At 69.9% G+C, this 230,686-nt stretch carries 190 protein-coding genes and 4 tRNA genes (2 of these 194 cut by a window edge); 121 read left to right on the top strand and 73 right to left on the bottom strand.

Features of this window, described 5'->3' with window-relative positions:
* From BJ972_RS09400 to BJ972_RS09390, 3 genes are all read left to right on the top strand, one after another.
* Positions 1-44 (top strand) — tRNA-Tyr (locus BJ972_RS09400); it begins 41 nt to the left of the window's first position.
* A 57-nt stretch (positions 45-101) separates the two neighbouring features.
* Complete coding sequence (locus BJ972_RS09395) at positions 102-908, top strand: inositol monophosphatase family protein (protein ID WP_129173552.1); 807 nt, start codon at positions 102-104, stop codon at positions 906-908.
* Between the two features lie 135 nt (positions 909-1,043).
* A complete protein-coding gene (locus tag BJ972_RS09390) occupies positions 1,044-2,333 on the top strand; it encodes a M23 family metallopeptidase (protein ID WP_129173554.1) in 1,290 nt (429 codons plus the stop codon).
* A 70-nt stretch (positions 2,334-2,403) separates the two neighbouring features.
* Here BJ972_RS09390 and BJ972_RS09385 read toward each other — a convergent pair whose 3' ends face one another.
* Positions 2,404-4,074: a glycoside hydrolase family 13 protein gene (locus BJ972_RS09385; RefSeq protein ID WP_129173556.1), complete on the bottom strand. Its 1,671-nt coding sequence runs from the start codon at positions 4,072-4,074 to the stop codon at positions 2,404-2,406.
* A 272-nt stretch (positions 4,075-4,346) separates the two neighbouring features.
* Between BJ972_RS09385 and BJ972_RS09380 the strand changes: the two genes are divergently transcribed.
* From BJ972_RS09380 to BJ972_RS09365, 4 genes are all read left to right on the top strand, one after another.
* The gene (locus BJ972_RS09380) at positions 4,347-5,558 is read left to right on the top strand and encodes a sugar ABC transporter substrate-binding protein (protein ID WP_129173558.1); all 1,212 of its coding nucleotides are present in this window, start codon (positions 4,347-4,349) and stop codon (positions 5,556-5,558) included.
* Positions 5,559-5,643: 85 nt separating this feature from the next.
* Positions 5,644-7,251: an ABC transporter permease subunit gene (locus BJ972_RS09375; protein WP_129173560.1), complete on the top strand. Its 1,608-nt coding sequence runs from the start codon at positions 5,644-5,646 to the stop codon at positions 7,249-7,251.
* The gene (locus tag BJ972_RS09370; protein WP_129173562.1) at positions 7,251-8,216 is read left to right on the top strand and encodes a sugar ABC transporter permease; all 966 of its coding nucleotides are present in this window, start codon (positions 7,251-7,253) and stop codon (positions 8,214-8,216) included. The genes BJ972_RS09375 and BJ972_RS09370 overlap by 1 nt, the downstream gene beginning before the upstream one ends.
* Positions 8,217-8,233: 17 nt before the next feature.
* Positions 8,234-10,159 carry a glycoside hydrolase family 13 protein gene (locus BJ972_RS09365; RefSeq protein ID WP_129173564.1) on the top strand — a complete coding sequence of 642 codons (1,926 nt, stop codon included), beginning with the start codon at positions 8,234-8,236 and terminating at the stop codon, positions 10,157-10,159.
* 297 nt (positions 10,160-10,456) lie between these two features.
* Here BJ972_RS09365 and BJ972_RS09360 read toward each other — a convergent pair whose 3' ends face one another.
* Positions 10,457-12,460: an HNH endonuclease signature motif containing protein gene (locus BJ972_RS09360; protein WP_179419940.1), complete on the bottom strand. Its 2,004-nt coding sequence runs from the start codon at positions 12,458-12,460 to the stop codon at positions 10,457-10,459.
* A 239-nt stretch (positions 12,461-12,699) separates the two neighbouring features.
* Here BJ972_RS09360 and BJ972_RS09355 point away from each other — a divergent pair.
* The 4 genes from BJ972_RS09355 to BJ972_RS09340 all read left to right on the top strand — a co-directional run bounded on the left by BJ972_RS09355 (position 12,700) and on the right by BJ972_RS09340 (position 14,474).
* A tRNA-Thr gene (locus BJ972_RS09355) sits at positions 12,700-12,771 on the top strand.
* Positions 12,772-12,804: 33 nt separating this feature from the next.
* Positions 12,805-12,878, top strand: a tRNA-Met gene (locus tag BJ972_RS09350).
* A gap of 109 nt (positions 12,879-12,987) precedes the next feature.
* The gene (locus BJ972_RS09345; protein WP_129173568.1) at positions 12,988-14,211 is read left to right on the top strand and encodes an amidohydrolase; all 1,224 of its coding nucleotides are present in this window, start codon (positions 12,988-12,990) and stop codon (positions 14,209-14,211) included.
* Positions 14,212-14,243: 32 nt separating this feature from the next.
* Entirely contained in the window at positions 14,244-14,474 is a 231-nt protein-coding gene (locus tag BJ972_RS09340) for a hypothetical protein (RefSeq protein ID WP_129173570.1), read from the top strand.
* Positions 14,475-14,484: 10 nt separating this feature from the next.
* Here the strand turns inward: BJ972_RS09340 and BJ972_RS09335 are convergent, their stop codons facing one another.
* From BJ972_RS09335 to BJ972_RS09320, 4 genes are read right to left on the bottom strand one after another with little or no spacing between them, the layout of a single operon-like run.
* Entirely contained in the window at positions 14,485-14,706 is a 222-nt protein-coding gene (locus BJ972_RS09335) for a hypothetical protein (protein ID WP_129173573.1), read from the bottom strand.
* Positions 14,707-14,764: 58 nt separating this feature from the next.
* Entirely contained in the window at positions 14,765-15,181 is a 417-nt protein-coding gene (locus BJ972_RS09330) for a hypothetical protein (protein WP_129173575.1), read from the bottom strand.
* 41 nt (positions 15,182-15,222) lie between these two features.
* Positions 15,223-17,343, bottom strand: a complete 2,121-nt coding sequence (locus BJ972_RS09325) for an FtsX-like permease family protein (protein ID WP_129173577.1) — start codon at positions 17,341-17,343, stop codon at positions 15,223-15,225.
* Positions 17,340-18,122 carry an ABC transporter ATP-binding protein gene (locus BJ972_RS09320; RefSeq protein WP_129173579.1) on the bottom strand — a complete coding sequence of 261 codons (783 nt, stop codon included), beginning with the start codon at positions 18,120-18,122 and terminating at the stop codon, positions 17,340-17,342. The genes BJ972_RS09325 and BJ972_RS09320 overlap by 4 nt, the downstream gene beginning before the upstream one ends.
* A gap of 134 nt (positions 18,123-18,256) precedes the next feature.
* On the opposite strand from BJ972_RS09320, the gene BJ972_RS09315 reads away from it, so the two are divergent.
* Both BJ972_RS09315 and BJ972_RS09310 read left to right on the top strand, forming a co-directional pair.
* Positions 18,257-19,444, top strand: coding sequence for a sensor histidine kinase (locus tag BJ972_RS09315; protein WP_164989890.1), 1,188 nt, complete (start codon positions 18,257-18,259; stop codon positions 19,442-19,444).
* Positions 19,441-20,076 (top strand): response regulator, encoded by a 636-nt coding sequence (locus BJ972_RS09310; RefSeq protein WP_129173583.1) that lies wholly within the window; start codon positions 19,441-19,443, stop codon positions 20,074-20,076. The genes BJ972_RS09315 and BJ972_RS09310 overlap by 4 nt, the downstream gene beginning before the upstream one ends.
* 31 nt (positions 20,077-20,107) lie before the next feature.
* Here the strand turns inward: BJ972_RS09310 and BJ972_RS09305 are convergent, their stop codons facing one another.
* Positions 20,108-20,515 (bottom strand): RidA family protein, encoded by a 408-nt coding sequence (locus tag BJ972_RS09305; protein ID WP_129173585.1) that lies wholly within the window; start codon positions 20,513-20,515, stop codon positions 20,108-20,110.
* Positions 20,516-20,747: 232 nt separating this feature from the next.
* On the opposite strand from BJ972_RS09305, the gene BJ972_RS09300 reads away from it, so the two are divergent.
* The gene (locus BJ972_RS09300; RefSeq protein WP_306457469.1) at positions 20,748-21,083 is read left to right on the top strand and encodes an SRPBCC family protein; all 336 of its coding nucleotides are present in this window, start codon (positions 20,748-20,750) and stop codon (positions 21,081-21,083) included.
* Between the two features lie 5 nt (positions 21,084-21,088).
* Here BJ972_RS09300 and BJ972_RS09295 read toward each other — a convergent pair whose 3' ends face one another.
* From BJ972_RS09295 to BJ972_RS09285, 3 genes are read right to left on the bottom strand one after another with little or no spacing between them, the layout of a single operon-like run.
* Positions 21,089-22,315, bottom strand: coding sequence for a pyridoxal phosphate-dependent aminotransferase (locus tag BJ972_RS09295; protein WP_129173589.1), 1,227 nt, complete (start codon positions 22,313-22,315; stop codon positions 21,089-21,091).
* A gap of 50 nt (positions 22,316-22,365) precedes the next feature.
* On the bottom strand, positions 22,366-23,457 hold the full coding sequence (locus BJ972_RS09290; RefSeq protein WP_129173591.1) for a hypothetical protein: 1,092 nt from the start codon (positions 23,455-23,457) through the stop codon (positions 22,366-22,368).
* Positions 23,458-23,512: 55 nt separating this feature from the next.
* Complete coding sequence (locus BJ972_RS09285) at positions 23,513-24,628, bottom strand: hypothetical protein (protein WP_129173593.1); 1,116 nt, start codon at positions 24,626-24,628, stop codon at positions 23,513-23,515.
* A 63-nt stretch (positions 24,629-24,691) separates the two neighbouring features.
* On the opposite strand from BJ972_RS09285, the gene BJ972_RS09280 reads away from it, so the two are divergent.
* From BJ972_RS09280 to BJ972_RS09245, 8 genes are all read left to right on the top strand, one after another.
* On the top strand, positions 24,692-25,090 hold the full coding sequence (locus BJ972_RS09280; protein WP_129173595.1) for a cupin domain-containing protein: 399 nt from the start codon (positions 24,692-24,694) through the stop codon (positions 25,088-25,090).
* Positions 25,087-26,553: a glycoside hydrolase family 43 protein gene (locus tag BJ972_RS09275; protein ID WP_129173597.1), complete on the top strand. Its 1,467-nt coding sequence runs from the start codon at positions 25,087-25,089 to the stop codon at positions 26,551-26,553. The genes BJ972_RS09280 and BJ972_RS09275 overlap by 4 nt, the downstream gene beginning before the upstream one ends.
* Entirely contained in the window at positions 26,550-28,367 is a 1,818-nt protein-coding gene (locus BJ972_RS09270; RefSeq protein ID WP_129173599.1) for a DEAD/DEAH box helicase, read from the top strand. Before BJ972_RS09275 ends, BJ972_RS09270 begins: the two co-directional genes overlap by 4 nt.
* Positions 28,368-28,497: 130 nt before the next feature.
* Positions 28,498-29,427 carry a hypothetical protein gene (locus BJ972_RS09265; protein ID WP_164989891.1) on the top strand — a complete coding sequence of 310 codons (930 nt, stop codon included), beginning with the start codon at positions 28,498-28,500 and terminating at the stop codon, positions 29,425-29,427.
* A 109-nt stretch (positions 29,428-29,536) separates the two neighbouring features.
* Positions 29,537-30,202, top strand: a complete 666-nt coding sequence (locus tag BJ972_RS09260; protein WP_308790468.1) for a DedA family protein — start codon at positions 29,537-29,539, stop codon at positions 30,200-30,202.
* Between the two features lie 408 nt (positions 30,203-30,610).
* Complete coding sequence (locus BJ972_RS09255) at positions 30,611-31,681, top strand: amino acid ABC transporter permease (protein WP_129173603.1); 1,071 nt, start codon at positions 30,611-30,613, stop codon at positions 31,679-31,681.
* On the top strand, positions 31,678-32,505 hold the full coding sequence (locus BJ972_RS09250; protein ID WP_129173605.1) for an amino acid ABC transporter ATP-binding protein: 828 nt from the start codon (positions 31,678-31,680) through the stop codon (positions 32,503-32,505). Before BJ972_RS09255 ends, BJ972_RS09250 begins: the two co-directional genes overlap by 4 nt.
* A gap of 98 nt (positions 32,506-32,603) precedes the next feature.
* Positions 32,604-33,626 carry an ABC transporter substrate-binding protein gene (locus BJ972_RS09245; RefSeq protein ID WP_129173607.1) on the top strand — a complete coding sequence of 341 codons (1,023 nt, stop codon included), beginning with the start codon at positions 32,604-32,606 and terminating at the stop codon, positions 33,624-33,626.
* 467 nt (positions 33,627-34,093) lie between these two features.
* Here the strand turns inward: BJ972_RS09245 and BJ972_RS09240 are convergent, their stop codons facing one another.
* The 11 genes from BJ972_RS09240 to BJ972_RS09190 all read right to left on the bottom strand — a co-directional run bounded on the left by BJ972_RS09240 (position 34,094) and on the right by BJ972_RS09190 (position 45,788).
* The gene (locus tag BJ972_RS09240; RefSeq protein ID WP_129173609.1) at positions 34,094-34,603 is read right to left on the bottom strand and encodes a GNAT family N-acetyltransferase; all 510 of its coding nucleotides are present in this window, start codon (positions 34,601-34,603) and stop codon (positions 34,094-34,096) included.
* The gene (locus BJ972_RS09235; RefSeq protein ID WP_129173611.1) at positions 34,600-35,706 is read right to left on the bottom strand and encodes an FAD-dependent oxidoreductase; all 1,107 of its coding nucleotides are present in this window, start codon (positions 35,704-35,706) and stop codon (positions 34,600-34,602) included. The genes BJ972_RS09240 and BJ972_RS09235 overlap by 4 nt, the downstream gene beginning before the upstream one ends.
* Complete coding sequence (locus tag BJ972_RS09230; protein ID WP_164989892.1) at positions 35,703-36,740, bottom strand: GNAT family N-acetyltransferase; 1,038 nt, start codon at positions 36,738-36,740, stop codon at positions 35,703-35,705. The genes BJ972_RS09235 and BJ972_RS09230 overlap by 4 nt, the downstream gene beginning before the upstream one ends.
* 22 nt (positions 36,741-36,762) lie before the next feature.
* The gene (locus BJ972_RS09225; protein WP_129173613.1) at positions 36,763-37,578 is read right to left on the bottom strand and encodes a nitroreductase family protein; all 816 of its coding nucleotides are present in this window, start codon (positions 37,576-37,578) and stop codon (positions 36,763-36,765) included.
* A gap of 12 nt (positions 37,579-37,590) precedes the next feature.
* The gene (locus tag BJ972_RS09220; protein WP_129173615.1) at positions 37,591-38,730 is read right to left on the bottom strand and encodes an LLM class flavin-dependent oxidoreductase; all 1,140 of its coding nucleotides are present in this window, start codon (positions 38,728-38,730) and stop codon (positions 37,591-37,593) included.
* Position 38,731: 1 nt separating this feature from the next.
* On the bottom strand, positions 38,732-39,562 hold the full coding sequence (locus BJ972_RS09215) for a DUF1684 domain-containing protein (RefSeq protein WP_129173617.1): 831 nt from the start codon (positions 39,560-39,562) through the stop codon (positions 38,732-38,734).
* Positions 39,563-39,650: 88 nt separating this feature from the next.
* Positions 39,651-40,649 carry an ATP-grasp domain-containing protein gene (locus tag BJ972_RS09210; protein ID WP_129173619.1) on the bottom strand — a complete coding sequence of 333 codons (999 nt, stop codon included), beginning with the start codon at positions 40,647-40,649 and terminating at the stop codon, positions 39,651-39,653.
* Complete coding sequence (locus BJ972_RS09205) at positions 40,646-42,085, bottom strand: M20 family metallopeptidase (protein ID WP_129173621.1); 1,440 nt, start codon at positions 42,083-42,085, stop codon at positions 40,646-40,648. Before BJ972_RS09205 ends, BJ972_RS09210 begins: the two co-directional genes overlap by 4 nt.
* A complete protein-coding gene (locus tag BJ972_RS09200; RefSeq protein WP_129173623.1) occupies positions 42,069-43,238 on the bottom strand; it encodes an LLM class flavin-dependent oxidoreductase in 1,170 nt (389 codons plus the stop codon). Before BJ972_RS09200 ends, BJ972_RS09205 begins: the two co-directional genes overlap by 17 nt.
* A complete protein-coding gene (locus BJ972_RS09195) occupies positions 43,228-44,604 on the bottom strand; it encodes an NtaA/DmoA family FMN-dependent monooxygenase (protein WP_129173625.1) in 1,377 nt (458 codons plus the stop codon). The genes BJ972_RS09200 and BJ972_RS09195 overlap by 11 nt, the downstream gene beginning before the upstream one ends.
* Positions 44,601-45,788 (bottom strand): LLM class flavin-dependent oxidoreductase, encoded by a 1,188-nt coding sequence (locus BJ972_RS09190; RefSeq protein WP_129173626.1) that lies wholly within the window; start codon positions 45,786-45,788, stop codon positions 44,601-44,603. Before BJ972_RS09190 ends, BJ972_RS09195 begins: the two co-directional genes overlap by 4 nt.
* 257 nt (positions 45,789-46,045) lie before the next feature.
* Between BJ972_RS09190 and BJ972_RS09185 the strand changes: the two genes are divergently transcribed.
* The 10 genes from BJ972_RS09185 to BJ972_RS09140 all read left to right on the top strand — a co-directional run bounded on the left by BJ972_RS09185 (position 46,046) and on the right by BJ972_RS09140 (position 57,580).
* Positions 46,046-47,113, top strand: a complete 1,068-nt coding sequence (locus BJ972_RS09185) for an LLM class flavin-dependent oxidoreductase (RefSeq protein ID WP_129173628.1) — start codon at positions 46,046-46,048, stop codon at positions 47,111-47,113.
* Positions 47,110-48,156, top strand: a complete 1,047-nt coding sequence (locus tag BJ972_RS09180) for an ABC transporter permease (protein ID WP_129173630.1) — start codon at positions 47,110-47,112, stop codon at positions 48,154-48,156. Before BJ972_RS09185 ends, BJ972_RS09180 begins: the two co-directional genes overlap by 4 nt.
* The gene (locus BJ972_RS09175; RefSeq protein WP_129173632.1) at positions 48,153-49,103 is read left to right on the top strand and encodes an ABC transporter permease; all 951 of its coding nucleotides are present in this window, start codon (positions 48,153-48,155) and stop codon (positions 49,101-49,103) included. Before BJ972_RS09180 ends, BJ972_RS09175 begins: the two co-directional genes overlap by 4 nt.
* Positions 49,100-50,737 (top strand): dipeptide ABC transporter ATP-binding protein, encoded by a 1,638-nt coding sequence (locus BJ972_RS09170; protein WP_129173634.1) that lies wholly within the window; start codon positions 49,100-49,102, stop codon positions 50,735-50,737. Before BJ972_RS09175 ends, BJ972_RS09170 begins: the two co-directional genes overlap by 4 nt.
* Before the next feature lie 75 nt (positions 50,738-50,812).
* The gene (locus tag BJ972_RS09165) at positions 50,813-52,435 is read left to right on the top strand and encodes an ABC transporter substrate-binding protein (protein WP_129173637.1); all 1,623 of its coding nucleotides are present in this window, start codon (positions 50,813-50,815) and stop codon (positions 52,433-52,435) included.
* 2 nt (positions 52,436-52,437) lie between these two features.
* Positions 52,438-52,779 carry a carboxymuconolactone decarboxylase family protein gene (locus BJ972_RS09160; RefSeq protein ID WP_129173639.1) on the top strand — a complete coding sequence of 114 codons (342 nt, stop codon included), beginning with the start codon at positions 52,438-52,440 and terminating at the stop codon, positions 52,777-52,779.
* Entirely contained in the window at positions 52,776-54,104 is a 1,329-nt protein-coding gene (locus tag BJ972_RS09155; RefSeq protein ID WP_129173641.1) for a M20/M25/M40 family metallo-hydrolase, read from the top strand. Before BJ972_RS09160 ends, BJ972_RS09155 begins: the two co-directional genes overlap by 4 nt.
* Positions 54,105-54,322: 218 nt before the next feature.
* Positions 54,323-55,642 (top strand): aminotransferase class V-fold PLP-dependent enzyme, encoded by a 1,320-nt coding sequence (locus BJ972_RS09150; RefSeq protein ID WP_129173642.1) that lies wholly within the window; start codon positions 54,323-54,325, stop codon positions 55,640-55,642.
* Positions 55,643-55,842: 200 nt separating this feature from the next.
* Positions 55,843-56,538, top strand: coding sequence for a GntR family transcriptional regulator (locus BJ972_RS09145; RefSeq protein ID WP_129173643.1), 696 nt, complete (start codon positions 55,843-55,845; stop codon positions 56,536-56,538).
* A 97-nt stretch (positions 56,539-56,635) separates the two neighbouring features.
* Positions 56,636-57,580 carry a sugar phosphate isomerase/epimerase family protein gene (locus tag BJ972_RS09140; protein ID WP_129173645.1) on the top strand — a complete coding sequence of 315 codons (945 nt, stop codon included), beginning with the start codon at positions 56,636-56,638 and terminating at the stop codon, positions 57,578-57,580.
* Positions 57,581-57,595: 15 nt separating this feature from the next.
* Here BJ972_RS09140 and BJ972_RS09135 read toward each other — a convergent pair whose 3' ends face one another.
* Positions 57,596-58,339 (bottom strand): FadR/GntR family transcriptional regulator, encoded by a 744-nt coding sequence (locus BJ972_RS09135; RefSeq protein ID WP_129173646.1) that lies wholly within the window; start codon positions 58,337-58,339, stop codon positions 57,596-57,598.
* Positions 58,340-58,603: 264 nt separating this feature from the next.
* On the opposite strand from BJ972_RS09135, the gene BJ972_RS09130 reads away from it, so the two are divergent.
* From BJ972_RS09130 to BJ972_RS09105, 6 genes are all read left to right on the top strand, one after another.
* Positions 58,604-59,890: an ABC transporter substrate-binding protein gene (locus BJ972_RS09130; RefSeq protein WP_129173647.1), complete on the top strand. Its 1,287-nt coding sequence runs from the start codon at positions 58,604-58,606 to the stop codon at positions 59,888-59,890.
* Positions 59,891-59,965: 75 nt separating this feature from the next.
* Positions 59,966-60,940: a carbohydrate ABC transporter permease gene (locus BJ972_RS09125; RefSeq protein WP_129173648.1), complete on the top strand. Its 975-nt coding sequence runs from the start codon at positions 59,966-59,968 to the stop codon at positions 60,938-60,940.
* Positions 60,937-61,767, top strand: a complete 831-nt coding sequence (locus tag BJ972_RS09120) for a carbohydrate ABC transporter permease (RefSeq protein WP_129173650.1) — start codon at positions 60,937-60,939, stop codon at positions 61,765-61,767. The genes BJ972_RS09125 and BJ972_RS09120 overlap by 4 nt, the downstream gene beginning before the upstream one ends.
* Positions 61,768-61,791: 24 nt before the next feature.
* Positions 61,792-63,732 (top strand): glycoside hydrolase family 127 protein, encoded by a 1,941-nt coding sequence (locus BJ972_RS09115; RefSeq protein WP_129173652.1) that lies wholly within the window; start codon positions 61,792-61,794, stop codon positions 63,730-63,732.
* Positions 63,711-64,733, top strand: a complete 1,023-nt coding sequence (locus BJ972_RS09110) for an LLM class flavin-dependent oxidoreductase (protein ID WP_129173654.1) — start codon at positions 63,711-63,713, stop codon at positions 64,731-64,733. Before BJ972_RS09115 ends, BJ972_RS09110 begins: the two co-directional genes overlap by 22 nt.
* Positions 64,730-65,710: a 3-hydroxyacyl-CoA dehydrogenase family protein gene (locus tag BJ972_RS09105; RefSeq protein ID WP_129173656.1), complete on the top strand. Its 981-nt coding sequence runs from the start codon at positions 64,730-64,732 to the stop codon at positions 65,708-65,710. Before BJ972_RS09110 ends, BJ972_RS09105 begins: the two co-directional genes overlap by 4 nt.
* 92 nt (positions 65,711-65,802) lie before the next feature.
* Here BJ972_RS09105 and BJ972_RS09100 read toward each other — a convergent pair whose 3' ends face one another.
* Positions 65,803-66,405, bottom strand: a complete 603-nt coding sequence (locus tag BJ972_RS09100; RefSeq protein ID WP_308790467.1) for an FBP domain-containing protein — start codon at positions 66,403-66,405, stop codon at positions 65,803-65,805.
* Between the two features lie 257 nt (positions 66,406-66,662).
* Here BJ972_RS09100 and BJ972_RS09095 point away from each other — a divergent pair, with 257 nt between their 5' ends.
* The gene (locus BJ972_RS09095; RefSeq protein ID WP_164989893.1) at positions 66,663-73,148 is read left to right on the top strand and encodes an immunoglobulin-like domain-containing protein; all 6,486 of its coding nucleotides are present in this window, start codon (positions 66,663-66,665) and stop codon (positions 73,146-73,148) included.
* A 784-nt stretch (positions 73,149-73,932) separates the two neighbouring features.
* Here BJ972_RS09095 and pstS read toward each other — a convergent pair.
* Together pstS and BJ972_RS09085 are read right to left on the bottom strand one after the other, a co-directional pair.
* Positions 73,933-75,006 (bottom strand): phosphate ABC transporter substrate-binding protein PstS, encoded by a 1,074-nt coding sequence (gene pstS, locus BJ972_RS09090; RefSeq protein WP_129173662.1) that lies wholly within the window; start codon positions 75,004-75,006, stop codon positions 73,933-73,935.
* A gap of 134 nt (positions 75,007-75,140) precedes the next feature.
* Entirely contained in the window at positions 75,141-75,905 is a 765-nt protein-coding gene (locus tag BJ972_RS09085; RefSeq protein WP_129173664.1) for an SGNH/GDSL hydrolase family protein, read from the bottom strand.
* Between the two features lie 22 nt (positions 75,906-75,927).
* Between BJ972_RS09085 and BJ972_RS09080 the strand changes: the two genes are divergently transcribed.
* Positions 75,928-76,812, top strand: coding sequence for a PfkB family carbohydrate kinase (locus tag BJ972_RS09080; RefSeq protein WP_129173666.1), 885 nt, complete (start codon positions 75,928-75,930; stop codon positions 76,810-76,812).
* A 35-nt stretch (positions 76,813-76,847) separates the two neighbouring features.
* On the opposite strand, the gene BJ972_RS09075 is transcribed toward BJ972_RS09080, so the two are convergent.
* A complete protein-coding gene (locus BJ972_RS09075) occupies positions 76,848-78,374 on the bottom strand; it encodes a PucR family transcriptional regulator (protein ID WP_241830757.1) in 1,527 nt (508 codons plus the stop codon).
* 117 nt (positions 78,375-78,491) lie between these two features.
* Here BJ972_RS09075 and gabT point away from each other — a divergent pair, with 117 nt between their 5' ends.
* The 6 genes from gabT to BJ972_RS09045 all read left to right on the top strand — a co-directional run bounded on the left by gabT (position 78,492) and on the right by BJ972_RS09045 (position 86,412).
* Complete coding sequence (gene gabT, locus BJ972_RS09070; RefSeq protein WP_129173670.1) at positions 78,492-79,850, top strand: 4-aminobutyrate--2-oxoglutarate transaminase; 1,359 nt, start codon at positions 78,492-78,494, stop codon at positions 79,848-79,850.
* Between the two features lie 41 nt (positions 79,851-79,891).
* Positions 79,892-81,361: an NAD-dependent succinate-semialdehyde dehydrogenase gene (locus tag BJ972_RS09065; RefSeq protein WP_129173672.1), complete on the top strand. Its 1,470-nt coding sequence runs from the start codon at positions 79,892-79,894 to the stop codon at positions 81,359-81,361.
* Between the two features lie 65 nt (positions 81,362-81,426).
* Positions 81,427-82,776: a flavin monoamine oxidase family protein gene (locus tag BJ972_RS09060; RefSeq protein WP_129173674.1), complete on the top strand. Its 1,350-nt coding sequence runs from the start codon at positions 81,427-81,429 to the stop codon at positions 82,774-82,776.
* Positions 82,777-82,827: 51 nt separating this feature from the next.
* On the top strand, positions 82,828-83,709 hold the full coding sequence (locus tag BJ972_RS09055; protein ID WP_129173676.1) for a universal stress protein: 882 nt from the start codon (positions 82,828-82,830) through the stop codon (positions 83,707-83,709).
* Positions 83,706-85,268 carry an APC family permease gene (locus BJ972_RS09050; RefSeq protein WP_129173677.1) on the top strand — a complete coding sequence of 521 codons (1,563 nt, stop codon included), beginning with the start codon at positions 83,706-83,708 and terminating at the stop codon, positions 85,266-85,268. The genes BJ972_RS09055 and BJ972_RS09050 overlap by 4 nt, the downstream gene beginning before the upstream one ends.
* A 370-nt stretch (positions 85,269-85,638) precedes the next feature.
* The gene (locus BJ972_RS09045; protein WP_129173678.1) at positions 85,639-86,412 is read left to right on the top strand and encodes an endonuclease domain-containing protein; all 774 of its coding nucleotides are present in this window, start codon (positions 85,639-85,641) and stop codon (positions 86,410-86,412) included.
* A gap of 87 nt (positions 86,413-86,499) precedes the next feature.
* Here the strand turns inward: BJ972_RS09045 and BJ972_RS09040 are convergent, their stop codons facing one another.
* A complete protein-coding gene (locus tag BJ972_RS09040) occupies positions 86,500-87,462 on the bottom strand; it encodes a hypothetical protein (RefSeq protein WP_129173679.1) in 963 nt (320 codons plus the stop codon).
* 59 nt (positions 87,463-87,521) lie between these two features.
* Between BJ972_RS09040 and BJ972_RS09035 the strand changes: the two genes are divergently transcribed.
* From BJ972_RS09035 to BJ972_RS09025, 3 genes are read left to right on the top strand one after another with little or no spacing between them, the layout of a single operon-like run.
* Positions 87,522-87,968 (top strand): FAS1-like dehydratase domain-containing protein, encoded by a 447-nt coding sequence (locus BJ972_RS09035; RefSeq protein ID WP_129173681.1) that lies wholly within the window; start codon positions 87,522-87,524, stop codon positions 87,966-87,968.
* Positions 87,965-88,387, top strand: coding sequence for a MaoC family dehydratase (locus BJ972_RS09030; protein ID WP_129173683.1), 423 nt, complete (start codon positions 87,965-87,967; stop codon positions 88,385-88,387). The genes BJ972_RS09035 and BJ972_RS09030 overlap by 4 nt, the downstream gene beginning before the upstream one ends.
* A gap of 10 nt (positions 88,388-88,397) precedes the next feature.
* On the top strand, positions 88,398-89,579 hold the full coding sequence (locus BJ972_RS09025) for a UDP-N-acetylmuramate dehydrogenase (RefSeq protein WP_129173685.1): 1,182 nt from the start codon (positions 88,398-88,400) through the stop codon (positions 89,577-89,579).
* Between the two features lie 137 nt (positions 89,580-89,716).
* On the opposite strand, the gene BJ972_RS09020 is transcribed toward BJ972_RS09025, so the two are convergent.
* Positions 89,717-90,124, bottom strand: a complete 408-nt coding sequence (locus tag BJ972_RS09020) for a hypothetical protein (RefSeq protein ID WP_129173687.1) — start codon at positions 90,122-90,124, stop codon at positions 89,717-89,719.
* Positions 90,121-91,860, bottom strand: a complete 1,740-nt coding sequence (locus BJ972_RS09015) for a PspC domain-containing protein (protein WP_129173689.1) — start codon at positions 91,858-91,860, stop codon at positions 90,121-90,123. Before BJ972_RS09015 ends, BJ972_RS09020 begins: the two co-directional genes overlap by 4 nt.
* Before the next feature lie 114 nt (positions 91,861-91,974).
* Here BJ972_RS09015 and BJ972_RS09010 point away from each other — a divergent pair, with 114 nt between their 5' ends.
* Complete coding sequence (locus BJ972_RS09010; RefSeq protein WP_129173691.1) at positions 91,975-93,159, top strand: ATP-binding protein; 1,185 nt, start codon at positions 91,975-91,977, stop codon at positions 93,157-93,159.
* Positions 93,152-93,826, top strand: a complete 675-nt coding sequence (locus BJ972_RS09005; RefSeq protein WP_241830758.1) for a LuxR C-terminal-related transcriptional regulator — start codon at positions 93,152-93,154, stop codon at positions 93,824-93,826. The genes BJ972_RS09010 and BJ972_RS09005 overlap by 8 nt, the downstream gene beginning before the upstream one ends.
* Before the next feature lie 121 nt (positions 93,827-93,947).
* Here BJ972_RS09005 and BJ972_RS09000 read toward each other — a convergent pair whose 3' ends face one another.
* The 5 genes from BJ972_RS09000 to BJ972_RS08980 form a co-directional block, all read right to left on the bottom strand.
* The gene (locus BJ972_RS09000; RefSeq protein WP_129173695.1) at positions 93,948-94,577 is read right to left on the bottom strand and encodes a response regulator; all 630 of its coding nucleotides are present in this window, start codon (positions 94,575-94,577) and stop codon (positions 93,948-93,950) included.
* A complete protein-coding gene (locus BJ972_RS17675) occupies positions 94,574-95,770 on the bottom strand; it encodes a sensor histidine kinase (protein WP_129173697.1) in 1,197 nt (398 codons plus the stop codon). The genes BJ972_RS09000 and BJ972_RS17675 overlap by 4 nt, the downstream gene beginning before the upstream one ends.
* A complete protein-coding gene (locus BJ972_RS08990; RefSeq protein WP_129173699.1) occupies positions 95,767-96,624 on the bottom strand; it encodes an ABC transporter permease in 858 nt (285 codons plus the stop codon). Before BJ972_RS08990 ends, BJ972_RS17675 begins: the two co-directional genes overlap by 4 nt.
* Positions 96,621-97,505, bottom strand: a complete 885-nt coding sequence (locus BJ972_RS08985) for an ABC transporter ATP-binding protein (RefSeq protein WP_129173701.1) — start codon at positions 97,503-97,505, stop codon at positions 96,621-96,623. The genes BJ972_RS08990 and BJ972_RS08985 overlap by 4 nt, the downstream gene beginning before the upstream one ends.
* 189 nt (positions 97,506-97,694) lie before the next feature.
* A complete protein-coding gene (locus BJ972_RS08980) occupies positions 97,695-98,351 on the bottom strand; it encodes a LysE/ArgO family amino acid transporter (RefSeq protein ID WP_129173703.1) in 657 nt (218 codons plus the stop codon).
* A 71-nt stretch (positions 98,352-98,422) separates the two neighbouring features.
* Between BJ972_RS08980 and BJ972_RS08975 the strand changes: the two genes are divergently transcribed.
* Together BJ972_RS08975 and idi are read left to right on the top strand one after the other, a co-directional pair.
* The gene (locus tag BJ972_RS08975) at positions 98,423-99,295 is read left to right on the top strand and encodes a LysR family transcriptional regulator ArgP (RefSeq protein ID WP_129173705.1); all 873 of its coding nucleotides are present in this window, start codon (positions 98,423-98,425) and stop codon (positions 99,293-99,295) included.
* A 134-nt stretch (positions 99,296-99,429) separates the two neighbouring features.
* Entirely contained in the window at positions 99,430-99,999 is a 570-nt protein-coding gene (gene idi, locus BJ972_RS08970; protein WP_206736492.1) for an isopentenyl-diphosphate Delta-isomerase, read from the top strand.
* A gap of 164 nt (positions 100,000-100,163) precedes the next feature.
* On the opposite strand, the gene BJ972_RS08965 is transcribed toward idi, so the two are convergent.
* From BJ972_RS08965 to BJ972_RS08955, 3 genes are read right to left on the bottom strand one after another with little or no spacing between them, the layout of a single operon-like run.
* Entirely contained in the window at positions 100,164-101,129 is a 966-nt protein-coding gene (locus BJ972_RS08965; protein WP_129173709.1) for a hypothetical protein, read from the bottom strand.
* Positions 101,129-102,868 carry a diflavin oxidoreductase gene (locus BJ972_RS08960; RefSeq protein ID WP_129173711.1) on the bottom strand — a complete coding sequence of 580 codons (1,740 nt, stop codon included), beginning with the start codon at positions 102,866-102,868 and terminating at the stop codon, positions 101,129-101,131. The genes BJ972_RS08965 and BJ972_RS08960 overlap by 1 nt, the downstream gene beginning before the upstream one ends.
* On the bottom strand, positions 102,865-108,348 hold the full coding sequence (locus BJ972_RS08955) for a glutamate synthase-related protein (protein WP_129173713.1): 5,484 nt from the start codon (positions 108,346-108,348) through the stop codon (positions 102,865-102,867). Before BJ972_RS08955 ends, BJ972_RS08960 begins: the two co-directional genes overlap by 4 nt.
* Positions 108,349-108,624: 276 nt before the next feature.
* Between BJ972_RS08955 and mvk the strand changes: the two genes are divergently transcribed.
* The 5 genes from mvk to BJ972_RS08930 are packed head-to-tail and all read left to right on the top strand — an operon-like array spanning position 108,625 to position 113,915.
* A complete protein-coding gene (mvk, locus tag BJ972_RS08950) occupies positions 108,625-109,629 on the top strand; it encodes a mevalonate kinase (RefSeq protein WP_164989894.1) in 1,005 nt (334 codons plus the stop codon).
* Positions 109,626-110,603 (top strand): diphosphomevalonate decarboxylase, encoded by a 978-nt coding sequence (gene mvaD / locus BJ972_RS08945; protein ID WP_129173717.1) that lies wholly within the window; start codon positions 109,626-109,628, stop codon positions 110,601-110,603. The genes mvk and mvaD overlap by 4 nt, the downstream gene beginning before the upstream one ends.
* On the top strand, positions 110,600-111,688 hold the full coding sequence (locus BJ972_RS08940) for a phosphomevalonate kinase (protein WP_129173719.1): 1,089 nt from the start codon (positions 110,600-110,602) through the stop codon (positions 111,686-111,688). Before mvaD ends, BJ972_RS08940 begins: the two co-directional genes overlap by 4 nt.
* Positions 111,685-112,722, top strand: a complete 1,038-nt coding sequence (locus tag BJ972_RS08935; protein ID WP_129173721.1) for a hydroxymethylglutaryl-coenzyme A reductase family protein — start codon at positions 111,685-111,687, stop codon at positions 112,720-112,722. The genes BJ972_RS08940 and BJ972_RS08935 overlap by 4 nt, the downstream gene beginning before the upstream one ends.
* Positions 112,719-113,915, top strand: coding sequence for a hydroxymethylglutaryl-CoA synthase (locus BJ972_RS08930; RefSeq protein ID WP_129173723.1), 1,197 nt, complete (start codon positions 112,719-112,721; stop codon positions 113,913-113,915). Before BJ972_RS08935 ends, BJ972_RS08930 begins: the two co-directional genes overlap by 4 nt.
* 139 nt (positions 113,916-114,054) lie before the next feature.
* On the opposite strand, the gene BJ972_RS08925 is transcribed toward BJ972_RS08930, so the two are convergent.
* Entirely contained in the window at positions 114,055-115,254 is a 1,200-nt protein-coding gene (locus tag BJ972_RS08925) for a pyridoxal phosphate-dependent aminotransferase (RefSeq protein WP_129173725.1), read from the bottom strand.
* 69 nt (positions 115,255-115,323) lie between these two features.
* Positions 115,324-116,517 carry a MarP family serine protease gene (locus tag BJ972_RS08920; RefSeq protein WP_129173727.1) on the bottom strand — a complete coding sequence of 398 codons (1,194 nt, stop codon included), beginning with the start codon at positions 116,515-116,517 and terminating at the stop codon, positions 115,324-115,326.
* A 390-nt stretch (positions 116,518-116,907) separates the two neighbouring features.
* Here BJ972_RS08920 and BJ972_RS08915 point away from each other — a divergent pair.
* The 5 genes from BJ972_RS08915 to rplA all read left to right on the top strand — a co-directional run bounded on the left by BJ972_RS08915 (position 116,908) and on the right by rplA (position 119,721).
* Positions 116,908-116,980 (top strand) — tRNA-Trp (locus BJ972_RS08915).
* 37 nt (positions 116,981-117,017) lie between these two features.
* Positions 117,018-117,293 carry a preprotein translocase subunit SecE gene (gene secE, locus BJ972_RS17250; RefSeq protein ID WP_129173729.1) on the top strand — a complete coding sequence of 92 codons (276 nt, stop codon included), beginning with the start codon at positions 117,018-117,020 and terminating at the stop codon, positions 117,291-117,293.
* 60 nt (positions 117,294-117,353) lie between these two features.
* A complete protein-coding gene (nusG, locus tag BJ972_RS08905; protein WP_129173732.1) occupies positions 117,354-118,379 on the top strand; it encodes a transcription termination/antitermination protein NusG in 1,026 nt (341 codons plus the stop codon).
* 90 nt (positions 118,380-118,469) lie between these two features.
* The gene (gene rplK / locus BJ972_RS08900) at positions 118,470-118,898 is read left to right on the top strand and encodes a 50S ribosomal protein L11 (protein WP_129173734.1); all 429 of its coding nucleotides are present in this window, start codon (positions 118,470-118,472) and stop codon (positions 118,896-118,898) included.
* A gap of 133 nt (positions 118,899-119,031) precedes the next feature.
* Positions 119,032-119,721 carry a 50S ribosomal protein L1 gene (rplA, locus tag BJ972_RS08895; RefSeq protein WP_129173736.1) on the top strand — a complete coding sequence of 230 codons (690 nt, stop codon included), beginning with the start codon at positions 119,032-119,034 and terminating at the stop codon, positions 119,719-119,721.
* Between the two features lie 84 nt (positions 119,722-119,805).
* Here rplA and BJ972_RS08890 read toward each other — a convergent pair whose 3' ends face one another.
* From BJ972_RS08890 to BJ972_RS08880, 3 genes are read right to left on the bottom strand one after another with little or no spacing between them, the layout of a single operon-like run.
* A complete protein-coding gene (locus BJ972_RS08890) occupies positions 119,806-120,183 on the bottom strand; it encodes a VOC family protein (RefSeq protein WP_129173738.1) in 378 nt (125 codons plus the stop codon).
* 31 nt (positions 120,184-120,214) lie between these two features.
* Complete coding sequence (locus BJ972_RS08885; protein WP_129173740.1) at positions 120,215-121,597, bottom strand: aspartate aminotransferase family protein; 1,383 nt, start codon at positions 121,595-121,597, stop codon at positions 120,215-120,217.
* Positions 121,598-121,608: 11 nt separating this feature from the next.
* Positions 121,609-122,973, bottom strand: a complete 1,365-nt coding sequence (locus tag BJ972_RS08880) for an NAD-dependent succinate-semialdehyde dehydrogenase (RefSeq protein WP_129173742.1) — start codon at positions 122,971-122,973, stop codon at positions 121,609-121,611.
* 194 nt (positions 122,974-123,167) lie between these two features.
* Between BJ972_RS08880 and BJ972_RS08875 the strand changes: the two genes are divergently transcribed.
* Positions 123,168-123,911 carry a Pr6Pr family membrane protein gene (locus tag BJ972_RS08875; RefSeq protein WP_164989895.1) on the top strand — a complete coding sequence of 248 codons (744 nt, stop codon included), beginning with the start codon at positions 123,168-123,170 and terminating at the stop codon, positions 123,909-123,911.
* On the opposite strand, the gene BJ972_RS17570 is transcribed toward BJ972_RS08875, so the two are convergent.
* The 3 genes from BJ972_RS17570 to BJ972_RS08860 are packed head-to-tail and all read right to left on the bottom strand — an operon-like array spanning position 123,887 to position 126,793.
* Positions 123,887-125,344 carry a flavin monoamine oxidase family protein gene (locus BJ972_RS17570; protein ID WP_129173746.1) on the bottom strand — a complete coding sequence of 486 codons (1,458 nt, stop codon included), beginning with the start codon at positions 125,342-125,344 and terminating at the stop codon, positions 123,887-123,889. The genes BJ972_RS08875 and BJ972_RS17570 overlap by 25 nt on opposite strands.
* A gap of 19 nt (positions 125,345-125,363) precedes the next feature.
* Entirely contained in the window at positions 125,364-125,909 is a 546-nt protein-coding gene (locus BJ972_RS08865) for an MOSC domain-containing protein (RefSeq protein ID WP_129173748.1), read from the bottom strand.
* A complete protein-coding gene (locus BJ972_RS08860; RefSeq protein ID WP_129173750.1) occupies positions 125,906-126,793 on the bottom strand; it encodes a DMT family transporter in 888 nt (295 codons plus the stop codon). The genes BJ972_RS08865 and BJ972_RS08860 overlap by 4 nt, the downstream gene beginning before the upstream one ends.
* A gap of 39 nt (positions 126,794-126,832) precedes the next feature.
* Here BJ972_RS08860 and BJ972_RS08855 point away from each other — a divergent pair, with 39 nt between their 5' ends.
* Both BJ972_RS08855 and BJ972_RS08850 read left to right on the top strand, forming a co-directional pair.
* On the top strand, positions 126,833-127,333 hold the full coding sequence (locus BJ972_RS08855) for a MarR family winged helix-turn-helix transcriptional regulator (RefSeq protein WP_129173752.1): 501 nt from the start codon (positions 126,833-126,835) through the stop codon (positions 127,331-127,333).
* Between the two features lie 22 nt (positions 127,334-127,355).
* Positions 127,356-127,886 (top strand): GNAT family N-acetyltransferase, encoded by a 531-nt coding sequence (locus BJ972_RS08850; protein ID WP_129173754.1) that lies wholly within the window; start codon positions 127,356-127,358, stop codon positions 127,884-127,886.
* A gap of 30 nt (positions 127,887-127,916) precedes the next feature.
* Here BJ972_RS08850 and BJ972_RS08845 read toward each other — a convergent pair whose 3' ends face one another.
* Complete coding sequence (locus tag BJ972_RS08845; protein WP_129173756.1) at positions 127,917-129,293, bottom strand: ATP-binding protein; 1,377 nt, start codon at positions 129,291-129,293, stop codon at positions 127,917-127,919.
* Between the two features lie 13 nt (positions 129,294-129,306).
* Entirely contained in the window at positions 129,307-130,668 is a 1,362-nt protein-coding gene (locus BJ972_RS08840; protein WP_129173758.1) for a cryptochrome/photolyase family protein, read from the bottom strand.
* A gap of 50 nt (positions 130,669-130,718) precedes the next feature.
* On the opposite strand from BJ972_RS08840, the gene BJ972_RS17235 reads away from it, so the two are divergent.
* The 9 genes from BJ972_RS17235 (at position 130,719) to BJ972_RS08795 (ending at position 147,209) form a co-directional block, all read left to right on the top strand.
* On the top strand, positions 130,719-131,807 hold the full coding sequence (locus tag BJ972_RS17235; protein WP_129173760.1) for an FHA domain-containing protein: 1,089 nt from the start codon (positions 130,719-130,721) through the stop codon (positions 131,805-131,807).
* A gap of 72 nt (positions 131,808-131,879) precedes the next feature.
* A complete protein-coding gene (locus tag BJ972_RS08830; RefSeq protein WP_129173762.1) occupies positions 131,880-133,001 on the top strand; it encodes a serine/threonine-protein kinase in 1,122 nt (373 codons plus the stop codon).
* Entirely contained in the window at positions 133,001-139,069 is a 6,069-nt protein-coding gene (locus BJ972_RS08825; RefSeq protein ID WP_164989896.1) for an Ig-like domain-containing protein, read from the top strand. The genes BJ972_RS08830 and BJ972_RS08825 overlap by 1 nt, the downstream gene beginning before the upstream one ends.
* 57 nt (positions 139,070-139,126) lie before the next feature.
* The gene (locus BJ972_RS08820) at positions 139,127-140,092 is read left to right on the top strand and encodes an AAA family ATPase (protein ID WP_129173764.1); all 966 of its coding nucleotides are present in this window, start codon (positions 139,127-139,129) and stop codon (positions 140,090-140,092) included.
* Positions 140,089-141,459: a DUF58 domain-containing protein gene (locus BJ972_RS17670; protein ID WP_129173766.1), complete on the top strand. Its 1,371-nt coding sequence runs from the start codon at positions 140,089-140,091 to the stop codon at positions 141,457-141,459. Before BJ972_RS08820 ends, BJ972_RS17670 begins: the two co-directional genes overlap by 4 nt.
* Positions 141,456-143,966, top strand: a complete 2,511-nt coding sequence (locus tag BJ972_RS08810; protein ID WP_129173768.1) for a transglutaminase domain-containing protein — start codon at positions 141,456-141,458, stop codon at positions 143,964-143,966. The genes BJ972_RS17670 and BJ972_RS08810 overlap by 4 nt, the downstream gene beginning before the upstream one ends.
* A complete protein-coding gene (locus BJ972_RS17565) occupies positions 143,963-145,486 on the top strand; it encodes a DUF5684 domain-containing protein (RefSeq protein ID WP_179419938.1) in 1,524 nt (507 codons plus the stop codon). The genes BJ972_RS08810 and BJ972_RS17565 overlap by 4 nt, the downstream gene beginning before the upstream one ends.
* 2 nt (positions 145,487-145,488) lie before the next feature.
* Positions 145,489-146,325, top strand: a complete 837-nt coding sequence (locus BJ972_RS08800) for a PP2C family protein-serine/threonine phosphatase (RefSeq protein WP_129173772.1) — start codon at positions 145,489-145,491, stop codon at positions 146,323-146,325.
* 2 nt (positions 146,326-146,327) lie between these two features.
* A complete protein-coding gene (locus BJ972_RS08795; RefSeq protein WP_129173774.1) occupies positions 146,328-147,209 on the top strand; it encodes a hypothetical protein in 882 nt (293 codons plus the stop codon).
* A gap of 370 nt (positions 147,210-147,579) precedes the next feature.
* Here BJ972_RS08795 and BJ972_RS08790 read toward each other — a convergent pair whose 3' ends face one another.
* From BJ972_RS08790 to eccD, 3 genes are read right to left on the bottom strand one after another with little or no spacing between them, the layout of a single operon-like run.
* Positions 147,580-148,893, bottom strand: a complete 1,314-nt coding sequence (locus BJ972_RS08790) for a S8 family serine peptidase (protein WP_129173775.1) — start codon at positions 148,891-148,893, stop codon at positions 147,580-147,582.
* Complete coding sequence (gene eccB, locus BJ972_RS08785; protein WP_129173777.1) at positions 148,890-150,215, bottom strand: type VII secretion protein EccB; 1,326 nt, start codon at positions 150,213-150,215, stop codon at positions 148,890-148,892. The genes BJ972_RS08790 and eccB overlap by 4 nt, the downstream gene beginning before the upstream one ends.
* 3 nt (positions 150,216-150,218) lie before the next feature.
* Positions 150,219-151,556: a type VII secretion integral membrane protein EccD gene (gene eccD, locus BJ972_RS08780; RefSeq protein ID WP_129173779.1), complete on the bottom strand. Its 1,338-nt coding sequence runs from the start codon at positions 151,554-151,556 to the stop codon at positions 150,219-150,221.
* Positions 151,557-151,809: 253 nt separating this feature from the next.
* Here eccD and BJ972_RS08775 point away from each other — a divergent pair, with 253 nt between their 5' ends.
* The 8 genes from BJ972_RS08775 (at position 151,810) to eccCa (ending at position 162,493) form a co-directional block, all read left to right on the top strand.
* Positions 151,810-152,127 (top strand): WXG100 family type VII secretion target, encoded by a 318-nt coding sequence (locus tag BJ972_RS08775; protein ID WP_129173781.1) that lies wholly within the window; start codon positions 151,810-151,812, stop codon positions 152,125-152,127.
* Positions 152,128-152,167: 40 nt separating this feature from the next.
* On the top strand, positions 152,168-152,449 hold the full coding sequence (locus BJ972_RS08770) for a WXG100 family type VII secretion target (RefSeq protein WP_129173783.1): 282 nt from the start codon (positions 152,168-152,170) through the stop codon (positions 152,447-152,449).
* A gap of 99 nt (positions 152,450-152,548) precedes the next feature.
* Positions 152,549-152,926: a hypothetical protein gene (locus tag BJ972_RS08765; protein WP_164989898.1), complete on the top strand. Its 378-nt coding sequence runs from the start codon at positions 152,549-152,551 to the stop codon at positions 152,924-152,926.
* A complete protein-coding gene (locus tag BJ972_RS08760) occupies positions 152,923-154,242 on the top strand; it encodes a S8 family peptidase (protein WP_164989899.1) in 1,320 nt (439 codons plus the stop codon). Before BJ972_RS08765 ends, BJ972_RS08760 begins: the two co-directional genes overlap by 4 nt.
* A gap of 2 nt (positions 154,243-154,244) precedes the next feature.
* Positions 154,245-155,660 carry a WXG100 family type VII secretion target gene (locus BJ972_RS08755; protein ID WP_129173787.1) on the top strand — a complete coding sequence of 472 codons (1,416 nt, stop codon included), beginning with the start codon at positions 154,245-154,247 and terminating at the stop codon, positions 155,658-155,660.
* 133 nt (positions 155,661-155,793) lie between these two features.
* The gene (locus BJ972_RS08750) at positions 155,794-157,161 is read left to right on the top strand and encodes a hypothetical protein (protein WP_129173789.1); all 1,368 of its coding nucleotides are present in this window, start codon (positions 155,794-155,796) and stop codon (positions 157,159-157,161) included.
* Positions 157,162-157,217: 56 nt separating this feature from the next.
* On the top strand, positions 157,218-158,540 hold the full coding sequence (locus BJ972_RS08745) for an RDD family protein (RefSeq protein ID WP_164989900.1): 1,323 nt from the start codon (positions 157,218-157,220) through the stop codon (positions 158,538-158,540).
* Positions 158,537-162,493, top strand: a complete 3,957-nt coding sequence (eccCa, locus tag BJ972_RS08740; protein WP_129173793.1) for a type VII secretion protein EccCa — start codon at positions 158,537-158,539, stop codon at positions 162,491-162,493. The genes BJ972_RS08745 and eccCa overlap by 4 nt, the downstream gene beginning before the upstream one ends.
* A 116-nt stretch (positions 162,494-162,609) precedes the next feature.
* On the opposite strand, the gene BJ972_RS08735 is transcribed toward eccCa, so the two are convergent.
* Positions 162,610-162,906: a hypothetical protein gene (locus BJ972_RS08735; protein WP_129173795.1), complete on the bottom strand. Its 297-nt coding sequence runs from the start codon at positions 162,904-162,906 to the stop codon at positions 162,610-162,612.
* 73 nt (positions 162,907-162,979) lie between these two features.
* Here BJ972_RS08735 and BJ972_RS08730 point away from each other — a divergent pair, with 73 nt between their 5' ends.
* Positions 162,980-163,615, top strand: coding sequence for a Pr6Pr family membrane protein (locus BJ972_RS08730; protein ID WP_129173797.1), 636 nt, complete (start codon positions 162,980-162,982; stop codon positions 163,613-163,615).
* Positions 163,616-163,711: 96 nt separating this feature from the next.
* On the opposite strand, the gene BJ972_RS08725 is transcribed toward BJ972_RS08730, so the two are convergent.
* Complete coding sequence (locus tag BJ972_RS08725; protein WP_129173799.1) at positions 163,712-164,461, bottom strand: alpha/beta fold hydrolase; 750 nt, start codon at positions 164,459-164,461, stop codon at positions 163,712-163,714.
* The gene (locus BJ972_RS08720) at positions 164,458-165,111 is read right to left on the bottom strand and encodes a YqaJ viral recombinase family protein (protein ID WP_129173801.1); all 654 of its coding nucleotides are present in this window, start codon (positions 165,109-165,111) and stop codon (positions 164,458-164,460) included. The genes BJ972_RS08725 and BJ972_RS08720 overlap by 4 nt, the downstream gene beginning before the upstream one ends.
* A gap of 438 nt (positions 165,112-165,549) precedes the next feature.
* Here BJ972_RS08720 and BJ972_RS17560 point away from each other — a divergent pair, with 438 nt between their 5' ends.
* Positions 165,550-169,320: a rhamnogalacturonan lyase family protein gene (locus BJ972_RS17560; RefSeq protein WP_129173803.1), complete on the top strand. Its 3,771-nt coding sequence runs from the start codon at positions 165,550-165,552 to the stop codon at positions 169,318-169,320.
* 105 nt (positions 169,321-169,425) lie between these two features.
* Here BJ972_RS17560 and BJ972_RS08710 read toward each other — a convergent pair whose 3' ends face one another.
* Positions 169,426-170,607: an ROK family protein gene (locus BJ972_RS08710; RefSeq protein WP_129173805.1), complete on the bottom strand. Its 1,182-nt coding sequence runs from the start codon at positions 170,605-170,607 to the stop codon at positions 169,426-169,428.
* Between the two features lie 204 nt (positions 170,608-170,811).
* Between BJ972_RS08710 and BJ972_RS08705 the strand changes: the two genes are divergently transcribed.
* From BJ972_RS08705 to BJ972_RS08690, 4 genes are read left to right on the top strand one after another with little or no spacing between them, the layout of a single operon-like run.
* Complete coding sequence (locus tag BJ972_RS08705; protein WP_129173807.1) at positions 170,812-171,630, top strand: sugar phosphate isomerase/epimerase family protein; 819 nt, start codon at positions 170,812-170,814, stop codon at positions 171,628-171,630.
* Complete coding sequence (locus BJ972_RS08700; RefSeq protein ID WP_129173810.1) at positions 171,630-172,769, top strand: Gfo/Idh/MocA family protein; 1,140 nt, start codon at positions 171,630-171,632, stop codon at positions 172,767-172,769. Before BJ972_RS08705 ends, BJ972_RS08700 begins: the two co-directional genes overlap by 1 nt.
* Complete coding sequence (locus tag BJ972_RS08695; RefSeq protein WP_129173812.1) at positions 172,766-173,860, top strand: Gfo/Idh/MocA family protein; 1,095 nt, start codon at positions 172,766-172,768, stop codon at positions 173,858-173,860. Before BJ972_RS08700 ends, BJ972_RS08695 begins: the two co-directional genes overlap by 4 nt.
* Positions 173,857-174,876, top strand: coding sequence for a sugar phosphate isomerase/epimerase family protein (locus BJ972_RS08690; protein ID WP_129173814.1), 1,020 nt, complete (start codon positions 173,857-173,859; stop codon positions 174,874-174,876). The genes BJ972_RS08695 and BJ972_RS08690 overlap by 4 nt, the downstream gene beginning before the upstream one ends.
* Before the next feature lie 144 nt (positions 174,877-175,020).
* Here the strand turns inward: BJ972_RS08690 and BJ972_RS08685 are convergent, their stop codons facing one another.
* Positions 175,021-175,692 carry an ABC transporter ATP-binding protein gene (locus tag BJ972_RS08685; protein WP_129173816.1) on the bottom strand — a complete coding sequence of 224 codons (672 nt, stop codon included), beginning with the start codon at positions 175,690-175,692 and terminating at the stop codon, positions 175,021-175,023.
* Between the two features lie 29 nt (positions 175,693-175,721).
* Complete coding sequence (locus BJ972_RS08680) at positions 175,722-177,215, bottom strand: ABC transporter permease (protein ID WP_129173818.1); 1,494 nt, start codon at positions 177,213-177,215, stop codon at positions 175,722-175,724.
* A 162-nt stretch (positions 177,216-177,377) separates the two neighbouring features.
* Between BJ972_RS08680 and BJ972_RS08675 the strand changes: the two genes are divergently transcribed.
* Genes BJ972_RS08675 through BJ972_RS08660 form a run of 4 tightly spaced genes read left to right on the top strand, consistent with a single transcriptional unit; the run spans position 177,378 to position 181,016 of the window.
* On the top strand, positions 177,378-178,103 hold the full coding sequence (locus tag BJ972_RS08675; RefSeq protein WP_129173820.1) for a response regulator transcription factor: 726 nt from the start codon (positions 177,378-177,380) through the stop codon (positions 178,101-178,103).
* Positions 178,100-179,641: a sensor histidine kinase gene (locus tag BJ972_RS08670; RefSeq protein ID WP_241830759.1), complete on the top strand. Its 1,542-nt coding sequence runs from the start codon at positions 178,100-178,102 to the stop codon at positions 179,639-179,641. The genes BJ972_RS08675 and BJ972_RS08670 overlap by 4 nt, the downstream gene beginning before the upstream one ends.
* Before the next feature lie 24 nt (positions 179,642-179,665).
* A complete protein-coding gene (locus tag BJ972_RS08665; protein WP_129173822.1) occupies positions 179,666-180,106 on the top strand; it encodes an SIP domain-containing protein in 441 nt (146 codons plus the stop codon).
* A 31-nt stretch (positions 180,107-180,137) separates the two neighbouring features.
* Complete coding sequence (locus tag BJ972_RS08660) at positions 180,138-181,016, top strand: phosphatase PAP2 family protein (protein ID WP_129173824.1); 879 nt, start codon at positions 180,138-180,140, stop codon at positions 181,014-181,016.
* A gap of 9 nt (positions 181,017-181,025) precedes the next feature.
* Here BJ972_RS08660 and BJ972_RS08655 read toward each other — a convergent pair whose 3' ends face one another.
* The 4 genes from BJ972_RS08655 to BJ972_RS08640 all read right to left on the bottom strand — a co-directional run bounded on the left by BJ972_RS08655 (position 181,026) and on the right by BJ972_RS08640 (position 185,466).
* Complete coding sequence (locus BJ972_RS08655; RefSeq protein ID WP_129173826.1) at positions 181,026-182,186, bottom strand: AAA family ATPase; 1,161 nt, start codon at positions 182,184-182,186, stop codon at positions 181,026-181,028.
* Between the two features lie 74 nt (positions 182,187-182,260).
* Positions 182,261-182,737 (bottom strand): MarR family winged helix-turn-helix transcriptional regulator, encoded by a 477-nt coding sequence (locus BJ972_RS08650; protein ID WP_164989901.1) that lies wholly within the window; start codon positions 182,735-182,737, stop codon positions 182,261-182,263.
* 10 nt (positions 182,738-182,747) lie between these two features.
* Positions 182,748-184,448 (bottom strand): DHA2 family efflux MFS transporter permease subunit, encoded by a 1,701-nt coding sequence (locus tag BJ972_RS08645; RefSeq protein WP_241830760.1) that lies wholly within the window; start codon positions 184,446-184,448, stop codon positions 182,748-182,750.
* Positions 184,449-184,626: 178 nt separating this feature from the next.
* Complete coding sequence (locus BJ972_RS08640; RefSeq protein ID WP_129173830.1) at positions 184,627-185,466, bottom strand: carbohydrate kinase family protein; 840 nt, start codon at positions 185,464-185,466, stop codon at positions 184,627-184,629.
* A 269-nt stretch (positions 185,467-185,735) separates the two neighbouring features.
* Here BJ972_RS08640 and rplJ point away from each other — a divergent pair, with 269 nt between their 5' ends.
* The 3 genes from rplJ (at position 185,736) to BJ972_RS08625 (ending at position 187,871) form a co-directional block, all read left to right on the top strand.
* Entirely contained in the window at positions 185,736-186,251 is a 516-nt protein-coding gene (gene rplJ, locus BJ972_RS08635; protein WP_129173832.1) for a 50S ribosomal protein L10, read from the top strand.
* A gap of 49 nt (positions 186,252-186,300) precedes the next feature.
* Entirely contained in the window at positions 186,301-186,687 is a 387-nt protein-coding gene (gene rplL / locus BJ972_RS08630; protein WP_129173834.1) for a 50S ribosomal protein L7/L12, read from the top strand.
* A 143-nt stretch (positions 186,688-186,830) separates the two neighbouring features.
* A complete protein-coding gene (locus BJ972_RS08625) occupies positions 186,831-187,871 on the top strand; it encodes a phosphotransferase enzyme family protein (protein WP_129173836.1) in 1,041 nt (346 codons plus the stop codon).
* Here BJ972_RS08625 and BJ972_RS08620 read toward each other — a convergent pair.
* Positions 187,819-188,253: a DUF805 domain-containing protein gene (locus BJ972_RS08620; protein WP_129173838.1), complete on the bottom strand. Its 435-nt coding sequence runs from the start codon at positions 188,251-188,253 to the stop codon at positions 187,819-187,821. The two genes, BJ972_RS08625 and BJ972_RS08620, sit on opposite strands and share 53 nt — an antisense overlap.
* 153 nt (positions 188,254-188,406) lie before the next feature.
* Here BJ972_RS08620 and BJ972_RS08615 point away from each other — a divergent pair, with 153 nt between their 5' ends.
* A complete protein-coding gene (locus tag BJ972_RS08615; RefSeq protein ID WP_179419937.1) occupies positions 188,407-188,892 on the top strand; it encodes a MarR family winged helix-turn-helix transcriptional regulator in 486 nt (161 codons plus the stop codon).
* On the top strand, positions 188,889-190,121 hold the full coding sequence (locus tag BJ972_RS08610) for an MFS transporter (protein WP_129173840.1): 1,233 nt from the start codon (positions 188,889-188,891) through the stop codon (positions 190,119-190,121). The genes BJ972_RS08615 and BJ972_RS08610 overlap by 4 nt, the downstream gene beginning before the upstream one ends.
* 115 nt (positions 190,122-190,236) lie before the next feature.
* On the opposite strand, the gene BJ972_RS08605 is transcribed toward BJ972_RS08610, so the two are convergent.
* Positions 190,237-191,244, bottom strand: coding sequence for a LacI family DNA-binding transcriptional regulator (locus BJ972_RS08605; RefSeq protein ID WP_129173842.1), 1,008 nt, complete (start codon positions 191,242-191,244; stop codon positions 190,237-190,239).
* Between the two features lie 288 nt (positions 191,245-191,532).
* Here BJ972_RS08605 and BJ972_RS08600 point away from each other — a divergent pair, with 288 nt between their 5' ends.
* From BJ972_RS08600 to BJ972_RS08590, 3 genes are all read left to right on the top strand, one after another.
* Complete coding sequence (locus BJ972_RS08600; RefSeq protein ID WP_129173844.1) at positions 191,533-192,846, top strand: ABC transporter substrate-binding protein; 1,314 nt, start codon at positions 191,533-191,535, stop codon at positions 192,844-192,846.
* Positions 192,847-192,967: 121 nt separating this feature from the next.
* On the top strand, positions 192,968-194,257 hold the full coding sequence (locus BJ972_RS08595; protein WP_129173846.1) for a carbohydrate ABC transporter permease: 1,290 nt from the start codon (positions 192,968-192,970) through the stop codon (positions 194,255-194,257).
* Positions 194,257-195,231 (top strand): carbohydrate ABC transporter permease, encoded by a 975-nt coding sequence (locus tag BJ972_RS08590; protein WP_129173847.1) that lies wholly within the window; start codon positions 194,257-194,259, stop codon positions 195,229-195,231. Before BJ972_RS08595 ends, BJ972_RS08590 begins: the two co-directional genes overlap by 1 nt.
* Positions 195,232-195,399: 168 nt before the next feature.
* On the opposite strand, the gene BJ972_RS08585 is transcribed toward BJ972_RS08590, so the two are convergent.
* Positions 195,400-196,233 (bottom strand): DUF559 domain-containing protein, encoded by an 834-nt coding sequence (locus tag BJ972_RS08585; RefSeq protein WP_129173849.1) that lies wholly within the window; start codon positions 196,231-196,233, stop codon positions 195,400-195,402.
* Between the two features lie 286 nt (positions 196,234-196,519).
* On the opposite strand from BJ972_RS08585, the gene BJ972_RS08580 reads away from it, so the two are divergent.
* Positions 196,520-198,400, top strand: a complete 1,881-nt coding sequence (locus BJ972_RS08580) for an ABC transporter ATP-binding protein (RefSeq protein ID WP_129174060.1) — start codon at positions 196,520-196,522, stop codon at positions 198,398-198,400.
* A 223-nt stretch (positions 198,401-198,623) separates the two neighbouring features.
* On the opposite strand, the gene BJ972_RS08575 is transcribed toward BJ972_RS08580, so the two are convergent.
* Both BJ972_RS08575 and BJ972_RS08570 read right to left on the bottom strand, forming a co-directional pair.
* On the bottom strand, positions 198,624-199,298 hold the full coding sequence (locus BJ972_RS08575) for a DUF305 domain-containing protein (protein ID WP_129173851.1): 675 nt from the start codon (positions 199,296-199,298) through the stop codon (positions 198,624-198,626).
* A gap of 9 nt (positions 199,299-199,307) precedes the next feature.
* A complete protein-coding gene (locus BJ972_RS08570; protein ID WP_241830762.1) occupies positions 199,308-199,943 on the bottom strand; it encodes a DUF3105 domain-containing protein in 636 nt (211 codons plus the stop codon).
* Between the two features lie 262 nt (positions 199,944-200,205).
* Between BJ972_RS08570 and BJ972_RS08565 the strand changes: the two genes are divergently transcribed.
* The 5 genes from BJ972_RS08565 to BJ972_RS08545 all read left to right on the top strand — a co-directional run bounded on the left by BJ972_RS08565 (position 200,206) and on the right by BJ972_RS08545 (position 206,292).
* Positions 200,206-201,570, top strand: a complete 1,365-nt coding sequence (locus tag BJ972_RS08565) for a cystathionine beta-synthase (protein WP_129173856.1) — start codon at positions 200,206-200,208, stop codon at positions 201,568-201,570.
* A 62-nt stretch (positions 201,571-201,632) separates the two neighbouring features.
* Positions 201,633-202,790: a cystathionine gamma-synthase gene (locus tag BJ972_RS08560; RefSeq protein ID WP_129173858.1), complete on the top strand. Its 1,158-nt coding sequence runs from the start codon at positions 201,633-201,635 to the stop codon at positions 202,788-202,790.
* 79 nt (positions 202,791-202,869) lie between these two features.
* Positions 202,870-204,162 carry an APC family permease gene (locus BJ972_RS08555; RefSeq protein WP_241830763.1) on the top strand — a complete coding sequence of 431 codons (1,293 nt, stop codon included), beginning with the start codon at positions 202,870-202,872 and terminating at the stop codon, positions 204,160-204,162.
* Positions 204,159-204,848 carry a cyclase family protein gene (locus tag BJ972_RS08550; RefSeq protein ID WP_129173860.1) on the top strand — a complete coding sequence of 230 codons (690 nt, stop codon included), beginning with the start codon at positions 204,159-204,161 and terminating at the stop codon, positions 204,846-204,848. The genes BJ972_RS08555 and BJ972_RS08550 overlap by 4 nt, the downstream gene beginning before the upstream one ends.
* Positions 204,849-204,900: 52 nt before the next feature.
* A complete protein-coding gene (locus BJ972_RS08545; protein ID WP_241830764.1) occupies positions 204,901-206,292 on the top strand; it encodes an MFS transporter in 1,392 nt (463 codons plus the stop codon).
* A 12-nt stretch (positions 206,293-206,304) separates the two neighbouring features.
* Here BJ972_RS08545 and BJ972_RS08540 read toward each other — a convergent pair whose 3' ends face one another.
* Positions 206,305-206,820, bottom strand: a complete 516-nt coding sequence (locus BJ972_RS08540; protein ID WP_129173862.1) for a hypothetical protein — start codon at positions 206,818-206,820, stop codon at positions 206,305-206,307.
* A 136-nt stretch (positions 206,821-206,956) separates the two neighbouring features.
* On the opposite strand from BJ972_RS08540, the gene BJ972_RS08535 reads away from it, so the two are divergent.
* From BJ972_RS08535 to nrdF, 13 genes are all read left to right on the top strand, one after another.
* Positions 206,957-207,973, top strand: a complete 1,017-nt coding sequence (locus BJ972_RS08535; protein ID WP_129173864.1) for a LacI family DNA-binding transcriptional regulator — start codon at positions 206,957-206,959, stop codon at positions 207,971-207,973.
* Between the two features lie 206 nt (positions 207,974-208,179).
* Positions 208,180-208,983, top strand: coding sequence for a class II aldolase/adducin family protein (locus BJ972_RS08530; RefSeq protein ID WP_129173866.1), 804 nt, complete (start codon positions 208,180-208,182; stop codon positions 208,981-208,983).
* Between the two features lie 89 nt (positions 208,984-209,072).
* Positions 209,073-210,194, top strand: coding sequence for a multiple monosaccharide ABC transporter substrate-binding protein (gene chvE, locus BJ972_RS08525; protein ID WP_241830773.1), 1,122 nt, complete (start codon positions 209,073-209,075; stop codon positions 210,192-210,194).
* A 71-nt stretch (positions 210,195-210,265) separates the two neighbouring features.
* Positions 210,266-211,795: a multiple monosaccharide ABC transporter ATP-binding protein gene (mmsA, locus tag BJ972_RS08520; RefSeq protein ID WP_129173868.1), complete on the top strand. Its 1,530-nt coding sequence runs from the start codon at positions 210,266-210,268 to the stop codon at positions 211,793-211,795.
* A gap of 33 nt (positions 211,796-211,828) precedes the next feature.
* On the top strand, positions 211,829-213,073 hold the full coding sequence (mmsB, locus tag BJ972_RS08515) for a multiple monosaccharide ABC transporter permease (protein WP_129173870.1): 1,245 nt from the start codon (positions 211,829-211,831) through the stop codon (positions 213,071-213,073).
* Between the two features lie 641 nt (positions 213,074-213,714).
* Positions 213,715-215,394, top strand: coding sequence for a ribulokinase (gene araB, locus BJ972_RS08510; protein WP_241830774.1), 1,680 nt, complete (start codon positions 213,715-213,717; stop codon positions 215,392-215,394).
* The gene (locus tag BJ972_RS08505; RefSeq protein WP_129173874.1) at positions 215,391-216,092 is read left to right on the top strand and encodes an L-ribulose-5-phosphate 4-epimerase; all 702 of its coding nucleotides are present in this window, start codon (positions 215,391-215,393) and stop codon (positions 216,090-216,092) included. The genes araB and BJ972_RS08505 overlap by 4 nt, the downstream gene beginning before the upstream one ends.
* Before the next feature lie 26 nt (positions 216,093-216,118).
* Complete coding sequence (gene araA, locus BJ972_RS08500) at positions 216,119-217,633, top strand: L-arabinose isomerase (protein ID WP_129173876.1); 1,515 nt, start codon at positions 216,119-216,121, stop codon at positions 217,631-217,633.
* Positions 217,634-217,657: 24 nt separating this feature from the next.
* Complete coding sequence (locus BJ972_RS08495; protein WP_129173878.1) at positions 217,658-218,722, top strand: LacI family DNA-binding transcriptional regulator; 1,065 nt, start codon at positions 217,658-217,660, stop codon at positions 218,720-218,722.
* Positions 218,723-219,247: 525 nt separating this feature from the next.
* Positions 219,248-219,481 carry a glutaredoxin-like protein NrdH gene (nrdH, locus tag BJ972_RS08490; protein WP_129173880.1) on the top strand — a complete coding sequence of 78 codons (234 nt, stop codon included), beginning with the start codon at positions 219,248-219,250 and terminating at the stop codon, positions 219,479-219,481.
* A gap of 36 nt (positions 219,482-219,517) precedes the next feature.
* The gene (nrdI, locus tag BJ972_RS08485; protein WP_129173882.1) at positions 219,518-219,937 is read left to right on the top strand and encodes a class Ib ribonucleoside-diphosphate reductase assembly flavoprotein NrdI; all 420 of its coding nucleotides are present in this window, start codon (positions 219,518-219,520) and stop codon (positions 219,935-219,937) included.
* A gap of 20 nt (positions 219,938-219,957) precedes the next feature.
* A complete protein-coding gene (gene nrdE / locus BJ972_RS08480) occupies positions 219,958-222,063 on the top strand; it encodes a class 1b ribonucleoside-diphosphate reductase subunit alpha (protein WP_129174068.1) in 2,106 nt (701 codons plus the stop codon).
* 36 nt (positions 222,064-222,099) lie between these two features.
* Complete coding sequence (gene nrdF / locus BJ972_RS08475; protein WP_129173884.1) at positions 222,100-223,074, top strand: class 1b ribonucleoside-diphosphate reductase subunit beta; 975 nt, start codon at positions 222,100-222,102, stop codon at positions 223,072-223,074.
* A gap of 101 nt (positions 223,075-223,175) precedes the next feature.
* On the opposite strand, the gene BJ972_RS08470 is transcribed toward nrdF, so the two are convergent.
* From BJ972_RS08470 to BJ972_RS08440, 7 genes are all read right to left on the bottom strand, one after another.
* Positions 223,176-223,544, bottom strand: coding sequence for a hypothetical protein (locus BJ972_RS08470; RefSeq protein WP_129173886.1), 369 nt, complete (start codon positions 223,542-223,544; stop codon positions 223,176-223,178).
* A complete protein-coding gene (locus BJ972_RS08465) occupies positions 223,541-224,629 on the bottom strand; it encodes a serine hydrolase domain-containing protein (protein ID WP_129173888.1) in 1,089 nt (362 codons plus the stop codon). Before BJ972_RS08465 ends, BJ972_RS08470 begins: the two co-directional genes overlap by 4 nt.
* Positions 224,630-224,697: 68 nt before the next feature.
* Entirely contained in the window at positions 224,698-225,051 is a 354-nt protein-coding gene (locus BJ972_RS08460; protein WP_129173890.1) for a TraR/DksA family transcriptional regulator, read from the bottom strand.
* A gap of 193 nt (positions 225,052-225,244) precedes the next feature.
* On the bottom strand, positions 225,245-226,513 hold the full coding sequence (locus tag BJ972_RS08455) for an ice-binding family protein (protein WP_129173892.1): 1,269 nt from the start codon (positions 226,511-226,513) through the stop codon (positions 225,245-225,247).
* 131 nt (positions 226,514-226,644) lie between these two features.
* Positions 226,645-228,057, bottom strand: a complete 1,413-nt coding sequence (locus BJ972_RS08450; protein WP_164989902.1) for an MFS transporter — start codon at positions 228,055-228,057, stop codon at positions 226,645-226,647.
* Positions 228,058-228,073: 16 nt separating this feature from the next.
* The gene (locus BJ972_RS08445; RefSeq protein WP_129173897.1) at positions 228,074-229,417 is read right to left on the bottom strand and encodes an NtaA/DmoA family FMN-dependent monooxygenase; all 1,344 of its coding nucleotides are present in this window, start codon (positions 229,415-229,417) and stop codon (positions 228,074-228,076) included.
* An 8-nt stretch (positions 229,418-229,425) separates the two neighbouring features.
* Positions 229,426-230,499 (bottom strand): LLM class oxidoreductase, encoded by a 1,074-nt coding sequence (locus tag BJ972_RS08440; protein ID WP_129173899.1) that lies wholly within the window; start codon positions 230,497-230,499, stop codon positions 229,426-229,428.
* A 180-nt stretch (positions 230,500-230,679) separates the two neighbouring features.
* Here BJ972_RS08440 and BJ972_RS08435 point away from each other — a divergent pair, with 180 nt between their 5' ends.
* Positions 230,680-230,686, top strand: the 5' portion of a protein-coding gene (locus BJ972_RS08435; protein WP_129173901.1) for a M20/M25/M40 family metallo-hydrolase. The gene runs 1,343 nt beyond the window's last position; the window shows 7 of its 1,350 coding nt (coding positions 1-7); its start codon is at positions 230,680-230,682; its stop codon lies off the right edge, out of view.

The following is a 230,686-nucleotide window of genomic DNA, read 5'->3' as shown; positions in this document are numbered from 1 at the left end:
AGACTGCTCAGCATTCGGGGGTTCGAATCCCTCACTCGCCACCACGTTCCACTAGGTCATCGACCCGTCGCCCGTTCAGCCGCCCTCAGTAGGGTGTCAGCATGTCGAGCACCGAACTCCTGGCCATCGCCCGTGATGTCGCACGCACCGCGGGAGCCTTCGCTCTCGAGCGCCGCTCGCACGGCGTGAGCGTCGCCGCGACGAAGTCGAGCCCGGTGGATGTCGTGACGGAGGTCGATCGCGACACCGAGACCCTCATCCGCTCCCTTCTCGCTGACGCGCGACCGGACGACGGCTTCTACGGCGAGGAGAGCGACGCGACCGGCGGCTCGAGCGGAGTGACGTGGGTCGTCGACCCGATCGACGGCACCGTCAACTTCCTCTACGGGATCCCCGCGTGGGCCGTGAGCATCGCGGCCGTCGAGGGGCCGGTCGACACCGACGAGGCACGCACCCTCGCGGGTGCCATCGCGAACCCGTCGACGGGCGAGCTCTACTGGGCGTCGGTGGGCGACGGCGCGTTCCGCGACGGCGAGCGGCTGCACGTAACGCCCGATGTCACTCTCGACCGCGCACTCGTGGGCACGGGCTTCGGATACCGGCCCGAGGTGCGTCTCGCCCAGGCGGCGGTACTCGGCCGTCTCATCGGCCAGATCCGCGACATCCGCCGTATCGGGTCGGCGGCTCTCGATCTGTGCGACCTCGCGTCGGGCCGTCTCGACGCCTACTACGAGCGCGGGCTGAACCCCTGGGATCACGCGGCCGGAGGCCTCATCGCCCGCGAGGCCGGCGCTGTCGTGACGGGTCGCGACGGGCTTCGCGAGAGCAGCGATCTCTTCGTCGCGGGCGCGCCCGGGGTGCAGGCCGAGCTGCTCGCGGCACTCGCGCTCGCCGACCCGCGGGGCTGAGGATGGAGCTTTCACACAGGGTCATCACGTAGCGTCGAAGCGCTCGTTCGGGTTAGTGTTTACCAATCCGTTATTTTGGCGCTGGCCAGAATGAGCATCTCCCCCCGGTTGCCTGACTATGCCGAAAGCGACGATTTGACTCAGATCACCCCTGCGCAGAGCGGTTCCCCGCTCGGTGCCGAAGACCCCACGGGGTCGGGGTTGACGCGACGACAGTTGCGCGAGCGAGAGCGGCAGGCCACGCCGTCGCAGCCGCTCACCCGTGCCGAATTGCGCGCCGCAGAGCGCGCGGCGGCTGCAGCGTCCACGGCGACGGATGCCGGCGAGTCCGCCGCACCCCGAGTGCAGTCAGCCGAGGCAGAGGTGCCGACGGTCACCATGGGGACCGCCGTCGTTCCCGTGATCATCGGGGCCGCGTCCGATCAGCCGCTTCGCCGCCGCTCACGCCGCAGCGCCGAGACGTCCGATGCTGCTGAGCCCGGCCACCTCGACGTTCCCCTCTCCTCTCTTCCGGCCGAGCACGTCGATGCCGACGAGTTCGATGCCGTACTCACGGCGCCGAGCGAGCACCACCGTGACATCGCAGCGGCCTCCGAGCCGGTCGACTCGCTTCCCGTGCTCGGCCTTCCCGAGGCGCGCACGCGCGTCACCGAATCCGTCCCCCCTGCGGCGAGTGCTGCGGCCGCCGCTCCGCGGAAGTCCTTCACCCGCTCGGTCGCCGGTCGCGCTCTCAGCGGCGTCGCCATGACGTTCGTCGCGCTCATGGCCGTGGCGACGACCGTGCCTGCCGGTTCGCTCGTGAGCCCGTCGGAGGTGCTCGCTTCGGCGACGGTTCAGTCGACGGCAGCGGCGAAGGTCGCCGAGGCCACACAGTCGATCCAGGTCGCGGCCGACTCCGCGCCGATCCCGGTCGAGCGTGACGGCTATGCCGCGGCATCCGTCGCCGAGTACGCCGCCGAGAGCGGCATCCGCCTCGAGGCGACGTTCACGAACAACCCGAACGGCACGATCCAGTGGCCGTTCCCCGTCGGCGTGCACATCGGTGACCGTTTCGGCTACCGCAACTGCGCGGGCTGCTCGAGCGACCACGGCGGACAGGACTTCAACCCGGGCCTCGGCGCTCCGATCCAGTCGATCGCCGACGGCGTCGTGAGCATCGCCGAAGACGGCGAAGGCAGCCTCGGCGTGTACATGGCGATCGATCACGTCATCGACGGCCAGACCGTGACGAGCGTCTACGCGCACATGGAGCACGGCTCGATGCGCTTCGCCGTGGGCGACGTCGTGAGCGTCGGCGACGTCATCGGCACCACGGGCTCGACGGGCATGTCGACCGGCCCGCACCTCCACTTCGAGATCCGTCTCGGCGGCGTCACCGGCACCAAGGTCGACCCGCTCGAATGGCTCTACGCCAACACGAACTAGTCGCGTACACAGAACCGGGTGAGGCCGAAGCCCCACCCGGTTCTTTCGTGCCGTCGGTCGTGCCGTCGACTCAGGCGCGCAACCACACGGTCGTGTCCGGGGGAAGGATGCTGTCGGACACGGGCGAACTCGCGACGACGATCTCAGCGCCGTCGGGCAGGCTGATGGCCTCCGAGCCCGCATTGCCGATGACGACGAACCCGCCGCTCGTCTGGAATGCGACGATGTCGTCGCCGTAGCCCGGCAACCACGTGAGCTCGCTCAGGCCGAGGGCGTGCTCGCGGCGGAGGCGCAGCAGGTCGGTGTAGAGCGAGAGCGTCGAGTCGGGATCGTCGACCTGCTGGTCGCGCGCGAAGTGCGCCCAGTCCGCGGGCTGGGGAAGCCACGACCGTGCTGACGGGCCGAAGCCGTAGGACGGCGCATCCGCCTCCCAGGGGATCGGCACGCGGCATCCGTCACGGCCGTATCGTTCGCCGTTGGTGCGGAACCACGTCGGATCTTGCCGCGCGTCATCGGGCAAGTCGATCGCTTCGGGCAGGCCGAGCTCCTCGCCCTGGTAGAGGTACGACGATCCGGGGAGGGCGAGCATGACGCTCGTCGCGGCGCGAGCGCGGCGGAGGCCGACGACCGGATCGGGGAGTCCCGTGGTCTTCGGTCCGATGCCGTGCCCCTGCAGGTTCTCGGCGGTGAGAGCGAGCCTCGACGCGTGCCGGACGACGTCGTGGTTCGAGAGCACCCACGTGCTGGGGGCGCCGACCGAGCGGAACGCCGCGATCGAGGCATCGATCACGGTGCGCAGTGCGGCGGCGTTCCACGGGGTCTCGAGGTAGGCGAAGTTGAACGACTGGTGCATCTCGTCGGGGCGCACCCAGCGGGCGAGCTTCTCGAGGGGGTCGACCCAGGCCTCGGCAGCGAGGATGCGGTCGCCGGAGTACTCGTCGAGCAGTGATCGCCAGTCGCGGTAGATCTCGTGCACGCCGTCCTGGGCCCAGTACGGCGGGGTCGCGGGCGCCTCGGCGGTGATTCCGGGCTCGAGGGCCGTTCCGCCGCCCATGCTGCCTCCCTCGGCGGGAGGCGTGTAGTCGGGCAGCCCGTCGGCCTTGATGAGCCCGTGCGCGACGTCGACGCGGAATCCGTCGACCCCGCGGTCGAGCCAGAAGCGCAGGATGCGCCGGAACTCCTCGCGCACGTCCTCGTTCGTCCAGTCGAAGTCGGGCTGGGTCGTATCGAAGATGTGCAGGTACCACTGGCCGGGCGTGCCGTCGGCGTCGGTCGTGCGCGTCCACATGCCGCCGCCGAACACCGACTCCCAGTTGTTCGGAGGCAGTTCGCCGTTCGCACCGAGGCCGTCGCGGAAGATGTAGCGAGCGCGTTCCGGGCTGCCCGCCGGGGCGGCGAGAGCGGCCTGGAACCAGACGTGCTGGTCGGACGAGTGGTTCGGCACGAGGTCGACGATGACCCGGATGCCGCGGGCGTGGGCCTCGGCGAGCATGGCGTCGAAGTCGGCGAGCGTGCCGAAGAGGGGGTCGACGTCGCAGTAGTCGGCGACGTCGTAGCCGGCATCCCGCTGCGGCGAGGTGAAGAAGGGCGAGAGCCAGATCGCGTCGATGCCGAGCGCCTGGAGGGACGGCAGCCGACTCGTGATCCCCGCGAGATCTCCCATGCCGTCGCCGTTCGCATCGGCGAACGATCGGGGGTAGATCTGGTAGATCACGGCGGAACGCCACCACTCTGTAGTCATGACGGAACACTCTACGCGAAAAAGAAAGGCGTGGAAGCGCTTGCAGATGTCCTTGATCCCGTCAAGTATCACGAAGATATATCGAATCGGCATTCCCGAGTTGTCAACATCGCTCGGGCAGGGTATACCTGTAATCGCTTGCAGAATTGTGAGCACTCCATCGGAAGAACGGCCTTTCGTGCCGGTGCACGGTTCCCCGTAGGGAACGGGGACCACAGCTCCCTCACCATGGCGAAGGCGCCGGACTCGAGCACACTGAGAAGGGCACACCAATGAGGGTGAACAAGAAGGGCCTCCTTGTAGCTGGAGCGTTCGCGATTGCTGCGACGCTCGGACTCGCCGGCTGCGCAGCCGGCGACAGCGATGCAGGCGGCGAAACGTCTGCTGAGGGCGGCTCGCTCACGGTCTGGGTCGACTCCGAGCGTCTCGACGCTCTGAAGGGCGCAGCCGAGTCCTACGAGGAGAAGACGGGCATCTCCGTCAAGCTCGTCGGCAAGGACACCTCGACCATCAAGGACGACTTCATCCAGCAGGTGCCGACGGGCAAGGGCCCCGACGTCGTCATGGGTGCGCACGACTGGCTCGGCGAGCTCTCGACCAACGGTGTCGTCGCTCCCCTCGAGCTCGGTGACAGCGCCGCTGACTACCTCCCGGTCGCCATCCAGGCCGCCACCTACGAGGGCACCGTCTACCTCCTCCCGTACGCCGTCGAGAACATCGCCGTGCTGCGCAACGCCGACCTGGTTCCCGAGGCTCCCACGAGCTTCGACGACATGGTCGCGAAGGGCACGTTCGTCGTCCAGCAGGGTGCTGAGGGCGACCCGTACCACCTCTACCCGTTCCAGACCGCGTTCGGCGCACCCGTCTTCGGCTCGACCGACGCCGGCTACGACCCGACCGACCTCCAGATCGGCAACGCCGGCGGCGAGCAGTTCGCTGCATGGCTCGGCTCGCAGGGCAAGAACGGCACCGGAGTCTTCAACACCGACATCGATGGCGACATCGCGAAGCAGCAGTTCCTCGACGGCACCGCGGCCTTCTGGCTCACCGGTCCGTGGAACGTGGGCGCTGCGGTCGACGCCGGCATCAACGTCGCGATCGACACCGTCCCGAGCCCGACCGACCAGCCTGCATCGCCGTTCGCCGGCGTCAAGGGCTTCTACGTCAGCTCGGAGTCGAAGAACAAGGTCGCCGCGAACGACTTCCTCGTGAACTACCTCGGTACCGAAGACGTGCAGCTCTCGCTGTTCGAGGCTGGCAACGTCCTCCCCGCCCTTGCGTCGGCTGCCGAGACCGCTTCGGCCGACCCGATCATCGCCGGCTTCGCCGCCGTCGGTGCTGAGGCCGTCCCGATGCCCGCGATCCCCGCGATGGGCGCCGTGTGGCAGTACTGGGGCATCGCCGAGGCCGAGATCATCAACGGAGCCGACCCCGCCACCACGTGGCAGAAGCTCGCCGCTGATGTTGCGGCAGCGATCCAGTAACAACTCGTGAATCCGGGGCGGGCGCCGACAGGCGTCCGCCCCGGACCACTACCTCAGCCCCGGAAGAGCGAGCACAATGAGTTCCATGATCGACGACGACGTCAGGACCGATCCGAAGCCGACGCGTCGACAGAAGCAAGCGGCCCGTATGGCCGAAGCCGCTTCAGGAGGATGGCGAACGCTTCTCGTCAAGATCGTCCTGCTCGGCATCGTCGATGCGATCGCGATCTACGGGATCTTCGTTCTCCTCCTGCACGATCAGTGGCTCGTGATCGGCGTCATCGCCGTCGTCACCGTGATCGTGAACTGGATCTACTTCTCGCGCACGCAGTTGCCGGCGAAGTACCTCACCCCGGGCGTCATCTTCCTCATCCTCTTCCAGGTGTTCGTCCTGGGTTACACGGCCTACATCGGCTTCACGAACTACGGCACGGGCCACAACGGCTCGAAGGAACAGGCCGTCTCCGCTCTCATGAGCTCCGCGCTCGAGCGCGTTCCCGATTCTCCGACCCTGCAGGTGAGCGTCGTCGACCAGGCGGGCACCCTCGGACTCCTCGTGACCGAGCCCGACGGCGATGTCCTCGTCGGTACGAACGACTCGCCTCTCGAGCAGGTCGACAACCCCCAGATGGACGGCGACAAGGCCGTCGGCGCCGACGGGTGGACCACCCTCAGCTTCGCCGAGGTCATCGCGCGCACCGACCAGATCACCTCGCTCGCCGTACCCGCCTCGGACGACCCCAACGACGGCGCCGTCCGCACGCCCGACGGCCAGAGCGGGTACCTCTACGTCTCGAACCTCCAGTACGACGCCGAAGCCGGCACCATGACCGACGTGACGACCGGGGTCGTCTACACCGACACCGGCGTCGGCGCGTTCACGGCGGATGACGGCGAGCAGCTCCTCCCGGGATGGCAAATCGTCATCGGCTGGGAGAACTTCGGGCGTGCGTTCACCGAGGAGTCGATCCGCGGTCCGCTCGTCTACGTCACGATCTGGACCTTCGTCTTCGCCGCCGTCTCGGTCGCGACGACCTTCTTCCTCGGCCTCTTCCTCGCGATCGTCTTCAACGACATGCGGATGAAGGGACGCAAGTACTACCGCGTGCTGATGATCCTCCCGTACGCGTTCCCCTCATTCCTCTCCGCGCTCGTGTGGGCGGGAATGATGAACGAGAGCTTCGGCTTCATCAACCAGGTGCTCCTGGGAGGTGCGTCGGTCCCCTGGCTGACCGATCCCACTCTCGCGAAGGTGTCGATCCTCATCGTCAACCTCTGGCTCGGCTACCCGTACATGTTCCTCGTGTGCACCGGTGCTCTGCAGTCGATCCCCGACGAACTCACCGAGGCGGCGACCGTCGATGGCGCCAAGCCGTGGGCCATCTTCCGCCTGATCAAACTTCCGCTGCTGCTCGTCAGCATCGCACCGCTCCTGATCTCGTCGTTCGCGTTCAACTTCAACAACTTCAACCTGATCTACATGCTCACGAACGGTGGTCCTCGAGATTCGTCGACGAGTATCGCCGTCGGCCATACCGACATCCTCATATCCATGGTCTACAAGGTGGCGTTCACCGGCCAGACGCGTGACTACGGTCTCGCGAGCGCCTTCTCGATCATCATCTTCCTCGTCGTGGCGATCATCGCGATCATCAGCTTCAGGAAGACCCGCGCGCTGGAGGAACTGAACTGATGAGCACTCCCAACGTTGTTCCCGGAACCGATACCGGTCTCCTCGCGGCCGAACTCCTCGAAGAGGAGCGCGTGAAGAACGCGACGCCGTACGTCCCGCCGCGGAAGCCGTTCAACGTCGGCCGCTGGATCCGTGCGACGGGCTGGCGGCACATCGTCGGCATCGTCATGGTCGTCTTCTCGCTGTTCCCGCTGCTCTTCGTGCTGTCGTCGTCGCTCAACCCGCAGGGCACTCTCACGGGATCGAACGCCCTCTTCTCGGCGATCGGCATCGACAGCTACGTGCGCATCCTGTCGAGCCCCGACATCCCGTATGCCGCGTGGTTCATGAACACGCTCGTCATCGCGAGCGTCACGGCCGTCGCGACCGTATTCCTCGGAGCGCTTGCCGCCTACTCGTTCTCGCGCATGCGCTTCACCGGCCGACGCTTCGGTCTCATCACGATCGTCGTCGTGCAGATGTTCCCGCAGCTGCTCGCCGTCGTCGCGATCTTCCTGCTGATGAGCGCCATCGGCGACTGGTTCCCGGCGATCGGCCTCAACACGCACCTCGGTCTGATCATGGTCTACCTCGGCGGCGCGCTCGGTGTGAACACGTACCTCATGTACGGCTTCTTCAACACGGTTCCCGCGTCGATCGACGAGGCCGCGAAGATCGATGGCGCGGGGCACGCGCGGATCTTCTTCACGATCATCCTCCGACTCGTCGCGCCGATCCTCGCCGTCGTGGCGCTGCTCTCGTTCATCGGAACGGTCAACGAGTTCGTCGTCGCGAGCGTGCTGCTCATCGACCCCGAGAAGCAGACGCTCGCCGTCGGCCTCACGAAGCTCGTGTCGAACCCGCGCTACGCCGACTGGAGCGCGTTCACGGCCGGTGCAGTGATGGCGGCGCTTCCGGTGATGGCACTGTTCCTCTTCCTGCAGAAGTACATCGTCGGTGGTCTGACAGCCGGCAGCGTCAAGTAGCCGGTAGCGTCGACCCCATGAGCGAGGACCGTCGAGCGAACCGTCCGCACCACGATGGATCGGCGCTCTACGTGTCGAACTCGACGCCCGAACTCGGCGACTCCGTCGCCGTGCGGGTGCGTGTGCCGGTCGGGTACGGCCCGCTGCACGCGGTGCGGGTGCGGTCGAACCCCGATCACGAGCCGCTGTGGAGCGAGGCCACGCTCGTGTCATCCGATGTCGACGGCTGGGACTGGTGGCAGGCTGACGTCGTCGTGGCGAATCCCCGTCACGGGTACCGGTGGGTCTTCATCCACGCCGACGACGAGGGGCGTCCGGCGGGCGCCGAATGGTTGAACCAGTCGGGCCTCAGCCGTATCGAGCAGCTCGACGGCGAGGACTTCGCGCTGCTCGCCTACGACGCGCCGCCGGAGTGGTTGTCGTCGAGCGTCCTGTATCAGGTGTTCCCTGACCGGTTCGCGCGGTCGGCTGCGGCCGACGAGCGGCCCGTTCCCGAGTGGGCGATCGCCGCCGACTGGTCGGACCCCGTCGATCCTGTCGTGCCCGGGCGATCGCAGCAGTACTACGGGGGAGACCTCGACGGCGTCCGGGAGCGTCTCGGTCACCTCGTGTCGCTCGGCGTGAACCTGCTGTATCTGACGCCCGTCTTTCCGGCGGCGTCGAACCACCGCTACGACGCCGCGAGTTTCGCCGAGGTCGACGAACTGCTCGGCGGCGACGAGGCGCTCATCCGGCTCGTCGAGGAAGCACACGCACGCGGCATCCGGGTGATCGGCGATCTGACGTCGAACCACTCGGGTCATCTGCATGAGTGGTTCCGCGCTGCGTTCGGCAGCCCCGATGCGCCCGAGGGCGATTTCTACTACTTCTCGAACGACGCGCACACCGAGTACGAGTGCTGGATGGGCGCGGTCACGCTGCCCAAGTTCAACTGGAAGTCCGCAGAACTCCGTCGACGCTTCATCGAGGGACCGGACTCGATCGTCGGCCGCTGGCTGCAGGCGCCGTACTCGCTCGACGGGTGGCGCATCGACGTCGCCAACATGACCGGGCGCTTGCATGACGAAGACCTCAACGAGTCGGTGCGGCAGCAGATCCGCCGCACGATGGTCGAGGTCAACCCCGACACGATCCTGCTCGGCGAGTCGACGAACGACGCCGCGAGCGATTTCCAGGGCGATGCGTGGCACGGGGCCATGACGTACACGTGTTTCACCCGGCCGCTGTGGGGATGGCTCAGCGAGCCGACCCATGCGCCGCGACTCGACTGGGACGGAAGCACGACGACCGAGCCGTGGTACTTCACGCAGCCGATCGGGGGTATCCCGAAGCTCGATGCGCGCGAGTTCGTCGCGCAGCACCAGCGATTCACGGCCGCGTACCCGTGGCGAGTGCGGCTCGGCACGATGAACGCCCTCGACACCCACGACACGGCGAGATTCGCCTCGAACGCCGCGCCCGGAACGGTGCCCCTCGCGCTCGGGCTCTCGGTCACGCTTCCCGGCATCCCCGTCGTGTTCGCCGGTGACGAGTTCGGGCTGACGGGCGGAGACGGCGAGGAATCGCGTACGCCGATTCCGTGGGGCAGTGAAAGCGAGCCCGCTGTGCGCCACGTGCTCGACACGTATCGCGCGACGATCGGCCTGCGTCGCGACCACCCCGTGCTCGATACGGGCGGCATGCGCTGGATCGCCGTCGCCGATCAGGCGGTCGCCTTCGTGCGCGAGAGCGTCGACGAGACCTTGCTCATCGTCGCGGGCCGCGGCTCGCTCGACCTCGAGTGGGCGACGGATGCCGTCGGCGGGCCGATCACGGTTGCTTCACGCTTGTTGGGTGAGGCCGAACTCGTCGAGCGTGACGGCGTCTGGGCCGCGGTCTCGGCGGACAGCACCTTCACGGTGTGGTCGCTGCCGGGCGCTTCGGCGCCGGCGTGGGGTGCGTGACGCGCGACGTTTCGGCGGTGCCGGGGCCGGGAGCCGAGTGTCGGTTCAGTGAGTTGTGAGCTGGTCTTCGTGATGGGTGCTGCACACTGCGGCTCACGATCGCAGGTCGCTGGATAGGTCGGTCGCTTAGGTCGATCGCTGGAGTGAGCGGGGTTCCGTCGGATGGTCCGCGCTGCACCGAGGCCCGTCGGCAGGCATCGACAGGCGTCGGCAGGCGTCGGCAGGCATCGACAGCTGTGGGCCCGTGCGCGTAAGCGGCGACTCATCTGAACACCCGCGCGTCGGAGCGTCCACTCGTCAGAACGGTGGGTGTTCGGCGGGGTCGGTGTCTGTCGTGGGCGCGCCTGACGCCGCGAGGGGCGGTGCAGGTGCTGCGGTCCTGGCGGGTGGCGCGAATGGTGCGGGTGGTGCGGGTGTGGTGTCCCGTGGCACGTCGGGTGGCGCTCCCGTCTGGTGCGGGCGCATGGGCATGGCGTTGGTGGGGTGGGTTGTGTAGGTGTGGCCGAGGGGTGAGGTCCAGGTGAGTGTGCCGTCGCTCGTGTTCGTGCTGTGGCTTGGGTTGTCGTCGCTCTGGCCGGTGTGGGTGGCGGTCCATCCGGTGTGGTGTTTGAGGGTGTGGTGTGTGCGGCAGAGGTGGGCGAGGTTGTCGAGGGTGGTGGGTCCGCCGTGTTGCCAGTCGGTGGTGTGGTCTATGTCTGAGGTGAGGGCGGGTTGGTTGCAGCCGGGGAAGCGGCAGGTGGTGTCGCGGTGGTGGAGTGCGGCTTTGAGGTCGGGTGGGACGGTGTAGCGGTCGCGTCCGACGGAGAGGGTGGTTCCGGTTTCGGGGTGGGTGAGGATGCGGATGAAGCTTGTCGCGTCGCCGGCGAGTTCCCTGGCGGTCTCGATGGGGATGGGTCCGTAGCTGTCGAGGGTGGCGGGTTCGTCGGTGTGTCCGAGGAGGGTGAGGGCGGGCACGGTGATCATCACGGTTGGCCGCGGCCCCCGGCGGCGACGCGGCGAGCGCTGGGCCGTGCGCGTGCCGCCGGAATCACGAGCCGTAATTCCCGACACGTCACCCACGTTGCCTGCAGTGCCCTTCGGCGAGCCCGCGCCGGCTGCTGTAGCGGTCGCGTCAGCGTCAGCGTTGGCGTTGGCGTTGGCGTTCGCGTCGGCGTCGGCGGTGGTGTCGGTGGTCAGTGCGGGGCGGGCTTGGTCGGTGAGGAGGTCGATGAAGACGTCGGTGCGGAGTTGGGTGAGGGTGCGGGTCTCGTCGTCGGCGGTGGCGAGGTGTCCGGCGATGTCGGAGAGGTGGGTGTCGATGGTGATCGCGGTCGCGGCGGGCAGGTAGGCGTTCAGCCAGGACATGCCATCGTGCGTGTGGGTGAGTCCGACGCGTCGTTTCGCGACTGCCGCCTGGCGGCGGGTGGTGATCGAGTCGGGGTGCAGGCGTTCACGCAGGGTGCGGGCGCGACGCTGCAGTTGCGGCGGGGTCGAGCTTTCCGCGACGGGGAGAACGGCATCGATGAACGCGGCACGGTGTTCGCCGGGCAGGGAGGAGGTGTGGTCGAGGAGGATCTGCGCCTGCCGGAACCCGAGCCGCCCCGCCGTGACATGGTCGAGGAGGGTGGGGGTATCGGTGTGGAAACGTTCCGCGTCATCGAGACGCATCTGGATGAGCCGTTCGGACACCGTCAGTGCGCACGCGATCTCCGCGATGATGGATCGGCGCGCCATCTCGATATCGCGCGACGTTCCCCGCGTCGGCTCCGCAGCCTCGATCGCATCGGTCGTGGCGGCCATGCGGGCCAGGACCCGGGCACGGTCGGCCGCGATGCGGTTCTCCTCCGCCTCGAGCTGCCGCAGGGTGCGCAGATCGAACTCGAGCGACGCCCGCGGCGACCACCCCACACCATGCGGCAAACCCTCGACGGCAGCGGCAGCGGCAGTGGCAGCGCCAGCGGCAGCAGCCGAGGCCTGGACAGTGGCAGAGGTCGAGGTCGAGGTTGAAGTCGTGGCAGTAGCAGTGGCAGTGGCAGAAGTGGGGGAGGGGGACCTCGAGAATGACGGGCCCGCGCCACGAGTGGCGTCATCGGCGAAATCCTCATCTGCTCGCCAACCGGCGATGAGTTGGTCGGCAATTGCCCGCTCGGCGGCGGTGAGCGGCGGATCGAACCCGTCCTCGTCGCACGCCATATCGATGTCGACCTCGAGCAGGATCGGCAGCGATCGCCGCTCGCGGGAGGGGGCTGTGCCCGGGAGTTGAGGTGGCAGCTCGGCATCCGACCGGGGACGCGGACCGGCAGCACGACCGCGCTCGGGCACACCATCGGCACCGTGGCCGGTCGGGGTGTGCCGTGCTGTCATGAGATAACTCTGCAGGCAACCACCGACACTCGAACCGGGTGCCTGACCACCGCGATCTGGCTCGGTCGGGCAGCCTTCGGGAGGGCGAGAATGCCTCGGCCGACGTCATCCGCAGGGCTTCTCGATGGGGTGGTTCGGGAGCGGCTCGCGGAGGTGATATTCTCGTACGGTTGCCGTTCGCGCGAGCGTGTGGTTGCGCCCCGATAGCTCAGTGGTAGAGCACTTCCATGGTAAGGAAGGGGTCGTCAGTTCAATCCTGACTCGGGGCTCTGGTTCATCCGGCTGACGCTGGAGGCCTGCCCGGCGGGGTAGCTCAGGTGGTTAGAGCACACGGCTCATAATCGTGGTGTCGCGGGTTCGAGTCCCGCCCTCGCTACAGTGAGTGCTTTCCGAAATCGCGGATCGCGAGTTCCGGAATCGATGCGGTCGAGCGCCTGCCGCACCGGCCCCGCCTCGGCGAAAGTCGCGGCTGCTAGCTTTGGTGCATGTCGGAAACCGTCAGTCTCGACGATCTCTACACGGATCTTCACGCGCATCCCGAACTCGGCTTCCAGGAGCATCGCACCGCCGCCATCGCGGCCGAGCGGATGCGTCTGTTGGGGCTGACCGTCACCGAGGGCATCGGCGGCACGGGTGTGGCCGCCGTGCTCGAGAACGGCGCCGGCCCCGTGGTCTGGCTGCGCGCCGACATGGACGGCCTTCCTGTCGAGGAGAAGACCGGCCTCGAATACGCGAGCACGGCGACAGTGGTCGGTGCCGACGGCATCGAGACGCCGGTCATGCACGCGTGCGGTCACGACATGCACGTCACCTGGCTGATCGGAGCGATGGAGAGGCTCGCTGCGGAGCGCGCCGACTGGTCAGGTACCGTCGTCGCGATCTTCCAGCCGGCGGAAGAGACGATCGTCGGTGCGAAGGCCATGATCGACGACGGCCTCCTCGATCGTGTGCCACGGCCGTCGATCGTGCTCGGTCAGCACGTCGCCCCGTTCCCCGCGGGAATCATCTCGCTGACGTCGGGTGCGGCGATGGCCGGTGTCGACGACCTCACCGTCACCCTGCACGGCCGGGGTGGTCACGGCTCGCGCCCCGAGACCACGATCGACCCGGTGCTCGCCGCGGCGTCGACGGTCGTGCGCCTGCAGTCGATCGTGTCCCGAGAGGTGACCCCGGGCAAGCTCGCGGTGCTCACCGTCGGGCGCCTCCACGCGGGCACCAAGTCCAACATCATTCCGGATGACGCGACGCTCGACATCAACATCCGCACGATCGATCCGGAGATCCGTGACCGCGTGCTCGGTTCGGTGCGGCGGATCGTCGAGGGTGAAGCCGCAGCGAGCGGGATGGCGACGCCGCCCACCATCACCATGAACATGAGCGCCCCGGCCACGGTGAACTCGGCCGAGCACACCGAGATTCTGCGGGCGAGCTTCGCCGATGCGTGGGGGAGCTCGATCATCGACTACGGGACGGTGTCGGGCAGTGAGGATGTCGGTCAGTTCGCCACCGCGGCAGGTGTGCCTCTCGTGTTCTGGATCACCGGCGGATCGGACCCCGAGACCGTGATGACCGCGCAGGCAGCCGGTCGGTTCGAGCAAGACATCCCCAGCAACCACTCACCGTACTTCGCGCCGATCCTGCACCCCACGATCGAGCGCGGCGTCGACGCGCTCGTGCTCGGCGCGCAGACCTTCCTGGGCGCGCGGTAGGCGGCTCGCCGAGCCCGGCGCGAGGGAAAGTCATGAGCAGTTCATCGAACGAAGACGGTGCAGAGAAGCCGCGACGTCGGTGGCGGTACGGACCGCTGCGGCTGATCCTGCCGTGGGTCGGAATGACCGTCGGAATCCTGCTGACCATCGGAGGATCGACGGGAAGCCGGAGCCCGATCTTCCTGCTCGTGGGCCCGGGCCTCATCGCGCTCTCGGTGGCCGCGTTCCTCCTCTACCGGTGGATGGCGAGGCGCGGGATCTGAGCCGAATTCGTCAGCGGCCACCGCCGCGGCGCGCGATCCAGGGGAACGCGACGAAGATGCCGGCGATGAAGATGATGGCGATGATGCCGCTCGAGCCGGGGAAGACAGCACCGATCGTGTAGGTCACGACGACGCCCGTGACCATGTAGATCAGCCCGCCCCGCGCGCCGCTGATGAGTGGCCGCTTCGAGCCGTCATCCGCGTCCGGCCGATCGTCATCGTGCTGCGTCATACGACGACCGTACGGGGTGCCAAGCCGTCGCTCCTCTCCGACCCGCGACCTGTGTCGATCACTCCTGCTCGGCGCGCCAGGCGAGATGCACGTCACCGCTCTGCACGACCGTCCAGGAGCCGCAGACGAGGCCCTCCGACGGAAGCGCGTCGAGCGACCAGTCGGCGTCGAGATCGGGCTCTGACGTGACAGGTTCCTCGACGCAGTGGGCTGAGGTGAAGCTCGTCGGACTCGTCCAGCGCATCACGGCCGCGTGACCGTCGAGTTGCGCGAGCAGCCGGACATCGGTCGCGTCCTCGGGCAGGAACCCCTGGAAGCGGAAGGACTCGCGCGAGGCGTCGGCATCGGCCGCCGTCTCGTACGTGAACTCGCGTTGGCCCACCTGGAGCACATCCTGCGCGATCGTGCATCCCGTCAGAGTGAGGGCCGCGAGACCGGCCGCACCGAGGAGGGGGAGTCGGCGTCGAGAGATCATGGGTGATTCCTTTCCGAGAAGGGGAGAAGTGTCGTGGGCCGTCACGCGGCCAGACCGATCGCCGGCTGCACGCGCCCGGCACTCCGCATCGGCGCCGCAGCAGCCACGATGGCGGCGACCACCACGGCGACGACGAGGGCGACGAGTGCGCCGAGAGGCGGCGTGCCGGCAGGCATCCCGAGCACACGCAGAGCGATGAGCCCGAACACGCTGCCGACGACGGCTCCGGTCATCGCGCCCACGAGGGCGGCGAGGGCGGCCTCGGCGGCGATCGAGCGGCGGGCGCCCGAACGGCTGACTCCGAGCGCTCGGAGCAGCGCGATCTCCTGACGACGTTCGGTGACGGAGAGGGCGAGCGTCACCATGACGCCGATCATCGCGACGAGCAGCGTCACCCCGATCATCGCCGCTCCGACGACCTGGCCGATGAGGATCGTCTGCTCGATGCCCGCCTGCACGTCGACCGCCCAGTAGACCGGCGTGCCGGCATCCGTCGAAGCGAGCACCGCCGCACGCAGATCGGCCGAGCTCGAGCCGGGAGCCGGGTCGATGAGGATGTCGGTTCCCGCGATACGCGCGTCGACCGCGGGGTCGGCCGCGAGGCGATCGACCACGGCACTCGCATCGGTGACGAGGTCGATCGGAATGATCGCCTCAGCGGGGAAGGTACGGGCGACACCGTCGCGGGCATCGGCGGTCGCTCCTGCCACTCCGACGATCAGCGCCGCCGTCATGCCCACGCCGAGCATGAGCACCGTCGTCATGGCGGCTGTGCGGCGCGACGCCCGCACCGCATTCGACACCGCCAGCCGCATCGCGACCGAGCCGGAGACGAGGGGGCGCAGCAGCGACGCCGACCACGCGACGAGGAAGGGACCGACCGCGACGAGCGCGACGAAGACGAGAGCGCCGCTGAGTGCGGCGAGCGCGAGCCCGAGGAACTGGTCGGTTGCTGAGACCGCGACTCCCGCCGCTCCCGCAGCGACGGCGCTCAGGGTGAGCGCGCTCGCGACGACGAGACGCACCCCGAGGCGCGCGGCACGGCCCTCCGAGGAGCGCGCCTCGCCGAGCGCCGCGACCGGCGGCGTGCGTCCGGCTGCACGAGCGGCGGGAATCGCGGCGACGACGGCGCTGAGAACGGCGAGGATGACGCAGACGACCAGTCCCGCGGGGGCGGAGACGAACGGGGCCGACAGCAGGCCGGCGGCACGCGCACTCGCGACGAGGCCCGCCGCGACACCGAGTCCGAGGGCGACCCCGACGATGCCGCCGAGAAGCCCGATGAAGGCCGCCTCGATGAGCAGCGAACGACTGACCTGCGCTCGGCTCGCACCGACGCACCGTAGTAGCGCGAGTTCGGCGGCTCGGCGGGCGAGCAGGATACGGAACGTCGAGGCGACGATCACGACGGCAGCGAGGACGGCGAGGCCGACGAAGACCGAGAGCGCGCCGATCACTCCGACGAGGGTGTCGGTGACCGAGCGTTCCTCCTGCGCCCGCCGCTCGTCACCGCTCATGACGACACTGCCGTCGGCGACCGAGCGGAGCACATCGAGGTCGGCATCGCCGGTCGTGAGGATCTGCACGGGCATCATCGCGTCGCCCAGGGCGATCGCATCCTGTTCGCGGATGAGCGCGACGTCCTGACCGAACTCGGTGACGGGGCCGATCGCGGCGACGGTGAACTCGAGACCGCCGGCGACGAGCGAATCACCGACCGTCAGCCCAGCGCGCTCGGCGGTGCTCCTGCCGAGGACGACCTCGCCGATCGCCGGCGCTGCTCCGGAGTACAGTTCGGGAACCGCGCTCAGCGGGCCCGACCCCGGATCGCTCGTGAGCTTCCACGTCGAGGTGGCGCCGCCGGCCTGCACGTCGACATCGCCGAGGTACTCGACGGCGATCTCGTCGACGCCGGGCAGGGCACGGATACTCTCGGCGATCTCTGTGACGGTCGCCGGTGCGACATCGCCGCGCGGCACGATGACGGCATCGGCCGCCGCGGGAGTGCTCATGCCGAACGCGACGAGGGCGCCGCGTGCGTTGATGGTGAGAAGAAGGGAAGTCGCGGCGAAGGCCGTCGCCGCGACGATCGCGATGCCGATGAGGAACGCCTGGCCCGGGCGACGACGGACGCTCCGCACGGCGGTTCGCAGGGCGATCATGCGGTCGCCGCCGAGAGAGCTCCGACGCGTTCGAGCACCGAATCGTGGGTTGGGTCCGTGAGGATGCCGGCGACGCGGCCATCCGTCAGCAGGATCACCTCATCGGTGATCGCGGCCGCTGCCGCGTCGTGCGTCACCATCACGACGGTCTGCCCGAACTCGTCGACGCACGAGCGGAGCAACTCGAGCAGGGCTCGGCCCGACGTGCTGTCGAGCGCGCCGGTCGGCTCGTCGGCGACGATGAGGTCGGGGCGCCCGAGCAGGGCGCGGGCAACGGCCACCCGCTGGCGCTGACCGCCCGACAGTTCCGCGGGGAGGTGGCGGAGCCTGTCGGAGATGCCGAGCCGGTCGACGAGTTCGGACCGCCATCCGCGATCCGGCCGCCGCCCGGCGAGCGACGCGCCGAGGTCGATGTTCTCGCCCGCGCTCAGGTGGGGAAGGAGGTTGCCGTCCTGGAAGACGAAGCCGATCCGGTCGCGTCGCACCCGCGTGAGTGCCGCATCGTCGAGGCGGCCGAGTTCGGTCGCGCCGAGCATGATGCGACCCGACGTCGGCTGATCGAGGCCCGCGAGGCAGTGCAGCAGGGTCGACTTGCCCGACCCGGAGGCGCCCATGATCGCGGTGAATCGCCGCGGGCGCAGCTCGATGCTGAGCCCGTCGAGTGCGCGGACGCGACTCGTGCCGGATCCGTAGTCGCGCACGACATCGATCGCGCGCGCAGCGGGACGGGCAGATGAGTCGGTCGGAGCGGGCCGGGTAGCGTCGACGGGAGGAATCATGGATCCAGGCTCGCGGCCGGCCAGTGCTCGGCGCCTCGACCGTGCGAACGGTCGCGCGACGAGCCCCTCCTCCTTTCGGACGATATGTCGGCGAGACCGGGGTCGCCGCGCGAGGCCTCCGTAGGATGAAGTGCATGCCCGCCGCGAACGAGCACGAGACCTCGCGGCACGACTCTCTCGCCGATCGACGACGCATCGCGGCGACGATCGCCGAATTCGTGGCCCTCGCGCTGCTGCTCGTGATCGACTTCGAGGTCGGCTCCCGGGTCCTCATCGCCCAGCCGGGCACGGAGTTCATCGCCGGAGCATTGGCGACGGCGATCGTGGCGATCGTCGTCGCGGTGCTCGTGCTCGCACGCCGTCGGCTGCCGACGCGTGTGACGGTGACGGCCGTCTTCGCGGTATCGCTTGCGGCATCCGTCGTCTCAGGGCTCGTCGGCAGCCCGGCTCTCTCGCTGACCGAGACCGCTGCCCTCGCGGTCATCACGGTGTTCGGAGTGCGCGAGTCGTCGGTGCGCGGCTCGGTCGTCATCGGTGCGTGCGCGCTCGTCGTCGCGCTCGCCGCCGTGCTCCTGCGGGTCGGACTCGACACCACCGTCATCCTGACCGCACTTCTCCTCTGGGCCTGCGCGATCGCCGGTGGCGTCGCCGGGCGATATCTGCTGCGGAGACGCGAGTCCGCCATGGATGCGGCGCGACGCGAGGAGCGCATGGAGCTCGCGCGCGAACTGCACGACGTCGTCGCCCACCAGGTCACCGGCATCGTCGTGCAGGCCCAGGCGGCGATCGCCGTCGCCCACACCGATCCCAGCCGGGTGTCGGAGGCGCTCTCGACGATCGAATCAGTTGGAACCGAGGCGCTCGCCGGGATGCGCCGGATGGTCGGGGCGATACGCGACGATGCCGATCGTGGCGCCCCGCTCACCGTGCGCTACGACCTGGGCGACATCCCGAGCCTCATCGACCGATTCGATCCCGGGCGGGAGCGCACGACGCTCCGCTTCGACACCGCGGGCGTGACCCTGCCGCCGGGCACGGGGGAGTCGGCGTATCGCGTCGTGCGCGAAGCGCTCACCAATGTGCGCCGCCATGCACCGGAGGGCGTCACTCGCGTGACGGTGCGTGTGATCGATTCCGACCTCGTGCTCGAGATCGGGAACGATGGCGTGCGCACCCGCTCCGGCGAGCCGGGCGCGCGCGGCTTCGGTCTCACGGGCATGGCGGAGCGGGTCGCCGCGCTCGGCGGCCGCATGCGCGCGGGCGCCGACGAGCCGGGCAGCTGGAACGTGTGGGTCGCGTTGCCGCTCGAGGTGACGCGATGATCACCGTCGTGGTGGCCGATGACCAGGACATGGTGCGCGCCGGCTTCCGGATGATCCTCGAGGCCGAGGGCGACATCTCGGTCGTGGGGGAGGCGGGCACGGGGGAGGACGCGGTCGCCGCGGTCGCGCGGGCGCGACCCGATGTCGTGCTCATGGACATCCGTATGCCGGGGATGAACGGACTGGATGCCACGCGCATCGTCACGACGTCGCCGGACGCGCCACGCGTCGTCGTCGTCACGACGTTCGACACCGACGAGTACCTGCGCTCGGCGCTGCAGGCGGGGGCGTCGGGCTTCCTGCTGAAGGATGCCGGACCCCGGCTGCTCGTCGAGGCCGTGCGCGCCGCCGCGGACGGCGACGCACTCGTGTCACCGTCGATCACCGTGCGTCTGCTCGGCGAGCTCGCGGGCGGATCGGCGGCGGCGGATGTCGCGCACGACCTGTCGCCCCGCGAAGTCGAGATCGCCGCGTCCATCGCCCGGGGCGGCACCAATGAGGAGATCGCGGCCGACCTCTTCGTCTCGGTCTCGACCGTGAAGACGCACGCGCGGAACATCAGCGTGAAGCTCGGTGCCCGCAACCGCGTCGAGATCGCCGCGTGGGCGTGGCGGGCGCGCGTCGTGCGGTGAGTGGGCGCGGGAGCGTGCGCGGGCGCGCGCGTCAGTCGCGCACGGCCGCGACGGCCTCGATCTCGACGAGCTGCTCGTCGTAGCCGAGGACGGTCACGCCGAGCAGCGTGCTCGGCACGTCGTGGTCGCCGAACGCGTCGCGCACGACCTCCCATGCGGTGACGAGGTCGGCCTGCCGGGTCGAGGCGACGAGCACGCGTGTGCTGATGACGTCGGTGATCGATGCGCCCGCGGCATCCAGGGCCACCCTCATGTTCTCGATGCAGCTCGCCGCCTGCGCCGCGTAGTCGCCGGGCGCGACGGTCGAGCCGTCCGCGGCGAGCGGGCACGAGCCCGCGAGGAAGACGAGCCGCGCGTCGGCGGGAGCCGTCGCGGCGTAGGCGTACTGGGCGGCGTCGGAGAGCGCGGCGGAGCGGATGAGGGTCACGGCGGACGGCATGGGGAGTCTCCATCGAAGTCGTGGGCGGTCCGTCCATGCTCTCATCGGCGATCGGCCGAACGCTGTCAACCACCAGGCGGACATCGGGTTCACACGGAAGAATGGGAACCTCGCGAACCGGAAGGCAGTGATGGCTACCAACCACCGCAGGATGCGATGCACGAGCGAGGACGTCTTTCGCGTGCTCTCGAACGCTTGGCTCTACCCGAGTTGGGTGGTGGGCGCGACACGGATGCGCGATGTCGATGAGACCTGGCCCGCGGTCGGCGCGCGACTGCACCATTCGGTCGGCGTGTGGCCCCTCTTCATCGACGACACGACGAGCTCGGTCGAGTGGCAGCCTCCGCACCGCATGGTCATGCGGGCGCGCGGCTGGCCGATCGGCGAGGCGCGCATCGTGATCGAGGCGAAGGATGTCGCGGGCGGATGCGTCGTGCGCATCCACGAGGAACCCGTGCGCGGGCCGGCGACGCTCCTCGTCCGAGCGCTCACCGATCCGCCGCTGTACTGGCGCAACACCGAGACTCTGCGCCGGCTCGCGTACCTCGCCGAAGGCGGAGCGCAGTAGCCCGGCTACTGCTTGTAGGAGGACAGGAAGTTGCCGAGCCGTTCGACGGCCTCGGTCAGCACCCGGGCCTCGGGCAGCGTGACGATGCGCAGGTGGTCGGGGTTCGGCCAGTTGAAGCCCGTGCCCTGCACGAGGAGGATGTGCTCGGAGATGAGCAGGTCGTAGACGAGCTTCGCGTCGTCACGGATCTCGTGGACGTTCGGGTCGAGACGAGGGAACGCGTAGAGCGCGCCCTCGGGCTTCACGCACGAGACGCCGGGGATCGACTGGAGACCCTCCCACGCGGCATCCCTCTGCTCGTGCAGTCGACCGCTCGGCGCGATGAGCGCGTCGATCGACTGCACTCCCGAGAGTGCTGCCTGCACGGCGTGCTGTGCGGGGACGTTGGGACAGAGGCGCGTCGAAGCGAGGAGGTTGATGCCTTCGAGGAAGCCCGCCGCGTGCTCCTTCGGGCCGGTGATGACCATCCAGCCCGAGCGGTAGCCCGCGACGCGGTAGGTCTTCGAGAGGCCGTTGAACGTGAGGCACAGCAGGTCGGGCGCGACCGACGCCATGGGGATGTGCACGGCGTCGTCGAAGAGGATGCGGTCGTAGATCTCGTCGGAGAGGAGCAGCAGCGAGTGCTCGCGCGCGATCTCGGCGATGCCCTCGAGTACCTCGCGCGAGTAGACGGCACCCGTCGGGTTGTTGGGGTTGATGATCACGATGGCCTTGGTGCGCGGCGTGATCTTCGAGCGGATGTCGTCGAGGTCGGGCTGCCAGCCGTTCTCCTCGTCGCACAGGTAGTGCACCGGAGTGCCGCTCGAGAGGCTCGTCATTGCCGTCCAGAGCGGGTAGTCGGGGGCAGGGATGAGCACTTCGTCGCCCTCGTCGAGGAGCGCCTGCATGGTCATCGTGATGAGCTCGGAGACGCCGTTGCCGAGGAAGACGTCGTCGGGATCGACGCGGGGGAAGCCCGGGATCTCCTCGTAGCGGTAGACGACGGCGCGGCGCGCGGCGAGGATGCCGCGGCTCTCGCTGTAGCCGTGGGCGGTGGGGATGGCCGCGATCATGTCGCGGACGATCTGGTACGGCGCCTCGAAGCCGAACGTCGCGGGATTGCCCGTGTTGAGCTTCAGGATCGTGAAGCCGTCGGCCTCGAGTCGGGCGGCCTCGGTGAGCGCGTTGCCTCTGATCTCGTAGAGGACGTTCTTGAGCTTCGACGACTGGTCGAGGGTGCGCAGGGTGGCCATCCGCTCAGATTACCGGCCGCACGATTCGTCGGTCGGCCACGCCGACCTGATCAGGTGCGTACGCGATCGCGCACCGCAGCCGTCGCATCGTCGAGTGCCGGCCGCACGTCGGCGCCCGTGACGACCCTGGCGACGCACACCGCGGCGGCGTGAGGTACGCCGACCTCCTCGGCGCTCGCTCGGAAGAGGTCAGTGACCGTCGATTCGATCGACGACGTCGCGGTGCCGCGCGGCAGCATCGCGTGAGCCGCGACGAGATCACCCCGGAGCGTCGTGACGACACTTCCCGCGGGAAGGGTGTCGATCACGGCCGCCGTCAGGAACTTCCGCACCTCGTCGCCGCGGACGCGCCCGAGCGCGCTCGAGAGCGTCGCGAACGACTCGACGCCCGCGACGACGAGCAGCGCGCCGCGCTCTCCGTTCGCCCGCTCGTTCGCCCCGCGCAGGAACGCCGAACGGGGCACGAGATCGACGCGCGCGACCCGCTCGCCGAGGGCGTCCTCGTGCGAGCGTGCGATGAGGATGCCGATCGTCGCGACCGTGATGACCGCGACGAAACCGACGTTCAGGAGCGTGGTGGCGATCGTGTTGAAGTGGCGCTCGAAGATGCCCGACGTCGGGCCTTCGAGGAGGAAGACGACGAGGCGGGCGCTCACGTAGACGCCGTGCGCGATGACGGTCGCGGCAACGAGGTACGACATGCGGTCGCGGCGCAGCGGCAGGCTCAGCATCTCGATCGCGATGAGCACAGAGAACACCGCGAGGAGCCCGAATCGCAGCGGTGCTCCGGCCCAGATCGGCGGCTCGTCGGCCCAGATGTGAGGCGATGCGACCAGCGGCACGGCGGCGACGATCGAGATCCAGAGGTGGGGCGGATGACCGTTGTAGGCGCGCGCCCCCGACCAGTACGACGTGATCGTGAGCATCATGAAGCCGTTGGCGAGCGCGAACATCCACCAGTCGTCGAGCGTGAGCGCGATGAGCAGATAGCACGTCGAGGTGCCGATCGTGCCGACGAGCGAGACCCACCACGGGCCGATCCAGCTGCCGAGTCGCGATCCTCGTGCGGCGATCGCGAAGCACCCGGCGCACACGCAGATGATGACGAGCGCTAACCCGAAGACGGGGAGGAGGTCCGGCATCACCCTTGAAGAGTAGGGGGATGCCGGCCTGCGCCGCGTCCCCCCACGCGGGGAACTACTCAGCGAGTGCGCTGGCCACGCGGCGGCGGGCACGCGTGATCGCCGCGGTGACGCCGCCCGTGCTCGTGTCGCGCGAGGGGGCGTCGACGACCGGCTCGGCAGCGACCGCCGCGGCGAGCACGGGGATGCCGTTCTCCGCGGCGCTCGCCGCGAAGAGTCGGGCCACGGTGTCTTCGATGGACGCGGTCGACGTGCCGTGCGGCCGGGCGGACGCCGCGACGACCTCGCCCGAACGTCGCTCGCTCACGAGACATCCGGTCGGGAGAGTATCGATGAGGGCGGCGACGAGGTGCTGCTGCACCTCGTCGATGCGCGGTCGGCCGTAGGCCGACACGAGGAGACGGTGCGACTCGATCGACGCGACGACGACGAGCCCGATCGCGTCCGGTCCCCGCCGCTCGGCGAGCCGCACGAGCTGCCGCATCGGCACGATCGACGTGCGCTCGACGCGGGAACCGAGCATGGCGTCGTGCGTGTAGCCGATCTTGATAGCGATCGTGCAGCCGGTCACGACGAGAACGAGAGCGACGTTCAGGACCGTCGTCGCGAACGTGCTGAAGATGCTCGTGAAGACGTCGGACTCGGGGCCCGCGACCAGGAAGACGACGAGTCGAGCGGCCGAGTACACGGCCTGCACGAGGAGCGCCGCAGCGACGATGAACGAGGCGCGGACGCGGCGCAGAGGGCGGCGGAGCGCTTCGACGGCGACGAGCACCGAGAAGACCACGATCGTTCCGAATCGGAGGGGTGCTCCCGCCCATTCGACACCGGACGGCGACGGAAGTGCCGAGACGATGAAGACCGCGAGGGAGAGCGGAACCGTGATCTCGAGCATCGCCGGTCGCCCGTTGAACGCGCGCGCACCCGACCAGTACAGCCCGACGGCGGCCGCCATGAATCCGTTGGACGCCGCGACGATCCACCACTCGTGACCGAGGAAGATCATGAGGGCCGAGGCGATGCTCGCGAACGCCGCCGCGGAGAACGCCGCCCACCAGAGCCCGCGCGACGGCGAGCGGGTCGTGCGTCGCACCTGCACGACGAACGCGCCCGCGCAGGCGCACACGACGATGAGTGCTATTCCTGAGACGAGCATCACATCATTGGGCACCCTCGTAAGTATGCGACTGCTAACGTCTCCCCGACGCCACCCCGCCGATTCGAAGGAGAATCCGTGACCGACTCCGCACCGGCATCCCGCCCCGCACCGAGCGCCCCCGCGCGCTTCGCCGCACTCGGCGACGTCGAACCGCTCTCGGGCGGCGACGGCGTCGCGCTGCGGGTCGTCTCGGGCACCGACGTCATGCTCTCGCACGTCACGCTCGAGCCGCACGCGGTCGCCGCGGTGCACGTGCACGAAGAGGAGCAGATGGGGCTCGTCATCGCCGGCTCGATCCTGTTCTCGCTCGACGGGGTCGAACGCGAACTCGGGCCGCACGACGTGTTCGTCGCGCCGCCGTGGGTGCCGCACGGCGGCGTCGCCGGGCCCGATGGCTGCACGATCGTCGACCTGTTCTCGCCGCCGCGCGCTGCTTTCGTCGCCCAGCTCGCCGAGCGCGAGGCTCGCTCATGAGCCTCCCGATCGTGCCGGGCTTCCACCCCGACCCGTCGATCTGCCGCGTCGGCGACGACTTCTACCTCGTCAACTCGACGTTCGAGTACCTGCCGGGCGTGCCCGTGCGGCACAGCCGCGATCTCGTGGACTGGCGCCTCCTCGGCCACGCCATCGAGCGACCGAGCCAGATGCAGCGCGCCGATACGGGCGGCGGCATCTTCGCGCCGACGATCCGTCACCACGACGGCCGCTTCTGGATGATCACGACCGACATCGACCGCGTCGACGACGGCCACCTCATCGTGTGGGCGGAGGACGCGGCGGGCCCGTGGTCGGAGCCCGTCTTCGCCGCCGGCGCCGTCGGGATCGACCCCGACCTCGCCTGGGATGACGACGGCGACTGCCACCTCACGTGGGCACGCTTCGGAGAAGCGGGCACCGAGATCGCCCACGCGCGCGTCGACCCGGCGTCGGGAGAGCTGCTCTCGGAGCCGCGCCTCCTGTGGCAGGGCACGGGGCTCGCCGCGACCGAGGGCCCGCACCTGTACCGCCGCGGCGACTGGTGGTACCTCCTTGTCGCCGAGGGCGGCACCGAGCGCGGGCACGCCGTCTCGATCGCCCGATCGCGATCGATCGAGGGCGTGTGGGAGAGCTGCCCGGCGAACCCGATCCTCTCGCACCGCAGCACCGTCCACCCCGTGCAGAACACCGGCCACGCCGATCTCGTCGAACTCGCGTCGGGGGAGTGGGCCATGGTGCACCTCGGGGTGCGCCCGCGCGGCATGACGCCGGGATTCCACGTCAACGGCCGCGAGACCTTCCTCACGGGGATCGACTGGGTCGACGACTGGCCCGTCGTCGTCGAGGACCGCTACGTCGTGCCGCCCGTCGACACGGCGTTCACCGACCGCTTCGATGCGCCCGCCCTCGACCTGCGCTGGGTCTCGCCGGGCCGGTGGCCCGCCGGGTTCGCGGCACTCGCACCGGGCGGCGGTCTCGACCTGGCGGCGACGGATGACGCGGGCGCGGGTCTCCTCGCCGTCCGGGCGAGCGACGAGGCGTGGGAGTTCGACGCCGAACTCGAGGGCGAGGCAGCCGTCGTCGTGCGCCTCGACGACGACCACGGGGTGCGCATCGTCGCCGGAAGCACGTCGCTCGTCGCTGTCGCGCTCATCGGCGGCATCCGTATCGAGCTCGGCGAGCGGGCGCGGCCGGAGGGCGCCGTGACCCTGTCGGTCCGCGCCCGACCCGGCGCCGGCGGACTGCACCCGCGAGGCGGCCCCGACGTCCTCGCCCTCGGCGTCGTCGAGGGCGAGGACTTCGAGGAGATCGCAGCCATCGACGGCCGGTACACCGCGACCGAAGTCGCCGGCGGTTTCACCGGACGCGTCGTCGGAATCGCGACCGGCGCGGTGCCCGCGCACGTCGCGCGCGTGGACTATCGAGTGCCTCTCAGGAGGGGGCACTACCCTGGAGTGTGACTTCCCACGATTCTGCGGCCCCTTCTGCGGCCGATGAGGCACCTGCTGTGCCCAACTTTACCGAACTCGGCCTCGACGACGCAGTGCTCCGCGCGCTGAAGGACGTCGGCTACGAGACCCCCTCCGCGATCCAGGCCGCGACGATCCCGACCCTGCTGGCCGGGCGCGACGTCGTCGGACTCGCCCAGACCGGCACCGGCAAGACCGCGGCCTTCGCGCTCCCGATCCTGTCGCGCCTCGACGTCTCGCAGAAGACGCCGCAGGCGCTCGTGCTCGCGCCGACCCGTGAGCTCGCCCTGCAGGTGTGCGAGGCGTTCGAGAAGTACGCCGCCCACATGCGCGGCGTGCACGTGCTCCCCGTCTACGGCGGCCAGGGCTACGGCGTCCAGCTGTCGGCACTCCGTCGCGGCGTGCACGTCGTCGTCGGCACGCCCGGCCGCATCATGGACCACCTCGAGAAGGGCACGCTCGACCTCTCCGAGCTCAAGTACCTCGTGCTCGACGAGGCCGACGAGATGCTCAAGATGGGCTTCGCGGAGGACGTCGAGACGATCCTCGCCGACACCCCCGACGACAAGCAGGTCGCGCTCTTCTCGGCGACGATGCCCGCTCAGATCCGTCGCATCTCGAAGCAGTACCTGAACGATCCCGAAGAGATCACGGTCAAGGGCAAGACGACCACGTCGGCGAACACGACGCAGCGCTACCTCGTCGTCTCGTACGCGCAGAAGGTCGACGCCCTCACGCGCATCCTCGAGGTCGAGAACTTCGAGGGCATGATCGTCTTCGTCCGCACGAAGAACGAGACCGAGACGCTCGCCGAGAAGCTCCGCGCCCGCGGATACTCGGCTTCGGCGATCAACGGTGACATCAACCAGGTGCAGCGCGAGCGCACCGTCAACCAGTTGAAGGCCGGCAAGCTCGACATCCTCGTCGCGACCGACGTCGCGGCGCGCGGACTCGACGTCGAGCGCATCAGCCACGTCGTCAACTTCGACATCCCCACCGACACCGAGTCGTACGTGCACCGCATCGGTCGCACCGGTCGTGCCGGCCGCTCGGGCGACGCGATCAGCTTCGTGACCCCGCGCGAGCGCCGCCTGCTCACGGCGATCGAGAAGGCGACGCGCCAGCCGCTCACCGAGATGCGCCTGCCGAGCGTCGACGACGTCAACACCACGCGCCTCGCGCGCTTCGACGACCGCATCACCGCGGCACTCGAAGACGCCGATCGCATCTCGGCGTTCCGCGACATCGTCGGCCACTACGTCAAGCACCACGACGTGCCCGAGGCCGATGTCGCCGCAGCGCTCGCCGTCGTCGCGCAGGGCGACACCCCGCTCCTCCTCGACCCCGCCGCCGAGCGCGCCGCCCGTCGTGAGGAGCGCCCCGAGCGTCCCGCGCGCGATCGTGACGACCGTGGTGACCGTGGCGACCGCCGCGATCGCCCGGAGCGCCGTGACCGTGACCGCGACGATCGCCCCGAGCGTCGCCAGCGCCCGGGCGACGTGCGCCTCGCGCCGTACCGCATCGCCGTCGGCAAGCGCCACAAGGTCGAACCGCGTCAGATCGTCGGAGCTCTCGCGAACGAGGGCGGCCTCAGCCGCGCCGACTTCGGAGCGATCCAGATCCGCCCCGAGTTCTCGATCGTCGAGCTGCCCGCCGACCTTCCGGACGACGTGCTCGACCGTCTGACGGGAACGCGCATCTCGGGTCGACTCATCGAACTCCGCCCCGACTCGGGCGGACCGAGCCGCCGCTTCGACAGCGACGACCGCCCGCCGCGGAAGCCGCGTCACACCAAGGGCAACTAGACCCCGCCGAGTTCTGACAGGCGCCGGTCTCGCGACCCCCGGACAGGGGCGCGAGACCGGCGCCTCTCTGCGTCTACGCTGACGAGGTTGCGCCTCGCGAACGAGCGACGCGGATGACGGGGGAATGTCAGTGGGGGATTCAGAGGCGTCGGCCGACGCGCGCCGTTTCGGCACGCTCGAGAAGGTCATCGCCGGCGTGAGTATCGCCGTGCTCGCGCTCGGATTCGTGGGCGTGCAGGTCGTCGCCTTCGACGCCGCGGCGCGCGACGAGGCCGCGGCGCAGGAACAGCACGCCGCCGAGGACGTCTCCCTCGCCGCGTGGGAGTCGGCGGTCGAGGGGGTGCGTGCGGAGGCACGGGCGGGTCTCGATGCCGTGCACGGTGCCGGCGAGACGCTCGGCGGGCTGGGCGACGACGCCGCGCAGGTCGACCTCGATGCTGCACTCGTCTCGCTCGGTTCCGCGCTCGAGGGGCGTGACATCGCCGCGACCGATCGGGCGCGCGACGCCGTGGACGATGCGCTGATCGCCCTCGCCGAGAGCGTCGCCGCCGAGCTCGACGTCGCCGTGAGCGCTGCGCCGAAGGCCGGGCAACCCGAGAAGGATGCCGTCTCGACCGCCGCGACCGCGGTGCGCACGGCGCTCGACCCGGCCGAGGGCGCCGTGTCGATCTCTGCCGTCGTCGGCGCGTTCGCGGGAGCGAAGGCGACGGTCGACGCGGTCGCCGCGAGTCACGCCGCAGCCGAGGAAGCCGAGCGCGTCGCCGAAGCGGCGAGGGTCGCGGCCGAGGCGCCGGCGGAATCGTCGGGCTCGATCGGGTCGGGCACGGGCTCGGGCACGTCGAGGGATGACTGGCAGTTCGTCCTGACGCCCGTCACCTTCGTGCCCGCGGGCGACTACCGGCCGGGGTGCCCAACGAACTTCGGAGGCTACTCGGTCAGCGGCAATCCCGGAGAGACCGTCGTCATCGACCCGGGCTACCCCTATACCTACGGCTCCTCGACCCTCGGTGCGATCGTGTTCGCGTGCGACTTCGACGGCAACCCCGAGACCCCCGAGTAAGCAGCACGGGCACGCGTCATCCGTTCGAAACCCGCACGCAGCTTTCGTTCATCTGTGCTCATTAGCGTTACCCGTGTTCTGACGACATCGACCACCCCGGGGGACCGCCGTGATCACCGCTGCCGCAACCACCTCCGACCACGGTTTCACGGGGCTGACCGGGTTCGCCGCCGATGTGCTCACCGCTCTCGGTGACGTCGGTGTGGGCCTGCTCGTCTTCGTCGAGGTCCTCATCCCGCCGATCCCGAGCGAGGTGATCCTGCCGTTCGCGGGCTACCTCAGCCAGTCGGGCGAACTCAACCTCGTCGCGCTCATCCTGTGGGCGACCCTCGCGTCGGTGCTCGGGGCGCTGCTGCTCTACGGCCTCGGCGCCTGGATCGGCATGACGCGCGCCATCATGATGATCGCCGCGACCCGGCTCGTCAGCCGCTCCGACCTCGAACGCGGTGCCGAGTGGTTCGCGACGCGCGGCCAGTGGTCGGTGCTCGTGGGTCGCATGATCCCCGGCATCCGGAGCCTCATCTCGATCCCCGCGGGGGCGGCTCGCATGAATCTCGTCGTGTTCGTGCTCTACACGGCGATCGGTTCGGGCATCTGGAACTCGCTCCTCATCGGAGTGGGCGCGGCGCTCGGCACGCAGCACGAGGCCCTCGAGCAGTACCTCGGCTACATCGACTACGTCGTCTACGCCGCGATCGCGGTGGGACTCGTCGTGCTCGTCGTGCGCCGCTACCGCGAGGTGACGCTCGCGAAGCGCCAGGGCATCCTCGAGTGAGCTGACCCGCGCGAACGAGCTGTCAGGGGCTCGGTCCGACCGTGTCGCCCTCGACAGCATCGCTCAACGTCCGAACCGGCACTCCGCGAGGATCTCCGGCCCATTTCGAACGTTTTCTGTTCCCCTGTGCTCACCGTAACGGAGGGCGGCGGAAGAGCCACGCCTCCCCATCGGGGGCTTGCGCACGCCCGTGGGCATGCGCTTACCCGAACATCGCGTGCGCTGCGAGAGCGATGACCGCGACGCGTGCGAGGTCTCGAGAGGACGGCACCACCGTGACGCCGTGCGGCCCTCTATGACACGGCGTGACGCTCTCTGACGCGCCGATGACACGGCCCTCGCCGCACCCCGCACGACCCGCCTAATCTCTCGACAACGCCCGAACCGGGCGACGAGAAAGGACAGGCGATGACTCTCGACACACCCGCGCGGGCCGCGGCCCCCAGCGTGGCAGCGGGGGCGACGGATGCCGCGAGCGGACCACCCGCTCGTGCGAGCCAGCCCGACAAGAACCCCTTCTCGCCGCCCGAGCTCCAGGTCGTGCCGACGAAGCACTGGGGCCGCTGGATCTTCAGCGCACTCGCGATCTTCGTCGCCGCACAGTTCATCTGGTCGCTCGCGACGAACTCCCTCTACGAGTGGAACGTCTTCGGCGAGTACTTCTTCAGCCCGATCGTCACCGACGCCCTCGTGCTCACGCTCGTGCTCACGCTCATCTCGGGATCGCTTGGGTTCATCATCGGGGCGCTCCTCGCGATCGCCCGGCTGTCGGGCTCGCCGCTCCTCAACTCGCTCGCGTGGAGCTTCATCTGGTTCTTCCGCTCGGTTCCCCTCGTCGTGCAGCTGCTCGTCTGGTACAACCTCGGATACCTCTACCCGAAGCTCGGCCTCGGTACTCCGTTCACGACCGACTTCTGGCTCGTCTCGTTCGACACGGTGACGCTCATCTCGTCGTTCGCCGCCGCGACGCTCGGACTCTCGCTCCACCAGGCGGCGTACTCCGCCGAGATCATCCGCGGCGGCATCCTCTCGGTCGATCAGGGGCAGCTCGAAGCCGCGGCGGCCCTCGGTCTGCCGCGCCGGGTGCGCTTCTTCCGCATCATCCTGCCCCAGGCCGCGCGGGCGATCCTGCCCAACGCGTTCAACGAGATCATCGGACTCGTGAAGGGCACGTCGGTCGTCTTCATCGTCGCCCTGCCCGAGCTCTTCTACACGGTGCAGGTGATCTACAACCGCAACCAGCGCGTCATCCCGCTGCTGCTCGTCGCGGTCGTCTGGTACGCGCTCATCACGACGATCCTCTCGGTCGCGCAGTACTACATCGAGCGCCACTACGCCCGCGGTTCGGTGCGCGTGCTGCCGCCGACGCCGATCCAGCGTGCACGATTCTGGGTGCGCGAGCAGTGGGCGCGCCTCGACGACGACGAGAAGCCCGCCTCCGGCACCCCTCCCTCCGACGCGAAGGACACCCGCTCATGACCGACACCCGACTCGCCCCTTCCTTCGACGGGATCGCCGTCGCCGCTCCGCCCCGGCGTGCGGTCAGCGGGCTCATCGAGATCCGCGGCGTCTCGAAGTCGTACGGCTCCCACGAGGTTCTGCACGGCATCGACCTCACGGTGCAGCCCGGCCAGGTCGTCGCGCTCCTCGGCCCGTCGGGGTCGGGCAAGTCGACGCTCCTCCGCGCCATCAACCATCTCGAATCGATCGACCGCGGGTCCATCACGATCGACGGTCAGTTCATCGGATACGAGCTGCGCGGCGATCGCCTCTTCGAGCTGCACGAGGCCGAGATCCTCCGCCGGCGCACGCAGGTCGGCATGGTGTTCCAGAACTTCAACCTGTTCCCGCACCTGACCGCGATCGAGAACGTGACCGCGGCGCCCATCGCCCTCAAGCGTGCGACGAAGGCCGAAGCGCTCGCGCAGGCACGCACCCTGCTCGAGCGTGTGGGCCTCGGCGACAAGGCCGACCACTACCCGCGTCAGCTCTCGGGAGGCCAGCAGCAGCGTGTGGCCATCGCCCGAGCGCTCGCCCTCAAGCCCAACGTGCTGCTCTTCGACGAGCCGACGAGCGCCCTCGACCCCGAACTCGTGGGTGAGGTGCTCGACGTCATCCGCGAGCTCGCGAAGGAGGGCACGACGCTCGTCATCGTGACCCACGAGATCGGCTTCGCCCGCGAGGTCGCCGATCGCGTCGTGTTCCTTGACGAGGGACGCGTCATCGAAGAGGGAGCCCCCGCCGCGGTGCTCTCGAACCCGAAGAACGCACGCACCAAGGAATTCCTGCGCAAGGTGCTCTAGCGCAGGAGAGCCCGGCGCCGCCCTGGCCGGCGGCGCCGGGCCGAACCGATCACCGAACCCGGCATCGGAACATCAAGAGTAAGTAAGCGAGACACGACATGGCAATCAACAAGAAGAAGGTGGCGGTCATCGTCGGTGGCGTCGCCGCCGTCGCGATCGTCGGCGGTGCGATCACCGCATTCGCACTCAACAGCGGCAACTCGGCTGAGGCGGAGGCGGCTCCTGAGGCGACGGAGGCCGCCGCAGAGACGTCGATCGTGCAGTTCGACCTCACGAGCAAGAACGCCGACGACCGGCCGCGCATCGACCCCGTTCCCGAGGCCGTCGAGGCGCTCGAGGCGAGCGGCTTCACGCCCATCGACCCGGGCAAGCTCACCGTCGTCGGCAGCGCGTACATCCCGCCGCTGTCCTTCCTCGCGGAAGACGACAACGTCACCCGCCTCGGCAGCGAGGCCGACTTCGCGCAGCTCATCGCCGATGGTCTCGGCCTCGAGCTGAAGACCGAGATCGCCGCATGGGCCGACTGGCCCCTCGGCATCCAGTCGGGCAAGTACGACCTCATCACCTCGAACGTCACGGTCACCGAAGAGCGCAAGGACCTCTTCGACTTCGCGACCTACCGCGATGACGTGCTCGGCTTCTACGTGAAGGCCGACAGCGATATCGACTCGATCTCCGAGGCGAAGGACGTCGCCGGCCTCTCGATCGTCGTCGGCTCCGGCACCAACCAGGAGAAGATCCTGCTCGCGTGGGACGAGGAGAATAAGGCCGCCGGGCTCGACCCCGTGGACTTCCAGTACTACGAGGACGACGCCGCAGCGACGCTCGCCGTGCAGTCGGGACGCGTCGACGCGACGTTCGGTCCGAACGCGACGGCCGCGTACAAGGCCGCGACCGACGGCAAGACGAAGCTCGTCGGCCAGCTCAACGGTGGATTCCCCGACAACGCGCAGATCGCTGCGGGTACCGCGAAGGACAACGGCCTCATCGAAGCCGTCAACATCGTGCTGAACTACGCGATCGAGAACGGCGAGTACGACGCCATCCTCGAGCGCTGGGGCCTCGAGAGCGAGGCCGTGAAGACGTCCGAGATCAACCCTCCCGGATTGCCGCGCCCGTAGCATCCGCATGACTCGGAACCCCGCCCGCGACGTGAGCCGCGTGGCGGGGTTTCGTGTGCGTGGGGGCGTGTGGCGGGAGTTTCTCGGGCGGGGGTGATTCTCGGGTGGGGGTGATGCGGCGGCGTGCTCCCGCACGTCTCTCGGGGTCGAGAGGTCAATTGCTCGGGGTGCGGGTGGGTGCGGACCCCGGTGGATTGACCTTTCGGTGGGGATGACGGGGATGACGCGGGATGGCGTGGTCTGCGGCGGCGCGCTTCGGGGTCGAGAGGTCAATCGCTCGGGGTGCGGGTGGGTGTGGACCCCGGGGATTGACCTTTCGGTGGGGATGACGGGGATGGCGTGGTCTGCGGCGGCGCGCTCGCGCACGTCGCTCGGGGTCGAGAGGTCAATCGCTCGGGGTGCGGGTGGGTGCGGACCCCCGGGGATTGACCTTTCGGTGGAAGGGCGCGGGGCGACGGGCGACGCGGTCAGATGATCGAGCGGGCGAAGCAGCGCGAGAACGTGATCGGCTCGTAGGGGGCGAAGATCGGGATGGGTTCGTAGCCGAGCCACTCGTAGAGGCGCACGGCATCGGGCTGGCGGTCGCCGGTCTGCAGGATGACGCGGGTGCCGCCGCGCTCGCGCGCGATCGCCTCGATGCGTTCGATGAGCGCACGCGAGATGCCGCGGCCGCGGTAGCCCTCGAGGGTCACGAGGCGCTTCAGCTCGAACTCGTCGCCGAGGGCGCGGAGCGCAGCATGACCCACCGGCACGCCGTCGACGACGGCGATGACCGTCGCGATCATGTCGTCGGGGTCGATCACGAACGCCGTGAGCGCCTCCTCGCCGAGATCGGCGAGTGAGCGGTCGCCGTAGCGCTCGCCCATCTCGACATCCATCGCGGCACGCAGCTCGACGGCGCGCGGATCGAACCAGTCGACGTCGAGAAGCTCGGCGGCGGGTGCGGCGGTGGATGTCGGCGGGGTGTCGATCGTCATGCGAACCTCTGCAGAGAGAACGTGCCGGGCGCGGGTCGCCCGTCGGTGAGGTCGGCGAGAACCCGGCCGACCGCGGGAGTGAACTTGAAGCCGTGGCCCGAGAACCCGGCGCCGACGGTGATCGGGCCCGAGCTGTCGAGCACGAATACCGAGTCGGGGGTCGTCGTATACGTACAGCTGATCCAGGTCGCCGAGTCGGCGTCCGCCCCCGGAAGCCACTCGCGCGCGTAGCGGCGCAGTGCCTCGGCCTGCGCGGGTTCGGCGGTGTAGTCGCGTCGGTCGGGGTCGACGACGGGCCCCGTTCCGTGCCAGCCGGCCTTGACCCCCTCGCCCGGAGTGAACATGCCGTAGACGCCCGAGTACCACCAGTCGTCCTCGGTCGCCGTAGGGCGATGGTTGAAGCCGGGCCACTCGAACGAGTCGTCGAGGAGCGCGAAGTGGGCGGGCTGCTCCTGCGTGACGACGAGCGCCGGCAGGTCGACGATGCCGCCGAGCAGGCTCGAGGTCCAGGCGCCGGCGGTCACGATCGCGCGGCGCGCATCGATCGTCTCGGTCTCGGTGGTCACGCGCACGTGATCGTCGCCGATGACCTCGATGCCGAGCACTCGCGTGTCGTGACGCACGTCGGCGCCGTGCGCGGCGGCCGCCCGCTGCAGGGCGGCGACCGACGCGTCGGCGTTCAGCCGCCCCGCCGTCGGCGTGTGCAGCACGCGCGTCGTGAAACGGATGCCGGGCCAGCGCCGCGCCGCTTCCTCGGCGGGCAGGAACTCGCTCGGGATGCCGGCGGCGGCGAGTGACTCGTGCACTCCGTCGATGTCGGGGAAGTCCCCGTGGTTCACGATGCCGACCTGATCGAGCAGGTGTGCCCCCGTCTCGGCCTCGAGTTCACGCCACAGCGGGAGGGACTCGACGAGCAGCGCGATGTGGTCGGGGTCGCCGTAACTGACGTTGAAGTTGCGTGATGCGCCGTGCGATGCACCGTGCGTGTGCCCCGGCGAGAAACGCTCGAGGAGGGTCACCGAACGGCCGCGGCGGGCGAGTTGCCAGGCCGCGGAGGACCCCATCGCGCCACCACCGATGACGACGACGTCTGTTGAACTCATCCCGCGATCTTCTCATCGAGCCGGAGGCGCACCGGAACGTCGATCGTGAAGGCGAGCAGCAGGAAGCTGCGGCCGCCGACCTCGATGATGCGCTCCCGTTCGCTCAACCGACCGAAGCCGACCTTCTCGTAGAGCCGATGGGCGCCGACCATCTGCGGGCCCGAGTTCATGACGACACGTTCGAGGCCGCGGAGTCTCGCGATCTCGATCGTGTGACGGGTGAGGATGTCGCCGATGCCACGCCCGCGCGCGACGGGGTCGACTGCGAGCAGCCGGAAGTCGAGCTCGCCGTCCTGGGCGAGCGGCGAGATGGTGTTGCCGCGGCGCGGCGTCGCGACGGTTCCGAGGAGGGCTCCGCTCGCGGCGTCCGCTGCCACCCACACCTGGTGCTCGATCGCCCGCGACTCGATGTCGCGGATCGACGCGAGGTAGTCGTCGGAGATCTCGTACTCGATCGTGTAGGCGCGCTCCGAGAGGTCGGCGACGGCCTCGTATTCGTCGGGGCGCACGAGACGTACGACGACGTCGTCTCGCGCAGCGAGGGGCAGCCGGTAGTCGACGTGCGTGATGCGACCGTCGGGGTCGGCGTGGCTCCGGAGCCGCTCGTAGCCGAGGCTGTCGTAGAGCGACTGCGCGGTGAGGTTGAGCGACCCCGTGTCGAGCACGATCGCGGGGGCGCCCCACTCGAGGGCGACCTCCTGAGCGGCATTCGCGAGGGCGCGGCCGAGACCGAGTCCGCGTGCGGCGGGCGAGACGGCGAGGAGTCGGAGTTCGGCCTCGTCGCCCGTCGCGAGGCGCGCCTGCGGCGTACCGGCGCGCACGACGGTGACGGTCCCGACGAGAGCACTGTCGCTCTCGGCGACGAGCACGACGCCCGACGCGGCACGCGCGGCGACATCCGTGACGAGGCGGCGACGCTCCTCCGAGACCGGCAGGTGGCCGTACGGTCCGGTCGCGAAGCCCTCTTCGGTCAGTCGGCCGACGGCGTCGTACTCGCTCGGCTGCGCTTCACGAATCAGAACGGGGGATGTCACGATGATTTCCTCTCCGACAGGTCTAACGGCTCGGGAAGCCGAGTTCTTCCAACCAGGACCGCAGACGGTGGCGGCCGTTCAGCCCCGCCGCGTCCTTCCAGCGGCGCGCGACGCTCGCCGTCCACTCGTGTTCGATGCCGTAGGCGTCGTAGTAGTCCGAGAGACGTGCGCCGTAGACAGCCACTCCGTCGGCGCTCGCCGCGGGGTCGTACTGCTCGCGGTGCACGACGGCGCTCTGCGGCAGGCGGGGCTTGACGCCCGCCTGCTCGTCGGGGTCGGGGCGACCGATCGCGAGGCCCACGACGGCGAAGGCGCGCGGCGGCAGGCCGAGCTCGGCGGCGATCGCGACCGGGTTGTTGCGCACGGCCCCCACGTAGACGGTGCCCCAGCCGAGCGACTCGGCCGCGACGACGGCGTTCTGCGCGGCGAGGGCGGCATCGATCGAGGCGACGAGGGTCGACTCGAGGTAGTCGGCCCCACCGAGCTCGTGACCGGCACGGGCCGCGATCGTCGCCGCGCGATTCAGGTCGGCGACCCACACGAAGAACGCCGCCGCATCGGCGATGAACGCCTGGTCGCCCGCGAGATGGGCGAGCCGCGCGAGGCGCTCGCGGTCTTCGACCACGACGACGCTCCACGATTGCTGGTTCGACGACGTCGCCGCCGATTGCGCGGCCGCGACGATCGCCGCGAGATCGCCTTCGCTCACGGATGACGGCAGGAAGCGCCGCACCGAGCGATGAGCGAGCTGCCCCGCGATCGTCTCGGTGAGGGTCACCTCGGGAACATCGGTCGTGCCGTAGCGCCGGTCGAGTGCGGCGGATGTCGTGGTCGTCATCAGCGAATCCTCTCAGGCCGCGGCGACGAGTCTGCCGTGAGCGGAGACCGCGCTCGCGGCATCCTTCTCGGTCGCCCCGTGCACCGCGGGGCGCGTGGCGTACGGGTCTCCCTCGCCCCACAGGGTCGTCGGGAACTCGCGGCGGACGACCGGCACGACCTCGGCCGCGAACCGCTCGAGGATCTCGTACTGCTGCTCGATCGGCAGCGTCGTCGGCAGACTGATCGACTGCAGGTCGTGATCGAATGCGCCGTGGAAGCGCGCGATCTTCTCGATGACCTGTTCGGCGGTGCCGACGAGGGCCGGGCCCTCCGCGATCGCGTGGTCGATGTCGCGGAACGGCGAGTTGTTGCCCGGCACGTTGGTCGCCGCGACGATCGCCTCGTAGACCGGGCCGTAGAGCTCGCGCGCCTCGGCCGTCGAATCGGCGATGAAGAGAGAGCCGGAGCCTGCGCCGACGTAGGCGAACCGGGGGTCGTGTCCGTGGCGCTCGAACTCGTCGCGGTAGTGGCGCACGAGAACCTCGTAGTTGCGGAGCGGCTGGATCGCGTTGGCTGAGAACAGCGGGTCGCCGTGACGCGCGGCGAGGGCGGCCGACGCGAGCGTCGTCGCCGAGCCGTGCCAGACGCGCGGGGCTCCGGCGAAGGGTCGCGGCAGCGTCGTCGTCGCGTGCTGCGCGCGCGTGTAAGGAGTGGCGTCCCAGTCGACATCCGTCTCGCGCCAGAGCCGTCGGAGGAGCGCGTACTTGTCGGCGAGGAGTTCCCACTGGTCGTCGATCTCGAGGCCGAAGAGCGGGAACTGGGCGACCTCGTTGCCCTTGCCGATCGTGATCTCGAGGCGGCCGCGCGAGAGCTGATCGATCGTCGCGTAGTCTTCGGCGACGCGCACGGGGTCGAGCACCGAGAGCACCGTGACGCCCGTCTGCAGGCGGATCGTCGACGTCTGGCTCGCGATCGCGCCGAGGATGACGCTCGGAGCCGACGACAGGAAGCGCCCCGCGTGACGCTCGCCGACCGAGATCGCATCGAAGCCGAGGCGTTCGGCGCGGCGCGCGAGCTCGAGCGTCTGGTCGAAGCGCTCGGCGGGCGAGACCTGGCGGCCCGTGACGGGGTTCGCGAGGTAGGGGATGATGTCGAGGATCTGGAATCGCACGTCAGTGCCTTTCGAGCGGGGTCTTCTCGCCGGCCTCGATGCCGATGGGCAGCCGGTTCTCGGCGGGAGGCAGCGGGCACGTGGCGAAGTCGGTGTACGCGCACGGCAGGTTCACGGCGCGGTTGAAGTCGAGCGTGACGGTGCCGTCGGCGGCGGGAGCATCGATCGCGAGCGACCGGTTCGCCGCATACGTGGTGAGCCCGCTCGTGGCATCCGTGAAGAGGGCGAAGAGGCTGCCGGGGGCGTAGCCGGGGAAGACCGTCAGGCGGAACGTCTCGCCGCGCAGCTCGAACTCGACCTCGCCGGGGGCGTCGTAGACGTGCTCGAGACCGGGGGCGGCCGAACCGACCGTCGTGGGGCGCGGCTCGGCGAACGGCAGGTAGCGGCCCTCGGCGAGCCAGCGCGGGTTCGGCACGTAGGTGGGGGTGCCCGTGTAGTTCACGAGCAGGGGGTGGGCGGGATGACGCGGGCGCACGATGTCGTTGCCGCCGCGTCGAGCGACCTCGATGTGCGTGTCGCCCGAGACGAGCGTGAATCCGCCGCGCTCGATGAGCGGTCCGAACTCGACGCGGCCGGTGAGCGACTCGCCGTCGCGCGTGAGCTCGTCGCCCTCGGTCAGCTCGACGACGGGGCCGTTCTCGCCCGTCGACCAGAGCCCGGGGATTCCCTCGATCGACTGCGGTTCGTCGCCGAGCCACGCGATGGTCGTGACGGCGAGGAACCCGTGGTCGTCGGCCCGTCGTGCCTCGTGGCTGCGGTGCCATTCCTCCCAGTCGCGTCCGAACGCGGCGCGGTCGAGGGTCGGGCGGCTGGTCGTAGCGGTGTCGGTCATGGAGCGATGGTAGGCACCGGTGCCGACACCGCGTCGGCCTCTCGTCGCCCTGCGTCTCGAACCGTCACGGAGTGCAACATGGGGGGGGTCAGGCGGGGTAGCGCTCTCGGAGGAGGGCGCCGAGGTAGCGGGCGATCGAGGCGGGGCCGGACGAGTCTGCTTCGGCCTCGACGTCGGCGTTGTAGTTCGTGTTCGTGTTGATGTCGTAGACGACGCGGCGGCCGTCGGCGCTCTCGATGAACTCGATCCCCGCGATCTCGATGCCGAGGTCGCGAGTGAACTGCGCGAGACGCTCGGCGAACGCGGTGTCGACGTCGCGGCGCAGGGTGAAGAGTCGCTGACCCGGTTCGGGCGCCGCCTCGGCCCCGGGAGGGGCGATCGGCAGCCCGGTCGTCGCATCGATCGCGCACGCGTCGGCGGGGCAGAGCTGGAAACCCCCATGGATGGTGTCGGCGGCGATCGCGTAGACGAACTCGCCTCCGACGATCTCGACGCGCGTGATGAAGCCGCCCGCGGGGCGCACGTACTCCTGCAGCAGCGTGATGCCGTCGACGGGCTCGTCGAGCTCACCCGCGTCGAGCGCCGTCTCGAACTCGGCGACCGAGTCGAAGCGGCGGACGCCGAGGCCCTTGCCGCCCTGGTTGTGCTTCGTGATGAACGGTCGCCCCTCGAAGCGGCGGGCCGCGTCACGCAGACCGCCGGCGCCGATGACCGCGACGGTCTCGGGGGCATCGATGCCCGCGGCGCGGAGTGCCGCGAGCTGCGCGACCTTGCTCACCTCGAACTCGATCGTCGACCGACCGTTGACCGTGCGACGCCCCGACGACTCGAGCCACGAGAGCACCGAGCGGGCGTAGTCCTTCGAGTGGTCGTGACCGCGGCTCGGCGCCGACGCGCTGATGCGCGACCAGAAGATGCCCTCGGGAGGCGCGGAGGCCGGATCGAACGACCCCTCGACGAGATTCCACTCGCGCACGGGAACGCCCGCCTCGCGGAAGGCGCGCTCGAACGGCGGCCACCAGTCGGCGTTCTCGTGCAGGGCGTAGACGACGGGGGTGCCGCCGGGTTCGTCGTCGAGAGTGCTCATGAGAAGTACGCTTCCACATCGATGGGGCCGCCCGCCGCCTGGAACTCGGCGGCGACGGCGGCCCGGAGGTCGGGGTCGGACAGGAAGTCGGCTGCGGTCGCCGCGAGACCCGCGATGGCATCGGTGAGCGCGGCGTCGGAGTCGGGGGATGACGCGTGCGCCGCGAACTCGCGCGTGTGCAGACTCACCTCGGGCGGGGAGATCGCGATGACGGGGTGGATGCCGGGGATGCGGACGCTCACGTTGCCGAAGTCGGTCGACGCCGCGAGGTGCGACGGAACGGCCGAACTGCGCCGCACGGCGCGACCGCGTGCCGCTTGGGCGACGGCCCAGCGCTCGCCGAGGGCGGCGTTGTGGCGGATCGGCAGGGTGAACGGCTGCGGGTCCCACACGATCTCGACGCCCGTGCCCGTCGCGAGGGCGATGCCGTGCGCGATGTCGTCGACGCGCGACGAGAGCTCGCGGAGCCCGGCGGGATCGGGGGAGCGCACGTAGTACTCGAGCTCGGCGCGCTCCGGCACGACGTTCGGGCGCTCGCCGCCGTCGACGACGATCCCGTGCAGTCGATCGCCCGGCGGGAGGTGCTGGCGCAGGAGACCGACGGCCTGATAGTTGAGCACGGCCGCGTCGAGGGCGTTCCGGCCCTGGAACGGCGAGGCCGAGGCGTGGGCGGCGACTCCGTTGTAGACGATGCGCACGATGCGTCGCCCGATGAACGGCTGGTCGACGACGTCGTAGCCGAACGGGTGCACCATGATGGCCGCATCGACGGCGTCGAAGGCCCCGGCGCGCGCGAGGAGCTCCTTGCCGTTGCCGCCCTCCTCGGCGGGCGTGCCGTAGAGCAGCACGCGGCCGGGCAGGGGGATGCCGGCGGCTGCGGCGCGGACGAGGGCGAGGAAGGACCCGATCGCGGATGCCGCGATGAGGTTGTGCCCGCACCCGTGACCGATGCCGGGCAGAGCGTCGTACTCGGCGAAGATCGTGATCGTCGGCGCGTGCGCGGTGTGACCCGGTGCGCTGAGCTCCGGCTCGACCGGAACGCCGTCCCTCAGCTCGGCGACGAACGCCGTGTCGAGACCGAACACGCCCACGCGCACCGGTACTCCCTCGGCCTCGAGGAGCGTGCGGATGGCGTCGACGCTCCGATGCTCGGCGAACCCGGTCTCGGCGAGGTCGAAGATCGTGCGCGCGAGTTCGGAGGTTCGGGGCAGCAGCGTCGTCGTGGCCGACTCGATCGCGGTCAGGAGCTCGGCCGATGCCCCCGCGAACGACGACTCGAACGGTTCGGCCCGACTCGCGGCGACCTCCGCGTCGGCCGCGGCGCGGTCGAGATACGCCGTGCTCGGACGGGTCGGTGCGGGGCCGACGCGGATTCCGTGGACGGCGCGCACACCGTCATCCGTTCGGGAGGCGAGCGCCTCAGAGCGTTCCGGCATCGCCCCAGGCCTCGGCGAGCAGACGGTACGACTCGACGCGAGCGGCGTGGTCGTGGGTGATGGTCGTGACGAGCAGTTCGTCGGCACCCGTGACGCGCTGGAGCGTCTCGAGGCGCCCGACGACCGACTCGGCGCTGCCGACGAGTCGCGTGTCGAGGCGATCCTGCACCGAGGCGAGCTCGGCGGCCGAGAGGGCATCGATGCCTCGCGCCTCCTCGGGCGTCGGGTAGACGATCGCGCCCTGACCCTCGCGGATGGAGAGCACCCAGTCGGCGTAGCCCGCCGCGAGGCGCGTCGCCTCGGCGTCGGTCGCCGCGACGACGACATCGACCGACACCGTCGTGTGCGGGCGGTCGAGGGTCGCCGACGGCTGGAAATGAGCGCGGTACTCGGCGAGGGCGTCGAGGACGCCGCTCCCCTGCACGTGGTAGTTCGCGCCGAAGCGCACCCCGAGGCGACCCGCGATGCGGGCGCTCTCGCCCGCCGTCGAGCCGTGCACCCAGAGCTCGACGTCGCTGCCCTCGGCCGGCTGCACCGTGACGGGCACGTCGCCCGCGTCGTAGCTGCCCGCGAAGAAGTCCGCGAGGTCGGCGACCTGCTGGCTGAAGCGGTCGGCGTCGCCCGGCGTGCGGCCGAGGAGTCGCGCCTGCACCGCGAAGCGCTCGGTGTTGAAGCGGAAGGGCCGGTTCGGCGGGATGACGAGCCCGTCGACGAGGCGGTTCGTCGTCACGGGCGGCTCGGCGGGCGGCGCGGGTGCCGTCGACGGCGAACCGGAGCGACCGAGGCCGAGGTCGGTGCGACCCGGGTAGAGGGTGCCGAGGGTGCCGAACGCCTCGGCGACCTGCAGGGCCTCGTAGTTGCCGAGGATCGTCGCTGCCGTGCCGACCCGGATCGTCGACGTGCGTTCGGCGAGGATGCCGAGGAGGGTGTGCGGCGCGGAGCCCGCGACACCCGGGTTCAGGTGGTGCTCGGCGAGCCAGTAGCGCGCGAAGCCGAAGCTCTCGGCCCGCTGCGCGAGGTCGATCGTGTTGCGGAGCGCGTCGCCGCTCGACTCGCCGCTCGAGATCGGTACGAGGTCGAGCACCGAGAGCGGTACGCGCTGCGCGGTGCGCGCGGTCGTCGCGGGCGGGGCGGTGAGGGTCTCAACCGACATGACGGGCCTCCTCGGCGTCGGACTCGAGCGCCGGCAGCCCGAGGTTCTCGCGCAGCGTCGCTCCCTCCGGGTACTCGGTGCGGTACACGCCGCGCTCCTGGAGGAGCGGCACGACGCGGTCGACGAACTCGTCGAGGCCGTAGGGGTTCGTCGTACCGACGACGACGAAGCCGTCGGTCGCGCGGCTCTGCACGTAGCGGTCGATCTCGCTCGCGATGTGGTCGGGGGTGCCGACGAAACCGCGACGCGACGACAGGCTGATGACGAGGTCGCGGATCGAGAGGTTCTCGGCCTCGGCCTTCTGCCGCCAGGCGGCGACGACGCCGGGGATGTCGGTGACGTGACGCACGCGGCCACGCGTGATGTTCTGGCCCTCGATGTCGGGTTCGACGTCGGGCAGCGGGCCCTCGGGGTCGTAGGCCGTGAGGTCACGGCCCCACACCTGCTCGAGGAAGGCGATCGCGGTCTGGCCGCTCACCTGGGCGAGTTCGACCTCGCGGGCGCGCTCGGCGGCATCGGCCGCGGTGTCGCCGATGACGAAGCCCACGGCGGGGAGGATCTTGAGCGAGTCCTCAGTGCGACCGCGGCCCGGGAGGCGTCCCTTGACGTCGGCGTAGAACGCCTGGGCGTCCTCGAACTCCGTGTGGAGCGAGAAGATCACCTCGGCGTGGTGGGCGGCGAAGTCACGGCCGTCGGGGGAGTCGCCGGCCTGCACGATCACGGGGTAGCCCTGCGGGCTCCGCGGCGTCGTGAAGCGGCCCGCGACGTCGAAGTGACGACCGCGGTGCACGACCTCGCCGATGGCGTCGTCGGAGGAGAGGAAACGCCCGCTCGCGGCATCCGCTGCGACGGCGTCGGCCCGCCAGGAGTCCCACCACTCCTTCGCGAGCGAGACGAACTCGTCGGCGCGCGTGTATCGCTCGGAGTGCTCGAGGAACCCGCCGCGACGGAAGTTCGCGCCGTGGAAGGCGTCGGAGCTCGTGACGACGTTCCAGCCCGCCCGGCCGTTCGAGAGGTGGTCGAGGCTCGAGAGCGCGCGGGCGAGCTCGTACGGTTCGTTGAACGTCGAGCTCAGGGTTCCGACGAGGCCGATGTGCTCGGTGACGGCGGCGACCGCCGCGAGGATCGCGAGCGTGTTAGGGCGACCGACGACGTCGAGGTCGTGGATGCGGCCCTTGTGCTCACGCAGGCGCAGTCCCTCGGCGAGGAAGAGGTAGTCGAAGAAGCCGCGCTCCGCGTTCTTCGCGAAGTGCTCGAACGACGAGAACTCGACCTGGCTCTCGGAGCGCGGGTCGGTCCACACCGTCGTGTTGTTGACGCCGGGGAAGTGCGCGGCGAGGTGGACCTGGCGCTTCGCGGTGCTCATGCTGCGTTCTCCTCGGTGTCGGTGTAGCGGTTCGCGGCGGGCTCGAAGCCGAGTCGCTCGCGGAGCGTGGGGGCGTCGGCCGGCGCCGCGACCCGCGGGCGCACGTGCTCGACGATCTGGCGGAGGTCGTCGGGAAGACGCGCGGGCCGCAACCGGAATCCGGTGTAGCCGACCGCCCTCCAGCTCTCGAGCAGGTCGACGAGGTCGGCGGGCGTGCCCGCGAAGACGAGGGCGTCGGAGGCGAGCGGAGCACCCGCGCGCTCGTCGAGGCGATCGAGCACGGCGCGTGCCGCGGCCGTCGTCTCCTCGAGCACGACGACGACATCGGCCCAGGCCTCGAGCGGTCGGCCCGTGCGCCCGACCCGCGACTCCGCGTCGCGGATCTCGCCGAGAATGCCGCGGGCACCCGCCTCGTCGAAAGGCGTGCCGAACACGATGTCGGCGCCGCGCGCGGCGAGTTCGTAGGGGATCGTCTGGTGCGCGAGCACCGCGACGAGGGGCTGACCCTGCGGGGAACGCGGCGTGATCGACGGGCCCTTCACCGAGAACCGCTCGCCCGCGAAGTCGATGTAGTGGAGCTTCTCGCGGTCGATGAAACGGCCCGTCGCGGCGTCGCGGATGATCGCGTCATCCTCCCAGCTGTCCCAGAGTCGGCGAACGACCTCGATCGCGTCGGCCGCTTCGTCGAAGAGCTCTCGGAGAACCGCTTCGCCCGCGGGGCCGCGCAGCGACTCGATCGTGAACTCGGGGAACTCGCGGCGGCCGAAGTGCTTCGCCTCGAACGGACTGCCCGAGACCTGCGCACGCCACCCCGCACGACCGCGGCTCGCGTAGTCGAGCGTCTGCACGGTCGTCGCGACGTGGAACGGCTCGGGGTGCGTCGTCGTGATCGTCGGCACGAGACCGATGCGGTTGGTGAGGGGAGCGACGAACGACGCGATGAGCGACGCGTCGAGGCGACCGCGCACCTGGTCGACCCGATCGTCGGGGCGGCCGAAGGCCGACGACTGCAGCCCGAGCGAGTCCTCGATCGTCACGAGGTCGATGCCGCCGTCCTCCGCGGTGCGCACGAGGTCGGCCCAGTAGCGCGCGGTGAAGAGGTCGCGCGGTCGGGCGTTCTGTTCGCGCCACGCGGCAGGGTGCCAACCGGCCCCGTCGAGGGCGACGGCGAGAGGAAGCGTCATGGGTGTCGTTCTCCTGATCGGGGCCCCGGCAAGACCGGAGCGTGACTCGTGCGAGCTCCCACTCTGCGCTCACCCGCCGTCACGCGCGCGAAGGAACGTCATGATTCGCCGCCGCCCGACACACGTCTTCATGTGACGTCATACGCGGTTCACATTCGGTCATCGGGCGTCGCGCGGCTTGGTCGCGCGACCGATCGGGGCGAGCGTTGACCCCGCTGCCGTCAGCCGACGGGGCCACGACCGAGGAGGAGGACGGGATGACGATCACGACGCCCGCACCAGAGACGCACGCCGAGACCGGACCACGGGTCGCCGTGCGCTCGCTCGCCTTCCTCACGCCCGGCAACTACGACGACGACGCCCCCGCCGTGGGCCTCGACGAGACGCTCGCGCTCTTCGAGCACGGCGAGGCCCTCGGCTTCGACGGTGCGTGGGTGCGCCAGCGCCACCTCGAGCACGGCATCTCGTCGGCCGTCGTCTTCCTCGCCGCGGCGTCGCAGCGCACGCGGCGACTCGAACTCGGAACGGCCGTCATCCCCATCGGCTACGAGAGCCCGTTCCGCCTCGCCGAGGACCTCTCGACCCTCGACGTGCTATCGGGCGGCCGGGTGCAGGCCGGCTTCAGCGCGGGCACCCCGCCGCACGCCGACCTCATCGGCGAGCGCGTCTTCGACGCCGACTGGCGCTCGAACGACTTCTCGCACGCCCGCATCGAGCGGCTCCTCGACAACCTCCGCGGCGACTTCCTGGGTGACGGCGACACCGTCATCCACTCGCCGGGCAACACGCAGCGGCCCCGCCTCCAGCCCTACAGCCCCGGTCTCGCCGGACGTCTCTGGTACGGCGGCGGCTCGCTCGGCTCGGCCGAGTGGGCCGGCCGCCACGGCCTCGGCCTGCTCGTCGGCAACATCGTCGCGGGCGAGACGAGCGACGACTTCGCGACGGCTCAACGCGCCGTCATCGACCGGTACCGGCGGGCCGCGGGCGACCGCGTCTCGCGCATCGCGCTCGGTCGCGTGATCGTGCCGACCGACAGCGCCGACCGGGCGACGCGCGCGAAGTACCGCGAGTACGCGGCATCCCGCTACGAGCGCACACTCGCTCCGCACGGCGAGCGGCGCACGCTCTTCGCGCGCGACCTCATCGGGCCCGCCGACGAGATCGCCGAGGCACTCGCCGCCGATGCCGCGCTCGCCGAGGTCGACGAGCTCCGCATCGAGCTGCCGTACGAGTTCGGCATCGACGACTACCGCCAGATCATCGCCGACGTCGCGGGGCTCGTCGCCCCGCAGCTCGGCTGGACGCCGGCGGAGGAGCGCGCGTGATCCGCTATCTCGCGGTGCGGCTCGCTCAAGCCGTCGGTGTGCTCTGGGCGGCGTACACCGTCTCGTTCCTCGTGCTCTACGCCCTGCCCGGAGATCCCGTCCGCCTCCTCGCGGGCGCCGACGCCAACGACCTCACCGAGGCTCAGCTCGACGCCCTCCGCGCCCAGTTCGGCCTCGACCGACCGCTCATCGTGCAGTACGCCGATCAGCTCGTCGGCGTGCTGCGCGGCGACCTCGGCACCTCGCTCGTCACCGGTCGGCCCGTCACCGTCATCCTCGGCGAGGCGCTCGGTCCGACGGCGGTGCTCGCCGCGGCCGCACTCGTGCTCGCGGTCGTCCTCGGCTCCCTCATCGCGATCGCCGCGAACTACACGCGGCACCGCTGGCTCGCGAACACCCTCCTCGCGCTCCCGCCGCTCGGCGTCGCGATCCCCGGATTCTGGTTCGGCCTCCTCCTCATCCAGTGGTTCTCGTTCGGCATCCCGCTCTTCCCGGCCGTCGGCGACTCCGGTTTCGCGTCGATCGTGCTGCCCGCCATCGCGCTCTCGCTGCCGACCGGCGCGATGATCGCGCAGCTGCTCTCGAAGAGCCTCTCGACGACGCTCCGCGAGCCCTACATCGACACGGCATGGTCGAAGGGCGCCGATCGTGCGCGAGTGCACCTCCGTCACGCGCTGCGGAACGCGGCGCTCCCGGCACTGACCGTGACGGGCCTCGTCGTCGGGCAGCTGCTCTCGGGCACCGTCGTCACCGAGACGGTGTTCTCCCGCCCCGGCATCGGCCGGCTCACGGCGAGCGCGGTGCAGCAGCAGGACATCCCCGTCGTGCAGGGCGTCGTCGTCTTCGCCGCGGTCGTCTTCGTCGTCGTGAACCTCCTCGTCGACCTCATCTATCCGCTGCTCGATCCGCGCATCGTGACCGTCGGTCGTCGGTCGCGGAAGACCCGCGCGACGAACGGCGGAGGGCCGACGACGGATGACGGTGCGCTGCCCACGGCGGCTGCCGAACGACCCCGCGAACTCGTGGAAGGAGTCCGCTCGTGAGCGAGACCGCCGCCCTCGCGCCGCCGCGCGCCCAGACCTCGAGCGACACGTTCGCCGCGACATCCGCCGACCGGTTCGGTGACGCCGTCGCCGAGCGCCGCGGACCGGAGCGCCGCGACGCAGCCCGCGACCGCGTGCGCTGGTTCGCCTCGCGCCCCGTGCTCGTCGCCTCGCTCGTGTGGCTCGCCGTCGTCATCGTCGCGACCCTCGCTCCGTGGTTGCTCGCGCCCGGCGACCCGCTCGCGGGCGTTCCCGCCGACAAGCTGCAGGGCCCGTCGGCCGCGCACTGGTTCGGCACCGATCAGCTCGGCCGCGACCTCTACACGCGCGTCGTGCACGGCACGGCGCTCACCGTCCAGGCCGCGGCGATCGCCGTGGGCGTCGGGCTCGTCGTCGGATCGGCCCTCGGCCTGCTCGCCGGTTTCGTCGGCTCGTGGGTCGACGACCTCATCATGCGCGTCGTCGACGTGCTGCTCTCGATCCCGAGCCTCCTGCTCGCCCTCGCGATCATCACGGCGCTCGGCTTCGGCACCGTCAACGTCGCAATTGCCGTCGGCATCTCGTCGGTCGCGGCCGTCGCCCGCATCCTCCGCTCGGAAGTGCTGCGCGTCCGCAACTCGGTCTACGTCGAAGCCGCGCGGGCCTCGGGCAACGGCTGGGGCCGCACCCTCGTGCGTCACGTGCTGCCGAACTCGGCCGGGCCCGTCATCGTGCTCGCGGCTCTCGAGTTCGCGACCGCGATCCTCGCCGTCTCGTCGCTCAGCTTTCTCGGCTACGGCGCCCAGCCGCCCGCGCCCGAGTGGGGCTCGCTCGTCGCCGCCGGCCGTGACTTCCTGCGGAACGCGTGGTGGCTCACGACCCTCCCCGGCGCGACGATCGCTCTCACCGTGCTCGCCGCCAACCGGCTCTCGCGAGCCCTCGACGCCGAAGGGCGGAGCCACCGATGAGTGCTCTCGAGTCATCCCCCCGCCCCGTGCTCGAGGTCGCCGACCTCGCCGTGTCGTACCGGCCCGGCCGCACCGTCATCAGTGCCGTGCGCTCCGTCTCGCTCTCGATCGACGCGGGCGAGACCGTCGCGATCGTCGGCGAATCGGGGTCGGGCAAGTCGACGACGGCGCACGCGATCGTGCAGCTGCTCGCCCCGGCCGCCCGGATCGAGGCGGGACGCGTCGTGCTCGAGGGCGACGACCTCGTCGGGGCCTCGCGCGCTGACCTGCGTCGCGTGCGCGGACGCCGCATCGGGCTCGTGCCGCAGGACCCGACGGTGAGCCTCAACCCCGTCACGCGCATCGGCGCGCAGGTCGGAGAGGTGCTCCGCATCCACGGCCTCGCCGACCGCACGAACGCCCGCGTGCGCGCGATCGACGCGCTCCGCGCCGCAGGTCTCGACGACCCCGAGCTGCGGGCCGACCAGTACCCGCACGAGCTCTCGGGCGGCATGCGTCAGCGCGTGCTCATCGCCATCGCGATCGTCGCGCGGCCGGCGCTCCTCATCGCCGACGAGCCGACGAGCGCGCTCGACGTGACCGTGCAGCGGCAGATCCTCGACCACCTCGACGACCTGCGCCGCGAGCTCGGCATGGCCGTGCTCCTCATCACGCACGACCTCGGCGTCGCGGCCGATCGCGCCGACCGCATCATCGTCATGCACGACGGGGTCGTCGTCGAGACGGGCACTCCCACCGAGGTGCTCGAGACGCCGACGCACGAGTACACGCGGGCGCTCATCGCGGCCGCCCCGAGCCTCAACGCGCGCTCGGCTCCGCTCATCGTGACGGATGACGCCGCAGTGCCTCCCCGCGATTCGGTGCTCATCGTCGAGGACGCCGTCAAGGAGTTCGCTCTCCCGCGATCGAGCGGCGGCGGCACCCAGCGCGCCGTCGACGGCGTGAGCTTCGAGATCCCCCGTGGTCGCACGCTCGCGCTCGTCGGCGAATCGGGTTCGGGCAAGTCGACGACCGCGCGGCTCGCCCTGCGACTCACCGACGCGACCGCCGGACGCATCGTGTTCGATGGCGAGGACATCACGCACCTCTCGGGGCGTGCGCTCCGCGAGTTCCGTCGCCGGGTGCAGGTCGTGCACCAGAACCCCTACGCCTCGCTCAACCCGCGCCTCTCGGTCGGCGACATCATCGCCGACCCGCTCGACGCGTTCGGCATCGGCTCGCGAGCCGAGCGGCGGGCGCGGGTCGCCGAACTGCTCGACGTCGTCGCGCTTCCGGCGGCCGCGGCATCGCGCCCGCCCGCCGAGCTCTCGGGCGGCCAGCGCCAGCGCGTCGCGATCGCCCGAGCGCTCGCCATCTCGCCCGAGCTCGTCGTGCTCGACGAGCCCGTGTCGGCGCTCGACGTGCGGGTGCAGCACCAGATCCTCACGCTCCTCGCCGACCTGCAGCGCGAGTTCGGTCTCAGCTACCTCTTCATCTCGCACGACCTCGCCGTCGTCCGCCAGATCTCGCACACCGTCGGCGTCATGCGACGCGGTCGCATCGTCGAGTCGGGCACCGTGACCGAGGTCTTCGAGAATCCCCGACACGACTACACGCGCGAGCTCCTCGACGCGATCCCCGGGGCACGCGTCTGACGCGCGGCCTTCGATTCACAGCACAACAGACATCCCGCATCCCACCAGATCCCGCATCCCACCAGGAGGAACACCATGACCCGACGATCCCGCATCGTCCTTGCCGCGCTCGCGGCGACGGCCGCCGCCACCCTCGCCCTCACGTCGTGCGCGAGCACCGAGGGCGCACCCGCCACGGAGTCGACGGGCGCCGTCGTCGAAGGCGGCGCGCTCACGTTCGCCGTCGCCAACGACCCGATCTCGCTCAACCCCTCGGGCACGGGCTCGGGCAACGACACGCTCTACGTCACGCGCCAGCTCGTCGACTCGCTGCTCTACCAGAACCCCGAGACGGGCGAACTCGACCCGTGGCTCGCCGAGTCGTACACCGTGAACGACGAGGCGACGGTCTTCACCTTCGTGCTGCGCGACGACGTCACGTTCTCCGACGGCACGCCGCTCACGGCCGACGACGTCAAGGGCACGTTCGACGACATCATCGCCGCGGGTGCGCTCAGTCAGGCCGTCTCGGCCTTCGTCGGCTACTCCGAGACCGTCGCCGTCGACGAGCACACCGTCGAGGTGCGCTTCTCGTCGCCGAACGCGGCCTTCCCCAACTCGACCACGTCGGTCGGCCTCGGCATCGTCGGGGCGGCGACCCGCGCCGTACCGTTCGACCAGCGCGCCGACGGCGCCGCCCTCGTCGGCACCGGTCCATTCACGCTCGAGTCGTACACGAAGGACGTCGAGACGGTGCTCGCGAAGCGCGACGACTACGCGTGGGCGCCCGCGGCCCTCGGCAACGACGGCGCGGCGCACCTCGACTCGGTGACGTTCCAGATCGTGCCCGAGCCCGGCGTGCGCACGGGAAGCCTGACCTCGGGCCAGGTCGACGTCATCGGCGGCGTGCAGCCGCTCGACGTCGACACGATCGAGGCGTCGAGCCTCGATGTCATCTCGCGGGCGAACCCGGGAATCCTCTTCGGCCTGAACTTCAACCAGGCGAGGCCGGTCGTCGCCGACATCCGTGTGCGCGAGGCGATCTCGGCCGCCGTCAACGCCGAAGAGGTGCGCGACACCGCGCTCAACGACCTCTTCGCGGTCGGAACGAGCGCTCTCGCCTCGACGACCCCCGGCGCCTCCGACGAGAGCGAGTACTTCGAGTTCGACCCCGAGCGCGCGGCCGAGCTCCTCGACGAGGCCGGCTGGACGGAAGGCTCCGACGGCATCCGCGAGAAGGACGGCGAGCGACTCTCGCTCACGATCGCGTGGATCACCAACTTCGGCCCCAACCAGACGTCGCTCGAACTCATCCAGCAGCAGCTCAAGGCCGTCGGCATCGAGATCGAGCTCGTCGGCGGGGTCGTGCCCGAGTTCCTCGAGCGCCAGAAGAGCGGCGACTTCGACATCGCGTGGCACAACGGGTCGCGCGCCGACGGAGACATCCTGCGCACCTCCTTCTCTACGGCCGCGACCAACTACCTGAAGATCGACGACCCCGAGCTCGAGGCCCTGCTGCAGAAGCAGCTCGCCACGGCCGACCCCGTCGCCCGCGCCGAGGTGCTCGCCGAAGCCCAGGAACGCATCGCGAGCCAGTACTACCAGATCCCCGTGCACGAGCTCACGTCGATCCTCGGCGCGCAGACCACGGTGCACGGCATCACGTTCGGAGCCGACTCGCGTCTCGACTCGCTCGTCGCGGCCTGGAAGGCTGAGTAGTCATGAGTGAGTACTTCGAGAAGTCCGACAAGACCTTCACGCGCGTCTACAAGAAAGAGACGCCCGACATCCTCGCGGCGTTCGCCGCCTTCGACGAGGCCGTGTTCCAGGCCGAGGGGCGCGAGATCCCGCTCAAGTACCGCGAGCTCATCGCCCTCGCGGTCGGCATCACGACGCAGTGCGTCTACTGCATCGACGCGCACAGTCAGAACGCCGTGAAGGCCGGGGCGAACGAGGCCGAGCTCGCCGAGGCCGCATGGGTCGCGACCGCGATCCGCGCGGGCGGCGGGTACGCCCACGGGCGCCTCGCGTTCAAGCTCGCCGGCACCCACGACCACGGATGACGGCGGCGCTCGAACTCCTCGAGGCGGAGTCGCTCGCGTTCATCCGCGACCTCATCCGCATCGAGAGCGTCAACACGGGCGTGGCCGAGACGATCGGCGACGGAGAGACGCGCGCAGCGCGCTTCGTCGCCGATCGGCTCGCCGAGGTCGGCCTCGAACCTGAGCTCGTCGAGTCGAAGCCGGGCCGGGGGAGTGTCGTCGCGCGTCTCGCCGGCTCCGACCCGAGTCGCGGCGCCCTCGTCGTGCACGCCCACCTCGATGTCGTACCCGTCGAGGGGCAGGAGTGGACGACGCCGCCGTTCGGCGCCGAGATCCACGACGGCTGGCTCTACGGGCGCGGCGCCGTCGATATGAAGAACTTCGCGGGCACGATCCTCGCGATCGCACGTCACTTCCGTCGCGAGGGGATCGTTCCCGAGCGCGACCTCATCTTCGCGTTCTTCGCCGACGAGGAGGCGGGCGGAGTGTGGGGTGCGCGCTGGCTCGTCGAGAACCGGCCCGAGCTCTTCGCCGGGGCGACCGAGGCGATCAGCGAGGTCGGCGGCTTCTCGGTTCCGATCGAGGGCGACCGTCGTGCATACCTCGTCGCGACGGGCGAGAAGGGCGTCGCGTGGGCGACCCTCACGACGCGCGGCCGGCCCGGGCACGGGTCGCGTCCGACCGCCGACAACTCGGTCGTGCGTCTCGGTCGTGCCGTCGCGGCCGTGGGCGATCACCGCTTCCCGATCGTGCGGTCGAGGTCGCTCGAGGGTTTCCTCGATCGGTTCGGCCGTGAGCGCGGCGTCGATCTCACGGACCTCGACGACGACGAACTCGATGCCCGGGTCGCCGAGCTCGGTGTCGTTGCACCGCTCATCGGTTCGGGGCTCCGCCAGACGATCTCGCCGACCGTGCTCTCGGCGGGATCGAAGACGAACGTCATCCCCGCCGAGGCCTCGGCCGCGCTCGACGTGCGGATGATCCCGGGCAGCGAAGGCGAGATCTCCGCAGCCCTGCAGGGTATCGTCGGAGACGACGTCGCCGTCGACTGGGTGTCGTGGATCCCGCCCATCGAATCGCCGGCCGACAGCCCGCTGCTCGACGTGCTCGCCGACGCGATCGGTGCCGAGGACCCCGACGGTGTCGTCGTGCCCTACCTCCTGCCCGCGAGCACCGACAACAAGCACCTCGCGCGTCTCGGCATCGCGGGCTACGGCTTCGTGCCGCTGCGCGTGCCGCAGGGCTTCGACGTGTTCGCGCAGTTCCACACGAGCGACGAGCGCATTCCCGTCGACGCGCTCGCGTTCTCGGCGCGCGTGACGGAGCGGATTCTGCGTCGGGCGTGAGGGCCCGTCGTCGGCGCACATGACTCCATGTTGCGCCGCGTGTCGACGTGAGTATCTCGCCATTGTCGGCACGCGGCGCCGGTCGTAGCCTCGGGGCACCACACCCACGGCGCACGGCGCCGACTCCGAGGAGACACCATGGACGACCGCACCCGCACCGCGCCCCTTTCGACCCGGCGCACCGCGATGATGCGCTGTCCGAGCGGGAGGCGTGCGGCGTGACCGCGGTAGCGCCGGTGCTCACCTCGAGCGGCAGGGTCGAGCCCCTGGCGACGCTCACGGATGCCGCACTCGACGTTCCCGTGCTCGGCGGCGCTCGCGTGCGCCACGTCAACCTCGACCTCGCGGCATCGGCGCCGGCCCTCGACGCCGTCGCTCGCCGCGTCGTCGACGTGCTGCCCTGGTACTCGAGCGTGCATCGCGGCAGCGGCTACCCCTCGATCGTGTCGACCGATCTGCTCGAGAGTTCCCGTGACGTCGTCGGCCGCCACGTCGGTGCGCGTTCCGACGACACGGTCGTCATCACGCGCAACACGACCGACTCGCTCAACCTTCTCGCGTCGGCCGTTCCCGGCGACGTCGTCGTGCTCGACATCGAGCACCACGCGAACCTCCTGCCGTGGCGCTCGCGTCGCGTCGTCGTGGGGCGTTCGACGATAAACGAGACCCTCGACGCGCTGCGCGCCGAACTCGCGTCGCGCCCGGCCGCGCTTCTCGCCGTCACCGCCGCCTCGAACGTCACGGGCGAGGTGCTTCCGCTCGAGCGCTTCGCGGCCCTCGCCCATGAGCACGGCGCCCGCATCGCCGTCGACGGCGCGCAGTTCGTGCCGCACCGCCGCATCGACATCGCCGAGACCGGCATCGACTACCTCGCCGTCTCGGGTCACAAGGCGTACGCACCGTTCGGTGCCGGAGTGCTCGTCGGGCGCCGCGACTGGCTCGACGCAGCCCCGGCCTACCTCGCCGGGGGAGGCGCCGTCGACACCGTCACGGCCGACGCCGTCTCATGGAAGCGCTCACCTGAGCGACACGAGGCCGGCACGCCGAACGTGCTCGGCATCGTCGCCTTCGCCGCCGCGCTCGTCGAATTCGAGAGCCTCGGCGAGGAGCGCCGCGGGGCGCATGAACGGGCTCTCCGTGAGCGGTTGCTGACCGGCATCCGTTCGCTCGACGGCGTGCGCGTACTGGGCGGCTTCGACGACGCGACCGACGCCGTCGGCATCGTGACGATCGAGCTCACGTCGCTCTCGGTCGGTCTCGTGGCCGCGGCTCTCGCCGCCGAGCACGGCATCGCTGTGCGGGCCGGCCGGTTCTGTGCGCACCCGTTCTTCGACCGCATCGCGACGCGGCGCAACGGCCTGCGTGCGAGCATCGGTCTCGGCACGTCGAGCGACGACGTCGACCGGTTCGTCGACGCACTCACGAGCATCGTCACGAGCGGTCCACGCGCCGAGTATGCGCGCGGCGCCGACGGCTGGCATCCCGTCGCCGACGACCGCCCGGCGCCCGAATTCGGAGTGCGCCCGGTCGCGCGCTGACGCGCGCTGCGCCGCGCCCTCGGCGGAGTGCCGTTCGTGCGATCGAGTGCCGGTCTGAGGGCACTCGTGCGCGCGAACGGCACTCCGGCGGGGTGGTCACCTCGACCCGGGGTCGAGGCCGGGTGGGGCGGATGACGGTGCGGCGCGTATTCTCAGGGGGCAACCGCAACGGGCGACAGGTACCGGGCGAAGGGAACGCGATGCCGATCACCACTGCTGCCGACATCGATCGTCGGGGCCTCCGCGACCGCGTCTACGAGTCGATCCTCGGCATGCTCGTCGACGGCGCTGTCGAACCGGGGGAGCGGCTCTCGATCGACACCGTGGCGAAGGTCCTCGACGTCTCTCCGACCCCGGTGCGTGAGGCTCTTGTGATGCTCGAGCGCACGGGTCTCGTCACACGCGTCGCGCTCAAGGGGTACCGCGTCGCGCCGCAGCCCGACGCCGCCCAGCTCGAGGAGCTCTTCGAGGCGCGCCTGATGCTCGAGGTCGAGGCCGTCAGACTCGCGTTCCCGCACCGGGTGTCGCTCCGACCGCGGCTCGCCGAGCTCATGGCGGCGCACCGGGCGGCGGCCGCTGCCGTGCGCAGTCATGTCGGCGCGGAGGTGCCCGTCGAACTGACGCAGCGCTACTTCCAGAGCGACAGCGACGTGCACCGCGTCATCGTCGAGCACTCCGGCAACCGCTACCTCCGCGACATGTACGACTCGCTCGGTGCTCTCACCCACCGGATGCGCCAGGCCGGAACGCGGGGGCCGAGCGACGCCGCCCAAGCCCTCGACGAGCATCGCGCAATCGCCCTGGCGTTCGAGGGCGATGATGTCGACGCCGCGGTCGCCGCGATGCGCGCTCACATCGAGAACGTGCGCGGCCGGGCGATCGCCGACGCGTCTTAAGCTTCGCTCGAGTCGTCGAAACCTATTTCCTATAGGATATTGACGACGGGAACGGCGTGGTCCGAGCGCTGCTCTCACCGAATGCGACGGAGCAGACGTGAGCAATGACTTCACCTTCACGGCCGACACCTGGCCTATTGCAACGTGCCTCCACGGCATCCCCGCGGTCGGCCGTGACGGCACGACCTTCCACGACGCCCCTGCCGAGGTATGGGACGACGCCTTCGCGCAGGTCGAGCGCGTCGGCTTCACGCTCGCCGAACTCGCCGACAGCCACATTCGGCCCGCCGATCTCGAGCCGTCGCGGCGCGAGGAGTTCCTCGCGATCGCCGCTTCGCACGGCGTCGGCATCCCCTCGGTGCACGTGCAGCGGCAGAGCGTCATCCAGCCGGGCCGCGGCGAGCAGAACCTCGCGTATGCGCACCGCACGATCGACGCGGCCGCCGAATGGGGCATGTCGGTCTTCTCGACCGGCCTCCATCAGCCGTTCACCGCCGCCCAGAAGAAGGCGCTCTGGTTCTGGACCGCCGAGGGGCCCGTCGATCCCGACGATCGGGATGTCTGGGACCTCGCCGTCACCCGCCTCCGCGAACTCGGTCGGCACGCCGCGGAAGTCGGTCTGCCGATGTCGCTCGAGATGTACGAGGACACGTACCTCGGAAGCGCCGACAGCGCCGTGCGTCTCGTCGAGGACATCGGGCTCGACAACGTCGGACTGAATCCCGACATCGGCAACCTTATCCGCCTGCACCGCCCCGTCGAGGACTGGCGTGAGATGTTCGCGAGGACCCTGCCGTACGCCAACTACTGGCACGTCAAGAACTACATGCGCGACGAGGACGCCGCACGGACGTGGTTCACCGCGGTCCCGACGACGATGGAGGCCGGCCTCATCAACTATCGCCAGGTCGTGCGCGATGCCGTCGACCTCGGCTTCCGAGGCATCATCCTCATGGAGCAGTACGGCGGCGACAGCCTCGGGGTGTGCGCGACGAACCGCGACTACCTGCGTACCCTGCTGCCGCTCGACGAGCCCCGCTGAGGCGCGACTCCGCGGCTACTCGCGGTCGTCCGACAGGGGGAGCGCGAAGGAGGCGCGCAGGTCGCTGCGCGTCTGCTGCAGGTGCTTGCGCATCGCATCGGCCGCACCGACGCGGTCGCGCGCGCGGATGCGCTCGAAGATCTCCTCGTGCTGGGCGATGAGGTCGTCGAGCGAATCGGGATGACGCTGGCGGTTGCCGCGCAGGCTGCGGACGCGACTGTCGTGGAGCGGCTCCTCCATGGCCTCGACGAGGAGGCTCAGGAGGCGGTTGCCGCCGGCCGAGGCGACCGCGGCGTGGAAGCGGAGGTCGGCGTCGTTGAACGACTCCTCGTCGTCGGCGGCCTTCATGGCGCCGAGCATCATCTCGATCGTCGCGAGGTCGGCCCGGGTGGCGTGGCCGGCGGCGAGGGCGGCGACGTGCACCTCGATCGCGAGGCGCACCTCGACGAGCTCGAGGAGGCCCCCGGCATCGCGTCGCACGGCGGCGGAGAAGTAGCCGCTGAGAGGTGCCGCCGTGGGGTGCGCGACGGTGGGGCGACGCCCCTGCTTGATCGAGACGAGTCCCTGCGCCTGCAGCGTGCGCAGCGCCTCGCGCACGCTCAGCCGGCTGATCTCGAGCGTCGCGGCGAGCTCGGTCTCGGACGGCAGGGTGTCGCCGGCTTCGAGCTGGCCGCTGAAGATGAGCTTCTCGACGTGATGGACGGCGTCCTCGGTGACCGAGGACGACGAGGGGACTGTCACGTCAGTGTTGGAGTTCACGCGACAACTCTGCCAGAGCGACGGCACTCTCGCCAGATCATTTTCTGCAACTCATCAGATGAGTTGCAGAAGAACCCGCAGCACTGAGCGTCAAAGTGGCCGCAGAATCAAGCAAATCCGAGATCTCTTCGTCTATTCATTGCATTACTCATCTGACCGGTGTTAGCCTCACCGTGACGAAGCTCAGATCGCTGAGGCGTCCACCAGCCCCCAACACAGTGAAGTGCTCCGCGGCATCGCAGCCGCGAGCGGGAATGGAGAATCATGGCCAGCACGTATCGCAGCCCTCGCCGGGCTGTCGCTTGGGGCGGCGCCCTCGCCGCCTCGGCACTGCTCCTGACCGCGTGCGGAGCGTCCACGCCCGAAGAGGGCGCCGACGGCGAGCCCGCGACGGTGACGATGTGGGCTCGCGCCTCGACCGCGAGTCAGTCGCAGCTCCTCGTCGACGCGTTCAACGCCGAGCACGAGACGCAGATCGACCTCACCGTCGTGCCGACCGACAACTACCTGCAGAAGGTCGGAGTCGCAGCCGGCGCCGACGAACTGCCGTGCGTTCTCGCCTCCGACGTCGTCTACATGCCGAACTTCGTGCGTCAGAACCTCTTCCTCGACGTCACCGATCGCGTCGAGGCGCTCGAGTTCGCCGACGCCCTCGTGCCCGGCCACATGGATCTCGGAACCGAGGACGGCGTCATCTACTCGGTGCCGCACACGATCGGCATGTCGGCGATATTCCAGAACGACGTGCTCCTCGAGCGTGCCGGCATCGACCCCTCCGCCGAACTCGGCAGCCTCCGCGAACTCGCCGACAACGCCGCAGCGGTCGCGGCACTCGGACCGGAGTTCAGCGGCCTGTACTACACCGGCAACAACGCCGGCAGCATCTCGTTCACCCACTTCCCGGCCATCTGGGCCTCGGGCGGTGAAGCCCTCAGTGAGGACGGAACCGAGTCGCTCCTCTCGAGCGACGAATCGGTCGAGGTCTTCGAGATCTTCAACGAGATGTTCGTCTCGGGTGCGACGCCCGACAGCGTGCGCAACGAGAGCGGCGCGACCCGCAACGACGTGTTCGCCACGGGCAACGTGGGCTACGTCCTCGCGAGCAACTCCGTCCTCGAAGCCGTCGCCGAGAACGAGGCGCTCACCATCGGCGTGCAGGGAATCCCCGGCGTCGACGGGGGAGTGAGCACGTACGTCGGCGGCGACGTCGTCGGCATCTCGTCCTCGTGCGACACCCCCGACGCCGCGTGGGAGTTCCTCGAATGGACGCTCGGTGAAGAGGCGCAGGTCGACGTCTTCGCTCAGAACAACATTCTGAGCGTGCGCACCGACCTGGCCGACAACGAGTTCTCCGCCGAGGACCCGCGCGTCGTCCGCCTCGGCGAGCTCCTCGCCGACGGCCGCACGCCGAAGGCTCTGAACTACGGCCAGACGTTCAACGACCCGAACGGGCCCGCGCTCACCGCCTTCCGCGAGGCACTGTTCGGCAGTGACGCCCGCGCCGCCCTCGAAGCGAGCGACGACGCCATCAACAGCTCTCTCGCCAACTGAGTCCGATCGGTCCGGCTCGCGCTCGTGAGCCGGACCGATCCCTCTCATCGACCTCGACGAACCCGGAGAGAAACCATGCCGTCGTCCACCGCTGCGCCTGAGCGCAGCACCACCGATCGCGCTCGCGCTCGCCGCAGGCGGGAGGCGACAGCGGGATGGCTGTACGCCCTGCCGAGTGCGGTCATCATCGTCATCCTCTTCCTTGTCCCACTCGGTCTCGCGTTCTGGATGTCGCTCAACGACTGGCCTCTCATCGGCCGGCCCGAGTTCAACGCTCCCGACAACTACGCGGCCATCGGTCAGAACCAGCTCTTCCTCGACTCGGTCGGGTTCACGCTCAAGTACACGGTCGTGACGACGGTCATCTATCTCGTCATCGGCCTCGCGCTCGCCCTCCTCGTGCAGAATGCGCGACCCGGGGTGGGCTTCTTCCGCACCGCGTTCCTCCTGCCGTCCGCGGTGGGTCTCGCATCGGCATCCCTGCTCTTCTATGCGCTCTACAACAACGACTACGGCCCTCTCGGCGACATCTTCGGCTTCTTCGGACTTCCGGTGCCCGACTTCCTCGGCACTCCCGACAACGCCTTCGCGTCGACCGTCGTCATGGTCACGTGGCGATTCGCCGGGTTCAACATGATCATCCTGCTGACGGGTCTCCAGGCGATCCCCGTCGAGGTCTACGAGGCGGCGCGTGCCGACGGCGCGAACTGGTGGCAGATCCTCCGGCAGATCACGCTCCCGCTGCTGAAGCCCACGATCGCCCTCATCCTCGTGCTGACGATCACCGGGTCGATCCTCGCCTTCGAGCCGTTCTACGTGCTCACCGCGGGCGGCCCGAGCAACAGCACGGTCACCATGGTCATCACGATGTTCCGTGAGGCGTTCTCGCTCTACGACCTCGGCAGTGCCGCGGCGATCGCGATGGTGCTGCTCGTCGCACTCGTCGCGATCAACGCCCTGCAGCTCGCGCTGTTCCGCGACCGCGACACCGCGGGCCGCCGACGTTTCTTCGGCCGTCGTGCCGCGATCACCGAGGAGGAGCGCCGATGAGCGCCCGCACCCGCCGCGGAGCGGCGAACACCGCCTTCTACGCGACGGCCGTGCCGCTCGCGATCCTCTTCCTGGCGCCCCTCGTCTGGTCGGGCTTCACTTCCGTCTATGGTTCTCGCGCCACGGGCGGGGAACCCGGCTTCGGCGTCGACAACTACCTCCGGCTCGTGGAGTACGGGGCGGGTCTCGAGACGTACGTCGTCAACAGCGTCATCGTCGCGGTCGTCGCCGTCGTCGGAACCCTCGTGGTCTCGGTGCTCGGCGGGTACGCGTTCTCTCGCTTCTCGTTCCCGGGCAAGAACCTGCTCTTCCTCGGTGCCCTCGCGATCCTCATGGTGCCGCACCCGACGATCCTCATCCCGATCTACCAGATGCTCCGCACGTTCGGGCTGCAGAACTCGCTCATCGGCGTCGGCCTCGTCGTCGTCATGTTCCAGCTGCCCTTCGGGCTGTTCATGATGCGGAACGCGTTCGACGGCCTGCCGCGCGAACTCGAGGAGGCCGCGCTCATCGACGGACTGTCGCGCTTCGGGGCGCTGCGCCGGGTCCTGCTGCGCGGTGTCACCCCCGCGATGGTGACGGTCGGCATGTTCGCGTTCATCGCGTCGTGGAACGAGTTCCTCACACCGCTCCTGTTCCTCACGAACGGCGACTCGTTCACCCTGCCCGTGGCTCTCGTGAGTCTCCGGAGCGGTGAGTTCGGAGCGATCGACCTCGGTGCCCTCCAGGCGGGAATCGTCGTCGCCGCCGTTCCGTGCCTGCTCATCTTCATCCTCCTCCAGCGCCACTACGTGCGCGGCTTCACGGCCGGCGCCGTGCGCGGCTGACCCCTCAACGACTCGGAGACCCCTATGACCTCGCAGCACCGCATCGCGCCCGCCGCACCCGTCGCCCGCACCGTACTCACCCCGCTCGACACCACGTCGGTCACGATCGACGGCGGCTTCTGGGCGCACCAGCAGAGCATGAACCGCGATTCGTTCATCCCGCACTGCGACTCGTCGCTCGAACGCGTCGGGTGGGTCGAGAACTTCCGGGCCGCCGTGCGCGGCACGCTCGAGACCGATCGCGTCGGTCGGCTCTTCACCGACTCCGAGATCTACAAGACGATGGAGGCGATGGCGTGGGAGATCGTGCGCGAGGAGTCGACCGAGCTGCGTGCGCGTCTCGCGGAACTCGTCGATCTCGTCGCGAGCGCGCAGGCGGACGACGGCTACCTCAACACGTTCTACGGGTACGACGGCGGGCCGGATCGGTACACCGACTTCGAGTGGGGTCACGAGCTCTACTGCGCCGGTCATGCCCTGCAGGCCGTCGTCGCGGTCGAACGCGCACTCGGTGCCTTCGACCCGACGGCGATGCGGTTCACCGAGGTCGGTCGGCGACTCGCCGACCACATCTGCCGCGAGTTCGGCGAGGGAGGGCGTGAGGCGATCTGCGGTCATCCCGAGATCGAGACGGCCCTCGTCGAGCTCTATCGCTCGACGGGCGAGGAGCGCTACCTCGAACAGGCCCGCCTGTTCGTCGAGCGCCGCGGTCACCAGAGCCTCCGCGACACGATGTACGGCGGGCGCGACTATTACCAGGACAACGTGCCCGTGCGCGATGCGGAGGTGCTCGTCGGGCACTCGGTGCGCGCCCTGTACCTCGCCACGGGCGCCCTCGACGTCGCCGTCGAGACCGGGGACCGCGAGCTCCTCGCGGCCGTCGGGCGTCAGTACGACCGCACGCTCGAACGGCGCACGTACCTCACGGGCGGCATGGGGTCGAACCATCACGGCGAGGCGTACGGCGAGGACTTCGAACTGCCGTCCGACCGCGCCTACGCCGAGACGTGCGCGGCGATCGCGTCGATCCATCTCGCGTGGCGGCTCCTCCTCGCGACGGGCGAGGAGTGGTACGCCGACATCATCGAGCGCACGCTCTACAACAGCGTCATCTCGTCGCCCTCGCTCGACGGCCTCACCTTCTTCTACGTCAACACACTGCACCGCCGCTCGCCCGGCGTCGAGCCCGAGCCCGGTCAGAGCCTCCGCCGCACCGACGGCACCCGCGCCTCCTGGTACACGACGTCGTGCTGCCCGACGAACTTCGCCCGCACGATCGCGAGCCTCGGCGGGTACGTCGCGACGGTAGACGGCGAGGGCGTGCAGCTCCACCAGTTCGTGCACGGCACCGTCGACGTCGTCTTCGGCGAGGAGCGCCGGGCGCGCCTCGCCGTCGAGACCGGCTATCCCTTCGACGGCACGGTGTCGATCCGGGTCGTCGAGACGGATGACGCGGAGTGGACGTTGTCCGTCCGGATTCCGGGCTGGGCCGACGACGTCGCGGTCATCACGCCCGACGGAGCCGACGTGCACGGCCCGGGCCGGGCGTCCTTCACCCGGGTCTGGCGCGCCGGCGACGTCGTACGCCTGGAACTGCCGATGGAGGCGCGGATCGTGACGGCCGACCCTCGGATCGACGACGTGCGCGGCAGCGTCGCCGTCGAGCGCGGGCCGCTCGTCTACGCGATCGAGTCGGTCGATCAGCCCGACCTCGACCTCGACCGCGTGCGATGGAGCGGTGCGGACGCCCTCTCGGTGCAGCCGGGTAGCGGCGTCCTCGACGGCATCCCGACCCTCACGACGACGGCCGCCGTCATCGACGAGCCCGAGTCGGCTTGGCCGTACCGGATCGCCGCGGGTTCCGAAACCGGCGACCGGTCGGTGCCGCTCACCCTCATCCCGTACTACGCGTGGGCCAACCGGGGGTCTTCCTCGATGCGCGTGTGGATTCCGGCCGTGCGATGACGCTGCTCGTGCAGGCGCGCGGGGTCACCGACCTCGCCGACCTCCGCACCCGTGTCGACCGGTGGGAGGCGCTCGGCCTCGACGGGGTCGTCGTCACCGATCACCTCTTCTCGCCGGGGCGAGACCGGGAGTCGACGCCGAGACCGCCCGATACCTTCGTGCTGCTCGCGGCCATCGCGACCCTGTCGACCCGGTTGAGCGTCGGCTCGCTCGTCGCCAACATCGGCATCGTCCACCCGGCGCTCGTGCTGCGGCACGCGGCCCAGCTCGCCGCCCTCGTCGGAGGAGACCGCGTCGTCGCGGGCCTCGGCGCGGGCTGGAACCCCGAGGAGTTCGAGGCGCTCGGCGACACGATGCCGGGTTATGGCGAGCGGATGACGCGTCTCGAGTCCGCCGTGCGCTTCGCCCGCGAGCAGTTCGACGCGGGCATCGCATCAGCGAGCGGGAGCGGCTTCGTCGCCGACCGTGTGCCGTTGTCGCCGGAATCGAGTGTTCCGCCACGCCTCCTCGTCGGCGGCGGTTCCGAGCGGCTGCTCCGCCTCGGCGGGCGCTACGCCGACCGCATCGACCTGAACGCTCCGAGCTCGGCGGGCCGCATCAGCGCGAGCGACCCCGCGGGCGACGACGGGCGTCGTCGACTGCGCACCACCGACACCGATCTGCTCGCCTCCATCGACGTCGTGCGCTCGGCCGCGCGCGACGCCGGCCGGCCGATGCCCGAGCTCTCGGTGTTCGTCGACACCGTGATCGTCACGGATGACACGGACGTCGCCGCCCACGAGGAGGCGCTCTGTCGCACGCGGTCGATCGAGCCGCGCTCCCTCGCCGAGTGCCCGTTCGTGCTCATCGGCTCGGCCGACGCGATCGCGCGCTCGCTCGGGTCGCGCATCGCCCGGCTCGGCCTCACCCGCGTCATCCTGCCCGACGGGCCGCATCTCGAGGCGCTCGTCGCCGCGCGCGGCCGGGCCGTCACCACCATGAATCGAAGGAGTGAAGAATGATCGAGAAGATCGAGTCCGTCGCCGTCGTCGGAGCGGGCTACATGGGGGGCGGGATCGCCCAGTCACTCGCCATTCGAGGTATCGACGTCGTCATCGCCGACGTCGACGCGGCCGCGACGCGTGCCGCCCGGGAGCGCCTGCTGCGAGAATCGGAGGAGTTCGAGGCGAAGGGGATGTTCGCGGCCGGGAGCACCGATGCCCTCGAGTCATCCCTCACCATCGCCGCGTCGATCGAGGAGGCCGCCGAACGGGTGGACTTCATCGAGGAGGCCGTGTTCGAGGTGCCCGGCGTCAAGCACGAGGTGCTCGCGCGCATCTCGGCGGTCGCCCGGCCCGACGCGATCATCGGCAGCAATACCTCGACGATCCCCGTGCACGTCATGGAGACGGCGGTCACCGGGCCCGAGCGCTTCCTCATCGTGCACTGGAGCAACCCTGCGCCGTTCATCCCCGGGGTCGAGCTCGTCACCGGTGCGCACACCGATCGGGCCGTCATCCCCGTCGTCAAGGATCTGCTCGCCCGCGCCGGTCGGGAGAGCGCCGAGGTCGCCGACGTACCGGGCTTCGTGCTCAACCGGCTGCAGTACATCCTGCTGAAGGAGGCGCTGTCGATCGTCGACGAGGGCGTCGCGACTCCCGAGGACGTCGACACGATCGTGCGCACGACCTTCGGGTTCCGGCTGCCGTTCTTCGGGCCCTTCGCGATCGCCGACATGGCCGGACTCGACGTCTACGAGAAGGGCTTCGCCATCCTCGAATCGGGCCTCGGCGAGCGATTCGCGACGCCGCCGCTGTTGACCCGCACGGTCGAGGCCGGCGGGCACGGTACCAAGAACGGCCGCGGGTTCACGGGCGAGCACTCGCCCGAGGAGGTCGCACGCATCGTCGAGTACCGCGCCGAGGCGTACGCACGCCTGCAGGCGCTGCTCGCCGACCTCGGCCCGTCGCCGTTCACGCCGGGCCCCCGCGGTCGGTGAGTAGGCAGTAGATCGGCCTCTGCCGGGTGCATTCGCCGATCTACTGACCCCTCACGGCCGGCGTGGGGTGGGGTAGGCAGGGCGGATGACGGTCAGGAGCCGATCACGGAGCCGACGAAGCCCGCTGCACGGCGTGCGAGGCCGGCGGAGCGGGCGGTTCCCCGTGCGCGCACCTCGAGAGGGGTGAGCGGAGTGGGCAGGTGCACCGTGTCGGAGCACGAGAGGTCGGCGCAGATGTAGGTTCCGACGGAGTCGCCGCGCTCGCCGGCGGGGCCCGCGCGACGGGCCGAGAACAGCGAGACCTGATCGGCGGGCTGCAGCGTGTGGCAGAGCGAGCACTGGGCGCTGCGCCCGCGCGGCATCGTGGTCTCCGCCGCGCGCACGACGATGCCGTTCACTTCGCCGTCGCGTTCGACGAGGAGGTAGCCGCGCTGCCGGGCCTTCGGGTCACGCCAGCCGACGACGTCGACGTTCTCCCACTCGGTGAGCATGATGCGCACGGGCAGCGCGAGGTGCTCGAGCTCATCGGCCGAGCCGTTCACGAACGACGCGCGGATCTCGTCTTCGGTCAAGGGGCGCACGGTATCGAGTCTACGTACCGGTGCGCGGCGCTGGTGGGGAGTGCGTTCGCCCGCGTCATCCGTCGTCGCCGCGTCATCCGCTCGCTTCGCCGGCTCGCCTGACGCGCGCCTCACCCGCCGGAGTGCCGTTCGCGCGCGGGAGTGCCGCGCGAGCGGAACTCCGCCGCGCGAACGGCACTCCCGCGGAGGGGATGACGACGCCCGCGCCACCGCCCGCACAATTGGTATCGCTCACATGTGTCACGATTTCGAGCCTTAATCAGTTGCTCGCTCAATCCTGTTAGCGATAACATCCTGCTCGGCGGTATGCCGAAACACTGCGCGCAGCACCCCCCTTCATGCGCGCGCAGAACTCACAAAGGAGTGTGTCCATGTTTTCTCGCACCCTCGCGATCGGGGCCGCGCTCGCGGTCTCCGTGAGCCTGCTCAGCGCGCCCGTGCCCGCGGTCGCCGAGCCGACGGATGGCCTCGTCGCCTGGTACGAGCTCGACGAGACGAGCGGCACGGTCGCCGCCGACTCGTCGGGTCACGGACGCAACGCCGCCATCGAGGGTGCAGCGACCTGGAACGGCGGCTCCGGCTTCACCTTCGGCGGAGGAGGGGCATCGAGCGGCAACGCCGTGAAGCTGCCCGACAACATCATCGCGGGCCTCTCCTCCGTCACCGTCGCCCTCGACGTCTGGACCGACCCGGCACTCACGGGCAACCACTTCGTCTACAACCTCGGCAACCTCGCCGTCGGCTCGCCTGCCTCGGGCTCGGGCTACCTCTTCACGACCACGACGCCGTACCGCGCGACGATCTCGGGCCAGTGGTGGAACAACGAGAAGGTCACCACCAAGGGCCAGAACCTCCAGAAGGGCATCTGGCGCCACCTCACGTACACGCAGACCGGTACGACGGGCGTGCTCTACGAAGACGGCGTCGAGGTCGGCCGCAACGCGAACGTCACGGTGACGCCCGCGCAGATCGGCAACGGCACGACGACCCGCAACTACATCGGTCGCTCGGCCTACGCCGCCGACAACTCGTTCCGCGGCGTGGTGCGCGACTTCCGCATCTACGACCGCGCGCTCGCGGCCGATGAGGTCGGTGCGCTCGCGACCGCGGCCCACCAGGCGACCGTCGACGCGGATGCCGCGTGGACCGAGACCGCCCTCGGCGATGTCAGCGCCGTGATCGCGAACCTCACGCTGCCGTCATCCGGCCCCGCGAAGGCCGCGATCACGTGGTCGTCGTCGAACACGGCCGTCATCGCGAACAACGGAACCGTCACGCGCCCCGCGACGACCGCCGTCGTCGACCTCACCGCCACGATCACGGCGGGCACGACCTCGACCACGCGCGTCATCTCGGTCACCGTGCCCTCCGTCGCGAACCCCGACCAGGACGCCGTCGACTCCGCCGCAGCATCGCTCGTCGTCCACGACGTCGACGACGTGCGCGGCGACCTCGTGCTGCCGACCACCGCGACGGGCGACGTCGCCATCGCCTGGTCGTCGTCGAAGCCCGCCGTCATCTCGACCGACGGACGCGTCTCGCGCCCCGCCCACGGCGAGCCCGCCGCGACGCTCGAACTCACCGCGACGCTCACGCGCGGGGAGGCGTCGACCGTGAAGACGTTCCCGGCGACGGTTCCCGCCCTGCCCGAGGCCGTCGACCCCGAGGCCTACCTCTTCACGTACTTCACCGACAACACGATCGAGGGCGAGAAGATCTACTTCGGCGCCTCGAACGGCAACGACGCCCGCAACTGGATCACCCTCAACGGCGCGGCGCCCGTGCTGTCATCGGATCAGGGAACCACGGGTCTGCGCGACCCGTTCATCATCCGCTCGCCCGAGGGCGACACCTTCTACCTCATCGCGACCGACCTCTCGATCGGAGGCGGCACGAGCTGGGACGCCTCGCAGCGCAGCGGCAGCCGCTACATCGAGGTGTGGGAATCGCACGACCTCGTGAACTGGTCGGAGCAGCGCCACGTGCAGGTCTCGCCCGAGAACGCAGGCAACACCTGGGCGCCCGAGGCCTATTACGACGAGTCGCTCGGCGAGTACGTCGTCTTCTGGGCGTCGAAGCTCTACGCCGACAACGACCCGAACCACACGCTGGGCACCCACAACCGCATGCTCTACGCGACGACGCGCGACTTCCGCACGTTCAGCGACGTCGAGGTCTGGCAGGACACCGGGGTCTCCCGCATCGACTCGACCGTGCTCAAGGTCGGCGACACGTACCACCGCTTCACGAAGGACGAGGCGCAGCAGACCGGCTGCCTCGACATCTTCGAAGAGACCTCGACCGACCTGACGGCTCCCACGACCGAGACGTCCGAGTCGGGCGCCTGGGCGCTGCAGGAGACCTGCATCGGCCGCGGAGCCGGCACCGCCGCCGTCGAGGGACCGACGATCTTCGCCGCGAACCCCGGCGACGTCAACGGTGAGGGCTACTACCTCTTCGTCGACGAGTTCGGCGGGCGCAAGTACATCCCGCTCTTCTCTGAGGAGCTCGGCGAGAACGCCGACTGGTCGGTGCCGAGCGGCTACTCGCTTCCGTCGCCCGCACCGCGTCACGGCACGATCCTGCCGATCACGGCCGAGGAGCAGGCCCGTCTCTTCGACGCCTACCTGCCCGCGGCGCAGTCGGCCGCTCCCGTGTCGGTGCGCACGGCCCTCGGCACCCCCGCCGAGCTGCCCGCCCGCGTCGCCGTGACCTTCGCCGACGGTTCGACCCAGGACCTCGCCGTCACGTGGGACGCCCCCTCGCCCGCCGACTACTTCGAGCGTGAGGGCACCGTCCAGGTGTCGGGCACGGTCACCGGCTTCGGCATCGCGGCGACCGCGACGATCGAGGTCGTCGACGCGAGCGGACCCCTGCAGCTGCACTACGACTTCTCGCAGGTCACCGGCACGACCGTGCCCGACTCGTCGCCCTACGGCAACGACGGCGTGCTCCGCGGAACCGGCGCGAGCGTCACGGGCGACGCGCTGAACCTCCCCGGCGGCGCGGCCAACAGCAGCGCGGCCTACGTGCAGCTTCCGACGGGCATGTTCGACGGCGAGAACACGCTGACGATCTCGGCGTGGCTGAAGAACGACACGACGCCCGGCAACTACGCGGCGCTGTTCTTCGGTTCGGCCTCGAACCCGCCCGCCCAGTACTGGCTGCTCAACCCGCGCACCGGCTCGAACCGCTTCAAGTCGGTCATCACGAACTCGCTCAACGCGGGCGCACCGTGGGGCACCGAGGCCGGCATCACGCCGACGACGGCGAGCAACGGCATCGCCGGACCGATCACGTCGTCGGCCTGGGGCCTCTACACGACCGTCATCGAACCCGGATCGATCACCGGCTACTTCAACGGTGAGAAGATCGGCACGGTCGCGACCACCCGAACGGTGAGCGACTTCGGACGCAACCTCGTCGGCTACATCGGCCGCTCGTCGTACTCCGACATCTTCTACAAGGGAGGGATCCGCGACCTGAAGGTCTACACGAGCGCACTCACCGATTCGGATGTCGCGGGCGAGTACTTCGCCGGAGTCGACGACCCCGCGGCCGTCGATGCGGCTCTCGCCGCCGATGCCGCGGCACTCGACCTCGGACCGTCGACGATCATCGCCGACATCGACCTGCCGGCGCGCGGAGTGAAGGGATCGGCGATCACGTGGTCGTCGAGCGACCCCGCGCACCTCGCCGCCGACGGCTCGGTCACGCGGCCGACGGATGCCGATGCGAGCGTCACCCTCACGGCGACCCTCACGATCGGCGAGCGCAGCACGACGCGCGACTTCGTCTTCACCGTGCTCGCCGACGACCCGCAGAAGGACCTCGACTTCGTCGCCGACGGTTTCGACCTCGCGATCACGCACGTGTCGAGCGACATCGTGCTGCCGACGAGCATCGACGGAGTCGACGTCTCGTGGCAGTCATCCGACCCCCAGGTCATCGCGGCCGACGGATCGGTGCTGCGCGCACCCGACCAGCGAGCGGTGACCCTCACCGCGACGTTCAGCCGCGGCGGCCTCACGGCGACGCGCGAGTACGCCGTCACGGTGCTCGCCGTCGACACGGGCCGACTCGGCACGTACATCGCCTCGGGCAACACGACGCGCACCGACGTGCTGCACCTCGCGACGTCGTCGTCGACCTCGGCGGATGACGCGAGCTACGCCGCGCTCAACAACGGACGCGGCGTGCTCTACCCGACGCTCGGTTCGCAGAAACTCGGCTCGCCCGACGTGTTCCGCACCCCCGGCGGGGCCTTCGGACTCGTCGCGACCGACGACTCGGCGGGCAACCGCATCCACGTCTTCGACTCGACCGATCTCGTGCAGTACACGAACCCGCGCCTCGTCGCCTTCGCCCCCTCGGGCGTCGACGCCGCACGCGTCTCGGTGCGCTACGACAACGGCCGCGCCGCCTACGTGCTGAGCTACGTGAACCGCGCCGACTCGAACGCCTACACGGTCGAGACGAGCGACTTCGTCTCGTTCTCGTCGCCCGAGCGCGCGGCATCCGTCACCGCCCCGGCGGCCGGGTCGTTCCCGTCGGGCGCGATCGAGACGGCGAGCATCGCGCTCACCGCCGCCGAACTCGACCGCGTCGAGTCGAAACTCAGCCGCGTCGTGAACACGGGCGTCGACGCGTTCGCCGACATCGAGATCGCCGCGGGCGAGTCGTTCGAGCTGCCGGGCAGCGCCGTCGGGCGCTACTCGAGCGGATCGACGTCGAACCTGCCCGTCGAGTGGTCGGCGGATGACGCCGCGAACGTCGACACGGCGACGCCCGGCACCTACACGGTCGAGGGCACGGTCTCGGCGAAGACGTACTCCGACCCGCTCGTCGAGCGTCGAGCCGACCCCGACGTGACCCTCGGCGACGACGGCTGGTACTACTTCACCGGCTCGTACCCGATGACCCGCGCCGACGACCCCGACGGCTACGACCGCGTCATCCTGCGCCGTGCCGAGACGATCGAGGGTCTGAAGACGGCCGAGGAAGTGACGATCTGGCACGAGAACACGAGCTCGGAGCTCAACCGCTTCATCTGGGCTCCCGAGCTCACGAAGATCGGCGACGACTGGTACGTGCTCTTCACGGCCGCTCGTGGCGGGGGAGTGTGGGACATCCGACCCGCGATCCTCAAGTTCACGGGTGACGAGTTCGGCGGCGAGGCCGCGATGGACCCGGCCAACTGGACGAGCCTCGGCCAGATGGTCGCGGCGCCCGGCGACACCGAGGCGTTCACGCACTTCTCGCTCGACATGACCTACTTCGAGGCCGGCGGCAAGCACTACGTCGTCTGGGCCGAGAAGCCGGCGGGCGGTTCGACGCTCCGCATGGCCGAGATCGACCCCGCGAACCCGCGCCAGCTGACGACCCCGTCGATCCTGCTGTCGGCTCCCGAGTTCGCGTGGGAGAAGGGCAACGGCGACGCCATCGACGAGGGCCCCGCGGTCATCGTGAACAACGGGCGCATCCTGCTCGCGTTCTCGGCGTCGACGGTCGACGACAAGTACTGCGTCGGACTGCTCTACGCCGACGAGGGCGCCGACCTCATGGACCGGTCCGCCTGGACGAAGGTCGGCTACCCGCTCCTCACGAGCGCCGACGTCCCCGGACAGGTCGGCCCCGGCCACAACTCGTTCACGGTCGACGAGCTCGGCAACCCCGTGATCGTCTACCACTCGCGTACGGTGAACGACTCGTCGCTCCCCGGTGAGGCGACGGATGCCGGTCTCTTCGACCCGCGCCGCCACGCGCGTGCGGCGACCGTGCACTGGGACGTCGACGGCATGCCCGTCTTCACCCTCACCGAAGCCGAGCAGCTCGACCCGGCGAACGCCGACACCCAGGTGCGCGTGGTCGTCACGGGCGACGACGTCGACCCGGTCGACCCCGTCGTCTCGGCGAGTGTCACTCCCGCCTCGCCCGACGGCGACGAGGGCTGGTACCGCCAGGCGGTCACGGTCGAGCTCTCGGTCATCGAGGGTGCGACGGCCGACATCGAGTACCGCGTGGATGCGGGCGAGTGGGTCACCTACTCGGCCCCCGTCACGGTCACGGCCGACGGATCGCACGTCGTCGAGGCGCGCGCCGTCGTGGCGAACGAGCCCGTGGCCGACTCGGATGCACGGGTCGAGTTCGCGATCGATGCGACCGCGCCCGTGGCGACCGCGACGGTGACGCCCGAGTCGGGCGCCGTCGATCTCGGTGAGACCGCGAGCGTGACGTTCACGGGCCGCGACACGGGCTCGGGCGTGCGCGTCGTCGAGTACCGCGTCGACGGTGGAGCGTGGATCGCCGCCGAGGGCGAGCTCTCGATCGCGGAGCTCGGCTCGCACCTCGTCGAGTACCGTGCCACCGACCGGGCCGGCAACGTCTCGGCCGTCTCGAGCACGACGGTCGTCGTGCGGGACATCGAGCGCGTCGCCGAGATCGACCTCGCGTCGCCGACGGTGCGCGCCGGTGAGTCCGTGTCGTTCACCGCGTCGGGCTTCGATGCGGGCGAGCGCGTCGACGTGACGCTCTACTCCGACCCGATCCTGCTCGGATCGGTGACGGCCGACGCCGACGGACTCATCGAGGCATCGCTCCTCGTGCCCGCCGACGTCCCGCCGGGCGAGCACACGCTGCGCGTCGCGGGTGCGGAGTCGGGTGCGTCGGGCGAGGCCGCGCTCACCGTGCTCGCCGCCGCGGTGCCGGGTGGGCCGGGCACGCCGGGTGCGCCGGGAACGCCGGGCGGAGTCGCCCTCACGGGTATCGAGCTGCTGCCGGGCATCGCGCTCGCGCTCATGCTGCTCGTCTCGGGCGGACTGCTCTGGTTCGGACGCCGCCGCTCACGCCTGAGCTGAGTGCACTGACATATGCCGCTCCCGGCATCCCCGCGCTTCGCCGTGGTGGATGCCGGGAGCGCGGTGTTTGCGGGTGGCGCTGGGAGCGGGGATGACGCGCGCTCGCGTCATCCGCCGGAGTGCCGTTCGCGCGCGTGAGTGCCGCGCGAGGGGTACTCCTGCGCGCGAGCGGTACTCCTGCGTGGTGATGGAGGGGTGAGGGGCGCGGTGTGGGTGAAGACGCGTGCGAGGGGAGTGACGCGGGCGAGGGGAATGGCGCGGTGAGGGGAATGGCGCGGGTGAGCGGATGACGCGCGCCCGTGTCATCCGTCGGAGTGCCGTTCGTGCCGGGGAGTGCCGAGCGATAGGTACTCCGGCGTGCAAGCGGTACTCCGGCGCGGTGATGGAGGGGTGAGGGCGCGCGGTGTGGGTGAAGACGCGTGCGAGGGGAGTGACGCGGCGAGTGGAATCGCGCGGGTGAGGGGATGACGCGTGCTTGTGTCATCCGTCGGAGTGCCGTTCGTGCGGGGGAGTGCCGCACAAGAGGCACTCCGGCGCGCAAGCGGCACTCCTGCGTGGTGTGGGTGAAGACGCGGGCGAGGGGAGTGACGCGGGCGAGGGGGAGGGTGCGGTGAGGGGAATGGTACGGGTGAGCGGATGACGCGCGCCCGTGTCATCCGCCGGAGTGCCGTTCGCGCGCGAGAGTGACGCGCGAGGGGTACTCCGGCGCGCGAGGGGTACTCCGGCGCGGTGATGGAGGGGGAGTGAGACGGAGGGCGCGGGGAGCGGATGACGCGGCCGGGCGTCAGCGGATCGTCGCGACGGTCTCGAGCACGCGCGCGGCGAAGTCCGACGAGAGCGGCGCCGAACCGGCCTGCTTCTCGGCGAGAGCCTGACCCTCGGCGCTCACGACCCACTCGATGTACGCGCGGGCGAGCTCGCCCTCCTCGGCGTCGGCGTACTCGGAGCACGCGACGACGTAGCTCACGAGCACGAGCGGGTAGACGCCCGGTTCGGAGCTTGCGCGGTCGATGTCGATGACGATGTCGTTCTCGGCGCGGCCGCTCTCGAGCGGGGAGACGTCGACGACGGCCGCGGCGGCCTCCGACGAGTACTCGACGAACTCGTCGCCGACGAGCAGCTTCGCGACGGTGAGGTCGGTCGCGCGCGACGCGTCGATGTACCCGATCGAGTCGACGCCGCCGGTGACCGCGTTGTAGACGCCCGACGTGCCCTGCGCGGCCTCGCCGCCGCTCACGGGCCACGTGTCGGACGGCTCCCACGGCCACGCCTCGGGCGCGACCTCGTGCAGGTAGTCGGTGAAGTTCTTCGTCGTGCCCGAGTCGTCGGACCGGTGAACGGCCGTGATGCGCGAGGACGGCAGCGCGGCATCCGGGTTGAGGGCGACGATCGCGGGGTCGTCCCAGTGCGTGATCTCGCCCGAGAAGATGCCGGCGATCGTCGCCGCGTCGAGACCGAGGTCGTCGACCCCGTCGATGTCGTAGGCGAGCACGATGGGGGAGAGGTAGACGGGCAGGTCGATGCCCGGCGTGCCCGGGGCGCAGCGCACGAACTCGCGCGCGAGCTCTTCCTCGTTGAGGGCCGAGTCGCTGCCCGCGAAGCTCACGCCGCCGGCGATGAACTGCTCGCGGCCCGCGCCCGAGCCGGCGGGCTCGTAGTTGACGGTGACGCGCCCGTTGTCGCGTTGGAACGCCGCGATCCAGACATCCTGCGCCCCCGCCTGGGCCGACGACCCGGTGGCGTCGAGCGTGCCCTTCAGCGGGCTCCAGGCATCCCCCTGCTCGTTCGCGGCGCAGCCGACGAGGACGGAGGATGCCGCGATCACGGCGAGTGCGGAGAACAGGCGGCGGCGGGTCATGGCCCTCTCAGGCTACCCGGCGACCCCGACCGTTCCCGAACCGTTCACCGAACGCCCCTGTTTGTGACTCGTTCGTGCGGGTATGAACCCGCCAGAACGACATCGATCAGTCACAAACGGGTGGGTGGGGGGGGCTAGACGAGCACGACGGGTTGGAGGGTCGGACGCTTCGCGGTGCGGCCGTCGCCGGAGGAGCGCCCCGTGAGACGGCGCCCGATCCACGGCACGACGAACTGCCGGTAGTACGCGGCGGAGTTGCGCGAACGCCGGCTCGGCGGCTCGGCCGCGAATTCGTCGACGCCCCACGCGGGCGGCACCTCGACGCCGAGCCCGCGCAGCACATTGGCCGCGGCGTGCGCGTGGCCGGCGGCGTTGAGGTGCAGCTTGTCGGGCGACCAATAGCGGATGTCGGTGAGCGTCTCATCACTCCAGTTGTCGACGAACGTGACCGACTCGAGATCTCCCCACGCACGCACCTCGGCCGCGAGGGCGTCGCCGCGACGCTCGAACACGGGCCCCATGGGCAGGTGCCGCGCCGGGTTCGCCCCGCTCAGCATGAGCACGTGGATGCCGGTCTCGCGCGCACGCTCGACGGCGTTCCGCAGTCGGTCGGCGACCTCCGTGATCGAGATGCGCGGACGCAGGATGTCGTTGCCGCCGCCGTTGAAGCTCAGCAGCTCGGCGCCGAGCGCGAGGGCGGGTTCGAGCTGTTCGTCGATGATCGGGCTGAGCTTCTTGCCGCGGATCGCGAGGTTCGCGTACGTCACCGTATCGGGCTCGGCCGCATGGGCGAGGCCGAGGGCGACGAAGTCGGCCCATCCGCGTGCCGACCCGTCAGGAAGGTCGTCGCCGACACCCTCGGTGAAGCTGTCGCCGATGGCGACGTAACTGCTGTACATGGTTCAACGCTAGCGTTGACGCATGTCAGACACCCCCCGAATCTGTGTGATCGGTGACGCACTCGTCGATGAGATCCGCGACGCCGACGGAATCCGCGCGTTCCCGGGCGGAGCCGCCCTCAACGTCGCCGTGGGACTCGCCGTGCTCGGGGTGCCCACGACCCTCATCACGATGCTCGGCGCCGACGAGGAGGCCGACCTCATCCGCGAGTTCCTCGAGGGCTTCGGAGTCGAACTCATCGAGACGACGTCGACCCTCGGCACGGCCCGTGCGATCTCGCACCGGGTCGACGGCGAGCCGCACTACGAGTTCAACGAGGCCGCGCGGGGGCGTCACATCGCCTTCACCGCCGCGGCGCACGTCGCGCTCGAGGAGGCTCCGCTCATCGTCGTGAGCTGCGTCGCCCTCGATTCGGCGGCGCAGTTCGAGGAGCTCGTCGCCGCGACCTCGGGCCGCGCCCCGCTCATCGTCGACCCCAATCCGCGCACGGGCATGATGCACGATCGCGACGCGTTCCTCACGAACCTCGAGGCGCTCGCCGCCGAGGCCCTCCTCGTCAAGGTCGGCGACGACGACGCGGCCGTGCTCGCCGACGAGTCGCTCGACGTCTTCGCCGACCGGCTGCTCGCGACGGGTGCGCACGCCGTGCTGACGACCGCGGGTCGAGACGGCGCGGGCGTGCGGACGAGCGACGGCGTGCGCGTCAGCGTCGGCATCAGCGACCTGCCCGGCCCCATCGTCGACACGATGGGTGCGGGAGACGCCGTGCTCGCCTCGGCGGTCGCGACGATCCACGCGTCGGGTCAACCGACGGATGCCGCGGGCTGGGTGGCACTGCTCGGCGACGCCATGCTCGTCGCCGCGGCGACCTGTCGGTCCGAGGGTGCGCTGCTGAAGAAGCCGTAGCCCCCGGCATCCCCGGCGGATGACGGAGGCTGCGGTCAGGCCTCGTCCGCCATGAACGCGGCCCAGAGGTCGGCGCGCGCGGGGAATCCGCCGAGGTCGCGGGCGAGCACGCGCTCCGCGAGGGCGATGCGGGCCCGCACGGTGTGGCGGTGCACGCCGAGCGCCGTCGCTGCGGCGTCGAACTGAGCGCCGTTCTCGAGCCACACGTGCACGGTACGGCGGAGCTCGGTTCCACTCGTCGCATCGTGCTCGTCGAGCGGCGCGAGCGTCGCCCGAGCGACCTCGCGCACGTCGGCGTGGGCGAGGAGGCCGAGCACGCCGACGCTCGCGAGGCTCGTGAAGTCGACGACGCCGCGGCTGCCCTCCCGGGCGCGCCCGAGCGCCGAGCGACCCTGGGCGTACGCGCGGGAGAGCGCCGAGTAGTCCGCGGGCCCGCCGACGCCGACCGCGGCGTCGAACGACGTCGCGACCTCCTCGAGCACCGCGCGGCTGCGGGGTTCGAGCACGATCATGACCGAGTCGTCGTGGAGGGCATGGAAGACGTCGTGCGATCGGCGTTCGAGCGACTCGAGCAGCGCCTCGCGGTGGTCGGCCGCGACGTCGACGACGGCGACGAGCGCCGGTGCCTCGGGCAGACCTCCCCAGAGCTCGTCGGCGACGCGGTGCGCGACGGCCGGATCGTCGGCGAGGAGGGCGTGCGCGAGGCCCGAGCGCAGCACGCCGCGCGCCCGGTCGAGGTCGCGGCCCTGTTCGAGCGCGGCTCCCGCGAGGGCGATGACCGACGTCACGACGTCGCGACCGGCCGGGTCGAGCGCTTCCCCTCCCGCGACGGCGAGCACTCCGCGCAAGTGCCCCCGGCGCCCCAGGGTCTGCAGGGTGACGGTGCGGTCGCCGACGCGCGCGTGCACGCTCGCTCGTTGCCCGCGGCGGAGGAGCGCATGGGCGTCGGTCTCGAGCGCGGCGATCGCGACGTCATCCGCCGCCTGTCCCCGCCCCGACGGGAACTGGCGCGGCGCCCCGCCCGCCGCGTCGAAGAAGCCCACCCAGGCGGGCAGCTGCCGCGCGAGCTCGGCGAAGGTCGCGTCGAGCCCGTCGGGGTGCAGTGCCGCGAGCGAGATGCGGTGCTGCGCCTCGAGCGCCCACGAGCGACGCGCGTTCTCGGCGGCGGCGTGCAGCTCGGCTGCCGCCCGGGCGATCGCGATGAAGGGGATGCGGTACGGCACCTCGACGAGGGGAACACCCGCCTCGCGGCACGCGGCCACGAGTTCGTCGGGCGTGCCGTCACGCACGACCTCCGTTCCGAAGCCGATCGCGACGATGCCGCGTGCGCGCAAGCGCTCGACGTAGTCGGCGACGAGGCCCGCACCCGCTCCCTCGAACTGGGTGCCCGTCGTCAGCAGCACGACGTCGTCGGCGAGGAACGGCGTCGGGTCGGCGAGGTCGGAGCTGTGCACCCAGGCGACCGGGCGATCGAGTGCGCCGGCGGCGAGGTCGGTCTCGGTGAAGAGCGGTTGCAGTGCCAGATCGGGAAGGGCGAGCACGGTTCGCAGGGTCGCGGGCACGGCGGGTCCTCTCGGTGGTGCGGGAACACGGCCACTGTACTCCGAGGCACGGTCTGGGCGGGTGCGTGTACGCGATGGACAGCGACAATCCGCTCGGCCCGCGCCTAGCATGCGACCATGACCCTCATCGATGAGCCGCGGGCGGTGCACGCCGGCGGACCCACGCTTCCGCAAGAACGACGACTCGTCACCGCCATTCCGGGCCCCGAGTCCGAACGCCTCCTCGCACGCAAGGCGAGCGCCGTCGCCGCGGGTGTCGGGCACACCGTTCCCGTCGCGGTCGTCGCCGCGGGCGGCGGTGTCGTCGTCGATGCCGACGGCAACTCGCTCATCGACCTCGGCAGCGGCATCGCCGTCACGGGCGTCGGCAATTCGAACCCGCGCGTCACGGCCGCCGTCGCCGCGCAGCTCGACGCCTTCACGCACACGTGCTTCACGATCGCGCCCTACGAGGGCTACGTCGCCGTCGCCGAGGCGCTCAACCGCCTCACCCCCGGCGACCACGAGAAGCGCAGCGCCCTCTTCAACTCGGGCGCCGAAGCCGTCGAGAACGCCATCAAGATCGCGCGGCACCACACCCGCCGCAGCGCCGTCGTCGCCTTCGACCACGCGTACCACGGCCGCACGAACCTCACGATGGCGCTGACCGCGAAGAACATCCCGTACAAGAGCGGCTTCGGCCCCTTCGCGCCCGACATCTACCGGATGCCGCTGTCGTACCCGTTCCGCGACGGCGGCCTGACGGGGGCGGATGCCGCAGCCCGCGCCATCTCGCAGATCGAGAAGCAGGTCGGGGCCGAGAACCTCGCGGCCATCATCATCGAACCCATCCAGGGCGAGGGCGGTTTCATCGTTCCCGCCGAGGGTTTCCTCGCCGCGCTCGTCGACTGGGCGCGCGCGAACGACGTCGTCTTCATCGCCGACGAGGTGCAGACGGGCTTCGCCCGCACCGGAGCGATGTTCGCGAGCGAGCACGAGGGGATCGTGCCCGACCTCATCGTCACGGCGAAGGGCATCGCGGGCGGCCTGCCGCTCTCGGCCGTCACGGGCCGCGCCGACATCATGGACTCGGCCCACGTCGGCGGACTCGGCGGCACCTACGGCGGCAACCCGCTCGCGTGCGCGGCCGCCCTCGCCACGATCGAGGCCTACGAAGAAGACGGGCTCGTCGAGCGTGCCCGTGAGATCGAAGCAGTGCTCTACCGCGAACTCGGTTCGCTCCAGGCGAGGGATGCGCGCATCGGCGACATCCGCGGTCGGGGTGCGATGGTCGCGATCGAGCTGGTAGACCCGGAGACCGGCGTACCCGACGCCGGCCTCACGGCGCGTGTCGCGCGCGAATCCATCGCGCGCGGTGTCATCGTGCTCACATGCGGCACGTACGGCAACGTCATCCGTTTCCTGCCTCCGCTCACGATCGACGACGACCTGCTGGTCGAGGCGCTCGGCGTCATCGGCGACGTGCTGGCCGCCTGAACCGACTGCATCCGACCTCGCCTGACCTCCGAAGGAGCCCCATGACCGAGCAGACGACCCACGAGAGCGAACTCCTCGCCTCCGTACCGACCGGCCTCTACATCGGCGGGGAGTGGGTGAGCGCCGAGGGCGGTGGAACGCTTCCGGTGATCGATCCGTCGACGGGCGAGGTGCTCGTGCGGATCGCCGACGCGAGCGTCGCCGACGGCACCCGGGCGCTCGACGCGGCCGTCGCCGCACAGGAGTCGTGGGCGGCGACGCCTCCGCGTCAGCGCGGAGAGATCCTCCGCCGTGCGTTCGACCTGCTGCAGGAGCGCGCCGACGACTTCGCGCTGCTCATGACGCTCGAGATGGGCAAGCCCCTCGCCGAGGCGCGCGGTGAGGTCACCTACGGCGGCGAGTTCCTGCGCTGGTTCTCGGAGGAGGCGGTGCGCATCTCGGGCCGGTACGGCCTGAACCCCGAGGGCACCGGCCGCATGCTCGTCTCGCAGCGCCCCGTCGGCCCGTGCTTCTTCATCACGCCGTGGAACTTCCCGCTCGCGATGGCGACACGGAAGATCGCTCCCGCGCTCGCCGCGGGCTGCACCGTCGTCGTGAAGCCCGCCGAGCTCACGCCCCTCACGACCCTCGCGTTCGTCAAGCTCCTCGAAGAGGTCGGGCTGCCCGCGGGCGTCGTCAACGTCATCACGACGTCGCACTCGCAGTCGGTCTCGGCGCCGATCATCGCCGACCCGCGTCTCCGCAAGCTCTCGTTCACGGGCTCGACCGAGGTCGGCCGGAAGCTCATCGCGCAGGCCGCCGAAGGCGTGCTGCGCGTCTCGATGGAGCTCGGCGGCAACGCCCCGTTCGTCGTCTTCGAGGACGCCGACCTCGACGCCGCCGTCGAGGGCGCGCTCGCCGCGAAGTTCCGGAACATCGGCCAGGCCTGCACGGCGGCCAACCGCTTCATCGTTCACTCTTCGGTCGCCGACGAGTTCGCCCGCCGCGTGACCGAGCGCGTGAGCGCCATGCGGCTCGGTCGTGGCACGGATGACGGTGTGCAGATCGGTCCGCTCATCGACGACGCCGCGGTCGAGAAGGCCGAGAAGCTCGTCGCCGACGCCGTCGCGCGCGGGGCGAGCGTCACGACCGGCGGGTCGCGCGTCGACCGGGCCGGCACGTTCTTCGAGCCCACCGTCGTCACGGGGGTCACGCCCGGCAGCGACATCCTGACCAACGAGATCTTCGGGCCGGTGCTCGCGATCGCCACCTTCGACGACGAAGACGAGGCCGTGCGCCTCGCGAACGACACCGAGTTCGGTCTCGTGTCGTACGTGTACACCCAGGGGCTCGCCCGCGGCCACCGCATGATCGACCGTCTCGACACCGGGATGATGGGCCTGAACGTCGGCGTCATCTCGAATGCCGCTGCGCCGTTCGGCGGCGTCAAGCAGTCGGGAATCGGCCGCGAGGGCGGGCCGGAAGGCATCCACGAGTACCTCTCGACCAAATACACCCTCATTCCGGGGTAAGCCTCGCCCGCTCGGACGGGCCATGATGAGCACGTGTGCTTCACGAATGCAGACAAGGAAGACTGATGACTGACATCGAACGTGACGTCGTCGTGATCGGCGCGGGGGCCTCGGGCCTCACCGCCGCGAACGAACTGAAGAAGGCCGGGCTCTCGGTCGCCGTGCTCGAAGCGCGCGACCGCGTCGGCGGGCGCCTCTGGACCGAGACGATCGACGGCGCGATGCTCGAGCTCGGCGGCCAGTGGGTCTCACCCGACCAGGACGCGCTCATCGAGACGATCGACGACCTGGGCCTCGAGACCTACTCGCGCTATCGCGAGGGCAAGAGCGTCTACATCGGCCGTGACGGCGAACGTCGCGAGTTCGAGGGCGAGATCTTCCCCGTCGCCCCCGAGACCGAGAAGGTCATGGTCGACCTCATCGAGAAGCTCGACGCCCTCGTCGCCGAGATCGACCCCGACCGCCCGTGGGACCACCCCGACGCCCGCGCCCTCGACGCGATCTCGTTCGAGTCGTGGCTCGCCCGCGAGACCGACGACGAGGAGGCACGCGAGAACATCGCCCTCTTCATCGCCGGCGCGATGCTCACGAAGCCGCCGCACGCGTTCTCGACCCTGCAGGCCCTGCTCATGGCGGCATCCGCCGGAAGCTTCTCGCACCTCGTCGACGCCGACTTCATCCTCGACAAGCGCGTCGTCGGCGGACTCCAGCGCGTGCCGATCCTGCTCGCCGAGCGCCTCGGCGACGACGTCTTCCTCGGCCAGCCCGTGCGCACCGTGCAGTGGGGCGACAGCGGCGTGACCGTCATCGCCGACGGGATGACGGTGCGTGCGCGCCGCGTCATCCTCGCCGTTCCTCCCGTCTTGCTCACCCGCATCTCGTACGAGCCGCCGCTGCCGCGCCTCCAGCACCAGATGCACCAGCACCTCTCGATGGGCTTCGTCATCAAGGTGCACGCCGTCTACGAGACGCCGTTCTGGCGCGACAAGGGCCTCTCGGGCACGGCGTTCAGCCCGTACGAGCTCTCGCACGAGGCGTACGACAACTCGAACCACGAGGACCCGCACGGCACGCTCGTCGGGTTCGTCTCCGACCGCCACGCCGACGACGTCTTCCGCCTCTCGGCCGAGGAGCGGAAGGCCCGCATCCTCGAGTCGCTGTCGCACTACTACGGCGACGAGGCCACGAACCCGATCGTCTACTACGAGAGCGACTGGGGCTCCGAGGAGTGGACGCGCGGCGCCTACGCCGCGAGCTTCGACCTCGGCGGGCTCTCCCGCTGGGGCGGCGACCTGCGCGTTCCCGTCGGGCCGCTGTACCTCTCGTGCAGCGACGTCGCCGGCAAGGGCTACCAGCACGTCGACGGCGCCATCCGCGTCGGCCGCGAGGTCGCCGCGCAGATCCTCGCCGAGTAACGCCCGGCACCACCCCGAGCTGTCCCACCCGAACCATCGAGAGGACCGAGCATGAGTGAAGCGAGTTACGTCGTCGGCTACACGGCGACCGAGAAGGGGGCCGACGCCGTCGCGCTCGGCGTGCGCCTCGCGCGCGGCACCGGCGCCCGACTGGACGTCGTGATCGTGCTGCACATCGAGCAGCGCGGTGCGGTCGTGCCGACGGATGCCGGTTACGAGCGTTTCGTGCGGGAGCAGGCCGAATCGTGGCTCGCCGAGATCGACGTGCCGAGCGACATCGAGGTGCGCCGGCACGTGCGCTACGCCGACTCGTCGTCGGAGGGCCTCACCGAGGCCGCGCACGAACTGGGCGCGGCGCTCATCGTCGTCGGCGCCGCTCGCGGCGGACTGCTCGGCCGGCTCTCGATCGGCAGCGTCGCGAACGAACTGCTGCACTCGAGCGACGTGCCCGTCGCGATCGCTCCCGTCGGTTCCCGGTCGATCGGCGAGGGGCACGGCATCAGCCGCGTCACGGCCGCCGTCGGCACACGTTCGGGGTCGGATGCGCTGCTCGCGTCATCCGTCGCCCTCGCCGGGGCCGCGAGTGCCCCGCTCCGACTCGTGTCGCTCGTGACCCTCGACCTGCCCGGCAGCGTCGACACGCGCCTCGCGAACCGCACGGGCGCCGCCCACGCGGAAGAAGTGCTCGAAGCCGCGCGGGCCGCACTGCCCGCCGACGTCGCGGCCAGTGCGAGCGTCGCCTCCGGCGACAGCATCGCCGAGGCCATGGGCGAACTCGACTGGGAGTCGGACGAGATCGTCGTCGTCGGCTCGAGCCGACTCGCGCAGCAGGGGCGGTTGTTCCTCGGAGCGACCGCCGCGAAGGTTCTGAGAGAACTGTCGGTGCCGCTCATCGTGGTGCCGCGATCGACACGCGAAGGAGACCGCTCATGAGCCAGGACACGCAGTCGCCCGGCCCGGGCGGATCGTCCGAGATCGGCACGCCCCTCGACGGAGGGCTCTCGAAGAAGGGGCTCTCGGCCGGGTCGGTCGGCCTCATCGGCGCCGTCGTCATCGGCATCTCGTGCATCGCGCCCGCGTACACCCTGACGGCGGCCCTCGGCCCGACCGTCTCGGAGGTCGGCGTTCAGGTGCCGGCGATCATGCTCGTGGGCTTCATCCCCATGCTGCTCGTCGCTTTCGGCTACCGCGAGCTCAACCGCATGATGAGCGACTCGGGCACCTCGTTCACGTGGGCGACCCGCGCGTTCGGCCCGTGGATCGGCTGGATGGCCGGCTGGGGCCTCGTCGCCGCGACGATCCTCGTGCTGTCGAACCTCGCCGGAATCGCCGTCGACTTCCTGTTCCTGCTGATATCGCAGATCACGAACAACCCCGACATCGCCGGGCTCGCCGCGAATCCGTTCATCAACGTCGTGGTCTGTCTGCTGTTCATGCTCGGGGCGACCCTCATCTCGTATCGCGACATGCAGACGACGCAGAAGCTGCAGTACTTCCTCGTCGGCTTCCAGCTGCTCGTGCTCGTGCTGTTCGCGATCGTCGCGTTCGTGCGCGTCGCCGACGGATCGGCGTTCGACGCGACGGCGATCGACGCGTCGTGGTTCAACCCGTTCGCCGTCGAGTCGTTCTCGGCGTTCGCCGCGGGCCTCTCGCTCTCGATCTTCATCTTCTGGGGCTGGGACGTCACGCTCACGATGAACGAGGAGACGAAGGGCGAGAAGACGCCCGGCCGCGCCGCGACGATCACGATCATCATCATCGTCGCCCTGTACCTGCTGCTCGCCGTCTCGCTCATCGCCTTCGCGGGCGTCGGCGAGGGCGAGTTCGGTCTCGGCAACCCCGACATCCAGGACAACGTGTTCTTCGCCCTCGCGACCCCGATCCTCGGGCCGCTCGCGGTGCTCGTCTCGCTCGCCGTGCTCACGAGCTCGGCGTCGTCGCTGCAGTCGACGTTCGTGTCGCCCGCTCGCACGCTGCTCGCGATGGGGCACTACGGCGCCCTTCCCGAGTCGTTCGCGAAGGTCAGCCCGCGCTTCTTCACGCCGGGCTACGCGACGATCGTCTCGGCCGTCGTGGCGTCGGCGTTCTACGCGATCATGCGATTCATCTCGGAGAACGTGCTGTGGGACACGATCACGGCCCTCGGCATGATGATCTGCTTCTACTACGGCATCACGGCGTTCGCGTGCGTGTGGTACTTCCGCAAGCAGTGGTTCGACTCGGTGCGGAACGTCTTCTTCACGTTCCTGTTCCCGCTCGTCGGCGGCGTGATCCTCGCGGTGCTCTTCGTGACGACGCTCATCGACAGCATGGACCCCGACTACGGATCGGGCTCCAACATCTTCGGTCTCGGCCTCGTGTTCGTGCTCGGTGTCACCGTCATCCTCGTCGGTGTCGTGATCATGATCATCCAGGCGGTCAAGCGCCCCGCGTTCTTCCGCGGCGAGACCCTCTCGATGGACGCCCCCGCCTCCCTCCGTCGCCGCCGCTAGCGCGCCCCGCTTCCTTTCGTCTCGGCGTCACGTTTGTGCTCTTCAACCTGGTTGAGCAGCACAAACGTGACGCCGAGACGTGTTTGGGCGGTCCTGCACAGGGACGGGACGCGAGTGAGGAGTGCACAGGGGCGTGAGTGCGCGGCATGCGGCGGCGTGAAGGACGAGAGCATGACGGATGCCTCGTGCTCGTTATCCTCTTCCCCTGCGCCTCCGGGAGCTCGGCTCCTTCACTCCGGCTGATGCGCGCCGCGACGGTGTCGGACGGCGCCGACTCACGTCATCCGATGTGGTTCGACCGTTCACGGGTGTTCGAGCGGTTCATGACCACGATTCGATTCATGCCCTCGTCGAGGCGTATGCGAAACGGATGCCCTCGTCGCAGTTCTTCAGCCATGCAACGGCTGCGGTTCTCTGGGGCGCGCCGCTGCCGTACCGCTACTCGGTAGCTCCGGCCGAGGGCCGCGCCGACATCCACGTGTCGGCGTTACGGCCCGACTCGAGGCCGCGGCTCGACGGTGTCATCGGGCACACGCTATCGCCGAAACGTACACGGGTCGTCGAGCTGAACGGGCTTCGCGTGACCGACCCTGCGTCGACGTGGGCCACTCTCTCGACGCTCCTCCGCCTCGATGATCTCGTCGCGGCGGGAGACTTCTTCGTGACGGGAGAGGAACCGCTTGGGCGCGCCCCGGCACTCACGACCCTCGATGAACTGCGCGCGGCGCAAGCGCGCTATGGGCGGACGCCGGGGGCGACGCGCCTGCGAGAGGCGCTGCCCCTTGTGCGGTTCGGGCCGCTGTCGCCGCAAGAGACGGTCGTACGATTGCGACTTCTCGACGCGGGGTTGCCCGAACCGCAACTCAACTGGGACGTGCGGAATGAGTGGGGCGAACTCGTCGCGATGATCGATCTGGCCTACCCCGATCAGCTCGTCGGCATCGAGTACGAGGGCGATGGGCATCGTCAGCGAGAGAGGTTCCGCGCCGACATCCATCGCCGGGAACGCCTTGAAGACCTCGGCTGGACCATCGTGCGCCTCACGGCCGACGATGCCTCGATCGATCGCGACCCGCGCCGGGTGCGGGAGATGACGAACCGCGTCGCGCGTCGCCTCCGCGAACGCGGCTGGACACCTGCGTAGCCCGTTTCGGCGTCACGTTTGTGCTGTTCGGGCACCGCCAACAGCACAAACGTGACGCCGAGACTGAAAGTAGGGGCGCTGAGGAGGTCAGGGGCGGAGGGCGGCGCCCTCGGGGAGTTCGACGGTCTCGAGGGCGGGGGCGGCGCGGAGCGCGTCGACGAGGGCCGCGCTCCCGGCGATGAGCGTGGAGTCGAGGTCGACGTCGGTCGCGAGAACCCACGCGCGGTCGGCGGGCCACACGAGGCTCGGCGACGCCGTCCACTCGGCGACCTCGTCGGCCCACGGCACGAGCGCCGCCCACGACGGCTGGGCGAACTCCGCGAGCGATGCGCGGAACAGCACGTGGTCGCGGCTGGGCAGCGCGAGCCGGGGCCCGCGGGAGATCTCCTCCGAGAGGATGCCGGGCTGCCACGACACCTTCGCGAACGGCGAGTTGAACGGGTCATGGATGCTCTGCGCGAGGAACTCCGCGTGCCGCCGGCGCTCGTCGTCGTCGGTGCCCGCGGGCGATCCCGCGAGCGTGAGCGTCGCCCGCGACGGCGCGGATCCCATGAAGCCGAGCACGCCGCCCCAGCCGTCCCAGATGCCCGCGACGATATCGTCGCCCGTGCCCGTGAAGCGCGCGAGCACTCGAACGATCGAGGCGAGGGATGCCGCGTCGAGACGACCCTCCTCCGGCTCGGTGTACCGCCAGCCGGCGTCATCCCGCGCCTGCTCGCCCGAGTGCGACTCGTCGAATCCGACGAGCTCGTGCCACGGCCCGCGCGGGTCGACACGCGAGTCGAAAGCGTCGGCCGTCTCGGCCCACGTCACCGCGGCGCTGTCGAGCGAGTGCCCGGCGCGCGAGAACGCGTCCCACTCGGCGCGGTGCCGTTCGACGGGCTCGGGCGGCCAGGCTGCGCCGACCGGGCGCTCACGCGTCGCGGGGTGCAGCACACGGGCGTAGGCCTCGAACCCGCGCGGCACGAGGGCGTGGATGCTCGCGGGCAGTCGGTCATCGAGTCGTTCGCGAATCCAGTCGCCGCGTGCGACATCCGTCGTCCATTCCATGCCCTCACGCTAGTGGCGCGACCTGCGCAGAGCCTCGGGGCCGCGCCTAGACTGACGGGGTGCCAGTGAACCCCGAATTGCAGGGTCGCGCGTTCCCGCCGACCGCACCGTATCTCGTGGGTCGTGAGAAGGTGCGCGAGTTCGCCCGCGCCGTCTTCGCGACCGATCCGATCAACCTCGACGTCGACGCCGCGCGCGCGGCCGGCCACGCCGACGTCGTCGCGCCGCCGACGTTCCCCGTCGTCGTGCAGGAGCAGACTCTCGCGCAGCTGCTCGCCGAACCCGATGCGGGCATCGACTTCTCACGCGTCGTGCACGGCAACCAGCAGTTCACGTACTCGCGTCCGATCGTCGCCGGCGACGTCCTCGTCGCGGCCCTCACGGTGTCGAGCGTCAAGACGCTCGGCGCGCACGCGATGGTCACGGCCGAGTCGCGCATCTCCGACGAGGCGGGCGAGCACGTCGTCACCGCCATCTCGACTCTCGTCGTGCGAGGTGACGAATGAGCACCGCACCCGACCTCACGAGCCTGACCGTCGGCGATGTCATCGCCGAGCAGACCTACGCCCTCACGCGCGACTCGCTCGTGCGCTACGCGGGCGCCTCGGGCGACTTCAACCCGATCCACTACCGTGACGACGTCGCCGCGTCGGTCGGCCTTCCGGGCGTGCTCGCCCACGGCATGCTCACGATGGGCCTCGCCGTGCAGCCCGTCGTCGCCTGGGCCGGAGACCCCGCCCGCGTCGTCGACTACCAGGTCAAGTTCACGCGCCCCGTCGTCGTCGACCCCGAGACGGGCGCCGACGTGCACGTCGTCGCGAAGATCGGCCAGCTCGCGGATGACGGTGTGCGCGTCGACCTCACCGTGACGTACGAGGGCGAGACGGTGCTGGGCAAGGCCCAGGTACGCGTCTTCCTCGCGTAGAGGCCTGCTCGTGTCATCCGCCCCGCCTCTTGCCGAGCTCACGACGCTGCGCGTCGGCGGGCGTCCCGAGCGACTCGTGACGGCGACGACGCAGCGCGACCTCGTCGACCTCGCGCGCGACGTCTGGGCGAGCGAGGAGCAGTGGCTCGTGCTCGGCGGCGGCTCGAACGTGCTCGTCGGCGACGACGGATTCGAGGGAGCGGTCATCCGTGTCGCGACGCGCGGCATCGAGGTGCTTCCCGTCGACGAGCCCGGCCGCGCGCGAGTGCGCGTGCAGGCGGGCGAGCCGTGGGACGAGTTCGTCGCCTACTCGGTGCAGCGCGGATGGAGCGGGCTCGAGGCGCTCTCGGGCATCCCGGGCCTCATGGGCGCGGCTCCCGTGCAGAACATCGGCGCGTACGGGCAGGAGCTCTCGGATCACCTCGTCGCGATCGAGTTCCTCGACGCGGACGACGGCGAGGTGCGGCGGATGACGGCGGCCGAGCTCGAACTCGGATACCGCAGCTCCGTGCTGAAGTCGGGCCTCGAGGGCATCGTCCTCTCCGTCGAGCTCGACCTCGCCGACACGACCGCGGAGCGCGCCGTTCTCGGCGAATCGCTCGGCGAACCCATCGCCTACGCGCAGCTCGCGACGGCCCTCGGCGTGCAACTCGGCGACCGGGTTCCCATCGCCGATGTGCGTCGGACCGTGCTCGAACTGCGCGCGGGCAAGGGCATGGTGCTCGACCCCGACGACCCCGATTCGGTGAGCGCGGGTTCCTTCTTCACGAACCCCGTCGTGACCGAACGCGTCGCGCGCACGCTGCCTGCCTCGGCTCCGCGCTGGTACCTCGCGCCCGAGGTCGCCGACGAGATCGTGCCGCTCGGTTCGGTCGCGGCCGAGAGCCCGCTCGACGCTTTCCTCGCCTTCCAGTCGTCGGATGAGCCGGCGCCCCAGCCCGTCGCCCCCGGCGAAGAGCTCGTGAAGCTCTCGGCCGCGTGGTTGATCGAGCAGTCCGGCATCCGTCGCGGGTTCGCGCTGCCGGGTTCGCGCGCGGCGATCTCGTCGAAGCACACGCTCGCACTCGTGAACCGTGGGGGAGCCTCGGCCGAGGAGATCGCGCAGCTTGCGCGCTTCGTGCAGTCGCGCGTCAACGCCGAGTTCGGCATCACGATCGTGCCCGAGCCCGTCTTCGTCGGCATCGAGCTCTAGCGCCGCGCTCCGCTGCGCCGCCGTGCTCCCGCGCACCCCGCACAACAGTCTCGGCGTCACGTTTGTGCTGTTCGCGGGGCGCGAAGAGCGCAAACGTGACGCCGAGACGGGGGTTGGTTGGCGGGGGTGGTGGGGTGCTAGGGGGTGCGGCGCTGCAGGCGACGGATGACTCCCACGAGGCCCGACACGAGGATGATCGCGCCGAGCGCGAGCAGACCGTAGAGCGCGATCGTTCCGGGGGTCTGCGTGCGGAGCCACACATCGGCATCGTCGCGACGCACGGGGTCGACGAGCAACGCGATCGCGATCGCGGCGGTCGCTGTAAAGACGAGACCCCAGAGGATGCCGGCCCACCGCACGCGCGGGCGCTCGACCGGTGCCGCCGCGGCTACCGGGGTCGCCGCCTCGACGTACGGCGGCTGTGCCCACGTCTGCTCGGTCTCGGCGGCCGGCTCGAGTACGAGGGTCTCGGCATCGTCGACGCCCGAGTCGACGCCGGTGTCGAGGCGCTCGGTGTCGAGCGGTCGCGTCGTGTCGTCGCTCATCGGGTCACTCCTTCCGGGGTCATCTGAAGCTGAACTTCCGGGGTCATCTCGAGCTGGGCACCCGGCGACATCTGCTGCGAGGTGCTCGCCTCGAGCTCCATGTACTGGATCCAGACGGAACCGGTCGATTGCGTGAGGTCGATGGTGAGGTCGGGCACGCGGGTCGGGTCGCCGAGCACGACGCGGTGACGGTCGACGCCGTTGACTGATTCGCGGGTGATCTCGCCCGCCTCGATGGGGTTGCCGTCGTAGTCGGAGCTGAACATCGAGAGGTTTCCGTTCTGCAGAGTGGCGGTGATGACGACCGTGAGGTCGCCGTAGACGTTGATGTTGGTGTCGCCCCAGATTTTCTGCACCTCGAGCGACGACGGGTCGCCGTTCACGCCGTTCCGTGCATCGGCGGTGATCGACAGGCTGCCGAGGGGCTGCACGAGGGACCGGGTCTCGCCGGCGACCGGCTGCACCCACGCGGTCACGCCGACGAGCTCGCCGGTGCGCGGGATGGCGGCCGCGATGAGGCCGATGACGAGCAGCGTCATCGAGATCCACGCGAGGAATCCGCTGCGACGGCGGATGACACCCGCGATGACCATCGCGAATCCCGTCACCCCGGCTGCGACGAGCACTCCGAGCGTTCCCGCGTAGTCGGCGACCGGCGATTCGCCGAGGGAGAAGAGCGCGACGGCCGTTCCCGCGACGAGGGCGGTTCCGAGCGCGAGGGCGACGAACGCGAAGCTCGTGCGCGGGTTCGCGGCGCGACGGGCCGCACGCGCGGCGTCTCCGGCGACGCGGAGCTCCGCCGCTCGTGCGCGGTTCTCGGCGGCCCACTGGGCTCGGGCCGCACGGTCGGCATCGGCCTGGCGTCGCTTCCAGTCGGCGACATCCGCTCGCCACGCGTCTTGCGCGCGCTTCCACTCCTCGAAGTCGGCGTAGGTCTCGCCCGCTGCGCCCGGCTCGGCGGGCGGGGCGGGCTCGGCGGGGGCGGGCTCGACGGGTGCGGTGAAGGCGACGGATGACGGTGCGGGAGTGGTACCCGGAGCGGCGGCGGCACCGGGCGCGGAAGCCGTTCGCGCTGCGGGCACAGACCCCCCGCCCCGGGAGTTCTTGGTCGCAGTGACGATGACCCAGATGATGAGTCCGACGATCGCGAGAGAGACGAGCACATTCCAGAACCCGACCGCTGCGGGCGCGATGACCGACGAGATCGGCCACCACGGGCCCGAGAGCACGATCGGTGAGGCGACGCTCCAGAACGCCTGCGTCACCGGGAAGAAGCTCGCGAGGAGGAGCAAGCCGATGCCGATGAGAGCGGGGTCGAACTTCCCGCGCAGCAGTCGTTCGAGGTGGATGCGGCCGTCGGTGTCGGGCAGCAGCAGCCACCCCGCGGCGTAGAGGAAGAACACGGGGGCGGCGAGCACGGCGGCGACGACGGCGACACCGCGGACGATGAGCGGATCGATGCCGAGACGCGCGGCGATTCCCGCGCACACCCCGCCGAGCCAGCCGGCCCGGCGCTCGATGCCGAAGCTCCGCAGCCCGTCGTAGAAGCGGGAGCCGGTGCCGCCCGCGGTAGCGTCGGGGCCCGCGGCGCCCGCGGCCTCCGGGGGGATGCGGCCCGTGCCGGGTGCGCCGGACTGCTCGCCGCGAGGCGCGTCGTCGGCGGATGCCGCTGCGTCGTCGGGGCGCTCGGTTCCGGCGGCATCCGCTTCGGGGTCGGAGGGTGCTGTGTTCGTCATATCTCGATCGTGCCCGCCGCGCCGTGCCCGCCGCTATGGGGTGAATCCCTGAACGCCCCCTGATCCTCGGGCCTCGGGGCACCCGGAGTCGGACGCGCGTGATTGGATGCTGGAATGGTCACCGTTCCCGCACGACTGCGCGCGCCGCTCGAGCGTTCGCGCGAGTGCCTCGTGTCGGGCACCGCGGCGGGCCTCGCCCGGCACCTCGGCTGGTCGCCGACGCTCGTGCGTGTGGCGTTCGTCGTCCTGAGCGCTGCAGCCGGCGCGGGTGCACTGCTCTACATCTGGCTGTGGGCCTTCATGCCGTGGCAGGCCGGTGCGAAACCGACCCACCGCCGCGTGCCGGTCGCCTGGAGTCTCGTCGCGCTCACGGCGATCGCGGTGCTCGTCGCCCTCATCGCCGACCGCTCGTTCCTCCGCACCGACGTGCCGGTGCCGCCGTGGCTCGCGCCCTCGCTCGCCGCCGCGACGCTCGCCGTCGCCGCGAGCACGTGGGCGACCTTCATCGACCGCGCCGATCCGGTGCGGGGCCCGCGCTCCGAGAAGGCCGTGCGCGTGACGGTCGCCGGCATCCTCGTGGCGCTCCTCATCGTGCTGCTCACGAGCCCGGCGTGGGGCGACCTGCGGGTCGTCGTCATCGGGGCCTTCGTCGTCCTCGTCGCGATCGGGCTCGTCTTCGCGCCGGCACTCGTCCGTCAGTGGCGGGAGCTCACGGTCGAACGCACGCGATTGATCCGCGAGGAGCAGCGCTCCGAGATCGCGGCGCACCTGCACGATTCGGTGCTGCAATCGCTCGCCCTCATCCAGAATCGTGCGGGCGCCTCGACCGAGGTCGCGCGCATCGCGCGCGCCCAGGAACGCGAGCTCCGCGCCTGGCTCTACGCCGCCGACAGCCCCGCCGACAGCGACCTCGGCACCGACCTGCGCGACTTCGCCGCAGCGCTCGAACTCGACTACGCCGTGCGCGTCGACGTCGTCGTCGTCGGCTCATCGACCGAGCGCGCGAGCGGCGAGCTGGCATCGGCCGCCCGCGAGGCGATGCTCAATGCGGCCCGGCACGCCGGCGGCGACATCTCGGTCTACATCGAGGGCGCGGGCGACACCGTCGACGTCTTCATCCGCGACCGCGGCCCCGGCTTCGACCCCTCCGACGTGCCGAGCGACCGGCTCGGAGTGCGCGAGTCGATCATCGGCCGCATGAAGCGCGCGGGCGGTTCGGCCCGCGTCGGTCCGGGTGCGGGGGATGCCGGTACCGAGGTCCACCTGTCCTTCGAACATTCCGGAGATCGACGTGCCTGATTCACTTCCGCCCACGACACGTGTCGTCGTCGTCGACGACCACTCGATCTTCCGCTCGGGTCTCAAGGCCGATCTCGATGCGTCGATCGAGGTCGTCGGCGAGGCGCACGACGTCGACTCGGCCGTCGCCGTCATCACCGAGACGGTTCCCGACGTCGTGCTGCTCGACGTGCACCTGCCCGGAGCGGCGACCCCCGCGAGCGGCGGAGCCGACGTGCTGCGCAGGGCTGCGCCCCTCGTGCCGGGCACGCGCTTCCTCGCGCTGAGCGTCTCGGACTCTGCCGAAGACGTCGTGGGAGTCATCCGTGCCGGCGCGCGCGGGTACATCACCAAGGGCTCGTCGGGGTCGGACGTCAGCTCGGCCGTGCGCGCCGTCGCGGGCGGCGACGCGGTCTTCTCGCCTCGGCTCGCGGGCTTCGTGCTCGACGCGTTCGGCGTCGTCTCGGGCGAGACGGCGACGACGACCGACGAACTCGACCGGTTGTCGGCGCGCGAGCAGGAGGTCATGCGCCTCATCGCGCGCGGCTACGCCTACAAAGAGGTCGCCTCCGAGCTCTACATCTCGACGAAGACCGTCGAGTCGCACGTCTCGGCCGTGCTGCGGAAGCTCCAGCTCTCGAGCCGGCACGAGCTCACGGCGTGGGCGACGGCGCGGAAGCTCTTGTAGCACCCTCGCGCTCAATCCTCCCCGGAGGAGTGCCGTTCGCGCGCGAGAGTGCCGCTCGAGCGGCACTCGTGCACGGAATCGGCACTCCCGCACGCCGTGCCCGCCGCGCCGTACCCACCGCTCAGAGCAGCCCGAGCTCCATCGCGCGCGTCACCGCACGCGTGCGGTCGTTCACCTCGAGCTTCTCGAAGGCGTGCACGAGGTGCGTCTTCACGGTCGCCTCGCCGATGAAGAGCTCGGCGGCGATCTCGGGGTTCGAGCGCCCGGCCGCGACGAGCCGCAGCACGTCGAGCTCGCGCGGCGAGAGCGACACGGGCGTGGCCGATTCCGTGCGCACACGCCGCACGAGCCGTGCCGCGATCGACGGAGCGAGAACCGTCTCGCCGGCGGCGACCGAACGCACACCCGCGAGAAGTTCATCGTGCGGGGCGGCCTTCACGAGGTATCCGCTCGCGCCCGCCTCGATCGCGCCGACGATGTGCTCGTCGGTCTCGTAGGTCGTCAGCACGAGCACGTGCACCGCAGGGTCGGCCGCGATGATCGCCGCCGTCGCCTCGACACCGTCGAGTCCCGGCATGCGGAGGTCCATGAGCACGAGGTCGGGGCGGAGATCCGCGGCGAGCCGCACGGCCTCGTGACCGTCGGCCGCCTGACCGACGACGTCGATGTCGGACTCCGCCGCGAAGAGCCCCGCGATCCCAGCCCGGACGACGGGGTGGTCGTCGGCGACGAGAACACGGATGACACTCATGCGTCCATCCTCGTCGACAGGGGAGCGACGACGGTGAGGGTCGCTCCGCCACTCGGCCCGGACGCGAACGAGACGCGTCCGCCGACGAGTTCGAGGCGGTCAGCCATGCCCGCGAGCCCGAAGCCGCCGCCCGAGACCGCGGCGCCCGGCCCGACGCCGTCGTCGACGACCGTCAGGCGGGCGTCGTCGCCCGTGACCTCGACGGCGATGCGTGCCGACGTCGCCCGGGCGTGCTTCCGTACGTTCGCGAGCCCCTCCTGGGCGCAGCGCAGGAACACGACTTCGAGTTCGCGTCCGAGAGCGTCGCCCGTGACATCCGTCTCGACCCGCACCCCGGTCTCGCGCTCGAAGGAGCGGGCGAGGCGTTCGAGCGCCTCGGCGAGGGTCGAATCGACGCCGACGGGTGTGAGCGTCGCGACGAGGCCGCGCGCCTCGGTGAGCGCGTCACGGGCCATCGTCTCGATCAGGTCGATGTCGGAGCGCGCGCCCGCGACATCCGCCTCGCCGTCGAGCCGGGTCGCCGTGCGCTGCGCGACCATGACGAGTCCCGTGAGGCTCTGAGCGATCGTGTCGTGGATCTCGCGCGCCAACCGTGCCCGCTCGCTCGTCACTCCGGCCTCGCGATGCAGCACGGCGAGCTCGCCTTGCGCGGCCTGCAGCTCCTCGAGCAGTCGCGCGCGCTCCTCGCCGAACTCGCCGATACGTGTGATCCAGAGGCCCATGGCGAAGCTGAACGTGATCGAGAGGGCGCCGACCGCGAGTCCCGACACCACGCCATCGACGCCGAAGCGCACGATGTACCCCGCGACGACCGCGAGGGCGACGCCGACGTTGCCCATGATCGCGCCGCGCATCGAGTCCGCGAGCACCCAGACGAGCGGGTAGACGACCGTCTGCAGCGTCGCCGCGGCCGGCTCGAGCGAGACGGCCGCGAGAACGAACGCGATGAGGATGACGGTGTACACGACATCCCCGCGGCCCGGCGCCGCGCCCACCCGCGAACGGCCGTAGACGAACCAGGCGGCGACGAATCCGGCGAGCACGGCGGCGAGCGCGTACTCGCGCGTGCCGTAGGGCGGGTCGAGGGCCGCGATGCCGGCGACGATGAGTGCGACGCCGGTGAGCGCGAGGTCCCACCAGATGCGGCTCACCCGTCGAGCGTCGTCGGCGACGACCTTCCACCCGTCGCTCACGCGTCGCGCCGGATCCAGCGGAACGTGATGCGGCTCACGACGACACCGATGACGAGCCAGACGAGGAGCGCGATGCCGACGGCACCGAGATCCCACACGCCGTTCTGCTCGAGCGCGGCGAACTCCTCGGGGAGGAAGACGGCGCGCATGCCCTGGGCCATCCACTTGAGCGGGAAGATGCTCGCGATGTTCTGCATCCACTCGGGCAGTGCGTAGAACTGCAGGTAGACGCCCGAGATGAACTGCAGGATGAGCAGGATCGGCACGACGACGGCCGTCGCGCTGCGGCCCGACCGCGGCAGCGCCGAGAGGGCGATGCCGAGCAGTGCCGATGTGATGACGCCGAGCACGAACACCCACGCGAACGTGAGCCACGACGACGCTTCGGTCGGCAGCGAGATGTCGAGAACGACGACCGCGACGACGAGCAACAGCGCGGCCTGCGCGATGCCCGTCACGAAGACCTGGCCCATCTTGCCGAGGAAGTACGCGGTCGGCGAGAGCGGGGTTCCGCCGAGTCGCTTGAGCGTGCCGTCGCTCTTCTCCATGGCGATGTCGACGGCGAGGTTCTGCACGCCCGAGAGCAGCATTCCCGCGGCGAGCATGCCGGGCAGGTAGTAGGCCGCGACCGAGATGCCCTCACCGTCCGGCCCCGCCGTGATGTCGCCCGACGAGCTGAACGCGGCCGAGAAGATCGAGAGCATGATGAGCGGGAAGAGGAACGTGAAGAACACGGTGTCGAGCGAACGGAAGTAGCTCTTCACCTCGTAGCCGACGCGCGAGGCGGCGACGGCTCCGAGCGGGCGGTGCGTGATCGCGCGGGCATCGGCCCGGCTCGTGGTCGTGGCGCTCATGCGGTCACCTCCGAGACGGATGACGGTGCCGCGACGCTCGCGACGAGATCGAGGTAGATGTCTTCGAGGCTCGGTCTCACGATCTCGAGGTCGTCGGGTTCTCGGCCGATCTCGCGCACGATCGACGCGACGAGGAGGCCCGGTTCGTCGGTGCGCTGCTCGTGACGCGCGCCCGCGACATCCCGCCATCGCACGATCGGAATGCGTGCCTCCTGCCCGCCGATCTCGTCGATGCTGCCGATGTCGATGAGGCGGCCGCCGGCGATGACGCCCGCGCGATCGCTCAGCTGTGCGGCCTCGTCGAGGTAGTGGGTGGTGAGGAGGATCGTCGTGCCCTCCGATTTCAAGAGCCGGATGAGGGTCCAGAACTCACGGCGCGCCTCGGGGTCGAAGCCCGTCGTCGGTTCGTCGAGGAAGAGCAGTTCGGGACGGCCGATGATGCCGAGGGCGACGTCGACGCGGCGGCGCTGGCCGCCTGAGAGCTTCGAGAGTCGGGTCTTCGCCTTGGCCTCGAGGCCGACGGCGGCGATGACCTCGTCGACGTCGCGCGGGTTCGGGTAGAAGCCGGCGAAGTGGCGCAGCTGTTCGGCGACGGTCATGACGCCCGCCTCGGCGGTGGACTGCAGCACGATGCCGAGCTTGGCCTTCCAGTCGCGGCCGCCGCGGGCGGGGTCGGTGCCGAGCACGCTCACGTCGCCGCCGGTGCGGTGCCGGTAGCCCTCGAGGATCTCGATCGTCGTCGACTTGCCCGCGCCGTTCGGGCCGAGGAGCGCGAAGGTCTCGCCGCGCTCGATGTCGAAGCTCACGCCGTCGACGGCGGAGAGAGGGCCGTACTCCTTGCGGAGGTCGCGCACACGCACGGCGGGGTCGGTTTCTGTCATGGCTCAAGAGTGTCACTGCCGGTGCCCGCCGACCAGAGTCCGCTCGGCCGACCCCGGCATCCGCCGATCGATGGACCCCCGGCAACTCAGTCTCGGCGTCACGTTTGTGCTGTTCGACGGCCGTGAACAGCACAAACGTGACGCCGAGACTGAAGAGGGCAGGGCGCGGCGGCGGCGGACCAGCGCGGGTCAGTGGGGGATGACGAGGAGGAGGCCGAGCGTGATCATGATGAGCGCGATCGCGCCGTCGACGATGCGCCACGCGCGCGGGGTGCGCACCACGCGTCCGAGGTGCCGGGCGCCGAAGCCGAGAGCCGCGAACCACACGATGCTCGCGATCACCGCGCCCGCGCCGAACACCCAGCGCGCGTCTCCGTGCGTGTTCGCGACCGACCCGAGCAGGAACACCGTGTCGAGGTAGACATGCGGGTTCAGCCATGTGAGCGCGACGGTCGTGCCGATGACCGAACCGAGGGTCGCGGTGCGCGTCGCGACGAGGGTTCCGCCCGGGCTCGAGGCAGTGGATGACGGCTGCGACTCCCCCGCGGCATCCATGAGTCCGCCGCCGCGGATCGCCCGGCGGGCCGCGAGGATGCCGTACCCGACGAGGAAGGCCGCGCCCGCCCAGCGCACGACGTCGACGAGCCACGGTACGGCGGTCACGATCGCGCCGATGCCCGAGATGCCGAGGACGATGAGCGCGGCGTCCGAGAGGGCGCAGACGAGCACGACGGCGAGCACGTGCTCGCGCCGGATGCCCTGCCGCAGCACGTACACGTTCTGCGCGCCGATGGCGATGATGAGCGAGAAGCCGAGGCCGATGCCGGCGAGCAGGGAGGTGGTCACGGGTCGAGGCTATGCGGGCGCGCATCATCAGTACAGCTCATAATTCTTCCGAACCATTAGAGTTTCTTACGATGCCGATTCCCGTCGATCTCGCCCGCACTCTCGCCGTCGTCGTCGACGAGGGCACGATCGACGCGGCCGCACGCCGCCTGCGCGTCACCCCGTCGGCGGTCAGCCAGCGCATCAAGGCGCTCGAGCAGCAGCTCGGCCGCGTGCTGCTCGTGCGCTCGAAACCGGCGCGCGCGACCGAGGCGGGCCGTGCGGTCGTGCGTCTCGCCCGTCAGCTCGCGCTGCTCGAACACGATGCGCTCGCCGAACTCGGGCAGAGCGACGACGACACCGTCTCGATCCCGCTCGCCGTCAACGCCGACTCGCTCGGCACGTGGTTCCTCCCGGCCCTCGCGCGGCTGTCGGCGGAGCATCCGGTCGTCTTCGACCTCCACCGCGACGACCAGGACTTCACGGCGGGGCTGCTCGAGTCGGGTGTCGTCATGGGCGCGGTCACCTCGCAGGAGACGCCCGTCGCGGGATGTCTCGTGAGCGCGCTCGGGGTCATGCGGTACGAGGCCGTCGCGACCCCCGACTTCGTCCGGCGCTGGCAGGCGGATGACGGTCTGGACCGTGCACCCGTCGTGCAGTTCGACCGTCGCGACGAGCTGCAGAACGTCTACCTCGCGCGCCGCGGCATCGACCCGGCTGCGCCGCCCCGGCACTTCGTACCCGCGTCGAACGATTTCGCGACGGCCGTGAAGCTCGGCCTCGGCTGGGGTCTGCTGCCGGGCTTCCAGTCGACCGCCGAGCTCGAGTCGGGCGAGCTCGTGTGCCTCGGGGGCCCGCCCGCCGATGTGCCGCTCTACTGGCAGCAGTGGAACCTGCGCTCGCCGCTGCTCGATCGCATCGCCGAAGTCGTCGCCGACGAGGCGCGCCGGGCCCTGCGGGTCTGAGCCTCTGTCTTCTCTCCCTCGCCCCCTGTTCGCAATTCAGGAGAGGAGCGGCGAGTCGTGATCGCCGGGTGGCCGCGGCGGGCCGCGACACGGTCGCCCGCCTGAATTGCGAACAGCGCTTAGGCTGGATGACCGTGGAAGCCGAACACGTAGAGCCCGAGATCCTCGTCGAGACCGTCGACCGCGAGGGACACCCGATCGGGTCGCTCGAGAAGCTCGCCGCGCACACGAAGCCGGGCACGCTGCACCGCGCGTTCTCGCTCTTCGCGTTCGATTCCGACGACCGGCTCGTGCTGCAGCAGCGCTCGGCCGACAAGTACCACTCGCCGCTGCTCTGGACGAACACCGCATGCGGTCATCCGTTCCCGGGCGAGACGCCGGCCGACGCCGTCCGCCGCCGCGCGCACGACGAGCTGGGCGTCGAACTCGCCGACCTCGTCGAGGTCGGCACCGTGTACTACCAGGTCGACGACCACACGTCGGGCCTCGTCGAGCATGAGTTCAACCACGTCTTCACGGCGCGCATCGAGTCGGCGCCCGTCCCCACGCCGCACGAGGTCGCCGACGTGCAGTTCGTCGACGCCGAGGCGCTCGCCGCGCTCCGCACCGAGACGCCACTCACGGCCTGGTTCGACGACGTCTACGGTGCGATCGCGCCGACGCTCGCCGAGAACTACCCCGGCTTCGGGGCGACCCGCCCGTAGCTCTCCCGGGCCGCGCCGAGCGACGTTGATCGCCTCGGCGACCGCGTTCGGCTCGACGTTCAACACGCGTTCCATCCCCCGTCTCGGCGTCACGAATGTGCTCTTCGCGCCCCGCGAACAGCACATTCGTGACGCCGAGACGGATCTGTAGCTGGGGGGAGGGGCTAGCCGTCGGGGAGGGAGTCGGTGAGGTGCTCCCAGGCCGAGTGCGCGGCCTCGCCGATGATGCCGAGCTGCGTCACGACGAGGATGCAGCGCCACGACGCGTCGTAGAGTTCGAGGCTCGTCGTCGGGCCGTGCACGCCGTGCGAGCGCACCGCCCAGCACTCGACGGCGCTCGCGCGGTCATACGTGACCGTGCACGATCCGGCCGACATCGAGACGGTTCCGGCGTGGTGCTCGACGGCGGTGAGCCGCGAGCGGTGCAGCTGCACGAGAGTGGTCGTCGGCACACCGAAAGTCACGACGAGGCCCACGGTGCAGAGGTGCGAGAGCACGAGAGGCACGACACCGGGATCGATGCGACGGGCGACCGACGGATCGACGAGCGCGAGTCGGCGCCGCCGGTCGACGCTGTCGACGACGATCGAGTCGAGGTGGGCGAGCTGATCGCCCGTCTCCCAGCGCGTCGCCGAGACGGGCTCGGCGTCGATGCGGGGGGATGACGGCAGCAGGCCTCCGTCGCGCGCGATGCCGTCGATCACGAGCGCGTCGCCCGTCGACGTCGCGTAGGCGCGGTGCGTGCTCGCGCCGGCGGCGTCGAAGAGGTGCAGTGCCGCCGGGCGGCCCGCATCGGGGTCGGCATCGGCCGCGATCGCGACGCTCAGGCCCGGCGCGTGCATGCGCACGTTGATGTGGCTCTCGCGGTAGGGGAGCGCGCCCCCCGTGAACGACGGGATGACGTAGGGGCCCGCTTCACTGATGATCGCGGCGCCGTTCGACGTGACGGCGACGGCGCACTCGAGGAGCGAGAGGCACGCGGCGACGTCATCCGCGCGTCCGGAGATGCGCCGGCCGGTGACGTCGCCGAGGAACGCCTCGAGGTCGCTCCGCCTGCCGGTGCCGGCCTGTGCGCGCCGACACGCCGAATGCCCGCAGCGGCACTCGCCGGGCTCGTCGCGATCGCTCATCAGTACACGTCCCTCACGTAGCGCTTCTCGCGTTTGAGTGTGTTGACGTACTCGGTCGCGCCATCGTGATCGAGCCCGCCGTGCACCTCGACGATCGCGTGCAGGGCGTCGTCGACGTCCTTCGCCATGCGCGACGCGTCGCCGCACACGTAGAAGTGCGCCCCGTCCTCGAGCCACGCGAAGAGGTCGGCGCCCGACTCGGCCATGCGCGACTGCACGTAGACCTTCTCGGCCTGGTCGCGCGAGAACGCGAGGTCGAGGCGGTCGAGCACGCCGTCCTGCCGGTACGTCTCGAGCTCCTCCTCGTAGATGTAGTCGCTCGAGCGGTGCTGGTCGCCGAAGAAGAGCCAGTTACGGCCCCGCGCCCCGCGCCCGGCGCGCTCCTGCAGGAAGGCGCGGAAGGGGGCGACGCCCGTTCCCGGCCCGACCATGATCATCGGAACCGCATCGTCGGCGGGCACGCGGAACGCCGTGTTGGGCGAGACGAACACGCCTGCCGTCTCGCCCGCGCCGACGCGATCGGCGAGGAACGTCGACGCGACACCGCCGTGGCGTCGGTGCGCGCCGTCGAAACGCACGCTCGCGACCGTGAGGTGGATGCGATCGGGGCTCGCGAGCGGGCTCGACGAGATCGAGTACGCGCGGTGCTGCAGGGGGCGGAGCAGCTCGACGAACTCTCCGATCGGCCAGCGCACGCGGGTGCCGAGCAGGAGATCGAGGATGTCGCGGCCCCAGAGCCACGCCTCGAGAGTCTCCTTCTGCCCAAGGGCGACGACCTGGCCGAGCTCCGACTCGGGGTCGTCGTCGGCGAGGCGGGCGATGAGCTCCTTCGACGGCGTGCGGATCTCATAGGCCTCGACGAGCGCGTCACGCAGCTCGCCGTGGGGCGTCGCCTCGCCCGCGTCGACGCCGAGCGCCTCGATGAGGGCGGCGACGAGTGCGGGATCGTTTCGCGGCACGACGCCGAGCGCATCGCCCGCGGCGTACTCGATGCCGCTCTCGGCGAGCGCGAACTCGAGGTGGCGGATCTCCTTCGCCGACGTCGGGCTCGACAGCAGTCGGTTGACGGCGAGCTCGGCCCCGAACGGCGTCTTCCGATTCCAGGGCGAGCGCGCGCGGCCGACGGGTGCGGCGACGGATGCCGGTGAGCCGGCCTGATCGGGAGCGAGGGCGACGAGACGCGCGATGACGTTCGCGGTCCACTCGGCGGCGGCATCCTCGTAGTCGACGTCGCAATCGACGCGCGCCTCGAAGCGTTCGGCGCCGAGCTGCTCGAGCCGGGTGTCGATGAGCTTGCCCGCCTGGCAGAACCCGTCGTAGCCGCTGTCGCCGAGGGCGAGCACCGCGAAGCGCGCACTCTCGAGGCGGGGCGCGGTCTCGGAGGCGAGCGCCTCCCAGAAGAGCTCGGCGTTGTCGGGCATCTCGCCCTCGCCGTACGTCGACGTGACGACGACGATCGTCGTCATCGCGGCGAGGCGCTCCATCGAGACGTCGTCGAGCGCGGTGAGGTTCGCGCCGAAGCCGGCCGCACGGGCGGCGGCGGCGACGTCTTCACCCGCGTACTCGGCGTTGCCGGTCTGGGTGCCGACGAGGACGTCGACGGTCAACCCGGACGACGTCTCCGCCGAGTCGGTCGCCGCGGCGTGGGCGCCGAGACCCGAGAGGAACCCCATGAGCCAGGCCCGCTGCTCGGGGCTGAACGGCGCATCGGCCGGGAGGAAGGGCGCGGTGAGAGTCATCCGCCCACCCCCTGCATCGCGGCCCGCGCGAGGTCGGGGATCGCCGCCGTCGCGAGCAGGTCGTCGAAGCGCACGTGGCCGAGGCGGGCGTCGTTCTTGGCGTTCTGGAACAGGATCCAGCCGTAGGTGCCCGGTGCGTCGATTCCGCGAACGTTCCTCTGACGGAGCGCGCTCTTGTAGTCGGCGAGACGCTTCTGCGCGATGAGGGCGGCGAGCTCGCCGTCGTCGAAGCGCTCGAGCACGCCCTGGGCGTACTTCTGCACGCGCTGGCGCACGAAGAAGTCTTCGGTGAGCACGAGGGTGCGCGCGACCTGCTGCGCACGCGGGTCGTCGGGGCCCGTCGCATCGGGAACGCGCGCGAGCGCGATCTCCTGCGCGAGGCTCAGCACCGTGTAGCTCGTCACGAGCGACGCGAGCAGTCCGCCGTCGTCGCCGAATCCGGGAGCACGGCCGCCCTGCACAGGGCGGCTCGCACGGTAGTCGGCCGTGAACGCGTGCAGCGTATCGGCCGCGACGGCGCCCGCGAGCTCCTCGAGGAGCTCCTTCCGGCTCTTCGCCGCGAGGATCTCGTCGCTGTCCTGGTAGAGCAAGAGCGCTCGCGGCATGCCGAAGAAGAAGTGCTCGCGCGCGGTCGCCCAGTCGGCGAGGAGCGCCGCCGCGCGCGGGGAGCCCGTCGCCTCGACGTGCCACTCGAGCAGGAGGCGGACGGCCGCCTCGTGGTAGGCGCCGTGGGTTTCGTCCGTCAACGCCGTGACGACGACCGAGTCGACGCTCACGTTCGTCGACCGCAGGCCCTCGGGGTCGTACTGGTAGAGGAAGCCGCCGCTCATGCCGTTGCCGAGGCCCGTGCCGAAGCCGCCGATGTTGAGCACCGCGCCGTTCGTCATGTACTCGGCACCGAACTCGCCGATGCCCTCGACGACGGCGCTCGCACCGGAGTTCCGCACCGCGAAGCGGTCGCCCGCCTGGCCCTGCACGAACGTGCGCCCGCCCGACGCCCCGAAGAGCGCGAAGTTGCCGATGAGCACGTTGCCGCCGGCATCCGTCGCCCCGCCGCCGGGCGAGACGATCGCGATCGTGCCGCCCGACTGGCCCTTGCCGACCCCGTCGTTGCACGTGCCGGAGTGCGTGAGCACGACGCCGTCGTTGGTGAATGCCCCGTACGACTGGCCCGCCGAGCCGTGCGTGCCGATGCGCACGCTCCCGGGGGCGAGGAAGCCGCGTCCGCGGTCGTCGACGCTCGCCGCCGGAAGGGCCGCGACGGCCTCGCGCGAGAGCTCGTGGTTGAGTAGTCGCTCGATGTCGATCGAGAGCTGCCCGCCGACCGACTTGTGCCGGTTGCCGAGGGCGACGCCGTCGATCGTGACCGTCGCGGCGCCGTCGTCGACGAGGGCCGCGCGTACACGCTCGATGAACGCGTCGTCGATCGAGAAGTCCTTCTCGAGGTAGATCGGGTCCTCGACGATCTTCTCGGGCACGTGCGTGAGCATCGCGCGCACGTCGAGCTCGCCGACGCTCGACGGGTGGTCGAGAAGCTGCAGCAGATCGGTGCGGCCGCGCGCCTCCCGCAGCGAGCGGAGGCCGAGCGTCGCGAGGATCTCGCGCGTCTCGTGCGCGATGTTGAGGAGGTACTGCGCGAGCGCGCGCGGGTCGCCGTCGAACGTCTCGGGGTTCGTCGTGAGGCCGGCGGGGCACTTGATGTTGCAGTTCTTCGCCATGACGCACTTGAGCATCATGAGAGCCGTCGTGCCGAACTCGAAGCTGTCGCCGCCGAGCAGGGCCGAGACGACGACGTCGCTCGCCGTCTGGTGGGCGCCCGAGCAGCGCAGCACGACCTTCTGGCGGAGGCCGTTCGCCGAGAGCGCCTGGTGCACCTCGGCGACGCCGATCTCGGCCGAGCGGCCCGCGTACTTGAGGCTCGTGACGGCCGCGGCACCGGTTCCGCCGGTGTTTCCGGCGACGTTGATGACGTCGGCTCCGGCCTTCGCGACGCCGACGGCGATCGTGCCGATGCCCTCCGACGAGACGAGCTTCACGACGACGCGCACGCGCGCGGCCTTGCAGTCGTGGATGAGCTGCGCGAGGTCTTCGATCGAGTAGGTGTCGTGGTGCGGCGGGGGCGAGACGAGCTCGACGCCGGGGGTGCCGCCGCGCGCCGCCGCGATGTCGACCGTGACCTTCGGTGCGGGCAGCTGGCCGCCCTCGCCGGGCTTCGCTCCCTGACCGATCTTGATCTCGATCTCTTCGAGCATCGGGTCGGCGAGGTAGCCCGCCCACACCCCGAAACGCCCCGAGGCGAACTGCTTGATGCGCGACCCGCGGATCGTGCCGTAGCGCGAGAGGTGCTCGCCGCCCTCGCCGCAGTTCGACATGCCGCCGACCATGTTCGTGCCGTGCGCGACGGCCTCGTGCGCCGTCGCGACGAGGGCGCCGTGACTCATGGCGCCCGACGCGAGCGTGCGCGTGATCTCGTGCGCCGGCTGCACCTCGTCGAGCCCGATCGTCTCGGGCGCGCTGTCGAGGAGGTCGAGGTAGAGGGCGGCGCGACCGGTGGCGACGACGACGAGTTCGTCGCCGTCGAGGTGACGAGAGCGGATGTCGGTGCCGAAGCCGAACTCGAGGAACTCGCCGAACGCGTCGAGGCGTGCGGCGTCGCTCGCGAGCGGCCCGGTGAGGCGGAGCCCCACGCCGTCGGGCCGGGTGCGGCGTTCGAGCCCGCGCACGAGGATCGAGTTGTTGCCCGTCGCATGGAACGGCCCGATCTCGCGGGCGAAGTCGGCGGATGTCGTCGCGAACGTCACATCGGCGGGCAGCGCGAGCACGTCGCGGAGTGCGGCGGGGCGCCGCGAGCGCTCCTCGGCCGTCGTCTGCACGAACGCGCGATAGCCCGGCGTGATGTGGAAGGCGTCGATCGTCTCGGGGCTCAGCACTCCGTAGCTCGTGTTCTGGTACGCGTCGTCGTCGATGCCGAACGCGTCCTCGAGGCGACCGAGCGTGAGGAGCCGCAGCGAGTCGTCGTCGGCCGCGCCGAACTGCAGCGGCTCCTCGGTCATGTCGACGAAGCCGCGCACGGCCGTCGTGCCGTACGAGTGGCCCGCGCCCTCCGCACGTTCCTTGAAGATGCCGAGCAGGGGGATCTCGGTCTCGCTCTCGACCTCGATCGCCCGTGCGTGCCAGTCGGCGACGGCCTGGGCGATCGGCGCGAAGCCGACGCCGCCCACGGGTGCGTCGAGGTGGGGGAAGTAGCGCGCGAGCACGGGGTCGCGCGTGTCGAGGTAGTTCGGCTCGAAGAACTCGCCGCCGATGTAGCTCTCGACGGTGCAGAGGCCGACTCGGCCCATCGTCTTCATGAGCGACTTCTCGGCGGCCTTGCGGAACCGGGCGAACGCCGCGTCGGCGGGGCTCATGCCGCTCGCGTCGACGCCGCCGGGGTACTTCTCCTCGGCGCGCACCTGCACACCGAGGGGGTACACCGCGGCCGCACCGAAGCCGAGGGCCGCGGCGATGTGGTGTGACGACGGCAGCTGGCCGCTCTCGGCGACGAGCGAGACGCGGAGGCGGAGCCCCGCCTCGATGAGACGCTGGTTGACGGCCGCGACGACGAGCACGAGGGGCAGCGCCGCGCGCTCGCGCGAGACCTGCCGGTCGCTCACGACGGCGATGCCGCCCTCGGTGCGCGCGAAGGCCTCGACGTCGTCGCACAAGCCCTCGATCGCCGCGAGCAGCGCGGCCTCGTTGGCCGCCGCGTCATGGACGACGGGGGAGTAGAGCGCCGCGAAGCGTCGGAACGGCGTGTGCGACTGTTCGGCGAGCTTCACCATGTCGACGTGCGACAGGATCGGCGAGGGAACGACGATCTGCGTCATCCGCTCACTGCCGCCGCGCGGCTTCGCGCCGAGCGCGACCCGCAGGCTCATGCCGTCCGCCTCGCGGATCGAGTCGAGCGGCGGGTTGGTCACCTGGGCGAAGCGCTGCGAGAAGTACTTCGCGATGCCGCCCTCCTGGTCGGTGAGCGCGTTGATCGCCGTGCCGTAGCCCATCGCCGAGATGCGCTCGGCTCCGGTCTGCAGCATCGGGTCGGTCATGAACCGGAAGCTCTCCTGGTTGAGTGAGTACGCGACGAAGCGGGCCGCCGTCGGCAGGTCGCCCGTGTAGGGCTCGGGCGAGTCGACGAGGTCGACGGATGACGCGGGAAGGGCGCCGATCTCGACCCGTGCCTCGCGCACGAGGCTCGCGTAGTCGCGACGCGCGGCGAGCTCGACGAGGGCCTCGCGCGTGCGGAGGACGCGACCCGATCGGTGGTCGACGTAGAGCATGCCGCCGGCCTCGATGCGGCCGCGCGACAGGATCGTCTCGGGCGGGAACGCGATCTGACCGGCCTCCGAGCTCACACACACGTACTCGGCCGTCTCGACGGTGCGCAGCGGCCGGAGGCCCAGTCGGTCGAGGCGTGCACCGACGATGTCGCCGTTCGAGAAGATGACGGCGGCGGGGCCGTCGTTCTTCTCCTCGTAGAGCGAGAAGTACTCGAGCATGTCGCGGACGGCGCCCGGCAGCGAGCGGTCGTTCTCCCACGCGGGCGGCATGAGCGAGACGACGGCCTCGACGAGGTCGAGCCCGTCGTCGAAGACGCGGCTCTGCAGGGTCTGGTCGAGGCGCGAGCTGTCGGACTGCCCGGGCGGGCGCACGATGCTGCGGCTCCGAGCCGTCGCGAGGGCGTTCTCGGAGAGGCGGTTCTTGCGGTCGGTGTTGAGCTCGCCGTTGTGCGCCATCATGCGGAACGGCTGCGCCATCGTCGGGTGCGGCTCGGTGTTCGTCGAGAATCGCGTGTGGAAGTAGAGGGTCGTGACTGAGTGCGTCGGGTCGACGAGGTCGGTGAAGAACGGGATGACCTCGTTCGAGTTCAACCGGCCCTTGAGCACCTGGGTGCGCGCGCTGAGCGAGAGCGGGTAGAGGCCGACGAGACCGGCGTCGGGGTAGGCGGCGGCCTCGATCGCGAGGAGCGCGCGGTTCGCGGCGTCGTCGAGATCGACGTCGGCGGCGGGCACGACGATCCACTGGTGGATGGCGAGCTGAAGCGCCCGGGCGGCGGGGCGCGCGACCGAGTGGTCGACGGGTACCTCGCGCTGCGCGACGACCTCGAGGCCGGACTGCTCGAGCACCGCGGCGATGAGCTGCCGTGCTCGCGCGTCGCCCGCGGCATCCGGGGGCAGGAAGAAGTTGCCGACGGCGAAGCCGCCGCGCGCGAGCGGGCGGCCGACGAGCCCGCTGAAGAACTCGGCCGAGAGGTCGACCGAGACGCCCGCGCCGTCGCCGACGCCCTCCGACGACATGCCGCCGCGGTGCGGGATGGCGCAGAGCGCCTCGTTGCCGAGGTCGATGACGGCGTGGCTCGGCACGCCGTCTCGCCGGGTGATGAAGCCGACGCCGCAATCGCTCGATTCGAGCGTGGGGTCGTAGAGGCCGGTGGGGCGGATCATGGCACTCCTCAGACAGAGCTCACGGCGCATGCTCGTGACGGTGATGAATAGCGGTGACTCTGCTGCGCTGGAGATCTCGCCGGGCTGCGGATGCGGGGTGCGGCATCCGGCGCCGAAGTGGAAGGGATGATTGATATTAGGTCAGGCTTACCTACATCACAAGCGCAGGGGCGTGAAGCGCACGCTCGGCGTGGTCGGCTTACGATTGCAGACGTGCGTATGCATCTCCGACGGATCGATCCCCGACCCGTCGTCCCCGCGAAACCGGAGCTGTCGATGACTCGTTCCCCGTCTGGAGACGGCCGCCGCGCAGTCGTCGCTACCGAGACCGGCGGCATCCGCACCATCGGATCGGGCTACGGGTCGGCGCACGCGAAGTTCATCCTGCTCGGCGAGCACGCGGTCGTGCACGCGCGCCCCGCGATCGGCATGCCCCTCCCGCACCTGCGCGTGCGCGCGGAGGCACGCATCGCCCCCGGCCCCCTGCGCCTCGAGACCGAGATCCACTCGGGGCCGCTGTCGGCCGCGCCGCCCCGGCTCGATGCCCTGGGCACCGCGATCCGCACGGCGCTCGCGCACTTCGGCCACCCCGAGGACGACATCACCGTCGGCGTCCGCAGCGGCATCCCCATCGGTCGCGGCCTCGGTTCGAGCGCCGCCGCCGCGCACGCGATCATCGAGGCGATCCGCTCCCTCCTCGAGGTCGAGCTCGACGACGACGAGCGCTTCGAGATCGTGCAGGCCGCCGAGCGCATCGCCCACGGCAACCCCTCGGGCCTCGACGCGCGCGCGACGCGCGAACCCGGCCCTATCCTCTTCGAGAGCGGAGCGGTCACGCGCCTCGACGTCCGGTTCGGCGGTGCCTTCGTGATCGCCGACACCGGCATCCGCGGCTCGACGAAGGACGCGGTCGACGACGTCGGCGCCTTCGTGCGCGTCGAACCGGTGCGCTCCGCCGTGCTTCTCGACCGGCTCGAGGCGCTCACGCGCGACGCCGCCGTCGACCTCGCGAGCGACCGACGCGGCGAACTCGGCGAGCGGATGACGGAGGCTCAGCGCATCCTCACGGAGCTCGGCGCCGGCCACGAGGCCATCGACCGCCTCGTCGACGCCGCTCGCCGCGGAGGGGCCCTCGGCGCGAAGCTCACGGGCGGCGGACAGGGCGGCTGCATCGTCGCCCTCGTGCGTTCCGCCGACGACGCGCAGCCCGTCGTCCGCGCCCTCGAAGAGGCCGGAGCCGTCGGCTCGTGGGTCGTCACGCACGGCGGGCAGACCGCGTGAGGGCGACGGCGGAGGCCAACCCGAACATCGCCCTCATCAAGTACTGGGGCAAGGCGGATGTCGAGCTCAACCTCCCCGTGACGGGAAGCCTCTCGCTCACCCTCGATGCGGCTCCGACGCGCACGACCGTCGCGCTCGATGCGGGTCTCGACGCCGACGAGGTCGTGCTCGGCGGGGCCGTGCTCTCGGGTCGGCCCGCCCAGCGCGTCGAACGGTTCCTCGACCTCGTGCGCGCCGCGAGCGGTCGCACCGAGCACGCGCGCGTCGACTCGGTCAACCTCATTCCGACGGGTGCCGGTCTCGCGTCATCCGCCTCGGGCTTCGCCGCGCTCGCCGCCGCCGCAGCGGCCGCCTACGGACTCGACCTCGACGGCCGCGCCCTCTCGCGCCTCGCCCGCCGCGGCTCGGGCTCGGCCTCGCGCTCGATCTTCGGCGGGATCGTGCGCTGGCACCCCGGTGACGACGCCGCGTCGTTCGCCGAGCCCGTCGACGCACCGGGGCTCGACCTCGCCATGGTCGTCGCGATCATCGCCGCAGGCCCCAAGTCGATCTCGAGCACCGAGGCCATGAACCGCACGACCGCGACTTCGCCGTTCTACGCGGGCTGGGCCGAGTCGACGCCGCGCCAGCTCGACGAGATGCTCGAGGCGATCGCGCACGCCGACTTCACGGCGGTCGGCGAACTGACCGAGTCGAACAGCCTCCGCATGCACGCGACGATGGCCGCCGCGTGGCCGCCCGTGCGTTACCCGACGGCCGCGAGCGTCGCGCTCCTCGACGCCACCCGCGACCTGCGCGCCGACGGCATCGAGGCCTACGCGACGATGGATGCCGGCCCGAACGTCAAGGTGCTGTGTCGCCCCGCCGACGCCGCCCGCGTCGAAGCCCGCCTGGCCGAGGTCGACCCCACGGCCGACTTCCTCTCGGCCCGCGCCGGCGAGGGCGTGCGCCTCATCGACGAGCCGGCGGCATGATCGAGGCGAGTGCACCGGGCAAGCTCTTCGTCGCCGGAGAGTACGCCGTCGTCGAGCCCGGCGGGTCGGCGATCCTCGTCGCCGTCGACCGGTTCGTGAGCGTCTCGGGCGTCGACGCCGAGGTCGGCTCGGTGCAGAGCTCCCACTACGGCGCCGAGCCGCGGCCCTGGGGAGTCGAGGCGCACGACGTCGTCTCGGCCGCCATCGAGGTCGTCGGTTCCCTCGCCCGTGACCACGGGCGGACGGCCCGCCCGCTCGCGCTCACGATCGACAGCGGGCTCGACGACTCCGACGGCTCGAAGTACGGACTCGGCTCGAGCGCCGCCGTCGTCGTCGCGATCGTGCGCGTGCTCGCCGAGGCGAACGACGTGCCGCTCGACGCGCAGACGACGCTGCGCCTCGCACTCCTCGCGACGTGGGCGGTGAACCCCGCAGCCTCGGGCGGAGACGTCGCCGCGAGCTCCCTCGGCGGGTGGATCCGCTACCGGTCGGCCGACGCCGCCGAACTCCTCGACCGCCGCGAGCGCTTCGGCGTCGCCGAGGCCCTCACGGGCGAGTGGGGCTCGCTCGCCGCGACGCCGCTTCCCGCACCCGAGGGCGAGCCGCTCCTCGTCGGCTGGACGGGTTCGCCCGCGTCGACCGCCGCGCTCGTCGGGCGTTCGCGTCAGGGCCGCGCCGTGCGCGACGCCGACTACCGTGCCTTCTTCGCCGAGAGCGATGCCGCCGTCTCCGAGCTCGGCGCGGCGATCGCGAGAGGCGACGACGACGCTCGCGCCTCCGGCATCCGCCATGCCCGCGCGGCGCTCGCGCACTACGCGACGCTCACGGGCATCGAGATCGAGACGCCCGCGCTCACCGAGCTGTGCGCGATCGCCGAACGCCACGGCGCTCCCGCCAAGAGCTCCGGCGCCGGCGGCGGCGATTGCGGGATCGCTCTCGCGGGCCGGGCCGTCGACCGTGAACGCCTGCGCGCCGAGTGGCTCGCCGCCGACATCCGCCCGCTCGATCTGCGCGCCTGGCCGCACGCGACGACCACGACGGAGGCGCCGGCCGGCGTCGCCGCGACACCGAGGAGAACACCATGACCGACTCCTTCGCCGCCGTACCCCTGCGCTGGGTGGGCCCGATCCGGCTGAGCGGCAACGTCGTCACCGGCGAGCAGGAAGTGCCTCTCGCGACGTACGAAACGCCGCTCTGGCCGTCGGTGCGTCGTGGCGCGCGCATCTCGACGCTCATCGAGGGCGGCATCCGTTCGACCCTCGTCGACGAGCGCATGAGCCGCTCGGTGTACTTCGAGCTCGACAACGCGGGCGTCTCGCTCCGCATCCTCCGAGAGATCCAGGCCCGCATCGACGAGCTGCGCGCCGTCGTCGGCGAGTCGAGCCGCTTCGCCGAGCTGCTCGAGATCAACAGTCAGATCGCCGGTCGCCTGCTGTTCCTCCGCTTCGAGTTCCGCACGGGCGACGCGTCGGGCCACAACATGGTGACCCTCGCCTCCGACCGGCTCATGGCGCACCTGCTGCACGTGTGGCCGGAGCTGCGCTACGGATCGATCTCGGGCAACTTCTGCTCCGACAAGAAGGCGACCGCAGTCAACGGCATCCTCGGCCGCGGCAAGAACGTCATCACCGAGGCGATCATCCCGCGCGAGGTCGTCGAACGGCGCCTGCACACGACGCCCGAGAAGATCGCCGAACTCAACACGCGGAAGAACCTCGTCGGATCGATCCTCGCCGGAGGCCTGCGCACCGCGAACGCGCACTACGCCAACATGCTGCTCGCCTTCTACCTCGCGACCGGCCAGGACGCCGCGAACATCGTCGAGGGCTCACAGGGCATCACGCAGGCCGAACTCATCGACGGCGACCTCTACTTCTCGTGCACCCTGCCGAACCTCATCGTCGGAACCGTCGGCAACGGCAAGGGACTCGACTTCGTGGAGGAGAATCTTCAGAGGCTCGGATGCCGAGAGGAACGTGAGGTGGGTGAGAACGCCCGCCGTCTCGCCGTGCTCTGCGCCGCAGCGGTGTGGTGCGGCGAACTGTCGCTCCTCGGTGCACAGACCAACCCGGGCGAGCTCATGGCCGCCCACTTGAACTTCGAACGCAACAGCGCATGAGCGCGACCACAACGGCAGGAGCAGCAGCCATCACTACGTCAATCGGCATCCACGACATCGCCTTCGCGACGGGCTCGTACCGCATCGACCTCGCCGAGCTGGCCGCACGGCACGGCGTCGAGGCGAACAAGTACTACATCGGACTCGGGCAGAGCGAGATGAGCGTGCTCGCGAACGACGAGGACGTCGTGACGATGGCCGCGACGGCTGCGCAGCGCATCCTCGACCGCGGCGACTCGCGCCCGATCCGCACGCTCATCTTCGCGACCGAGACGGGCATCGACCAGTCGAAGGCCGCGGGCGTCTACGTGCACCGACTGCTCGGCCTCGGCTCGGACGTCCGCGTCGTCGAGGTCAAGCAGGCGTGCTACTCGGCGACGGCCGCGCTGCAGTTCGCGACCGCCCTCGTCGCGCGCTCGCCCGAAGAGGCCGTGCTCGTCGTCGCGAGCGACGTCGCCCGCTACGAGATCGACTCGAACGCCGAAGCGACCCAGGGCGCCGGCGCCGTCGCGATGCTCGTGACCGCCGACCCCGCGATCCTCGAGATCGAACCCGTGAGCGGCCTCTTCACCGAGGACGTCATGGACTTCTGGCGCCCGAACCACCGCTCGACGGCCGTCGTCGACGGCAAGCTCTCGATCGACGCGTACATCAACGCGACGACCGGTGCATGGGCCGACCTCGCCTCGCGCGGCGGACCCGCGTTCGAGTCGATCGAGCGCTTCTGCTACCACCAGCCGTTCACGCGTATGGCCGTCAAGGCGCACCGCAAGCTCGCGGCATCCGTCGCCGAGCTCGGCAACGACGAGGCCGACGTGCAGCTCGACGGCACGTTCGACTACAACCGGCGCATCGGCAACAGCTACACGGCGTCGATCTACCTCGCCCTCGCGGCGCTCCTCGACACCGACGACGACCTCGCGGGCAAGCGCCTCGGGTTCCTGAGCTACGGCTCGGGCGCCGTCTCGGAGTTCTTCACGGGAATCGTGAGCGCGGGCTACCGCGAGCACGTGCGCGCCGACGAGAACCGTGCGCTCCTCGACGGACGCACGCCCATCGGCGACGAGCAGTACCTCGCGCTGCAGCGCTTCACGCCCGCGGACGTCTCGAACTACGAGACCACCCGCGAGACGCCCGGGCGCTTCCGTTTCGGCGGCGTCGACGGCGACAAGCGCGTCTACGAGGTCGTCTAGCGTTCTCCGCCCCGCGGGAGTGCCGTTCGCGCGCGCGAGTGCCGCACGGGCGGCACTCCGCCGCGGGAGCGGCACTCCGGCGGGCGGGTGCGTACGTGCGCGCGGGCGCGCCGACGGATGACGCGGGCGCGCGCCGCGCCTACGCGAAGAGTCGCTGCAGGCGCTCGACGCCCTCGAGCAGGGGCTCGTCGGCGAGGGCGTAGCTGAAGCGCAGGTACCCGCTCGGACCGAAGGCCTCACCGGGAACGGCGGCGACCTCGGCCTTCTCGAGGATGAGGTCGGCGAGCTCGAGCGACGTCGTCGGCGTGACGCCCGCCCACTCGCGGCCGAGCAGGCCGCTCACGTCGGGGTACACGTAGAAGGCGCCCTTCGGCGTCGGCACCGTCATCCCCTCGATCGCCGAGAGTCCCTCGACGATCGTCTTCCGGCGGCGGTCGAAGGCGAGACGCATCTCTTCGACGGTGTCTTGCGGGCCCGTGAGAGCCGCGATCGCGGCCCGCTGCGAGATGTTCGAGACGTTCGACGTGAGGTGCGACTGCAGATTCGCCGCGCCCTTGATGGCGTCGGCCGGGCCGACCATCCATCCGACGCGCCAGCCCGTCATGGCGTACGTCTTCGCGACGCCGTTGACGAGGATTGTCTGCTCGGCGAGCTCGGGGACGGCCTCGACGATCGACGTGGCCTTCACTCCGTCGTAGGTGAGGTTCTGGTAGATCTCGTCACTCACGACCCACAGGCCGTGCTCGAGGGCCCAGCGGCCGATCTCGGCGGTCTGCTCAGGCGAGTACACCGAACCGGTCGGGTTCGACGGCGACACGAAGAGCAGCACCTTGGTACGCGGCGTGCGCGCGGCCTCGAGCTGTTCGACCGTGACGAGGTAGTCCTGGTCGGCGCCCGCGAAGACATCCACCTGGCGGCCGCCCGCGAGCTGGATCGCCTCGGGATAGGTCGTCCAGTAGGGGGTCGGCACGAGCACCTCGTCGCCGTCGTCGAGGAGCGTCTGGAACGCCTGGTACACGGCCTGCTTGCCGCCGTTCGTCACGATGACGCGGCTCGGCGAGACCTCGAGGCCTGAGTCGCGGAGCGTCTTCGCGGCGATCGCCTCACGCAGGTCGGGCAGGCCCGCCGCGGGCGTGTAGCGGTGGTTCTTGGGGTCGCGCACGGCCGCGAGGGCCGCCTCGACGATGTGCTCGGGCGTCGCGAAGTTCGGCTCGCCCGCGGCATACGAGATGACCGGTCGACCTTCCGCCTGGAGGGCCTTGGCCTTGGAGTCGACCTTGAGGGTCGCCGACTCGGCGATGGCGTTGATACGGGCGGAGAGACGGTTCGTCGCGGTCACCCCCCTAGCCTAGGGTTCCGGAGCGGTGGATGACAGGAGCGATCCGCCGCGTGGAGGATCGCGCCGCGGTCAGCGGCAGGAACCGGTCGAGACGGTGTCGGAGAGGTCGGGCGCCTGCGCGGCGACGGGCAGCAGCTCGCTCATCGTCATCGCGAACCCGATCTCCTCGCTGTCGCGCGCCCGGGCGAAGACGACGCCGACGACCTCGCCGCTCTGCGAGACGAGCGGACCGCCCGAGTTGCCCGACTGCACGCGCCCCGCGAGCGTGTAGCTCTCACGGTCGTTGGCGCCCGAACCGTCGATCGCATCGATGGGGATGACGCCGACCGAGTCGATCGACGCGGCGTCCGTGCGGAGCGGGCCGCCGAGCGGGTAGCCCTGCACGGCCGCGATGTCGCCTGCGCCGAGCGTCTCGCCGAGGGGCAGGGCTGCCGTGTCGAGGCCCGAGACGGCGAGCACCGCGAGGTCATCGATCGGATCGAAGTACACGACGCGTCCGGTGAGCGGCATGCGACCGGGCAGCTCGACGACGGGCGAGACGACACCGGCGACGACGTGCGCGTTGGTCACGATGCGGTTGTCGGAGATCACGAAGCCGCTGCCCGTGATGCCCGTTCCGCACTGGATCGCGACACCGCTCACGCGAGCGACCGACTGCGACGCTCGGGTGAGCGCGTCGCTCGCGCCGTCGAGGCTGCCGGCCGCCGGCGCCTCGCCCGTCGTGACGGGAAGGCCGAGGGCGTCGAGCACCCAGGGAGCGCCCTCGTCGACCGCGAGCCCGCGCACCGCGAGGGCGGCCTGACGCAGCGGCTCGGGGGTCAGCGCGTCGATGCCGCGCAGCACGCTCGAGTTCGCGAGCGGCTGGGTGATGATGGGGGCGCCGAGCCCCGTGAGGCTCGAGGCGACGACGCCGAGGGCGAGTGCGCCGACGACGACGGTCGCCGCGGCTCCCGCGAGCCCGTCGATGACGCGCAGCTTGATGCGCTTCGCTCCTGTGCGCACGAGCGAGCCGATCGCGGCGCCGAGCGCGTAGCCCGCGCCGAGCAGCACGAGCCCCGCGATCACGACGCCCGGGATGCGCCAGTCGGCCGACGGCAGCACCTGTACGACCCACGGGATCGCGAGATACGCGGCGAATCCGCCGAGCACGAGGCCCGCGATGCCGAAGGCGCTGCGCAGGATGCCCGCGCGGTAACCGCCGACCGCGAGAGCGATGAGCAGCAGCCCCGCGAAGATGTCGACGGCGACACCGCCGCCGTTCATCGGCCGTCTCCGTGCTCCCGCGTCATCCGCCCATCTTCGCCGATCGGCCCGCGCCTTCGCTGAGAGCTCGCCGCACCGTCATCCCCGCTGCCCCATCCCTCGCCCCTGTTCGCAATTCAGGAGTGCAATGGCGTGTCGCGGTGCGTGGAGCGCGAGAACCGGTCTCGACACGATGGTGGACCTGAATTGCGAACAGGGGCAGGTGGCAGGGGTAGTGGCAGGCGAGCCAGTGCGATCTCGGGGCCGCGTTTTACTCTCGCGCCGGGGTCGCATACACTTGCTGAGGTTGCGTAACTCAGCCAAGCTTTTCTGCGCCAATTTTTGGCAGTCCTCCGGGTGAAGAAGAGAGTGGATGACGCGGGCAACTCTTTCGGTAGCGAATGCGTCCGAAGGGCGGTGGCTCAATTGGTAGAGCAGCGGTCTCCAAAACCGCAGGTTGCAGGTTCGAGTCCTGTCCGCCCTGCGAGTCGGCAACAGTCGGCCCATGAAAGGTGTACGAAGTGGCACGAAGAGTAGTCGACGAACCGAGCGAAGACGTCGTCGCCAACGCGAAGAAGGAGCGCGCCGCACGGCGCAACCCGTTCGCGCGCATCGCGCTCTTCATTCGCCAGGTCATCGGAGAACTGAAGAAGGTCGTCACGCCGACCCGCAAGGAGCTCTTCAGCTTCACGGGCGTCGTCCTCGTCTTCGTCGTCATCATGATGGCGATCGTGTGGGGCCTCGACCAGTTCTTCGGGTGGATCGTGCTGTTCGTGTTCGGAACACCGGGAATCTAATCGGGGCGATCCCCCTTCTGCGGCTTCGTCCGCACCGTAATTCGAAAAGGATTGTGAAGAGTGTCTAAGAGCGAGCGCGAAGACGTCGATTGGGCGACCGCTGCAGAGCAGTCGTCGGAGGACGACGAGGCGCAGGAGGGCAACACCCTCGCGCACGACGAAGAGTCCGTCGAACCCGCTGAGCAGAGCGCCCTTCACGTCGTCGACGACGAGGGAAACGACATCGACCTCGACGCCGTCCTCGATGCTCTCGCCGAGGCGCCTGACGCCGAGGCCGACGCGATCGTCGACGACGCACTCGAGATCGACTCCGTCGAAGAGGCTGACGCCGCACTCGAAGCCGTGACCGAAGAAGAAGAGGTCGACGGCGCCGACGACGAGGACGACGATGTCGCTCCCTACGTCGAGTCGATCGAAGAGCTCGAGGCCGACGTCGTCGCCGAGGCCGAGGAAGACGAGGCAGAGGTCGACCCGTACGCCGAGTTCCGCGCCGAGCTCCGCTTCCTCCCCGGCAAGTGGTACGTCATCCACTCGTACGCCGGTTTCGAGCGTCGCGTGAAGGCGAACATCGAGCAGCGTCGTGAGTCGATGGCCATGGCCGACTACATCTTCCAGGTCGAGGTCCCGATGGAAGACGTCGTCGAGATCAAGAACGGCCAGCGCAAGATGGTCACTCGCGTCCGTATCCCCGGTTACGTGCTCGTCCGCATGGACCTGAACGAGGAGAGCTGGTCGGTCATCCGCCACACTCCCGGTGTCACGGGCTTCGTCGGCAACGCGCACAACCCGACCCCCCTCCGCTTCGAAGAGGCCTTCGGAATGCTGAAGAGCCTCGTCGAGATCAAGGAGGTCGCACCCGTCAAGGGCGGCAAGACGACCGGTGGAGCGCAGGCCGCTCGACCGATCCCCGCCGAGATCGACTTCGAGGTCGGCGAGACCATCACCATCAAGGACGGCTCGTTCGCCGGCCTTCCCGGTTCGATCAGCGAGATCAAGCCCGAGAGCGGCAAGCTCACGGTCCTCGTCTCGCTCTTCGAGCGCGAGACCCCCGTCGAGCTCAGCTTCGACCAGGTCACCAAGCTCTAGAGCTTCCCCCGAATCACCGCCTCCCGGATCCGCCGGGGGAGCGGGAGAGTGCTCCGCCCGCGGAGCGTTCGCACAGAAAGAGAGAAAGACATGGCAGCAAAGAAGAAGGTCACAGGTCTGATCAAGCTTCAGATCAAGGCCGGCGCAGCCAACCCCGCGCCGCCCATCGGCCCCGCGCTCGGTCAGCACGGCGTCAACATCATGGAGTTCTGCAAGGCCTACAACGCGGCGACCGAAGCCCAGCGCGGCAACGTCATCCCCGTTGAGATCACCGTCTACGAGGACCGCTCGTTCACCTTCATCCTGAAGACCCCGCCCGCTGCGGAGCTCATCAAGAAGGCCGCCGGCGTCGCCAAGGGTTCGGGTGTCCCGCACACGACCAAGGTCGGCAAGCTGACGAACGCCCAGGTCCGCGAGATCGCCGAAGCGAAGATGGTCGACCTCAACGCGAACGACCTCGACGCAGCGTCGAAGATCATCGCCGGCACCGCTCGCTCGATGGGCATCACGGTCGAGTAATTCGGGTTCCGCGCCGTCGACATCGTCGAGACGCAACCCGCGGATGACGCTCCTCGCGTCATCCGCCCACCAGAACGTATTCGTGGCAGCGCCTGCCAGGCGCAGATGACCACACTCTCTCAAGGAGAAAAACATGGCACAGAAGTCCAAGGCCTACCGCGCCGCGGCCGAGAAGATCGAAGACGGCAAGTTCTACGCACCGAACGACGCAGTCGTTCTCGCGAAGGAGACCGGTTCGGCGAAGTTCGACTCGACCGTCGAGGTCGCGCTCAAGCTCGGCGTCGACCCCCGCAAGGCAGACCAGATGGTGCGCGGCACCGTCATCCTGCCCCACGGAACCGGTAAGACCGCCCGCGTCATCGTGTTCGCGACCGGCCCCGCCGCTGAGGCAGCCATCGCCGCCGGTGCAGACGAGGTCGGCGGCGCCGAGCTCATCGAGAAGGTCGCCGGCGGCTACACCGCCTTCGACTCGGCCGTCTCGACGCCCGAGCTCATGGGCCAGGTCGGTCGTCTCGGTAAGGTCCTCGGCCCGCGTGGCCTCATGCCGAACCCGAAGACCGGAACCGTGACGCCCGACGTCGCGAAGGCCGTCTCCGACATTAAGGGCGGAAAGATCGAGTTCCGCGTCGACAAGCACTCCAACGTGCACTTCGTCGTCGGCAAGGCCTCGTTCTCGGCCGAGCAGCTGGGCGACAACCTCAACGCCGCCCTCGAAGAGGTCGTGCGTCTCAAGCCGTCGAGCTCGAAGGGCCGCTACATCCAGAAGGGCGCCGTCTCGACGACCTTCGGACCGGGCATCCCGCTCGACGTCAACGCGATCTGATCTCGCTGTAGAACACTCGATCTCGCTGTAGATCACAGAAGGCCCGCCGGTTCGCCGGCGGGCCTTCTGCGTACGCGGGCGGGCTTAAGGTGTGTGGCGCGCCTCGTGGCTCACGACGCCGACGGTGTTGCCCTCGCTGTCGCGGAGAAACGCCATGATCTCGTCGGTGTCGGTCGGTCCGATCGCGTCGGAGTCGTGGCTGAAGACGACGTGCGGTTCGCCGAGGATCTCGATGCCGTCGGCTCGAGCCCGTTCGATGAAGGCGCGCGCATCGTCGACCTGCAGGTAGAACAGCGATCGCGGCGCGTTCGGGTCGAGGAGGAGCCGCGAGATGCCGACGTTGAAGAACACGAGACCGGGCGGATCGAAGACGGCCGCGGCGCGTTCGCCGAGCAGCCGTTCGTAGAAGAGCCGGGCCCTCTCGAGGTCGGCCGCGTAGAGGGCCACCTGCATGATCTCCATCGATACCTCCTGCGTTCGGGGGTGCTCAGGCTCAGCGGAGGGCGGCGGCCTCGGTCAGCACCGAGCGGAGGATGCCGCCGATCTCGGCGAACTCCGCGGGGCCGATCGTGAGCGGGGGAGCGAGCTGCACGACGGGGTCGCCGCGGTCGTCGGCGCGGCAGTAGAGCCCGGCCTCGTAGAGCGCCTTCGAGAGGAAGCCGCGCAGCAGCCGCTCGGACTCGTCGGCGTCGAAGGTCTCGCGGGTGTCCTTGTCCTTCACGAGCTCGATGCCGAAGAAGTAGCCGTCACCGCGCACGTCGCCGACGATGGGGATGTCGAGGAGCTTCTCGAGCTCGGCTCGGAAGGCGGGCGAGTTCTCGCGCACGTGCTCGTTGAGGCCCTCCTCCTCGAAGATGTCGAGGTTCTCGAGAGCGACGGCGGCGCCGACGGGGTGACCGGCGAACGTGTACCCGTGGGGGAACGACGTGTGACCGTGTCGGAACGGCTCGTAGATCGCATCGCTCACGATCGTCGCGCCCATGGGCACGTAGCCCGACGTCATGCCCTTGGCGCACGTGATCATGTCAGGGCGATACCCGTAGGTGTCGGCGGCGAACATGTTGCCGATGCGGCCGAACGCGCAGATGACCTCGTCGGAGACGAGCAGCACGTCGTGCTTGTCGCAGATCTCGCGCACCCGCTGGAAGTAGCCGGGCGGCGGCGGGAAGCAGCCGCCCGAGTTCTGCACGGGCTCGAGGAACACGGCGGCGACGGTCTCGGGGCCCTCGAGGAGGATCATCTCCTCGATGCGGTTCGCGGCCCAGAGCCCGAAGGCATCGATGTCGTCGGCGGGGGCGCCGACCTCTGCCGCTCGGTAGAAGTTGGTGTTCGGCACGCGGAAGCCGCCGGGCGTGACGGGCTCGAACATCTCCTTCATCGCCGGGATTCCCGTGATCGCCAGGGCGCCCTGGGGCGTGCCGTGGTACGCGACGGCCCGCGAGATGACCTTGTGCTTGGTCGGGCGCCCGACGAGCTTCCAGTAGTGCTTTGCGAGCTTGAACGCCGTCTCGACCGATTCACCGCCGCCCGACGAGAAGAACACGTGGTTGAGGTCGGCGGGCGCGTAGTTCGCGAGGCGCTCGGCGAGTTCGATCGCTGCAGGGTGGGCGTACGACCAGATGGGGAAGAACGCGAGCTCCGAGGCCTGCTTCGCGGCGGCCTCGGCGAGCCGGCGTCGACCGTGACCCGCGTTGACGACGAACAGTCCCGACAGGCCGTCGATGTACTTCCGGCCCTGGGCGTCCCAGATGTGATGGCCCTCGCCCTTGACGATGATCGGAATGCCGTTCTCCATCGTCGACTGCCGGGCGAACTGCATCCAGAGGTGATCGCGCGCCTTCTGCTCGAGAGCGGCGACGTCGTACTCGCGGGTCATGGTCTCGCCCCTCAGCCGATGCGAATGAGCTTCTTGTTGACGAACTCGTCGGCGCCGAGGCGACCCATCTCGCGGCCGGTGCCTGAGCGCTTGACACCGCCGAACGGCAGTTCGGCACCGTCGGCGAGCACGAGGTTCACGAACACCATGCCCGCCTCGATGCGGTCGGCGACACGCTCCGCCTGGGCGGCATCCGTCGTGAAGAGGTAGGAGCCGAGGCCGAAGGGGGTGTCGTTCGCGAGGGCGATCGCCGCGTCCTCGCCGCTCACGCGGTGGACGGTCGCGATGGGGCCGAAGAACTCCTCGTGGTACGCGTCGTTGCCGGGGGCGACGTCGGTCAGCACGCCCGGCGAGACGAAGTTGCCCGACCGCTGACCGCCGACGAGTGTGGCGCCCTGGGCGACGGCCCGCGACAGCTGGTCTTCGATGCGGTCGGCCGCGGCCGTCGACGAGAGCGGGCCGAGTTCGGCGCCGTCGGATGTCGGATCGACCGCTTCGACGGCGGTGAGGGCCGCGGTGAACTTCTCGAGGAACGCGTCGTAGAGGTCATCGGCGACGATGAAGCGCTTGGCGGCGTTGCACGACTGGCCGTTGTTGTCGAGGCGAGCGGCGACGGCCGATTCGACGGTCGCGTCGAGGTCGTCGGTCGAGAGCAGCACGAAGGGGTCGGAACCGCCGAGCTCGAGCACGACCTTCTTGAGGTGACGGCCGGCGATCTCGGCGACGGCGGCACCGGCGCGCTCGGAGCCCGTGAGCGAGACACCCTGTACGCGCGGGTCGGCGATGACGGTCGCGATCTGGTCGTTCGTCGCGTAGACGTTGACGTAGGCGCCCTCGGGGAAGCCCGCGTCGCGGAAGATCGTTTCGATCGCCGCGGCCGACTCGGGGCACTGCGGCGCGTGCTTGAGGATGATCGTGTTGCCGATGACGATGTTCGGGCCGGCGAAGCGCGCGACCTGGTAGTACGGGAAGTTCCACGGCATGATGCCGAGCAGCACGCCGAGCGACGAGCGGCGGATGACGGCGCTGCCGTCTCCGGCGAGTAGCCGGATGGGCTCGTCCTCCAGGAACGACGCCCCGTTGTCGGCGTAGTAGCCGTAGATGTCGGCGGCGAAGTCGACCTCGCCGAGCGCCTGCTCGCGGGTCTTGCCCATCTCGCGCACGATGATGTCGGCGAGCTCCTCGCGACGTTCGGTGTGCAGCTCGGCGACGCGCGCGACGAGCGCTGCACGCTCGGCGACCGTCGTGTCGCGCGACCACCCGTCGTGGGTGTTCGACGCCGACGCGATGGCACTCTCGAGCTCTGCGTCGGTGATGGTCGGATACGTCTCGACCGTCTCACCGGTTGCCGGGTTGACCACTGCATAGTCGCTCATGAGGCTCCTTCTCCACGCTGTCAGGCGGCCCGTCGTGCACGGCGATGTCGACCGGCTCACGTCAGGCCAGCCTAGAGGTCGGCGGGCGCGAGGTGAATCGCCCTCGTGGAGATCGATGCCCGAGCGTCGTACGACGTGTACATCGCGACGGCCCGGGTGCCGACCGATCCGCCGACGCGCAGTAGCGTTGAAGGATGGCGGCCGGCGTGACTCACCGTGAGCGCACGGCGCGCCGCATTCTGGGAGCCTTCCGCCTGCTGATCGCGGCGGTCGAACTGACCGCCCTCGTCGGCAACTACGAGTACGTGCAGGGCTTCCGTCTCTTCGCCACGGCGAACTTCTTCGGCTACTTCACCGTGCAGTCGGCGATGATCGCCGTCGTCGTGCTCGTCTTCGCGGGAGTGCTCGCGCTCACTCGCGATCGCGACCCCGCGTGGCTCGGCACGCTCCGCACGATGGTCACGGTCTACGTGCTCGTCTCGGGCGTCGTCTTCGCCGTCATCGTCGTGCAGGCGTCGACCATCTCGTACCGCGTCGACGTGCCGTGGTCCGACGTGCTGCTGCACTTCGTGGTGCCGGGCCTCGCGCTCGTCGCGTGGGTCGCCGACAGCGTCATCGGCGTGAATCCGCGGGTGTCGTGGGCGACCTCGTGGTGGGTGCTCATCTTCCCGAGCATCTGGCTCGTCGGTACCCTCTGGCGCGGTGCCGAGGTCGGCTGGTACCCGTACTTCTTCCTCGACGAGACGCAGGTGGGCGGCTACCTCGGCGTGACGCTCTACTGCGCGATCGTGCTCGTCATCTTCCTCGCGATCACGACCGCGCTCGTCGCGCTCAACCGCAGGCTCGTGACGCTCGCCGAGCGTCGTCGCAGCACGCGGGCGGAACGGGCGGATGACGCGGAGGAGCGGTCGGCTCAGCTCGAGTCGGTCGGCGCGTAGCCCTCGAGACCCGGCAGGATCTCGGCCAGGAAGGCGTCGTCGTCGAGCCCCGCGAGTCGTTCGGCCGAGCCGTCGGCGAACACGGCGAGGAGGATCGGATCGTTCGTCGGCCGACCGATGTCGACCCACGCCGCGACCGCGCTCGTTCCGCCGACCTGCGTCAGGACCGTCGGAGGCTCCGACGCGTCGCCGCGCCAGAACGCCTCGTCGAAGCGCAGCCACGCGACATCCACCGCCCCCGCGCCGAGCACGGAGATCGCTCGGCGCTGTCGCGGAGGCAGCTGCGGCTCGAAGGTGATCGTGTCGCTCTTCAGCACACCGAGGGGGGCCGTGACGATGACGCGGTCGACGGCGAGCGACTCGCCCGACTCGAAGCGGAGGCTCGCGCGGTCGTCAGTGCGCGTGATCTGCCGCACGGGTGAGGCCAGCACGACCTCGAGGTCGGCCGCGAGCGCGTCGATGTAGTCGGCGAGACGGCCGGTGACGAGCCGGACGGCGGGGGTGGGCGGCGCGACGTAGCGCGTGGCCGAGAGGCGATTGGGCGCCGCCCCGGTCATCGGCTCGACGCTCGAGCGCAGCGCGTACGTGAGCCACGCGGCGGGGCTCACGCCCGTCTCGTCGGGTTCGGTCGAGAGCTCTCTCGCTCCCGATCGGTCGAGGGCGACCGACAGCGACGTGTCGAAGGAGCGTGCGCGGGCCCAGTCGCCGGCCGTGGCGATGGCCGCCGCGCCGACGGGGTCGATCGGCAGCGCCTGACCGTCGCTCGTGCGCGACTCGACGAGCCAGTCGAAATCGCGCGTCGCGACGCCCGCGTCGCCGAGTTCGGCGAGGAGGTCCTCGGCGTTCGCATCGACGAACGAGGGGCCGAGCTCGATGATCGCGTCGTCGTCCTCGACCGACTCGATGCGGCCGCCGAGCCTGTTGCGGGCCTCGACGACGAAGACCTCGTGACCGCGCTCGCGCAGGAGGCGCGCCGCGGTGAGCCCCGCGATCCCGGCTCCGACGACGGCGATGCGTTCGCCGAGCACCGCGATCTCGTCGATCTGCAGGGCGACGCGTCGACCGCTGTCGAAGGCGCCGTGAAGAGTGCCGGGGGCGTCGACCGAGGTGGCCTCGCCCGCGAAGAACAGTCGGTCGTCGATCGGTTCGGTGAGCGACTCGCGGATGGCGTCCGTCGTTCCCACGCCGTCGAAGCTCAGGGCGCCGCGCGCGAACTGATCGGCGGTCCAGTTCGAGCGCACGAACGCCGCCGGAGCGGGCACACGGCTCGTCGAGGTCGGCACGGGCGTGGGTGTCGGCGTGGGGGTGGGCGTCGGCGAGGGTGCGGGGGGCGTCGGTGTGCAGCCGGCGAGGGAGAGGGCGGCTATTCCGCCCAGCGCGCCGAGGAGGAAGGAACGTCGATCCATCCCGCCGGGGGTGGCCCTGGCAGTCATGCTCTTCAGGCTAGCGCGCTCACACCGGTTCGAGGGGTTCGTGGGGTTCGGCGGGCAGCTCGATGCGGATGTCGTCGCCGGGCGCGACGCGTCCGCCCGTGACGATGACCGCCATGACGCCCGCGAGGCGCTCGACCGATCCGTCGTCGTGGCGGCGGATGAGCCGCTTCATGAGTCCGGCGCCGAGCGCGTCGATCTTCGTGCAGGGGCTCCGGAGGCCCGTGAGCTCGATGACGGCGGTCTCGCCGAGATGGAGTCGGGTGCGGAGGGGGAGGTGGAGGAGGTCGACGCCGGCGGTCGTGACGTTCTCGCCGAGGTCGCCGGGCGCGACGTCGAAGCCGTCGGCGGCGACCTCGTCGAAGAGCTCGGCGTGCATGAGGTGCACTTGCTTGTTGTTCGGCGCGTTCGGGGTGCGGCGCTTGTCGTAGCGGTGCTGCACCGTCTCGCCGAAGTGCGCGTCGCCCTCGACGCCGAGTCCCGCGACGAGGGTGATCTCGTGCTGCACGGGCTTCGAGAAGCGGTGCCGCGCGTCTCGGGCGACGGCGACGACGGAGGGCTCGGTCATGGCCCCGAGAGTAGTCGACGTCGGCGACCCCGGAGCCTCGCCGCGATCGGCTGGCCGAGCAGCACACCCGTCAGCACGAGGAGGAGACCGACGACCTGACGACCCGAGAGCACCTCGCCCGCGACGAGAGTGCCGAGCAGCACGCCCGTGACGGGGTTCAGAAGGCCGATGAGACCGACGCTCGCGGCATCCAGGTGGGCGAGCCCACTGAACCACGCGACGAACGCGACGGCCGTCGCGATGATGCCGACGTAGGCGAATGCGCCGAGTTCGATCGGGGTGAGGGCGGGCACGGGCCCCTCGACGACGAGCGCCGCGGGAACGAGGAGCAGGCCGCCCGCGATGAGCTGCCAGGCCGTGACCGTGACCACGTCGACGCCGCTCTGCCAGCGCTTCGCGAGGATGTAGCCGAGCGACGACAGCGCCATCGCGGCGAGCGAGGCGGCGACGCCCCACGCGTCGATCGAGACCGGCCCCGTGAGCACGAGGAGGGCGACGCCGACGAGGCCGACCGCGGCTCCGGCGAGGGGGAGGGCGCGCAGCCGTTCCGAGACGAGGGCAGCGGCGAGCAGCATCATGGCGAGGGGGGACGTCGCCATGATCGTCGCGGCGATGCTCGAGGGCAGCAGCTGCGCGGCGACGTAGACGAGCGCGAAGAACGCGCCCATGTTGAGGGTTCCGAGGACGAGGGCCTTCAGCCACCACGAGCCGCGCGGCAGGCCCGGGCGCAGTCCGAGCAGGAGGAGGCCGGCGGGCAGGGCGCGGAGCGCGGCTCCCCACAGCGGGATGTCGGCGGGCAGGAGTTGCCGGGTGACGACGTAGGTGCTGCCCCACGCGATCGGTGCGATGGCCGTGATGAGAACCCAACGCCATTTAGCTTCCATGGAAGCTAGTATAGCTTCCCGGGAAGATAGAGTGGGCGGATGGATGACTCGACCGACCGCGTTGCCCGCATCATGGCCGAGTGGCGGCGCGAGCGCCCCGACCTCGACGTCTCGCCGCAGGGCGTCATCGGGCGACTGCATCGTCTCGCCGCGCACCTCACGGGTGAACTCGTCGGCGTCTACGCGCGATTCGGTCTCGGCGAGGGCGACTTCGACGTGCTCGCGACCCTCCGCCGCGGGGGAGCGCCCTTCGAACGCGCGCCAGGCGACCTCGCCTCGGCGACGATGGTGACGACGGGCGCGATGACGAAGCGCATCGACCGCCTCGAGAGCGCGGGGCTCGTCACGCGCCGCGCGAGCGAGGCCGACGGTCGCGGCCGCGTGGTCGCGCTGACGGATGCCGGTCGCGACCTCATCGACGATGCCTTCTCTGCCCACATCGAGAACGAGCACCGCCTCGTCGGCGAGCTGTCGGCGGACGACGCGCGCGCACTCGAGGTGATCCTCACACGGTGGCTCAGCGTCTACGAGGGGCAGTGAGCCGGCGCGGTACAGTGCGAGAGTGACCCACTCGATCCGCCGTGCCACGGCGACGGATGCCGCGAGCCTCGCGGAACTCGCCGCCGAGACGTTCCCGCTCGCGTGCCCTCCGCACACGACCCCCGAAGCCATCGCCGACTTCATCGCGACGCACTTCACCGAAGCGCGTTTCGACGAGTATCTGAGCGATACCGATCGCGAACTCTTCGTCGCGGTCTCCGACGACGCGCTCCTGCTCGGCTACTCGATGATCGTGCGAGGCGAGCCGAGCGACCCGGACGTCGCGGCCGCCGTGACGCTCCGGCCGACCGTCGAGCTCTCGAAGTTCTACGTGCGCCGGGCCGCACACGGTGCGGGTGTCGCGGGCGAACTCATGCGGGCGACCCTCGACGCCGCGGCCGTCGGTGCGAGCGGCACCTGGCTCGGCGTCAATGAAGAGAACGCGCACGCGCTCCGCTTCTATGCGAAGCACGGTTTCGAGAAGGTCGGTCGGAAGCGCTTCCTCGTCGGAGCGCGCTACGAAGACGACTTCGTGCTCGAACGCTCGTTCTGAGCGTCATCCGCGCGCTCGCCGCGTCGACGATCAGCGCATCGGCACGCCGACGTCGTAACCGCCCTCGGGGGTGAGTCGCTCGCCCATCTGGACGAGTGTCGGCGCGGGCACGAAGCCGCCCGCGAAGAGGGCCTCGCCTTGTCGGAACCACGGCGACGCCGCGAGCATGCCCTCGGGTGCGAAGCCGAAGTAGGTCGCGAGGCCCTCGAGGTCGACGGGCGACGACATCTTCATGAGGGCGAGGTTGTCGCACTGCGACAGGATGCCGGGGTGGATCTTCGACGGCCGCTGCGTCGACAGCAGGAGCCAGAGGCCGAACTTCCGCCCCTCGGCGGCGATCTGGATGAGGCGCTCGCGCAGGGCGACCTGGAGTTCGGACGTCGCATCGGGCGAGCACAGGTTGTGGGCCTCGTCGATCACGAGGAGCACGGGTCGACGTTCCTCGCGGCGCTCCCACAGCTCGTCGAGCACCGAGAGCGCGACGACGAGCTGCTGCTCGGGTGTCGAGAATCCGCCGAGGTCGAGCACCGTGGCATCCGGGCGCTCGGCGATGACCTCGGTCGCCGCACGCCGCGGGCCCGCCCAGACCTCCCAGTCGAGCAGCCCCAGGTTCTCGAGGCGCTGTCCGAGCTGCACCTGGTCGGGGCCGCCCGCGTAGAGGCCCGTGAGCAGCTCGTGCGGGTCGGTGCCCCCCGGCCCCGTGCCCGTGGGCGAGTACTTCGCGTCGGTGTGCAGGAGGGTGTTGAACTCGTCCCGATCGCGGATCGGATCGAGCTGGAGGATCGCCTCCTTCGCCGAGAGCGTGAGGCTCGTGAACCGTGCGCGGAGCGGCTGGTCGTCCGACTGCGGGCGGAGCACCCGGATGTCGCGGTCGGCGAGCGCGTCGGCCGTCTCGCCCGTGACGCCGTCACGCAGTTCGCCGAGGCGCACGAAGTCGGAGTTGGGGTCGAACACGACGACGGGCAGCGCAGTGTGGGCGATGAGCTGTTCGAGCACGACGCCGAGGGCATAGGTCTTGCCCGAGCCGCTCTGACCGCACCAGAAGGTGTGTCGGTTGAAGCGCGTCGGGAGGAGTCGCGCCGGGCCGCCGGGCGCCACGCGATTCGTTCCGATGACGAGTTCGGCGCGCGTCGCCCGGTGCAGTGCGTCGGCGGCATCGCTCGACGCGGCGCCCACGACGGCGTTGTCGAAGGCCACCATGTCGCGGCTCGCGAGGCCGTCGCCGCCGAGGGTGCCGAGGAGTCGACCGCGGGCGGTGCGGGCGTCGACGTCGACCGACTCGATGAGGCCGAGTTGGCGCACACCGTCGTCGGAGTCGAGCGTCACGAGTCCGCCGGCGACGAGCCGGTCGGCGGCCGAGACGGTGAAGGAGCGGGCGTCGTGCGAGCGGGCGGTGGGCGCCGTCATGGGGCTCCTCTGATTAGTCGGACGAAGGGGCTCTCTTCACGCGATCGTAGGCTGCGAGGGCCGCTCGCCGCGACTCCCCGAGATCGACGATCGGCTCCGCGGGCGGCGTGAGGGAGTCGCTCGCGTACTCGGGGACCCAGTGAGTGATGTACGCGCCCTGCGGGTCGAACTTCTTCGCCTGGAGCTCGGGATTGAAGACCCGGAAGTAGGGCGCGGCATCGGCGCCCGAGCCCGCGACCCACTGCCAGTTGAAGGCGTTCGCTGCGGTGTCGGCGTCGACGAGGGTGTCCCAGAACCACTGCTCGCCCTCACGCCAGTCGATGAGGAGGTTCTTCATGAGGAACGACGCGACGATCATCCGCACGCGGTTGTGCATGATGCCCGTGTGCCAGAGCTCTCTCATGCCGGCATCCACCATCGGGTAGCCCGTCCGCCCCTGCTGCCAGGCGGCGAGGGCGTCGTCGTCGAGCGGCGGCCAGGGGAAGGCGTCGAACTCGCTCCGCCAGTTCTTCGTCGCGAGGTCGGGGAAGTGGAAGAGCACGTGCCACGCGAACTCCCGCCAGCCGAGTTCGCTCAGGAACTTCGCCGAGCCCGACCGGTGGATGGCCTCGTGCCAGATCTGATGGGGGCTGATCTCGCCGAATCGGAGATGCGGCGAGAGCCGCGAGGTCACGTCGGCCGAGGGGGTGTCGCGGCCGTCGTCGTAGTCGCCGAGATCGTCGTCGAGGAAGGCGAGCAGGCGCCCGGCCGCGCTCTCTTCGCCCGGGGTCCACGACTCGCGGAGCCCGCCAGCCCAGTCGGGCCGTGTCGGTTCGAGCTCCCACGAGTCGAGGTCGTCGCTCGCGACGCGTGCCGCGGGACCGGTGATCTCGCGGGGTGCGGCGAGCGGTTCGCGGGGTGCCGGCTCGGCGCGGCAGGCGCGCCAGAAGGGAGTGAAGACCGAGTACGGCGTGCCGCTTCCCGTGCGGATCGTCCACGGTTCGAAGAGGAGGGACGCCGCGTGGCTCTCGGCGACGACGCCCTCCTCGCGGAGGCTCGCCTTGAGCGCGGTGTCGATCTCGCGTTCCGCGCCGCCGTAGCGACGGTTCCACATCACGGCATCGGCGCCGGTCTCGGCGACGAGCTCGGGGATGACGGTCGCGGCCGCTCCCCGGCGAAGCACGAGTGGGCTGCCGAGGTCGGCGAGCCGGGCGCCGAGGTCGGCGAGGCTCTGGTGCAACCACCAGCGGCTCGCGCCGCCGAGCGGGCGGATGCCGGGGGACACCTCGTCGAGGAGGTAGACGGGGATGACGTCCGACCCCCGATCGACAGCGGCTCTGAGCGCGGGGTTGTCGGCGATGCGGAGGTCGTCACGCAGCCAGACGATGGTCGTCATGGTGGCACCTTACCCGCGAGTGGGGGGTGCCTATCGGCTAGGGTTCTCGTGTGTTCGAGTACCCACCCACTCTCCGTGACGGCGAGATCGGTTTCGCGATCGTGACCGACCGCTTCGTGTGCCTGTTGGGCGCCGAGGCCGATGCAGCGACGGGGGCCTCGCTCTACGCGCTCCTCGACGCCGACGAGACGCGCATCGCCGATGCGCTCGACGTGCTGCAGACCGGGGTGAGCCTCCAACGGTTCGCGATCGTCGAGGTCATCGACCCCGTCGAGCGCACCTTCCACGTCGCGGTGCGCGGTGACGTCGACGTCACGATGTCGGGCGTCGCCTCGACCCGGATGACGGGTCCGGCGGGTACCGCGTGGGTCATCGGCGAGGCCGTCGGCGTCGACGGCCTGAGCCTCTCGCTCGGCGGAGAGCCGGGGGATGACCGCCTTCCCGTCCGACGAGGAGTCGTGCGCACCGGCATGATCTCCGTCGCCGAACGCCGCCCGGTCGCAGCGACGGTCGCGGCCGACGACGACATGGCGACGCGACCGATCGAGCTTCCGCGCGCGGCCGACGTCGAGGCGTCCGGCGACGTTCCGCGACCCGCGAAGCGCTCGGCGGCGACCGCCAAGCACGTCGAGACCGAGCAGCCCGCGCGCACCCTGAAGCCCGCCCGTAAGCCGCGCGCTGAGGCGACTGCTGTTGCCGAGAAGTCCGCTCCCGTCGAGGATGCGGCGCCCGCACCCGCGCCCGCCGAAGCCCAAGCGCCCGCGGAGGCGCCGGCGTCCGCCGACGTGGTTCCGGCGAAGCCCGCCGGTCCGACGTGGCGTCTCCTCCTCCCCGACGGCAGCGAGATCGAGCCGCCCGTCGTGTTCGGCCGTCGGCCGTGGAAGGGCGGCCCGAAGAACACGCTCCACGTCGTCGCTCCGTCGCCCAATCGCGAGATCTCGGGCGTCCACATCGAGGTCGACGTCGACGGCGGAGGGCTCTCCGCGCGCGACCTCGATTCGACGAACGGCACCGTCGTCTACACGCCGTCGCGAGCACCTCGTCTCCTGCACGACGGACGTCGGATTCCGCTGGTCTCCGGCGATATACTCGACTTGGGGGAGTCATATCGCGTGACGATCGATGTTCGCGACGAATGACGACCTCGCGCGTTCACGTCGGGACTGTCAGCAGCCCGAGCTGACAGAGAGGATTCCAGCGTGGCGAGACGGATGACATCTGCCCCGCCGATCATCGCGGGGTACAGCTACGTACGTCCGCTCGGATCCGGCGGATTCGCCGACGTCTACCTCTACGAACAAGACATGCCGCGCCGTGTCGCCGCCGTCAAGGTGCTCTTCGCCGACGCGGTCGACCCCGAAGTGCGTCGCACCTTCAACGTCGAAGCCGACATCATGGCCAAGCTCTCGGCCCACCCCGCGATCGTCACGATCTACCAGGCCTCGATCTCCGCCGACGGCCGCCCGTACTTCGCCATGGAGTACTGCCCCGACACCATGAGCGCGCGCTACAAGAAGCAGCCGCTCGGCGTCGCCGAGGTGCTCGACACCGGCGTGCGTATCGCGGGTGCCCTCGAGACCGCCCACCGCGCGGGCCTCCTGCACCGCGACATCAAGCCGTCGAACGTGCTCATCAACTCGCTCGGCGCTCCCGTCCTCGCCGACTTCGGCATCGCCGCCGCCGTCTCGGCCGACGAGGGCGAACCCGAGGTCTTCGCGATGTCGATCCCGTGGTCATCCCCCGAGGTCCTCCAAGAGAAGGTGTCGGGCTCGATCCCGAGCGAGATCTGGAGCCTCGGCGCGACGCTCTACACGCTCCTCGCCGGACGCAGCCCGTTCGAGGCCGACAGTCGCGAGAAGAACACGCGCGATCAGCTCGTGCGCCGCGTCATCAAGGCCAACTACACCGCCCTGCCGATCGAGGGGCTGCCGCCCCGCATCGACGACATCCTCTCGACTGCGATGAACCGCGACCCCTCGAAGCGGTTCGCGTCGATGGCCGACTTCGCCGAACAGCTCCGCTGGGCCCAGTACGAACTCGGCATCCCCTCGACCGCGTTCGAGGTCGCCGCTCCCGAGTGGGCCGCAGCCTCACCCGTGCGCTTCAGCGACACGCGCGTCCGCGGGCCCGTCATCTCGACGGTCGACCCGAACTCCCGCCGCGCGGCCCGTGCGGCCAAGCAGGTCGAGGCGGGTGTCGTCGATCGTGACGGCCTTCCCGTCGCCGCCCCGCGATCGTCGTCGCTCCGTGCGGGTCTCCTCGGCGCAGGGATCGGCGCAGCGGTGCTCGCCGTCCTCGGCGTCGTCGCTCTCGTCGTGACAGGAGTGCTGTGATGGCCCGGCCCACCGCCGTTCGCCGCGGCCCGCGCGGCGCCCTCATCGCCGCGATCTCGTCGATCGCGGTCATCGGCGTCGTCGTGACGCTCGCCGTCACGGCGCAGGGGTACGAGTCGCAGCAGGTGCCGCGCCTCGAATCGATGGTGTGGGTCACCCGCGATTCGGGTCAGTACGCGCGCGTCAACACCGAGCTCGCCGAGATCGACACGGTGCGCGCCGTCGACGACCCGAGCGCCGTCGTGCAGTCCGGTGCGACGAGCGTCGTCTACAGCCAGGGATTCCGCCAGCGCTGGGCGGTGGATGCCGCGAGCCCGATCGATCTCGTCTCCGACACCGAGACCGAGGAGGCGCCCGACGACGCCCCCGCCGAATCGGCTCCGACCGGCTCGGAGGCGACCCCTGCGGGAACGCGCGAGATCATCTCGGCGGGCGGCTACGTCGTCTATCGCACCGACACCGGCCAGGTCTTCCTCGGCACCGTCGACCCCGACTCCGGCATCCTCCCCATCGACCCCTTCGCGACGGTCGAGACCGAAGAGGGCGAGGAGCCGCCGACGTACGTCGCGAGCGCCGTCGCCGTCTCGCCCTCGGGCCTCGTCGCCCTGTACTCCGCCGACGAAGGCGCCGTGCGCGTCTACGACGGTGCGACGCAGGAGTTCCGCGGAGACCCCGAGCCCGTGGCATCCGGCCCCGATGCCGAAGCGCGACTCGAGTTCTCCTTCGTCGCCGGCCGCTGGATCCTCGGCGAACCCGCGGAGGACCGTCTCTGGATCGCCGGCAGCCCCGACCCGGTGACGGTCGACCTCGGCACCGAGGCGCGCTTCCAGTCGAGCGCCGACCTCGGAACCTCGCTGCTCATCGCCGACGGCGCCGGCCTCGTCGAGGTCACGCTCGACGATGGCTCGGCCGAACGCATCGCCGACGCGTCGGGTACGCCCGCGGCCCCCGTCGTGACGGGGACCGACGCGTACGCCGCGTGGTTGACCCCCGAGACCGGAGCGCTCTGGTCGAGCTCGACGGGAGAGACGATCCCCCTCGACACCCCGGGCGACGTGCTCGAATCGGCCCAGGCTGTCGTGCCGGTGCTGCGCTCGAACGGCGACCGCGCCGTGCTCAACGAGACGGTGACGGGTCTGCTCTGGACCGTTCCCGACGGCGCGATCATCCCGCTCGAGCAGTGGTCGGTCGACGACCAGAACGACGAAGATCAGGGAACGATCGTCGTCGAGGACGTCGCCGAACCCGAGCCTCCCGTCGCGGTCGACGACGCCTTCGGCGTGCGTGCGGGCGACCTCGTGCTGCTCCCCGTGCTGCTGAACGATCACGACCCGAACAAGAAGGACGTGCTCACGATCGAGCCGACGTCGCTCTCGGGTCTCAGCGATCCCGGCTTCGGCGAGCTGTCGATCATCGGCAACAGCCAGTCGCTCGCCGTGCGCGTGGCGGCCGAGAGCGGCCAGGCGACGTTCACCTACTCCGTCACCGACGGATCGGCGGTCTCACCGCCGGCGACCGTGACGCTGACGGTCATCGATCCGTCCGAGAACTCCGCTCCCGAATGGTGCGGCGTCGAGGCGTGCCAGCAGGAATGGCCGTCGCCGCAGCTGCTTCCCGGCGGAACCGTGATCGTGCCCGTGCTGAACGCCTGGGTCGACCCCGAGGGTGACACGTTCATCCTCTCCGATGCCCGCGCCGTCGACACCGAGGCTCCCGTGAGCGTCGTTCCGATGTCGGACGGCCGCGTCGCCATCCGCCACACCGACGCCAACGCCTCCGACGCCGTCATCTCGGTCCAGATCACGGTGACCGACATCTTCGGGGCGTCGGCCGAGAAGACCCTCGAGGTGCTTGTGACGAGTGCGCCGTCGCTCGTCGCCGCGCCCGTCGCCGTGACGGCCGGAGCGGGCGAGGCCGTGAGCGTGCGCGTCGCCGAACACGTCACCGGCGGCTCGGGCTCCTACCGACTCGTCGACGCCGTCGAGACGTCGGCCGACGCAGCCGGCCTGCTCGTCTCTCCGAACGCCGCCGCGGGCGAGATCGACCTGAGCGCTCCCGAGCCGGGGCAGTACGTCGTGACCTACTCGGTCGTCGATGCCATCTCGCTCGCCGAGCAGTCGGCCATCATCCGTCTCACCGTCGTCGGAGAGGGCGTTCCTCTCGCGGTCGCTCCGATGACCGCGTTCGTGCGAGCGGGCGAAGACACCTCGGTCGACGTCTTCGGTGCCGTGCAGAACACGACGGGCCGCGTGCTCCTGCTCTCGGAGGCGACGAGCTCGACCCCCGAATTGAGCGTCGGTCTCGTCGGTCAGTCCCAGTTGCGGGTGAGCGGCACGACCCCGAACGGCCAGCCCGGTCTCGTCGGCGAGGCACGCGTCACGATCGCCGACGGCGCGGGTGCCGCCGTCACCGGAACCGTCGCCGTCTTCCTCGCCGCCTCGGCCAACGACGTCGACCCCATCGCACTGCCCGACACCGTCACCGTGCGCGCCGGCGAACTCGTCCGCATCCCCGTGGCCGAGAACGACGTCAGCCCGCGCGGCGCGCGCCTCGTCGTCCACCCCGAGGTGAGCGGTTCCGGCACCGAGGGCGAGCTCGTCTTCGCGGCGGGCAACAGCGTGCGTTACCTCGCGCCGACCACACCGGGAACGTACCGTCTCGGCTACTCCATCGCGCTCGAGAGCGACCCGTCGCGCACCGACAACACGTCGATCACCGTCACGGTGCTGCCGTCGGGCGTCAACCGGCCGCCGAAGCCCGCCGTGCTGAACGCGCGTGTGCTGAGCGGTCAGAGCGTGAAGATCCCCGTGCCGACCTACGGCGTCGACCCCGACGGCGACCGCGTCGTGCTCGTCGGAGCCGACCAGCCCGGTGCGAACAAGGGCACGACGTCGGTCTCGGCCGAGGGCGACTCGATCATCTACACGGCCCCCGCCGCAGGCGTGAGCGGAGGTCAGCTGACCTTCGCGTACACCGTGCGCGATTCGGGCGGCGCCGAGGGCACGGGCTCCGTCAGGGTCGGCGTGCTGAACGCCGAACTCGCCGACACCGCACCCGTCACGTTCAGCGACTACGTGCGCGTGCAGCGCGGTGCAGCAACACCCGTCACGATCCAGCCGCTCCTCAACGACCGCGACCCCGCGCAGGGCACGCTCGAACTCGTCGACCTCGTGCCGAACGCCCCGGCGGGCACGACCGAGTACGCGCGACTCGCCGAACTCGTCGACTCGGGCACCTCGCTCGAATCGGGCCGTGTCATGCTCCGGGCAGGAGACGTCGCCGGGACGAACTCGTTCGTGTACACCGTGCGATCGTCGGTCTCATCGAGCACCGCTCAGGGCCTCATCGTCGTCGGTGTGAGCGATGACGCGGCTGCCGACCAGCCCGTCGTGACCGACACCATCCTGACGGCGCGCAATCGCGGCGACCTCGAGAAGAGCGGCATCGACGTCGTCACGGGGCGCGTGCAGTGGGCCTCGGGCGACGTGTCGACCCTGCGACTCAGCCTGTGGGGGCCGAACTCCTCGCGCTACGACGTCTCGGGCTCGCGCATCACGGGCACTCTGCCCGAGAAGGGCGACCTGGTCCCCTTCCAGCTCACCGGCCAGGATGCCTCGGGCGGCGACGTCGTCTCGTACGGCTTCCTCCGCATCCCCGCCTTCGACGACATGCGTGTGCAGCTCGCCGGGTCGGTCGAACCCCTCGACGTCGACGAGGAGAAGTCGGTGACGATCGAGGTGCGTGAGCTCGTCGACCTCGCCGCCTCCGATCGCATCGAGCTGCGCGAGGGCGACTTCACGACGCAGCGCGCTGCGGCGTCGTGCACGCCGAGCGGCCCCGAGAAGGCGGTCTACGCCGCGGGCCGTGAGGCGCCGTGGTCCGATTCGTGCCTCATCCCGCTGCGTCTCGACGGTCAGACGACGTGGTCGTACGTCGTCGTGCCGATCGACATCCGCCCCAAGAATCCGCAGGCCATCCTCTCGGCGCTCTCGCGCACCATCGCGCCCGCGGCGTCCGAGTCGATCGACCTGTACAGCGCCATGACGACGTGGGAGGGCGGCCGTGAGGGCGACCTCTCGAAGCTCGACTACCAGGTCGCCTACGCCGGCTCGGCGTTCACGATGACGCAGGGCGGCGGTCAGGTCTCGTTCGAGGCCCGCGCCGACGCGCCACCCGGCACCCGTGAGACGGCTACCGTCTCGGTCTCGTCGTTCGGAGGCCTCTCGGCGACCATCACCCTCGTCGTCGGTGCTGCCCCGCCCGACGCTCCCCGTGGAGCGACGTTCTCGCGCGAGTGCACCGTGAGCGCGGGCACGTGCTCGATCCCCGTCGTGGGAGTCGGCGGCGAGTACGACCCGTTCGCGGGCAAGACCGGTTCGGGCCTCAAGCTCGTGAGCGTCGGCGGCGGCGGAGCCGTCACGTGCGACGTCACGACCGTCACGGCCGCCGGCGAGACGAGCGTCTCGGCCGTCTTCCCCGCCGGTCAGGCCGCCTTCGGCGGACAGTGCGTCGTGCCCTTCACGGTCGCCGACGCGCAGGGCCGTACAGGCCCCGGCACGCTCACGATCGACGTGCAGGGTTACCCGCAACGCCCCGCGAGCGTCACGACCGTCGACTACTCGGGTTCGAGCGTCACGCTCGAAGTGCCGCTCGGCGAGGCCGCTCGCGCGCAGCCCGCCGTCACCGGCGTCGCCATCTACAGCGGCGGACGATCGACGGGCGCCTCGTGCTCTCCGTCGGGAACCGTGTACCGCTGCGTCGTCTCGGGACTCACGAACGGCGAACGGCGCGAGTACACCGCGCGCGCCGTCAACAGCGTCGGCGAGTCGACCGATACGTCGGCCGTCACCTCGTGGGCCTACCAGGCCCCCGAGATCTCGTCGGCGACGGCGAGCCCGGTCTACGAGCGCGGACGCACGTCGCCGTCGAACGCCGTCGTCGAGATCGTCGTGAAGTCGAGCGACGACACCCGCCAGTTCCGCATCGACGGCGTCGGCCAGTTCGATCGTCAGGGCGGCACGACGACCTACCGTCTCGACACGGCGCCCGGTGGTCAGGTCTTCACCGTCGTGCCCATCTCGCGCTTCGAGCCCCCGATCGCGGGCTCGACCGACGGCGCGGCCAAGACGCTCACCGTGAACGCCGCAGGCGGCCCGATCTTCTCGAACGGAGTCTCGGCGTCGGCCGCGACGTCGACGAGCATCACGGTCTCGGGCGGCGACCTCGACATGAACGGCAGCGGGCGCGAGCGCCAGCGCATCTACGTCGCGTGGCGCGGCGGCAACGAGCCCGAGTGCCGTGTGAACGGCGAGGGCGGCGGCCTCTCGATCGCCGGCGGCGAGGAGCAGTCGACGTCGTCGAGCATCACGGGCCTGCAGTCGTACGAGCTCTACAACGTCAAGGCCTGCGGATCGAACGGCTACGGCGTGGTCTCGTCGAACGTCGCCCAGGTGTTCACGTTCGACGCGAACCAGCCCCCGGGAACGGGTGGCGAGGCGAGCTACACGGTCGACACCAACCCGTCGCAGGACGGCCGCGTCTACAACTACGGTCTCGCGCAGGGCCCGTCGGTCACCCCTCCCGACGGCCGCTTCACGGTGCAGTACCGCACCTACGGTGACTGGAGCGAGAGCTTCCAGCTGAGCCCCGATGCGATCCCCGACGCCAAGGCGCGTGCGTGCCGCAACGGCTTCCTCGGCCAGTACTGCTCGAACGAGCAGGGACTGGCGGCGAACACGGCTCCGACGACGGTCAGGGTCGAGTTCCTCGACCGTCGTCCCGTCGTGGGTCCGCCGAGCGACCCGAACCGGTTCGCGAACCTCGACCGCGATGTGCGCGACATGATCCGCGTGTCCAACGCGGCGAGCGGCTCCTGGTCCTTCGTCGCCACGCCGAACGCCGACGGATCGCAAGCCGAGGTGATCATCACGTGGAGCGGGGCCTTCGCCCAGCTGACGTCGATCTCGCGCACGATCGACCTCGACCCGCAGCCGGAGCCCGAACCGGAGCCGGAGCCGGAGCCCGAGCCCGAGCCGGAACCCGAACCCCCGGCCAACCCCAACCCCTGAGCTGACGTCGCCCGCGACATCCACCCCCGTCTTTCCCCTTCGAGAGGATCCACTGATATGACGATCGCCCCCGAGCAGACCGCCTGGTTCGCCGAGACGTTCTCCCTGCTCGCCGACAACGTCGAGCAGGCGATCCTCGGCAAGCGGCACGTCGTCGAGCTCGTGCTCGCGACCGCCATCAGCGATGGCCACGTGCTGCTCGAGGACTTCCCGGGCACGGGTAAGACGGCGCTCGCGCGATCGATCGCGCAGACGGTCAAGGGCACGAGCACGCGCATCCAGTTCACGCCCGACCTCCTGCCCGGAGACGTCACGGGCATCACGGTCTACGACCAGAAGAAGGGCGAGTTCGAGTTCCACGCGGGCCCGATCTTCGCGAACATCGTGCTCGCCGACGAGATCAACCGTGCGAGCCCGAAGACGCAGTCGGCGCTCCTCGAGGTCATGGAGGAGTCGAACGTCACGACCGACGGCGTCACGCGTCCGGTCGGCGACCCGTTCCTCGTCATCGCGACGCAGAACCCCATCGAGCAGGGCGGCACGTACCGTCTGCCCGAGGCCCAGCTCGACCGCTTCATGATCAAGACGTCGATCGGCTACCCCGACGAGGCCGCGACGCTCCGCATCCTCCAGGGCGTCGCGAACCCCAAGCGCGAGCTCTCGAGCATCGTCACGACTGACACGATCGTCACGATGTCCGACATGGCGCGCGGCGTCTACGTCAACCCGCTCGTCTCCGACTACATCATGCGGATCGTCGACGCCACACGTCGCGCGACCGAGGTGCGGCTCGGCGTGAGCGTCCGCGGTGCTCTGGCACTGTCGCGCATCGTCATGACGTGGGCCGCCGCCCACGGGCGCACGTTCGTCACCCCCGACGACGTCCGCGAGCTGGCCGTGCCGGCGCTCGCCCACCGACTCGTCCTCGAGCCCGAGGCCGAGTTCGACGGCGTCACCGCGATCGCCGTCATCAACCAGATCCTGCTCGACGTCGCTCCGCCCCGCGAGAACGGCGCTGCGTGAGCTTTCAGACCGAATCGCGGATCAGCCGCACGACGGCCGGCACGGGTACCCACACCCGGGCCGAGACCGTCACGCGCTATTCGCAGACCCGTCGCGGCGCCGTCTCGGGGGCCGTCTTCGGCCTCCGGCGCGCCGCGCGGGGAACGGCGAGCGTCGTCCGACGCTCGGTCGCGTGGGTGCGCGAGACGGTCTCGCCCGCGGGACTGCTGCTCGCTGTCGCGCTCATCGCGGGTGTCGCCACGGGCCTCGGCTTCGGCTGGATCGAGGGCTGGGTCGTCGCGGGCATCGCCTTCGTGCTGCTCGCCCTGTGCGTGCCGTTCCTCATCGGAGCGCACGACTACCGGCTCGACCTCCAGCTCGACCGTGACCGCGTCGTGGCCGGCAACGAGGTCGGCGGTCGCCTCGACCTCGTCAACAAGGGCGAGCGCGTGTCGCTCCCGGGCGTCGTCGACATCCCCGTCGGTGCGGGCCTCGTCGAGGTGCACGTCCCGCTCCTCCGAGCCGGCGGCCACCACCGCGAAGAGCTGACGATCGCCGCCCAGCGCCGCGGCGTCATCGATGTCGGCCCGATGACCATCTCGCGCGGCGACCCGCTCGGCGTGCTGAAGCGCGAGCTCAGCTGGCCCGAGGTGCAGCGCATCTACGTGCACCCCATCACCGTGCCGATCCCGCCGACGAGCGCCGGTCTCATCCGCGACCTCGAGGGCACCCCGACGAACGCCCTCGTCGACGCCGACCTCTCCTTCCACGCCGTGCGCGAGTACGTCGTCGGCGACTCGCAGCGTCACGTGCACTGGAAGTCGACCGCGAAGATGGGGCGCCTGATGGTGCGCCAGTACGAAGAGTCGCGCCACGCGCGCATCGCGATCCTCCTCGACCTCGACGACGAGGAGTTCGAGACGGAAGACGAATTCGAGATGGCCGTGAGCGCCGCGGCATCCCTCGGTGTCCAGGGGGTCCGCGAGGGCCGCGACGTCCTCATCGCCGCGAGCGCGCCGATCCCTGAGTTCAGCCGCAACGCGGTGCAGTCGATCCGCACGGTGCCGACGCGCACGCCGAAGGCGCTCCTCGACGGCATGGCCGCGATCGAGTCGGGCGGGCACGTCATGCGACTCGAGGCCGTCACCAACCTCACGGCCCAGTCGTTCTCCGACCTCTCGATCGCCTTCCTCGTCACGGGCCAACGGATGCCGCTCATGAGGCTTCGACAGGCGGCCATCGCGCTGCCGCAGGGCATCGAGACGATCGCCGTGCGCTGCGAACCGGGAGCCGAGCCCACGATCAAGGCGACGCGTGAGATCACGGTCGTCACGATCGGTGCCCTCGGAGACCTCACCCAGCTCCTCGCCCGCGGAGTGATCCGATGAGCCGCCGCCGCCGAGCCGCGCCCGTGCGCCCGAGCGACGACCAGATCATCGTGATCTGGGGTCTCGCGTACCTCGTCGTCGGTGTGGTGCTCGCGGCGTTCGCGGCCTGGCCGGTCTACCAGTCGCCGCGGATGATCCTCGTCGCGGCCGTCGGACTGCTGCTCGGTGCGGGCACGATCGTGCTGTCGCGCTACCTCAAGTGGACCGGGCTGACCGGTGCCCTCACGACGGGTCTCGTTGCCTTCGTGCTCTACGTCGTCGCCGTGGTGCCCGTCGCGATCCCTTCGGCGTTCTCGTCGCCCGGTGCGTTCTTCCGCGGCATCCTCGACGGCCTCGTCGGCATCGTCGTCGGCTGGAAGCAGCTGCTGACCCTCGATCTTCCCGTCGGCGAGTACCAGGCGGTGCTCGTGCCGTTCTTCATCGTGGTCTTCGTCGGCTCGATCGTCGCGAGCGCGCTCATCACGCGCGAGAACCGGTGGACGCCGCTCGCGGCCCTCGCCGTGCTCCTCATGACGGTCTTCGGCATCGCCTTCGGATCGAGCGAGACGAGCGCGCCGATCACGGTCCTCGGCGTCGAGGTGCCCGCCCCGCGCGAACTCGGGCTCGGTGTGCTGAGCCTCCTCGCCGCGGTCGTCTGGCTGCTCGGCCGCGCCCGTCTCACGCGTGCGCGAGCGCTCGCCCGTGCGCGTGCCGGCACGGTCCGTCAGGGCGGCGAGTCGATCGCGATCGCCGTGCGCCGCAACGCCCTCGCCGTCGGCATCGTCGTGATCGCGCTCGTCGGCGGCATCGTCGTCGCACCCGCCGCCGCATCGCTCGGAGAACGCGGCGCGCTCCGTGACACCATCGACCCGCACGTCGTCGTGCAGCAGCAGCCGAGCCCGCTGAGCGGTTACCGGTCGTGGTTCCAGTCGACGAGCTTCGACACCGAGACCTTCAGCATCACAGGCGACGTCGATCGTGTCGGGCGACTGCCGATCGCCGTGCTCGACGAGTACGACGGCGAGGTCTTCCACGTCGGAGCCGACACGCGATTCTCGCGCCTGCCGCGGAGCGCCGGCCCCGGGTCCGACCGCATCGACCTCGACGTGCAGGTCGGTGAGGGCTTCGGCGGCATCTGGGTGCCCGCCCCGACGCTTCTCGCCGCCGCCCCGTCGTTCGGAGGCCCGCGCGCCGAGGCCCTCGCCGATGGCTTCCACATCGCCCCCGACGGCGGGGGAGCGGTCGACGTCGCGCCGACGGATGACGGTCACGGGCTCGTACCGGGTGACTCGTACACGGTGCTGGCCGACGAACCCGTGCCGGATACGTCCTTCGCGACGGCCACCGGCGGCGAGTCGACGATCGATCCCGAGCTCTACCCCGCGCTCACCGAGTGGGCGGCCCTGCAAGAGCTGCCGCGCACGGGAGCCGGGTTCGAGGAACTCATCGATCGGCTGCGCGCCCGCGGCTACCTGAGCCACGGTCTGCTCGAGGACGACGCGTCGTCGGCATGGGTCGCCGCGCTCTCGGCCTCCGGTCGCTACGCATTCCTGTCGAGCTACGCGGGCCATTCGCGCGCCCGTCTCGAGACGCTCTTCACCTCGATGATCGACCAGCAGCGTCGTGCGGGGCCCGGCGCGGACGAGGACATGCTCGTCTCGGGCGTCGGCGACGACGAGCAGTTCGCGGCGGCAGCGGCCCTCCTCGCGCGGCACTGGGGCTTCGAGTCGCGCGTCGTCGTCGGCGTCCGACTCGCGGGTGCTGAGGAGGTCCCCGGCATCCCCGCGTGCGACGACGCCTGCACGGGCGGCTCGATGTCCGCCTGGATCGAGGCTCGGCCCGCGGGCGGCGAGTGGACGGCGATCGATGCGACCCCGCAGTTCGCCATGCTGCCGACCGAGATCACCGAGGGCGAGCAGCTGCCCGAGAACCCGACCGTGCCCGACGAGGTCACGAGCGAAGCCGTCGATCCGCCCCAGGCGCAGAGCGATTCGAGCGATGAGGAGGTCGTCGCCGACGATCGCCCGTCCGAGGCGCTCGACGCGTTCTGGCCGATCATGCGCTGGGTGCTCATCGGCACGGGAGCGCTCCTGCTCCTCCTCCTGCCGTTCGCGACGCTCTTCTTCGCGAAGCGCATCCGCCGCTCCGTGCGACGCGGGTCGCCCGACACCGAGGTGCGGGTCGTGGCCGCGTGGGAGGAACTCGTCGACCTCTACACCGACTACCGCATTCCCCTCGAGTCGACCCCGAGCCGCATCCTCGCTGCCGAGTCGTCGGGACGCGCTGCGGCGCTCTCGCTCGCGGCGGGCGTCGACCGGGCGGTCTTCTCCGAGCACCCGCCGGCCAAGAAGTTCGCCGAGTGGGCGTGGCAGCTCGTCGACGACGAGCGCAAGCAGCTCGCCGCGTCGGCCGGCTTCCGCGGTCGTGTCCGCGCGGCGCTGTCGCTCCGCTCGTTCACCCGGCGTGCCGGCTCCCGCCCCCGAGTGTTCTCCCTGCCTGACGTCTTCCGAAAGGAGATCGCCCCGTGAATCCCTACTACGACCCCTCCGCCGCGATCGGAGCCGTGATCGCGATGCTGGCGATCTCGAGCCTCATCGGCGTCGGAATCTACGTGTGGTACGCGCTCGCGCTCTCACGTCTGTTCCCGCGCCTCGGGGCGGAGTCGTGGAAGGGCTGGGTGCCGATCCTCAACACGTCCGAGATCTTCGCGCGCGGCGGTGTGCCCGCGTGGTCGGTCGTCTTCCTCTTCATCCCGATCGTGAACCTGTACGGGCTCTACCTGTACGTCATCGCGACGCATCGCATCAACGTGCTCTTCGGTCGTGGCGCGGGCAGCACGGTGCTCGCGGTGCTGATCGCGCCGCTGTGGGCCACGCTCCTCGCGTGGGGCAGCACCAACCCCGATCCGGAGCGCGGTCGTCTTCAGGCGACGACCGGTGCGGCCGATCGGGCGACCGGGCCGCTCGCCGAGAGCGCGCCGACGGCACGGGATGCCTCGGGCTATGCGATCCCCGCAGCAGCGGGAGCCGCAGCTTACCCGCCTCCGTACACGGGCCCCGACTCCGACGCCGGAGCGCCGGTCTCGGAGTACTCCGACTCGGTGAGCAACTACATTCCGTCGCCCGCATACGCCGCGCGACCCGCTGACGATGCTGCGCCGTTCGGTGCATCGGCGCCCGCGCCCGCCGTCGCGGGCAACCCGTGGGCGCCGCGTCCGACCGACGCGCCGCCCGCGCCTCCCGTCGCTTCGCCGGTGCCCCCCGCGGCCCCGGCCCCCACCGGATTCGACGAGCTGCCTCCGCCGCCGATCCCCGCGCGCATCCCCGCCCCGGTGCCCGTCGCTCCCGAGCCCGAGTTCCTCGCGCCCACGCCGCTGCCCGAGCCGATTCCCGTGCCGATCGTCGCTCAGCCGCCGGCACCTCCGGCGCCGCCGACCCCGGCCGAGCCCGTCGCCGCACCGGTCGTCGCCGCGCCGCCGGCACCTCCTGCGCCTTCCGCGCCCGTCGAGGCCCCGATCGAGGCCGCGCCCGCCGAGGCGCCCGCGTCGAACATGCAGGCGCTCTTCGCCTCCGACCCCGCCGCCGTCGCACCCGGCACGGAGGACCTCGACTTCGCGGTCGCCCAGACGATCATCACCTCGCCTCCGCCCGCCGCTCCCGTCGAGGACGACGAGGATGACGACTTCGAGTCGACCGTCGTGGTCGACCGTCGACCGAAGATCCCCTGGCGGCTCGTGCTCGACGACGGCACGTCGTTCGATCTGACCGGTGCGCGCGTCGTGCTCGGTCGCAACCCCGCCGCCGCCGATTCCAGCGAGCAGCGACTGCCCGTTCCCGACAAGACCCGCACCCTGTCGAAGACGCACGCGCGTCTCGAGCTCGACGACGGTCGCTGGAGCATCACCGACCTCCGTTCGACGAACGGCGTTCTCGTGGTCGACGCGTCGGGCGAGGAGACGCTCGTCGAGGCCGACGTGCCTATCGAGGTGACGTCGCGCTTCGTGCTCGGCGAGGTCGGCATGCGCGTCACGTACGGCGAGGACGACTGAGCATGCCGAACGCCCCCGTCGTGGTGACCGTCGCCGCCGTCACCGATCGAGGCCAGAAGAGGCAGGCCAACGAGGACTCCCTCCTCGCCGAGTCGCCCGTCTATCTCGTCGCCGACGGCATGGGCGGATACGACGCCGGAGACCTCGCGAGCCAGGCCGTCGTCGCCGCGTTCCGCGAGCACGTCGTCGGCGATGAGATCACGACCCTCGACGAGGTGCGCGATGCGCTGTCCGCCGCGGATGACGCCGTCGAGGTCGTCTCGGGCACGACGAAGCGCGGTGCGGGCAGCACGGTCTCGGGAGTCGCTCTCGTCGAGCACGACGGCCTGCCGCACTGGCTCGTCTTCAACGTCGGCGACTCGCGCGTCTACCGTCACACGGGCAGCGACCTCGAGCAGATCACCGTCGACCACTCGCTCGGCCAGGAGCTCGTCGACGAGGGCGCGCTCCGCCCCGAAGACCTCGCGACCTTCGCCCGACGCAACGTCATCACGCGGGCGATCGGCGCCCCCGATTCGACCGCCGACAGCTGGCTCATGCCCGTCACCGACGGCGAGCGTCTGCTCATCTGCTCCGACGGACTCACGTCGGAGGTCAGCGACGAGGCGATCCGTGCGACGCTCACGATGAGCGGTCGCCCCGAGTCGGCGGCCGAGGCGCTCGTGCAGCGGGCGAACCAGGCCGGCGGACGCGACAACATCACGGTCATCGTCGTCGACGTCGTCTCGGGAGGCGGACGTCTCACGAACGACGACACGACAAGCCTGCGATTCGCGAGCCTCGGCCTCGGCGACTCGATGATCGACGACACGACGATCCCCGTGCGCGTGGTGGTCTGACGATGGCGACCGATCGATCCTCCCAGCCCGAGTCTCCGGAGACCGTCGACAGCCCCGACGACGACGTCGACGGCACCGTCGTGGTCGACCGCGAGACGGATGTCGACGAGGGGACCGTCGTCGTCGACCGTCCTGCGCCGGTGGATGAGGGCACGGTCGTCGTCGACCGTGCTGCGCCGGTGGATGAGGGCACGGTCGTCGTCGATCGTGCTGGGCCGGTGGATGAGGGCACGGTCGTCGTTGATCGAAGTGCGCCCGTGGATGAGGGCACTGTCGTCGTAGATCGTGCTGGGCCGGTGGACGAGGGCACGGTCGTGGTCGACCGAGGTGCGCCCGCTCCCGTGGATGACGGGACCATCGTCGTCGACCGGGATGCTCCCGTGGCCGATGACGGCACCATCGTCGTGGATCGCGATCGAGCGCCGGCCGATGCTCCGACCACCGAGGACGGCACGATCGTCGTCGGTCGACGCGCGAAGCGGGATGCCGCGGATGCGCCCGACACGTCGGCACCGGCTCCGACGAGCGACGGCGACCGCCCCGTCAAGAAGTCGTCGGCACCCGCTCTGCGGCTCCTCACGCGTCGCGGTCGACGCGCCCTCACGCCCGCTCCCATCGACCCGGCGCTGCTGCGATCGTCGGTCGTCGCACCAGGACCGGGAGCGATCGACCCGTACGCGCCGCGTGAGGTTCCCGAGCCCGCGGCCCCGCCCGTCGGGCTCGCCCCCGCTCCGCCCGCGACGCGCGTCGTCGACGGCAGCCTGCCCTCGGTCGAGCGTCGCTCACGTCGCGTCGGTCTCATCGCGCTCGGCGCCGTCGCTCTCGCGAGCGTCGTCTCGGTCGTGGGTCTCGCGGCCCTCGTCGTCACCGCTCTCGCCGTCTGACGCCCCGCCCTCAGTTCCAATGCCGCGCCCGCGGCCCCACACCGCACCCGCGGCATCCGCCCGCGGCATCCACCCCGCACCCGCTTGCCGCATCTGCCAGCCGCGCCGCGCCTGCGTGCCGTTCTGGCGGAACTCAGCGCGACACACCGCTGACGAGGCATCCCTGGTCGGCGCGTCGTCGGAATCTCCGCTGTAACGGACAGAGAGGGGAGAGCGAGGAGCGGGGCGCGGAAGGTAGGGGCCAGGGAGCCAGGGAGCCAGGCAGCCAGGGAGAGGTCAGGAGCAGGCAGGGGCCAGGGAGCAGAGGCCAGGGAGCAGGCAGGGGTCAGGAGCAGGCAGTGAGCAGGGACAAGGCAGCAGAGAGCTGCGACTACTCGTACTCGTCGACCGACTCGCGCTCGAGGAGGCCGAGACCCGTGGGCGCGGCGACCGCCGCAGCGACGGTCTCGCGCTCGGTCTGTCGGCGACGACGCAGGATGATGACGGTTCCGATCGTGCCGAGGGCGGCAGCCCCCGCGACGGTCAGGAGCGCGGTCGCCTCGGCCGTCAGCACGAAGGGCGACGGGTCGGAGTTCGGGGTGACGACGGCGCCGCCCGGGCGCACGGCACTCGCCGAGGTGTCGAAGAACGGTCCCTCGGGGCCGCGCGTCGTCGCGTCGGGCAGCAGCGTGATCGCACTCGCGGGCTGGATGAGCCCCCAGCCGTTGACGTCGTCGCGGCGGTCGGGGTCGGTGCGCGCGGCGGTCGCCTCGAGCCGGTAGGCCCACTCGTCGGGGCCCTCGCCGGGGTGGGCGGCGGCGACGAGTGCCGCAGCCGCGCTCGTGTACCCCGTCGCGAAGCTCGACGACGGCGCATCGGACGCGTAGATGCAGTCCCCGGCACCCGTCGCCGACGTCGCGACCTCGGCGCCGGGAGCGGCGACATCGACGTGCGGGCCGTGGATCGAGTCATCCGTCACCACACCGCTGTTGTCGGTCGCCGTGACCGCGAGCGCCGCATCGTACGCCGCGGGGTAGCGCGGGCCGTCGGTGGTGTCCTCGCTCGTCGCGCGGTTGCCGGCGCTCGCGACGACGAGGCTGCCGCGCGAGTGGGCGAAGTCGACGGCGTCACGCAGTGCGCCCGAGTCGGCGTAGTCGCTCAGCGAGACGTTGATGATCGTCGCGCCGTTCTCGGCGGCGTAGCGGATGCCGGTCGCGAGGCGTTCGGTCGTCGGTCCGAAGCCGTTTCGCACCGATTCGTCGTCGGTTCCGCGGAAGACGCGCACGGGCATGACCTTCGCATCGGGCGCGAGGCCGATAACCCCCGAACCGTCGACGGCACGCGCGGCGATCTGCCCGGCGATGGCCGTGCCATGGCCCTGCGGGTCGCTCAGACCATCGGCGCGTTCGCCGTCGCCCACGAGGTCGATACCGCCGACCACGGCGTTCTTCAGGTGCGGGTTGGAGCCGTCGATACCCGAGTCGACGACGGCGACGACGATGCCCGCGCCCGTGCTGCGCGCCCACGCGGCATCCGTCTGCAGGAGCGGGAACGCGAGGGGCGCGTCGGGGGAGAACGCGATGTTGCCGGGCGCGCATTCGTTCGAGGCCGCGATCGCGACGGTCGTCGGTGCCGGCGCCGCGATGAAGCCGGCGAGAGCCACCGCGCCGAAGGCCGCACTCGCAGCGAGTCGCGCGAACCTCATCGTGAGCTCGACGCGTCGGTGCTCGGGCTCTGGCCGGCGGCCTCGGGGGTGAGGCTCGGGCCGGCGGCGAAGAAGTCGATCCACGAGGGGATGACGGGGCCGACGTCATCCGCCGCATAACCGAGGCGTTCGATGAGGTCGGTGTTCGTGCCGGGGATGGGGAACGCGGTGCCCGACTCGTCGAGGAGCACGCGCGGCGCGGCGGCGCCGGCCTGGACGAGTGCGCCCGCTCCGATGTCGACGGTGACACCGGGGGAGTCGATGGTGGCGCTCGGAGCCGATCCGAGCGAGGTCGTCGCGACACCGAGTTCGTCGCCGAGCACGGCGCACGGCACGGTCTCGGCGTCGAGCTCGGTGAGCACGGCGCTCGGCCAACCGGTGCCGCCGGCCGGCGTCGACGCCGTCGGGAGGTTCGCGATCTCGGCGGGGCTGACCTCGCGCTCCTCGGCATCCGCTCCGGTTCCGAGGAGGTAGAGCTGGTAGGCCAGGGGCGAGAGCGGTGCGAGCTCGCGCGACTTCAGGACGACGTAGCGCTCGTCGTCGGGGGTGCCCTGGGCGTGCACGACGGTGCCGACGGTGAGGTCGGTGCCGCGGAGGCTCGCGCCGGCGTCGGAGAGCTCGATGGCTTCGAGCTCGTCGCCGGGCTCGAAGAGGTTGAGCCAGCGCCCCTCGACGGCGACGGGGCTCGCGGCGCCGAGGCCCACGGCTCGCAGCACCGCGTTCGCCTCGTCTTCGGCGACCGCATAGCGGAAGCCTCCGGAGACCACGAAGAGATCGCCGTCACGCGAGACGACGGCGCCGTCGCCCGCGGCGGGCGTCGCGTCGGGTGCCGCGGAGATCGAGACGGCGGTCTGGGCGTCGCCCGAGACGCACGCGGTCCAGCCCGAGTTGATGAGGTCGTCGGGAGCCGGCAGATCGTCGGGCGCGCCCACGATTCCGATCGTGTCGCCGATCTCGATGCCGGCGAGCGTGCCCTGGTCGGTGCTCACGACCGTGAAGTCGCCCGCGGGAATGAGGAGTCGCGCACTCGCCGTGTTGATGACGGGGTGGAGCACGCCTTCGACCGAGAGGTAGCGGGCGCCCGTGTCGCTCGCGAGCACGAGCCGGTTGTTCTCCCAGCCCTGGGGCAGCCCCGGGCGGATGAGTCCGTAGAACACGCCGCCGAGGATGACAGCAGCGGTCAGCGCGATGCCGGCGATGACGGCCCGGAGGGGCTTTGCGGGGTCGAGTTCTTTGCCGCCCGGTGCACCGCCCGTGAACGCCGACAGCAGACGGCGCCGGCTGAAGCCCTGCGCCTCGATGAGATCTTTCTTGGTCGCCATCGCTCAGGCGAGCCCGGCGGTCGCGACCCCGAGGGGCAGCAAGAGGGCGAGCGCGATGACCTCGACCGTGTCGGCGACGCGGCCGATACGGAGACGAGCGCGAGGCGACAGCAGGGTGAGGCCGACGAGGAGCGCCGTCGCCACGAGGAGCACGATGAGCAGGCCGATGCGGAGATCGGGCTGGGTCAGGATGACGGTGAGCCCCGTCGCCGCGAGGCCGAGGGCGCCGAGGGCCATGAGCGTGAGGACGCCCGCGCGAGCGTAGGTCTGGCGCGACTGGAACATCATGCCGACGAACGCGAGGGTCGTGAGCAGCGCGCCCGTGACGCCGTTCGCGGCGATGAGCGGGGTCGCCGCGAGAGCCGCGAGCCCGAGGGCCATGCGCAGCGCGACGAGCACGCGGGCTCCGGCCGCCGCGCGGCGCTTGACCTCGTCGGCGTCGATGGGGTCGGGAGCGGCGAAGATCTCGGCGTCGGTCTGAGCCGAGACCACGCGGATGCGGGTCGTGCTGAGCGCGAGCCAGGGCAGACCGTTCGCGAGCGTCGCCGTCACGGCGAGCATGATGGCGTACGGGCCGACGGGGTCGAGGCCGAGGCCCGCCGTGATCGTCGCCGTCAGGCCGATGCTCGCGCCGAGCACGACCGGTACGAGGTGGATCTCGGGCTTCTGCGGCGTGAACGCGAGGCTGATCCCGCCGACGACGATGAGACCAGCGCCCGCCGCGGCGAGAGGCCAACCCCAGATCACGTCGCCGGGAACGGCGAGGAAGCCGGCGATGCCGCCGTAGGTCGCGGCAGCGAGCCCGAGAGCGGCACTCGCCTCGGGCTGGCGCAGACGGCCCAGCACGGCGGATGTCGCGACGAGCACGACCGCGCCGGCGGCGGCGAGGATCGCCGAGAGGCCGAGCTCGCGACCGGTGCCGAGGAGGAGCAGGGCGCAGAGGGCGAGGAAGGTCACGCTGATGGCGAGAGCCGTGCGCGAGCTGTCGTTCGGGGTCCAGGAGTCGTGCTGCTCCTTGGTCGCGTCGATGACGGCCTCGACGACGTCGTCGTAGACGCGCGCTTCTGCGAGGAGGCCGCCGCGGACGAGGGTCAGGAGTTCGCCGTCGTGGACGCCCTGAGCGCCGGCGCCGCGCGCGGGATCGAGGACGCCGCCGTCGGCGCGATGGAGCGCGTATCCGCCATGGGCGAGCGTCGGGTCGAGCAGCCCGAGGCTCCGTGCGAAGCCGGGCAGCAGCTCGACGAGCGGAATCTGCGCGGGCACGGCGACATCGAGACGTCGGTCTTCGCTGACGACGGACAGCCGAAGGACCGCCCCCGCCGCGATCGCGGTCTGGCTCATGATTCTTCCCCACTCGAATCGATCGCTCGGCACGGCCGACGATCGCGTTTCACTCTAGAGGATTCCTCCGACGATCTGAATCGAGCGGGCCCGCGCGCGTGCAGGATTCATACAGGTTTGTCCACCGGGAATTGCCGAGATCGGATTCGTCCTCTACTTTGTAGGAGGTGACGCATTTGGGGGGCAAATCGCGGCCGGATGTCGGTCCGTTCCCCTCAAGACGTCTTTTCCAGACGATTGAGAGGAGTGAGTCATGGCAGAAGTCATTTCCGCTGAAGAAGGCGCCCTGCGCAAGGGCGCACAGGCGGTTCGTGAGACGAAGACCGGCATCGATGGCCAGGTCAAGAAGGTTCGCGGCGAGATCGAGCAGCTGCGCGGCTACTGGTCGGGTGCGGCCGCCGTGTCGTTCACGACGCTGATGACCCGGTGGGACGAGCAGACCCGCAAGCTCAACGAGGTGCTCGTCACTCTCGAAGACGCGCTCTCGGGCACGGAGCGCGACCAGGCTGCGACCGAAGAGCAGCACCAGTCGACCATCTCGGGCCTCGGCTCGATGATGTCCGGCGCGTAGGTTTTCGAGAAGACGAGAGAAGGAGTTCAGCATGCAGTCGATGTCAGTTCGTCCGGAGCAGGTCCAGGCGCTCGCCGGTCAGATTCGCGGTGGAGCCCAGGGCATTCGTGCCGAGCTCGACCGCCTCGAGTCGGAGGTCGGCAAGCTCCGCTCCGCATGGGGTGGTGACGCTCAGCAGTCCTACGACGTCGCTCAGGCGCAGTGGAACAAGTCGCTCGCCGAGCTGCAGCAGCTGCTGCAGCAGATCTCGGGCAAGACCGAAGAGATCGCCTCGCAGTACGTTCAGAGCGACAAGTCGTCCGCAGGACGCTTCGCGCTCTAGCAATCCCCCTGCGCCTTATGCCCGGTCGGTGACGACCGGGCATAAGGCGTCGTCGGCGGAAGACCGCCGCCGGAAACCGAGAACTCAGGAGTAGGCAGCATGGCTCTCATCAACGTGATGATGGATGATGTCGTCAGTGGACTCAACGATCTGATCGAAGGCTCCAGCAGCCTTCCGACGCCCGGCGAGGTATCGAGCCAGGGCACGGGCGTGGGGGTCACGTCACCGTTCCGCGCCGAAGTGAGCGCGACCGCGACGTCGGTCAAGGCCGCTCTTCGCGCCGTCGCTGCTCAGCTGCGTGCCTCCGACGAGGACATTCGCGCGACCGTCGCCGCGTTGCTCGAGAAGGACGAGACTCTCGCCGACGAGGCGAACCAGCTCCTCACCTTCCTCGATTCGATCCCCGACGTCGTCGTCACGCCGGCCGATCGCGCTCTGGGCGCGAACAACCCGAAGACCGGTCAGGTCATCGCGTGAGTCGTCCCGGCCGTCGCTGGGCAGCGGTGCTCGCCGCTGCTGCCCTCGTTGCTCTTCCCGCCTCGGCCGCTGCGGCCGCCTCGGTGGACGACGGCTTGTGGTACATCGACGCGTTCAAGGTGCCCGCGGCATGGGACGCCGGACTCACGGGCGAAGGTCTCACGATCGCCGTCATCGACACGCCTCTCTACACCGGGCTCCCCGCTCTCGCTGACGCCGACATCACCGTGCGCGAGCCGTCCTTCTGCTACGTCGACGGAGAGGCCGTGCCGGCGACGTCGTCGGATGCGTTGACCGCGTCGCACGGCACGAATGTGCTCGCGCTCCTCGCGGGAAACGGTGTCGGTGCCGGCGGCAACCCGGGCGTGACCGGTATCGCGCCCGATGCGAAGTATCTCTTCTACACGGCTGCTATCGACGTCCCCGAGGATGGTTCGGGTTTCGACAACTCCGGCATCGAATGCCTGGATGAGAACGGTGACAAGCAGGCCAGTATCGTCCGCGCCATGGAGGAAGCGATCGACGACGGGGCAGACATCATCTCGATCTCACTCGGCGGCAGCGGCGGTACCGGTGCCGACGACGTGATCCTCCGCGCGCAGCGCGAAGGCGTGATCATCGTCTCCGGCGTACCGAACACCCTCGTCGAGGACTTCGAAGAGATCTGGCCGGGCCGTGCCAATAGCGTCGTCGCCGTCAACGCCATCGGGGCGGACGCGACCGTGCAGACGACCGACGGCGTGACGAACAGCTTCTCACGCGTGACCGTGGCCGGCCCCGGACTGGGAATGCTCTGGTACGGCGGGGACGCGACCGACGACTGGGACGTGCCGGTACTCGCCGACGGCACGTCACTCGCCACACCCGTCACCGCGGGGTTCATCGGGCTGGTGAAGCAGAAGTACCCCGACGCGACGTCCAATCAGATCCTGCAGTCGCTCATTCACAACACGGGCACGGGCAACCCCGACCTCAACTACGACGACGCCTACGGCTACGGGATCGTCTCGCTCACGACGATGCTGGCGACCGACCCGTCGTCCTATCCTGACGAGAACCCACTGATCGATGCTTCGGGTGACCGGATGCCGCTCGCCGTCGACTTCGCAGACGACGCGGAACAGCCGCAGCCGAGCGCCTCCGACGCACCGACCGCGGGGGAGGACACGCCCGCAGCGGACATCACTCCACTCGTGATCGGTGGAGTGGTCATCGGGCTCGTCGTGCTCGCCGCGCTCATCATCACGATCGTCGTGCTCGCGCGGCGCAAAACGACTTCGCCGACTTCGGCATCACGCAATTCGGGAGGGGAATGACCATGGGTGAGTACGAGAACCAACTCAACAACATCGCTGCCGGGCAGAACTGGGACATCGAGAAGCTTCGTGTCGTTCAGATCGCGCTCGCGAACCTCAGCCGAACGATGAGGACGCTCGCCGACTCTCCGGGGTGGGAGGGAACGTCGGCCGACGCGGCGCGCGAGCGATTCCAGCTCATCGGCAAGCACTTCACGCGCATGGAAGATCTTGTGAGCGAGGTCGAGAAGACCATCGACAACGCCAACCAATTCCGCAACGAGGTGGCGAGTCAGGCCGGAGACCTTCCGTCGACGAACATCGACCCGTTCTGGCGCAATGCCGTCAAGGGGGCATCCGTCGTGGTGCACCCGATCCTCGGCCCTCTCGCGTCGGAGAACGCCCTCGGTGCGATCGAGAACCTCCTCGGCAACCAGCGGGAGGCGAAGGCGAAGGAAGCCGTCGAGAAGCTCGACAAGGGGCTTGAGGGTCACCGTGACTCGCTCGCCGCGCGCCGCGCCGCTCTCGACGACGAGACGCGTCGTGTGAGCAGCTACCGCAACGACGGCCCGTATCCCATCCCTGACCCCATCCCCGATCCCACGCCCGGCGGCACGGGCGGGCCTGGCGGCCCCTCGGGCCCCCGAGTTCCCAGCGTGACCGGCCCCGGTGGCGCGGGCGGCAGCGGCGGCCCCGGCGGAGGTTCCGGCGGCGGCGTCGGCACCGTTCCGAACATCCCTGGCGGGCCCGGACCTGTCCTCCCGCCGGGCTACCCGGTGTACCCCGGCGGCGGCGGCGGAGGTGGCGGTGACTACGTACCCCCCGTTCCCGGAGTGAACCCTCCGGGCGGCGGCGGCGGAGGCCCGTCGGTCGATGACGGTGGTCTCGGCGTTCTCCCCGGTGGCGGCGGAGGCGGCGGTGCCGGCGGAATCGGCGGCCCCGGTGGAATCGGTGGCCCGGGCGGAATCGGTGGCGGCGGAGTCGGCTCCGGTGGCCTCGGCGGCGGCGCTGCGGGTCTCATCGGTGGCGGCGCAGGAGCTGCGGCTCTCGGCGTCGGTTCGAAGATCGCCGGCGGTGGCGCCGGCGGCTTTGGCGGCGGCGCTTTCGGTGGCGGCAGCATCGGTGGCGCGTCGGGTGCCGGCGCGGGTGCCGGTGGAATGCGTTCCGGCGGTCTCCTCGGTCAGGCCGGTGCCATCGGTGGCGCCAACGGCGCAGGCTCGGCGAGCGGTGCAGGCGCCGGTTCGGGCGCGGGCTCGTCCTCCGGTTCGGGCGCGGCCGGCGGCCGTCCCGGCGGAATGATGATGGGTGGCCAGGGCGCCCCCGGCGAGTCCGAGAAGAACAAGGGACAGGGCCTCGGCGGCCCCGTCGCCCCGAAGCTCGAAGACGACGAAGAACGGGGACCGCGCTCGAAGGGCGCCGGTGCCGGAGGTCGCGGCTAGAGCGACATCCTCTTCTCCACTCATCCGGCCCCGGTTCTGTCGTACCGGGGCCGGATGAGGTGGCAGGATCGACTACGGGGGCGCAGCCCCTTTTCGGAACTTTCGGGAACGATGCGGGGCGAGCAGGTGATCGATGAGTAACCCGACGGTCGAACGACGTCGACTCGCGCTCGTCACCGACCTCGGACGCTACGACATCGCCGTCGCCGTGGGCGAGACCCTCGGCTATGCTCTCCGCGCGGGCGGCATGCCCGTCGCCGACGGCCGTCATGTCGTGCTCGATCGCGATGGCCGCGAGATCGCTCCCGAGACGCGCGTCGGCGACCTGGTCGATGGAGGGCTTCTGACGGTCGTCGACCTCCTCGCGCCGACCGACGATCCGGTCGCTCGGCGGGCCCGCGAACGGCGAGAGTCGCGCGTCGACTACGGCAGCGCCTGGTGGCTGCTCGCCATCATCGGGCCGCTCGCGTGGGCCGCCGTCCTGCTCGGCTCGGTCGACGCGGTGCTACGCCTGACCTCGAGCGTCGTGCTCGGCGCCGGTGCGATCGTCGCCGCCGTCATGTGGGTGCTCCGAGCCCGGACGGGCCTCACCGGCTCGGTCGCGCTCCTCGCTCCCGTCGCACTCGCCTTCGCCGCGGGCGCCCTCGCGACGCCCGCGGGCCTGGAAGACGGGATGCGGCTCGCCGTCGTCGCCGGTTTCGTCACCGCGGCGATCGTGACCGCGGTGCTCACGGCGACGTCCCGCTCGTCCGATCTCGCCGCTGCGGCGGGTACCGTGACGATCCTGCTCGCTTCGCTCGCCGCGGTCTGGGGCCTCGCGCTCCTGCTGCGCTGGGAGGGCGCCGCCCCGGCGGCACTGACGCTCGGCATCGTCCCGCTCGCTCTCCGCGCCGTGCCGAGCACCCTCGTGAACCTCCCCGAGGGCTACTTCATCGACTACAAGCACTTCATCGGCAACCGCTGGACGGTCCGCGGCGCGATACCCGAGTCGCCGGCATCCATCGATGTCGACACCGTGCGCTCGATCGTCGACGGATCCTCCGCCCGCCTCGTCGCCGGCACCATCGTGCTGAGCCTCTCCGCCGCGGTCTTCGCCCCGATCGCCTTCCTCCGCCCGTGGGGCGACGATCCGTTCGTCGTCTCGGGCGGCATCGCGCTCCTCGTGTGCCTCGGCATCACGCTCGTGCTCACTCCGCGGCACACCACCGGCGTCCTTCTGCGGTGGATGCCGCGAGCTGCGGCCGCGGTCGTGCTCGTCGTCGCCGTGCAACTGACGCTCACGAGTCTTGATGCGCTCGGGCTCGCGCTCATCGCCGCCGGCCTCTTCGTCGTCGCGGTCGTCGCGGCCTTCGTCATCGTGCCGGTGTCGCGCGGATCGGCGTCGCTCGCCTGGTCGCGGACGGGCGACGTGATCGAATGGATCGCGGTTGCCCTCGCTCTGCCGGCCGCGCTCCTCTACGCCGATGTGTTGACACTGCTTCGTGGAATGATGGCAGCATGAGCGACCGCGGTGGATTCCCCGGCCGCCCGGGGGTTCCGGCTTTGCCGCCTTCGGGCGTGCCCTCCCTCCCTCCCGGCCTCCTCGCGCCGCAGCCCGGTCTCGAGGGCACGGCACCTCCCGCGGCAGCTCCCGCGGCAGCTCCCGCTGCCGCTGCTCCGGTGGCGACCGTCGATGCCCCTGTCGCAGAGTCCGCCGAGCCGGCAGCGCCGCGACCGCCGATCACCGAGGCGCGCCCTCGTCGTGCCGCGCCGTCGCTGCCCCCGACGTTCAGCGGTCGACCGGCGACCCCCGGAGTCCGCCTCGGGGCGTTCAGCATCGACGTCGCCGTCGTCTCTCTCATATCCGTGATCGTCTTCCTCGCCACGGCGAGCCCCGTCTTCGCAGCCCTCGCCGCCGTCGAACTCGCCGTCGCGCTGTGGGTCGTCGAGTCGCGCACGGGAGTGACCGTGGGCAATGCGATCCTGCGCATCCGCACCGCTCGTGAAGAGGGTCCTTTCTCGCCCGGCGTCGGTCGCGGATTCGTCCGCTGGTTCCTCACCGGCGCCGGATTCCTCGTCGCGATGGTCGGTGCGTGGGCCGTCGTCGCCTCGAGCGCCTGGGATGCCTCGGGCCTCCGCCGCACATGGGCCGATCGCGCCGCTCGCACCGTGGTCGTGGCCGTGCCGCGTCGCGTGCGGGTCGCCGCAGAGACCCCCGTGCGCTCCGACGCCGTCGTGCTGCAGGCTCCGCACCTCGTCTCGACGAGCACGCGCGGGGCCGCGGTCGACGACGACTCGGCGAGCGTCTCGTTCACCGGCGCTCCGGGCTCGACGCCCATCGCGACCGAGGCGGCAGCCGTGCGCGGCGCCATCACCGAGGCTCCGGGCAGACGCGCCGCAGAAGCCCCTGCGCCGGAGCAGGCACCCGTGGCTCCGGCCGCGCCCGCTCCTCAGCAGGGACGCCGTGCGGCAGGCGTGCCCGTCGCGGCCGACCAGGCCGCACCGCCCGCGGAGATGGCTGTCGCGGCCGAGCGCGGAGCGCTCCTCCTCATCTTCGACACCGGTCAGCGCGAGCAGCTTCCGACGCCGGTCGCCGTGAACCTCGGCCGCAACCCCTCGGCGACCGAGCAGTCCGACCGTCTCATCACCGTGCGCGACCCCGAGTCGACGGTCTCGAAGACCCACCTGCGACTCGAGCACTCACGAGGGCGCACGTGGGTCACCGACAACGGCTCGACGAACGGTACCGAGATCCGCAGCGACGACGGCGACTCGGCCCCCCTGCTGCCCGGCAATCGCGCGCTCCTCGACGAGGGCGATCGCGTACGCATCGGAAATCGCACATTCACCGTCAGCCTCCTCATGGCGCACGACGACGCCGGAGGAGAGAAAGCATCATGAGCGGACCACGACTCGCACCACCCCGGGTGCCCTCGGGCACCATCACCGTGCAGGCCCCTCCCGAGCTCACCCCGGGTGACGGCGCCGGCGGCATGCTCACGTCGATGCTGCCCATGCTCGGCTCGATCGGTGCGATCGTCATGGTGAGCGTCTCGAACACCGGCCCGACAGGCTTCCTCACCGGTGGCATGTTCCTGCTGTCATCCCTCGGCTTCGTCGCCGTCAACGGATGGCGGCAGCGCTCGCAGCGCACGACGGCGACGCTCGCTGCGCGCCGCGAGTACCTCGCCTACCTCACCGAGCTCCGCAAGACCGTGCGCGTCGCTGCCCGGCAGCAGCGCCGATCGGCCAACTGGGCGCTGCCCGCGCCGTCGACGCTGCCCTTCATCGCCGAAGAGCGCACGCGTGTGTGGGAGCGTTCGCCGGGCGACACCGACTTCCTCTCGGTGCGCGTGGGAACCAGCGACCAGCCGCTGTGCCTCGCGCTCGAAGCGCCCGAACTGCCGCCGCTCGCGCAGCTCGACCCGGTCGCGGCATCGGCCGCGCACCGCTTCATGCTCACGCACGAGACGCAGAAGAACCTTCCCGTCGGCATCACCCTGCGCGACTACGCGCGCATCGAGGTCACGGGCGGCGAAGCCGAAGCGCGCGGTCTCGCCCGGGCGATGCTGCTGCACGCCGCGACGATGCACGACCCCGACAGCCTGCAGATCGTGATCGCGGCCGAGGACGCCGCGCTCCCGCAGTGGGAGTGGGCCAAGTGGCTGCCGCACGCGCACTCGCGCCGTGTGAGCGACGCTCTCGGGCCGGCGCGCATGATCGGGTCGTCCGTCACCGAGCTCGGCGAACTGCTGCCGTCCGACGTGCGCGAGCGCCCGCGCTTCGCGCGCGACGGTTCGCCCGCGAAGACCCCGCACGTCGTCTTCGTGACCGACGGGGCGCACATCCCGATGAGCGACATCCTCCTCGCCGGCGACGGCACGAGCGGCGTCACCGTCATCGACCTTCCCGCTCGATGGGGAGAGCTCGACGATCCCGACGCGCTGCGCATCGCCTTCGACGACTCGGGCGACGCGGCCGAGCTCATCACCCTCCAGCTTCCCGCGCGCCGGTTCACGCCCGACACCGTGAGCATCGTCGAGGCCGAGGCGACGGCTCGTCGTCTCATGCCGCTCTACTCGATGACGAGCACCGAGAAGACGACGCGCGGATCGACGAAGCAGGAAGAGCTCATCGACCTGCTCGGCCTGCCCGACGTGCGCGACATCGACTTCGACGTCGCGTGGCAGCCGCGCCTTGAGCGCGACCGCCTGCGCGTGCCGATCGGTCAGGACACGACCGGCCTGCCGATCGTGCTCGACATCAAGGAGTCCGCCCAGCAGGGCATGGGTCCGCACGGTGTCATGATCGGTGCGACCGGTTCGGGTAAGTCGGAGGTGCTCCGAACGCTCGTGCTCGCCCTCGCGCTCACCCACTCGCCCGAGCAGCTGAACTTCGTGCTCGTCGACTTCAAGGGTGGCGCGACCTTCGCCGGCATGGCCGGCATGCCGCACGTCTCGGCCATCATCACGAACCTCGGCGACGAGATCTCGCTCGTCGACCGATTCCAGGACGCCCTGCAGGGCGAGGTCGTGCGCCGCCAGGAGCTGCTGCGCGCGTCCGGCAACTTCGCCAACGTCTCCGACTACGAGAAGGCGCGTCGCGGTGGCCGCACCGACCTCGCACCGCTGCCGGCCCTCCTCATCGTCGCCGACGAGTTCTCCGAGCTGCTCGCCGCGAAGCCCGAGTTCGTCGAGAGCTTCGTCAACATCGGTCGCGTCGGCCGTTCGCTGCAGGTGCACCTGTTGCTCGCGTCGCAGCGCCTCGAAGAGGGCAAGCTCCGCGGCCTCGACACCTACCTCTCGTACCGCGTCGGTCTCCGCACGTTCTCGGCGGCCGAGTCGCGCTCGATCCTCGGTGTGCCCGACGCCTACACGCTTCCGCAGCAGCCCGGTGTCGGATTCCTGAAGAGCGACACCGAGACGATGACGCAGTTCCGTGCGGCGTACGTCTCCGGACCTCCGCCCCGTCGACGCCGGGCCATCAGCTCCGGCACGAGTTCGTCCGGTTCGAGCGAGGCGTCGGTCGAGCTCTTCACGGCCGCCCCCTCGGCCAAGCCCGAGCCGACCGACGACGCGCCGGCCATCGAGCCGACCGTGAGCGAGCCCGAAGAGAAGCGATCGACGTTCGAGATCGCCGTCGAGCGGATGTCGGGTCGGGGCCCCGTCGCCCACCGCGTGTGGCTGCCGCCCCTCGAGACTCCCGCGACGCTCGACCAGCTCTTCGGCGACCTCACCGTCGACCCCGCACTCGGCCTCGTCTCGCGTCAGTGGCGCGCCGTCGGCGGACTCACGGTGCCGCTCGGCATCGTCGACGTCCCGCTCGAGCAGCGCCGCGAGAACCTCGTGATCTCCCTCGGTGGTGCCGCCGGACACATGGCGATCGTGGGTGCGCCGCTCAGCGGCAAGTCGACGCTCGCCCGAACGACCATGGTCGCGCTCGCGCTCACGCACACGCCGCTCGAGGTGCAGTTCTTCGTGCTCGACTTCGGTGGCGGTAGCTTCTCGGGCCTGCAGAGCTTCCCGCACCTCTCCGGGCTCGCGACGCGCTCCGAGCCCGACGTCGTGCGACGCACCATCGCCGAGGTCATGGGTCTGCTCAACGCCCGCGAGGTGTACTTCCGCCAGAACGGCATCGACTCGATCGACACGTACCGTCAGCGCCGGGCCACGGGTCAGGTCGACGACGGCTACGGCGACGTCTTCCTCGTCATCGACGGCTGGTCGACGCTCCGCGGCGAGTTCGAGGCGCTCGAGGCTCAGATCCAGACGATCGCCGCGCGAGGCCTTACCTACGGCATCCACATCGTCATCACGGCCGCGCGCTGGATGGAGGTCCGCGCGAACCTCAAGGACCTCATCGGCACGCGCGTCGAGCTGCGTCTCGGTGACTCGACCGACTCCGAGATCAACCGCAAGGCTGCGGCGAACGTGACCGCCATCCCCGGACGCGGTCTGAACGCCGCCGGGTTGCAGATGCTCACGGCGCTGCCGCGCATCGACGGTGTCGACGACGCGTCGAGCCTCGCCGACGGCGTCGACCACGTCATCGAACAGGTGACCGCCGCGTGGACGGGGCCGGCCGGCCCGAAGCTCCGTCTGCTGCCCGAGAGCATCTCGCTCGACGAGATCCGCCCGCTCCTCGCGCCCGACTCGCGCGAGATCGTGCTCGGCATCGACGAGGCAGACCTCGCGCCCTTCACGATCGATCCGCTCGAGGAGCCGCACCTGTACCTGTACGGTGACTCCGACTCGGGCAAGTCGTCGATGCTGCGCGCGTACGCCCACGAGATCATGCGCCTCTACACGCCGAAGGAAGCGAAGATCTTCGTGCTCGACTACCGTCGCGCACTGCTCGGCGAGATCCCGCAGGAGTACCTCGGGGCGTACCTCACGGCTCACGACATGGCGATGAGCGGTGTGGCCGAGCTCGCCGCGTTCTTCCAGAGCCGCATCCCCGGACCCGACGTCACCCCCGAGCAGCTGCGGTCACGGTCGTGGTGGACGGGCGCCGAAGGCTTCATCCTCGTCGACGACTATGACCTCGTGTCGACGTCGCTCGGCAACCCGCTCGCCGCGATCGCCCCGCTCCTCGCCCAGGCGAGCGACCTCGGCCTCCACGTCATCCTCACCCGACGTGCGGGCGGTGCGAGCCGTGCGGCCTACGACCCGATCATCCAGCGCCTGACCGACCTCGGCACGACCGGCATCCTGCTGAGCGGAAACCCGGAAGAGGGCCAGCTCATCGGCAAGGTCAAGGCTGCACCCGCCGTGCCCGGCCGCGCGCAGATCGTCAGCCGCAGCCGCGGTGTCGTCGCCGCTCAGCTCGCCTGGGTGCCGCCGCACTTCTCCTGAGCGGCGGCGCGCGGGGCGCTCTGACCGTTCCGGCGGATGTCGGATGCGACGCGCCGCGCACACGCCGTCGCGCTTCGCGTGTCGCACCCGTGTTCCGCCGTAACGGTCACACGCGTCTACGACGTCGGTGAATCGCCGGAGCGCGCGGCGCGGATGCCGAGGGCAGTCATCAGCACGCCGAAGACCGTGACGACGAGCGAGAGGAACGTGATCACCGAGATCGCGAACCACGCGGGTACGCCGGACCTCCGACTCCCGACGTGTTCGGTGAGGTCTCCACCCGTGCGTGCGGAGATGTAGACGGCGCCCGCGGCGAGGAGGAGACCGACGACGACGACGATCCCGCCGCCGATGACGGACTGCCGGATCGTGGGGTTTCGGCGCGGGCGTGGTGCGGGATCGTGCTCAGACATCCCTTCCATTATTGCGAGCGTGGCGCGCTCTCGCAGCCGCCGCTAGGCTTCGACGACACCCGAGGGAGGGCCCGTGAAACCGCTCGTCATCGTGCTGCGCATCGCCGCCGCGGCCGCCATCGTCATCGCGATCGTCGGTCAGTTCGTGCAGAGCTGGAGCATGGTGCCCGACCGGCTCGCTTTCGTCGTCAACTTCTTCAGCTTCTTCACGATCCTCTCGAACGCGCTCTCGGCGATCGTGCTCGTCGTCGGAGTCGTCTACGCGGTCGCCGGTCGCGTCGACCCTCCGACCTACAACCTCGTGCGCGCGTGCATCGTGACGTACATGGCGACGACGTTCGTCGTCTACAACCTCCTGCTGCGCGACATCTCGCTCGACCAGGCGACGACGGTGGCGTGGTCGAACGAGATCCTCCACGTGTGGGCGCCGCTCTACCTCGTCGTCGACTGGCTCATCGCACCGGGTCGCACGCCCATCGCGTGGCAGCGGTTCTGGCTCATCGCCGTGTTCCCTCTCGTGTGGGCCGTGTACTCGATGATCCGCGGGCCGATCGTCGGCTGGTACCCGTACCCCTTCCTCAACCCCGCGAACGGCGGCTACGGGGCGGTCGCGGTCTACGTCATCGCGATCGCGGCGTTCATCCTGCTCGTCGGCGCGGGTGTCGTCGCGCTCTCGCGCACGCGGCTGCCCGCCGCGCGACGGGGCTGAGTTCACGACGAGGCTGAGCTCGCGACGGGGCTAAGCGGGCGCCGGGGCTGAGCGCGCGATCGCCCGAGCGCGCGTCATCCGCTCGCCGGGCGCGCGTCAGGCGAGGTGCCGCGCGACGAACGTGCGCAACGCCTCGGTCTGCGCGGCGAGCCCGTCGTCGCGCGCTGGCAGACGCTCGAGCGGCGCCCCGAGGCCGCCGGCCCATTCCTCCGCAAGGGCGAAGGGGTGCACGGGGTCGCGGGGTGCGCCGATCACGGCCGTCGCGACATCGCCGAGGCCGGTGAGTTCGGCGGATGACGCGTAGGCGCGGTTCCGCGGAACCTCGATGAGTCGGATCGACCGGCCCGTGGCATCCGTCGCCCGGAACTGCGACAGGAGGCCGCGCCCGCCCGCGGGGGAGGCGAGCTCGATGCGGTGGTATGCCTCGCTCTGGCGGAACACGCGGGCGCCCTCGACGGGGCCGCGCGAGCGGAGGAGCTCGCCGATGACGGGGAAGGGCGCGAGATTGTCGGCGAGGGGCACGCTGCCGAAGGCGGGCCGCACGAAGATCGCGCGCTCGATCGGTACGAGGCGACGGAGCGCGATGCGGAGGGCGATCGCGGCACCCATCGAGATGCCGATGAGGGTGACCGGCCCGTCGAGCGTGCCGACGCGGGAGAGCGCGTCGTCGGCGAGTCGGTCGAGGGCGTAGTCGGCGGCGGTTCCGAGCGAATGGGCCGCGGTGCCGTGAGCGCGCACGTCGGGGGCAGAGACGTCGTCGTGGCCGAGCGCATCGAGCACGGGGGAGAAGAGGCCGAGCGGCTGAGTGCTGTCGGCTCCGAGCCCGTGCAGGAGGAGTGTCGTCACACGTCGGTCCGGAGGACCATCGGCCCCCGGGCCGGCCGCGGCGGGCGGCCGAGGGCGGCGAGGAGCGAGTCGGCGAGGTGCACGAGCAGCTCGATCTGCGAGTCGTCACGATCGACCCACCGGCATTCGGGGTCGCCGACGGGTCGGAATCCTTCGTGCTGCTCCCACACGACGAGGGTGCGTTCGGCGCCGAGCACGTACTGCTGCCACCACACCTGTCGGAGGTAGGCGCGGGGGATCGAGCGCCACGGCTTCGACGTCGTCTTGATCTCGGCGAGCTCGAGGCGGCCGTCGGCGCGTTCGACGAGGCCGTCGGGCGTCGCGAGGTGTCGCCGATCGGCCTCGGCGTGGAAGAGGAGCGAGCTCGCGTCGATGCCGTGCTCGCGCAGCACCCACTCGGCGATGACGGGTTCGCGCTCGCGGCCGTGCTGCGTGTACGAGTTGCCCGAGAACGAGCCGTGGAACTTCTCCCACGCGGCCGTCTGGATCGAGGCGGCCGACGAGAGCTTCGCGACATCCGTCGCCGTGATGCCCTGCGCGCGGGCACGGAGCCACGCGACGCGATCGCCCGAGTCGGCGACGATCCGCTCGCGGTGCGAGAGGCGGGGCGCCGGGTCGCTCACGAAGAGCGAGAGCGGCACCTGTTCCATGCCTTCGAGACTACTCGCGCCCGCCGTCGCTCCTCCGGCGCCTCACCGCGCACGCGCACCCCCGCCCCCGCGAGCCCAGTCTCGGCGTCACGAATGTGCTGTTCCGACCCCGCGAACAGCACATTCGTGACGCCGAGACTGAAGGCCGAAGGGGGAGGAGCGCGAGGGAGGGGCGGAGGGAAGGAGCGGCGAGGGTTGACCTCGGGGGTGGATGTCGGGGAGGATGGAACCCGGGCCGGGAAAGCGATTTCCCGATCCGGCTCGTCAGTGTCGACAGTCGAAGGAGCGCTCCTCACCGACGAGAGCACACCACTCATCCCTTCCGAAACACGTGCCGTCACCGCCTCACCGACGGCCCCGTTCGTCGCGCCTCGCGAAGCGTCCCTCCGGCGCGCCGTGAACATGCCTGCGCGAGCGGAAACGATCACAGGAGATCACATGAGACCCACGCCGCCCGGCCGAACCCGGTCACGATCACGGTCGCTCTTCGCGACACTCACCGCCTCGGTCGTCGCCGCGGCCCTCGTCCTCGTTCCGACGGCTGCACACGCCGACGAGAAGGTCGACCTCGCGTTCGACTTCGGCGGACCGTCATCCCCCGTCGAACCCGGCTGGATCGGCATCGCCGCCGGCTCCACCTACTCGGCCGACCTCGGCTACGGCTTCCTCTCGGGCGGCACGAGCTTCCGCGACCGCGGCGGCAACGGCTCGGCGATGCTCCGCGACTTCGTGAACGGCGCGTGGGAGTTCGCCGTCGACCTGCCGAACGGCACGTACGAGGTCACGACGTGGGCGGGCGACCTCATCGCCGCCAACCGCACGAACCTCACGATCGAGGGTGTGGCGTTCACCGGTCCGCGGACGAACGCCCCCGACATCCACGAGGAGTTCTTCCCCGCCGTCGAGGTGAGCGACGGGCAGCTGAACATCGTCGGCGCCGCCGACGGGCGCATCAACGGCATCCGCGTGCAGACGCCGCTGCCCGCACCCGCCGGACTCGCCGCGACCGTCGACGCCTCGGGCGACCTGTCGGCGACCCTCACGTGGGATGCCGCGCCCGACGCCGTCGAATACAGCGTGCTGCGCTCGGCTCCGGGCGGCGCGCTCACCGAGATCGGCCGCACCGCGTCGACCGACTACACCGACGACACCGTCGGGCTCGGCGAGAGCTACCAGTACGCCGTCGCGACCGTGAGCGCCGAGCGCACCTCGCGCCCGTCGGCACCGATCGACGTGCAGATCGTCGACCCGAGCCTCGAGCGCCCCGCGGCGCCGACCGGCCTCGTCGCGACCGCGACCGAGCGCAACAGCGTGTCGCTCGCGTGGGATGACGACGAGGACGTCGCGCTCTGGAAGGTGTTCCGCTCGACGCGTGAGGACATCCCGTTCGAGGAGATCGCCCTGCTCGAGGAGCCGGCCTTCACCGATGCATCCGTCCTCACGACGCGCCCGTACCTCTACCGGGTCGTCGCGCTCAACGGCGGCGGGACGTCGGACGAGTCGGCGACGCTCGCGACCGAGGCCGTCACGACCCTCGTGCGCGAGGCCGAGTACCTCGACCGCTCGCCCGTCGCCGTGGCCGTCGACGAGGGCGTCTACCTCGGGTGGCGTCTGCTCGGTCTCGACGACCGCGGCCTGGGCTTCGACGTCTACCGCGACGGCGCGAAGATCACCGATGCGCCGATCACCGGTGCGACGAACCTCGTCGACCCCGACGGCACGACCGAGTCGAGCTACCTCGTGACCGCGCACATCGGCGACCGCGAGGTCACCGTGACCGACGAGTTCGGCGTGTGGGAGGACCAGTTCCTCGACGTCGCGCTCGACAAGCCCGCCGACGGCGTCACTCCGTCGGGTGAGAGCTACACGTACAGCCCCGGCGACGCGAGCGTCGGAGACCTCGACGGTGACGGCGAGTACGAGATCGTCATCATCTGGAACCCGTCGAACACGAAGGACAACTCTCAGTCGGGCTACACGGGCATCGTCTACGTCGACGCGTACAAGCTCGACGGCACGAAGCTGTGGCGCATCGACCTCGGCAAGAACATCCGCGCCGGCGCGCACTACACGCAGTTGCAGGTGTTCGACTACGACGGCGACGGCCGCGCCGAGGTGGCGTTCAAGACCGCCGACGGCACGGTCGACGGAACGGGCGCCGTCATCGGCGACCCTTCCGCCGACTTCCGGAACTCCGCCGGGTACATCCTCTCGGGCCCTGAGTACCTGACCCTCTTCGAGGGCGCGACGGGTGCGGCGCTCGACACGATCGAGTACAAGCCCGCCCGCGGCAACGTCGGATCGTGGGGCGACACGTACGGTAACCGGGTCGACCGGTTCCTTGCCGGAACCGCCTACCTCGACGGCGAGAGCCCGAGCCTCATCGTGAGTCGCGGCTACTACACGCGCACCGTCATCGTCGCGTACGACATCGTCGACGGCGCTCTCGTTGAGCGCTGGACATTCGACTCGAACCAGGCCGGCCGTCAGTACGAGGGTCAGGGCAACCACCAGCTCTCGATCGCCGACGTCGACCGCGACGGACTCGACGAGATCGTCTTCGGTGCCCTCACGATCGACCACGACGGCTCGGTGCTCTACAACACCGACCTCAAGCACGGCGACGCGCTGCACGTCGGCGACTTCGACCCTGCGCGTCTGGGCCTCGAGGTCTTCGGCGTGCACGAGTCGCCCGGCACGAACGGCAATCGCATCGCGACGATGCGCGACGCCGAGACGGGCGAGGTGCTCTGGGCGAACTCGGGCTCGCGCGACACCGGTCGCGGCGCGGTGGCTGAGATCGACCCGCGTCATCCCGGATCGGAGGCGTGGTCGCTCTCCGACGGCGGCGCGTGGAACGCCCGTTCCGGCACGCTCAAGACGGCGGCCGGCGAGGAGCTCGGCTCGACCATCCCCGCGGCGAACTTCGTCACGTGGTGGGACGGCGACCTCCTCCGCGAGATCACCGACCACGCGTGGGATGCGACGGCGCTCACGGGCGTTCCGACGATCTCGAAGTGGGATTGGGAGAACGAGCGCGAGGTCGAGCTGTTCCGTGCCGACGGCATGCTCTCGAACAACGGCACGAAGGGCACCCCGGTGCTGCAGGCCGACCTGTTCGGCGATTGGCGTGAAGAGGTCGTCGTGCGGCACGCGTCGGGCGACGCCCTCCGCATCCTCACGACGACGACTGGAACGGAGCACCGCATTCCGACGCTCATGCACGACCCGACCTACCGGCTCGGCGTCGCATGGCAGAACACGTCCTACAACCAGCCCCCGCACCCCGGCTTCCACCTCGGGGTCGGCATGGAGGAGCCGCCGGTTCCGTCGATCGCCTACGTGGGCGCTCCCGACGAGGATGCCACGGCGCCCGTCATCGCGGGACTGCCCGAGGGTCTCGTGAACGCCGCCGACGGTCTGACGCTGTCGATCACGGCGGATGACCCGGAGTCCGGCATCCGTTCGCTCGACGTGACCTTCGACGGCGAGCCCGTCTCGCCCGACGCGGTCATCGACCTCGCGGGCCTGTCGGGCGAGTTCGAGGTGACGGCGACCGCGGTGAACAACGCCGGCCTCGTCGCCGAAGCGCGTTCGAGCGTGCTCGTGGTGCCGGCCGATCAGGCGACGTCGAAGCCCGGACAGGGAACGCTCTCGAACACGAGCGGCTGGGCGAACGGGCTGCACGACGGCAACTTCGACGTCGTGATGAACCTGTGGTGGGGTACCCCCGGCACGCTCTTCCGGCTCTACGAGAACGGCGAACTCATCGAGACGCGCGTGCTGCCGGCGACGGCCGGCATGTCGCAGACGACGGGCGTCACGTTCGACGGCAAGCCCAACGGGCGGTACGAATACACGGCTGAGCTCGTCAACTCGAAGGGTTCGACCGCGACATCCTCGACGGTCGTCGTCGTGAACGCGGCGAACCCCGGCGCGCCCGTGCTGAGCCACGATAACTGGGACGGCGACGGCGCCTTCACCGTCACCGCGAACCTGTGGTGGGGCACGAACGCGACGTCGTACCGGTTCCTGCTGAACGGAGCCGAGGTGGGTTCGGGCGACCTCGTCGCGCGGAGCCCCGGTGCGCAGCGCGCGAGTGTCGAGCTGTCGGGCATCCCGGTCGGAACCCACACGGTGACGGCGGTCTTCGCCAACGCCGCGGGCGAGACCGAGAGCGCACCTCTCACCGTGGTGGTCACCCGCTAGCCGCCCGCCCCACCTGCCCGAGCACCCCGTCTCGGCGTCACGACACGCTGGTTATCCGCGCGATAGCCAGCGTGTCGTGACGCCCAAACGGACGGGGGGTGGGGGTCAGCGGGCGGCGAGGGCGTCGACGCTCGGGGCGTCGAGCACGCGGTGCAGCACGAGGATCGCGGCTCCGAGCACGCCCGCCGTCTCGCCCGTGTTCGACGAGACGATCGACAGGTGCTGCGTCGCGAGCGGGATCGAGCGCCGGTAGACGACCTCGCGCACCCCTGCGAGCAGATGCTCTCCGGCGCGCGAGATGCTTCCGCCGATGATGATGACCGAGGGGTTCAGCAGGTTCACGACCGTCGCGAGCACCTCGCCGACCTCGCGGCCGGCCTGGCGCACGGCGGCGACGGCGGTCGCATCGCCCGCCCGCACGAGCTCGACGACGTCTCGACTGGATGACGCGGCCAGACCGGCCTCGGAGAGCTGGAGTGCAAGTGCCGAGCCGCTCGCGACCGCCTCGAGGTCGCGCTCGTCACCTGGCTGTCGCGGCGAGTCGTGGCTGTACGGCACCTGCACGTGGCCCATGTCGCCCGCCGACCCCTGCGCGCCGCGTTGCAGACTGCCGCCCGAGATGACGCCCGCGCCGATACCCGTCGACACCTTCACGAAGACGAGGTCGTCGACGGCGGGCCAGCTCGAGGCGCGCTCGCCGAGGGCGAGGAGGTTGACGTCGTTGTCGACGAGGATCGGCACGGGGAAGCTCTCGTGCAGGTGTCCGGGCACGTCGAAGCGATCCCAGCCGGGCATGATCGGCGGGTTCGTCGGCCGACCCGACGCGTGTTCGACAGGGCCGGGCAGTCCGATGCCGACTCCGAGCAGCGGCACGGAGCGGTGGGCGTCGAGCAGTCGCGCGCCTTCGGCCTCGACCGCGCCGAGCACGACCTCGGGGCCGTCGGCGACGTCGATCGACTCGGTGGCCGAGCTGAGGATGGTGCCCGCGAGGTCGGCGACGGCGACGGTCGCGTGGCTCGCTCCGATGTCGACGGCGAGCACGACGCCCGCCGCGGGGTTGAACTCGACGCGGGCCGGGGGTCGGCCTCCCGTCGATGCGGCTTCGCCCGCGGGGCGGAGGAGCCCGACCGCGAGGAGCGACTCGACGCGAGCCGCGACCGTCGACCGGGCGAGGCCCGTCGATTCGCCGAGCTCCGAGCGCGTGCGGGCGCGGCCGTCACGGAAGATCTGGAAGAGCTCGCCCGCGCCCGAGGTGCTCGCCGTCGTCGGCCGGGTTCGATCGCTCATCGCGCCAGTAAAACACAGGATGACGGTTCTCTGACGAACACCTGGCAACTTTTGCCGAATGAGTAGCAAAAGTCGCTCAGCCTGTGTGAGAATCGAAGTCGGTGGGCAATACCGACCGGCATTCGCAATTTCGACCTCGCTCGATGTGCGCTCGCCGCGGCAGAGCCCCTCGCCACCGCCGCCGAGAAGCAGAACAGGAACACCGTGACCCCACCCGCCCTCTCCGTCCAGCTCTACTCCGTCAATGCGCCGCTCACGGCCGACCTCGAGGGCACGCTCGCCCAGGTCGCCGCTGCGGGCTTCACGAACGTCGAGGCCTTCTTCTTCGTCGAGCGCGCCGCCGAGCTGCGCGCCGCCTTCGACGCTGCGGGCCTCCGCGCCCCGACCGGACACGCGTCGTTCCTCTCCGACTCGCTCACGGTCGGCGACCAGGTCATCGAGCTGCCGTCGCTCGAGACGGTCTTCGCCGCCGCGAAGACGCTCGGCGTCGACGTGCTCATCGACCCCTTCGTCGCACCCGAGCGCTGGGCGAGCGTCGAGGAGATCACCGCGACCGCCGAGCGCATCAACGGCGTCGCCCGTCAGGCCGCCGAGCACGGCCTCCGCATCGGCTACCACAACCACGCGCACGAGTTCGCGCACAGCTTCGACGGCGTGAGCGGCTACGAGGTCTTCGCCGGCCTTCTCGACCCCGCCGTGCTGCTCGAGGTCGACGTCTTCTGGGCGGCCGTCGCCGGTGAAGACGTCCCCGCGCTCCTCCGCCGTCTCGGCGACCGTGTCGTCGCGATCCACGCGAAGGACGGCATCCTGCCCGAGCCCGGAACGCGCGCCGCCGACGCCCGCATCGACCCCGAGAAGCTCAACCAGCGCCCCGCCGGCGAGGGCGACGTGCCCCTCGCCGAGATCCTCGCCGCCGCACCGAGCGCCGAGTACGCCATCGTCGAGTTCGACCACTACGACGGCGACATCTTCGAGGGCATCGCCGCGAGTGCCCGCCACCTCGAGACGCTCGGAGTCAAGTGATGACGAAGACCGGACCCGTCGGCGTCGGTTTCATCGGAACCGGCATGATCAGCGACACCTACCTCGAGCACCTCACGCGCTTCCCCGACGTGCGCGTGCTCATCCTCGGCGACCTCGACGAGTCGCGTGCCGCGGCCCAGGCCGCCAAGCACGGCGTGCCCGAGTCGGGTTCGGCGGCCGACGTGCTCGCCCACCCCGACGTCGAGATCGTCGTGAACCTGACGATCCCCGCCGTGCACGCCGAGGTCGCCTCGGCGGCCATCGCGGCCGGCAAGAACGTCTGGACCGAGAAGCCCATCAGCGTCGACCGCCAGAGCGGCATCGACCTGCTCGCGCAGGCCGCCGCCGCCGGACTCCGCGTCGGCGTCGCCCCCGACACCGTGCTCGGCCCGGGCGTGCAGACGGCCCGCCGTGCCATCGCGCGCGGTGACATCGGTGTGCCCCTCTCGGCCCAGACCGTCATGCAGTACGCCGGCCCGGACATCTTCCACCCGAACCCCGAGTTCCTCTTCGCGCGCGGCGCGGGCCCGCTCTTCGACATGGGGCCGTACTACGTCACGACCCTCATCTCGATCTTCGGCGCCGTGACGCGCGTCGGCGCCGTGGGCTCGCAGGCCCGCGCCATCCGCACGGTACTCGCGGGCGACCGGGCCGGCACCGAGTTCGCCGTCGAGGTGCCCACGCACGTCAACGCGATCGCGCAGTTCGACGGCGGCGGGGTGAGCCAGAGCGTCTTCAGCTTCGACTCGCCCCTCGCGCGCACGGGCTTCGTCGAGATCACCGGCACCGAGGGCACGCTCGTCGTGCCCGACCCGAACATGTTCACGGGCGAGGTCAAGATCACGCGCGCCGTCAGCTCGGTCGACGCCTTCCGCGGCGAGACCGAGTGGGAGATCGTGCCGACGACGGGCGTCGAGGCCGGCCGCGGCCTCGGTGTGCTCGACATGGCTCGCGCGATCCGCTCGGGCGGCACGCACATCGCGACGGGCGAGCTCGGCTACCACGTGCTCGACACCCTCGTCTCGATCGACGAGTCCGTGCAGACGGGTGCCATGGTCGACGTCGAGAGCACGGTCGCCGACATCCCCCTCGTTCCCGAGGACTGGGACCCGTTCGCCGCAACCATCGACGCGCGATGACCGCGGGAGCGACCACCCCGATCGGCGCCGGCTTCCTGGGCGGCGGCTTCATGGCCGCCGTGCACAGCCGCGCCGCTCGGGCGGCCCGCGCCCGTCTCGTCGCCGTCGCATCGTCAGCCCTCGACCGGTCGGAGGCCGCTGCCGCACAGCTCGGCATCGAGAGCGCCGACGCGTCGGCCGAGGCGCTCCTCGCGCGCGACGACATCGATGTCGTGCACGTGTGCACGCCGAACGCGAGTCACGCCTCGCTCGCGAGCGCGGCGATCGCGGCCGGTCGCCATGTCGTGTGCGAGAAGCCGCTCGCGACGTCAGCCGCCGACGCCCGCCGCCTTGCGGACGAACTCGCTGCGAGCGGACTCGTCGGCGGAGTGCCCTTCGTCTACCGCTACCACCCGCAGGTGCGGGAGGCCCGCGCCCGGGTCGCTCGCGGCGAACTCGGCGCGCTCCTCACGCTCGACGCCGCCTACCTGCAGGACTGGCTGCTCGGTGAGAGCGACGGCAACTGGCGAGCGGATGCCGTCGCCGGAGGCCCCTCGCGGGCCTTCGCCGACATCGGTTCGCACCTCGCCGACCTCATCGAGTTCGTCACGGGGGAGCGGATCGTGCGCCTCTCGGCGCGCACCCGCACCGTCTACTCCGAGCGCGGTGGCGTGAGCGTCTCGAACGAAGACATCGCCGCCCTCGTCGTCGAACTGAGCGGCGGTGCCCTCGGCACGCTGCTCATCTCGCAGATGTCGCCGGGCCGGAAGAACGGTCTCGTTCTCGAACTCCACGGAGCGGCCGAGTCGCTCCGCTTCGAGCAGGAGCGCCCCGAAGAGCTCTGGGTCGGCCGACGCGACGGATCGAGCATCCTGCTGCGCGACGCCGCGACGGCGGCTCCCGAGGCCGAGCGGTTCTCAATCGTCCCGTCGGGTCATCCGATGGGCTATCAGGATGCCTTCACCGCTTTCGTGGACGATGTGTACGCCGTCATCCGTGGCGAGGAACGCGAGGGCATGCCGACGTTCGCCGACGGCGCCCGCGCCGCTGTCATCACCGAGGTCGTGCTCGAATCGGCCGCCACCGCACAATGGATCGAGGTCCCCGCATGAGCACCGACTCCCGTCGGCCCGTCACCCTCTTCACCGGCCAGTGGGCCGACCTGCCCTTCGAGGAGGTCGCCCGTCTCGCCGCCGAGTGGGGCTACGACGGCCTCGAGATCGCGGCGTCGGGCGATCACCTCGACCTGCGTCGGGCCGACGAGGATGACGCGTACGCGGCATCCCGTCTGGAGATCCTCGACCGTCATGGCCTGAAGGTCTACGCGATCTCGAACCACCTCGCGGGCCAGGCGGTCTGCGACAGCCCGATCGACTTCCGCCACGAGGCCATCCTGCGCTCATATGTGTGGGGCGACGGCGACGCCGAGGGTGTGCGCCAGCGCGCCGCGGAGGACATGAAGCGGTCGGCTCGCGTCGCCCGGAAGCTCGGTGTCGACACCGTCGTGGGCTTCACGGGGTCGAGCATCTGGCCGTACGTCGCGATGTTCCCGCCCGTTCCCGCATCGGTCATCGAGGCGGGGTTCGAGGACTTCGCCGCCCGCTGGAACCCGATCCTCGACGTCTTCGACGACGAGGGTGTGCGCTTCGCCCACGAGGTGCACCCCGGCGAGATCGCCTACGACTACTGGTCGAGCGTGCGTGCCCTCGAGGCGATCGGTCGTCGCGAGGCGTTCGGCTTCAACTGGGACCCGTCGCACATGATGTGGCAGAACATCGACCCGGTGGGCTTCATCGTCGACTTCGCCGACCGCATCTACCACGTCGACTGCAAGGACACGCGCCTCCGCCCGCAGAACGGCCGCGCCGGCGTGCTCGGTTCGCACCTGCCATGGGGCGACCCGCGACGCGGCTGGGACTTCGTCTCGACCGGTCACGGTGACGTGCCGTGGGAGGACTCGTTCCGCGCTCTCGAGTCGATCGGTTACGCGGGCCCCATCTCGGTCGAGTGGGAGGATGCCGGCATGGACCGCCTGCACGGAGCGGCCGAGGCCGTCGACTACATCCGTTCGCTCCTGTGGAAGCTGCCCGAGGCATCCTTCGACGCCGCGTTCTCGTCGCAGGACTAGGCCCCACCCCGCCACCTCCCACCCTGGTCCCTCCCTGTTCGCAATTCAGGCTCACGCACGTGTCGCGCCCGCATCTGCCCACGGGCAGATGCGACACACCGTGTGCTGACCTGAATTGCGAACGGGAGGAACGGGAAGGGGGCGTCAGCTGCGCTCGGTGACCGTGCCGTTCTTGAGGTGCAGGCGCCGACCCGCGCGACGCGCGACCGCGGAGTCGTGCGTCACGATGACGAGCGTCAGACCCCGGTCGCGCCACATGCCCTCGAGCAGTTCCATGATGTCGTCGCGCGTCTCCTCGTCGAGGTTGCCCGTGGGCTCGTCGGCGAGGAGCACGTCGGGGTCCTTCACGAGCGCGCGCGCGATCGCGACGCGCTGCTGCTGCCCGCCCGAGAGCTCGCTCGGCATGTGACCGCCGCGATCGGCGAGTCCGACCGACGCGAGGGCCCCGGCCGCTCGCTGCCGACGGGCGTCGGCCGAGACGCCGAGGGGTTCGAGCGCCGCCTCGACGTTCTCCTGCGCGGAGAGGGTCGGTATGAGGTTGAAGCTCTGGAACACGAAGCCGATCTCCCGGGCACGGATCTCGGTCAGTCGACCCGACTTCGCATGCGAGATCTCGGAGTCTCCGAGAGTGATGCGGCCCGACGTCGGCCGGTCGAGGGCTCCGAGCATCTGCAGGAAGGTCGATTTGCCGCCTCCCGTCGGCCCTTGGATCGCGACGAACTCTCCCGAGCCGATGTGGAGGTCGACACTCTTCAGCGCCGTCACGGTGCGGTTCTGCTTGCGGTACGTCTTGGTGGTCTTCTCGAGGGTGTACATGATCTCTCCGATCGCAGTGGGGGTGGGGGTCAGGCGTTCGAGCGCAGCGCTTCCGCGGGTTGCAGGCGCGCGGCGCGCCACCCGCCGACGGCGCCCGCGACGAGACCGCCGAGGACGGCGAGACCGATCGCGACGGCGATGACGCCGACCGTGACGGGGGCGCTCAGTACGACGTCGACACTCGCTTGCGTCGCCGCAGCACCCGGGCCGCCCATCGTCATGCCGCCACCCGGGCCGCCCGCGCCACCAGGCCCGGCTCCGAGGGCGGTGGTCGCGGCCGACGTGCCGCCGAGCACGGGCTGCACGAGGTTGATGACACCGATGCCGACGAGGCCGACGACGAGACCCGCGGCTCCGCCGATGAGGCCCTGCACGAGCGACTCGCCCGTCACCTGGCCGACGATGCGGCGGTCGGACCAGCCGATCGCCTCGAGCGTGCCGAATTCGCGCGTGCGCCTCGTGACGCCCTGCACCGTGAAGAGGATCGCGATGAGGAACGCGGCGGCGAGTACCGCGATCGAGAGCCACAGCCCGAGCGTCGAGACGAGCGACGAGGCCGTGCCGAGCGAGCCCGAGACGCTCGAGGCGAGCTCGTCCTGTGTGCTCACGGTCGTGTCGGGCAGAGCCGCCTCGATCTCGGCGCGCACAGTGTCGATCTCGGTCGACGACGTCGCCTGCACCGAGATCGAGCTGATCATGCCGGCCTCGCCCGAGATGTCCTGAGCGACGTCGAGGGGGAGGTAGACGTCGGCCGCGCTCGCCGCATCCGCCGCGTTCGAGGTGACGACACCGACGATCGTGATGGTCTCGCCGCCGACGTCGATCGTGTCGCCGACCGCGAGCTCCGAGGCCGTCGCATACGTGGAGTCGACGAGAGCGACGCGCTCACCCGCATCCGAGGCGTCGAGGGCGCGGCCGTCGCTGATGGTCGCCGACGAGAGCGGGCCGAGAGCGGATGACGCGGGGTCGAGCCCGAGCACCGAGAACGAGTCGACGTCGAAGGCGCTGCCCCCGGCTCCGTCGGGGCCGCCGCCCACCGGGGGAGCACCCCTCTCATCGGTGGCACCGGCATCCGTGCCCGTATCGGCACTGCGTTGGGGAAGCTCGCCGCTGAAGGTCATGTTGGTCAGCTCGAGGGTCGCGGAGGCGTCGGAGACGCCGTCGAGCGCGAGGATGCTGTCGAGGGCGCTCGCGTCGAACGTCGACTGGCCGAAGCCGGCCGTGAGCCGCGACTGACTGATCGCCGTCGTTCCGTCGGTCGTCTCACCCTCGCCCGCCTCGAACTCGAAGCGCCCGCCGCCGGGTGCCTCGCCCTCGGTCGGCGGGGTCGGCGTGGCCGCGACGGTGATGTCGGTGCCGACGCCGTAGAGCGACTCGAGCACCGAGGCCTGCGCGTCGCGCACACCCGCGGCGATGGAATTGACGATCATGACGAGCGCGATGGCGAGGGCGAGTCCGATCGCGATGATCGTGGTCTGCCGTCGCCGGCCCGACAGCTCGCGACGGAGGTAGGTGAAGAACATGGATGCTCCTGGGGGTCGATGTACGCCAGACGCTAGGCATCGTCGCTATGCCCGCACTCGCGAGCCGCTATCGATCGCCTATGCCCCGCTGCTGCGATGAACCACAGAAAGAGTTGAGGGAATGCATAGGAAGCGCATAGGCCTCGGGGTGATACTGATCGCGTGAGCACCGATATCCGTACCATCGCCAAGGCCGACGGCACTGCCGTCCGCGTTCTCGTCGTCGATGACGAGGCCTCGCTGACCGACCTCCTCAAGATGGCCCTCCGCTACGAGGGCTGGGAGGTGCGTACGGCCGACGACGGCCAGAGCGCCATCCGCATCGCGCGGGAGTTCCGCCCCGACGCCATCGTGCTCGACATCATGCTGCCCGACCTCGGCGGACTCGAAGTGCTGCAGCGTGTACGCGCCGACGGTGCCGAGACGCCCGTGCTCTTCCTCACCGCGAAGGACTCGCTCGACGACCGCATCGCGGGGCTCACCGCGGGCGGAGACGACTACGTCACGAAGCCCTTCAGCCTCGAGGAGGTCGTCGCGAGACTCCGCGGTCTCATCCGGCGCTCGACCCTCACGGCCGCCCGCGAGCCCGTCATCGCCGTCGGCGACCTCACGCTCAACGAGGACAGTCACGAGGTGCACCGCGACGGAGAGCTCATCCCGCTCACGGCGACCGAGTTCGAACTGCTCCGCTACCTCATGCGGAACCCCCGCCGCGTGCTCTCGAAGGCCCAGATCCTCGACCGCGTGTGGAGCTACGACTTCGGCGGCCGTGACAGCGTCGTCGAGCTCTACATCTCGTACCTGCGGAAGAAGGTCGACGCCGGCCGCGAACCGATGATCCACACGGTGCGCGGGGCGGGCTACCTGCTCAAGACGGCGGAAGGATGACGGCGCCCGGCGACCCCGGCTACGCGGCGCGTGCCCGTGCGGCGGCCGGCGCGGGGGAGACGATGAAGCCGCGGGTGGCGCGTCAGCCGTGGACGCTCCGCAAGCGCCTCCTCGCGATCCTGCTCCTCTTGCTCGCCGCGGTGAGCCTCGCCGTCGGCGTACTGAGCGTCGCGATCCTGCATGCCTCGCTCGTCGATCGCGTCGACGAGCAGTTGCGCTCGGCCGTCGATCGCGGTCGTGGAGCCGACATCTTCACCGCCCCGGGCGACCCGGGGAGCGACGCCGGCCCGCTGCTGCGGGTGCCCGGCCAAGCGCCGGGAACGATCGGCGCACTCGTGTACGGCGGAGTCACCGTCTCGTCGGGCTACCTCGACGAAGCGGGACAGGTCACTCGCCTCGACGACGCCCAGCAGAACGCGCTCGCCGAAGTCGTCGGCACCCTCGAGCCGACGACGGTCGACCTCGGCGAGCTCGGCTCGTACCGCGCGTCGTACCGGCCCATCCTCACGAACGGCACGGATGTCGGAAGCAACGGCGCCGCGCTTGTCATCGCGCTCCCGCTCGCCGACGTCGAGTCGACGTCCATGCAGCTCGCGATCACGATCGCCGTCGTCGGCTTCCTCGGTATCGTCACGGCCATCGTCGTCGGCTCCTGGCTCATCAACGGGTCGCTCGCGCCGCTCCGCCGACTCACGCAGACGGCGCGCGAGGTCTCGGAGCTCCCGCTCGACCGCGGTGAGGTCGCGCTCTCGCAGCGCGTCCCCGAGTCGACGACCGAGGTCGGCCAGCTCGGAGCCGCCTTCAACCGCATGCTGGGGCACGTGTCATCCGCCCTCACCTCGCGCGAGGCGAGCGAGCGGAAGGTGCGCCAGTTCGTCGCTGACGCGAGCCACGAACTGCGGACGCCGCTCGCATCGATCCGCGGCTATTCGGAACTCACGCGTCGCAGCGGCGAGACCCTTCCGACCGACGCCGCACACGCCCTCGGCCGCATCGAGTCGGAATCGGTGCGGATGACGGAGCTCGTCGACGACCTGTTGCTGCTCGCCCGACTCGACGAGGGGCGTGAACTCGATCGCTCGGCCGTCGACCTGTCCGCGATCGTCGTGGACGCCGTGAGCGATGCGGCCGCCGCCGGTCAGGATCACCACTGGGACCTCGATCTGCCGCCGGAGCCCGTCGAGGTCGTGGGCGATTCGCCGAGGCTCCGCCAGGTGCTCGGCAACCTGCTCGCGAACGCCCGCGTGCACACGCCCGCCGGCACGCGCGTGACGACGACGCTCGCGGTGGATGACGGTGTCGTGCACCTCGTCGTCGCCGATGACGGCCCCGGTATCGACGCCGCCGTGCGCGAGAGCCTCTTCGAACGGTTCGCGCGCGGCGACTCGTCGCGTTCGCGTGCGGCGGGCTCGACGGGACTCGGCCTCGCGATCGTCGAAGCCGTCGTTCACGCCCATCACGGCACGGTCAGCGTCGAGAGCGAACCGGGCGATACGAGATTCATCGTGAAATTGTCAGGTTCAGGACTGGACGCTTAGGTAAGCCTTACCTAGAGTAGAGACGTGCCCTTCTCTCAGAACTCCGATCCTGCCGTCTGCGACCAGCGTTCGCGCTACGTGCTCGTCGCCGGTGACATCGGTGACATCGACGAGATCCGGCAGGTGCTGTCCGACCTCCCGCGCGATGCCTACGGTCGCGTGATCATCGAGATCGCCGCTCCGTTGCAGGTCGTGCCGCTCGATGCCCCTCCGCGCGTGGCCGTCACGTGGCTCCGCCGCGACGAGCGCTCGAGCGTGTCGAAGGTTCGTGCGGCAGCCGAACGCGGCGAGACGCTCGTGCGTGCCGTCGATGCGTGGCTCGACGAGTGGATGCGTGCGTCAGACGACCCGTCGAGCGAGTACGTGCTGTGGATCGGTTCGCACGCGAGCGAGGCTGTCAACGAGTTCTGCGTCTCGCTCGCCCACGAGCTGCGGGCATACAGCGCTCCGGGTGCCACCGCCTGATCGGACGAGCCGCACCGGTAGCATTTCGGGCATGACGAACGTCCTCGCCCAGCCCGTGACCGCATTGCTGGGCAGAGCTCGTCGGCGATGGATCGTGCTCGCGGTGGCCGCACTTCTGGCGCTTGCTGCGATCTACGTCGCAGCAGTTCTGACCCCGCTCGGTCAACAGCTCGAGAATGCCGCGCTGCGCGGTGCGGATCAACAGGCCGCGGAGACCTTCCGAGAAGCGTCGGAGCGACTCGGCCTGATCACGGTGTGGAGCCTCGCTGCGGCGACACTGGCCGTCGGCGCGATCGGTCTGCTGCGCAGGAAGCCGCTCCTCGCTGCCGTCGCCGTGGGTGTGATCGTCGTCGGCCAGATCGTCACGCAGACCCTCAAGCGCTTCGTCCTGCCGCGCCCCGAGCTCGTCGAGGTCGTCGGTGACTACACGGGAAACTCGTTCCCGAGCGGACACACGACGATCGCGATGACTGTGCTCGTCGCCGTGATACTCGTGGTTCCATTCCGCTTCCGCGGACTCGCATTGCTCGTCGTGATGACGTGGGCGACGAGCATCGGTGCGTACACGATAGCGGCGAAGTGGCACCGTCTCTCCGACACTCTCGGTGCCGATATGGTCGCGCTCGGTCTCGGGTGCGTCGCTGCGCTCGTCCTCGTCCGAACGGGCCGGGTCGTCATCGTCGACGAGAAGCGGAGACTGCGCGTCGTCTATGTCGTTCTCATCGGCGGACTCGGTCTGCTCACGCTCGGGCTCGGGCTCGTCCTCGGCTGGAGCGCCTTCGCCTTCGACATCACCGATCCGACGATCGAGTGGAATGCCTACCTCGCGGCAGCCGCACTGGCTTCAGCCGGATCGATCGGCACGGCACTCGTCTACTGGTGGTCGTGGCGGAGGCTTGAGGCGGCGTGACCCGCGGGGTCATCGCTCACCCCAACCCCACGGCGGCCCGTCGAGCACGCCGAACCCGTCGATCGTCGTCTCGCCGAGCTCTTTGACGAGTCGACGTTCGACCCCGCCAGCCGCCGTGAGGGCATCGATGAGCGTCGCCGCGTGCGACACGACGAGCACCTGGGTGTCTGCCGCCGCGGCGGCGATCAGTTCGCCGAGCCGGGGGAGCAGGTCGAGGTGCAGGCTCGTCTCGGGCTCGTTGAGCACGAGCAGTTCCGGCGGCCGCGGTGAGAGCAGCGCGGCGACGAGCAGCAGGTAACGGAGCGTGCCGTCGGAGAGTTCGTCCGTCGCCAGATCACGGAGCATGCCGGGCTGAGCGAGGTGCACGCTGAAGTAGCCGTTGTCTTCGCGGACCGACACCGTCGACCCGGGGAACGCCCGATCGATCTCGGCGTCGAGCCGATCGCGGCGACCCGATTCGATGATCGTCTGCACCGCCGCCGCGAGATCGTCGCCCGAGTGGTCGAGCACTTCCGTGCGGGTGCCGAGTCGGGGCGAGCGGACCGGAGCATCGCGGTCGGTGCGGAAGTTGTCGTAGAAGCGCCAGCCGCGCACGCGGCGCCGCACCGAGAGCACTTCGGGGGCCGCGTCGTCGTCGGCGATCTCGGTGAGCACGCTCTCGAACGGCGCGATGCGTCGGGGCAGGGTCGACCAGGCATCATCGCGTACCCGAACGGCGGCGTTCGCACGATCGACGAGGAGTGTGGCCGGGCGGGCGACCGCTCCCGCGAAGATGAGCTCGCGCTTGATCTCGGGGTCTCGGGCGAAGAGGCTCCGCGGCCCGTTCTGCGTCGGGAGGCCGAGATCGATGAGATAGCCGAGGTCGTCGCTCGCGAAGCCGAGCTTCAGCTCGATGGGGCGTGAGCGCCGCGTGCCCTGCACGGGAACGTCGCCCGCGCGCATCGCCCGGCTCACGTTCTCGGGGCCGGCCCAGAGCGTCGACCCGAGGCCGCCCTCACGCGCGAGCCCCGCGACGATTCCGCCCGCCGCCGTGCTCGCGAGCAGGCGGAGCGATCGATAGAGGCTCGACTTGCCCGCGCCGTTCGCGCCCGTGATGACGGTGAGCCCGTCGAGGGGCATGACGAGGGAGCGGAGGGATCGGTAGTTCGCGACGGCGATCGTTTCGAGCATGCCGTCAGTCTGCACGAGGCATCCGACAGGGATCGGGCCCGCTCCGACGGGGAGCGGGCCCGATGCCGCCGCGCTCAGTCGCGAGCGATGCGGGGAATGGGCGTCTCGGCGAGCCGGCCGAGCATCTCGGCGAAGTGCTGCAGCTCCTCGGGAGTCCACTCGTGCAACCGTTGGTTCAGGAGCGCCTGGTTCGTGGCGCGCACCACGCCGATGCGTTCGCGGGCGAGCGGGGTCGGGCTGAGGATGCGGGCTCGGCCGTCGGACGGATCGGGTGTCGACTCCGCGAGGTCGAGCTCTTCGAGGGTGCGCACCTGGCGGCTCATGACGCTCTTGTCGATCGCGAGGAGCTCGGCGAGGGCGCCGGCGTGGGCGGGGCCCGAGTTCACGAGCGACGCGAGGATCTTGTACCCGATCGGCTGCAGATCGGGGTGGATCGCCGCCGCCGACTCCTTCCACATCGAGCGGGCCCGACGGAAGAGTGTTCCGAGCTCTTCCTCGACCGAGGCGATCGCTCGCGCGTACTCGGCCTCGGTCGGGGTCTCGCTCGTCACAGTCGACATTCTACGAACGCCCGTCGCCCGGGTTGCGCCCGAAGGTGGGGACGGAACCCGTCAGGGGGATGCCGACGCTCCCTTCGGCGACCTCGACGAGGTTCTCGGCACCGTCTTCGACGATCTCCTCGCGCGGGGTGTCGCCCTCGGCCTTCGCGCGCTCGACGGCGTTGAGCGTGCCGAGTTGGGCGTTCGGCAGGAAGACGACGGCCAGCAGCGTGACGATCGCGAGGGGGACGGCGGCGAGGAAGACCGCGCCGACACCCGTGCCGTACGCCGACTCGACGACGACGCGGAGGAAGTCGGGAAGCTGGGAGATCTGTGGGATCGCACCGCCGGCGAGCGCCTTGGCGGCCTCGGCCTGCTGCTCGGGGGGAAGCCCGCCGATGCCCGACGTGATGTTCTCGGCGACGACCGTTCCGAGGATCGAGCCCATGACCGAGACGCCGACCGTTCCGCCGAGGCTGCGGAAGAAGGTCACGGCGCTCGTGGCGACGCCGAGGTTCTTCAGCTCGACCTTGTTCTGCACGACGATGACGAGGTTCTGCATGAGCATGCCGACGCCGGCTCCGAGCACGAACATCGAGATCCCGACGTAGAGGAACGGCGTGTCGTAGTGCAGGCGGCTGAGGAGGAACGAGCCGGCGATCATCAGCACGCTGCCGATGACGACGTACATCTTCCACTTCCCGCGGCGGCTCACGAGGTTGCCGATGACGGTCGACGCGATGAGCAGACCGGCCATCATGGGGATCGTGAGGAGGCCCGACTCGGTGGGGGTCGCGCCACGGGCGAGCTGCATGTACTGGCTGAGGAAGACCGCGGTACCGAACATCGCGACACCGACCGAGACGCTCGCGACGACCGCGAGGGTGAAGGTGCGGTCGCGGAACAGACCGAGGGGAATGAGGGGCTCCTTGGCCTTCATCTCGGCGACGATCGCGAGGGCGAGCAGCACGACGGCGCCGCCGACCATGAGGTAGGTCGTGAGCGAGTTCCAGTCAAACTGGCTGCCCGCGAGGCTCACCCAGATGAGCAGCAGCGAGACGCCGCTCGAGATGAGCACGATGCCGAAGTAGTCGATCGAGACCTTGCGCTTGGGCTTCGCGGGAAGGTGCAGCGTGCGCTGCAGGAGCACGAGTGCGACGACGGCGATCGGCAGGCCCACGAAGAAGTTCCACCGCCATCCGAGCGAGTCGGTGATGACGCCGCCGAGCAGCGGGCCGCCGACGGTCGCGACGGCCATGACGGCGCCGAAGAGGCCCGCGTACTTGCCGCGCTCGCGCGGGCTGAGGATATCGGCCATGACGATCTGGCTGAGGGCGCCGAGGCCACCCGCACCGATGCCCTGGAACACGCGCATCGTGATGAGGGAGGCGGGGTCCTGCGCGAATCCGGCGATCGCCGAGCTCACGACGAAGATCACGAGCGCGAGCTGCAGCAGGAGCTTGCGGTTCATGAGGTCGGCGAGCTTGCCCCAGATGGGAGTCGAGACGGTCGTCGCGAGGAGGGTCGCCGTGACGACCCACGTGAAGGCGCTCTGGTCGCCCTTGAGGTCGCTGATGATGAGGGGCAGTGAGGTGCCCACGACGGTCGTCGCGAGCATGGAGACGAACATGCCGAGGAGGAGGCCGGAGAGGGCCTGCATCACCTGGCGGTGGGTCATGCCGGACTCGGTGAGCCCGGGAGCGGAAGCGGTAGAGCGTGACATCGGCGGGGATACTCCTGATTAGTTGACGACGATCAACTATATGTAACTAGTTGCTCTTCGTCAACTATTCCCGCCCTGCGCTCTCCTCCCCTCGTCTCGGCGTCACGTTTGTGCTCTTCGATGCCGGTGAGGAGCACAAACGTGACGCCGAGACTGCTTGTCGGTGGGGGAGGGCGCATCAGGCGAGGGAGGGGTGCAGGTGGTGGGTTGTGAGGGCGCCGGCGGCCGAGACGGATGCCGCGGACAGCGCTTCGTCGATCGCGGCGCCGCGGAGGGTCGCGACGAGGAAACCTGCGAAGAAGGCGTCACCCGCGCCATTGGTGTCGACGACCTCGACGGGAGTCGCCCGCACCTCGTGCCATCCGTCGGCGTCGAGTGCGACGGCGCCCTCGGCGCCGAGCGTGCAGACGACCGTCGTGGCGCCGTTCGCGACGAGGCGTCGCATGAGCGCGCGGTGATCATCGGTGCCGTCGGCGTTCAGGAAGATGCGGGCGGCGGCTTGGGCGAACGGCGCGTGGAACTCGCTCGCGCCGTCGTAGTCGTGGAGGTCGGTCCAGATCTCGACCCCCGAGCGGACCGCCGTCGGTAGCAGGGCCCGCGAGCGTTCGGAGAGGTCGAGCACGGCGGCGCTCGCCGAGGCGAGGGATGCCTCGACGCGGGGGTCGATCTCGCCCGAGGCGTCAGCCGTGTCGAGGTAGAGCGACACCCGCTCTCCGGCCGGGGTCATGAGGTTCAGGTGGCGTTCGGTCGTGCCGCGGCGCTCGGCGATGAGCTCGACGCCGACGGCCTCGAGCCGGCTGCCGACACGCTCGCCCGCGTCATCCGTGCCGAGGATCGTGTGCAGCACGACGGGAACCGCTGCGGCGGCGAGATTCAGGGCCTTGCCCGCTGACGTGCCGCCGATGGTCTCGACGTGCGATGTCGCGAACTGCATGTGCGGGCGGGGTTCGGGGAGGTGGTCGAGGTAGACGATCTGGTTCCAGGAGGCCGGGCCGCTGATGAAGACATGGTCGCTCATGGCGTGAGTCTTCCACGCGAGGCGACGCGATTTGGCGTCATCCACAGGTTCGGCTACTCTGATCGAAGCCAAAGACCGCCGGTCATCCGTGTGCGCGAAAGCGAACACCGATCGAAGCAGTGCGAAAGCACGGGCCCGCGCAGGTGTGAAGAAGTCTTCCTGAGAAATCAGATCGAGCTCCGAGCGCTTGCGCCGGAGCTTTTTTCATGTCCGGATGTCGGCGGCTGTGTACCGCCACCGTGGTGCACAAGAAGACATAAGGAGTGGCTATGGCGAACAAGGAAGCCACGGTTGCCGAGCTCTCGGAGAAGTTCGAGACGTCGACTGCCGTTCTGCTGACCGAATACCGCGGCCTCACTGTTGCGAAGCTCAAGGAGCTCCGCAAGTCCATCAGTGCAGACGCGAGCTACGCCGTGGTGAAGAACACGCTGACCAAGATCGCGGCCAACAAGGCCGGGATCACCGCTTTCGACGACGCCCTCGCGGGCCCCTCGGCGATCGCATTCGTGCACGGTGACCCTGTCGCCGTCGCGAAGGAGCTGCGCACCTTCGCCAAGGCGAACCCCCTCCTCGTGGTCAAGGGCGGCTATTTCGATGGCAAGCCCCTGACCGCTGAAGAGGTAGGCAAGCTCGCCGACCTCGAGTCCCGTGAAGTGCTCCTGGCGAAGCTCGCCGGTGCATTCAAGGCCTCGCTGTTCGGAGCCGCATATCTGTTCAACGCACCGCTGTCGAAGGCCGTTCGCACGGTCGACGCGCTGCGTGAGAAGCAGGAGTCCGCTGCGTAGGCGAGAGCCTCTCTAGCGGTGAGTAGACAGAAAAACTAAGGAGAAAATCATGGCAAAGCTTTCCACTGAAGAACTGCTCGAGCAGTTCAAGGGCCTCACCCTCATCGAGCTCTCGGAGTTCGTCAAGGCGTTCGAGGAGACCTTCGAGGTCACCGCCGCTGCTCCGGTCGCCGTTGCCGGCCCCGCTGCCGCTGGTGGCGCCGCTGCTGAAGAGGTCGAGGAGAAGGACTCCTTCGACGTCGTCCTCGAGGCTGCTGGTGACAAGAAGATCCAGGTCATCAAGGTCGTCCGCGAGCTCACCTCGCTCGGCCTCGGCGAGGCCAAGGCTGTCGTCGATGGCGCCCCCAAGGCTGTCATCGAAGGCGCCAACAAGGAGACCGCCGACAAGGCCAAGGCTGCCCTCGAAGAGGCCGGCGCCACCGTCACCCTCAAGTAGTCGGGCCCCTCACGGGGACCTTCTGAGGCGGCGTGGCACCCGTCGCGGCTTCGGCCGTGACGAGCCCGAACGCATCATCCGAGAGCGTCGCACCCTACGGGGTGCGGCGCTCTCGCGCGTTTAAACCGATACGAAGGAATCCCATGCTTCCCCTCTCAGAAATAGCCCGACTGCGTGCCACCGTCGACACCGAGTGGCGGAGTCCCGTCGCCGATGCGGTCGGCGTGACATGGAGCATCGCTCCGGGTCGCTCCCGCTGGTGGCGATCGAGCGCGAGTCACGTCTTCGTGGTTCCCGGCTCCGAGACCGAGCCGCGGCGCTACCTGCGCTTCGTGCCGACGGGCACTCCGCAGGCGCTCGCCCTCGCGCAGGGCGCGAGCCAGCTCGTCGAGTGGGCGGATGACGGCCTCGGCGCCGTGCGTCCTCTCGTGTCGATCGACGGCACGCTCACCCCGACGGTGACGACGTCGCTCGGCGAGATGATCGCCATGCTCGTCGACGAGGTGCCCGGCGAGGAGGTCGACGCCGACGATCTCGACGAAGCCCGTGCGCGCGAGTGGGGCGCGGCGCTCGCCCGGGTCCACCTGTCGCCCTCGACGGGCGCCGATCGGCCGGTATCCCGATCGGCCGGCATCCTCGACGATCCCGTCCACGATGCCGTCGTCGCACTGCAGTCCGCGGTCGACGAGCTCACTCTCGCCGATGCGCCTCGGGGTGCCGTGCACGGCGACTTCGAACTCGACAACGTTCGCTTCGACGCGTCGGGCGTGACGTTCTTCGACGCCGACGACTCGGGGTCGGATCTTCTCGCGGTCGACATCGCGCACGCCCTCCGCGACATCGACGGTGGGGCCCTCGGCGCAGAGACGTCGCCGTCGCTCGTGGCGGCGTTCTTCGCGGGCTACGACGCCGTGCGCCCGCGCACGCAGACAGAGCGAGGCCACGAGCGATTCTTCTCGCTCGTGGCCTCGGCTCGGTTCGTCTGTCGGTTGCCTGATGCGCTCGATGCCCGCGGCGACGACGGCTCAGCGTCGTGGCTGCGGGATCTCCGCGGCGACCTCGATGCTCACTTCGACTGGCATGCGGCGCGGATCGTCTCCGAGGCACCGGCCGCCATCGAGGCGCTGCGTGTTACTTGTCGAAGCGCGCCCCAGCCGGGTCGGAGGGCAGAAGGAAGAAGATGAGCACGATGATGCCGCCGACGAAGGGGATCAGTCCGAGGAAGTAGAACGCGCCCGACTTGTTCGTGTCGTGCAGGCGGCGCCAGGCGAGCGCGAGCCACGGCACGATCGTCGCGAGCACCCACAGGCTGTAGGGGAGGAACCCGGCTCCGTAGACGATCTCGGGGATGCCGGATGCATTCGTGAGCACGGTGACGCCGCCCGTGGCGCCGGCGACGCCGTACAGCACGCCGCTGATGATGAAGTTGGCGAGGAACCACCACCAGAACTCGCTGCGGCTCGCGCGGCCCGAGAAGGTGGCGTACTTCTTGAAGAACCTCGTGAAGGCCTGTCCGAAGGAGGCTCCGTAGAGCGGGGCCGAGAGAGGTGCGGTGGTGCTGGTCATGGTGAATCTCCATCTGTCGTCGGTAGGGCGACACCCCCGGTGATGCCGATGTCGTGTTCCACATCATGCCGTCAACTCGACCCTGAGTGTTAGATGTGAGTCGATAGTGTCGCGGCGTGTCACTTATATAGCCAAGCTATGTATAGTTGACACATGCCCCTTCTTCATGAAACGGGCACCGTCGTGCCTCCGAGCGAACTCGCCGACACCCTGGGTGCCCTCGTATCCGTAACCCACCGCCTCACGCGACTCGCCGCACGCGCGGCCGGCGGCACCGAGTCGCCCGCCGTCTGGCGAACCCTCAGCGTGCTGCGTGAGGCGGGGCCACTGCGCCTCGGTGAACTCGCCGAGTTCAGTCGCGTGAGCCAGCCCACGATGACGAAGATCGTCCGCTCGCTCGTCGAGCGCGAGTGGGTGCGCCGCATCGCCGATGTCACCGACGCGCGCGCCTGGCAGATCGACCTCGCCGAGAGAGGCTCGACCGCCCTCGACGGGTGGCGCGACCAACTCGGTCGGGCTCTGCTTCCCACCTTCGCCGACGTCGATGAAACGGATGCCGCCGTGCTGCGCCGCGCGACCGACATCCTCTCGGCCCGCCTCGAAGCGAGCCGCGTCCGCTCTGCCGAGGTGACCGCATGAGCGGCGCGTCCGGAACGATCCGCGCCGCCTTCCGCCAGCCGAAGTCCGTGTGGGCCGTCGCGTTCGCGTCGGTCATCGCGTTCATGGGAATCGGACTCGTCGACCCGATCCTGCCCGCGATCGCCGAGAGCCTCGAGGCGACGCCGACCGAGACCGAGATGCTCTTCACGAGCTACCTCCTCGTCACGGGTCTCGCGATGCTCGTCACGAGTTGGGTCTCGAGCCGCATCGGTGCGCGGCGCACGCTGCTCATCGGTCTCGCGATCATCGTCGTCTTCGCGACGGCGGCCGGCCTCTCGGGCAACGTCGAGTCGATCATCGGCTTCCGCGCCGGTTGGGGCCTCGGCAACGCGCTCTTCATCTCCACCGCTCTCGCGACGATCGTGGGGGCGGCGAGCGGAGGGCGCGGAGCCGCGATCGTGCTCTACGAAGCGGCACTCGGCCTCGGCATCGCGATCGGGCCGCTCCTCGGCGGGCTGCTCGGACACCTCTCGTGGCGCGGGCCGTTCTTCGGCACCGCCGCGCTCATGGCGATCGGATTCATCGCGATCGTCGTGCTGCTGCGAGACGACGGTCCCCGGCCCGAGCCGACGAAACTCTCCGCTCCGATCCGTGCCCTCCGCCAGCCCGCACTCGGCGTGCTCGCGGCGGCGGCCCTCTTCTACAACATCGGCTTCTTCGTGCTGCTCGCCTACTCGCCGTTCCCGCTCGGGTTCGACGTGCTCGGCCTCGGTTTCACGTTCTTCGGGTGGGGCATCGGGCTCGCCATCACCTCGGTGTTCGTCGCGCCCCTGCTCACCCGGTGGATGCCGCGCACGCGCGTACTCCAGATCGCCCTGCCGCTCCTCGCGGTCGATCTGCTCGCGGCCGGCCTGTTCATCGATGACGCGGCAGCGCTCGTCGTCTGCATCGTCGTCGGCGGACTCGTCCTCGGCGTGCTCAACACCGTGCTCACGGAGTGCGTCATGGAGGCGACCGACCTGCAACGCTCAGTCGCCTCGAGTGCGTACTCGTCGGTGCGTTTCCTCGGCGGCGCGATCGCACCGCCCGCCGCGGCCGAACTGGCCCACCTCATCGCGCCGTCCGCGCCCTACTACGCCGCTGCGGGAGCCGTGCTCGTCGCGCTCGTCATCATCGTGATCGGGCGCCGCGCCCTCGCTCGCGTCAACGGCCCCGACCTGGGCGCCCAGGCCGAGGCCGAGGCCCTCTCGGTCGCCGACGCCACCTGACCGTCATCCCCCCGCCGTCTTCTGAAGTCTCGGCGTCACGACACGCCGGTTACAGTCCCGTAATCCGGCGTGTCGTGACGCCGAGACGGAGGGCGGGGGATGACGCGGGTGGGGCTCAGCGGGCGGGGGCAGCGGTGCTCGAGCGCACGACGAGGCGTACGGGCATCGTGGTGTGCGGCGGCGGCACGGTGTCGTCGTGCGGATCGAGGAGCGTCATCGTCGTCGCGACCGCGGCGCGGCCCTGGTCGCCGGGGAACTGCTCGACGGTCGTGAGCCCGTACATCTCGGAGTACTCGTGCCCGTCGATCCCGATGACCGAGAGGTCGCGGGGGATCTCGAGGCCGAGCCGCTCGGCGGCGAGGAACACCCCGAACGCGATCTCGTCGCACGCTGCGAAGATTGCCGTCGGTCGCTGGCGCGGGTCGCCGAGCACCTGAAGGGCCGCGGTGTATCCGCCCGGCATCGACATCGCCGCGAGCGTCGTGGACCCGTCGATGCCGGCGTGCTCGAGAGCGGACCGATATCCGCGCCAGCGCTGGCCGTGCACGCTGAGCGGTTCGGTCGCGGCGTCCTCGCCGCCGATGTGCGCGATCGTGCGGTGCCCGAGGTGGATGAGGTGCTCGGTCGCGAGCCGCCCGGCTGCGACCTCGTCGATCGTGAGGGTCGTCGACCCGGGAATCCACCCGCCGATCGCGACGACGGGCTTGCCCTGCTCGATGAGCCGATCGGATTCGGGCTTCGTGAGCTCGACCGAGACGGCGATGATCGCGTCGACGCGCTTCCGGGCGAGGAAGAACTCGAAGATGCGGTCGCGCTCGGCGCCGCCGAAGGTGAGGTTGTAGAGCGTGAGGTCGTACTTCGCATCGAGCAGCGCCCTCTCCACGCCCTCGAGCACCTCGCCGAAGAACCAGCGGTTCACGAACGGGATGATGACGCCGATCGACTGCGTGCGCCCGGTCACGAGACTCGCGGCATTGGGGGACGCGATGTACCCGATCTTCGTGGCCGCGGCCGTGACCCGCAGGCGTGTCTCGTCGGAGACGTAGCCCCGGCCACTGAGGGCCCGAGAGGCTGTGGCCTTCGAGACGCCCGCGAGTCGCGCGACGTCGGCGATTGCCGGCATACAGCCTCCCTTCGTTGGGTAGGCAGCCGCCGTCAGCGGCTGCGCAGTGCCGAGTGTACTGCGAGATGCCGCTCTTATGGAACCGTTCTCATGCTCGTCGGTCTGCCGCGGGCCGCGCGTGGGGTGGAGCGCTCTCACGCAATGAACAGGCTGCTCATATGAGCGGGGAGTGGTAGTGATCGATTCGTGATGTTCGGCGGTTGTGCACCTCTGAGCGCGTGCCGTAACGTGGCGGCTGGAACCGGTTCCCCAGTTCCCACACAGCATCACACTCAATGAGGAGGAGCAATGCGCTCAGACGTTCATCGTCGGATCACCTTGCCGCTGGCCGTACTCGCCGCCGCGGGACTGGTTCTGACGGCCTGCGCAGGCGACACGCGAGGCGGAGGCGGCGAATCCGCCGGCGACAATGTCGTCACCGTCTACGGCACGATCGCCGACACCGAGGCCGAGCTGCTCGAAGAATCGTGGGCCGATTGGGCCGCCGAGAACGACATCGAGGTGCGCTACGAGGCATCGAAGGAATTCGAGTCGCAGATCGGCATCCGTGCCCAGGGCGGCAACCCGCCCGATGTCGCGATCATCCCGCAGCCCGGCATCATGGCCGACCTCGCCAAGCGCGGCTTCCTGAAGCCCGCACCCCAGAGCGTGCAGGACAACGTCGCCGAGGGCTGGTCGGAGGACTGGGCCGCCTACGGCACCGTCGACGGCACCCTCTACGGCGCGCCGCTCATGGCGAGCGTCAAGGGCTTCGTCTGGTACCAGCCGGCGAAGTTCGCCGAGTGGGGTGTCGAGGTTCCCACGACGTGGGATGAGCTCGTCACGCTCACGCAGACCATCCAGGAGAAGACGGGTGCGGCGCCCTGGTGCGCCGGCTTCGGCTCGGGCGACGCGACCGGCTGGCCGGGCACGGACTGGGTCGAGGACCTCGTCCTCCGCCAGCAGGGACCGGATGTCTACGACCAGTGGGTCACCAACGAGGTGCCCTTCACCGACCCGCGGATCGCCGAGGCGTTCGACGCCGTCGGCACGATCCTGCTCGACCCCGCGTACGTCAACGCGGGATTCGGTGACGTCAAGTCGATCAACTCGACCGAGTTCGGCGACGTCGCTCCGGCGCTCGTCGACGGAACCTGCGCCCTGCACCACCAGGCCTCGTTCTTCTCGGGCTTCATCGAGGACGCGGGCGGAACGGTCGCCGAAGACGGCGACGTCTGGGCCTTCGTGACGCCGGGTATCGAAGCGGGCAGCAACGCGGTGACGGGCGGCGGCGAGATCGTCGGAGCCTTCTCCGACGACGAGGCCACGCAGAAGTTCATCACCTACCTCTCGAGTGCCGAGTGGGCGAACAAGCGCGTCGAACTCGGTGGCGTGACGTCGGCGAACAAGGGTCTCGACCCGTCGCTCGCTTCGACGCCGATCCTCGAGCAGGCGATCTCGATCCTCCAGAACCCCGACACCACGTTCCGCTTCGACGCATCCGACCTCATGCCGGGCGCCGTCGGTGGTAACGCGTTCTTCAAGGGAATCGTGAACTGGGTCAACGGCGCACCGGTCGCCGATGTCACCACAGAGATCGAAGCGGCCTGGCCGTCTGAGTGATCCGAGAGCGGGTGGTGCCTCGAGCGAGGCACCACCCGCTCCTCTCTCCCCGTGACGAGTCGGGCCCCGCGGCCCGCTCCGATCACCCGACGAGTTCGACGTGGCACTCGAAAGGAAGCCGATGTCATCGACCACCCTCCGCGCTCAGGAGTCTCCGGGGTCAACCCGACCACCCCAACCCGACTCCGGTTGGCCGCCCACACCGAAGCTCGTTATCGGCGGCATCATCGCCGTCGCGGGCATCGCGCTCGTGCTGTACCTGGCCTACTTCTTCAACCTGACGCGTGTCCTCAACCTCGTCGGCGAATTCCACCCGTTCGTGCAGGTCGTCCTCGTCGTCGTCGGCTTCGTCGCCTTCGTCGCGGGAATGCTGTACCTCATCGACATCGCGCCGCGCTCGGGCAAGATCTACACGCTCGTGCGACTCGGCATCTGCGTGCTCGTGCCGTTCGCCGTGCTGCTCTTCCTCAACTCGTTCGAGTGGGCTGCAGCGGTCGGTGCCGTGCTCGGCGCCGGGCTCTTCCTCCTCGACTACCGGTCGCGGAAGGGCAAGGGCTATCTGATCCAGCTCGTCGGCTTCCTGCTGCCGGCCTTCCTGCTCCTCGTGATCGGACTCATCCTCCCGTCGATCCAGACGGTCGGAGCGTCGTTCATGAACTCGTCGGGCGAACGCTTCGTCGGCTTCGACAACTTCATCTGGGTCTTCACCCAGCCCGCCGCGATCCGCACCGTGCTGAACACGATCGTCTGGGTGCTCATCGCCCCCGCGGTCTCGACGGCCGTCGGCCTCGCGTACGCCGTCTTCATCGACAAGTCGCGCGGTGAGAAGTACTACAAGGTGCTCGTCTTCATGCCGATGGCGATCAGCTTCGTCGGCGCGTCGATCATCTGGCGCTTCATCTACGCCTACCGCGGCCCCGGCGAGACGCAGATCGGTCTGCTCAACCAGATCGTCGTGTGGTTCGGCGGCGAACCGCAGCAGTGGCTGCTCGACTCGCCCATGAACACGTTCTTCCTCATCGTCGTGCTCATCTGGGTGCAGACCGGTTTCGCCATGGTGATCCTGTCGGCCGCGATCAAGGGTGTTCCGACCGAGCAGCTCGAGGCGGCTGAGCTCGACGGCACGAACGCCTGGCAACGATTCATCAACGTCGTCGTCCCCGGCATCCGTTCGTCGCTCATCGTCGTGCTCACGACGATCTCGATCGCATCCCTCAAGGTCTTCGACATCGTGCGCACGATGACCGCCGGCAACAACGACACCTCGGTCATCGCGAACGAGATGTACACGCAGTTCAAGAACTTCGAGGGCGGCCGGAGTGCGGCCTTCGCCGTCATCCTGTTCCTGCTCGTGCTGCCGATCGTCATCTACAACGCGAGACAGATCAAGAAGCAAAGGGAGATCCGCTGATGAGCGAGGTAATGCCCGTCGAGGTCCCCGTCGACGAACAGACGAAGCGCCAGCTGCAGCGCGGAGAGCGCCGCATCGAGGCGACGGCTCGCAAGATGAAGCGCGGAGCCACGAGTAAGTGGGCCACGGTCGTCGCGATCATCATCGCCGCGCTCTGGACCGTGCCGACGTTCGGTCTCTTCGTCTCGTCGTTCCGCCCCGAGCAGCAGGTCAAGACGACCGGCTGGTGGACGTTCTTCGCCGACCCCGAGGTCACGCTCGACAACTACGTCGAGGTGCTGCAGTCGGGCAACTCGACGCTCGACCTCGCCGGGTCGTTCATCAACTCGATCGCCATCACGATCCCCGCGACGATCATTCCGCTGATCATCGCGTGCCTCGCGGCGTACGCCTTCGCGTGGATCGACTTCAAGGGCAAGAACTTCCTGTTCATCCTCGTGTTCGCGCTGCAGATCGTGCCGATCCAGATGGCCCTCGTGCCGCTGCTGTCGACGTTCTCGCGGGGCCTCACGATCTTCGGGGTGCCCGTCGGGTTCGGCCTCGACGCAAGCGGCGGCTACGCGCAGGTGTGGATCGCGCACTCGATGTTCGCCCTCCCGCTCGCGATCTTCCTGCTGCACAACTTCATCGCGGAGATCCCGGGCGAGGTCATCGAGGCGGCGCGCGTCGACGGCGCCGGGCACGGCGGGATCTTCTTCCGCATCGTGCTGCCGCTGTCGATGCCGGCGATCGCGTCGTTCGCGATCTTCCAGTTCCTCTGGGTCTGGAACGACCTGCTCGTGGCGCTCATCTTCGCCGACGGGCCCGTCGCGCCGATCACGAAACTGCTGGCCGAGATCACGGGAACACGCGGCAACGAGTGGCACCTCCTCACGGCCGGTGCGTTCGTGTCGATCATCATCCCGCTCATCGTGTTCTTCAGCCTCCAGCGCTTCTTCGTCCGCGGCCTCCTCGCCGGTTCGACCAAGGGCTAGAAGCATCGACGCCGGCATCCGTTCGCCCTCCGCGAGTGGATGCCGGCGTCTCTCTCATACTTCCTGCCCTGTTCGCAATTCAGGTGCGGAGGTGTGTCGTGGCCGTCCCTCACCACTTGCGCACGCAACACGCCGTGTGCTGACCTGAATAGCGACCATGACAGCGCGCTAGTGCGTGCGGATCGACCCGTCGAGGCTGGCGCGCACGGCGGCGATCACGATGTGCCACTCGTCGAGCACGAGGCGATAGCTGAATCGAAGGACGCGGTATCCCATCGCGGTAAGGAGCGCATCACGTCGCCGATCGGCTTCGTAGGAGTCGACGTGCTGGCGGCCATCCCACTCGATGACGAGCCAGTCGTCGATGACGAGATCGACCCTCCCGACACCGTTGATCTGCACCTGGTGCTTCCCCACGATCCCGACTCGCTCCAGTCGTTGGCGACCGATCGACTCGAGGTAGCTCTCACAGCCGCTCGAGAGGGTGCAGAGCTCGCGGAGAACATGGTCGGGCAGTGATGCGAGCCAGGCGTTCAGGTCGGCGGAGTGTGCGGGCTCGCGCTCGAGAAACGAGTCGAGGGCTGCGACAGCATCCTCGGGGCCGAGGCAACCGACGAGATGAGTCACCGTCTCGAACCTGCTGGTGATCAACCGAGGGCGGCCCGACGTGAGCGCCGAGCCCCAGTGGATGACGGCGGGCCGGCGTGGATGGCGGAGGCGAGACGCGTTCTCGGGAACGCAGACGTGCACCGCGTAATGTTCGGGCGTCGCCCAGCCGTAGTGCGCGGCCGCAGAGACACACGCGAGACGGCCGCCGATGTGTATCGCGGTGATGAGGTCGTCCGGCGTCGACGGGAGCGCATACCACCCGCGTCGAACACGGAGCACGTCGCCGCAGGCCGCAGCGATCGTGAGCTGTCGTGGTTCGATCCCCGCGCGCACGAGTTCACGGGTTTCGGCGACCCCGTCGAGGCGTGCGAGCGTCGGTAGGAGAAGAGGCATGACCAGACGCTCGCGGGCTTCCGGCCCGCGTCGCTCGTGGCGCAAGGATCGCTGTGGACTACCGGCTTCGACGTCGCGCTCGGGAGGGGGAGTGTCGGAGCGTCAACGGCCCGTCTCCTCGTTCGCAATTCAGGTCGGCACACGGCGTGTCGCAGTCGTGGCTGGGGAGTAGGGCCCTCGACACGCCTGCGCACCTGAATTGCGAACGGGGACAGGTGGAGGAGCAGGGGGCAGGGCAAGGAGGAAGGGAGTGAGGGTGGGGGCGGCGTAGGGTGAGCGCATGAGCATGACGAGGCCGCGCGGCGGGACGGGGGCCGGTCACCCGCCGGGCGTTCGGCGCATCGGCTCGGCCGACGAGGGCACGCAGCGAGCGCAGAACGCCGACGCGCCCTACATCCCGCATCTGCTCCGTCGCATCGGCGGCCTGTTCGCGCCGCACCGGGCGGCGCTCATCGTCACCGTCATCCTCGTGCTGATCGGTGCCGCGCTCGCCGTCATCCCCCCGCTGCTTACCCAACGGGCTTTCGACGACGGGCTCTTCCCGGTCGACGGCGGGGGTCCGAACCTCTCCGCGCTCGCGGTGATCGTCGGCCTCATGGTCGCGATCTTCCTCGTGAGCGCGGCACTCGGTGTGTGGCAGACCTGGCTCACGGCTCGCACCGGTAACCGGGTCATGGGGGCGCTCCGCGTGCGGCTCTTCTCGCACCTGCAGTCGATGGAGCTCTCGTTCTTCACACGCACGAAGACGGGCGTCATCCAGTCACGGCTGCAGAACGACGTCGGCGGCGTCGCGGGCGTGCTCACCAATACGGTCTCGAGCGTGCTCGGCAATACGGTCACGGTCATCGCGGCGTTCGTGGCCATGGTGCTGCTCAACTGGCAGCTCACGATCGTCGCCCTCGTGCTCATGCCGTTCATGGTCATCGCGCAGCGACGCGTCGGTCAGGTGCGTGCGCGCATCGCCGCGAAGACGCAGGAGTCGCTCTCGGAGATGACGGCGATCACGCAGGAGACGCTCTCGGTCTCGGGCATCCTGCTGTCGAAGAGCTTCACCCGCCAGCAGAGCGAGATCGCGCGCTACGCCGACGAGAACCGCACGCAGATCGACCTGCAGGTGCGCCAGCAGATGAGCGGCCAGTGGTTCTTCGCGATGGTGCAGATCTTCCTGTCGTCGATCCCCGCGATCGTCTACCTCGTCGCGGGATGGCTCATCGTGGGCGGGGCGACGGATGTCACGGCCGGCACGATCGTCGCCTTCACGACCGTTCAGGCGCGACTGCTCTTCCCTCTCCTCGGGCTCATGCGCGTCGCGCTCGACCTGCAGACGTCGACGGCCCTCTTCGCCCGCATCTTCGAGTACCTCGACCTGAAGCCCGCGATCACGGATCGCCCGGGTGCGACGCCGCTCGCCGAGCTTCCGTCGACGGGGCCGCTCGTCGCGTTCGACGGGGTCACGTTCCGCTATCCCGACCAGGCGGATGACTCGCGCCCGACTCTCGACTCGGTGTCGTTCGAGATCGAGGCGGGGCAGTTCGCCGCGTTCGTCGGGCCGAGCGGGGCGGGCAAGACGACCGTCTCGTACCTCGTGCCGCGTCTGTACGAGGCGTCGGACGGGCGGGTGCTCGTCGCCGGGCGCGACGTCCGCGACGTGACGCAGGAGTCGCTCATGGCGCACATCGGCATCGTGAGTCAGGAGACGTACCTCTTCCACGCGACGATCGCCGAGAACCTGCGGTACGCGCGGCCCGAGGCGACGGATGCCGAGCTCGAGACGGCTGCCCGCCAGGCGAACATCCACGACACGATCGCGTCGTTCCCCGACGGGTACGCAACGGTCGTCGGCGAACGCGGATACCGGCTCTCGGGCGGCGAGAAGCAGCGCATCGCGATCGCGCGCGTGCTGCTGAAGGACCCGCCGCTGCTCGTGCTCGACGAGGCGACGAGTGCGCTCGACACGATCTCGGAGCGCATCGTGCAGGAGGCGCTCGACGACGCCGCGCGCGGGCGTACGACGATCGCCATCGCTCACCGACTCTCGACCGTCGTCGATGCGGACGTCATCTTCGTCGTCGATCACGGACGTATCGTCGAGCGCGGCACGCACGCGAGCCTTCTCGAGGCCGACGGCGTCTACGCCTCCCTCTTCCGCCAGCAGTCCGAGCGCTAGCCCCGCGCGCCCGCCCCCGCGCTCGCGCTCGCCCGGCCCGCGTCATCCGCCTGCGCCCCACCTGACCCCCGCTCGCCTCGGTGACTTGCCAGAAATGGCCCGTGTGAGACCCTCCGCACGGGCCATGTGTGGCAACTCGCGAGTCGCAGAGGGCGCGTAGTGGGGACGTGCGTGCAGGCGAGGGAAAGCCTGGGGTGGCGCAGAGCGCGAGCGGCGTCGCGGCTCAGGTGCGATCGGCGAGCATCGACTCCATGAGCGAGATCTCGGCGGTCTGACTCGTGACGATGCCGTTCGCGAGGGTGAGGAGCGGTACGTTGTGCGCCCGGTCGAGAGCGGCCTCGGCCATCTCGACGGCGCCCTTGTGGTGGGCGATCATGAGCTCGAGGAACAGGATCTCGGCATCGACACCCGTCGAGGCGCGCAGCTCGTTCATCTGCTCGGGCGTCGCGAGGCCGGGCATGGGGTCTCCGGGCTGGTGGCCCTCGTCGGAGTGCGCGTGCGTCGCGCCGTCGACGGGAACCGTCATCCACGTCATCGCGGGCTCGCTGCCCGCTTGCGAGAGGCCCCACTGGCTGAGCCAGCCGTACAGCTGGCCCGCCTGCTGCGCCTGCGTCGTCGCGATGTCGTAGGCGAGCAGCCGCACGTCGTCGCTGTCGCTCAGGTCGCGGATGATCATCGCCATCTCGACGCCCTGCAGGTGGTGCACCTGCATGTCGCGCGAGAAGCCCGCGTCGGCGCTCGTGTCGCTCGGGGTGCCGAGCGAGGCGACGGTCAGGCGTCCGATCGAGAAGGCGACGAGGGCCGCGACCACGACCGCGATGATCGCGACGATCGCGATGACGGCACGCGAACGCGGCGGGCGCGCAGGAGAAGCGGGCCCTTCATCGACGTCGGTCATTGCGGGAACCTAGGACACCTTGCCGGGGGCGTCGAGCGCTCCCGAGCAGAGGGCGCCGGGCTCGGGCACCTTGTCGCTCTTCCAGTACTCCTCGAAGAACTGCTCGAAGCGCTCGTCGGAGGCCGACTCGAGCTGCAGCTGCGAGTTCCAGCCGCTGATCACGATGGGCGAGGGCAGGCCCTCGAAGGGCGAGAGGATGACGTAGGTGGAGGGGAGCTTCTCCTTGATGATCGCGAGCTCGTCGTCGCTGATCGAGGGGTCGTAGGTGACCCAGAGCGCTCCGTGCTCGAGCGAGTGGACGGCGTTCTCGTTCGGGACGGGCTCGGTGTAGACGCCGCAGTTCAGCCACGTCGGGTTGTGCTCGCCGCCCGCCGGGGGCGTCTGCGGGTAGGTCACGGGAGTCGTCACGTGGTTCGAACCGTTGTCGAAGAGCTCGACGCCGTCGATCTCGGCGCCGGCGCTACCGGCCGAGTAGGTCGCCGGGCGCGGCATGAGGAAGACCGAGCCGGCGACGAGACCGAGGACGGCCACACCACCGACGATGCCGGCCCACAGGCCGATACGCTTGTTGCGCTTCGCCTTGGCCTCGCGCTTCTTGTACTCCTCGAGCTTCGCGGCGCGCTGTGCTGCGCGCTGCTGCTTCACGGTCAAGTTCGCGGAAGGGTCCGGTCGCGCCATCAGGGGCCTCTCGTGCAGGGATTGGGGGAGGGTCTCCTCTATGCAAGCGCATGAGACGAGATCGGGATTCCTCCAGTCTCCCATTCACAGTCAGCTGTCAGACAGATTATGGCGGCGCGGGCGGCTAGGCTGGGCGCATGCTCCTGCGCGCCGCCTGTTGTCGTCACTGACGACCCACCCCATCGGCTCCGGCGCACCGCAGCGCTGCACAGACCCACAAGGAACAGGCATGCACTACGCAGAAACCATCGTCGACCTCGTCGGCAACACCCCGCTCGTCAAGCTCAGCCGCGTCACCGAGGGCATCGAAGCCACGGTGCTCGTGAAGCTCGAGTACTTCAACCCCGGTGGTTCGTCGAAGGACCGCATCGCGACGCGCATCATCGATGCCGCCGAACGCGAGGGCAAGCTGAAGCCGGGCGGCACGATCGTCGAACCCACCTCGGGCAACACGGGTGTCGGTCTCGCGCTCGTCGCGCAGCAGCGCGGCTACCGCTGCGTCTTCGTCTGCCCCGACAAGGTCGGCGAAGACAAGCGCAACGTGCTCACGGCCTACGGTGCCGAGGTCGTCGTGACCCCGACGGCCGTCGCCCCCGAGAGCCCCGAGTCGTACTACTCGGTCTCCGACCGGCTCGCCGCCGAGATCCCGGGCGCCTTCAAGCCCAACCAGTACTCGAACCCCAACGGCCCGCTCAGCCACTACGAGTCGACCGGCCCCGAGATCTGGCGCGACACCGACGGGCGCATCACGCACTTCGTCGCGGGCGTCGGCACGGGCGGAACGATCTCGGGCACGGGCCGCTACCTCCGCGAGGTGTCGAACGACTCGGTGCGCATCATCGGCGCCGACCCCGTCGGTTCGGTCTACTCGGGCGGCACGGGTCGCCCGTACCTCGTCGAGGGCGTCGGAGAAGACTTCTGGCCCGAGGCCTACAACCCGGCGATCCCGCACGAGATCATCGCCGTCACCGACGCCGAGTCGTTCGACATGACGCGACGCCTCGCCCGCGAAGAGGGAATCCTCGTCGGCGGATCGAGCGGCATGGCCGTCGTCGCCGCGCTCAAGGCCGCGGCTTCGGCCGGCCCCGACGACGTCTTCGTCGTGCTCCTTCCCGACGGCGGCCGAGGCTACCTCGGCAAGATCTTCAACGACAAATGGCTGCGCGCCTACGGCTTCACCAACTCGCCGTCGGGTCACACGGTCGCGAACATCCTCGCGGCGAAGGCCGACCGCACGGCGCCCCTCGTCTACGCGCACCCGAACGACACCGTGCGCGAGGCCATCGACACGATGACGCGCACGAACGTCTCGCAGGTGCTCGTGCTCACGGCCGAACCGCCCGTCGTGCTCGGCGAGGTGCTCGGTTCGGTGCAGGAGGAGCAGCTCATGGAGCTCGTCTTCTCGGGTCAGGCCGAACTCACCGACAAGATCTCGTCGGTCGTCGGACCGGCCTTCCCGCTCATCGGCGTCGGCGAGCCCGTCGCCTCGGCGCGCTCGGCGCTCGGCGACGCGTCGGCGCTCCTCGTCACCGATGGCGGAAGCGCGCTCGGCGTCATCACGCGAGCCGACCTGCTGAGCTACCTGAGCGGTTGAGAGCGAGAGACGCCGCGCGCGTCATCCGCACCTCTCGTACCGCTCGTGAATAGGACACCCCCATGACTCACTCTGAGAACTTCGACACGCTCGCCATCCACGCCGGTCAGGCGTTCGACCCCACGACGGGCGCCGTCATCCCGCCCGTGCACCTCACGACGACCTATGTGCAGGACGGCATCGGCGGCCTCCGCGGCGGCTACGAGTACTCGCGCGGCGGCAACCCGACGCGCACGGCGCTCGAGACGCAGCTCGCCGCGATCGAGCACGGCGAATCGGCCCTGTCGTTCGCGTCGGGTCTCGCGGCGGAAGACGCACTGCTGCGTGCGGTGCTGACTCCGGGTGACCACGTCATCATCGGCAACGACGTCTACGGCGGCACGCACCGACTCATCCGCCGCATCCACGGTGCGTGGGGCATCGAGCACTCGACGGTCGACACGAGCGACCTCGACGCCGTGCGGGCGGCCGTTCGACCCGAGACGAAGGTGCTGTGGGTCGAGACGCCGTCGAACCCGCTCATGAAGATCAGCGACGTCGCCGCTCTCGTCGAGCTCGGTCACGCGGCCGGTCTCGTCGTCGTGGTCGACAACACGTTCGCGTCGCCCGCGCTGCAGCAGCCCATCAAGCTCGGTGCCGACGTCGTCATCCACTCGACGACGAAGTACCTCGGCGGCCACTCCGACGTCGTCGGCGGAGCCGCGGTCTTCGCGCCCGGTCGTGCCGAGCTCGCCGAGAAGGTGCAGTTCATCCAGTTCGCCGCGGGCGCCGTGTCGGGGCCGTTCGACGCGTTCCTCACGACGCGCGGCATCAAGACCCTCGCGCTCCGCATGCAGCGGCACTCGTCGAACGCGCAGGCGATCGCGGAGGCCGTCGTCGGCCACGCGGCCGTCTCGCGCGTGCTCTACCCGGGCCTGCCGACGCACCCCGGCCACGACCTCGCGGCTCGGCAGATGTCGGGCTTCGGCGGCATGATCTCGCTCGATCTCGTCGGCGGGGAGGCCGCGGCGCGTCGCTTCGCGGAGTCGATGACGTTCTTCCAGCTCGCCGAGTCGCTCGGCGGCGTCGAGTCGCTCGTGAACTACCCGTCCGAGATGACGCACGCGTCGGTGCGCGGCACCGAGGCCGAGGTGCCCGTGTCGATCGTGCGCCTCTCGGTCGGCATCGAAGACGTGGCGGACCTCACGGGCGACGTGCTCGAGGCGCTCGACCGCCTCTGAGCTCGCGTTGGCAGAAAATCACTGAGGGTTGGCTTTCTGCCAGCTACGGTCGGCCGTCGCCGAACGCCAGAGTAGGGGAGTGACCTCGACAGACCCCCGCCTCCCGATCGCGGATGACGCGAGCGCGCCGCCGCGCGGTCGGCTCGGGCTCGGACAGGGCACGGCGCTCTACATCGCGAGCGTGCTCGGCACGGGCCTCCTCGTGCTGCCCGGTCTCGCCGCGGCCGTCGCGGGGCCGGCCTCGATCGTCGCCGTGCTCGCGGTCGCGGTGCTCTCGATCCCGCTCGCGGGAACGTTTGCCGCGCTCGCGTCGCGCTTCCCCGATGCGGGCGGGGTCACGAGCTACGTGCGGCGCGCGATCGGCGACACCGCGGCCCGGATGACGGGCTACTGGTTCTCCATCGGCGTCTGTGCCGGGGCGCCCGTCGTCGCGGTGCTCGGCGGCGAGTACGTCACGGCGATCCTCGGGGTCGACCGTGCCGCCGTGCCGATCATCTCGGCCGTCATCTTCCTCCCGCCCTTCCTTGCCAACTTCTTCGGCGTGCGCGTCGCCGGGTGGATGCAGTTCGTGCTCACGGGCCTCCTCCTCGCGGTCGTCATCGGCGTCGTCTCGGTCGCGCTCCCCGCGGCCGACGCCCGGAACTTCGAACCCTTCCTGCCGCACGGCTGGCTCGGCGTCGGCGCCGCCATCAGCCTCTTCGTGTGGGCGTTCGCCGGCTGGGAGGTCGGCACGCACATCGCCGGCGAGTTCCGGAACCCGCGCCGCACGATCCCCCTCGCGACGGGCATCGCCCTCCTCGTCACGAGCGCCGGTTATCTCGCGCTCCAGGTCGCGACCGTAGGCGTTCTCGGCGAGGGCGCCGGCGACGGAGTCGTGCCGCTCCTCGAACTCGTCGAACGCACGGCGCCCGGCGTCGGCCCCGTCCTCGTCGGCACGGTCGCCGCGATCGTCTCGGTCGGTGTGCTGAACGCGTACTTCCCGGCCTTCGCGAAGCTCGGTGCTTCCCTCGGGCGCGACGGCGACCTGCCGCGCTGGTTCGCCCGCGGCGTCGAACCGGGCCGCGTGCCGCGGCGTGCGCTCGCGGCGACGTTCGCGCTGACCCTCGTCTACTTCGCCGTGATGATCGCCACGGGCCTCGAGCTCGCGCCGTTCATCCTCGTGCATACGAGCAGCATGGTGGCGATCTATGCCCTGGGAATGGTCGCTGCCGTCATCCTTCTGCGCACCTACTCGTTCGGCTGGTGGCTCGCCGTCATCGCGACGGTGCTCACCGCGGGCCTCCTCGTGCTCGCGGGCGGTAATCTTCTCGTCCCGGCGGTCCTCGCCGTGGCCTCCCTCCTCGTCACTCTCGTTCGAAGGGTTCGTGCATGACCGATCACACCTCACCCCGTTCCGCGGATCGTCGCCTCGTCGACCTCAGCCACCCGATCCGCGCGGGCCTCGTGACCTACCCCGGTCTGCCCGCACCGCGCATCACGCCGCACCTCACGCGCGAGGCGTCGCGCTCGGCGTATGCACCCGGCACGGAGTTCGCGATGGACGTCATCGAGATGATCGGCAATACCGGCACCTACATCGACAGCCCGTTCCACCGGTACGCCGACGGCGGCGATCTCGCGAGTCTCTCGCTCGAGACGCTCGTCGGCCTCCGCGCCGAGGTATTCCACCTGACGGATGCCGCGGAGCGCGGCATTCCGGCCGAGGCATTCGCCGGTCGCGAGCTCGCGGGCTCCGCCGTGCTGCTGCACACCGGGTGGGACCGGCACTTCGGCGCGCCCGAGTACCGCACGGGCTCGCCGTTCCTCACCGAGGCCGGCGCGCAGCACCTCGTCGACGCGGGTGTGACGCTCGTCGGCATCGACGCGCTCAACATCGACGACACCGAGAGCGGAGGAGAGCGTCCCGCGCACACCCTTCTGCTCGCCGCGGGCATCCACGTCGTCGAGCACCTCACGAACCTCGGCGAGGTCCCGGCCGAGGGCGCACGGTTCACGGCCGTGCCGCCACGAGTCGAAGGCTTCGGCACCTTCCCCGTGCGGGCCTTCGCCGAACTGTGAGGTGAGGGGACTGCGGTGCGCGACTGTCGGTCGTCGGCCGTAGGCTCGTGCAGTGACTGATTCGCCGCTCGCCTCCGCGCCCGAACGAGCGCCGCGGCGCGCACCGGGCCCGCTCTCCGCGCCCTACCGGTGGCTCAGCATCGGTATGTTCTCGCTCGTGTTCCTCGCGGCCTTCGAGTCGCTCGCGGTCACGACGATCATGCCGCTCGTCGCCGACGATCTCGATGGGGCGTCGCTCTTCGCCGTCGCGTTCTCGGTGCCGCTCGCCGCGGGCGTCATCGGCATGGTGCTCGCGGGCAACTGGAGCGACCGCAAGGGGCCTCTCCCGCCCCTCATCTCGGCGGCCGTGCTCTTCATCGTCGGCCTCGTCATCGCGGGAACGGCGACGACGATGGAGATGCTCGTCGTCGGCCGGTTCGTGCACGGGCTCGGCGGCGCGGCCGTCACCGTACCTCTCTATGTGATCGTCGGCCGCGTGTACCCGCTCGAGATCCGGGCGCGTGTCTTCGCCGGGTTCGCGGCGGCTTGGGTCATCCCCTCGATCATCGGACCGGCGATCGCGGGCGCGATCGCCGAGGCGTTCACGTGGCACTGGGTCTTCCTCGGCGTCATCTTCCTCGTGCTCCCGGCCGGCGCGATGATGCTTCCTCCGCTCCTCCGCGTGCGGGCCCAGGTCGAGGGCGACAGCAGTGTGCCGTGGAGCGTGTCGCGACTCGCGTGGGCCGTGCTCGCGGCCGCCGCAGCGCTCGCGCTCTCGCTCGCGAAAGAGCTGCCCGAGCCGGGCCGGTGGATCCTCGCCGCCGCGTCGCTCGTCGTCATCGTCGTCGCGGTGCGCCCGCTCCTGCCGCGCGGCACGCTCCTCGCGAAGCCGGGCATCCCGGGCACCGTGCTCGTGCGCGCGATCGTCGCCGGTGCCTTCTTCGGCAGCGAGATCTACCTCCCGTACTTCCTCATCGAGCAGTACGAGTTCTCGCCCTCGCTCGCGGGAGCCGTGCTCACGGGCGCCGGCGTCTCGTGGGCCGTCGCGTCGTGGCTGCAGGGGCGCCTCGTCGGGCGACTGTCGAACGTCGCCGCGGTGCGCATCGGCACGGCCGTGCTCGCCGTCGCGCTCGGCGTCGTGCTTCTCGTCGCGGCGTTCGGCCTCGCGCCGTGGGTCGCGTTCATCGCGTGGACGATCGCGGGCGGCGGCATGGGCTTCATGTACCCGCGGTTCTCGGTCTCGGTGCTCGAACTCTCGCCGACGTCGGCGCAGGGCTTCAACTCGGCGGCGCTCACGATCGGAGAATCGCTCGGATCGGCATCCGTCCTCGCGATCACCCCGCTCGTCGCGGGCGCTCTCGCGGCCGGGGCGTTCACCGCGGACTTCTCGGTGACGCTCGCCGTCGCGCTCGTCGCCGTCGTGCTCGCCGGTCGGGTGCGGCCCGCGGCGGCAGCAGCGGTCTAGCGCCCGACGTCGTCATCGCGGCGTAGTGCCCGCGGGCCACGTGCCTCGTCCGTCGAAGAAGCGCACGATCTCGAGAGCCGTGCCCTCGAGTACGGGACCGTAGCCGATCTGCCAGTCGGCGTCGGTCGCGCGCAGGGTGCTGCCATGCACGACGGCCTTCTGCGGGAAGCGCACGCGGCCCGAGCGATAGAGGGCGACGGCGCCCGTCGTGAGTCCGTCGATCTCGGGATCGGTGTCGAGCGCCTCGGCGAGGTCGAGCAGCGCGTACAGCGCGCGGTCGAGGTCGCGGATCGATGCGTCGCGCGTCGTCGTCGCGGGGGAGTGCGCGTCCGAGAGCGCGTCCCCCTTGAGGCCCGCGCTCGCCAGGAACGCGGTCGCGAGCGACTCCCGCTGAGCGAGCGGTGCGGAGTCGATGAGTTCGCGCGCGGTCTGGACGAGGACGTCCACCTGGGCTCCGCGGTCGCCGACCGTCGATTCGTCGCGACGTCGGCGAGAGCTGAGCGGCAGATCGTTCAGGAAGTCGGCCATGGCGCACAGCCTAAGCCCGGAGGGGAATGTGAACGTCACATGCGCTTGTCACATCCTCTGTCACATCGGGAGCGCGGGAGTCATAATGGGAGCGACACGCATGTGACCGTGAACATGAATCGAAGTCGAGGAACCCGTGACGTCAGAGCCGACGAAGGGACGACCACCCAGCATTCGCGATGTGGCGAAGGCTGCAGATGTGTCGCACCAGACGGTCTCCCGCGTGCTCAACAACCACCCGAGCATCCGCGACTCGACGAAGCAGCGCGTGCTCGAGGTCATGGAACAGCTGCAGTACCGGCCGAACCGCGCGGCACGGGCCCTCGTCACGAGTCGCTCGCAGACCTTCGGCATCCTCTCGGCGTCGAGCACGCAGTACGGGCCCGCATCGAGCATCGCCGCGATCGAAGCGGCCGCGCGTGAGGCGGGCTACTGGGTGAGCACCGCGAACATCGACGCGGCCTCGCCCGCGTCGATCGCCGACGGACTCGCGCACCTCACGGCGCAAGCGGTCGAGGGTCTCGTGGTCATCGCTCCGCAGATGCGCGTGTTCACGGCGCTCGCCGAGCATCAGATCACCGTGCCGTACGTGACCCTGCAGTCGATCTCCGACAGCGAGCACGCCATCACCGTCGACCAGATCGCCGGGGCGCGACTCGCGACGCGGCACCTCATCGAGCTCGGGCACCGCAACATCTACCACCTCGCCGGGCCGCAGGACTGGATCGAGGCCGAGGCGCGCATGCGCGGGTTCCTCGACGAGATGAGCGCGCAGGACGTTCCGACGACCGCTCCGATCCTCGGCGACTGGACGGCGGACTTCGGGTACTACGTCGGCCGCGAGCTCATGCAGGTGCGCGATTTCACGGCGATCTTCGCCTCGAACGACGCCATGGCGCTCGGTCTCATCCACGCGTTCCGCTCGGGTGGCCTCGACGTTCCGAACGACGTCAGCGTCGTCGGATTCGACGACGTCCCCGAGGCCGCGCACTACTGGCCGCCGCTCACGACGGTGCGCCAGGACTTCGCCGAACTCGGCCGACGTTGCGTCGCGCTCCTGCTCGGCAACATCGATTCGACGACGCCCGACTACACGGGTTCGATCATGCCGGAGCTCGTCGTGCGCTCCTCCACGGGGCGCCCGTCGTTCTGAGTGCCGGATGGGGTGCGGTGCGGGCCGCCGTTACCGAGACGTGACACATCGCGCTTGACACCCCCTCGATGTCTGTGGCTTACTCTTACTCAATGTGACCGGTCACATCGGAACACGCAGACAGAGAGGTCTGGCAGCATGAGCAACTCACGACACGTCGAGACGCCCCGTCGGGCGCTCGGCACCCGCGCCGGCGAGGCGCACTCGTGAGCACGTTCAGCGCCCGCGTCGAAGTCGCCATCGCCCGCATCCGGGCCGATGTCGCGCACGTCCACGCCGAGCTTCCCCGCCACGGACTCGTGTCGTGGACCGACGGAAGCGTCTCCGCCCGCGTGCCGGGCGCCGACCTCTTCGTCATCAAGCCGTCGGGCGTCGCCTACGCCGAACTCGCCCCCGAGAACATGGTGCTCTGCACCCTCGACGCCGGCATCGTCGACGGAACCCCCGGCGGCGACGGCTCCCTGCCGATCGACGTCGCGATGCACGCCGCGATCTACCGCCACGTGCCGGAGGCCGGAGCCCTCGCCCACACGCACTCGCCCTACGCGACGGCGTGGGCGACACGCGCCGAAGCCATCCCGTGCGCGACGACCGCCATGGCGCGCGAGTTCGGCGGCCCCGTGCCCGTCGTCACCGCGAGCCCGGTCGACGCGGAATCGCTCGGCCGCGCCGTCGCCGCGACGCTCGCCGAGCAGCGCAGCCGCGTCGTCCTCGTGCCGAACACCGGCCCCTTCGCCATCGGCACCGACGCCCGTGACGCCGTCCGGCTCGTCGTGCTCACCGAAGACGTCGCCCGCACCGTGCAGCTCGCGCGGCAGGACGGCGCACTCTCCACCCTCGACCAGTCCGTCATCGACGCACTGTTCGGCGGCGCCCACGGCGCCGCCCGCGGTGGTGAACCCAGACTCCTGGCTCACGCAGCCGGAAGCGGATCCGGTCAGGTCGGCCGGGCCCGAACCCCCCGAAAACCACAACCGAACACAGCACCACAGGGCCCCACGGGCCCGTGACGGGTGACGTCGTCGTCGATGACGACGGACCCGACGCGACAACCAAGGCGTCCATGACGGACACAGTGAAAGGAAAAACCGTGAAGAAGATGAAGAAGGTCATCCTCGCCACCATGACGGCGGGTGCGATGCTCGCCCTCGCCGCGTGTTCCAGCGGAGGCGGTGGAGACACCGGCGGCGACGGCGGCGGAGACGGCGGACTCATCGGCGTCGCGATGCCGACGAAGAGCTCGGAGCGCTGGATCCAGGACGGCAACGCCGTCAAGGAGCAGCTCGAGGAGCAGGGCTTCACCGTCGACCTCCAGTACGCAGAGGACGACATCCCCACCCAGGTCTCGCAGATCGAGAACATGATCACGAAGGGCGCCGAGGCGCTCATCATCGCGTCGATCGACGGCACCACGCTCTCGCAGGTGCTGCAGGACGCCGCCGATGCCGACATCCCGGTCATCGCCTACGACCGCCTCATCCGCGACTCGGAGAACGTCGACTACTACGCGTCGTTCGACAACTTCAAGGTCGGCCAGCAGCAGGCATGGTCGGTCCTCAACGGACTCGGCCTCGCCGAGCTCGACGGAACGCCGATCGACGGAGCCCCCGCCGGTCCGTTCAACATCGAGCTCTTCGCCGGTTCGCTCGATGACAACAACGCGTTCTTCTTCTTCGACGGTGCGATGGACGTCCTCCAGCCGCTCATCGACGACGGAACGCTCGTCGTGAAGTCGGGTCAGACGTCGATCGAGCAGGTCGCCACGCTCCGCTGGGACGGTGAGACCGCTCAGAGCCGCATGGAGGACCTCCTCACGGCGAACTACTCCGACGGCTCGCAGGTCAACGCGGTGCTCTCGCCCTACGACGGCATCTCGCGCGGCATCATCTCGGCCCTCGAGGGTGCCGGCTACACGGTCGGCGCCGAATGGCCGATCATCTCCGGTCAGGACGCCGAGCTCGACTCCGTCAAGGCGATCAACGCGGGCGAGCAGTACGCGACGATCTTCAAGGACACCCGCAAGCTCGCCGAGGTCGCCGTCGCGATGGCCACGGCACTGCTGAACGGCGAGGAGCCCGAGGTCAACAACACCACCGACTACGACAACGGAGTGAAGGTCGTCCCGTCGTACCTCCTCGAGTCGCAGATCGTCGTCAAGGACAACATCACCGAAGTCCTCGTCGACAGCGGCTACTGGACCGAAGCCGAGATCAGCGGCTAACGAAGCAGGTGCGAACCGGCCGGGCGACGATCGTCGCCCGGCCGGTTCACCCGAGAGAAGCAGGAGGCACGATGACCAACCACATTCTCGAGATGCGCGGCATCACGAAGACGTTCCCGGGAGTGAAGGCGCTCGCCAACGTGACGATCGCCGTCGGTCGCGGGGAAGTCCACGCGATCTGCGGGGAGAACGGCGCCGGCAAGTCGACGCTCATGAAAGTACTGTCGGGCGTCTACCCGCACGGCAGCTACGACGGCGACATCGTCTTCGAAGACGAGACGGTCGCGTTCAAGGACATCTCCGACTCGGAGGCCAAGGGCATCGTCATCATCCACCAGGAGCTCGCGCTCAGCCCGTACCTCTCGATCGCCGAGAACATCTTCCTCAACAACGAGCAGAAGGGTCGCGGCGGCCTCATCGATTGGAACAAGACCAATCACGAAGCGCGCACACTCCTCGCCCGCGTCGGCCTGAAGGACAATCCGACGACGAAGATCCTCGATCTCGGCGTCGGCAAGCAGCAGCTCGTCGAGATCGCGAAGGCGCTCTCGAAGCGCGTCAAGCTCCTCATCCTCGACGAGCCCACCGCGGCGCTCAACGACGAAGACTCCGACCACCTGCTCGACCTCATCCTGCACCTCAAGGAGCAGGGCATCACGTCGATCATCATCAGCCACAAGCTGAACGAGATCAAGAAGGTCGCCGACTCGGTCACCGTCATCCGTGACGGCAAGACCATCGAGACGATCAAGAAGACGGATGTCACGGAAGACCGCATCATCAAGGACATGGTCGGCCGCGACCTCGAGCACCGCTACCCGGATCACGAGTCGAACATCGGCGAGGAGATCCTGCGGGTCGAGGACTGGACCGCCTACCACCCCCAGGACACGAGCCGCATCGTCGTCGACAACGTCTCGCTCAACGTGCGAGCGGGCGAGATCGTCGGCATCGCGGGCCTCATGGGCGCCGGGCGCACCGAGTTCGCGATGAGCCTGTTCGGCCACTCGTACGGGTCGAAGATCTCGGGGCGCGTGTACAAGCGCGGCCAGGAGATCAAGACGCGATCCGTCGCCGAGGCCATCCGAAACGGCATCGCCTACGCGACCGAGGACCGCAAGACCTACGGCTTGAACCTCATCGAGGACATCAAGCGCAACATCTCCATGGCCTCGCTCAAGAAGCTCGAGAAGTTCGGCCTCGTGCACGACAACGAGGAGTACAAGGTCGCCAACGAGTACCGCAAGTCGATGAACATCAAGGCGCCCAACGTGCTCGTGAAGACGGGCAAGCTCTCGGGCGGCAACCAGCAGAAGGTCGTCCTGTCGAAGTGGATCTACTCCGACCCCGACGTCCTGATCCTCGATGAGCCGACGCGCGGCATCGACGTCGGCGCCAAGTACGAGATCTACTCGATCATCAACCGGCTCGCCGCCGAGGGGAAGGGCATCATCGTCATCTCCTCCGAACTGCCCGAGCTGCTCGGCATCTCCGATCGCGTGTACGCGATCTCCGAAGGACGCATCACCGGCGAACTGCCCATCAGTGAGGCGACACCCGAGACCGTCCTCAAGCTCATGACCATGGAAAAGCCGCGCTAGCGCCGCGCGCAGCTCGACGACACAGGAGACAGCATGTCCACTCCCACATCCACCCCACCCACTGACTCGACGGCGGTCGGCGCCACGGTCAACCCCATCGAGAACAAGTTCACCGAGCGGCTGAGCCACATCCTCGCCGACCTCGGCAAGAACGGCATCTTCATCGCGCTGATCGCGGTCGTGGTGCTCTTCTCGATCCTCACCAACGGCATCCTTCTGCGCCCGCAGAACATCTCGAACCTCATCGTGCAGAACGGGTACATCCTCGTGCTCGCGATCGGCATGGTGATGGTCATCATCGCCGGCCACATCGACCTGTCGGTCGGCTCGGTCGCGGCGTTCGTCGGAGCGTGTTCGGGCGTCTTCGCCGTGCACTGGGGCATGCCCTGGTGGCTCGCCGTCATCCTCTCGCTCGGAATCGGTGCCCTCGTCGGCGTCTGGCAGGGCTTCTGGATCGCCTATGTCGGCATACCCGCGTTCATCGTGACCTTGGCGGGCATGCTGATCTTCCGCGGTCTCGCGCTCGTCGTGCTCGGTAACTCGAACATCGGATCGTTCCCGGCGGAGTACCGTGCGCTCGGCAACGGCTTCCTCTCGGATGTGTTCGGTGATTTCGAACTCGATCCCTTGACGCTCGGCGTCGGAGTGATCGCCGTCATCGCGCTCATCGTGCAGCAGGTGCGCACCCGCCGCGGACGTCAGAAGTACGGTCAGGACACCGAGCCGATCATCTGGTTCATCGTGAAGCTCGTGCTCGTCGCCGGTGCGATCGGCCTCTTCGCCTTCGCGCTCGCGTCGTACAAGGGCATCCCCGTCACGCTCATCATCCTCGCGGTGCTCGTGCTCGTGTACGGCATCGTCATGAACCGCACGGTCTTCGGCCGCCACATCTACGCGATCGGCGGCAACCGTCACGCCGCCGAACTGTCGGGCATCAAGACGCGTCGGGTCGACTTCTGGCTCTTCGTCAACATGGGCCTCCTCGCCGCACTCGCCGGACTCATCTTCACCGCGCGACTGAACCTCGCGGGGCCGAAGGCCGGTGACGGCTTCGAGCTCGAGGCGATCTCGGCGGCGTTCATCGGTGGAGCCGCGGTGCAGGGCGGCGTCGGCACGATCGGCGGCGCGATCATCGGTGGTCTTATCATCGGTGTGCTGAACAACGGTATGTCGATCATGGGCATCGGAATCGAGTGGCAGCAGGCCGTCAAGGGTCTCGTGCTGCTCCTCGCGGTCGCCTTCGACGTCTACAACAAGCGTCGCTCGGGCGGTCGCTGAGTCTCGCGGTCTCTCGCGTGAGCGGGGTCGGACGGGTCCCTCCGTCCGGCCCCGCTTCTGCTTTTCTCTCCCTCCCCGGGTCCTCCTCCCCCTGCTGCGGATGACGCGGTGGGCGTGTTCACGGACGCTGCGGATTCGGGTGACACGCCGGCCCGGGGCCTCCGACACGCGGGCGCGGGCCCGGATTGCAGCATCCGTGTACGGAGACGTTGCGGCGGATAAGGAGTTCTGGGCCGACACGCCGGCTCGCGTCATCCGCCGCGCCGGGGCTGCGGTCATTTCTCCGTATCCGGACGCGGAGCAGGAGGGCGGGGGTGGGGACGGCCCAGACGGAGAGTCGGCGGGGGCGGATGACGGGGTGGGCGTGGTCACGGATGCTGCGGTTGGGGTGACACGCCGGCTCGGGGCCTCCGACACGCGGGCGCGGGCCCGGATTGCAGCATCCGTGCACGGCGTCGCTGCTGCGCACCTCTTTCCCCTCTCGCAATTCGTGCTCGTTAGCGCTAACATGAGTTCTCGTTAGCGCTAACGAACGAGCGACGAAGGAGTCATCCGTGGCAGAGAACACGCCCGCAGCGAGCACCTCGGGCGAGACCCGCCCCGCAGGCACGCCCGCACACTCGGCAGGGGACCAGTACACGATCGGTGTCGACTACGGCACACTCTCGGGCCGCGCGGTCGTCGTGCGGGTCTCCGACGGAGCCGAGCTCGCGAGCTCCGTCTACGACTACCCGCACGCCGTCATGGACACGACGCTCACGGCGGGCGGGCGCAATACCCCGCTGCCTCCCGACTGGGCGCTGCAGGTTCCGCAGGACTACGTCGACGTGCTGAAGCACGCGGTTCCCGAGGCCGTGCAGAAGGCGGGCATCGATCCGTCGCAGGTCATCGGCATCGGCACCGACTTCACGGCCTGCACGATGGTTCCGACCATCGCCGACGGCACCCCGCTCAACGAGCTGCCCGAGTTCGCCGACCGCCCGCACGCGTACGTGAAGCTCTGGAAGCACCACTCGGCCCAGCCGCACGCCGACCGCATCAACGAGCTCGCGCACGAGCGCGGCGAGGCCTGGATCAACCGCTACGGCGGCCTCATCTCGAGCGAGTGGGAGTTCGCGAAGGGCCTGCAGCTCCTCGAAGACGACCGCGAGCTCTACGACCGCATGGACCACTGGGTCGAGGCCGCCGACTGGATCATCTGGCAGCTCTCGGGCCGCTACGTGCGGAACGCCTGCACCGCGGGCTACAAGGGCATCTACCAGGACGGCCAGTACCCGAGCCACGACTTCCTCGCCGCTCTCAACCCCGACTTCGCGTCGTTCGCCGACGACAAGGTCGCGCACGAGATCGGCGAACTGGGTGCTGCGGCCGGCACGCTCACCGCCGAAGCCGCCGCCTGGACGGGCCTGCCCGAGGGCATCGCCGTCGCGGTCGGCAACGTCGACGCGCACGTCACGGCGCCCGCCGCGCAGGCGACGCAGCCCGGCCAGATGGTCGCCATCATGGGCACCTCGACGTGCCACGTCATGAACCACGACCACCTCGCCGAGGTGCCCGGCATGTGCGGCGTCGTCGACGGCGGCATCGTCGCGGGCCTCTACGGCTACGAGGCCGGTCAGTCGGGCGTCGGCGACATCTTCGCCTGGTACGTCAAGAATCAGGTTCCCGCCCGATACTTCGAGGCGGCGGATGACGCGGGCACGAGCATCCACCAGCACCTGACGAACCTCGCGTTCGAGGAGCCCGTCGGCGCGCACGGCCTCGTCGCCCTCGACTGGCACTCGGGCAACCGCTCGGTTCTCGTCGACCACGAGCTCTCGGGCGTCATCGTCGGTGAGACCCTGACGACGCGCACGGAGGAGATTTACCGCGCGCTCCTCGAGTCGACGGCGTTCGGCACGCGCGTCATCGTCGAGACGTTCGCCGAGGCGGGCGTCCCCGTGACCGAGTTCATCGTCGCGGGCGGCCTGCTGAAGAACCCGCAGCTCATGCAGTGCTACTCCGACGTGCTGCGCCTCCCCATCTCGACGATCGCGAGCGAGCAGGGCCCGGCGCTCGGCAGCGCGATCCACGCCGCCGTCGCGGCGGGCGCCTACCCCGACATCCGTCACGCCGCCGACGCCATGGGCAAGCTCGACCGCGCCGTCTACACGCCGAACGAGGAGGCCGCGCTCGCCTACGACCGTCTCTTCGCCGAGTACTCGCTGCTGCACGACTACTTCGGTCGCGGCGCGAACGACGCCATGAAGCGTCTGCGTGCGCTCAAGCGCGAAGCCCATCTGTCGAAGGAGACACCGTCTGAGAAGGAGACCCGCGCATGAGCGCCTACGATTCCGATCCCGCCGTCCAGAAGGTGCGCGAGGACGTCGCACGCCTCCACGGTGAACTGACCCGCTACGGTCTCGTCATCTGGACGGGCGGCAACGTCTCGGGTCGCGTGCCCGGCACCGACCTCTTCGTCATCAAGCCGAGCGGCGTGAGCTACGACGACCTCGCCCCCGACAACATGATCCTCTGCACCCTCGACGGCGCCGTCGTTCCGGGTTCGCTCGGCAGCGAGCGTTCGCCGTCGAGCGACACCGCGGCGCACGCCTACGTCTACCGCAACATGCCGGATGTCGGCGGAGTCGTGCACACCCACTCGACGTACGCCGTGGCATGGGCTGCGCGCGGCGAGGAGATCCCGTGCGTCATCACGGGCATGGCCGACGAGTTCGGCGGCCCGATCCCGATCGGTCCGTTCGCGATCATCGGCGACGAGTCGATCGGCGAGGGCATCGTGAAGACGTTGACCGGTCACCGGTCGCGTGCCGTGCTCATGCAGAACCACGGCCCGTTCACGATCGGCGTCGACGCGAAGGATGCCGTGAAGGCCGCCGTCATGGTCGAGGACGTCGCGCGGACGGTGCACATCGCCCGCGAGGCCGGTCCGCTCATCCCGATCCCGCAGGACAAGATCGACTCCCTCTTCAACCGCTACCAGAACGTCTACGGCCAGTCGTCCGACGCCCGCCGCTGACATCCCTCTCTCTTAAGGACCACAGAATGACTCGCACCCCGCTCTCCACCACGCTCGACTCGTACGAGGTCTGGTTCCTCACCGGCAGCCAGGACCTCTACGGCGAGGAGACCCTCCGCCAGGTCGCCGAGCAGTCGCAGGCGATCGCCGAGACGCTCGGCTCGGCCGTGCCCGTGACGGTCGTCTGGAAGCCCGTCCTCAAGAGCGCCGACGCGATCCGTCGCCTCGCGCTCGAGGTCAACGCGGCCGACAACGTGATCGGCGTCATCGCCTGGATGCACACCTTCAGCCCCGCGAAGATGTGGATCGGCGGCCTCGACGCGCTGCGGAAGCCGCTCCTGCACCTGCACACGCAGGCGAACGTCGAACTGCCCTGGGCCGACATCGACTTCGACTTCATGAACCTGAACCAGGCCGCGCACGGCGACCGCGAGTTCGGCTACATCCAGACCCGCCTCGGCGTCTCGCGGAAGACCGTCGTCGGCCACGTGTCGAACCCCGTCGTGCAGGGCCAGGTCGCGACGTGGCAGCGCGCCGCCGCCGGCTGGGCCGCGTCCCGCACCCTCAAGCTCGCCCGCTTCGGCGACAACATGCGCTTCGTCGCCGTCACCGAGGGCGACAAGACCGAGGCCGAGCTGCGGTTCGGCGTGCAGGTCAACACGTGGGGCGTCAACGAGCTCGCCGACGCCGTCGCCGCGGCGACCGAAGCCGAGATCGACGCGCTCGTCGCCGAGTACGACGAGCTCTACGACGTCGTCCCCGAGCTCCGTGAGGGCGGCGAGCGTCGTCAGTCGCTCCGCGACGGTGCCGCGATCGAGCTGGGCCTCCGTTCGTTCCTCGAAGAGGGCGGCTTCGGCGCGTTCACGACGAGCTTCGAAGACCTCGGCGCGCTCAAGCAGCTGCCGGGTCTCGCGGTGCAGCGCCTCATGGCCGAGGGCTACGGCTTCGGCGCCGAGGGCGACTGGAAGACCGCCATCCTCGTGCGCGTCGCGAACGTCATGGGTGCGGGCCTGCCCGGCGGTGCGAGCCTCATGGAGGACTACACCTACGACCTCGTCCCCGGTGACGAGAAGATTCTCGGCGCTCACATGCTCGAGGTCTCGCCGTCGCTCTCGAGCCAGAAGCCGACCCTCGAGATCCACCCGCTCGGCATCGGCGGCAAGGACGACCCCGTGCGCCTCGTCTTCACGGCCGACCCCGGCCCCGCGCTCGTCGTCGCGATGAGCGACATGCGCGACCGCTTCCGCCTCGTGGCGAACGTCGTCGAGAACGTCGAGTCGCCCGAGCTGCCGAAGCTGCCCGTCGGCCGCGCCGTGTGGAAGCCGGAGCCCTCGTTCGAGGTCTCGGCCGCCGCGTGGCTCACCGCGGGTGCCGCGCACCACACGGTCATGACGACGGCCGTCGACATCGATGTGTTCCGCGACTTCGCCGACATCGCGAAGGTCGAGCTGCTCACGATCGACAACGACACGACGCTCCGCGGCTTCCAGAGCGAGGTGCGCTGGAACCAGGCGTACTACCGTCTCGCGCAGGGCCTCTAGGCCCGGCGACCCTAGGCTGCCGATATGACGACGACGGATGCCGCGGGCGAGACCCTCGCGGCATCCGTCGCGCCCTCGGCAGATCCTGGCCCTTCGGGCGTGCCGACGATGTTCGACGTCGCGCGCCTCGCAGGGGTCTCGCACCAGACGGTCTCGCGCGTGCTCAACGACCTCTCGGGCGTGCGCGCATCGACGCGGGAACGCGTCGAGAAGGCCATCGCCGACCTGAACTACACGCCGTCGCCCGCCGCGCGCGCCATGGCGAAGCGGCGCTCGGGGTCGATCGGCCTGCTGCAGGCCGGCCGCCCCGACTACGGCCCGTCGAACGCGGCGCTCGGCTTCAACGAGGCGGCGCGCGGCGCGGGCTACACCGTGAGCCAGGCGAGCATGCGCGACCTCGACGCCGACACGCTCACGCAGGAGGCGCACCGTCTCGTGCTGCAGCGCGTCGAGGCGATCGTGCTCATCGCGGGTGAGCGCGAGGCCGTCGAGGTGCTCGGCGGCATCGACGTCGGCGTTCCGCTCGTGACGGTCGCGTCCGAGCACGCCGCGGGCATGCACCGCGTCTCGATCGACCAGTACGCGGGCGCGCGGCTCGCAACCGAGCACCTCATCGGGCTCGGGCACCGCGAGATCCGGCACGTCGTCGGACCGGCCGAGTCGATGGATGCCGCGGAGCGACGCCGCGGCTGGAACGATGCGCTCCTCGCGGCGGGTCTTCCCGTCATCCTGCCCATCGAGGGCGACTGGTTGGCTGCGGGCGGGTACGCCGCGGGTCTCGCGCTCGTCGACGACACGGCGGCCACGGCGGTGTTCGTCGGCAACGACCAGATGGCGCTCGGCGTGCTGCACGCGTTCCGCGATGCCGGGGTGCAGGTGCCCGGCGACGTCAGCATCGTCGGCTTCGACGACATCCCCGAGGCCGCGCACTTCGCGCCTCCCCTCACGACGATGCGGCAGGACTTCGACGCGCTCGGCCGCGACGTCATGGCGACCGTCGTCGACGTGCTCGGACAGGCGGCCACGACGCGGGTCGACCGCGTGCCCGAACTCATCGAGCGCGCGAGCACCGCGGCGCCGCGCAGCTGAGGGCGCCGCGCAGCTGAGGGCGCCGCGTCTTCTGCGCGCCCATCGTCACTCGCGTCGCGCCTCTCTTCCGTCTCGGCGTCACGACACGCTGGCGATGACGGCGATAGCTAGCGTGTCGTGACGCCGAGACGGCGCGGGCGGGCAATGTCAGTGGTGGGTGAGACCCTGGAGGCACAACACAACATCTAGGGGTCGGCAGTCCGTGCACCACTACGCGGCGACACGCCGGGGCTGCATTCCACAGGCACATTGGGCGAGAAATTCCGCCTGTGGATAACTCGCTCGAGAACCGCGAGAAATGGCCTCTCGAACTTGGTCGGCCTGTTGATAAACCCGGTAAAACCGGTGGAGAACTACATAAATGTAACTACATCATCTAGTGGCCATTCAGTTCCGTGAACACTAGATGTAGTATCGGATGACCGGTGATCGCGAGACGCAGTTTCTCGTGTTCCGGCTCATGTTTTGGCCTCGATTCAGAGGCAGTGACGGCCTCCAGAAGAGGCACAGAAAGAGGGGAATCTCATGACGGTTACGGTCTACACGAAGCCTTCGTGCGTTCAGTGCACGGCAACCTACCGCGCGCTCGACAGCAAGGGCATCGAGTACGAGATCCTCGACCTCTCGGCCGACGAGACCGCGCTCGAGACCGTCAAGGGCCTCGGCTACCTGCAGGCACCCGTGGTCATCACCGATGAAGACCACTGGAGCGGCTTCCGCCCCGACAAGATCAGCGAGCTCGCCGACCGCCTGGCCTGAGCCGCACCACTCGAGCCGACAATCTCGGAGCACGACATGACGAACCTCGTCTACTTCTCCAGCGTCTCGGGCAACACCCATCGTTTCATTCAGAAGCTCGGCCGCCCCGCGGCACGGATTCCTCTTCACGCGCGCGACGAGCCGCTCAGCGTCGACGCTCCCTACGTGCTCGTCCTCCCCACCTACGGCGGGGGCGACGGCAAGGGGGCGGTCCCGAAGCAGGTCATCCGTTTTCTGAACGACGAGAAGAACCGCTCGTACATCCGCGGCGTCATCGCCGCGGGCAACACCAATTTCGGAACCGCGTACGGCCTCGCCGGCGACATCGTCGCCGCAAAGTGCCAGGTTCCTCACCTGTACAGATTCGAAGTATTCGGAACCCCTGACGACGTGCGCGCCGTCGAAGAAGGATTGGACGCATTTTGGCCAGCACAACAGCAGACGGTGTCGCCGTGATCGAGGCCCCCCGCACGGGCATGGACTACCACTCGCTCAACGCGATGCTCAACCTCTACGGAGCGAACGGCGAGATCCAGTTCGACAAAGACAAAGAGGCGGCGCGCGAGTACTTCCTGCAGCACGTCAACCAGAACACCGTCTTCTTCCACTCCCTCAAGGAGCGCCTCGACTACCTCGTCGAGAAGGAGTACTACGAGCAGGCCGTCCTCGACCAGTACTCGTTCGACTTCATCACGAAGCTCAACGACCTCGCGTACTCGAAGAAGTTCCGCTTCGAGACGTTCCTCGGTGCGTTCAAGTACTACACGAGCTACACGCTCAAGACGTTCGACGGCAAGCGCTACCTCGAGCGCTTCGAGGACCGCGTCGTCATGACCGCCCTCGGCCTCGCGGGCGGCGACGAGAAGCTCGCCGTCAACCTCGTCGAGGAGATCATCGCCGGCCGCTTCCAGCCCGCGACCCCGACCTTCCTCAACACGGGCAAGGCGCAGCGCGGCGAGCTCGTCAGCTGCTTCCTCCTGCGCATCGAAGACAACATGGAGTCGATCTCGCGCGGCATCAACTCGTCGCTGCAGCTCTCGAAGCGCGGCGGCGGAGTGGCCCTCCTGCTCTCGAACATCCGTGAGTCGGGTGCGCCGATCAAGCAGATCGAGAACCAGTCGTCGGGCATCATCCCCGTCATGAAGCTCCTCGAAGACAGCTTCTCCTACGCGAACCAGCTCGGCGCGCGCCAGGGCGCCGGTGCCGTGTACCTCAACGCGCACCACCCCGACATCCTCCGCTTCCTCGACACCAAGCGTGAGAACGCGGACGAGAAGATCCGCATCAAGACGCTCTCGCTCGGTGTCGTCGTTCCCGACATCACGTTCGAGCTCGCCAAGAACGGCGAAGACATGTACCTCTTCAGCCCGTACGACGTCGAGCGTGTCTACGGCAAGCCGTTCGGCGACATCTCGGTGACCGAGAAGTACCGCGAGATGGTCGACGACCCGCGCATCAAGAAGACGAAGATCAACGCGCGCGAGTTCTTCCAGACGATCGCCGAGATCCAGTTCGAGTCGGGCTACCCCTACATCGTGTTCGAAGACACGGTCAACAAGGCGAACCCGATCAAGGGCCGCATCAACATGTCGAACCTCTGCAGCGAGATCCTGCAGGTGAACACGCCGACGACGTACAACGAAGACCTGTCCTACCGCGAGATCGGCAAGGACATCTCGTGCAACCTCGGTTCGATGAACATCGCCCTCGCGATGGACTCGAGCGATTTCGGCCTCACCGTCGAGACGGCCATCCGTGGTCTCTCGGCCGTGAGCGACATGAGCCACATTGCCTCGGTGCGCTCGATCGAAGACGGTAACGACAAGTCGCACGCCATCGGCCTCGGCCAGATGAACCTGCACGGCTACCTCGCTCGTGAGCGCATCCACTACGGCTCGGCCGAGGGCATCGACTTCACGAACATCTACTTCTACACCGTGCTGTTCCACGCGCTGCGGGCGTCGAACACGATCGCGATCGAGCGCAAGCAGTCGTTCGAGGGCTTCGCCGACTCGACCTACGCGTCGGGTGCGTTCTTCGACAAGTACACGGATGCCGAGTGGGTTCCCGAGACCGAACGCGTCGCCGCTCTCTTCGCGGATGCCGGCGTGCACATCCCCACGCAGGCCGACTGGGCCGAGCTCAAGGCGAGCGTGCAGGAGCACGGCATCTACAACCAGAACCTGCAGGCCGTGCCGCCGACCGGGTCGATCTCGTACATCAACAACTCGACGTCGTCGATCCACCCGATCGCGTCGAAGATCGAGATCCGCAAGGAAGGCAAGCTCGGTCGCGTGTACTACCCGGCGCCGTTCATGACGAACGACAACCTCGAGTACTACACCGACGCGTACGAGATCGGCTACGAGAAGATCATCGACACGTACGCCGCGGCGACGCAGCACGTCGACCAGGGCCTCTCGCTCACGCTGTTCTTCAAGGACACCGCGACGACGCGCGACATCAACAAGGCGCAGATCTACGCATGGCGCAAGGGCATCAAGACGATCTACTACATCCGCCTGCGCCAGCTCGCGCTCGAGGGCACGGATGTCAGCGAGTGCGTCTCCTGCATGCTCTAACCGTCGCCCGACCCGCAACTCTGATCTAAGGAAGTCATGTCCGAGAAGCTCAAGCTCGTCGATCACGTTCAGGCGATCAACTGGAACAAGATCCAGGACGAGAAGGACGTCGAGGTGTGGAACCGCCTCTGCAACAACTTCTGGCTGCCCGAGAAGGTGCCGCTGTCGAACGACATCCAGTCGTGGAACACGCTCACCCCCGAGGAGCAGACCCTCACGATGCGCGTGTTCACGGGGCTCACGCTCCTCGACACGATCCAGGGCACCGTGGGCGCCGTCTCGCTCATCCCCGATGCGCTCACCCCGCACGAGGAGGCCGTCTACACGAACATCGCGTTCATGGAGTCGGTGCACGCGAAGAGCTACTCGTCGATCTTCTCGACGCTCTGCTCGACGAAGGAGATCGACGAGGCGTTCCGCTGGTCGGTCGAGAACCCGAACCTTCAGAAGAAGGCCGCGATCGTCATGGATTACTACCGTGGCGACGAGCCCCTCAAGCGGAAGATCGCCTCGACCCTGCTCGAGTCGTTCCTCTTCTACTCGGGCTTCTACCTTCCGATGCACTGGTCGAGCCGCGCGAAGCTCACGAACACCGCCGACCTCATCCGCCTCATCATCCGCGACGAGGCCGTGCACGGGTACTACATCGGCTACAAGTTCCAGAAGGGCCTCGAGCTCGTCGACCAGGCGACGCGCGATGAGCTGAAGGACTACACGTTCTCGCTGCTCTACGAGCTCTACGACAACGAGGTGCAGTACACGCAGGACCTCTACGACGGCGTCGGCCTCACCGAAGACGTCAAGAAGTTCCTGCACTACAACGCCAACAAGGCCCTCATGAACCTCGGCTACGAGCCGATGTTCCCGAAGACCGTCACCGACGTGAACCCGGCGATCCTCTCGGCGCTCTCGCCGAACGCCGACGAGAACCACGACTTCTTCTCGGGTTCGGGTTCGTCGTACGTCATCGGCAAGGCCGTCAACACCGAAGACTCGGACTGGGACTTCTAAGCCCCGGACTGCGTCGCCGAGAGTCGCCGTTTGTGCCGAGATCGCCCGCTGTAGCGGCGATTCTCGACACAAACGGCGATTTTCGCGTGTGGGCGCGGCGTCTACGAGTACGCGAGCGCCCCGAGTACGAGCACGGTGCCGCAGACGAGTCCCGAGATCGTGAGACGGATGACGCGGAGCGGCAGGCGCTTCCGAGTGCGAAGCCACGGCAGGTCGCCCGAGCGGAGCACGAGCCCCGCGACACCGGCAGCCGCGAGAACGACGGCGATGATCCAGAGAGCGATCGGCACGCCCGCCCAGCCGGTGAAGACGGCGAGGAGCGAGAACAGCGCGGCGAGGCCGACGCTCTCGGCGATCGCACTCACGCGGTCTCGGACGCCGAACCGACCCCGCTTCCACGAGCGGAACGCGTAGAGCGCGGCGAACGCGACGAGGACGATCGCGAGGACGAGGGAGAACGAGGCGGTCATCGGTCGATGCCTTCCGTGATGAGGTCCACAGCGACATCCGGTAGCTGCACGGCGGTGTTGGAGAGCACGATCGAGCCGACGCCGGCCTCCCGATCGAGCACGAGGAACGACGCGAAGCCGCCGGTCTGGCCGTTGTGGAGGGTGAGGGTCGAGCCGTCCTCCTGGTCGAGGATGAGCCACGCGTAGCCCTCCGCCCCGCCGTCGCCGTCGAGGTTCCGGTCCATCGCGCCGGCACCCGGGGCGGTGCCGTCGAGCAGCGCGCGCACGTAGAGGGTCATGTCGGCGAGGGTCGAACGGATGCCTCCGGCCGGCGCGTACGCCGCGATCGACCACGGCTCCTGGGGGATGCCGGTGGGGGAGTACCCCGTCGTCGGTGCGCCCGCGTCGCTCGCGTCGAGGTCACCGTTCTCGAGGACGATCCTCGTGTGCGTCATCCCGAGGGGTACGAAGATGCGCTCCTCGACGAGGCGCTCGTAGGTCGTTCCGGCGCGCTCGGCGAGCGCGTGGCCGAGGAGTGACATGCCGAGGTTCGAGTAGACGTAGCGGCCGGGGTCGCTGACCTGCTGGGGCGCGGTCTGGGCGATGAGTTCGTGGACGCTCGTGCGATAGGGGTTGCGGTTGAGGATCGCGTCGGCCAGTGCGCTCGCCTGCAGTTCGAGGGGTAGCCCCGGCAGTCCCGACGTGTGGTTCGCGAGGCTCGCGAGCGTGACGCCGCCGGCCGGTGTGTCGGCGAGGCGAGGGAAGAATGCGTCGAGCGTCTCGTCGATCGTGACTTCACCGCGCTCGATCGCGATCTGCAGCAGGTTGCCGGTGAAGGTCTTCGTCACCGAGCCGATCTCGTACTCGGTGTCGTCATCGGCACCGAACCCGGCGGTCACGATGTCACCCTCGGCGGTCACCCGGGCGACGCTCACGCGATCGAGCGAACCGGCGTCATGAACGGCGTGCTCGACGCTCGCGGCCAGAGCGGCATCGCCGCTCGAGTGCGACTGGAGGGAAGGGGATGGCGGTATCGAGAGCAGCCCGGCCGCGAGCACGACACCCGCGGCCAGGGCGGCCGCTCCGATTCTGAGGGGGGAGGTCATGCTCCCATCCCACTCGGCTCACGCCGAACCCGGCAGTGGCGAGACGTCACCGATACCGGTGACATCTGTCACCGTCGCGGTGCGACCCCCGCACTGCACTCGACGCACAGATCGCTCGTGGGTCGCGCTTCGAGGCGGCCCTCGGGGATCGCGCGACCGCACGAGCGGCAGATGCCGTAGGTGCCGTCGTCGAGGCGGGCGAGCGCGGCTTCGGCATCGGCGAGGTTCGCCGTGACCATCTCGACGATCGCGACGGCGCGCGACCAGTCGAGCGACAGGGTCGAGCCCTCGGGGTCGTGCTCGTCGTCGATGCCGCCGTCGCCGCGCGATTCGCGGAGCACCCGCACGGCGTCGTCGGCGGCGGCGAGATCGGCTCGCCACTCGCCGACGAGCGCGTCGAGTCGCTCGCGGTGGGTGGTCATGCCGCCGAGCCTAGGCGCAGCCGCCGACACGACCCCCGCCGGCACCGGTTCAGCGCCGACGCGCTCCCGCCTGAAGCTCGGCCGCGTGAGCGCGGGCGGTGTCGAGCGTGACGTGACGTTCGAGCTCGCCGACCCCGCGGTGAGTGACGCCCTGACCCGTGCGTTGCACGCGAAGTACGACCTTGCCGGGGTACTACGAGTCGAGCGTCGAACGGCGGCGCAGCCGGACGAACCCGAGGAGCGCGACGCCGACGAGGAGGGCGATGCCGCCCGTCATCCCTGCCGTGCTCTCGGAGAATCCGGTCGCGGCGAGCTCGCCACGCGGGGTGCCGTCGTTCGGGGTGCCGCCTCCCGGAGGAACGGCGCCTCCCGGAGGAACGTTGCCGCCCGGCGGAACTCCGGGTCCGGGCGGAACTCCCGGTCCCGGCGGAACGGTCGGCTGGGGTTCGATCGAGATCGTGTAGGTCGCTTCGTCGTCGGGCTCGTCGCCGTTCGAGACGATGATCGTCACCGTGCTCGGGCCCGGCGTCGTCGGTGTGCCCGAGATGACCCCGGTACCTTCGTCGAGCACGAGACCGTTCGGCAGGTCGCCGTCGATGATCGTGTAGCGGCCGTCGGGGTTTCCGTCGGACGTGATGGTGTGCGAGTACGGCGTTCCGACGATGCCGTCGGGCGGGTTGTCGGACGTGATGGTGGGAGGCACGGACTCCGAGGGAGTGCCGACCGTGGGGCACGCCGCGGGAACCGTGAGCGTGTTCGTGTCGAGCGTGACGGCGCCGTCCCTCGCGAGGAGGCGACCGATGACGGTGGCCCCCGTCGTCGCGGTGATCGACTCGTCGGCCATCACGGTGCCGCGGAACTGCGCCCCGCTGCCGATCGTCGCCGAGCTGCCGACCTGCCAGAACACGTTGCACGCGCTCGCGCCGCCCGAGAACGTCATCGTCGTCGCGGCTCCGATCGTGAGGGTGCTGGCCGCCTGGATGACCCACACCGATTCGGCGGAACCGGCGAAGGCGAGGGCTCCCGTATCGGCGAGATTGAGTGCGCCGCCCGAATACACGCCGGGGCTCAGCGAGCGCCCGTTGAGTTCGGTGATGCCGCTCTCTTGCGGGGTGAGGCCTGCGGCGGTGTTGTACGCCGCGCCCAGGTCGCCCTGCGCGAGGGCTGCCGTGTCATCCTTCACGTGGAGTGTGCCGCCGACGATGCTGCCGGGGCCCTCGGTGAAGCCCGTGACGGAGGTGCCAGGGCTGAGGCCGACATCGCCACGGACGACAGTGGGGCCGGTGTTCGTGATCGTCGAGCCGGCGAGCACACCGTACGAGGTGGCTGCACCGAGACCGACGGGACCGTCGATGATCGTTGCCGCAGAGGCGGCCGATGCTGCACTGAGCGCGAAGAGGCCGGTGGCCCCGAGAATCGCGAGGCCGGAGAGAAATGGACGTGAAGATGTCGTGCGAGCCACAGTGGCTCCTGACTAAGAAGAGGTGCCACAGATTCGAGCAAGAAATGAGCCCGCGTGTTCCCCGTTACCTGAGATATACGGCAGATGTCGGGGAACCGCAACGGAGCCAGGCGGTTTGCCAGGTGCGGTGCTCAGGCCGGGTGCGCCGCGAGGGGCGCGAATACCGGCCGCCGGTGGAGCGCGGGTGCGAGAGAGATGGCGAACGCGACGAGCACGAGGATGCCGCAGATCACTGTTCCCGTCGCGAGCGAGGTGCGTGAGGCGCCGGCGCCATCGGCGGTGAAGAGCACACCCGTCAGGAGGGCGAGGAAGAACGTCGCGGCGAGACGTTGGGTGAGTTGCAGGAACGACGCCGCGACGCCGTGGAACCCGGCCGGAGCGAATCCGAGCGTCGTCGCACGGAGCGGCGGCTCGAGAATGCCGCTCGCTGCACCCAGCACGATCTCGACGAGCACGATCGCGATGACGAGTGTCGTTCCGTCGAGGGTGAGCACGACAGCGGTGATGCCGCCGAGCGCCAGCACGTTGATTCCGAGCGCGAGGGGGATCGTCCGCGAGCCGATGCGCGCGTGCAGGCGTGAGGTGAGCGAGGAGGCGACGATGCGACTGAGCGCCGAGGGGATGAGCGCGATCGCGACGGCGAGGGCCGCGAGCCCGAAGCCGTCGAGCAGGAAGAGCGTGATGATCGTGCCGTGGCCGACGACCGCGCCGAACCACAGCAGAGCCACGAGGTTGCCGCTCACGAAACCGGCCGAACGCACGAGCTCGGGGGCGAAGAGCGGCACGCGGCCCCGCGCGCGGTAGCGGATCTCCCACACGACGAGCGCGCTCACGAGCACGAGCACGACGGCCGCGACGAGCCAGGCCATCGACCGGCCGACGCCGGGATCGATCACGGGCAGCGTCACGATCACGACGATCGCGCCCAGGAGGATGACGGCGGGGAGGTCGAGATCGATGCGCCGAGCGCTGCGCGGCACGGCCGGGATGAACCGCCACGCGAGCCCGAGCGTCACAGCGAGGAACGGTGCGCTCAGCATGAGGAGGAGTCGCCACGACCAGTCATCCGGAGCCAGGGCGAGCACGACGCCCGCGAGTATAGGACCGACGACGGCCGCCGTCGCCCCGGCGATCGTGTACGCCGCGAGCGCCCGCACGCGAGCGGGGCCCGCGAAGCGATCCTGGATGATGCCGAGCACCTGGGCGCTCACGAGGCCGGCCCCGAACCCCTGGATGAATCGGCCCGCGACGACCCACAGCACGTCGCCCGCGAGACCCGCGGCCGCGCTGCCCGCGAGGAAGACGGCCATGCCGACGAGGAAGAGCCCGCGTCGACCGAAGGCGTCGCCGAGCCGGCCCCCGGGAACCAGCCCGAGACCGAACGTGAGCGAGTACGCCGCGAGGAGCCACTGCAGGTCGGCCGTCGACGCGTCGAGCCCCCGTGCGAGCGCGGGAACGGCGTACCCGATGACGGCGGAGTCGAGGAGTGTCGCGAATCCGGCGCCGATGCAGCAGAGGAGTGCGAGTCGATCGGCGCGGTTCACGCGCCGTGCCGGCGGGTCACGCCGACTCCAGCGCTGCGACCGATCCCGCCGCCTCGACGGCGGGCAGGCCGAGCTCTTCGCGGAGGGTCGTCGACTCGTACTCGGTCGGGTAGATGCCACGTTCCTGCAGTTCAGGTACGAGCCCGTTGACGATGTCGTCGAGCCCCGAGGGAACGAGGTACGGCGAGATGTTGAAGCCCTGGACGACGCCGCGCCGCGTGTACTCGCGGATCTGGTCGGCGACCTCCGAGTAGCTGCCGATGAGGCCGCGACTCGAGGTCAGGTGGATCACGAACTCGCGGATCGAGAGCTTCTTCTCGACCGAGATCGCGCGCCACGACGCCGCGAGCTCGCGTGCCTTCTGCGCTCGGAAGGGGCTGCCGCGCGTCTCGTTCGTCTCGTCCTGGACCGGATCGATGTCGGGGAGGGGACCGTCGGGATCGTACGCCGACAGGTCGGTTCCCCAGATCTGCTCGAGGTAGGCGAGGGCCGTCTGCGGGGTCACCTGGCTGTGCCTCACCCAGTCGGCCTTCTCCGCGGCATCCGTCGCCGAGTCGCCGAGGATGATCACCTGCCCCGGGAAGAAGGCGAGTTCGTTCTCGGCTCGGCCGAAGCGGAGGAGCCGCGCCCGCACATCGGCGGCGAACGTCGTCGCGTCGTCGAGCCCGGGGTGGGCCGAGAAGATGACGTCGGCGTGCTGCGCGGCGAAGTCGCGACCCTCGCTCGAATCGCCGGCCTGGAAGAGCACGGGGCGGCCCTGGCTGCTCGGCGGCAGCACGCGATCGGTCGAGAACGTCACGTGACGACCGGCGACGTCGACGTGCTGATCGGGCCACGCGCGCCAGAGCGCCTTCGCCGCATCGATGAACTCCGCGGCGCGCTCGTAGCGGTGCTCGTGGGCGAGGTAGCCGCCGCGGCGGAAGTTCGCGCCCGTCCAGGCATTGTCGGTCGTGACGATGTTCCACGCCGCGCGCCCCTCGCTCAGGAGGTCGAGCGAGGCGAGTCGGTAGGCGAGGTCGGCGGGGTCGTTGTACGTCGTGTTCTGCGTCGCGACGAGACCGATGCGTTCGGTGACGGCGGCGAGGGCCGCGAGCTGCGTCTGAGCGTCGGGACGACCGGCGATGTCGAGGTCGTGCAGGCGGCCGAGGTGCTCGCGGAGGCGGAGACCCTCGCCGAGGAAGAAGGCCGAGAAGAGTCCGCGCTCCGCGGTCTGGATGACGCGTCGGAACGACTCGAAGTCGTGCTGCGAGCCGCTGTTCTCATCGGTCCAGATGGTGTGGAAGTTGACGCCCTGGAAGAAGACGCCGAACCGGATGCGGCCGTCGGGGTAGCGGGGATCGTGCTGCTGAGAGCTCGTCATCGGTGCTCCTAGGCGACGTAGCGGTTGGCGGGAACGGGCAGGTCGAGGCTCGAACGCAGGCTCGCACCCGGTCGCGGGGGAGTGAAGACGCCCCGTGCGACGAGCTCGGGAAGGACGAGACGGCCGAGCTCCTCGAGGTCGACGTCGACGACCGCGGGGTGCAGGCGTACCCCGTCGACCGTCGCGGCGAGACGGAGGACGAGGTCGATGAGACCCGCGGCGTCGCCGATGTAGCGGAGGCGTGCCGACTCGTCCCACGGCTGACGTGCGTCGAGAGCGGCGAGGCGGTGTTGAGCGCTCTCGCCCGCGGCATCGAGCACGACCTCGAGCTCGACGATCACGCGTGCGATCCCGGCGGTGCGGGTCGCGGCGACCGCATGGCCGAGCTCCGTCTCCGTCGATGCCGAGACGAGCGCGACGTCGATGAGCTGGGCGTCGGCGATCGCCGGGTCGGCGAACACGACGGGGTTGCCCTGCGGGGGCCGGGGGATGATCGACGGACCGATCACGCTCGCGGAGTGGCCCTCGAAGTCGATGTGGTGGACCTTCGACCGGTCGAGGTACCGCCCCGTCGGCACGTCGCGGATGACGGCGTCGTCCTCCCACGAATCCCAGAGGCGCCGGCCGATGTCGATCGAGTCGCTCGCCTCCTGACGGCGTGCCGCGGTCTCGACGGGTTCACGCCCGACGGTCGCGCTCGCCCTGTCGTCTTCGGCGACGGCGATCCAGCCCGCTCGGCCGAGGGAGGCGAAGTCGAGGCTCGCGATCTGCGTCGAGATGTGGAACGGCTCGGTGTAGAGCGTGTCGACGACGGGCACGAGCCCGATCGACGTCGTGAGCGGAGCGGTGAACGCCGCACGCTGCACGGGATCGAGTCGCGCAGGAGTGCCGTTCGAGCGGGGAGCGTGCGCCGACCCGTCGAACGTCGCCGCCGTGAAGCCGAAACGTTCCGCCGTGGTGACGACATCGCGGAGGCGTCGTGCGCTCAGGGCGTCATCCGCTGATCGGGTCGCCGCGTGACTCGCGGGATGCGCGCCGTCCCCGTCGAGTTCGACGGCGATGATCAGTGAGCGTTCGGTCACGATGTCCTCCTCCTCGCGCCCGCTCCGACGGCGAGCGCGTGTCGGAAGCCAATCAGGCGCCGACCTCTCGCGGGGCCTGGCAGACAACAGGCGTCACAGAACGTCGCGGGGCGTCTCACGCGGCGGTCGCGACGCCGAATGTGACGCAGCATGAAGGAGACGGACACGGAGAATGGACTCATGCCCC

The sequence above is a fragment of the Agromyces atrinae genome, assembly GCF_013407835.1.
Lineage (GTDB): Bacteria > Actinomycetota > Actinomycetes > Actinomycetales > Microbacteriaceae > Agromyces > Agromyces atrinae.
The sequence above is the reverse complement of the archived record's forward strand: the minus strand, read 5'-3'. Positions and strand labels throughout refer to the sequence as shown.

Bases quoted from the DNA above. Each gene is read 5' to 3' on its own strand.
- BJ972_RS08655 (WP_129173826.1), bottom strand. From the start codon at position 182,186: ATGCTCGAAACGATCGCCGTCGCGAACTACCGATCCCTCCGCTCCCTC.
- BJ972_RS08610 (WP_129173840.1), top strand. From the start codon at position 188,889: ATGAGCGGCGCGTCCGGAACGATCCGCGCCGCCTTCCGCCAGCCGAAG.
- BJ972_RS08875 (WP_164989895.1), top strand. From the start codon at position 123,168: ATGGCGGCCGGCGTGACTCACCGTGAGCGCACGGCGCGCCGCATTCTG.
- rplL (WP_129173834.1), top strand. From the start codon at position 186,301: ATGGCAAAGCTTTCCACTGAAGAACTGCTCGAGCAGTTCAAGGGCCTC.
- BJ972_RS08860 (WP_129173750.1), bottom strand. From the start codon at position 126,793: ATGGAAGCTAAATGGCGTTGGGTTCTCATCACGGCCATCGCACCGATC.
- BJ972_RS08720 (WP_129173801.1), bottom strand. From the start codon at position 165,111: ATGGAACAGGTGCCGCTCTCGCTCTTCGTGAGCGACCCGGCGCCCCGC.
- gabT (WP_129173670.1), top strand. From the start codon at position 78,492: ATGACCCTCATCGATGAGCCGCGGGCGGTGCACGCCGGCGGACCCACG.
- BJ972_RS09145 (WP_129173643.1), top strand. From the start codon at position 55,843: ATGCCGATCACCACTGCTGCCGACATCGATCGTCGGGGCCTCCGCGAC.
- rplJ (WP_129173832.1), top strand. From the start codon at position 185,736: ATGGCGAACAAGGAAGCCACGGTTGCCGAGCTCTCGGAGAAGTTCGAG.
- BJ972_RS08985 (WP_129173701.1), bottom strand. From the start codon at position 97,505: ATGACAGAAACCGACCCCGCCGTGCGTGTGCGCGACCTCCGCAAGGAG.
- BJ972_RS08700 (WP_129173810.1), top strand. From the start codon at position 171,630: ATGACGAAGACCGGACCCGTCGGCGTCGGTTTCATCGGAACCGGCATG.
- BJ972_RS09080 (WP_129173666.1), top strand. From the start codon at position 75,928: ATGTCAGACACCCCCCGAATCTGTGTGATCGGTGACGCACTCGTCGAT.
- BJ972_RS09115 (WP_129173652.1), top strand. From the start codon at position 61,792: ATGACCTCGCAGCACCGCATCGCGCCCGCCGCACCCGTCGCCCGCACC.
- BJ972_RS08880 (WP_129173742.1), bottom strand. From the start codon at position 122,973: ATGAGCGACTATGCAGTGGTCAACCCGGCAACCGGTGAGACGGTCGAG.
- BJ972_RS09055 (WP_129173676.1), top strand. From the start codon at position 82,828: ATGAGTGAAGCGAGTTACGTCGTCGGCTACACGGCGACCGAGAAGGGG.
- BJ972_RS08865 (WP_129173748.1), bottom strand. From the start codon at position 125,909: ATGACCGAGCCCTCCGTCGTCGCCGTCGCCCGAGACGCGCGGCACCGC.
- BJ972_RS17570 (WP_129173746.1), bottom strand. From the start codon at position 125,344: ATGACTGCCAGGGCCACCCCCGGCGGGATGGATCGACGTTCCTTCCTC.
- BJ972_RS09365 (WP_129173564.1), top strand. From the start codon at position 8,234: ATGAGCGAGGACCGTCGAGCGAACCGTCCGCACCACGATGGATCGGCG.
- BJ972_RS08965 (WP_129173709.1), bottom strand. From the start codon at position 101,129: ATGAGCGATCGCGACGAGCCCGGCGAGTGCCGCTGCGGGCATTCGGCG.
- BJ972_RS08750 (WP_129173789.1), top strand. From the start codon at position 155,794: ATGAGTAACCCGACGGTCGAACGACGTCGACTCGCGCTCGTCACCGAC.
- BJ972_RS08845 (WP_129173756.1), bottom strand. From the start codon at position 129,293: ATGACGGCGCCCACCGCCCGCTCGCACGACGCCCGCTCCTTCACCGTC.
- BJ972_RS09310 (WP_129173583.1), top strand. From the start codon at position 19,441: ATGATCACCGTCGTGGTGGCCGATGACCAGGACATGGTGCGCGCCGGC.
- BJ972_RS09380 (WP_129173558.1), top strand. From the start codon at position 4,347: ATGAGGGTGAACAAGAAGGGCCTCCTTGTAGCTGGAGCGTTCGCGATT.
- BJ972_RS08580 (WP_129174060.1), top strand. From the start codon at position 196,520: ATGACGAGGCCGCGCGGCGGGACGGGGGCCGGTCACCCGCCGGGCGTT.
- BJ972_RS08595 (WP_129173846.1), top strand. From the start codon at position 192,968: ATGTCATCGACCACCCTCCGCGCTCAGGAGTCTCCGGGGTCAACCCGA.
- BJ972_RS09040 (WP_129173679.1), bottom strand. From the start codon at position 87,462: ATGGAATGGACGACGGATGTCGCACGCGGCGACTGGATTCGCGAACGA.
- BJ972_RS09240 (WP_129173609.1), bottom strand. From the start codon at position 34,603: ATGACGATCGACACCCCGCCGACATCCACCGCCGCACCCGCCGCCGAG.
- BJ972_RS09370 (WP_129173562.1), top strand. From the start codon at position 7,251: ATGAGCACTCCCAACGTTGTTCCCGGAACCGATACCGGTCTCCTCGCG.
- BJ972_RS09215 (WP_129173617.1), bottom strand. From the start codon at position 39,562: ATGACCGACACCGCTACGACCAGCCGCCCGACCCTCGACCGCGCCGCG.
- BJ972_RS08590 (WP_129173847.1), top strand. From the start codon at position 194,257: ATGAGCGAGGTAATGCCCGTCGAGGTCCCCGTCGACGAACAGACGAAG.
- BJ972_RS08465 (WP_129173888.1), bottom strand. From the start codon at position 224,629: ATGACCTCCCCCCTCAGAATCGGAGCGGCCGCCCTGGCCGCGGGTGTC.
- BJ972_RS08885 (WP_129173740.1), bottom strand. From the start codon at position 121,597: ATGACCCGCGAGTACGACGTCGCCGCTCTCGAGCAGAAGGCGCGCGAT.
- BJ972_RS08830 (WP_129173762.1), top strand. From the start codon at position 131,880: ATGACATCTGCCCCGCCGATCATCGCGGGGTACAGCTACGTACGTCCG.
- BJ972_RS08775 (WP_129173781.1), top strand. From the start codon at position 151,810: ATGGCAGAAGTCATTTCCGCTGAAGAAGGCGCCCTGCGCAAGGGCGCA.
- BJ972_RS08470 (WP_129173886.1), bottom strand. From the start codon at position 223,544: ATGACCGCCTCGTTCTCCCTCGTCCTCGCGATCGTCCTCGTCGCGTTC.
- BJ972_RS08625 (WP_129173836.1), top strand. From the start codon at position 186,831: ATGCTTCCCCTCTCAGAAATAGCCCGACTGCGTGCCACCGTCGACACC.
- BJ972_RS09050 (WP_129173677.1), top strand. From the start codon at position 83,706: ATGAGCCAGGACACGCAGTCGCCCGGCCCGGGCGGATCGTCCGAGATC.
- BJ972_RS08990 (WP_129173699.1), bottom strand. From the start codon at position 96,624: ATGAGCGCCACGACCACGAGCCGGGCCGATGCCCGCGCGATCACGCAC.
- BJ972_RS08575 (WP_129173851.1), bottom strand. From the start codon at position 199,298: ATGACCGACGTCGATGAAGGGCCCGCTTCTCCTGCGCGCCCGCCGCGT.
- nrdF (WP_129173884.1), top strand. From the start codon at position 222,100: ATGTCCGAGAAGCTCAAGCTCGTCGATCACGTTCAGGCGATCAACTGG.
- BJ972_RS09235 (WP_129173611.1), bottom strand. From the start codon at position 35,706: ATGAGTTCAACAGACGTCGTCGTCATCGGTGGTGGCGCGATGGGGTCC.
- pstS (WP_129173662.1), bottom strand. From the start codon at position 75,006: ATGACCCGCCGCCGCCTGTTCTCCGCACTCGCCGTGATCGCGGCATCC.
- BJ972_RS09165 (WP_129173637.1), top strand. From the start codon at position 50,813: ATGACCCGACGATCCCGCATCGTCCTTGCCGCGCTCGCGGCGACGGCC.
- rplA (WP_129173736.1), top strand. From the start codon at position 119,032: ATGGCACAGAAGTCCAAGGCCTACCGCGCCGCGGCCGAGAAGATCGAA.
- BJ972_RS08605 (WP_129173842.1), bottom strand. From the start codon at position 191,244: ATGCCGGCAATCGCCGACGTCGCGCGACTCGCGGGCGTCTCGAAGGCC.
- BJ972_RS09200 (WP_129173623.1), bottom strand. From the start codon at position 43,238: ATGTCGGTTGAGACCCTCACCGCCCCGCCCGCGACGACCGCGCGCACC.
- BJ972_RS09030 (WP_129173683.1), top strand. From the start codon at position 87,965: ATGAGCACCGCACCCGACCTCACGAGCCTGACCGTCGGCGATGTCATC.
- nrdI (WP_129173882.1), top strand. From the start codon at position 219,518: ATGACGAACCTCGTCTACTTCTCCAGCGTCTCGGGCAACACCCATCGT.
- BJ972_RS08930 (WP_129173723.1), top strand. From the start codon at position 112,719: ATGAGCGCGACCACAACGGCAGGAGCAGCAGCCATCACTACGTCAATC.
- BJ972_RS08795 (WP_129173774.1), top strand. From the start codon at position 146,328: ATGGCGACCGATCGATCCTCCCAGCCCGAGTCTCCGGAGACCGTCGAC.
- BJ972_RS08445 (WP_129173897.1), bottom strand. From the start codon at position 229,417: ATGACGAGCTCTCAGCAGCACGATCCCCGCTACCCCGACGGCCGCATC.
- BJ972_RS09225 (WP_129173613.1), bottom strand. From the start codon at position 37,578: ATGACGACCACGACATCCGCCGCACTCGACCGGCGCTACGGCACGACC.
- BJ972_RS08640 (WP_129173830.1), bottom strand. From the start codon at position 185,466: ATGAGCGACCATGTCTTCATCAGCGGCCCGGCCTCCTGGAACCAGATC.
- BJ972_RS08840 (WP_129173758.1), bottom strand. From the start codon at position 130,668: ATGACGACCATCGTCTGGCTGCGTGACGACCTCCGCATCGCCGACAAC.
- BJ972_RS08940 (WP_129173719.1), top strand. From the start codon at position 110,600: ATGATCGAGGCGAGTGCACCGGGCAAGCTCTTCGTCGCCGGAGAGTAC.
- BJ972_RS08800 (WP_129173772.1), top strand. From the start codon at position 145,489: ATGCCGAACGCCCCCGTCGTGGTGACCGTCGCCGCCGTCACCGATCGA.
- BJ972_RS09095 (WP_164989893.1), top strand. From the start codon at position 66,663: ATGTTTTCTCGCACCCTCGCGATCGGGGCCGCGCTCGCGGTCTCCGTG.
- BJ972_RS09195 (WP_129173625.1), bottom strand. From the start codon at position 44,604: ATGAGCACCGCGAAGCGCCAGGTCCACCTCGCCGCGCACTTCCCCGGC.
- BJ972_RS09130 (WP_129173647.1), top strand. From the start codon at position 58,604: ATGGCCAGCACGTATCGCAGCCCTCGCCGGGCTGTCGCTTGGGGCGGC.
- BJ972_RS09250 (WP_129173605.1), top strand. From the start codon at position 31,678: ATGACCGACACCCGACTCGCCCCTTCCTTCGACGGGATCGCCGTCGCC.
- BJ972_RS09155 (WP_129173641.1), top strand. From the start codon at position 52,776: ATGACGGCGGCGCTCGAACTCCTCGAGGCGGAGTCGCTCGCGTTCATC.
- BJ972_RS08935 (WP_129173721.1), top strand. From the start codon at position 111,685: ATGACCGACTCCTTCGCCGCCGTACCCCTGCGCTGGGTGGGCCCGATC.
- BJ972_RS08550 (WP_129173860.1), top strand. From the start codon at position 204,159: ATGACCGATCACACCTCACCCCGTTCCGCGGATCGTCGCCTCGTCGAC.
- nrdH (WP_129173880.1), top strand. From the start codon at position 219,248: ATGACGGTTACGGTCTACACGAAGCCTTCGTGCGTTCAGTGCACGGCA.
- BJ972_RS09060 (WP_129173674.1), top strand. From the start codon at position 81,427: ATGACTGACATCGAACGTGACGTCGTCGTGATCGGCGCGGGGGCCTCG.
- BJ972_RS08505 (WP_129173874.1), top strand. From the start codon at position 215,391: ATGAGCGCCTACGATTCCGATCCCGCCGTCCAGAAGGTGCGCGAGGAC.
- BJ972_RS08755 (WP_129173787.1), top strand. From the start codon at position 154,245: ATGGGTGAGTACGAGAACCAACTCAACAACATCGCTGCCGGGCAGAAC.
- BJ972_RS09170 (WP_129173634.1), top strand. From the start codon at position 49,100: ATGAGTGCTCTCGAGTCATCCCCCCGCCCCGTGCTCGAGGTCGCCGAC.
- BJ972_RS09205 (WP_129173621.1), bottom strand. From the start codon at position 42,085: ATGCCGGAACGCTCTGAGGCGCTCGCCTCCCGAACGGATGACGGTGTG.
- BJ972_RS09120 (WP_129173650.1), top strand. From the start codon at position 60,937: ATGAGCGCCCGCACCCGCCGCGGAGCGGCGAACACCGCCTTCTACGCG.
- BJ972_RS08765 (WP_164989898.1), top strand. From the start codon at position 152,549: ATGGCTCTCATCAACGTGATGATGGATGATGTCGTCAGTGGACTCAAC.
- BJ972_RS08810 (WP_129173768.1), top strand. From the start codon at position 141,456: ATGAGCCGCCGCCGCCGAGCCGCGCCCGTGCGCCCGAGCGACGACCAG.
- araA (WP_129173876.1), top strand. From the start codon at position 216,119: ATGACTCGCACCCCGCTCTCCACCACGCTCGACTCGTACGAGGTCTGG.
- BJ972_RS09315 (WP_164989890.1), top strand. From the start codon at position 18,257: ATGCCCGCCGCGAACGAGCACGAGACCTCGCGGCACGACTCTCTCGCC.
- BJ972_RS09325 (WP_129173577.1), bottom strand. From the start codon at position 17,343: ATGATCGCCCTGCGAACCGCCGTGCGGAGCGTCCGTCGTCGCCCGGGC.
- BJ972_RS08615 (WP_179419937.1), top strand. From the start codon at position 188,407: ATGCCCCTTCTTCATGAAACGGGCACCGTCGTGCCTCCGAGCGAACTC.
- BJ972_RS09160 (WP_129173639.1), top strand. From the start codon at position 52,438: ATGAGTGAGTACTTCGAGAAGTCCGACAAGACCTTCACGCGCGTCTAC.
- BJ972_RS08825 (WP_164989896.1), top strand. From the start codon at position 133,001: ATGGCCCGGCCCACCGCCGTTCGCCGCGGCCCGCGCGGCGCCCTCATC.
- BJ972_RS09340 (WP_129173570.1), top strand. From the start codon at position 14,244: ATGAGCAGTTCATCGAACGAAGACGGTGCAGAGAAGCCGCGACGTCGG.
- BJ972_RS08710 (WP_129173805.1), bottom strand. From the start codon at position 170,607: ATGAGCGATCGAACCCGGCCGACGACGGCGAGCACCTCGGGCGCGGGC.
- BJ972_RS08585 (WP_129173849.1), bottom strand. From the start codon at position 196,233: ATGCCTCTTCTCCTACCGACGCTCGCACGCCTCGACGGGGTCGCCGAA.
- BJ972_RS08660 (WP_129173824.1), top strand. From the start codon at position 180,138: ATGACGAACGTCCTCGCCCAGCCCGTGACCGCATTGCTGGGCAGAGCT.
- BJ972_RS09330 (WP_129173575.1), bottom strand. From the start codon at position 15,181: ATGATCTCTCGACGCCGACTCCCCCTCCTCGGTGCGGCCGGTCTCGCG.
- BJ972_RS09290 (WP_129173591.1), bottom strand. From the start codon at position 23,457: ATGCCGGACCTCCTCCCCGTCTTCGGGTTAGCGCTCGTCATCATCTGC.
- mmsA (WP_129173868.1), top strand. From the start codon at position 210,266: ATGACCAACCACATTCTCGAGATGCGCGGCATCACGAAGACGTTCCCG.
- BJ972_RS09125 (WP_129173648.1), top strand. From the start codon at position 59,966: ATGCCGTCGTCCACCGCTGCGCCTGAGCGCAGCACCACCGATCGCGCT.
- BJ972_RS08820 (WP_129173764.1), top strand. From the start codon at position 139,127: ATGACGATCGCCCCCGAGCAGACCGCCTGGTTCGCCGAGACGTTCTCC.
- rplK (WP_129173734.1), top strand. From the start codon at position 118,470: ATGGCAGCAAAGAAGAAGGTCACAGGTCTGATCAAGCTTCAGATCAAG.
- BJ972_RS08735 (WP_129173795.1), bottom strand. From the start codon at position 162,906: ATGTCTGAGCACGATCCCGCACCACGCCCGCGCCGAAACCCCACGATC.
- BJ972_RS09000 (WP_129173695.1), bottom strand. From the start codon at position 94,577: ATGAGTGTCATCCGTGTTCTCGTCGCCGACGACCACCCCGTCGTCCGG.
- BJ972_RS09210 (WP_129173619.1), bottom strand. From the start codon at position 40,649: ATGAGCACTCTCGACGACGAACCCGGCGGCACCCCCGTCGTCTACGCC.
- BJ972_RS09320 (WP_129173579.1), bottom strand. From the start codon at position 18,122: ATGATTCCTCCCGTCGACGCTACCCGGCCCGCTCCGACCGACTCATCT.
- BJ972_RS09300 (WP_306457469.1), top strand. From the start codon at position 20,748: ATGCGCGATGTCGATGAGACCTGGCCCGCGGTCGGCGCGCGACTGCAC.
- BJ972_RS08565 (WP_129173856.1), top strand. From the start codon at position 200,206: ATGCACTACGCAGAAACCATCGTCGACCTCGTCGGCAACACCCCGCTC.
- BJ972_RS09085 (WP_129173664.1), bottom strand. From the start codon at position 75,905: ATGTACAGCAGTTACGTCGCCATCGGCGACAGCTTCACCGAGGGTGTC.
- BJ972_RS09245 (WP_129173607.1), top strand. From the start codon at position 32,604: ATGGCAATCAACAAGAAGAAGGTGGCGGTCATCGTCGGTGGCGTCGCC.
- BJ972_RS09275 (WP_129173597.1), top strand. From the start codon at position 25,087: ATGAGCCTCCCGATCGTGCCGGGCTTCCACCCCGACCCGTCGATCTGC.
- BJ972_RS08620 (WP_129173838.1), bottom strand. From the start codon at position 188,253: ATGACCAGCACCACCGCACCTCTCTCGGCCCCGCTCTACGGAGCCTCC.
- eccB (WP_129173777.1), bottom strand. From the start codon at position 150,215: ATGGCGACCAAGAAAGATCTCATCGAGGCGCAGGGCTTCAGCCGGCGC.
- BJ972_RS08960 (WP_129173711.1), bottom strand. From the start codon at position 102,868: ATGACTCTCACCGCGCCCTTCCTCCCGGCCGATGCGCCGTTCAGCCCC.
- eccCa (WP_129173793.1), top strand. From the start codon at position 158,537: ATGAGCGGACCACGACTCGCACCACCCCGGGTGCCCTCGGGCACCATC.
- BJ972_RS08690 (WP_129173814.1), top strand. From the start codon at position 173,857: ATGAGCACCGACTCCCGTCGGCCCGTCACCCTCTTCACCGGCCAGTGG.
- BJ972_RS08540 (WP_129173862.1), bottom strand. From the start codon at position 206,820: ATGGCCGACTTCCTGAACGATCTGCCGCTCAGCTCTCGCCGACGTCGC.
- BJ972_RS08680 (WP_129173818.1), bottom strand. From the start codon at position 177,215: ATGTTCTTCACCTACCTCCGTCGCGAGCTGTCGGGCCGGCGACGGCAG.
- BJ972_RS09105 (WP_129173656.1), top strand. From the start codon at position 64,730: ATGATCGAGAAGATCGAGTCCGTCGCCGTCGTCGGAGCGGGCTACATG.
- BJ972_RS08695 (WP_129173812.1), top strand. From the start codon at position 172,766: ATGACCGCGGGAGCGACCACCCCGATCGGCGCCGGCTTCCTGGGCGGC.
- BJ972_RS08560 (WP_129173858.1), top strand. From the start codon at position 201,633: ATGACTCACTCTGAGAACTTCGACACGCTCGCCATCCACGCCGGTCAG.
- chvE (WP_241830773.1), top strand. From the start codon at position 209,073: ATGAAGAAGGTCATCCTCGCCACCATGACGGCGGGTGCGATGCTCGCC.
- eccD (WP_129173779.1), bottom strand. From the start codon at position 151,556: ATGAGCCAGACCGCGATCGCGGCGGGGGCGGTCCTTCGGCTGTCCGTC.
- BJ972_RS08600 (WP_129173844.1), top strand. From the start codon at position 191,533: ATGCGCTCAGACGTTCATCGTCGGATCACCTTGCCGCTGGCCGTACTC.
- BJ972_RS09385 (WP_129173556.1), bottom strand. From the start codon at position 4,074: ATGACTACAGAGTGGTGGCGTTCCGCCGTGATCTACCAGATCTACCCC.
- BJ972_RS09255 (WP_129173603.1), top strand. From the start codon at position 30,611: ATGACTCTCGACACACCCGCGCGGGCCGCGGCCCCCAGCGTGGCAGCG.
- BJ972_RS08670 (WP_241830759.1), top strand. From the start codon at position 178,100: ATGACGGCGCCCGGCGACCCCGGCTACGCGGCGCGTGCCCGTGCGGCG.
- BJ972_RS08920 (WP_129173727.1), bottom strand. From the start codon at position 116,517: ATGAACGGCGGCGGTGTCGCCGTCGACATCTTCGCGGGGCTGCTGCTC.
- BJ972_RS09190 (WP_129173626.1), bottom strand. From the start codon at position 45,788: ATGACGCTTCCTCTCGCCGTCGCCCTCGACGGGGCCGGTTGGCACCCT.
- BJ972_RS08975 (WP_129173705.1), top strand. From the start codon at position 98,423: ATGCCGATTCCCGTCGATCTCGCCCGCACTCTCGCCGTCGTCGTCGAC.
- BJ972_RS08460 (WP_129173890.1), bottom strand. From the start codon at position 225,051: ATGACCACCCACCGCGAGCGACTCGACGCGCTCGTCGGCGAGTGGCGA.
- mmsB (WP_129173870.1), top strand. From the start codon at position 211,829: ATGTCCACTCCCACATCCACCCCACCCACTGACTCGACGGCGGTCGGC.
- BJ972_RS09335 (WP_129173573.1), bottom strand. From the start codon at position 14,706: ATGACGCAGCACGATGACGATCGGCCGGACGCGGATGACGGCTCGAAG.
- BJ972_RS17560 (WP_129173803.1), top strand. From the start codon at position 165,550: ATGAGACCCACGCCGCCCGGCCGAACCCGGTCACGATCACGGTCGCTC.
- BJ972_RS09020 (WP_129173687.1), bottom strand. From the start codon at position 90,124: ATGAGCGACGACACGACGCGACCGCTCGACACCGAGCGCCTCGACACC.
- BJ972_RS09295 (WP_129173589.1), bottom strand. From the start codon at position 22,315: ATGGCCACCCTGCGCACCCTCGACCAGTCGTCGAAGCTCAAGAACGTC.
- BJ972_RS09065 (WP_129173672.1), top strand. From the start codon at position 79,892: ATGACCGAGCAGACGACCCACGAGAGCGAACTCCTCGCCTCCGTACCG.
- BJ972_RS08855 (WP_129173752.1), top strand. From the start codon at position 126,833: ATGGATGACTCGACCGACCGCGTTGCCCGCATCATGGCCGAGTGGCGG.
- nrdE (WP_129174068.1), top strand. From the start codon at position 219,958: ATGGACTACCACTCGCTCAACGCGATGCTCAACCTCTACGGAGCGAAC.
- mvk (WP_164989894.1), top strand. From the start codon at position 108,625: ATGACTCGTTCCCCGTCTGGAGACGGCCGCCGCGCAGTCGTCGCTACC.
- BJ972_RS09015 (WP_129173689.1), bottom strand. From the start codon at position 91,860: ATGACGAACACAGCACCCTCCGACCCCGAAGCGGATGCCGCCGGAACC.
- BJ972_RS09010 (WP_129173691.1), top strand. From the start codon at position 91,975: ATGGTCACCGTTCCCGCACGACTGCGCGCGCCGCTCGAGCGTTCGCGC.
- BJ972_RS08770 (WP_129173783.1), top strand. From the start codon at position 152,168: ATGTCAGTTCGTCCGGAGCAGGTCCAGGCGCTCGCCGGTCAGATTCGC.
- BJ972_RS09185 (WP_129173628.1), top strand. From the start codon at position 46,046: ATGACGATCACGACGCCCGCACCAGAGACGCACGCCGAGACCGGACCA.
- BJ972_RS08645 (WP_241830760.1), bottom strand. From the start codon at position 184,448: ATGTCACGCTCTACCGCTTCCGCTCCCGGGCTCACCGAGTCCGGCATG.
- BJ972_RS09375 (WP_129173560.1), top strand. From the start codon at position 5,644: ATGATCGACGACGACGTCAGGACCGATCCGAAGCCGACGCGTCGACAG.
- BJ972_RS08790 (WP_129173775.1), bottom strand. From the start codon at position 148,893: ATGAGGTTCGCGCGACTCGCTGCGAGTGCGGCCTTCGGCGCGGTGGCT.
- BJ972_RS09395 (WP_129173552.1), top strand. From the start codon at position 102: ATGTCGAGCACCGAACTCCTGGCCATCGCCCGTGATGTCGCACGCACC.
- BJ972_RS08955 (WP_129173713.1), bottom strand. From the start codon at position 108,348: ATGATCCGCCCCACCGGCCTCTACGACCCCACGCTCGAATCGAGCGAT.
- BJ972_RS09345 (WP_129173568.1), top strand. From the start codon at position 12,988: ATGTCGGAAACCGTCAGTCTCGACGATCTCTACACGGATCTTCACGCG.
- BJ972_RS09305 (WP_129173585.1), bottom strand. From the start codon at position 20,515: ATGCCGTCCGCCGTGACCCTCATCCGCTCCGCCGCGCTCTCCGACGCC.
- BJ972_RS08495 (WP_129173878.1), top strand. From the start codon at position 217,658: ATGACGACGACGGATGCCGCGGGCGAGACCCTCGCGGCATCCGTCGCG.
- BJ972_RS08685 (WP_129173816.1), bottom strand. From the start codon at position 175,692: ATGTACACCCTCGAGAAGACCACCAAGACGTACCGCAAGCAGAACCGC.
- BJ972_RS09045 (WP_129173678.1), top strand. From the start codon at position 85,639: ATGCCCTCGTCGCAGTTCTTCAGCCATGCAACGGCTGCGGTTCTCTGG.
- BJ972_RS08890 (WP_129173738.1), bottom strand. From the start codon at position 120,183: ATGGAGATCATGCAGGTGGCCCTCTACGCGGCCGACCTCGAGAGGGCC.